This is a genomic window from Acinetobacter sp. LipI_19 (assembly GCF_058242925.1).
The window spans coordinates 230686-461371 of the sequence record NZ_JBZAYK010000001.1; the positions used below are offsets into that span (position 1 = coordinate 230686).

Genomic DNA, 230686 nt, shown 5'->3' on the forward strand with positions numbered 1-230686 from the left:
CAACTACTTTTTACATTATTGAATCGTGCATGCGCAAGGTTTGCTGTCCCCTACGAAAAGTGGGGCACTGCCAGCACAAATGAATTTAAACCTTGTATCTAAGATGTGGCAGTGAAGCCTCTATAAAGGCATGTATTAAGTGTTTTTAATGATATTGTTGATTAAGTTTTTATAATTTCATGTTGCTGAATTTATTAGAAAATTATTTAGGTGGGCCTGTAAATTACATCCAATCAATTAAAAACCTCCATTTAGGAGGTTTCTATCTACAATTTAAAATGTGGGTTTAACCACCACTAAAATCACCACTGCAAATAAAATCAGGGTTGGCATCTCATTGAAAAATCGCCAAAACTTATGCGATTTATAATGTGCATTGCCAATCAGTTTTTTACGGTAATAACCGCAGACAAAGTGGTAAATCACCAAAAGACCAACTAAACCGACTTTTAGATAAAACCATAAAGCTTCATGGTAATGACGTGTTGCATCGCCCCAGTCTACGAGAAAATGTGCGGTGATCAAAGTTGCGATCATCGATGGCCACATAATGCCCCGATATAATTTACGCTCCATGATCTCGAAACGCTGATGACTTAGATTATCATCGCTCATGGCATGGTAGACAAACAAACGCGGGAGATAAAACAGTGCTGCAAACCAACACACGACTGCAATGATATGTAAAGCTTTTACCCAAAGGAAAGCTTCTGAAGGAGCATCCATCAATTTACCCTTTTAAGGGCAGTGTGGGAGATGCCGATCATCCAAACTTATTATAAATTTGAATGATCAACAATTCTTTGTTTAGCCTTCCCATTTTTTAAAAATGAGACAAGCATTGACACCGCCAAAACCGAAACTGTTACTCATCACAGTATTCAATTTTGTATCACGTTTTTCAAGTACGATGTCATAACCTTTTGTGCCTTCATCTAGTTCTGTGACATTGATGTTTGGCGCGATAAAGTCATTTTGCATCATCAATACAGAATAAATGGCTTCTTGAACACCAGCAGCCCCCAGACTGTGACCTGTCATAGACTTGGTTGAGCTTAATGGTGGAACATTACCTTCACCAAATGCACGACCCATCGCAAGAAGTTCAGTCACGTCACCAGCAGGTGTTGAAGTACCATGGGTATTGACGTAGTCAATCTGATCCACGCCATGTTGTTTTGCTTCTTCTAAAGCCATCAAAATACAACGGGTAGCACCTTCACCTGATGGTGCAACCATATCCGCACCATCCGAATTTGCAGCATAAGCAACAACTTCTGCAAGAATATTTGCACCACGTGCTTGAGCATGTTCAAGTGATTCAAGTACAACAAAACCACCACCACCCGCAATCACAAAACCGTCACGGTCAGCTGAGTATGGGCGTGACGCTGTTTCTGGAGCATCATTATATTTAGAACATAGTGCGCCCATCGCATCAAACAATAAGCTTTGTGACCAGTGATCTTCTTCACCGCCACCCGCCAACATTAAATCTTGTTTACCTAATTGAATCAGGTTGTAAGCATAACCAATTGCATCAGCTGAAGTTGCACAAGCACTGGTGATTGAATGAGCAACACCTTGTAATTTGAATGCAACACCGACATTGGCAGTAATGGTGTTAGACATATTACGTGGTACGAAGAACGGGCCAATTTTACGTGCACCTTTTTCTTCTAAAAGTTTAACCATCTCTGTAACAGATGCAGTTGAGTTCCCACCTGAACCCCCTGCAATACCGTAACGAGGATTACCGCCCAGTTGCTCTGGTGTTAGGCCAGCATGTTCTACAGCTGCAAGTGCTGAATTGTAGGCATACATTGCACATACGCCCATGAAGCGTTTAAGTTTACGGTCAATACCATCAAAATCTTGTTCAGCTGCGGCACTGACATGACTTTTAAAATTAAGTTCTTCGTACGTTGAATTATGACGTGTCCCTGAAATACCATTTTCCAAAGAGTGCTTAACAGCTTCCAATGTATTACCGATACATGAGTTAATACCCATACCAGTGATGACAACACGACGGTTCATGCAAAGTCCTTTATTTTAGAATACAGAATGAATGTTTACATTTAAACGCGTTTACTTTTTTAGTTCAATGGCGAAAGATATTGATTCTTGTGCATCATTAAAAACCTTATATTGTATGCTCAAAAGTCAATTAAGTGGCTGAAAATAAATATATTTATTATTTTTATAATAATATGAATTCATGATGGATATTTACATCAATTAGGCAAAACCATCCATAAGCAGGACTAATTAGAGAGGGTTTGAAGCAGTAATTTTTGAAATAAATTTTAAATACTGGAATGAGCATGGTGTTTTATTGCCTATTGTAGAACGATGTCTGTATTTACATGCTGAATCGAATTACCCATATAACCGATATGATGACTATCAACAGTCATCATATCGGTTGCAATACAGCTGACATCCCCTGTAGCAAGTCTAAACAAAAATTCTTAGTCTTTATGAATTACCAAGGCGTTTTCTTTTCCCACTCTGGATCAAAACCTGATGTCGATGCAGCAACTTTTAAATAGTCTGCATAGCTCTCAGCCAATAAAATTGGTGGGATCTGTTTAAGTGGAAGTTCATTGTTATTCCAAGATCGACTGGCTTTTTTGCTAAAGGTGAGTTCATAAAGTACAGCTGGAATATTTTCCTCTGGTACATAACTTCCACTAAATGTAATTTCTACATCTATACCCAACTGTTTATAAGGTTTGGTATAGCGGTCAAATGAGCCACCATCTTCAATGCTGGCACGTTGATAGCCTAATTTGGTTACAACACCACGTAGGGTAAATGTGTCTGTAAGCCAGCCGTTATGATCCTTGATTTCAGTGACATTATCATCTTCAAGCTTTGGCAGGTGATGGGTCATCTGTTCAAATAAGAATTTGACTTTATAGTCTTTAAAATGTGCAATCCAATCTTTCGCTTCCTTTTCACCGACCAAAACCGCATGAGAAATTTGAATTTTACTGTCTGTGCAAAGCTCGATTTCATCATCGTCTAAATTCAGTAATGCACCATCATCACTTGGTCTAAAACTGATTTTTTCACCATTGGTTTTGATCTCAAGCCAAATCAGTTTTTGGATTAAGCGTCTCATGATTGGGTGGGCAAAGATATATTCTTGCCACTCAGCAACATTCCACTGACGTTCGCTACACATTGCCTCGTACAAACGACCTGTTTGCATATCAACGACTTGTTTAAACTCTTTTTTACTGGTACTAAACAGTGCTTTGGCTTCTTTGATCAGGCTTTCATCATCATTTTGGCGGGCAGCAGGTAGCGCTTTAACTTCTTTACCTTCTTCATTTTTAAGAATGAATTTATCTTTATCATCAACAATTGCACTAAAGTTACGTGAACCATATTGTAGCTGTAACACTCCATTTTCATCTAAACCTGCTGTTGGAATAGTGCGATCGGCCAACTCATCACTTGTCCATTGATTACGTTCAGCAATTTCAGCAACCAATGTGTTTGCAAGTGTTTGCACCGAAGCGGTACGGTAACGACGTGAAAGTGAAAGCAACAGTTGGATGATTAATGGATCATTACTGATCGATAATGCACTAATCATGGCTTCAATTTGTGAGCGACGAGGGTAGTGTTGCTTCATATAGTTCTGCAATTGTTTTACTGCGAAACTTCCTTGCGCATTGGCCGTCAGTGAAAGCATACCTTTACTTTTGATCGCGGAACCCAGATAAAGTCCTAAACGTTCGCGTTTAATCTCTTCAATCACTTCTTCTAAGGTGATGGTGCCGTATTTGGCATAATGTTCAGGATATTTTTCACCATAACGTTTGTATGAATCACGATAAGAACTCAGACGGCCAGGTGCTTCTGTGGTTGCATATTGTGTTGCTTCATCCAATGGTGTTTGTAAGGTATCTTGATGAATAAAACTGTGTAATAAATGATTGGCAAGTTGTACCTGATCTTTTTGATCGAGTAAGCCACTATAGCGTTGCAATAGGGCATTGGCTCTAGGCTCTTTCAATTTTTCAGCCAATATCACCCACCATTTGACAATTCTAGGGTCAACCTCTTTGCCATTCTGCCATTTCACTTTTGGCAATGTTTCAAAATCAAACCATGTAAAACTGCTTGAAAGTTTGCCTTTCAAACCGTCTTCTGCTTCTTTCAACAGCACTTCTGGTTTGAGATAAGCATTAATATCTTGCCCAAGCTTTTCCAATGCAGTTAAAAGTGCAGCTCGAACAATTTCTTTTTTCTCTTTTTTAAGTAAAGCATTCAGAGGTTTTACTGCATCCTGATTTTGTAGACGTGCCAACCATTCAATTGCGGTGATTCGAATGTCTTGTTTACCTGACTCTAAGGCCTCTATGGCACGTTGATGAATGTCAGGAAGATGTTGTAAGGTTTCTTGCGCTTCATAACGCAAACGCTTATTTTCACCCAATGCAAATTCGAGTAAACGCGGAATAAACTGTACTGGCAAGGATGGGAAGCATTTAAGTACAAAGATGGCATCTGATGGATTAAAGCTTTGGTATTCATTTTGTTCTAAAGATGGAGAAAGTCCCAATGCTTCAGTTAAATACTCTTGATTTTCCGCAAAAAATGGCCAAATTTTATCTTTCTCATAAATATGATCTTGTAAACTTTGATAATAGGATGATCCCGCTAGAATCCCTTGAGCAACTCGACGTTTTGGATTATTAAATTTTGCCGCATCCAAGGCCTGAACGATATGGCGAAGTTCATAATTGGCATATTCTTCAGGTTTAAGCATTTCAAATAAATTAGGCCAATAGATCCAATTCCGATTGCGTATCGCAATGATTCTCATGGCATGATTAATGGAAAATTCAGGATATTTTTTATATTTATTTTTATGGGTAATAATATTTTCAACTTGGTGTACATTTTTAAAAGATGCATCACCGTTCAGTTGGTCAACAATCGACGTTAAAGTTTGATGATTGATTTTTTTAAGTTGCTTTAAATGATCTTGAGCCCAAGTTCTTTTATAACTTGCTGTTTTATTCTCTTCAATTTCATCGGCAGCATTCTGTTCAGCTTTTGCCAAAATTTCTTGATAATTTTCTAAAATAACCTCGGTAAAACTTGCTGGAATTTTTTGTTCAACAAACGGTTGAAAGATTGGTGCTTCAAAATCTTGTTGTAATTGCGCAGTATCAACAGATCTTAAGCGTTGAATCGCCATTTGTAAGATTTGTTGTACAGATTTTTGTTTTTCCAGTTCAAATGCTTGTTCTAGTACAGTCAGGTTGTCAGCACCTAAACGTGCCAATAGATCTGCAGAGAAACCTCGTTCCTGACTTGAACCTTCCAATAGATTTTGATTTAAATATTTTTGGCTATCTTCTGGATTTAAATTCGTCAATAGACTGGTGGCTTTAGTACGAATAGTTTTAGATTTCCCTACAGAAAGTTTTACAATCAAGTCAGGGATTTGTTTGATCAATATTGTTTGTTTGGCGATATAGTCTAAAAAGTTTTCTTGTCCAATGATACTCAGTGTTGGAATAAGTTTTCTGAGTTGATCTAATCGGGCTGAAATGAAATCTTGGGTGTCCTTGAGTAATAATATTTTATCTAATTTACTAGAATGATAACTGTCGATATTTTGGCGTTCAAATAGATAAGGTAGCAGTTCATCGCCTAAACCCTGTTGATCACTTTCAAGTAAATCAAATAGTTTTTGTTGGGTCCAATTTTGCTTTAACAATTTATTCGGATCTGCTTCGCTAAAATGCTGGCTATCAAAAGCGGTAATAAATGTGTCTACTGTGAGATAAATAAACCAAGTGGGTACTTTTTCATAAATATTGGTAAAATTTTTCTGTTGTGTTGCAGCTTCAAGCACTTTGGCAAAACGAATGATTTGTTCAAACTCTAATTCTTCAAAGATCTCACCATAATAACGACGGCGTAGTTTTAGTGCTGCTTCAGCAAGCTTATTTTCTTTTTTATCCAGTGATTGATTGTTTTGAGGCCAGTACCAGCTATAGGTACCCGGCTTTCCCAGTAAAAGTAGTGCTTTTTCATTAGGGTATTGCTGTAATTTAAGTAATATTTCCGGATTTTCTCCATCCAAAATAAACAAAACCACATTTTGATCAAGTTGCTCTTCAATGACGGCCAAAGGCTGGAAAATATGGTAGAGCTTTTCAACTTTATTTTTTAGATCTTCATTATATTTTTGAATATGGTCATGATCATTGGTTGAGTTTGCTTGTTGTGCTTTAACCGCCTTATCCTCAGGCTTTAAAAACATCGACTCAATTTTTGAAAAAAGTTTATTTAACATCTGTATTCCTTTTGAGCAAATCGCTGTTGCTTTTCTATAGGCGCTAATACTTTAGGCTTTAATACTGTGCTTGGTAGTTCACTAAAATTATAGAAAAATATCATCAATTTAAATAGCAAGCTTAATTTATCACGACGTAACTTGTCCTTCTAAAGCGATTCTATGATTTAGGCGTTGTAGTTGTAATAAAACATGTCGCCATTTTAAAAGCTGACTGGCTAAACTGTGCTGGGTGGAATCTGATTTGAGTGAGTTTTGAATAAAGCTTAAACCCAAATCTGCAAACTTTTCAGCAAAATCATCTAGTTTAACCAAATCATCCGTATCCAATTTTGAACGACCTGTATTCGCATAGAATTCAAACAAGGCTTGTGACTCCAAGATCAAAAGGTCTAATACAGATAAATGTTGCTGCTGTTTCCACTGCTTTTTTTGTTCGAGCAGTTTTTCAATACGACCCGTAATCAGCTCAACCAAGCTACTTTTCTTCTGTACAGGATGGTCATAATCCAGACTGAATATTTTTAAACCTTTTGGCGTTGTTAAAAATACACTACATGGAATGAATTGAATTTGTTGCTGTGTTGTTTCGATACGCACCAACGTTGCGATAATTTTTTCATTATGAATTAGTTGGGTGAGATGTTTAATTCGTGCACGGTATTCAGGTTCTATCGGAATGACCAGTTTGAGTGCTCTATTTTCATCGTCAGTGATACGGTATTCAAAATATTGCTCTAGCTCGTTGAGTTCAGGTGCTGTGATACTTTTATGGCGAAGCAGTACATAACGTGATTTAAGCTGTTCTAGGCTTGAATGCGGAAGAAGCATTTGCTGTAAAGATTGCCATGTTGAAATGCCAATATTCATTTGTTCTAAATCGGATTGGCTAAGTGCATTCAACATGCCTTTTGGTAAAAAACGAGTATCTGTGCTGGCACTAAGTTGTGTCTCTGAACTGGATTTTGCATGGGTTAATTCAAGTTGATGTTGCAGTAAAAAGCTGAGAGAACTCCCCCAGATCCCAGTATTGGCTGCACTGTGCATATCAAAGGTGCGATCTAAATGATTGGCACGTGCCTGAGTCACTTCTTTGAGTTGTTGCTCTTTTACATCCCAGAAGCATACTGTTAGACCATGTGCACCACTCTCTGTATTCCACCATTCACAACCAAGAGGGATCAGATGCGCTATGCTTTCTTGTTGATAGTCACGTTGTACAGCACCTCGAAGTTGTCGCAATGCTTCGGCTTGAACATCTGGATTTAAATGCTCGATTTCTGACAGTGCAGCCAAATAGGCATACAAATGTGCCAATTGATTAAAAATCTGTTGCTCATCAACCTGTATATCTGCTTCTAAAAACTGCTTCATTGAACCATGTAAAGCACGCAATAAGCTCCCTAAACGTGGTAAGTTTTGTGCGCGTGCTTGCATATTTAAAATATGCAGTGACATGACCATTTCTTTGGCCAAATGTGACAAACCTTGCTGAATAAAGTTTTGACAAATGATTTTAAGTTCTTGGATCAATACCCGATCATCAGGTGAAAGTTGTTGTGTAGGATGGTGTTGTTGCGCTGTTATATCAATTGACCATTGCCATTTTTTAGGGACATTTTTGAGAAATAAATAAGCAATACATGCCAAATGCCCAGCAACTTTTTGTTTGTCTGCGATTTCTGACAACATGCCTTCAAACCCTGTTGCGGGGTAGAGAACAACTGGATTGGGACTTAAATCGGTTTGAAAAATGATTTTATATTCTTGAATACCAATTTGACAATGTTCAGATTGAAGCAACCAATTTTGTACAAATTCATAGGCCAAACGAATATTGGCTTTGCCTGCTTGTTTTTGGATTTTACTTAGATCAAATTCTAAAACAGTTTCAAGGGCCGATGTTGTAGCTTGTTTAGATGTCTCAGTATGTTGAGATGCTTCCTGTTGAGCGAGCAGTACTGTATCTTCTCGATTATTGTTAGGGCTATTTTCACTTGGGGTATTTGCTGTCGTCAGGAGTGTTTCATGTTCCTGAACCCATAAAATACTGCTGAGAATGTGTTTACAACAACCTTGTGCTGAACAACTACACAATGCTTTGGTGATGCCTTCAAAGGGCAGTTTAACTTCACATTCTTCGACTTTAAATACCAGTTGATCGTGCTCTTGTTGCAGTAGTTCAACAGCATCTAAGGCTTTACGGGCACGACGTAGAAGACCAGCATTGCTGTGCATGGTTAGGCTGTCTTCATCGTATTGAGTATAAATATGCCAACTCATTGCATCACCTCTGCAAACCATGTCGCCAAATGTTCGGGGGTCATTGCAGCGATTTGCATACCGCGTTCTTGGAGTTTTTGTGCCATATTGATGTCATAAACAGGATTGGCTGCTTGATCCAGCGCCGCAAGCCCAAGTAGTTTGCAGCCTTGTTGGTTGAGTTGACTGGTGGTGTTGAGCATTTGTTGAACGGATGCACCTTCTTCAAAGTCACTGATCAAGACTAAAATACTGCGATTGGGTTGTTTAATCTTTTTTTGACAGTATTGCAAAGCTTGACCAATGTTGGTTCCGCCACCGAGTTGAATGGTCAGTAAGACTTCAACTGGGTCATGTGCCAAATGGCTTAAATCAACAATTTGAGTGTCAAATAGGACTAGACTAATATTGACCGCAGGCAGAGCTGCCAAAATACTGGCACATACTGCTGCATACATGATCGAATCCATCATCGAGCCACTTTGGTCGACACACAGTACAATTTCCCATGGCAAATGCTTCTGTACACGGGCATTAAAATAAGGGGTTTGGATAATCAGTTTTTGTAAATCAGGCTGATAATTTTTGAGATTGGCTTGAATGGTCCGTTTCCAATCAAAGTTTTGTGCCTGTTTAAGATGTGAACGCTTAAAACGATTACGGCGACCTTGTAACGCTTTTAAAAATTGTGTGCGGATTTTTTGTAAGAGCTCTTCCACGACTTTTTGAATTAATTCTCGAATCGCATCTTTCATTTCATTACTTAAACGACCGCGCATACTCAGCAAAGCTTTGGCAACCGCAGGGTTGGGTTCAAGTTGTCTTACATGCTCTGGGTTTTTAAATAATTCAGTTAACTCATAACGTTCTATGGCTTGTTTTTGCATACGTTCAAAGGTCGATTTTGGGAACAGTTTTCGACTTTGGTTGAGCCAGTTAATCGCGTTAAGTTGAGAGGCTTCTAAACCGCCATGGCGGTTTTTCCCTTGTTGGATGCCCCGACGCTTATATTCATTTTGGTAGAGATAATCGAGATTGTGTTCAAGTTTAAGTTGATCGCCTGACAATGCCGCTGTTGATAAATTCTGGTCGGCATATCGACCGAGCATCAAGCGCCAACGGCGTGCTTGATCCATGGCATCAAGAGAAGCAGGGGGATCGGAGTTTTCATCAAGATTTGGTTCAGGAGGTAATTGACTCATTTATTCACTCCTTGTTGTTCTGATTGCTGTTCAAGCTGTTGTTCTTGATTAGAGCGATTGATTGCCCAGCGATCTAAGTGATCATATTCAAATATTTTTTGCAGTAGTTGGTTAAGTTGTATGCCCTGGAATACATCCTGTTCCCCAATATGACTAAGCACTTGATCGAGAATGACATTCTCTCCTAGTCCTGTGGTTTTAGCGATAATTTTAGATACTTTGGTGCTTTGCTTTGGGGTGAGCTGACTAAAGATATAGCGTAAATCAGGTAAAATCCGAATAAAGGTGTCTTCCGTCCAATGACTGACCAATTGGTGAAGTGCATCAATTGCAACATTGGATTGCACAAAGATTTCAGGCGCAATAAAAAACATGCCATGTAGGTATTGCACAGCGTTTTCAGGATCGCTTCCCACTGCAAAAGCCAGTTGTAATTGTTGTTGAAGTTGATTTTGCTCAATTTGATGATCTAAAAATTGCAAAGTATTTAGCGCGCCTTTGAGTGAGCTAAGATGAAATTCATCAATTTTTGCCAGATCAATTTGGCTATACATCAGTTCCAGTAAATCCACAGCTTGTGCATTCACGACTGCATGTTGTAGTGAAGAATTCCGTTGCTTGATATTTAAAATCAGTTCATGCAAGGTTTTTAAGTTGCTAAGATTTTGTTCAATTTTTTCTTCATGGGTATCGTAAATTTGATCAAGTAAAAAACAGGCCTGATAGACGGCAAAACTTAAACTTTGTATCACGATTTTTTCGGGTAAATTTAACAGTTTGTGACCATGCCATAAATAATACAATTGCTGTGCTGCACCAATCACCGATGCAAGGTTTTGATCGCTTTCTAAAAAAGTATCGAGTTGTTGACTGAGCAATTCTAAATGTTGCTTTAATCCTAAGCGGCACGCCAAAGCTAGCAATTTGGCAGTTTCAAAGGCAGATTGCCCGACACCTTTTGCTTCATTTCCTTGCTGTAGTTGAATAATTTTAAGCAGTGCAATTTGTTCGAGTTGGTTGCCCATTTCTGCCAGTTCAATCAAACGTGCTTCAACACTTGGTGTCCATGCATAGCGCCATTCCTCAAACAACAAATCCAGACTGGCACCCTGTACAAAATCTGGACCTGAAATACGTTGGGCAAAATTACAGCCTACAAATTCCAGTAAATGCAAATATTGGCTAATGTTCTGATGTAAAGGTTTTCGATAAATATCGAGTTTTCGATTGCGTATAATGGTGTCATTTAAATTAAAACGATAGGCTTTAATCTGTTGATAGGTATTTTGTAATAATGCAGGACTGTGCTGATTTTGAGCAACCTTACCAAGTTGTTGTCCACTTAAAAACTGAAAAATTAGGGTAAATAAATGCTGTTGTCCATCATCCATTTCCCCTTTGATGAGTGCTGATTGCAAAGCATCGAGTAAATCATAACGGCTTGGTTGATGATGTCCACGAAGGCAAGCCAATTGCCAAGCAAGTTCAGCGGTATTTTTTAGTGCGATATAAGGCGTTACATCCAGTGCATTTTCTTGGTTTAAAAAATGGCACAACTTATTTAAATATTGAAAAAATTGCAGTTGTGTCTGTTCAACTGTTGGATTGTTTGCAGATTTTAAATTTTGCCAATGTTGTTGATAATATGCAGGTGAGGGCATACCTGAAGCATAGCCATTTAAAGCATCTAAACGATCGAAACTATAGCGAATCAGCCAAGCTTGCTCTTGCCAGTTTTGCTTTTGATCTTGGACAATAAAACGTTCTGCTTGCTGTGGGGCTACTAGATTTTCAATTAAGGCAAGACTATGAAAGCCACCCGTGATCACCAAAATTTTATGCTTGGGATCAATACTGTCTTGGATGCAATTCCACATCACATCTTCACGATGTAATGAAGCATCTTGCAAAAGTACCTCACGCTCATAATCCAAACGTGCTAATGAACACCAAGCAAAAACATCATCAAAAAATGTTTGAGCATGTTGCAGTTGTTCAACATTTTGCAGCTCGAATAAATGATCCCAAAGTTCATCATGATTTCGGCAATGCATCGTTTCAGCAAGTTTTTGGATATATTGGCTATGTGCAAAATAACGTTCAGACAGCAGACTTTTTTGTTGCCAGTCCAAATCAGACTGTTGCGTTTTTAAGGCACTTTGTTTTGCCCAATCCAAGTCAATAAATTTAACGTCTGCTCGAATGTGTTTTGCCTGTTGGATAGCGACCCATTCAGGGGAGTATTCACAAAAAGGGAAGTAGGCAGAAAAGATTTCTGGTTGAACTTCTGCATTACTTTCATGTGCTTCGTCAGCACCATTTCTATTTGCAGCGCCTTTTTGGGGGGAGGTTTTATTTGAAGAACGTTGCGCTTGTGCAAATATTGCCACAGGAGGCTGAGTGGCTTGGTTCTGTAAGCTTTCAATTAAGAATTCAAAACTTGTTGGTGCTTCGATTAAAATGTGTGTGGGCTTAAGTTCATCGATATATTGCTTGAGCGCGTATGCACAAGCGGGGCTATGATGGCGGATTGGCGCAAAAAAAACGTTTTGTTTTGCCAGTTGCTGTTTCAGTTGAAATGCCTGTTTTAAGCGTGCAGGCATTTCCCCTCTCTCTATATTTCGATCCAGCAGCTGCATGATTAAAACTCTCGGCTGGCTTCATAGAAACTTTTCCAATCAGCATCCTTACGTGCACGCTCTTTCACCACAGTATCAAGATAGTAACGCAGGCGTTTAGCATCATCTGGATTATCTTTAAACACAACCCCAATCAATTGTTGTGCGAGGTGTTCTGCTTTTAATTTTCCATCACTGAGATAAATGGCTTGTAGACCTGCCGCATGGGCAATATTGACTGCTTCAGCAGTAGACATAACAGCATCAGGCGTTTTAAGTGTTGCGCCTTGCAGACTTTGTCCTGTTCTAAGCTCATTGAAAATGGTCACCAAGAGTTCGATGACTTCTGGGCGAACTTGGATTTCACTGTATAAATCAGCAAGCTGGTTCTTAAGTTGTAATCCCACCAGTTCGATTTCAAATTTTTGGTCACGAATCGGTTTTACCGTTTCAAAGTTAAAGCGACGCTTTAATGCTGCTGACATTTCATGTACGCCACGATCACGCAAGTTTGCTGTTGCGATGATGTTAAATCCTTGTGTTGCTTGCAAACTAAAATCTTGTCCCATTTCAGGGATCATCATTTGCTTTTCAGACAGTAAAGACACCAATACATCCTGAATTTCAGGTGGGCAACGTGTGATTTCTTCAAAGCGGGCAATTTGTCCATTTTTCATAGCATAGAAGAGCGGGGAGGGAATTAATGATTTATCTGTTGGTCCTTCCGATAAAAGTAATGCGTAGTTCCAAGAATATTTAATATGGTCTTCGGTCGTCCCCGCTGTTCCTTGAATCGTGAGCTGAGAATTGGCTGAAATTGCAGCACTAAATAGCTCTGAAAGCATTGATTTTGCTGTACCTGGTTCACCCACCAGCATCAAACCCTGATTGCCCATCAAGGTAACCAAGGCACGGTCAACTAAAGCATCGTCACCATAAAATTTTTTTTGAATATCAAGTTTGGCATCACCCAAAATAAATGAGCGAACAGCGTAAGCAGAAAGTTGCCAACCTGCTGGCTTTCTATGTTGATCTTGTTCTTTTAAGCGTTCTAGTTCTGCTTGATATTTTTGTTCTGAACTGTGTTTAATTTGATTTTGAAAATTTTGCTTCATAATGATTCTGTATATTTTATCCAATGAATCTATCATAACTGGCAAAGACTAAGATGACCACTAGTACGTAAGTCGCCCGCGACAAATTATGACATCTGTTTGTTATAGAAAGTATTTTTAAGTAAATTGAGTACTGTAATTGCAAGTGAACTAGGGTTAGATTGTTTATAATTGTATAGTATGATGATCTGTATTGAAATTTTGTGAAATAGTGATTGTATTGATTCGCAAATCAGTACATTAATGTAAGCGTTGAGAAACTATTTAATACAAGCTTTAGTGTTTGAAAAACCACAGTTACGAGGGTGCACATGGCAAATTCTAATAAAAAACAATCCGGCGGATTTATTTCAAATGCTTTTGGCGTAGCCAAAAAGCTAAGCGAAACAGGTTTAAGTGTGGTCAATCATGTTGCTCCTGGTACGGTGAGTAAATTGAGCCACAGTCCTAAAGTTGAATCCGTTGTGCAAGGTACTGCTCAAGAAAGAAGTGCTTTTGAGCGTAAACAATATGAAAATCCTCAACAGATGCTACGAGAACATCTACCGAATGTAACGGGACAGCTTTTGGGGAAACATTTTAAAAAAATCAATAATGTCGCTTCGTTTATTTCGCCAGATTTAAACGATAAATTGTCTGATTTTATTTTTGATAAGCTCAATGAGTTTGTTTCAGAATTGACGTCTGTAGATGCTGTTCTAAAAGAAGTGGGTGCAAAAAGCTTGGCAGAATTGGCTAAGGATACTGAACGTTCACAACGAATCAGTATTGCATTGGCAAATCAGAATAAAATTATAGCTGCAATTCAAGGTGCGGTTACTGGTGCGTTTGGTGGCGTAGGTGCAATTCTTGATGTACCTAGTTCACTGGCTTTGGCACTTCGAAGTGTTTATCACACTGGAAGAGCGCATGGTTTTGAGTTGAATGCAAAAGATCATGCCGTTGTTGAATACATCTTTAAACAAATTGATCTAGGCACTGTTGCTGAAAAACACGCATTAATGGCGGCAATACGAACTTTTGCAGGGGTGTTGCAAACTCACAATGTGAGTCAATTGCAACAGCTTTTAGGTTCAAGCAATGATATAGAGCTGTTAAAAAAATGGGTGGCAAATGAGGATGGTACATTTAAGTTGCCGTGGATGAATAATCTTCCACATTTTAGCTTGCTGACACGACTTACACCCCTAGCTACGATGGGAATCAGTGCTGTATATAGCTGGAAGTTAGTCGATGATGCAACTGATAAAGCTCAAATCGTATTTTCAGGTGCAAGGCAATATTTGTTACAGCATTCTGATGAAAAAATTGATGTATTAGAGGCTTATGAAAAATTTAGTCAATTGATCTCAGATGCGCATCCCTTGCTTTTAGACGACAGTAAAGCACAAACACTTACAGAGAAAGCAGAGCCTCAGGTTGAAAATGAAGCAATTACTCATGTTGAAGTGAAAGAAAAAACCAGTGAAACTGTTGAAGAGCCCAATGCTGAGGAAAAAGTTGGGCAGGGGATTCAAAAACTGGCTGAAACTCACATTGAAGATAAACATGCGACTCAACTGGAAAATAAAGCGACACCAGTAAAACCTCAACGCACTGGGCAAAAGAAAGCAGTAACAGTGAATGCTTCTACAGGGAAAGCAAAAGAAGTAGCGAAAACATCGGCACCTGCGAAAACTGTAACAAAAAAGCGCACCCCTATAAAAGCTAAAGCGACTGCAGAAAATGTGGTAAAATTAACTGAAAAATCGCAAGAAGTTACTGAAACAAAATCAGAAAATAAGCCTGATTAGGTTGAATCATCTATTCAGCCAAAGCTTGAAATGGTCAATATTTGACACCATGTTGAATGTTGACCATTTTTACTTCTTGGCTTACAATTGCATGCCCTCAAAAAGTGGTAATTTTTTGAGGCTTTTTATTAACGGGAGAATTGCCATATGGCAACAACAAATCAGTTGATCCGTAAGGGTCGCACAACTTTGATTGAAAAATCAAAAGTTCCTGCGTTGAAGGCTTGTCCACAACGTCGTGGTGTTTGTACACGTGTTTATACAACTACACCTAAAAAACCTAACTCAGCAATGCGTAAAGTTTGCCGTGTTCGCTTAACTTCAGGTTTCGAAGTTTCTAGCTATATCGGTGGTGAAGGCCATAACCTACAAGAGCACAGTGTTGTTCTTATCCGTGGTGGTCGTGTTAAAGACTTACCAGGTGTACGTTACCATACCGTTCGTGGTTCTTTGGACTGTGCTGGTGTTAAAGATCGTAACCAGTCTCGTTCAAAATACGGTACTAAACGTCCTAAGAAATAATCTTTTAAAGATTAGCTTCTTAAGAAGATAGAGCCGCAATCCTTTAGCGTCTCGCTTGTCTGATTTCTGCATTAATTTTGTGAAATTCAAGCGACGTGTAGTAAGGCCAGTGAATAGCACACGACACTTTGTGCTGATGCTGGATAAACCTGAAGTGTCATATTTATAGGTAGATTAAAATGCCAAGACGTCGCGTAGTCGCTGCTCGTGAAATCCTTCCGGATCCTAAGTTCAGTAGCCAAACAATCGCTAAATTCATGAACCACGTAATGCAAGATGGTAAAAAGTCTATTGCTGAAAGTATCGTTTACGGTGCTTTAGACCGCGTTCAAGAAAAAAACAAAGTAGACCCAGTTGAATTTTTTGAGACTACTCTTGAAAAAGTTCGTCCTATGGTCGAAGTAAAAGCACGCCGTGTTGGTGGTGCTACTTATCAAGTACCTATGGAAGTACGCCCATCCCGTCGTACTGCCTTAGCTATGCGTTGGTTGGTAGATGCTGCTGCTAAGCGTTCTGAAAAAACTATGGCGTTACGTCTTGCTGGTGAGTTGCTTGATGCAGCTGAAGGTAAAGGCGCAGCGATCAAAAAACGTGAAGATGTGCATCGTATGGCTGAAGCTAACAAAGCCTTCTCTCACTACCGCTTCTAAGCGGCTAAAACAGTCCCTAATCAGGAGAATACTCATGCGTACTGCAGCACGATTTAACATCGCCCTCTACCAAAGTGGGGGATTTGCGGGTATTTAAGTTGCCCATTACGTATTGAGTATCCGTACGCATCAATGCTTCATTGATGCGTCCTGTTTTAAACAACAAAATTTAGGAATGCAAGAAATCATGGCTCGTCAAACCCCAATTTCTCGTTATCGTAACATTGGTATTTCTGCGCACATTGATGCGGGTAAAACTACAACTACTGAACGTATTTTGTTCTACACTGGTGTATCTCACAAAATTGGTGAAGTACATGACGGTGCAGCAACAATGGACTGGATGGAACAAGAGCAAGAACGTGGTATTACAATCACTTCAGCTGCTACGACGTGTTTCTGGTCTGGTATGGGTAAGCAGTTCCCTGAACACCGTATCAACGTAATTGATACACCGGGACACGTAGACTTCACAATTGAAGTTGAACGTTCTATGCGTGTTCTTGACGGTGCGTGCATGGTTTACTGTGCTGTAGGTGGTGTTCAACCTCAGTCAGAAACTGTATGGCGTCAAGCAAATAAATATAAAGTGCCTCGTTTAGCATTCGTGAACAAGATGGACCGTACTGGTGCAAACTTCTTCCGTGTTGTTGAACAAATGCGTACTCGTTTAGGTGCTCATCCTGTACCTGTAGTGATTCCGATTGGTGCTGAAGAAAATTTCCAAGGTGTTGTTGACCTGATCGAAATGAAAGCAATCATTTGGGATGAAGCTTCTCAAGGTATGCAGTTCGAATATGGTGATATTCCTGCTGATCTTCAAGCATCTGCTGAAGAATGGCGCACCAATATGGTTGAAGCTGCTGCAGAAGCATCTGAAGAGTTGATGGACAAGTACCTTGAAGAAGGCGATCTTTCTAAAGAAGACATCGTTGCGGGTATTCGTGCACAAACTTTGGCTGGCGAAATCCAACCAATGCTTTGTGGTACAGCATTCAAAAACAAAGGTGTTCAACGTATGTTGGACGCTGTAATTGAATTCTTACCATCGCCTACTGAAGTTAAGCCTATCGAAGGTATTCTTGACGACAAAGCTGAAACTAAAGCGATTCGTGAAGCATCTGATGAAGCGCCATTCTCTGCATTAGCGTTCAAAATCATGAACGATAAGTTCGTAGGTAACTTGACTTTCGTACGTGTTTATTCTGGTGTTCTTAAACAAGGTGACCCAGTATATAACCCAGTTAAGTCTAAACGTGAACGTATTGGTCGTATCGTACAAATGCACGCAAATGATCGTCAAGACGTTGAAGAAATTCGCGCTGGTGACATCGCTGCATGTGTAGGTCTTAAAGACGTAACAACTGGTGATACGTTGTGTGATGAGAAAAACATCATTACGCTAGAGCGTATGGAATTCCCAGAGCCAGTAATTTCTCTTGCTGTTGAGCCAAAAACTAAGGCTGACCAAGAAAAAATGTCTATCGCTCTTGGTCGTTTGGCTAAAGAAGATCCATCGTTCCGTGTACGCACAGACGAAGAATCTGGTCAAACGATTATTGCGGGTATGGGTGAGCTTCACCTTGACATCCTTGTTGATCGTATGAAGCGTGAATTTAACGTTGAAGCGAACATTGGTAAACCAATGGTTGCTTACCGCGAAACAATCAAAAAGACTGTTGAGCAAGAAGGTAAATTCGTACGTCAAACAGGTGGTAAAGGTAAATTCGGTCATGTATATGTTCGTTTAGAGCCTATGGATGTTGAAGAAGCTGGTAAAGAATACCAATTCGCTGAAGAAGTTGTAGGTGGTGTAGTACCTAAAGAATTCTTCGGTGCGGTTGACAAAGGTATTCAAGAACGTATGAAGAATGGTGTATTGGCTGGTTACCCTGTTGTGGGTATCAAAGCGACATTATTTGATGGTTCTTACCATGATGTCGATTCTGACGAATTATCGTTCAAAATGGCAGGTTCTTACGCATTCCGTGATGGTTTCATGAAAGCAGATCCTATCTTGCTTGAACCAATCATGAAAGTTGAAGTAGAAACTCCAGAAGACTACATGGGCGATATCATGGGTGACTTAAACCGTCGTCGTGGTATGGTTCAGGGTATGGACGACTTACCTGGCGGTACTAAAGCAATTCGTGCTGAAGTTCCACTTGCTGAGATGTTTGGTTACGCGACTCAAATGCGTTCTATGTCTCAAGGTCGTGCGACATATTCTATGGAATTTGCTAAATATGCTGAAACTCCACGTAACGTGGCTGAAGGCATCATTTCTAAATTCCAGTCTGGCGGTAAAAAAGGTGACGACGAGTAATCTTTCGATTACTATAAGCCCAAACTAATTCATAGTTAAAAACCAAGTGCTCATGCAGTGACCCTGCATGAGTAGTTTAAAAAGGAAGCTCTCATGGCTAAGGCTAAGTTTGAACGTAATAAGCCACACGTAAACGTGGGTACAATTGGTCACGTCGACCATGGTAAAACAACTTTAACTGCTGCAATTGCAACAATTTGTGCAAAAACTTACGGCGGTGAAGCTAAAGACTACGCAGCAATCGATTCTGCACCAGAAGAAAAAGCACGTGGTATTACAATTAATACTTCACACGTAGAATACGATTCTCCAATTCGTCACTACGCTCACGTAGACTGCCCAGGTCACGCCGATTATGTTAAAAACATGATCACTGGTGCTGCTCAGATGGATGGTGCGATCCTTGTATGTGCTGCGACTGATGGTCCAATGCCACAAACTCGTGAACACATCCTTCTTTCTCGCCAAGTAGGCGTACCTTATATTCTTGTATTCCTTAACAAGTGTGACCTTGTTGATGATGAAGAATTACTTGAATTGGTAGAAATGGAAGTTCGTGAACTTCTATCTACTTATGACTTCCCAGGTGATGACACGCCTATCATCCGTGGTTCAGCACTTGCTGCACTTAATGGTGATGCTGGTCAATATGGCGAATCAGCTGTACTTTCACTTGTTGAAGCGCTTGACTCTTATATCCCAGAACCAGAACGTGCTATCGATAAAGCATTCTTGATGCCAATCGAAGATGTATTCTCTATTTCTGGTCGTGGTACAGTGGTAACAGGTCGTGTAGAGTCTGGTATCGTTAAAGTCGGCGAAGAAGTTGAAATCGTTGGTATTAAAGATACAGTTAAAACAACTGTAACTGGCGTAGAAATGTTCCGTAAACTTCTTGACGAAGGTCGTGCGGGCGAGAACTGTGGTGTTCTTTTACGTGGTACTAAGCGTGAAGACGTACAACGTGGTCAAGTACTTGCTAAACCAGGTACAATCAAGCCGCACACTAAATTCGATGCAGAAGTATATGTACTTTCTAAAGAAGAAGGTGGTCGCCATACTCCGTTCCTTAACGGTTACCGTCCACAGTTCTACTTCCGTACAACTGATGTAACTGGTGCAATCCAATTACAAGACGGCGTTGAAATGGTTATGCCAGGTGACAACGTTGAAATGTCAGTAGAACTTATCCACCCAATCGCAATGGATCCAGGTCTACGTTTTGCGATCCGTGAAGGTGGTCGTACAGTTGGTGCTGGTGTAGTTGCTAAAGTAACTGCATAATCGCTGATTGTGTAAAAAGAGCGCTCCTTTGGAGCGCTTTTTTTATCGATAAAATAAACCCAGCTATAAATTGTTAGACAATACCTATCAAAAGCTGTCCTTAACTGATATTTGTGTGACCTAATCTGCAATTATTAAACTTTCATAAAAACGTAATATAAAGAAAGAGAAAAACAAACATAAAGAATTTAAGTGAATCTCACTTAATAGGAGGAATCGCAATGAATGCAAAAGTGAATATTTCAAACCGTGCTGGTGCATCTTTCCCTGTACGTCGTATGGATTTTAATTTTGACGACGTACCTGAATATTGGGCAAGTGGTTCGGCGGGTATTACACATTTCATGACTGCATTGTCAGCATTGTTCCCAGATGGCGAAAAACTTTTCATCGACTCAGTACGTGCGGTGCGTTATCACCCTGCGATTAAGGACAATGAAGCATTACAAAAAGAGATTAGTGCTTTCATTGGTCAAGAAGCCATGCATACCAAAGAGCATGAAAACTTTAATGCTTCAGCAAAAAAGTTTGGTCATGATGTTGAGAAATACGAGCGTGAAACAGGTGTGTTAATTCAGGGTGCACGTAAATGGTTTGCACGTGCAGTCAAACCATTTGGTATGACTCAAGAAATGGTGGATTTAACCGCGACGACTGCATTAGAGCATTTTACTGCAACAATTGCTTCGCAACTGTTAGTCAATGGACATATCCAAAAGTTAATGACTGATCCAACCATGTCGTATATGTGGTATTGGCATGCTGTGGAAGAAAATGAACATAAAGCAGTAGCTTATGATGTTTATGAAGCTGTATTTGGTAAAGGTATCAAAGCTTATGGTTTACGTACCACAGCTTTAGTTTTTGCAATGGTACTGATCTTTATGGCGCAATCATCTTTTGTAGTGCGTTTATTAAAAGAGGATGGAAAGCTCAACCTAAAAGAGCTCGGTATTATTTATAAATATGCTTATAGCCCATCTAAAGGCATTATCACAGGAATGACCAAAGAAATGTTGGCATACTTTAAACCAGGTTTCCATCCAAATGACCTAGATACTGTAAGTTTGCTCGAGACATGGAAAGCGAAACTGGGTCTGTAAGGCTTTTAAAGTGAGTATTTAAATTAAGGAGCAACAATTGTTGCTCTTTTTATTAGACTTATTGGTTTAATTTCTTATAATTCATTTTTTATATTGAGTTGATAAACGCAGATGATTCGTTTAATGCAATCTTCAGATCTGCACACTGTTTCTCAAATTGAAGACTTGGTACAAAGTCATCCTTGGAAAAAAAGTCAATTTGAAGAGTCCATAACAAGTTATCTAAGTACGGTGATTGAACAAGACCATCAAGTGGTGGGTTTTTGTATTCTGCAACCTGTTTTAGATGAAGCGAATTTATTACTCATGGCGATTCATCCGAGCCAGCAAGGTAAAGGGCTAGGCTATCAACTGTTAGATGAATCAATTGCATTATTAAAAAATAATCCAGTACAAATCTTTCTTGAAGTGCGTGAGTCAAATAAAGCTGCGATTGCGCTTTATGAAAAAGCCAACTTTCATCAAATTGATTTAAGAAAAAATTATTATCCAAATCAACAGGGTGGCCGTGAACATGCAATTATTATGGTCAAATCCTGTAGTGATGATTTTTCAAAGTTATTTAAATAAGTTCTAATAATTTATAGAATGTTTACAGTGAAAGCCGATTATTTAATAATCGGCTCATTCCATTCTGAAGGCAGGGTGGTCATCAGCATATCGCCCAATTCTTCAATTTCTTTAGCCTCCAAATGACGATTGATCCGTCGCCATTGCCCATCTAATAATAATTCAAATGGTGCATATTGAGATTTGTAATTCATTTTTTCAGCATGTGGAACCCAATACCCGAGGTAAACAAAATCTAAATCCAACGATTTTACATATTCAATTTGTTTGAGAATCGCAAAAACCCCCAGTGAGCGCTTACTTTCATTTGGATCAAAGAAGGTATACACCGCAGAGACCCCATCATCCAATTGATCGCAGGTAGAGACACTAATTAAACGATCATCTTTCCATAGTTCAAGGAAAAAGCTGTTGGTACAGCTATGGATCAGGAATTTTTCAAATTGGTCATAGCTGGGTGGGAACATATCACCATCAGCATGTCTTTCAATAATATAGCGCTCATATAAATGGTAATGCGTTTGTGTCGCCTCTTGGGTCGAAATAATTTTAACGGTTAAATCTTGATTGCGTTTCCATGCTTTTTTTTGAGCACTGCTCATTTTAAATTCAGCAACTGGCACCCGACAAGATAAACATTGACGGCAAAGATGACATTCAGGGCGATAAACAAAGTCACCACTGCGTCTAAAACCTACACGCGATAATTCGGAAAGTGTGACAACATCAATACGATGTACAGGATCGAGAAACACCATACGTGCAGATTTATTTTCTAGATAACTGCAATCATGTGGTGGCGTAATATAGTATTGTAAGTCGTTTAATAGGGACTTAGGATGATAAGAATTCATAAATCATGTCCCTCCTTTTATTTTCATTCCATTAAGCGCGATAAAATCGCTATTGTTTTACTTGAAAATACACGCTCTTGATAATTTTTCCAATCTATTGAGGGTTGTTTTATTACATCTTGTAACGATTTAAGGTATTCATGGCGAGAAAGTGTACAAGCACCGAGGCTGAGTAAGTGATCATTGACCAACTGACAGTCAATCCACGGTAAGTTATTTTCTCGGCCCAATAACATCAGTGTGTAAAAAGCCATTTTAGAAACATCGGTTTGAGTGCTAAACATCGACTCACCAAAACAACCATGCCCAATCGTCACACCATACAATCCACCTACAATTTTATCTTGATCCCAGACTTCAACGCTATAGGCATAGCCAGCCTCAAACAGTTGGCAATAACCGTGAATAATCTCTTCAGAAATCCAGGTTTCATCCGCATAGCTACGTGGGAGTGAACAGGAACGGATGACCTGTTCAAAAGCATGATTGATGGTAATTTTATAATCAAACTTTTTCATATTTCGCAGTAGTGATTTACTTGGATGATAATCCTGAGGGCGAATGATGCAACGAGGTTCTGGACACCACCAACATATTGGCTCACCTTCGGAAAACCATGGAAATAAGCCATGTGTATAGGCTTCATATAATGTAGAAGGTGCTAAGTCTGCGCCTATACAAATCAAGCCTTGTTCATCTGGATCAGCTTCTATTGGATCTGGAAAAATAAATTGTGAAGGGGAGATTTGATTCACGAGAATTCATCAATAAAAAAGATCAGCTTTATCTTAGCTGATCATGTGATTAAATGTCTAAACAGACCCTATGCAAAAAGTTTCAAATGTTTTGCAATTTTGAGTTTATCACTATCTAGAAAGAATTGAGCTTTCTCTTGAATGACTTCAAGGCTGGTTTTTGGATCTGAAACAGTATTGCCTTGTTGATCTAATACTAACCAGCCTAATTGGATTAGCACATCCCAAACATATTGTGCAAATTGTGCGGCAGAGTCTAAACCATCGATAAAATGAGCGCGGTAGAAGAGTTGGGTAAACTGATCGGCTGGAATACCAATCCCGGTTAGTGGACAGGCCAAGACTTGATAATTGGTATGATAGCTAGCTTGCTCAAGGAAATAACGATTTAATTTCTGAGCATGTTCAACCATATCTTGATTTGAAGCTGCCTGACACGGTTGTGCTAAACCTAAGTGGCATAAAATCACCAAGGCATTGAGCAACTTAGAATAGGTAATATCAGGGATGGCTTGTTCAAGTTCTGCAATCGTCTGTGGCTTATAGTCACATTGTTTAAAATAGGCACCGAGTGGTTGATAAATCTCTTGGATTAAATCGAACTCACCTAAGTATCCTGAAATTGTTTTTGGTAATTTTTCTGGAGCTGTTAATAAGACAAAGGCTGTGTTTCTCAAGCGATGTTGAATTTCTAATGCGGTTAAGGTGTTTTTCCCGCGTATATATAAATCTTTTCTAAATTGTGTATTGGCAAAATAATCACGGCATTGCTCTTTAAAAACAGGGTGTTCAATGGTATTTAAAAATTGCTGATGCTGTTCACTAAAATTAATATTATCTAGATGCGAATTTAAATCTGTTGAACCTGCGTAGGTCAGTTTAATTTCTTCTAAAATTCTTACCACTTGTTGAAAAGAGAAACACTGCCAGTCTTGATTCAGGTATTCATGAATCAAATAGTTTGGATTTTGTTTTTTTAAGTCTTGCACTTTGTTGAGTGCATTTGGATTTCTCTGAGCAAATAGGGGATTTTGCGCTAACAGCTCTTCACTAAAGTTAAGTGAATCATTTACTTTTTGTAGCGGGTTGGTACTGGTGCTATTAAATTTAAAATGACTGTGAAATAACTCGCGGATTGGCATATTGGCAGCCCAACCTGTCAGGCAGTTATAGCTAATATAGACAATCCCATTGGGGCTTAAAAATTTTCGGATAAATTGCAAAATAATATGCTGGTTTTCGTGGCTAATCCAACTCCAGATCCCGTGTAAACTAATCGAGTCAAACATCGGTAAGTCTTTGTTGAGTAACTCTTCAAAACTTGCGTCATAAAAGTGATGTGGGACTTGATTTTGTTCAGCCAAGACATTGGCATGGGCAGCATGAGCAGGGTTAAAGTCTGTACCGAAAAATAAACCAAAACTGGATGCAGCATGAATATTTAGACTGACACCTTGACCAAAGCCGAGTTCACAATGTTTGTGGCGTTCATTGGTAGGTGGACAATCAACCCCATTGAGTAACAAGCAAAACTTTTGGTAATTCGGGCTTAAGTCTCTATAGTAACCATAGGTGTAATTTACTTCGGTCTGATAGCCATCTGTCCATGCTGTTGTCATGTTTTTTCCTATAATTTGTATTCATTTAAAGTCATTGGTCTTGTTTATTTATAAATCAAAAATAAACAAACCGCCATGTAGGCGGTTTGTTTTTACACAAAATAAATTAATTATTCTAAGCCATCTAAATAGCGGTCAGCGTCAAGTGCAGCCATACAGCCTGAACCTGCAGATGTGATTGCTTGGCGATAAACATCGTCAGCAACATCACCCGCAGCAAATACACCTGCTACAGATGTCGCTGTGGCATTGCCAGCAGTACCGCTACGTACTTGAATATAGCCATTACGCAATTCAAGTTGATTTTCAAACATTGCTGTATTTGGTTTGTGACCAATCGCTACAAACATACCCGATACGTCAACATCTTGAGTTGAATCATCTTGGGTAGACTTAATACGTACAGAAGTTACACCAGAGTTACTATCACCTAAAACTTCATCAACTTGATGGTTCCAAATGATTGAAATTTTACCTTCTTTAACTTTTTCATTGAGATGGTCTTGAAGAATTTTTTCAGAACGTAATTTGTCACGACGGTGTACCAAGGTCACGTGTAAGGCGATGTTCGAAAGATATAATGCTTCTTCAACAGCAGTGTTACCACCACCCACAACCATGACTTTTTGGTTTTTATAGAAGAAACCATCACAAGTAGCACAAGCACTTACACCTTGACCCATATAAGCCTGTTCAGACTCAAGTCCTAGATATTGCGCTGTTGCACCTGTTGCAATAATTAATGCATCACAAGTGTACTCATCCATATCGCCTTTAAGCACGAAAGGGCGAACCTGAAGATCAACTTCATTGATATGATCATATAAAATTTCAGTACCAAAACGTTCAGCATGCGCTTGCATACGATCCATTAATGCAGGACCTGTTAAACCTTCAGCATCACCAGGCCAGTTCTCAACATCAGTCGTGGTGGTTAATTGACCGCCGAGTTGCATACCAGCAATTAAAGTTGGTTTTAAATTTGCACGCGCTGCATAAACAGCAGCACTATAACCAGCAGGTCCAGAACCTAAAATAATTAACCGAGAGTGGCGAGCGCTCATGAGTCATCCTTTTTTATGAAAAATATAGAAATTGTTTGAATTATACGTGAAACTTTATCAAAGTTGTGTGGCTTCAATGTCGATAATATTGATCATCTAAATCGAATTGAGCTATATAGAATAATCAAATAATACTGTTTAGCATTTTTATCGAAATAAAAGCTTAAATTTCTAACAATGCTTTACAACACAAGTAAATAATAGTGCATCTTTTTTTTAAGAACAGGTGCATAATATAAAAATTTCTTCTCTCAAGAAAGCTGATCAAGCTTCAGAAAAGAGTAATTTGAACAATTGGTTACAGGATAGTATATGACTGCGGTGTCAAATGTTTATGCACAGCGCTTTTTAACAACAATATTCTTGATTTCATTTGGGATATATCTGTTCCTTGCAACAGTGACATATACTCCATTTGATCCAGGCTGGATGCATATTTCGAGTGATACACAACAGGTTTCAAATGCCAGTGGTGTAGCGGGTGCTTGGATTGCTGATTTGTTGTTTGGTTTTTTAGGTTGGGCAAGCTTACTCATTCCTGTATTTATTTTTATAGAAGCAGTCCAAGTGTGGTGGCCAAGAAGTTTTGTGAGTCGCCCGTTTCGTTACGCTGCTCAATTTTTTATTTTGCTTGCGAGCTCAAGCCTATTGTATTTGCTTTGGAATGTACCAGCAGACACATTAGCCAATGCTTCTGGTGGAATCATTGGTTATGAGCTCGGTGAAAGCCTATCCCAACTGATGAGTATTTATGGTGCAGTTGTATTTATTTTGCTCTTGCTCATTGTTCTATTTACCTTAGCATTTGGTATTCAATGGAACAGAACGTGGACAACACTCAAAGCCATACCTGCTTATTTACAAGATTTGTTTTATAAAAATGTTCCTGAAAGTGAATCTGCTTTTGATTTGACATCCCCTCAAAAAAATAAAAATCATGCGCATACGCATAAGGTTGAACCAATAACAGCTCAAGCTGAATTCGTTGAAGCTGATGATCAGGTATCAGTAAAAGAGCATTTGATTGTTAAAAATACTAAACATAATCAAACAGCTGAACGCTTATTTGATGACATGATTGAACAAGAAAATAAAACTCAACATCATGTTCAATTTGATCAAGATGATATTGATGATTTGGAATTTGAGCGGACTTTAGAAAAAGCACATCGTCTAGAACAAGACAGTCAACGTACTGTTTCATCTGGTGAAGTATGGAAAGCCTTGCATCAAGATCAAGACCATAATCGTGATATTGATGCCTTGATCAAAGCTTCAGAAGATCAAACTGAAGAAAAATATGCAGATCATTTACCACGCGAGCATCAACATGTTGTTGATCATAGGCAGATCAATAAAAAATCTTCGCTTGATTGGGATGATGATCAAGTGTTTGATGAGTTGCTGTCAGTTGTGCCAAATGGACAAACAGCCACAGATATCCATACCCCATTTAATACTCCTACGGCGCAGACTCAAGTGGAATCTGGTTATGTAGATACTGCTGTTCATGGTGGAGTAAGCTTTGCGAGTGGGGTGGCTGCAGCAACAAGTTCAGGGGTGGCAATACAAAATTTAGCCAATGAATTAGATGAGCTTGCATCGCTTGCAGATGAAGAGCTTACTGAAAGCCCAACTGCGTACCAACAAAATCAGCAATCTGCAGAAGTTCGCACAACCAGTAATTATGCTCAATCTACACCATTTACTCGTGCCAATATTCAAACTAATCTAAATAGTTCGACCTTGGTCAGTGAAGAAGAAAAGTCTTTAATTGTTGCAGATAAAGATGCATTTAGAGATGCTTGGCAAGAAACTGCAGGAAAACCGCTTGATGAGTCAGAAAATGAATTGGCAGCGCTGGATGATGAGTTTGACTTAGATGCACCATTAACAGATGCATTTGGTCGTCCGATGTCACGTGCAATGCAAGTTGCAAATAAGCGTCGAGACTTACCAACATTGCCAGGTTATGAATTGTTGGATAAAGTCGATCCAAATAAAAAAGTTAACTTTACCGCAGAACAACTGTCACGTTTATCAGAACTGTTAGAAATTAAACTTCAAGAATTTAATGTCAAAGCCAAAGTCATCGAAGCCCAACCTGGGCCAGTGGTTACACGTTTTGAGTTAGATTTGGCGCCCGGTGTAAAAGCCTCGAAAGTAACCAATATTTCCCGAGATTTAGCACGTTCTATGTCGATGGCATCTGTGCGTGTGGTTGAAGTGATTCCTGGGAAGCCTTATATCGGGATTGAAGTACCGAATAGCAGCCGTGAAATGGTACGCCTGATTGAACTGCTAGAAACTCCTGTTTTTAAAGATCCAAATGGATTGCTTTCAATGGCAATGGGTAAGGATATTTCGGGTAATCCTGTAATTACTGACTTAGGTAAAGCCCCGCATATGTTGGTTGCAGGGACGACAGGTTCAGGTAAATCAGTTGCTGTAAACTCAATGATCTTGTCGATGTTGTTGAAATATACACCTGATCAATTGCGTTTGATTCTGATCGATCCAAAACAATTGGAATTAGCGAACTACAACGATATTCCTCATTTATTGACACCTGTTGTAACCGACATGAAAGATGCTGTCAGTGCATTGAATTGGTGTGTCAATGAAATGGAACGTCGTTATAAGCTGATGTCTTTTTTAAAGATCCGTAAATTAGCAGACTATAACCGTAAAGTGGAAGAAGCCATTGCAAATGGTGAGGATCTCATTGATCCAACTTGGAAGCCAAGTGATTCTGCGACACAAGATAGAGCGCCGCGTTTGCAACCATTGCCTTCGATTGTGATTGTAGCTGATGAATTTGCAGATATGATCATGCAAGTGGGTAAAAAGGCAGAGGAAATGATTACCCGTCTGGCACAAAAATCGCGTGCAGCAGGAATTCATTTACTTTTAGCGACGCAACGTCCATCGGTAGATGTCATTACTGGTTTGATCAAAGCCAATATTCCGACTCGTGTGGCGTTACGTGTAAACAGCAAAATTGATTCTCGTACTATTCTGGATGGTGGTGGTGCAGAAGATCTCTTGGGTCATGGAGATATGTTATTCCTAGGTCCGGGTAAAATTGATCCTGAGCGTGTACATGGTGCATTTATTTCCGATGATGAAGTCAACCGTATTTGTGACGCATGGCGTGAACGTGGTGAACCGAATTATGTTGATGAAATTCTTACGCCGTTTGATGAAGAACCGGCCACACGTGGTTTTGAAGATGGTGATGGTGATCCGAACCGTGATGCACTCTATGATCAATGTGTTTCATTTGTCTTAGAAACACGTAAAGTGTCTGTATCCTCACTGCAACGTAAGTTTAGCTTAGGTTATAACCGTGCCGCCCGTATTGTTGATCAAATGCAGGAGCAGGGTATTGTCAGTGAACAAGGACCAAATGGTAAGCGAGATATTTTGGTCTAATTTAAACAGCTTGCAATGAGCTTAGGCTCATTGCAATGATGTAGGTTTGAGAAATAGGTCGATTAAATACAAGAGCCAAAAAATAGAAAATAACATGATAACTACCATTTGAGCTTTACTAAATTGCTTTTGTTCAATGACCATAAATTGATTGGCTTGCTGTTTGGCAAAACTGAGAGTTTTAAAGGCAGGTAGAGAAAATGAAATTCAATACAGTAATCGGGTCATAAGATTCAGGTAGTTTAATCAGTACTGAAAAAACAATAAATCCTATAGACATCAAGTCTTATGAGAAATTTTCTGTATATCCTTGTTGCTTGGTATAGTTGTTTAATTATCAAAAGTTTGTCATGTTAAACTTTATATCCAAAGTTTAAATACCTTTGTGTAGGCGATGCCTCACTTTTCGTAGGGGATGCCAAACCTTGTGCTGCAAACAAAGCAATGCTTTGTTTTTGCTCATGGGCGAGGGGGACGTCCTGTACTCACGACCAACAGAGATATTCGTGTCGCCCCGCAGTAGAATAACCATCTATGATTCAAAAGTAAAAAACGAATGAGTAATCAATAATTTCTAAAAGTTCCTACAAAAACATAATCTTCATTGATGATCAATGAATTGATGGAAATTACTTGTATGAATAATTAGGTGGTTTAACTATTGTGATCAGTATAAAGAATTTTATGGATGTACAGATATCGATGGAAAAACATGAATTTTCACACTAATATTAATCTGTCTCACTGAACGGAATCTGGTCCATGTTGATCGCATTATGTACGTTAATCTTTATTCATTTTTGTGCCCTGATTACACCAGGCCCTGATTTCTTTCTGGTCTCGCAAACCGCAATTAGCCGTTCAAGAAAGCAATCTATTTTTGTGGTTTTGGGGATTACCGCAGGGGTGATGTTTTGGGCTTTTTTAGCTTTGGCTGGGTTGAATATCATTTTTGAAAAAATGGCATGGTTAAAGCAAGTAATGTTGGTTGTTGGTGGGATTTATCTGTGCTGGTTAGGCTACCAAATGCTTAGATCTGCTTTGAGTAAGAAAGAGACTGTGTCACAGCATCATTTTGAGTTACCGCAAAGCAATCTACGTTTCTTTCTTAAAGGTTTCTTAACCAATTTATCAAATCCTAAAGCGGTGATTTATTTCGGTAGTGTATTTTCAGTGTTTTTAGCCAATCCACATTTAGATGGGGTGCATTCATTATTATTTATAATTGTTTCCGTAGAAACGCTGATCTGGTTTAGCTTTGTTGCCTTTGTATTTTCATTACCCAGCTTTAAAGCCGCCTACCAAAATGCCTCAAGATGGATTGATGGTATCTCAGGTGGGATCTTTACGCTCTTTGGTGCATATTTGATTGGCCATCGTTAAAAGCATGCTCCAAAATTTAAAAAAACCTGCTTGAAGCAGGTTTTATTTGGGTCTGTAGACATTTCATAAATGGCTTGCGTTGTAGGTTAAAATTGAGCAGGCAAGGCATGAAACGAAGAGAATAGCGAGACTATTTTCGAGTTTCATAACGTAGGCTGAGATAATTTTAGCCACAACCCTGAGCAAGAACAAAGCAGTGCTTTGTTTGCAGCGCAAGGCGCAGCGGGGACTAGTGTGTTTTTTGCCGTTACGTCGTTACGAACTACTTATTTAGAATGACTAAATTTCGTATTTCGCGCCTAGTATCGCCTAAAAAACACACGTAGTCGCAAACCTAGACGAATTGTCAACAGACCCTATGCTGTTCTTCGGAAATAATTTAAAAATTATTCCACGTCTTTGGTTAATTGATAAAGTTCAGCATTTGGACCTTCAATCTTTTCACCCGTTGCAAAACTACGTGCTTCTAACATATTTTCGCCAACAAAGTATTTGCGGTTATCTGCATTTTTATCTAGACCGATAATCGATCCAGATTCATCAAAACTAAAATGACCTTGAGTTTTAAATTCTTTGCCTTCACCTTTAACCCCTTCATATTCTTCAGTCAGTTCATAAGTGTGATCTGATTTGAGGATGAGTTTGGTTTTGATTCCTGAGCAATCAGCACACGGAAGTAAGCCTTTGTATTCCCCAGCCCAGTCCAAGCTACTTTGAGCATTGTGTTCTGAATCAATCGTTGGGGTTGCTGCTTCATGCGATGCAGCAGCCTGTGTTTGAGCTGTCGCTTTGATATCCTCTGATGCATTATGAGTCGGCTTAGAACAAGCGCTTAATGACAGCGCTAAAATAGACATGATGAAGAGTGTTTTTTTCATAACATAACCCAAATGAATAAATAATTATATGTGAATGATTTTATCCAGAATATAAATTATCTCCCTGATATGAAATGTGAATTATGTAAGAAATTGCTGAGTAATGTAGTTCGATGTTAAAAAGTTAGGCTATTATAGAGTTTCTCTTATTGTGCTATTTTAAGTAGTCGAATCTATGTCTCATTTGGCTGAATATGTTGCTCGTATTTACAATGAAAAAAACCACAATCAAAAAAGCAATGATTAAATTAAAATTGAAAATGTCATTTTGCAATGCGAAAAAAATTATGAGCAAGATATAGAGATCATTCAGACTAGCAAAATTTATACTTTTCAGATGGGACACAATTGAAACAAAGCATAGAACAAGACAATCAGTTGTTTGAAGTGGTGTCTTGTCTAGGAAGCTGGATTGAATATCAGGTCCTTCACCAGTTAAATGTGAATATTCAGCCGTAAAAAATTCATTTTGATAATCATTGTGGTGAATTATATTGGATTAACTATTTTAACCAAACGAAAAATTGATATATGCAAATTCATTGCAGAATTTCATCAAAACTGAATATTTACTGACAAGTTTTTCGATGAATTAATTTTATACAATTATATATTAATTGCTGGTTTTTTATACGAAGTGGATTTTTATCTGATCTATTGGTTGCTACAATCCAGCGCAAATTCTTTATATTTTGGTGTGCTGGGTGTTTGAAAAATTAGCTGAACAAAGTTTAGGCTGGATGGGATGGCAAATTGATAACCATTGGGATTTAAACATCGACCAATGTGTCATGATTGCAGCACCGCATACTAGTAATTGGGATGCACTATATGCACGTTTAGCGCTGAAAGCTTTGGGCGTTCATGTACGTATTACCATTAAAGACAGCTATATGAAATTGCCTTTTGGACCTTTTGTGCGTGCTATGGGCGGAATTGGGATTGATCGCCGTCCTAAGCAGGATGGAGAGGAACGTCCAAGTATGGTTCAACTGATGAGTGAGCTGTTTAAGACCCACCCTAAATTGGTGATGCTGGTGACTCCGGAGGGAACGCGTGCAAAGCAAGAACAGTGGAAAACAGGCTTTTATCATGTCGCCACTAATGCTGGTGTACCTATTGCATTGGCGTATATGGATTATAAAAATAAGAAAACTGGGATTGGTAAAATTGTTTATCCAACTGGAAATTATGAACAGGACATGGCTGAAATCATGGGATTTTATGCTCAGATCAATCCGAAACATCCAGATTTATTTAGTATAGATACTCGATTTACTCACGCCTAAAATTAATATGTTATATATCTTTGAGACTGATTTAACACAATGATAGTCACTGTAGTGTGGAAAAGCGGCGAATAGCCTATATGCTTTTTCACATTATTTTTTTAAATACCAAGATATAAAAGCACTATGATTTTAAAACATAATGCTTTGCAATATTCAACAGTAAGCGGCTTATTTATTTTTAGCGTTGCTTACTGTTGAGTGTTGTACACCGCCGAGAGATTCACAGGCTGTTTTATAAATATCGTATTGCTGTTGAACAACTTCGTCGAGAGGAATTTTAAATAGTTCATCTCCAGATTTATAGCGATCGATGTACTCAGTGGCTTTTTCTTTACTCACTACAAGTGAGCGTTCATGATAAGTATTAATTGAACTATGCGCTAATTCTGCTGTTTCAATATTATTACATTGAAATTGGCTAAGTAGTTTTTCCGCAGTTTTAATTTCACTAGATGTGCCAAGTACACATCCTGTTAAGAGAATACTGGCACTTAACAAAAATGAGTTTTTCATCACAGATATTTAAGAAAAATGAGTGGCGGAATTGTAGGATGAATCGGGTATTAAAAATAGAGCCGCTCGGATATTGTTTGCATTTTAGCAACCAGTTGTTGAATAAATAGCCAGTGAAATTCATTCAATTTTCTCTTTATTTTGCTAAAACAATGATGTTAGCAATAAGAAACAACCTGAGGCGAATAATAAACTCAGCACCAATTGTTTAAATTGTTTTTCTGATATTTTATAAAACATTTGCGCACCAATCAGCGCTGGAATACTCACTGTCAGTATGATGAGTGCAAAATAGGGGAGATGGATCTTATGGATGATTCCTTGCCACAAATAAATAATAATTGTGAATAATTGAATTGCAAAATTAAAATGTCTTAAAATATAACGTTGTTGTTGTTTGGGTAGGTTTTTAAGCATGACCCAAGCTGATGGTGCTGCACCACAAAAACCGCCGAGACCACCTAAAATACCACCAATAAAACCAATGCTTCCATCTGCAACTTTACCCAATGCTTGAATACGAGTAAACACAGGTGCAAAGAACATGGTTGGACACCAAATCACTAAAAATAACCCAAGAATGGTCTTAAAGGTATTTCCATCAATGAGGTGTAAAAGATAGGTACCGAGAGGTACACCGATCAATCCTGCAATAATATAGGGGAGAACAAGGGAAAAAGGGAGTTGATGTTTTTGTTCTTTTCCTAATGCAATGATATGACTCCATAGCGAAGCAAACACCACCAATGGTGCTGCCAACTGTGGTGGTAATACCCAAATCCAAAAAGACATCGCAATTAAAGCAAAGGCAAAACCGGTTAGACCTTGAACAAATCCGGCAATCATGGCACCGAGAATAAAAATAAACCAAGTCATTTTAAACAAAATTGGATAGAGTTAGAGCATAGCATTGAGATGAGTAATCTTGGTTGAATCAGCCAATTTTAAAAGAAATTATGGGTTTCCATCATGACTTATTTTGATAAGCATATCTGTATCGTAAACATGTATACCATTAAAAACGATCAGATCATGAATAAAAATTTATGTAATAAAAAGCCCCTGATGACAGAGGCTGGTAATTAATTAAATAGGAGATGAGTTGTATTAGTCATTGCTTGGTTTTAACGATTGCGTTAAACCATTAATATCTCCGCCTTTAATGCCTAACTCATTCATTAAGCTATCAATCAGTGGGGCTTGAGAACGATAGCGCAGCGCACTATTAACCACTTGATCAGACAAAGCAATTTGATTTTGTTCACCAGATTCACCTGTTGCATTTGAACCTGCCATACCGCCTAAACCATTGACTTGAAGAATCTTGATATCATCAATATTCTCCATTGGTTTAACACTTTCACGAATGATTTCAGGTAAGTATTTCAATAATGCTAAACGGATTTGCATCTCAACTTGTTCTGTTGATAGCACGTTGTTGGCTTCATTGACTGCACGTGTACCTTCAGCGTCGACTTGATATTGCTTTTCTTGTGCCGCAGCAAGCAACATTTTTGCATCTGCTTCACCTTTGGCTTTTAAACGTATTTTTTCAGCATCCGCTTGTGCTGCAATACGGACTGCTTCAGCATCATCTGCAGCTGCCTGTTTAGCGGCCTCTGCTGCTACAGTAATCGCAATCGCATCTGTTTCAGCAACTTGCTTTGCAGCCACCAATTCAACGGCTTTTAAACGCTCTGCACGCTGAGTTTCACGAACAGTTGTCACTTCTTCTTCCGCTTTTACAGCTTGTGCACGTGCTTGGTCAGCCAATGCTTTAGCTTCAGATTCAGCACGTGATTTTTCAGCAATCGCAATTGCACGATCTTGTTCGGCCAATTCAATGGTTTTCTTCTGTTCAACTTGGGCTTTTTGGATCAGCTGTGCTTTTTGAATATTTTCATTTTCAACATCACGTGCAGACGCAATACGCTTTAATTCGACTTCACGTTCAGCGGCAATCTGAGCTTCTTCTGCTTCGCGTTTTTTTGCGGCTTCTTGTGTTGCAATTTCTGCCGATTGCTCAGCTTTACGAATGGCGATTTCACGTTCTTGCTGTAGTTTTGCATATTCCTCTTCACGTAGAATTTGCAAGCGTGCTTGTTCTGTTTCTAAGTTTTTTGCTTTAATGGCTAAGTCATTGTCTTGTTCAATGTCATTGCGTTTTTTACGGCGGTCTTCAATTGTTTCAGTTAGTTTAGTTAAACCTTCTGCATCGAAAGCATTTTGAGGATTAAAATATTCAAAACTGGTTTGGTCTAAACCGGTCAGTGAAACCGTTTCTAATTCTAAGCCATTTTTAAACAGATCTTCAGAAACAACTTGCTGAACTTTTTGAACAAAATCAACCCGTTTTTCATGTAATTCCTCCATTGCCATTTCAGCGGCAACAGCACGCAGTGAGTCTACAAATTTACCTTCCACCAAATCTTTGAGTTCTTGTGGTGACATCGTTTTTTTACCCAAGGTTTGGGCGGCTGTCGCAATAGATTCAGCGGTTGGTTTAACACGTACATAAAATTCAGCCATCACATCCACACGCATACGATCACGAGTAATCAACGCTTGATCTGTGGCACGTTTGACTTCAAGACGAAGGGTGTTCATATTGACGGGAATCACTTCATGTAAAACTGGCAATACAATTGCGCCACCATTTAAAATGACTTTTTCACCGCCAAAACCAGTACGGACAAAAGAAACTTCTTTACTTGAGCGTTTATACAGGCGGGCGATAATAACCCCGATGACAATCAGTGCCATCAATATAATGCCTGCTAAAACAAGGATTTGATATAAATTTGAATTCAACATTTTATTATACCTAGGTTTGTTATTGAAAAATTAAAGTGGAGTTGCTTGAAAGCCTAGTTTTGTTCTTTGTGTCAAAATCACACTTTGACCTTGTTGGAAGATTTCATTTAATTCTGGTTCAACCAAAATATAATGTGTCTGTCCAAATTGATCGATAACTTTGGCTTGTGCAGGATAGTTTTGTTTTGCTTCGCCTAAAATAATCTGAGCTGTACGACCAATCAATTCGTCACTGTGAATTGCAGTGGTTTCATCTTTTGGTAAAATTTTTGCAATGAGTGCTGCACACACTCGCACAATCGGCATAGATAAAAAAAGACTGGCTGGCGCAATAATCCAAATTGAAAAATAATTTCCAGTGAAATTGAAAAAAATACTTTGCGCAATAAAACCAAATAACGCATAAACAGTTAGAAAAATGATCAACCAAACCAAGACGGGGACACGGCCAAGATAGAGCCAATCTAACAGCTGAACCAAAAGATTGTGATCTGTATGAATGTCTACATCTGCATGATGAGTTTCTAAGAGTTGATCTGGAATAAACTGGTCTAAGAAACCTTGTGAGGTTGAACCAATAATAAGGAGTAAACACTCCACAATACCCAATAAAAACATCAGGCAAAGACTCACGCTAAACAGTAAGTTGGATGAGTGTGTAAATAATTCCCACATATTGTTCTACTCTAAATTATTGTCGCGCGTTTTTATAAATAAAATTTTTAATTTGAACTGAATAATTAAATGATCATCAGTTAATTCAATTAATAAATTAAGTTTATCGGTTTTGTCGTATTGTTGCAACAAAATATTTTATGATATTAATTAAAATCAATATCTTATAATTTAATATATTGTTTCATATTATGAGAATTGGTTGAAAAGTAATGCTTGCATTTTAGCCAACTATTCCTTATAACTGATTGAGTTTACAGAGGGAACTGAAGACAAAAAAATACGCAATGATTGGGGTGATCACTGCGTAGAACAACGAATCTGCTTTCACAGTTCGGTTAAGGAGAAATGTTATGAACATTGGGGATTGTTCATAACTTAAGTTTGATAGTAGAGGTTCCCCTCTGTAAATTCATTGGTATTCACGTAAACAAGTGTTAAATCTCGTAAAGATGATTGAAATGTGATCGACATCAACTAAAAATAATACCTTAATAAATGTTTTTAAACATATTATTGACTGGAAATATGCTCTGTTGCGCTTTTTTTTAATCAGTTATTTATGTGATTTTTAAATGTAAAACAGACAGTTTCTATGCGCTATTAGGTTGATTTTTCCATATTTCAAATCTTAAATTGCATATTTCAAAAGAAATGATCAATTCGTCGTGGAGGACTGATTTATCTATTTGGTATCATCTTTAAAGAGGCACCATTTAAAAAATTATATTCGCAAATTGTAATTTAAAGACAATTCTATATTTTTTAATGAATTCTTCTTATTGCCGTAGCCATTAAAATAAACGCAAAACAATAACGTTTTTTGGGAATTTTGATTCAAAAATTATATTTCAGATCCTCATCTCAATTTTAGTGTTCGTTTTGCTTGCAATCATCCTGTATTTTTTCATAATAGCCTTAACTCTCATTATTAGCTTTTTACCATGTCACCATTAGAAATATTTGCGGTTATTATCAGTATTATTGGTGTCACATTGACGATTAAGCGAAATATGTGGTGTTGGGTATTTAATTTCTTTGCCTTTGTTTTATATGCCTATTTATTCTTTGAATTTAAATTATATGGTGAGACAATCTTACAATTGTTCTTTATGGTGGTGAATTTTTATGGCTTTTATCACTGGCTAAAAGGCAAGCAGCAAGATCATGAGATTCGAATAGAGCCGATTGCCGTACAAACCGTAATTCTACAAATGATCATCGCTGCTGTTGGAGGGGGAGTATTTGGGTTATCGTTGCACTATTTTACTGATGCAGCTTTGCCTATTTTAGATTCCCAATTGGCTGCATTTAGTTTACTGGCAACCTATTGGACCAGCCGTAAACATATTGCGACTTGGGTGCTTTGGGTCTTTGTTGATATTGTCTATGTCGGCATGTTTATGTATAAAGAATTATTCCTAACAGCTGCTTTGTATGCAGCGTTTGTCGGACTGGCTGCATTTGGATGGTGGCAATGGGAACAGGTCAAAAAGAAACAAACGAGTAGCATGTATAATGGAATTTAACATCATTTAAGGGGCTGCCATGATTATTGATTTTGTTCAATTACAAAAACAAAATTTTGAACAACTTGTTGAAAAAATCATGGCTCAACCTGAGCATTATCTTGACTTTGATTCAGTCTCTGATTTTTACAAAGCCCAATGGTTAGATCAATTTCCACAGGGTACAATTTGGAATACTTCTGGTTTGGATGATGGCGCAGAAGAATTTTGTATTCAGATCAAATTTAGAGAGCTGATTTTTAATATAGAAATTCAATCAACTTCTATCGTTTTAAAATTTAACAGTAAAAATATTAGAGTTTATAAAAAAATATAAAGCCAAGTATGTTTGTTAAGTGTTTGAAAAAAATATTTTTATTTGATTTTTACTTCAATTGTATTTTAGTAATTTTGGAGAGATGATGATAAAGTGATGTATGTACTGAATTTAAATAAAAGTAGTGATGGCTTGTTGTTTTAAAACAGTATGATGATTAATACTCAGGTCCCAGATCAAGACTAGCCTAATTGGATATTTCAATTTTTGACACGGCTGAAATTAACTTTTAGAAAGTTAAAATATAAAATAAAAATAAATTAGAGTAAATTAACAATAAAAATGATAAAGGCGGAAAATCTTATTTTAAAAAGTGCTTGTATCCAACTCAACGTATATGTCCAAATAGGCTAAAGGTTGACAAATAAAGCTATTAAAAAATAGTTGAATTCGGTCAAAGTGGGTAAGTGAAAATAACTTTACTCATTGAAATTTTAGGAAAACTTAAAATCTAAATTGATAAAATAAACGTAATAAAATGATAGTTCTTTAGGAAATATTTGCAAGGAATATGAAGGTTAATATCCTAACCTTAAGGTTTATTTAGAATAAAAATCTATGTTTTGAAATACACTTACATAAAATAGCTAGAATGTTATATTTAAGTGATAGATACAGATAAATAAAACAACGGATAGAAATTTACAAATTTATGGATTAGTTATTATATGAAACAAAAAAATAGAGTGGCAATACAGTGCTCAACGGAACACTTCATGCATGATGTCATGATTATGAATTGGAGTAATCTTAAGAAGTGTACTCTTGTGCTCCTCTTGGGAGGTGTTGCTGTTTTATCATGGATTGTCTGGTGGTTTTTTAGCAACGCTCAAGTTGAGCTACAAGCTTGGATTAATCAGGATTTTTATCCAACCTACATCAGATTATTGTCTTTTTCAGCATTGGGTTTTTTTACGCTTATTTTTATTATTCGTGCTTTAAATAAAATTTCTATTTTTGAAATAATAATACCGTATATAACCATCGCATATTTTGGTCTTATCTTTGTTTTTGGTGCACATTGCATCGGAGTTTTTAGTCCAGCATCAAGTGCAGGTTATGTCAGCTTAGTCACGGTGGCACTGGTATTATTTGAACGAAAAGTGGTGTATCTCATCATCATTCCAATCACTGGTTTTATGTTGATCAGCCTTGGATTAAGCCTAATGAATAAAATGACTTATGCACCAATTTTTAGTGAACACTTACAATCGATGTCGCTATATAAAAATACATTTTGGGTGTTTTGCATGTTGTATTTTTATATTCCGATTTTTTTTGCAAGTCTCGTTTTATTCGAGGTTCTCTTAATTCAATGGCGCAAAAGAGAGCAAATGATTCAGCGAATTAGCGTTCTAGATCCACTTACAGGTATTTATAACAGAAGGAGGATTGGTGAGAATATTGATTTATTAAAACAGCAGCAAAGCTCTTTTGCGATTGTGTTATTAGATTTAGATTATTTTAAGAGTGTTAATGATCAGTATGGACACGATATTGGGGATGCAGTTTTAAAACAGGTTGCAAAAATTTTGACTGAAAATATTCGTGAACAGGATGTTGTTGGACGATTTGGGGGAGAAGAGTTTATTATTCTCTTGAACAATGGTGCATTAGAAAATGCGCTGAGACTGGCTGAGAGATGCCGTCAAGCAATTGAAAAAGAAGAAATACGATTAGATCATCAACAGACGCTCAAAGTGACAGCTAGTTTTGGTGTCGCAGTATCAACGAATCCTTTTTTAACAACAAAAGAGGAGTTGATTCGTCAGGCTGATCAGGCCCTATATTTGGCAAAAAATAAGGGGCGCAATCAGGTTTGTCATTTCTTTGAAGTAGAACTTCCGCATTCATTTGAATATAAACAACGCCGTTAAACTGTTTCAAATTTTTTACGATAAACTAGACTTGTGATAAGGGTGATTAGACAAAGCACAACAATATAGTACACAGCACCAATATCACGATATAAACTTATCCATTGGACTAATGGCAGGGTCAGGCCACCTGCAATCGCGTATGCAACATTGTATGAAAATGATATTCCTGAAAAGCGAATTGGGGCGGGAAACATCTTGACCAAGCTATAGGAAACCACACCGACTGTGCCAGAAAATAGCCCAAGTAACATGTACAATCCGAAGATCGTTGAATGAGCGGTATGACCTAAGCTGTAATAAAAAATACTTGCGGTGATTGCCACACTGAGCGATCCCAAACAAATAACGCGCCCTGAACCAAAACGGTCAGCGAGCAAACCTGCCAATATACAACCCAGCATTTGCATGAGAATCGCCATGCTTTGCATCTGAAATGCGTCTGCACGTTGAAAGTTAAATGTGGTGGTCAGTAAATTTGGAGTAGATAGGATAATCACTACAACACAACCAGTTAAGAACCAAGTGAACAACATCCCAATTAAAACAGCAGATTTATGTGATGCCAAAACTTGCTTGATGGGTAGATCTTTTGAGAGTTCTTTACGCGCCTCCATCGCTTTAAATACAGGAGTTTCTTTAAGATAACTTCTTAGATATAAGGCAATTAATCCAAAAACTCCGCCGACTATAAACGGGAGACGCCAAGCCCAAGCATGGATTTCTGCTTCACTAAACTTAAGTGAAATAAACAGCGACATCACAGCGCCTAATAAGATCCCCAGTGACAAACCCGCGGTAAGCAAACCATTGGCAAAACCAATTTTCTTTGTCGGTACATGCTCTGAAACAAATGTCCATGCCGCAGGAATTTCTCCACCAATTGCAATGCCTTGAACCACGCGCATTAACAACAATAACAGCGGGGCAGCTAAACCAATGTCTGCATATGTTGGCATTACACCGATGAACAAAGTAGGGAGTGCCATCAGTAAAATGGATAAGCTAAACAGTCTCTTACGTCCTACGAGGTCACCAAAATGCGCCATGATCACGCCACCTAACGGACGGAAGAAATATCCTGCCGCAAAAATTCCATAAGTATTCAGCATTGCCCAAAATGGACTTAAAGAGCTCGGGAAAAATAGTTCAGCAATGATTTTTGCGTAAAATACATAAATAACGAAATCATAAAATTCGAGCGCACCGCCCAAAGAAGACAACGCAAGCGTTCTTTTCGCTTCCTTATTGAGGCCCAATTTTTCGTCCATGATGATGCAATGCCTTAAAATAGAGATTGAATGTAATCATTTTAATTGACTATTTTTTACTTAAAAAATCAATATTTATTTTTATACATCCTACTTATTTTTATATGTGATCGAGGTTATTTAAAAATCATTTTTCTTTAAAAGGATTGTACTAAGCTAAATTTCAATCGGGTTGAATATTGATCATTTACATGCGAATTAACCACGGAATAAGACTCAGAATAATACCGCATACAGACATAATCATTGTATTTTCAATAAAATAAGGAAAAATCATCAAAGTCATGCCACAGATAAAAGGTATATTCATTCTCTGTCTTTTTCCATAAATAAAATAGCCTAAGCCAATTGAGCTAAATATCAAGCCTAAAAATAGGGATGCTGTATTCATTATTTTCAACGATAGACTGGACGTTTGTTATTTACACGATCATGATTAAAAACGGCTTAAAAGACAAGCTGTCATTTGGTTTGGATAAATAGAAACTCATTTGTACATAATCACATACTTTTGCACAATAATTGAATTGGAAATCGCATTTCAAATGCTAAACTCATATTTATTCGATTTACATTTGATCAAGGTACAAGATAATGAGTGCCATGCTACCTGTCGCCCAACGTGGCGAAGACGTTTTAAAATTAATCGCAGTACCTGTGGCTGAAGCTGAGTTTTCAAGTACTTGGTTAAACGAATTATCCAAGGCCTTACAGACCACCATGTTAGAGCGTAATGGTGTTGGGATCGCAGCACCACAAGTGTATGTTTCTAAACGGGTGATTATTGTTGCTTCAAGAGCGAATCCACGTTATCCAGATGCTCCTGAAATGGATGCAATTACAATGATTAATCCTGAAATCTTAGAAAAATCTGAACAGACTATCTTGGGTGAGGAAGGATGTTTAAGTGTGCCCAATGAAAGAGGGCAAGTGGCTCGTGCTGAAGCAGTTACTGTACAATTTTTTACCCTTACTGGCGAAAAGATTATTCAGCAATTTCATGGTTTTCCTGCACGTATTGTGCAACATGAAATCGACCATTTAAATGGGGTTCTGTTTGTTGAAAGACTTTAAACTGAACAAGCTTGGCTAAAATTTCATCTTGAATTTTATCTTTCACTTTAGCCAAGCTTTTCTAAGCAGAATTGTTAATTGGACTTTGCACGCTGCAACGCACCATTCCATAAGCTTAGGTGATATTGTCTTTGGTCTGCGCTCATCTTCGGCTCAAAAGCACGATCTAATTGCCAAGATTCGGAAATTTCACTGAGATTATTAAAAACACCTGCCTTTAATCCTGCTAATGCCGCAGCGCCCCAAGCGGTAGATTCTAAAAGTTTAGGGCGTAGCACAGGTACATTTAAAATATCTGCCTGAAATTGCATTAGCATATCATTTTGACTTGCACCACCATCCACACGTAATTGTTTTAAGGGGTGGGCGATATCTGATTGCATTGCAGTTAAAACGTCTGAAACTTGAAAAGCAATTGATTCTAAGGCAGCTCTGGCAATATGTGATTTATTGGTTCCACGTGACATTCCACAGAGTAAAGCGCGTGCTTCACTATCCCAATGTGGTGCTCCTAGACCTGTAAATGCAGGAACCAGAACGACACCATCTGTAGTGTCGACTTGGCAAGCTAACTTTTCAACTTCAGCACTATTTTTGATAATTCCTAAACCATCTCTTAACCATTGCACAATCGCCCCAGCCATAAATACACTGCCTTCTAAGGCATAATGCGATTGGTCCTGGCATTTCCATGCTAAGGTGGTGAGTAATTTATTTTTGCTATATTGAATATCAGTTCCTGTATTGAACAGCATAAAGCAGCCTGTCCCATAAGTATTTTTGGCTGTTCCAGCTTCAAAGCATGATTGCCCAAAGAGTGCAGACTGTTGATCCCCTAATACACCACAAATTGGAATTTCCGCACCAAGAAGCCCTGTGGCTGTATTGGCAATATAACAATCGGATTGAATGATTTTAGGTAGAACACTCACCGGGATATTAAAAAATTCAATTAATTCAGCATCCCATTGCTGTGTTTTTAAATTCATCAGCATGGTGCGTGAAGCATTACTTGCTTCGATGACATGCTCTGAACCTTGGGTTAAATTCCAAATTAACCAGCTGTCGACTGTCCCGAATGCCACATGATTTTGTTCAGCAAGCGCTCTTAAGCCTTGTATATTTTCCAATAACCAAACCAGTTTTCCAGCACTAAAATAAGGATCTATTCTTAATCCGGTTTTTTTGTGTATTTTTTCAGATAAATTGTTTTGAACTAACTGATTGCACCAGTCTGTAGCGCGTCGGTCTTGCCATACAATGGCAGGAGCAAGTGGTTTTCCTGTTCTCTTATCCCAAACCACCGTAGTTTCACGTTGGTTGGTTAAACCAAGTGCTTTAATGTCTTTGGCCAATAGTCTTGCCGATGCGATTGCTTGCTGTACGACGGTGATTTGTGTTGTCCAAATCTCCATCGCATCTTGTTCAACCCATCCAGAATGCGGGGTTTTAATTTGGGTTTCGCGTTGAGCAGAGGCATATACCTTTCCACGCTCATCGAAGATAATTGCTCTGCTAGAGGTCGTTCCTTGATCAAGTGAGAGTAAATAGCTCATCTTTTTTATATTTGTCCCTTGAAAAATAGTGATAGTAGCGCAATTATAGAACTAGGCGCATCATTTGATATAAATGTAGTGAATTATCTGCTTAATTTGCAACAATTATGTTATGATAGCTGTGTTATCTGGGGATGTTATTGGCTTCGACGCCGATGATGAAGCTCATAGATGCATGCCGAGAGCGCATTTTCTCTCGTAAATCAAATTTGCATATTTTAGTCGCAAACGACGAATCTTACGCTCTAGCTGCCTAAGGGCAGCTTGTCCGCTTCACTGAATACTTGTGGTCAGTGGACCCGACTGTAGCGCACGCACACAAGTCCGTATAAAGTCAAGCCTCGGGGCTTTATACTAAACTTAGAGGATCGCGTTTTGTACCCTGTTCGTCGGGTCACTTAATGTTAAAATAATTGACGATATCTAAGCATGTAGTATTCTCGAGTGTAGTGTTGGCGGACGCGGGTTCAACTCCCGCCATCTCCACCAAATTTGTAAATCATGATCTATCACTTAGTTATACGATGTATCATGAAACTTAATAAAGCCTTGAAATTTAACAGTTTCAGGGCTTTTTTAATGCCTAAATTACTATCACACTCTATCACTAACATCATTTGAGAATAATGCACTATCACGATATGATGTTACACAGGAGTGACACACGTGTAACAGGTGATACATGCTTTCAGATTCACAAGTAAAAAGTCTAAAACCAAAAGAACAACGATATTCTCTTGCTGATGGTGAGGGCTTATCTATTGATGTGTCACCAACAGGTAAGAAAAAATGGATTGTTTCCTATCGAGTAAATGGTAAACAAACAAGAAAAAGTCTCGGTGAATATCCTGATCTCGGATGTAAGGATGCTCGGCAACTGGCAAGACAATTTAAATCAGAAGCTCAAGGCAAAACCTTAGACTCGCCACCTGTCAAAGCTGTCATTGATGAGTGGCTTAAACTCATGACGCCTAGATGGTCGAGCAAAAAGTATGTAGATACAGTGATCTATCGCTTGAATTACATTACGGAAGATTTCTCGAATCAACCAATTGATGAGGTCGAAAGAAAAACGATTGTAAAAAAAGTAAAAGAAATCGTGAATAAGGGAACACTTGAAACTGCTAAACGCTCACTTCGATTACTAAATGAAATCTTTAACTTTGCTATTGCTTCAGACTATACCCAAAAAAATCCATGTACTTTGATTTCTGATGTCATCCCACAGCAAACCGTTCGTAATATGCCGAGTCTTGATGCAGAGCAAATGCCTGAATTTTGGAAGCGTGTAACACAAAGCAATGTTACACCAGAACTGTTACACGCACTTAAGCTCGCATGTTACACAGCCGTTCGTATTTCTGAGTTACTTCAATCCCGTTGGGATAGTGGCGAAATCGATTTAGAAAATAGACAGTGGGTGATTCCAGCATCTCGTATGAAAATGCGTAGAGATCATGTTGTACCTTTGACTGATCAAACTTACTCGCTATTTAAAGAGCTATATGATCATAAGACAGATAATGGATATATTTTTAAGCACACTCGCAATCATGGTGAGCATGTTCGTTCTGAAAGTATTCTAGCAATTATTAAGCGAAATGGTTATGCTGGTCAGATGGTAACACATGGATTTCGCTCATTATTCTCAACCCACACCAATAACTCAAAACTATTCAGGCCTGATGTAATTGAATATCAAATTGCTCACGTTCCTAAAGATCGTATTCGCGGTATTTACAACAGAGCTGAATATTGGGATGAAAGGGTAGAGTTGATGAAGTGGTATTCTGAACAAGTTGATAAATGGATGAAAGGCGCTAATTAAGCGCCTTCCTTTAATATTTCTTTTTTCATTCGTACCACGGTTGATGCAGTATATTTTTTCTGAACACCAAACTCTTGATCGGGTGGATATTTCTCTAAATAGTATTTTTTAAAAGTATTTAGACACACACCTAATTCACTCGCTACTTGCGTCATAGAGTACCATTTCATCAACCTTCCTCCTTTTCTTCTTTCAATCTTTTCACAATCGCTTGCTTGGCTTTTAAAAGAAATTCATCACGCTCATCATCATTAAATTTTCCATCGCCTTGCATTTCTTCTGAATAGAAAATTGTCTCTTCACCACAATCAGGATAATCAACTCTAAATTCGCCATGTCTTAAGCGGAGATAGCCAACTTGTTTACCCTTATAGAAAGCATCGTATTGTTCAGGTGATTCACCACAGGTTTTTACAAGGTCGATTTCTTCAGTTTGAATTGTCATGATCAGGCTCCTTGTGTTCTGTCACGATATTCACACCACAGAAAGGGCAATAATTCAAAGCAACACGATTTTTCTTAAATCGACCTGCGACAATTTCAAGACGTGAGGATTTTCGATCAGAGGTTGTCATGACGTTAGCTTCAATATCACCATAATGATGGGTAGTTACTTCTTTTAAAGATTCACACATATTTAACCAGTTGCCATTGTTCACGCATTTCTTAGTCATGACTTGGCTCCTGTGCTTCGATTGCTTTTAGAACCTGTTTTTCGGCCACGGTGTAGTGATCAAACCACGTTGACGGCTCACCTGTTATGTCATACACAGATGATGTCTCTTCATTCATCATTGCATCGCCAGCGTTTGAGATTACGTCTCGCAAGTCTTTTATCTTAACCAAAACAAACCCTTCAGGCACCGATTGGGGTTTGGCTGCTTGCCATGCTTCCCAAGAGACATTTATCTTTAACGAGTCGCTAAAAGAGTAACCGCTAAGTGTTCTAAATTCAGCTAAATCGCTTTGCTTCAAGCCTGTATGATTTCTACAATACCACGCTTCAAACGCCTCTCTTTCTTTCTGAATATCCATCACGCCACCATCCTATAAATACGTCGAACCTCAATATTTAGGTCATCCATAAAACTGCGACCATCCCTTAACCACACCTTGAGCATTAACTCATAACGCTCTTGGGCTTCTTTATTCATCACACCTTTATTACTGACGAATAATGATTTCTTGTTCTTTTTGCTAAGGTAAAAACCTTTTTCTGTACCTTTAACTGAAAACCCAGCATTGCAATTAAATACAATGAATTTTTCAGTGAGTGGTTCTGGTAAAATTTTGATTTCTATCATCACAACCACCACGCCATTTTTATCAAGTGAAAGTAAAGTTTTAGGAGGGTCATGCTACTAATCTCCCTCGTTTGCGTTCTGTATAAAGCTTTTCGTAATAAGCTTGGCAGAAGGGAATCTTGTTTTTGAACTTCTGAATGATTGATTCATCACGTTCAATGACTACAGTTGTTAAGCGTTCACGAATATCAATTTCAGCAACTAAATTTATTAATTGTTCTTGATCTTCGTAAGGCTTTAATAACTCTTCAGGACATGGGAATAACCAGAAATCAATCTCTGCTCGCTCACACTCGTAAAGCCACATGTAAGCTTGCATCTGAATGTCATAGCCAGCTTTAATTACTTTGTCTTGAGCTTCATCTTGAAAGAATGGGTGAGTACCAATATCCCACGAACATTTTGTGTCTATGATCAATTTATCTTTAAGATCAAGTACATCACATTCACCAGTGATCAAGTCATTATCAACTCGACCAACATGTTTTTGATAAGCACGAAAACGCATCTTTCCTGACAACTCAATTGCCATTTCTTCAAGCCAATTGCCTTTTTCCGTGTATTGGTTGCCTGTGAACGACTTAAAAGTGAATAAATCCTCTTTAACAATTGAACGGATTTCAGTTTTAGCCGTATCAGAAAGGCTTTCACCTTTCTTTTTAGGTTCACCGATTAGCTTGTGAAGGCTTGAGGCACGGAATAGTTTCATTGCTTCACCTCCATCTTTAATAACCAAAAGCCATATCCGTTTGTATGTACCGAAAAACCTTTGTATGTTTTGCCTGTTAGTTCCGACTTGCCAACATCAACAAGCGGTAGCAAGGCATGAGCAATCGCATCGAATGCATCAATGCTCACCTCGTAGTTATCAAAAATTGCCTGTTCCAATTCATCATATGTAGAGTTATCGTCTAAATTACATAAGTGACAAATAAGTTCGTGTGTATCAATCATCCTTGAGCCTCCACAGCAATTTTTTGAGCATCTGTTAAATCAAAACCATCTAAAAGGTATGATTTTTCGATTGCGTTTAAAGCTAACTGCTCTAAAGCATCGTCAAAAGCCTTGTCATCAAGTTTAGGCTTTGCTACTGACTGTTCTGATTTTTCAGGCTGAATTTCAAACCAATCTTTTGCTGCACTCATTCCATCTTTAATGCTTGTGCCGATTTTAATTAAAGAAACAACTTGAGCTGGTGAGATAGCCTCGATACGACATTGAATTCTCTTTTCTACAGCTTCTTTGGTGACACCATGCTTTTCGAAAGACTTTAAAAGTTTCAAAACACCTGCTGGCGAAGTGTCAGCCGATGCACGAATTGTTTGATCACATTGTTCTACTGCTGCATCAATTACATCGCCTGGTATAACTCCAAGAATACAAGCACGCAATCGTCGAGCGCCATTGTTAGCAACCAACTCATAAATATCACGTGGATCTGTAAGCTTATAGCCACCACCTTTTGTGTGTCGCCAATGACGCACTTGAAAGATTTTAGTTTGTCGAGTGTTTGTTTCCATATCCCAAGCAAAAGCTTCAACTGTAGATTCTCCATTTTCAGAAGAAAGCTCACGCACGCCAAACTGAATGTTTCCCCAGTTTTGTGCAATTGCTTCTGCTAATCGAATTGATGGCCCTGTGATTGAAGATCCACCGCGAGCATAAGAATAGACCGCTGATTGAGCTAACGCAGGTCGCTGACATGCATTCATGATGCGGTCATATGCTTGGTTCATATCACGAGGGAATTGTTTAGCGATTACTAGCGCAGATTGAACCTCAGCAACAGCACGCGAGCTTTCAGTTTGAACAGTTGCTACAGCTTGATTTTGTGGTGCTGTAGGCAGAAACGGATTTGTATTTACTGGTGCATTCATCTTCTAATCCTCAAAACTTGATTGATACGTGTGGCACTTCACCTTTGTGAATCGCCTGTAAAATTTGTTTGCCCAATTCTTCTGAAACACTAAGATTCATAAGACCTTGAAGTGCCTCATTACAAATTTTCTTTTTATGAGCTTTGTTTGCTTCACGTGCTTGCTGTTCTTTAAGTTCAGCATCTGCCTTGGCTTGAGCTTCTTGCTCAATACGCAAACGTTCAGCTTCAACTGCTTTTTGGCGATCAATTTCAGCTTGCTTTTCACGCTCAATTGCTTGTTGCTGTAATTGTTGTTCACGCAATTCAGCCTGCTCTTTTTCAAGCTTTAAGCGAGCTTCACGCTGTTCTGCTTCAAGCTTTTCTTGCTCGGCTCTTTTGCGATCTGCAAGTGCTTTTGCTTCAGCTTCAACACGTGCTTTGTCCGCAGCTTCACGTGCAATTTTTTCGTCACGTTCTTTTTGTTGACGTTCGATTTCAGCTTGGCGTAGACGTTCTAATTCAGCTTGCTCAGCTTCATACTTTTCACGAGCAACAAGAGCATTGCGTAGCTTTTCAAGTGTTTCGAATTTTGCGAGTTTAGCTTGCTCTTCGTATTCTTCAAGAGAGGAATCTACAATTGCATTCTCTACACTAGAAATAACTTCTTTAATGTCATTCGATGTTGCTTCATTAGAAATGAGGGCATTGTTTTTGATTTCTGCAATTGCACCTTCATGCTTCGCAACGCGATCTTTTTCCGCATTTTCAAAATCGGTCAATGGCTTGCGGATTTCCTCTTGTAGTAAATCCATGTTGTCACGCCAAAATTTACGATCAGCATCAATCACGCCTGATTGCTTTTTAATTTCAGCAACCATTTCTTTACCGTAGTTATCTACAGTGGTTTTAGTGCGAGCAAGGTTGTAAGCGAATGACTTAAGTGCATCACGCTCTTTTTTAACGCTCATGTCAAAGATTACAGAGCGAGCTTCTGTTGCAATTTTTTCGAAAAGAGATTTAGTTCCATTTTCAGTTTGGAATGCAGAAACAATTACATTTTGTTCTAATACTTGTAATTCCATTATACTGTAACCCCTTTCAATTCATTAACTTTTTCTTCTTCAAAATGCGCTTTAAGCATTTCATTAAGTGCGTAAACTTGGCTATTTGTCAGTGCAAATTGAAGTCCTTGAGCTGCAAAAATATCGTCATAATCTTCAACAACAGGGCGGTGCCAAGTCGCTACTTCAAGCAAGTCATAATCCACATCAACATCATTTTGTGGATCGCTTGTATTGTTCCAAGCAAGTGAACTTGTAGTTTGATTTGCTTCAACAACAGCGGACACATAACAAGCGCTGTAGTTCGGCACAATCAGCGAGAAATAGACTTTTGAGTCTTGGATAACAAACTCATCAGCAACTACAAGATTTTGAAATGTAGGCGCTTCAGGAGCGTAATTAGAAAGCATATTCATTATTGTGGCTCCTTGACTGCGTCATACAACTTGATTGCATGCACTATTGCGTAACAGCACCAGATATAATGAAAGGTGTAATCATTAGTGCTGCGTTCCCAAAAATCATCTAACTGAACGCCATCTTTATTTGGCACCCAATTACGAATTGCATCTACAAATTCAAACTCGTCGTCAGTATCGATTTGATCCAAATATTCTTTTTCTTCAGCTATTTGTTCTTCATCAAAATCTGTACATTCTTTCCAGTTTTCAAATTCTTGATTAAGGGCATCGCGTGCTTTTTCTGGTGAGTATCTTTTGAATTCGCCAGCCTCTATTTTTTCAGACCAATAACACGGATTAATCTCATCAGATTCACCACGGAAAAACTTAAACATGTCTGAAAGACGTTCAAACACATAACAACCCATATCACCACTAATCATTAATAATCCTGGGCGAGTAGTGATGTTGTAGTAATAGCTACTTGTGTTAGGGCGCTTAATTGTTAAATCACGAAATAAGCCTTGATCTAAATTGATTGTGAGTTCGTGATTTTCGATATCTTTGCTGAAACGCTCAAAAGTACAAGCCTCCATACTCACCCCCTTACCAAAGCGATATAGAACATCGCACCGATTAAAAAGATGATGATTGAGCCAAGGAATAAGCTTTGAGCCTTATCCCATAAGCGACGATTCGAAATCTGTTCGATCGTCAGTAGACGTTGTGGTTTTTTGTGTGACATAATATTCTCACTCTTTGAGTAAAAGCCCTTTGATGTCGAGTCGTGAGGGCTTTTTTATTTAAAATTAAAAAGCTTTTTGAAATTCATTGATTAAGCAGATAAAGCATCCGCACTTTTCATCCACTGGATCTTCACCAACTTCCGCAGTTTTTACCGCTTCGCCCATTTGCTGATTTAAGCCAGTACCTTCCAAAACGTATTTCTCCATTGCTTGAGCGTGTTCTACTTGACCGTCTGAAAGCTTAAGGAGTTGTAAGCGTAAATTTTGAATTTCCATTTTTATCTCACTGAGAAGGTTTTGTTTGTGTATGAGGTAAATATAAGAAAACTTAGTTTTATTGTCAAGAATTATTCTAAGAAAACTTATATTTTTTTAGAAACTTATTTTATTTATGCTTTAATAGACAAAAGAAAACCCACGCAGGGTGGGTTGGATGGATAAACGTTGATTTTATTCTATAAAATTAATTCAGCTTGTTTATTAGGGGTTCCAACTGATTCGAGAGAATCACAATAAATCATTACTTCCGAACCTTTCATTTTGTAATAAGCACTATAATTCAATGCGTAGTCATCTTGTCTATAACCTGTATATATTCGTTTGATTTCTGGACAATTATCGTAAGAAACAATCCATTTCGTTTGAACCTTATCTAAAGCATTTCGAATTTCAACATGATCTTCATGCCTATAAAAGTTTCGGTATAATCCTTGGCCTTTAACATAGTAGGGTGGGTCTAAATATATCAATGAATTTTCAGGCAATAGATCATCCACTTTAGATAAAAGTTCCAAGGCATCAAAATTATAGATTTTAATTTTATTGCTATGTTGGCCAATCTTTTGAATGCGCTTAGATAATTCTTCTTTATTGAAACGAGCATCTAGTTTGTAATTTCCATTTTGATTTTTGCCACCAATAACACCACCTTTCAATATTCCTGATCTATTCGTCCTATTTAAGAAAAAAGCAGCAAAGCCGTGTTCTAATTGACTATGATTATGGGGATCGGACAATATGTTTTTTTGTTTATACCATTCTTCCATTGTAACTTCTGTTTTGTATATTAATTCAATGAAATCATCAGTTTGTTCAGTAACAGACTGCCAGAAGTTAAAAACAGCAGGATCGAAATCATTGATATGAATATTTTTGCAATAGCCTGAATACAACAAATCTAGAGCAACACCACAACCTCCCGCATAAGGTTCGAGATAGTCGCCTGATAGGTTGTTTGCTGCCATTAGACTTTTTACAAATGGAGCAAATTTTCCTTTGCCGCCAGGGTAGCGAAGGGGGGTATTGAAAGTAGCCATATCTAATTAAACCATAAAAAATTAAAGTTGGCCACATTAAGAGTCATGGGACATTTCATCAACTTTAGCAACTAATTGAGTAATAAATTTTTCACACTCTGCTATGTGTTCCTGAGCCCATAGTTTAAATATTTGAATTTCATTAAGAACATCTTGATTGGCTTCATACCATTTTTTCATGGCCTTTCTGTTAATTCTCTTGATATCGTCAATGGATGTTATTTGAGATAAAGAGCCGCCATAATGTTTATTAATATCTTGTAAATAGGTCAGATAATAATTTGATGAAAAAAATTCTGGCGTGTTTTCATGCCAAAATTCATAATTATTATCAATGTCTTGAAACTTTTGATACAAATATATATAGGCAATTTTATCTGGTGGCAATTGATCAAAAATTGAGGAAGAACCTTTTAAGGGGAGTTGAATTACATTTTTCTTTTTTAACAAATTAATTTTTGAGTCTGGTGATTTTTCATCAGATTCTGTATCTGCATCTAGAAAAATCAATGATGCTCGAAAATGTGGAGATTGATCAGCCAGCTTGTTCAAGGTGGTGCACCCTATTTTGGCGGAAACTATCTCAAGTTTTTTCCCAAATTTACTATATGTATCGGTTATCTCTAAGGATTGAAGTATTCCTTTCATGAAATCAGAAGCCTCCTCATCCTCGAAGTAACAAAACAACGCTGGTGGGACTTCTACTTCTACTTCTTCTGATCGTGGTTTAAATGGTTCTAATAGCATATCATTTTTAATTTTTGTATATGTTGCGTCTTTCATTTCACTTGGTGAATAAGTGTCTTTTAGGTAAATTACCCTATCATCAGGAGAAGGCTTGTTTTCTAAAACTTCTTTAATTATCGTTAGGGAGTGTGTGGTTACAATAATTTGTAAATTAAACAGAGTGGCATATTTTTTTAATTGTTTCATTAATGCCATTTGTGCTTTAGGGTGTAGCCCAGATTCAATTTCATCAATAACCAAGATACCACCAATATATTGATCATCAATGATATTTTTTAGACTGTGAAATGATACCAAAGCTGTGATTATTGAACTTAAAGAATCTTGGCCAAGAGAAATACTCAAACTTGGATAGTTAAAATCTGGGACAATTGATTGCTTATTGGTTTGTTTAAAGGAATGAATATATCCTTTTTTTTCAGAAGCATGAAGAAAGGGGATTGGTATCACCTCATTAAATATAGTGTAAATTAAATTTAAATCTTCTAAATTTACCACCTCTTTTTTATTTACTTGTCCCCATTCAAACTCGCCGATAGGGCTCATCCTACTCATACCTAAATAGAGAGTTGGAATTTGCACCTTTGCAGCTCCTGTAATTTTATATTTATCAGAGATTTCGGTTGATACTTTGTTTTCAAGCCTAGGGATAATTCTCATACGATAGACATAGCATTTCTCATCGGTAAGAGCTTCTTTCTGCTTGTCAGTCATTTGATCAATAGGTACTTTTACCAAGAATCTTTGAAACTCTTTTTTATGAATCAATTGTTTATGAGTTCCTGTCACTTGACATCTTTTAATTATTTCATGTCCCTCAATATCATAATGTAGACTGGCACTATAGTTTTTTGGCTCTAGCTCTTTTAAGTCCTTATAGTAATCTAGGAAAAATAATTCACTAAAATCAGCTCGATAGGCTTTACCTAATAAGGTTTTATTATCTGTATATTCGGAGCCATTCGCTATGAGCCCAAGAATGGTTGATTTTCCAATACCATTATGACCAGCAATTAGTGTAATTCTTGGCGCAATTTCTAAATTTAATTTTTTTAAACTGCGAAATCCCTGCTCATCAAATACAATTCTTTTAAGTTTCATCTTTTCCCCGAGAAATAAGTTAGATTTCCCGAACCGTTGAAATGCTGTGTCGGGTTCACAGTTTTAATTATTTAAGCACCGTACTTTTCTAAAAGCTCATCAATCCAGCCTTGTGCCTGCTCTAAATTGCTTATGTCTGCAAGTTTTAGATTAGTACTTTCCGCTTCATTAAAACCCTCGATTATGGCTTCAAAGATGTTTGCTTCAGTAATGACCTCGCGTGCGATTTCCGCAGCATCATAGCTTTGTTTAGCTTTTTTAAGAGAGGCTATTTGTTTGTCAATTCCTGCGCCAATTTTATCTAATGCCAATTTAAATTCTTGGCGATTAATTGTTAGCGCAGTTTTAGATTTATTAAGTGTTGCTATCATAATGTTCTCTTTTATATAAGAAATTTAATTTAATGAACTCACGCAAAGGCAGCCTTATTAACTCTTGCGCATCTTATTTCTGCGCTTTGATCTAAATACATATCTAATCGAGTCAACCACCTCTCCAACAAAAACACACTCTTCATCCAGCGGGATGATATTTGGTTTAAATTCAGGGTTTAGAGCCTGTAAATATCTTGAGTTATCAGTTTCGATAACCAGCCGTTTAAAAGTGGCCTCATCATGCTTTCTTACAACGATCACATCCCCTGACTGCATTTCATCATATTGCACTGTTGGATCAACAAGAATGTAATCCCCCTCATGAAATGTAGGGTAGTTACTTAATCCTTGAACTTTTAGATAAAAACATTCGTCACAATCATCAGGTAAAGGAAGCCATTCCTCGACCTGTGACATATCAACCGACTCTACGTTGGTAAACACGCCAGCCTGCACCCAAGAGAGAACTGGGGCCATTTTAGGTGAAACAGGCGCAACATTCCTTTCGCTTTTAAATTCACCACCCTTTCCAGTAAGAATATATTCAGTAGTAACGCCAAACTCATTCGCCATAGCTTCAAGTGATGCAGCCTTAGGTAAATAACTATCTTTTTCCCATTCAGTAACAGCAGGCGAGCTCACTCCGGCAACCTTAGCTAATTGCACTTGAGTTAATTTTTTCGAACGTCTAAGCGCACGTATGCGCTGACCAGCAGATTGTTTTTCCATATAAGTTATCTTACATATTGCTTTTATAAGTTTTCTTTGATTAAATACTAAGAAATCTTATTTTAAGGTGTTAGTGATGACCAAACATGAAGCATTGAAGTTGCTTGGGGTTAATGGTGTTGAGCTGGCTAAGCTTTTAGGTGTTGAACCATCAGCAGTTTATCAATGGCCAGAAAACAAAATCCCATTAGCTCGCGAATACCAAATCCGTGACTTAGCAAATGGAAAAGAACCAATTACACGCCACCAAGTGGCATAGGAAAAACCATGAGCCTTGAAAAAAAATCTACGCATGTGCGCTTATCTCCTGAGAATCACGAACGAGCAAAGGTTTTAGCTGAAATTAAAGGTAAAGACCTTGCTCAATATATGGCCTACCTGCTTGAAAAAGAAATTGCAGGTGAGTGGCATGTACTTAATTTACAAGCAAAATCGTTCGAGCGCTTGGGAGTATCAGCTTTGTTAAGGGATTTAAGTACAGAGGTCGAATTTCGAGAGGGATCCGAAGGGATTCACGGGGATTTAGACATTAAAAAAGCCTGATTTGCGAGATCAGGCTTCGTGTAATTCACCGCGTATTCAATAACCCCCTAAAGAATCATGGAGTATCGAATGAAAACAAATTTAGCACATGAACCAACACAAAAACAAGGAGGCAAAATGACGAACAGATTTTATCTTGCTTGCTTCCGTGACAACGTTGGTTCAAACGTTGCATTTCAGTGCAAGGACTTTAGAGGCTATCACACCAATGTGGATAAGGCTCATGTGTGCACGCTTGAAGAAGCACAGTATCACTTTAATCATGCTCGTGAATATGATCTCCCATTGTCTGCTGACATAGTTGATGAATTGACAGTATGGAAGGTAGACCACCAGTACATCCCCACAAAATCACAGCCTTTCAATAATGTGCACAACACGTATGTTGCATTTGAGAAAGGGCATTTTGATGGAAATGATGTTTTTTGGCTGAATATTGATAAGTGCACAACATCAACAGACTTTGATGAAGCATCAATTTTTGGGCACACAATTGCTAAAAAATTAGATCAAAAATATGTAGTTATTCCATTTGACTTAGCTGACAAATTTAAACGACGTACCTTTGATTTTAGAAAATTAAATAAAAGAAAAATGGTACAAGGTGCAGGTTTAAAAACACCAGAACATTTAAAAAAGTCAAAGCGCAGAAATCCAAATCCCATGACGCGTTTCAATTGCTATGAATGCGGAAAAATAAACTGGCAACACAATCCCTATGATTTTGAGGGGTGTAAGCATTGTCACGCACGAGGTGAATTTCATGCATAAATATCTACATCACATTGGCGACTTCATGCGTGATACCTCACATCTATCACCAGTAGAAGAATGCTTCTACCGTCGTGCATTGGATTGGTATTACTTGAATGAAAAGCCATTCCCAAATGATATGAAGGAAGTTTTCCGTTTATTACGTGCAAAAGGGAAAATTCAAACCCAAGCAGTAGAGACAGTTTTTAAAGATTTTTTCTTTGCGGAAGAAAATTATTTAAAAAATTCTCGCTGCGAAAAAGAAATCACTGCATACAAGGAAAAAAATAATTCCAATCGAGTTAATGGAAAATTAGGAGGCAGACCTAAGAAAAACAGTAACTTAGAAAACCATAGTGGTTTTGATTCGGTTAATGACGGGTTATCAAATAAAACCCACGAAAAAGGCAACCATAAACCTATAACCAATAACCATAAACCAATAACCAGTAACCAATATAAATATACGTTTGACCTTGAGTTCGTGAATGTGAATTTGATGAAAACTGGTTCAAAAACGGTAGACCAGGAATACATCAACGAATTACAGCCTCAGTTTGAATTGTATTACGCAGATCAGCACATGGCTGACAACAAAGCGTTGGTTAAGTTTGTTCAGTGGATTGTTCGCAATCAGCAGAAGGAGCAGACAGCCAAACCTGTTAATCATAATCAAAACTCATGGGCTGAATACAATCAAGTCTTTGCTCAAAAGATCAATCAAACATTTGAGGAGCCAATTGATATAACCCCAAAAAAGTCGGTTCTGATTGAGGGGGTGGGACATGCTTAGTGTGATCACCAAAGAGGACGAATTACTTCAAACTTTGCAATCTTTGTTTGGCGGACAGTTCAAGAAGCGTTACGAAAACCTTGATGCGCAAGCAATGATTATGATCGTACGTGGCGCATTGATGAACCTAAGTGATGACCAATTTAGACAGGGTATGGCTCGATTGTATTCAAGTCGTTTCTGTCCTGATATCGCAGAGTTTAGAGCTTGGTGTGTGTCAGGTTCATGGCAAACAGCTCAAGAGGCTTGGCAGCGTGCTTGTGATTATTCAAATCAGTCAGAAGCGGACTTAATCAAATCAACTTTGAAAATTACCAAATTAGCAAAGCTTGCTTGGGATTCAGTTTATTGGATGGTTGTTCAAGGCGATATGAAATCAGCTTATCAGCAGTTCAAAACGCTTTATGAAGATTATGTTGCTAAGGCTCAAACACTTGGTAAGCAGCAAGAATGGTATGTGCCACCAGTGATGATTGGCTCAAAAGAACCAGTGAAGTCTATTCCTAAAACTTACAAATCAAATCTAACGGATGAGCAGAAATCTATTGCTGATCTCACTTCAAAAATTATGGCAACTGGCAAGTCTTGGAAGGATGCTTTTCAAGAAGCTCAAATGGAAGTTCGAGGTGTCGTGAAGCCAATGATGCAAGGGGGGTTGGTATGAGAACAGGAACTAACAGCGAGTCACTTTACATCAAGGATCGTTCAGCTTGGGATTTGTCAGAATTCCTAAGTAGTGGTGGTCAGATCGAACATGTGCCTTATGGCGTTTCAAGTGAGGTTAAGCAAGAGTTCAATAAATCAAATGCTCAATCGCACATGAAACAAATAATGGGTGCAGCAATTGCAGAGGCTAAGGCTAAGAAAGAATTAGAACCTAAGCGAACTAAAACTGAAGCTGAGATTGAAGCAAAAAGACAGAGTGATAAAGAGCGTAAACGAATCAAAGACGCTCAATCACAGGCTGTAAGAAGAAAGGCTAAAGCGGATTTAAGCGCAGAGCAAATATCAATTTTCAAAGAGTTTCATTCAAAGGCATCACATGGCGATATCGCGTTGCTTGCAAGGTTGACAGGTGTTTCAGCAACAACATTGAAGTCAACCATGTATGGCGAAACTGTTATGAAGAAAGATCGATGGGAAGGAGTTAAAAAGCATTTGCTGAGTTTTGACTATTCAATCAACGAAAGTGCAATCAAAGGAAGATTGAAGAAAGAAATCAATGAATTGGATCAGAAAGCATATCGAAAAGCTTATAGGGCTGAATGGCAAAAGGTACAGAGAGCCAAGCTTAAACAGATAACAGAAAAGTATTGTGGAGTAGTGGCACTATGACAACTATAAACAACTCTGAAAACTTGATTGAGAAAGTAGGCGGGATTGAGAAGGCTAGAGAGATTGTAGAGGGTGCGCCAAAGGGTTTTTCTATTTATTTTTTGGGCTTGGTTGGTGGTTATGTTCGTTGCTGTCCCAAAGATGACAGGCATATTGGTCTTGATGACCTCCGCACCGCCATTGCAGAGCATGACCGAGAGTTCAAAATTGGCGACCATATTCGCTATATGGGAATTGATAGAAAATCACCACATCCAGAGATATTTGAAGTAGTTGGCTTTGATTCAATGCCAGTTGGTGGCAATGGCTACAAGATTAAAAATAGGTTAGGACAAATTGATTTTTGTTATGGCGACAATTACGCACTTGTTGATTGCGACAACACTGACCACGTCACAGACATTCGCAATCATGTTAGTCCAAGCACAATGGTGGTGGATTTATGAGCTTATATCCAGAAACCCACATCATAAACATCAAAGACGATGAGAAGGTCATTAAGTTTGAGAGAGTGTTTCAACGTGCTGAGTGTAAGCATAGTCACATTGAAATTTCAGAAGAAGATAACGAAGTTTTGTGCCTAGATTGCAAAACTAAATTAAATCCAATCTGGTGGATATCTAAATATTTAAAGCATCTCAACCAAGTAACTGAACGAAATAATCGAATGTTGTCTGAGGCTAGGGAAATCACTAAGAAGCTTGAAAATAAAAGCAAATTCATGTGCAAACACTGTCATGAAGTAAACACAATTGATTTCAAAAAATTGCCAAGCAAAGCAGCAATTGAGCGTGGAATGTCGGTTATCAATGAAGAGTTTGAGGGTATTAGAGTGGAGGCAGAACGTCATGGATAAGTTAATCATTGAGTTTAATAAAAAGTTCGATAAACAAAAACAAGAGCTTATTGATGGTTTTAAAGCATTAGGTGAAGAAAAAAGACTACCTAAAGCTTTGGCAACAATTGAGGGTGAACAACCAACATATAAGAATTATTTTAAAGCGGGTTGGCAATCCCGACAGGCTGAATTCGACGCAATGGCCGAAGCTCTCTTAAATCAAACGCAATTGCTTGCTAAGCAAAAGGTGGAGGTTGAAGAGAAAGACAAGCGGATTGAAAACTTTACCTCAAATTGGAGAAAGCAAGCTAAAGAAACTTTTCAAGATGATCAAAGGTGGATAGGTGGCTTGTTCTTATCCTGTATTGATGAATTAGAAAAGACCCTGCGAGGTGAGCATGAATAGCGAATCAATTTCATACATCTGCTTGACCATCTTGCTTTTAGCTTGGTGGTTCAAAGAGCCATTAACCAAATTGATTGGGGGCTAACAATGCAAATTCCTAAACCCCTCATCATCGGCATTGATCCAGACCTAGAAAAATCGGGAGTGGCTGTCTTAGGACAGTCATTCGAGCTGAAAAACTTAACCTTTGCTGAAACTGTTGAGTTATTCCGCATTCACCAGGATCAGATCAAGAAAGTGGTGATCGAGGCAGGTTGGATGAATAGAAAATCAAATCTACATAGTCGTATTGGTCAATCTAAGCGCGTAGGTGAGCGAATTGCTAAGAATGTAGGTGAGAACCATGCGACAGGCAAATTACTCGTAGAAATGGCAAAAGAATGCGGTTTAGCGGTGGTATTGGTTAAGCCGACACGCACAAAGCTGAAGGCAGAAGATTTTAATCGAATTACAGGTTGGCAAGGCAGAACGAATCAAGAACAGCGTGATGCGGGAATGCTGATTTGGGGGATGAAGTGATGATTTTAATTACTACAGGTTGGACAGGATTATGGGTTCGTCGTCGTCATGAGTTTGGACACGAAGCATTACCTAAAATTCTTCAGGTTGATTTGATCTTTTGCACAATCTTTATCTTTGGTAAGCATGGTCGCTTCTTTGATTTTATGCGCCAGTATTTTCGCAATTGGGGTGCTGAGGCATATCCGCAATATCGCCAACAAGTGAAGGCAATTAAGTCAAAGGTTCGAGCACAAGAGCGGAAGTATAGCGATCAGCGAATCAAAAACCTTGAAGCTGATTTGCTTAAAAAGACTCAGCAGTACAACAAGCTTTACAACGATACGATTGAGATTCGAAACCTTGCTTATGCGGTGCGGAATTTAGAGAAAGTTGATTTCAAGAAATTAGAAGATATTTAAGGGGAATAGGGATGAACGCAGTAGCAGAGAAGTTTGAACAATTCGAGTGGTTGACTCATGGCATCACTGCTAAGTCACCGCAATTCGGTAGTGATGTACAGGGTACAGGAGAGAAACCATTGGATTATCAAGATCGCTTGGGTGCTATTGCGTCTATGGAAACCCAGTTGGAGAAGTCGATTACTTCGGTGATTGTTTTTGGTAATGTTTCAGAAATGGATTACCAATACATTCAGTCACATTTAGCATTAATTATGGTAACAAATGCAAAATTGGAAAAACGAAGAGATCCACAGAAAATAGGACTTAATGAGTTAGCTATGTTGATTGCTCGAATGGTTATTGATTTCTCAATGAATCCTGAATTGGAGAACAACTTTACTGCAAAAGGTCGTTTGTATTACGCAGGCATTCGCTCTTGGCAAATGGATGATGAGCTATATCGTAAGACATGGAAGCAGTATGAAAATCTAATGGCATTGGCTTTAGAGTCAGCGATTGATTGTGCTGCAAAAGCAATTGAAAAGTACAGGAAAAATACTTACAAAGATTCAAAAATATAGGGATTCCATTATTTCGGAAACTAGAGTATAGTTTTTATATACTGGTCGTATTACGGTTTATCCGAGACCAAAACAGTTTTTGCTACCCACCTACTCCAATAAGTGGGTATTTTTTTGCTTATCAATAATTGAGCCTGTAAATTATTTTGTGTATAATATGTAAACAATTATTAAATAAGGTAGTAAAGTTATGTACTACTCTCTATACGCAATGTTTTTCTTCCTTGCATTTCTTGTCCTTACATTATTGATGTATTTATTTGGTGGTCTAAATTCAGGTTTAGTATTTTATAGATAGCACAAGTTAACTTAAATTAAAGCTCATCGAAAGGTGGCTTTTTTTGACATTGTTTGTTCATGAAAATAAGCGATAATGAATTTTTATTTTGAGCTTTAACTGAAATGGCAATTCTAACTGTCAAGAAATTAGATGATACTCTTAGTGAATTAGTAGTTAACGGCAAAAAACCTGAAAAGATTTTGTTGGGTTATAAAGCGTATGGCGAGCTAATGAATGATCGTAGCTTTTTTGAGGAAGTAGCAGGGTCGGCAATGGATCCGAACAAGCGAAAATATAAAAATATTAAAATTAAGGTTACCCAAGACGAATACCAGTTTGAAGTGATTTGTTCAAAGGAATAGGTTTAAGTATCAAGGAAAGCTCGCCAAATGGTGGGCTTTCTTGTTGTCTATTAAAAGACAGCCATTATATCCAATGTGATTTCGTCACACATTGAGTTAGCCTCAGAGCCTTAAATTGTGGGTGACACCCCGACCAAAGAGAATGAAAGGCACAAAGCAGATCAATAGCTAACTTTGAGAAGTTTGTCGTGTTGAGTAGCGGTAGATCAGTTGCCGAGCTGATCAATATCGTAATCTAAGGCAAGGATGTGGCAGATCACCACGTCCTTTTTAATTTTATTAGAGGTATCTATGCTCCGAATTAAACAAATCCTCTGCCGACATGTTTGGGAATATTCAGATTTCTTTACGGTGAGAGAGTGTCGGAAGTGTGGGAAAATTAAACTGTTATAGATTTTAAAGAGAAGTGAATAAAAAAGCAGTAGGCTAGCAGTATTACGTCAGTACCACTGTTCAAAGCGTGGTGGCTTAATTTGAGTTGATGAGATATGACGACACGCATTCAACCGCCACATGTGAGAATTAAGTTAGCTATTCACTTCATTTTTAAGATTAAGCCCCTTCCGAGGGGTTTTTTAATGCCTAGAGGAAACTATGACAGACACAGTACAGGCTAGAAAAGACTTAGAGCTTTGCAGTGCTGAGCTGTCTAAGTATCAAAACCTTAGCCGTTCAGGATTAAGACACAGTGAATTAATCGCATTAGACAATGTGATGATTCGATTAAAAGAACGGATTAAGAATTTAAGAGTTGTGTTGGGTGATTGATCTTACTTGGATAAGTTGATAATTTATTGTTTCTAAATTAATTATAGGGATAATAATGAAATCAAAACAATATATCTTAGTAAATATTTGTGGAGATAAATTTGGATTCTCAGATATAAGTAATAGCGGGAATCTAGAACTTTATCTATCTGGTCAAGAATATGATAAGTCGTCTTTTGAATTTGAATCTGCAAGTATTATTCTTATATTTGAAGCCAACTTAGAAGATGACATAAAAGAGATGATCCATAAATCCTTTCGTAAGCAGTTAGTTGGTTAATAACCAAACCTCCTTCGGGAGGTTTTTTATTGGAGATTCCTTTATGGAAGATATAGAACTTCCGAAAGGGAGTGAGCCACTCGAAGATGATCGTCGCGAACGTTTGGCACAAGAATACTTAAAGTGCTTAAACATTGCCAAGGCTGGTGAATTGGCAGGGTATGCGGATAAGAGTACCTCATGGAGAGCTTGGAGTAATCCTGATATGCAGGATCGCATCAACTTTCTTAAAGGTGAACGTGCAAAAGAATTACATATTGAGCAGGTTGATGTTTTATCTCGGCTTTGGGCAGTTGCTACAGCTGACCCGCGTGAACTGGTAAAACACAAATTAGTAAATTGCCGTTTTTGTTGGGGTGAAGACCATCAATACCAGTGGCGTGATGAAGCAGAATTTGAAAATGCTTTACAACAAACGATAGCTGAAGAGAGAGAAATTCAAAAAGAAGATCCAGATTATCGTTGTAACTATCCAACTGATGTTGGTGGTTATGGATTTCGCAGAACTAAACCACCTCATCCCGAATGCCCGTCATGTGATGGCGAAGGTAAAGGTTATTTGCACATTGAAGACACGTCAACTTTAAGTGAGTCAGCTCAATTATTGTATGCAGGTGCAAAGCAGACCAAAGAAGGCATTGAAATCAAAATGAATGATCAAATGGCTGCTTTAAAGCTGGTTGGTCAACATATTGGTATGTTTGCAGGAAAGATAGAACATTCAGGCACTATAGAAATTCAATCTCTTTCCGAATTGATGGATGAATTAAGCAAAGGGGATTAATAAGGAGGGCATATGCTTAAACCTGAGCATAAAGCAAAACTTGTTGATCAGCACTGGCGATTAAATAACCTCTACTACATCACTGATAAGAAGGGTAAACAAGTCAAATTCAAGATGACTCTTGAACAACTTGAATACTTTGAAAACGAGTGGTCAAGAAACATTATCTTAAAAGCAAGGCAGCTTGGGTTTACAACAGAAGTTTGTATTATTCAATTAGATGCTGCTTTATTCATGTCTGATAAATGTGCATTGATTGCACATACCTTACATGATGCTAAGCGCTTATTTCGTGAGAAAGTAAAATATGCGTATGAAAAATTACCTCACCCTTTAAGAGCTGCAAATCCACTTCTTATCGAAACAAAAGAAGAGCTAGTATTTAAGAAAGGTGGTTCAGTTACAGTAAGTACTTCATTTCGTGGCGGTACATTAAAACGGCTGCATATTTCTGAGTTTGGTAAAATTTGCGCCAAATATCCAGATAAAGCGCGTGAAATTGTCACTGGTGCGTTTGAAGCTGTAAGTGTTGATGGAAAAATCACGCTTGAATCAACAGCTGAGGGAAAGGCTGGTTATTTTTATGATTACTGCCAAGAAGCTGAAAAGCTTCAATTACAAGGCAGAACATTAGGAATCTTGGACTGGAAATTCTTTTTCTTCTCTTGGTGGAAAAATGGTGAATATGCATTACCAGTTGCTGGAGAAATTCCGCAGCGTTTAAAAGATTATTTTGCTGAGTTAAAGGCAAAATACAATATAAATACCTCACCAGAACAACAACAGTGGTACTGGCAAAAAGAGAAAACGCTTGGTGATGACATCAAGCGAGAATATCCAAGCATTCCATCTGAGGCATTTCAGCAATCAGTTGAAGGCGCATATTACAAGAAGCAATTTAAATTCTTATATGCAAATGGTCGAGTTGGTGAGTTACCTGATAATTCTCATCAATTGGTTTATACGTTTTGGGATATCGGTGTTGGAGACTCAACCGCAATATGGTTTTGTAGGCTTGTTGGCGAACAATTTCATTTCATTGATTACTACGAGAATAGTGGTGAAGGTCTACGTCACTACATGACTGTTCTAAAGCAGAAAGGCTATAACTATGATTCTCGTGGGCATTATGGCCCACACGATATGGCAAATAAAGAGTTTGGCTCAGATGCAAAATCACGAGTGGAATTAGCAAAAGAAGGATATGAAATTGATGGTCAAGTCTATTCAATAAAGTTCAATGTATTGCCTCGCACCGCTGTAGATGACGGTATCGAACAAGTACGTGAGATTTTACCTAAATGTGCTTTTGATGAGATTAAGTGCGAAGAAGGTATTTCTCATTTGGAAAGCTACAGAAAAGAGTGGGATGACAAAAAGGGATGTTGGAAAGACAAGCCATTGCATGATCATACGTCACATGGTGCTGATGCATTCCGTTATTTTGCTATAGCAATGAATAAGGTAAAACCAGTAACAACTCTAGATATACCAATTTTTGGAAGAAGAAGATGACAGGTGTAACTTCAAAGCATCCTGAATATATTAAAAACATTGAAACTTGGACAAAAGTTGATGATGTTTGTGATGGTCAGGATGCAATTAAGAAAAAGGGTAAAACATATTTACCAGTGCCTGTCACTTTTGGTGATGGGGATGAAGATCGTTATAAAGAGTATTTAGATAGAGCAGTATTTTATGGTGCGACTGGTCGAACTTTAATTAGTCATATCGGTTCGGCATTTAATAAGTTGCCTGATTTTAAAAGACCAGATGAGCTTGAGTATTTGGAGCGAAATGCAGATGGTGCAGGACGTTCTATTTACCAAAGCTCACAACAGATGTTGCGATTGATCTTAAAGCATTATCGTTGTGGTGTTTATGTCGATTTCCCACAAGTGGAACCTAGTCGAAATCGGGCTGAAGATAAGCAAAAGAATGCATTCCCAATGATTCACACATTGAAAGCTCAATCCGTTATTAATTGGGATTTTATTATTGTTGGAAATCAGAAAAAACTTTCCATTGTGGTTATAGAGGAAGCTGTTTCTACTTTAGATATTGATGGATTTGGTCGAACCAATGAAACACAGTATCGAGTTTTGCGTTTAACACCAGGTGAAAGTGATTTTATTTATTCTGTACAAATTTATAAGCGGAATGATAAAGAGGTTTTTGAGGCTGGTCCGCTTTATTACCCCACGGATTATCATGGTAAGCGTTGGAATTATATTCCATTTACATTTTGTGGTGCGATAGATAATACGGATGAAATTAATAATCCACCACTACTAGAGCTTGCAGATTTAAACCTTGCTCATTATCGTAATTCTGCAGATGTTGAAGAATCAGGATTTATTGTTGGGCAGCCTATTGTTTCTATGCCGAATATTACCCCTGATCAATATGAAATCATTAAAAAGGACAAGTTAGCGATTGGTGCTCGTAATGGATTTCCAACAAAAGTTGAAATTTCCCAAGCGAGTGAAAACAACTTGGCCAAGCAATTAATGGCTGATAAGTGGGTACAAATGAAAGAAATGGGTGCTCGCTTAATTGAGGTGGGGTCTGCTAATAAAACTGCTACACAAGCAGATAATGAGGACTCTTTGCAGCACTCAGTTGTTTCACTGGCAGTGTCTAATATCAGCGAAGCATTACAAATGGCGTTACGCTGGTGTGCTAAGTTTGCATTGCCCAACCATGACATTAAACCAGATGAGCTGACTTACGTTATTTCTCAAGATTTTAATAAGCAGAAATATAGTGTAGAGCGCTCAAGATTGATTTTGGAAATGGTTCAGGGTGAATTGTTGCCGCCAGAGGTTCTTTACCAGTATGAGCAATCTGGAACATTCTCAGATGCAAAATGGGAAGAGATAGAAAAGAAGATTGAAGAATATCGCATGAGTAAGCCACTAGCTGGTTATCAGCCATATCAAGGTGTAGAAAATGAACGATCAGGCGGTGCAAACAGCAATACTTGATGCCTTAAATCAACATAACTCTTATCTTCAAAGGCTCTCTTCATCTTCGCTTAATGAAATCTTAAATAAGTTCGATGGCTTATCTATCGAGATGTTAAATAAGTTACGCGATTTGCTGGATGACCTGAGTGAATCTGAAAAAGCAGCTTTAGCTGGTGGTAAATATACAACCCTATCTTTGAAAGAAATTCAGGGGGTGATAATGGGTTGGCAACAATCAATATCCATAACACTTCCTGAAATATTTACAGCTTCAGCAGTTGCTTTAGCTGTTCATGAGGCTGGATTTGTTTACTCCTTAGCTGATAAGAAAAGACCTGAATTGGAAGGTGAGAAGCTTTTCAATAAAATTCGGAAATTACCATATGCTGAAGGTCAATTGATTGATCTTATTTTTCCCAATATTGCAGAGGGTGTTAGAAAAAAGGCAGAATATGTAATACGTGATGGGATTTACCAAGGGCAGACAACTCAACAGATTATTCAAAGAATAAAGGGTACTAAAAAACTTAATTATTCAGATGGTTTGCTTCATCAGACGCGAAATGCAATTGATGCTGAAGTTAAGACCGCTCGCGCCCATGTGAGCAATATTGCCTATTTAGATACTTGGAAGGCACTTGGCTTTGAATATACAAAAGATGTTGCAACACTGGATGGACGTACAAGCCTAGGTTGTGCAGCCAAAGATGGACGCGTACAGCGAATTGGTGATGGACACCAAAAACCACCTTACCACCGCCGATGCAGAACAGTTCAAATTGGCTGTGATAAAGAAGGTGGTCTAGAGGGTGTGAGGCCATTTGTTGCAGATAATAGACCTGTTAAAAACATTCCAAAAGATCAGCGTGACGGTAAAATTGGGCAAGTTGATGCAAATACGACCTATAAAGAGTGGTTTGCAAGGCAAGACGATACATTTCAGCGTAATCTTCTCGGTAAAACAAGGTTTGAATTATATAAATCGGGTGAGTTTCCAATTGATAAATTTGTTGATCCATTAAGTGGTAAGAAATTCACTATTGCTGAATTAAGGCAAATGGATGAACAAACGTTTAAGGAGTTGGGGTTATGAGCGGTGATAAGAATTGCGAGCGAATGTTGGTTGTAAAGCGTCATCCAAAATTCAAACATAAACTCACTCTTTGTGATGAGGAAACAGGGCAGCCACTAAGCGGATTGATTGATATTAAGATTGAGAGTTCAGCAGATGCCCCAGCAAAGCTCATTGCTACTTTTGAAGCATGGGGATCGACTGGAATACGCTTTGAAGATGATTTTCGACAAACGTTTTAAATAAAGATTCAAATCACAGCACCTACCAAGGTGCTTTTTTATTGCCTGTAATTCAGATGAATAGGGCGCAACGAGCGGATGCTCACTCAAATAAAGGGTCGGATGACTTATGAAACTTAAAACAGTAACCATTGAAAACAAAATATATGCGGAAGTGAATGATCAAGGCTTGCCTATCTACATTCATGATGATGGCAAAGAATTAGCACATGATGCTCCACAAACAGTGGCAAAAATTGCTCAACTGAATGGTGAAGCTAAAACCAATCGTGAGCGATATGAAAAAGCTGAGTCATCACTAAAAGCATTTGAAGGTATTGAAGATCCAGCTGCAGCTAAAAAAGCTTTAGAAACTCTTAAAAACTTTGACGATAAAAAACTGGTGGATGCCGGTGAAGTCGAAAAAATCAAATCTGAAGCAATCAAAGCTGTAGAAGAAAAGTACGCGCCAGTTGTTCAGGAGCGTGATGCATTTCAAGCACAACTGCATAACGAACTAATTGGCGGTGGTTTTGCTCGTTCTAAGTTTATTCAAGACCAAGTGTCTGTACCAGCCGACATGATCCAAGCTCAATTTGGCAAAAGCTTCAAAATTGAAGAGGGCAAGGTTGTGGCGTATGGGGCTGATGGTCAAAAAATCTTTTCACGTACTCGCCCGGGTGAAGTCGCTGACTTTGATGAAGCTTTGGAAACTTTGGTTGGTGGATATCAATACAAAGATTCGATCTTAAAGGGCTCTCAGGCTGGCGGTGGTGGCTTTCAGGGTGGTGGTCAAGGCGGTGCGGCAAAATCACTAGCAGATTGCAAAACACGTGAAGAGAAAGTCGAATTTCTAAAAACAGTTAAATAATTAGGAGAAGCCCATGGCTTTTGATTTACAGGTTTTTAATAAACAAACCTATCTTGCTATGACTGAGTATATGGCTCAGGCAGTAGACAAATTTAATGAAGCATCTCAGGGTGCTATTCAATTAATCAGTAAGCCATTTTCGGGCGATTTTGATATTGAAGCCTCTTTTAAAGCAATCGATGGCTTGGTTCGTCGTCGTAATGCTTATGGCTCGGGCACTGTTGCTGCTAAACGCTTGCAACAAATGCTTGATGTCGCAGTTAAGGTGGCAGCAGGTACTCCACCAATTCGTTATGAAAAGCAGCAGTATTTGTGGATCATGCAAAATCCTGAACTTGCAGCATTAACAATTGGTGAGCAATTAGCAAAGGCAAAAATTGCCGATATGTTAAATGCAGGTATTTTAGGTGGCTCTTCTGCAATTGGAAGTGTTGCCGCTCTTGTGGAAGGTGATGGAACCACTGACGCATCCTTTCGTTTATTAAATAAAGGGGCTTCACGCATGGGGGATCGTTCAGGTTCTATCCGTGCTTGGGTAATGCATTCAATGACAATTCATAACTTGTATGACAATGCGTTAACCAATACAGAAAACCTTTTCCGCTACGATGGCGTTAATGTTATTCGTGATCCTTTTGGCCGTTTGTTTGTGGTGACTGATTCTCCAGCCTTGGCTGTTACAGACACAACAACCGTGTATAACACTCTTGGTTTAGTGGATGGTGCAATTGTTGTTAATGATAATAACGATTTCAATGCCGAACTAAACGCAATTACTGGTGGTGAAAACATCGAATACGAATACCAAGCCGAATGGACTTATGGTGTTGGTGTTAAAGGTTTTGCATGGGATATGGCTAATGGTGGTAAATCGCCGACAGATGCAGCAATCGGAACCCCAACAAACTGGGATAAAATCGCGACATCAGTTAAAGATACTGCTGGTGTCTTGGTAAAATCTAAATAATTTGAAGCCCCTTAATTGGGGCTTTATTTTTGGGAAATAAAAAATGAAAGACAAGGTTAAGAAGTTATATTTCACCAATGATTTTAGCGCTAGCAATGTGCAGAAACTTCAGGGTGAAGGCTGGATCATTCGTAATGCTCAACTTGCAAAATCTGATTCATTTGTGGAAAAGGCTGACGAATATGGTGGTGATGTACCTGAGCGCTACAAAGCTAACATTGGAAAAGTTACAGTTGAAATAGATGTTCAAACATCCCCAGAGCTTCAGCAAGCAATTGATGAAGCAAAAGCTGAGTGCGAGAAAGCAGTTGCTGAACGTGATGATGCTTTAGAGCAACTTCAAGCTGCTAAAGGTGAATTTATTGCATTCCAAAATAACATTGAAGCAATGAAAGCACAAATCACCGAATTGGAAGCAAACGCTGATAAAACGGATGAAGAAAAACCAAAAACTACCAAAACAAAATAGGTGAGTTATGAGCTTTATCACTATAGAAGATGCAAATCGTATATTGGGGAGCGACTTTGCGCCTGAAGGTGATAAAGCTCGTTTAATTCTATTGGCCAATACATGGATGAAGAATGAAATAGGTTTTGTTCCTGATCCAATAGATCCTTTATTGCAAGATGCAGCGTGTGAAATCGTAAAAGGCATTAAAGCTGGCATGATTTACGCTGGTACTTCTCGTCAAACAACAAGCGAACGAGTAAAAGCCGATACAGTTGAGGTTGAAGAGTCGTTTGTAGAGGGTAGTCGTGAAATTTCAGAATTTGAGCAGATTGCCAAAGCATTTATAAGCTCTCTAGATCTAAAGCCCAAAGGATTTACATTCAAGGTGTATCGCGGATGAGAGATAAGATTCAATCTAAAGTGGCTAAAGCCTTTAATACTAAGCTTGCAGATGCCGTCACTACTTTTACATGTTCTAAAGAAATCCAATCTGGTGATTTCGACTTTGAAACACAAACTTATCCTACAGTGACTGTTGAGCAATATTCAGGACGTGGTGTATTTGGCTCATATAAGCGTGATTTGGTAAAGCCTATTGATTACCAAATTGAAGATGTAAAAGCTACTGTGCTTCAAAATGAAGTAACTGGTGTGCCTCAGATTGATGATGTTTGGGTGGCAGGGGTTGAGTTTAAGGTTTTAAGTATTAGTAAGGACCCAAGCGAAAGTATTTGGATTTGCCAGTTGAGAAAAGTTTAATTGTGATTGGTGGGTGGAACTTATGAGTTGGAACGGATTAAGACCATCACAATTCACACTCCAAGTTTTACGTGATGGCTCAGAACTACAAAGAAAAATTACTGCTGCAATGCTTCAAGGTGTAATCCTTAGAAGTCCAGTCGATACAGGGGCTTTCAGAGGTAATCATCGTGTTTCAATTGGCAGTGTCGATTACACCAAAGACTTTCAGAAAATAGATAAATCAGGTACCACAACCATTGCTGATGGAATGGCTAAAGTACTGAGCGTTCAATTGGGGATGAGAGTCTTCATTAGTAATAATTTGCCTTATTCAATTGCTCTTGAAAATGGGCATTCTGGGCAGGCACCTTTAGGTATTTATTCAATCACATTCCAGTCAGTTACGAGTAGATATAAATGATGACACTTACCGAGGCTGAAACAGTAATTCATAAGGAGTTACTAAGGATTGCAGTAAAAGAAAATTTAATAATAGAAATGCCAAACAAGCCGCAAATCAATGGAAAGCCTTTCCAAGCGCCTACTAAACAAGCATGGAGCAAGGCGTATATTCAATATGCGCACAGCAATATTGTTGGAATTGGAAATGAACCATGTGTACGTGACTTTGGGGCTATTTCCATTCAATGTTTCGCCCCTAAAGGAACAGGTCTGGTGGTGTTGTCTACGCTTTGTGATAAATGGAGACGGTATTTACAATCATTTAGAGTGGACGGTCTGGAGGTTTATTTAGTCCATGCACCACAAGATATGGATGATGATAATTTTTACGCAAAGATAGTGAGAGCTGAGTTTCGAGTTAATTAGCTTAATCACACAACAAACCTGAATTACTTTTAAACGAACCTGTCCTTAGTGACAGGTTTTTTAATGCCTGAAATATGGCATCCAAGCCAACTAGGGTAGCTCCTGAAAGGAAGATGGTCGTTTCGACTACTCATTGCATCTTCTTGTTGGCTCTTTTCTTTATGAGTAGTCGGAGCATACCAATGAATGCAATTGTAAAAATTAAGTATGAAGATTATGACCAATCCTTTGATAACAATGGATGGTTTAATGCAACAGAAGCAGCAAAACAATTCAAAAAGCGTGCGAATGACTGGATCAACCTTGCTGAAACGAAATCATATATTCAAGCACTTTGTGAATACATGGGAATAAGTGAGCCAAAATCACTAATTAAAACTAAACGGGGTGGAAGTACCGTTACCAGCCAAAATGGTAACGCTCAAGGTACTTGGTTACATCCTAAATTGGCAGTCCCTTTTGCTCGTTGGCTTGATTCTCGTTTTGGGGTTTGGTGTGATCTGCAAATTGACAATCTAATTCGAACCAATCAAGCACCACCTTCTGTACAAGACATGATTCGCCTGATGTTGTTGCCGACTGCAACTACATGGGAAAAACGTTTTCCTGATTCATATTACAAAGCCTTGGCAAAGATCACAGGAACAAAATTCAACAACCATATAGGTGGAAGTCCTGCAATTTTTGGGGACATCACAAATAAATGGATTTATCGAATCATTATGCCTAAAGAGGTTGTTACAGAACTTCGAGCAAATAAACGTGATGGTGAGAAAATGCATCAATGGCTTACAAATGGCGGTGAGCATATGCTTTCAAAACAAATCAATGCAGTGGAAGTCATTGCAAACAGTTCCACTGATTACCAAGACTTTACAGCTCGGTGTTATCAAGCTTTCCCACAAGCGAAAGGTCAATTGAGATTAGTGATGCAGGAGTGCATGGCGTGAATGTGATTACGGGTAATGCCTATTTGATATTCGCATGTAGAAAAGCTTTTGAAAATGATGCTGAAGTGGATTTTTTAATTGACGATGAAAAATATGTGATTCATGCAGCATCCAAAGCTAATCTATTTGATCTGAATGAAAAGCAAACTGAATTAGAGGCAAAATTCCCAAAGAGTAAAGTGATTATTACTCATAGACCATTATTCAATCTTATAGAAACTCTTGATCAGTTAGAGCAACTTGAATCTGCAATAGTTTCAGATGGCGGTCTAATTGATAGCAAACCTACAGGTCGAATAGTTGATGCATTCAACTGGGATCATAAGCACGATATTACAAAGCAATCTGGTCATTGTTGAGCAGACTTAAATCAATCCACCTCCTTAAAGGAGGTTTTTTTATGCCTAAATTAAGGAGAACTTAATGAGTTCTGGAGCTAAACAATTAACCCGAGTTGGTTTTGAAGCATCACCCGGTGTGATTGCAACCACTTGGAATACATTTGCATTTACCACAAATGGTTTAGATGCATCAGCACAAACTACAGAATCACAAACAATCAAAGATTCACGAATTGCAGCCGGCACTCTGGTAACTGGTGTTGAAGTGCAAGGCGATATTGAATCTGAATGGGCTTATGGCATTCAAGATAAAGTCTTAGAGCTAATTGCCTTCAATGCTTGGAATAGCAACGTTTTAACATTTGGTGGCACAACTCGAAAAACGCTTTCGATTATTCGTGGCTTTAGTGATATCGATAACTTCCAAGTTTTCACCGGTTGCCACATTAACCAATGGACTTTATCAATTCCTGATGGTGGCATTGTGACTTCTAAATTCGCAATTATGGGAATGAAGCGCACAGCTTATGAGGTTGCACCGACTGGTACCGTAACACCTGCAGTGGATGCAGTACCATTAACCAGTCTATCCACTGGTGACATCCTTATTGATGGTGAAAAGAAACCAGGAATGTGCATTACTCAGATTGAGCTAACCATTGATAATACAATGCAGATTCAGAAGTGCTTAGACTATGAAAATAACATTGCCGCAATCTTAGAAACCATTATGAAAGGCAGTGGTAACTTTACAATTGCATGGTCCAAAAACACTGCAGAGCTTTATGAAAAACAATTCTTAAATGAGCCGATCGGCCTTGAATATTCATTGAAAGATACTGCTGGTAATAAATACACGCTCAAACTACCTAAAGTTCAAGTATCTGCGCCTTTGCCAAGTGGTGGTGCTGGTGATGTATTGACGACTCAGTTTTCATTCACAGTCGCGGATGTTGCACCGACTCTTACACGTATTCCTGTAGTTGTGGGGCCTTAATCATGTTAATTGAAATTGAAGAACAGAAGTCCATTGAATACGTTCAAGAATGGTTTGATTTTAAAGATGGCGTGAAACTACTCATTGCGAGTATTGATAAGCCATCATTTCAGCGCTCACTTGAACTTAATGGGATTCAAGCTGAGCAAGAGCTTGCAGGCATTAAGGCCGTTACAGATGAAGGAGCAGTTAAGGCCAAATTAGGTTTTAACCGAGCTGTTTCACATCTATTGTTAGGATGGGTTGGGCTAGTCGGTAAAGATAAAAAGCCAATCGAATACAGCGCGCAAAATGCGGAGCTGATTTGTACAAGCTCAAAGCAATCACTTGAAATTATTGTCTTCATCATGGAAAAGGCTAAAGTGATCCATGACTCAAAGACTGAAGAGATTGCTGATGAAGTGGGAAAGTCCTCAAGCACTACGAACAAAGTAACATCAAATGGTGCGAAGAAAAAACCGCAGAAGTCTACCAAAAGCTCGGCATAAAGCCACCTGAGCGATTAGAACCAAGCTTCACAGCAGATCACATGATTAAAGCCTTTAATTTAATTTCAAAGGCTCGACGGTTTATTGCTTTTCCGCAGGGTGGTGGGTTTTATGACTCACTCACTCTTGCCGATATCAAAAGCTATTTTGATGTGTACGGTTGTGACTTGGATCGAGGACTACTTGTAGAGTGTATTTTCGCGCTAGATGCAAAGTATTTGAGTGAAATGAATAAAAAATAATTGATTCTTAGAGATTTAAAATAAGTTTGTAAATTATTGAATATTCTATAAAAAATGTATTTTCAATTACATGATGTTACATCTAACCTTTAGAAGTAACATGTATAAGAGAGAACTATATTCATATGGTTTTCTTGATTCCAAAACAAAACCCCGAAAGTTGGCGCTTTCGGGGTTTTTGCATTCCAGTCCACCACAAAGAAGAGAGGAAAAGTATTTCGTATGAATGATTTTATCACAAATTTAAATGGGTTGTTGAAAATGACAGCAGATATCTCTATTTGGCGACTAGCATTTTTGTTACTAGCTGTGATTGTTTGTATTCTTGCATGGCAATCACCTCAATTCCTCAAAGCATATCTTGAGTATAAAAAGCAGAGAGCTAACCAAGATGATGAATAAGTTATCAGAAAGTAAACCTTTAAGAGTTTGTACCTATTTAATAATGGCTGCAATTATTACTGGAATACTCGCATGGCAAGCAGCCCCAATACTACAAGCAGTAGCAAAAATAATAGAAGTAACTAAATAAACCGACCTACAAATGGTCGGTTTTTTATTGTCCGCGATGCGCCCTTAGGCGCTTTTTTTACGCCTAAAGGAAAAGCCATGGCTGAACAACGCAGCACACTCATTATTGAAATTAGCTCAGAACAAGCAGCACGTAATGCACGTGCATTAGATCGAGAGCTACAAAGTATTGAACGCACTGGTAATTACGCAACTACTTCAATAAACTCTATGTCAGTGGCAGCACGTCAATTGGCAGGGTATTTGGCAGGAGTTGTGACTGTTGGTACTGCGATCGCTAAGATGGATACTTATACTGGTTTAAATAACAAACTTAAATTAGTTACTAAAAGTCAATCTGAACTAAATACTGCAATGAACGATACCTTCAAAATCGCTCAAAATAATGCACAAGCTTGGGATTCAGTTGCACAGATCTATCAACGTTTTTCTGACAATGCAAAGCGTTTAAATATTACTCAAGCCAAAACTGCAGAATTAACTGATACCGTTGCTAAAGCAATCGCAATTAGTGGTGGTTCAGCTGCTTCGGCAGAAGCTGCATTAGTTCAATTTTCACAAGCTTTGGCTTCCAATGTTCTACGCGGTGAAGAGCTTAACTCTGTTATGGAGCAAGCGCCCGGACTCGCAAAGGCAATTGCTCAAGGTATGGGAATCACAGTAGGTCAATTACGTTCAGTTGCTGCAGAAGGAAAGATTACAGGTGATGTACTTGTTGACGCTTTAACAAAAGCACGTGGCTCAGTAAATGAACTATTTGGCAAAACAGATTTCACTATTGCTCAATCATTCACCCAACTATCCAATGAAGTCACTAAGTTTGTGGGTGAGGCTGGTAAAGGGAGTGGTGCGGCAAATGCAATTTCAGGATCTCTAACTTTACTCGCAGAAAACCTTAACAATGTAACCAACATTGCTATGATCGGTGGTGCTTATTGGGTTGGCACTTATATTCCTGCACTTTATAAAAGTGTAGTTGCAGGATATGGAAAAGCTACCCAATTAGTTGAACAAACAGCTATTCAATGGGCAGCGATTGAAGCTGAAAAAGTAGCCGCAGCACAAGAATTGGCAGGCGCGGAGGCTAAATTAGTTAATCTTCAAGCTACACGCGCGCAACTTATCGAAGAGTTGAAACTAGAATTAGCTCGTAAGAAAAAACAAATTTCAGATCAGGGTGCAATTAATTCTGAATTGAGAATGGGGTTATTGCGTCAACAGCAAGCAGCCATCAACGTAGAATTAACAGCTACTGAAAATGCTTTAGCGGCAGCTAGAACAAGATCAGCTGTAGCAAATAATGCAACAATGGGAGCTGGTCGTGGTTTGCTCGGATTACTTGGTGGAGCTGGGGGATTAGTAGGTATTGTTGCGGCCGTTGGCGCATCAATGCTTTTAATGAGAGACAATACAGACTCAGCTACAAACTCTCTTGATATTCAAAAGCAATCGGTTAGAGAGATTGCAGCTGAATATAGTAAATTATCAGCAGCTAAACTTATCTCAGAAATGGATGAAATTGATAAAAGAATCAAAAAATCACAATCTGATGTTTCAAAAGCTAGAGATAGCTTATTGGGAATGGTAACAGGTAATTCTGAGTCAATAAGTAATGAAGAAATTAAACGTCAAAACCTAATGCTTGATCAACTTAAAAAGATCAAAGAAGACGGTTTAAGTACAGCTGCTGCACTTCAGAATCTGAGTAAATCAAAATTATTTACGGATGGGGAGATTAAAAGTGCGCAGCGTTATTTTGCTCAATTAGATGAGGGTATAAGTTCAGCACGTGAATTCGGTTATCAGAAAGAATTAGCCAACAGCTATATGGCTAAAGCTTCAGGTCTTTATGAGGAAAATGCAGACAAAATTTCAAAGCTCACAAACGAGTCTGAGCGTTTAAATGAGTCATATTCAAACTCTAAAGAGTCAATTGTTAAATCCGCTGAATCCTTTCTTCAAATCAGTGAAAATTCTGGTGCCTCAGCAAAACAATTAATTATTGCTAAAAATGCTCTAGATAGTTATAACAAAGGAACAATTTCAGCAACGCAATTATCGCGGATATTTTTGGAAAATCTTCCAATTCCTCAAAAAACAATTGATTCATTTATTGCTCAATCAAAGCAAGCTGATGGCTACAAGAATTCAGTAGCTGGTGTGAACGTTGAGCTTAAGAAGCAAATTGATTTTAGAAATACTTATTTAAGTCAGCATCAAGGTGTTTTAGCTGCTGAAAAAGAGGTAACAGAAGAGAAACGGAAGCAATTGGCCAATGAACAGAGACTAAGTGAACTCCGAAAATCTGCCAACAAATCAATGCTTGACGATAATTATTGGATTAATACTTATAATCGAGAATTGAAAAATATTGGTGGTGATAAACAGAAAGCTTCAACTTTTGCTGATTTTGCACTTAATTGGCGAAAAGAGAACAAAATCGAAAGAGATGTTCAGTTAACCACCGAGCAAGCTAAAATTTTAAATGATCTATGGGTCTTAGATCAGAAGCGTAAAACACTATCGGATGAAGCAAGTAAATCCGAAAAAGAACGTACTGAGGAGCTTGAGAAGCAGCTTAAAGTCTTACAGATTAACGAAAAAGTTAAGGCTAATGCTGCTAAATACAACTTCGGTGGATTAGAAAGTAAGTATGGATTGCCAAGTGGAATGCTTTCAGCAATCAATATGATTGAATCTCGTGGCAATGCAAACGCCTATAACAAATCATCTGGTGCTGCTGGTGGTTTCCAGATGTTATCTGGTACAGCAACGCAATATGGTGTTAAAGACCGTTATAACTTAGCGCAGTCAGCAGAAGGCGCAGCAAAGTATCTTCAATATCTTTTGAAACTATTCAATGGGAATATTGAGAAGGCAGTTCGTGCCTATCATGCAGGTGAGGGAAATGTCCAAAAGGGTAAAAACCTTGGAAAATATAATAATCAATACATCAAAGATTATTATGGTTATATGGGGGGCATTAGTGGCTTTACAGGTGAATCAAAGGACTATGAATCTCTCTTAAATGATCAGGTAAAACTTCTTGAAAAGTCGCAAGAAGAAGCCGAAAAAATCCGTAAAGATTTTATGTCAAAAGGTCTCCAAGAGGAGCAAGAATATAGAGATCAACTCAAGAAGATTCGTGAAAATTCGGCTTTATCTGGTGATGAAAAGAAAACCTATGAAGCTCAGTTAACTACTCGATTTGAGGCGCAAAAGAGACTTAATAATCTTCAACAAGATTATGAGCTAAATGGCTACAAATATACCGAGGATCAAAAGCTAATTTATCAGCGTGATTCAGCTAAGGAGCAATTAGATGCTGAGGGTAAATATAGTGATGAGGTTAAGGCTCTCCATAAAAAGTCAATTGATGATCTTTATGATTATGAAATAAAGAAAACCAAGCTAGTCAGAGAAAGCGCACTTTTTGAGCATAAAAGAGTATTAATGCTTGAGGCTGATGCAATTAAACAAAAGTACCAACTCGAAAGAAGGGAAATTGAGTTAAATGCTAAAGCCAAAGGTTATGATGCTGAGTATTTAAAGGCTTATAACGCTAGCTACATTCGGGGTGGTGTTGGGATTGATGATAATCATACATCAAGAACCAAAAATCAATTCTTGCCAAATACGCCTTATACAGACAAGGATTCGGACCTTGAGAAGCTCAAAGCTTATAGTGGGCTACTCCTTCAAAGCCAAGGAATAATGCAGACAGCAGTTAATATGGCTAAGAATGGTAGAGGTGAGGACTCCAAAACATTTAAAATGCTAGGAGGTGGGCTTGAGGCTATAACCGGAATACAACAGCTTACTAGCGCTAGGTCTGGGCAAAAAACCGAATTAAGCAAACTTAACGAGGAGAGAGACAACACATTAAAGCAACTACAAGAAAGACTTGATGCTGTAAAGAATGCTGAGGATACATCCCATCAAGAAAGGCTTGATGCTGAGAAAGTATTCCAATCAGCAAAAGAGCAACTTCAAAAGGAGTATTCTGTAAAGTCGGTTGAAGCAGTTAAAGCCGATAACCAGAATCAGCTTGCTTTTTATGGTCAAATGCTTTCACAGACATCGGTTGTTTGGTCTGATATGACTCAGTTGATTAAGGATGCTAAGGGTGAAAATTCCAAGACATTTAGGGCAATGTTTTTAGCGCAACAATCAATGGCAATTGCTCAGCAGATTATCAATACAGAGTTAGCAGCCGGGGCAACTACTGCTCAAACTGGTATTTTTGGAATGCCCGCAGCTGCGGTGATCCGTGGAGTTGGTTATGCTTCGGTTGGATTGATTGCCGCTCAAACCATCGCAGGATTCTCAAATGGTGGTTACACAGGGGCTGGTGGTAAGTATGATCCAGCAGGTATTGTTCACAAGGGTGAAGTGGTATTCTCTCAAGAAGATATCGCTAGATGGGGCGGGGTTGGTAATGTTGAAAAGCTACGCAAAAATGGCGGTTATTCAGATGGTGGGGTTGTTGGTAATTCCTATAATCAGGGGAGACAATATGATGCAATTAGTCAAGCCAGAGCAAATGTAGCATTGCAGCCAAATATCACCATCAATAATTATTCCAATGAAACAGTTGAAACATCAACTGCACCAAACGGTGATTTATTGGTGCAAATTGGAAAAATGATGGATAAAAAAATTGATGATGGGGTGGATAAAGGGATACAAAGGAATTTAAAGCAAGGCTACCCATTGGCTAGAGCAATCAAGAATAAAGGTTAAGCTACTTAGGTAGCTTTTTATTCTTTCAAGTGCTATTTTTCTGTAAAACGAACTATGGGATTTATATGAAAAAATTACTACCGATTGGCGCTTTGTGCTTTGGCTTTACTCTGAGTGGCTGTGCTATGAATAACGATTTATTAAGTGGTCAATTCAGCTCAATAACCCCTAAGCCCACGGACTTATCAGGATACTGGTCAGGTAGTGGGGGACCTTGGCTGGTGACTATTAAATTTAATGATGATGGTACGGGTCTTATGTGTCAAAGCTACAATGGTAAGGACATACTAGACAAGATAAAGGTTGTAGATAATGTTGTTTATAATCAAAACAATCTTAAATTAAAGATTATATCCAAATCAGGCGAGAAGTTAGCACTGAAAGCCGATTATTATATGGGTGCAACCTTTGCTTTTACTCCTGATCCATTGTTAAAAAATGCATCGCCATATTGTGAAAGGTCCTTGAAATAAAAGAAAGCTTAAAAGCCACTCCTGTGGCTTTTTTCTTTTTTTATGGCATCTAATGGCGAGTTTATGTTGAAAGCTGCTGCTGTATCTAAACTTGGTTTGGCTGCTTTAAATTACATGAATCAGACTGGAGAGATTCCAGATCATAGCAAATATATGTCTATGAAGTCCCCATCTACTAAGTCAGATTTAAGTATCCAAAAATTTAAAGATGGAGGGTTGGTTGGGGTCACTCGAATAAGTAATGAGGATGCTGATAGAAGGCAGTTTGATTCTATTCGACAAGGGAATTCAGTATCATCTCAACCCAAAGTCACCATTATTAATCAAACATCTCAACCAGTCGAAGCACAATCTGAATGGGATGGTAATGAGTTAAAAGTGATTTTGACTGAAATGCAAAAGCAAAATGAAGCACAAACTAAATCTTTAATATCTCAATCTTGGCGAGATGCCGAGCGTCAAGGTGGACCATTGGATAGGATTAAAAGAAGTAAGTAGGGTGAAAAAGAGCTACTTAGGTAGCTCTATTCAAAATGTAACCAATTTGTTAGATTAAGTGGACTTTATAACAAATTGAGTAATTTATGAAATATTTAGTTTTAGTAACCCTGGTTGGCTTTGGTGCAGTTTTGGGTGGGTGTGATAAAAATAACAATACTAAGCCAAATAATGAAGTTGTCACTCAAGCGGAGACAACCCCTACGCGACAAACGGGAAAATGGCGTGTGGTTGTTAATAAGGACGAAATGCGAAACACAGAGTCAAAGTGGCTAGCGTTAAGTTCAGATAATAATGCTGATCTTGGTTTCCCTTACGACGGTGAAAATCGCTTAAATATCGATATTCTTGACTCAAAAACAGATGAACCTCGCATCTTCCTTACTATTGATAAAGGTCAGTATGACTGCGAAAGCTATGGATGTTTCACTGCAGTTAAATTTGGGAATTCACCAATTCAATATCTCACATTTAATAAATATGAAACTTCAGGTGGCACAGATACTATTTTAATTTTTACAGAAAACTCTAATGCTTTTTTAGAGAATGTGCGTAAGTTTAACTCAATTATTATTGAATTGCCGTTCTATAGAGAAGGTAAGCGTCAATTTAAGTTTGATACATCAAAGTTTAATGAGGCAGAGAAAGAGATTTAATTATGTCTAAATTATACAAAACTATTCTCACTGTATTTGCAATAATTCTGATCATCTTTACGATTAATTATTTTTCACTCCAGAGACATATGAATGCTGTGTTATCTAATGATTCTCGGAATAAGGGTGTGAAAGTTTTGGTTCATTACAAGTGGCTTATCAATCCAACTGAGATTAAATATGATCTAAGGGATATATCTGGTGAAAATAGTGCTCTAGATGTAAATCGAGTGATGTTGCAATTTTCAGAAAAAATAAAAAATAAAGAGTTTAAAAAAGTTTATCTTAGCTATAAGGGTAAAGATAAATTTTTCCTAAAAGGTGATTATTTTCAAAATATTGGTAAAGAATATGAATATCAAAACCCTATTTATACGCTTAGAACAATGCCTGAAAATGTTTATTTACTAAATGGCGAACATGCATATGGAACATGGGAAGGCGGCTGGCTTGGTGTTATGAATAAACAGATGGAAGATTTGAATACATTTGCAAAAGATTGGTACTTGGATGATGCTATTAAAGATATGAGTAATTAGTATGAAAATGATATTTTTCACGTTAACTATTTCTGTTCTATTTTTAACAGCATGTACAAAAAAAGAAGAGCACAAAGATATAGTTAGCAATTCAGATTTTTGCAAGGTCATTGATGATCTTTCTAAATCAATTATGGTGAATAGACAAACAGGCATGGCTATGGTTGATAGTATGTCGATAGCTAATAATATTGAAGATGAACAAATGAAAGGTTTGGTTCAAGCAATTGTAAACGATGCATATGCTGAACCACGCTATAGTGTTGAAGAGAATCAAGAGAAAGCGGTTACCGATTTTAGAAATAAAATGTACCATGCTTGTATTAATAGAACAAATGCTAATTAAAGTCTAAGTAAAAGCACCCTAAGGTGCTTTTTTTAATACATCTGTATTGTTAATAATCATATCTAGCTTTTCTTCGATTGATTGGATTTTAGTCAAATAGTCTTTGTCAGCTTGAGTAATTGTAGGCAGTTCCTCATTAGCTAAAGACTGCTCCAGCCGAGCAACAATGTCAGCATTCATTGAACGGTTATGTTTTTTAGCTGATTGAGCTATTTTTTCACGAAGCTCTTCAGACCAACGTAGTTTGTATTGAGGGTCTCTTTGATTCTCGCTCATGCCTATCCACTCAAAAATAAAATAATGGTAATGCACCCAAGAGGTGTTGACAATGCTCTCCAAGAGGTTCATTATTTAAATGAACCCAAGAGGTTTAATCTTGATAAAGGAGTTACCATGAGCGTGAGCCAAACCAATTTGCAATACAAGCTTAGATTTTTAGATGATGTGGATCATCAAAAGCTAAAAGAAATTGCGAAAAAAAAGCACTTGCCAATGAATTGGTTAATCAATCAGGCAATTAAAAACTTTTTAAAAGAGAGTGCGAAAGCATGAAATCAATAGGCACAAAAAAACCTTGCCTTCCGCCAAGAATAAACAAGGTTCAGTTGCCATCACAGAAGGATGTAAACACATGTCTAATTTAACACAAAATTTAGTAAATCCAAACGCTCAACCTTTGGTTATTGGTGATTTCTCAATCCGCCAAGATGAGGAGGGTCGCTACTCACTTGCTGACTTACACAAGGCTAGTGGCAATCTAGCTAAGCACAAGCCATCTAACTTTTTACGAGTTGAGCAAACTCAAGAGTTAATCAAGGAAATTGAGCAAGTCTCAGATGTGAGACTTGGTGAAACAGACCACTCCTCAGATATGAGAAGTGCTGTAAAAGTGATCCATGGTGGTAATAATCGCGGTACGTATGCAGTCAAGGAAATGGTTTATGCCTATGCAATGTGGATTTCTGCAAAATTCCATTTGATGGTGATTCGCGCTTATGACGCAATGGTTATGCAAACCAAAGTCAATTCACGCCAAGTAATTACGCCTGAGCAAAAAGACACACTGCACAAAATCGTTGACCACAAGGTAAATGGCAATCAAGGTTTACGCGCGCAGGTTTGGACGCGACACAACCGACACTTCAAAATTAATTCTTACCATGAGTTGCTGGCTATTCATTTTGAGGATGCAGTTAAATATCTGCTAGATATGGAAGTTAAGCAGAGAGTTGAGAAAGAAGAGGTTAAAGCCCTACCTTATCCACAAGAAGTTATTCATGTGGCTCAACAAATCAGTCAAGAATTTAACAGCTCTAGATATGACTCATGGCATGTAAGTGCTCGTGATGGAGTTTTGACCGCAATGCCTTTACCACATGGTTTTTACCCAACTATGGATATTGGGGAATTTACGAAACGATTTGATAGTGTGCTTGATATTTTATATGGTACTGATACGTTAAGTGTTGGTCGTCATTTTTTAAGAGAGCGACGTGTGAAGTAACAAAGTCTATTAGGCATATATTTTATTAAGTCTATTTGTGCGGATTTATTCCCATGAAAATAGGTTGATTAATAGTTAATAAAACAAAGGCTTGACCATGAATAGAAATATTGAAGATCGAAATTCAAAAGAAAATATTGAAAAAATATATCTTGAGCTAAAGACTGAACAGTTTATAGCTGATCTTGAGAAAGAGTTTGAGGAAGATCTAATCAAAGAAGATTTGATTGTTGAATATCTTGATATTTTTGGGCAAGCAGCTGTCTATCTTAATTTTGAAGATAATTTTGCCATTAAGGATAATACTGGGAAATGGAAAAAATCCACAGCTAATGAATGTATTGATCTAGCAGGTGGAAACCTCGATGGTATGCAAATTCTAGTTAGTTAGATATTCTCAAGTAAATAGACAACCTCCCTCGGGAGGTTTCTTTTTAACCCAATAATTAGTATCTTGTTAAAAATAATATACATATAAAAAGGATTTGCTTTATGTACACAGGCTATTGGATTAATAGTGATTATATATATGGCGCTGAGCTTTCAGGGCGATTTTGGATTGCAAATGGTTATATTTATGGGCCTAAAAACAGTGGTAGATATTGGATAGCAGATGGGTATATCTATGGACCAAAAGATGGTGGGAAATTTTGGATTGTTGATGGTTACATATATGGACCTAGAAAAAGTGTTCCATGGATCGAATAAGCAAAAAAAGCTTAATAAATTACAATAACAGAATTTTAATTTCCTTAACCATAAGCCCACTCAACCGAGTGGGTTTTTTATTGGACGCAATTTATGAGCAATGAAAAATTCATATGGGAAAATAGTGTTGAGGGAAATTCAGCGACTCAAGACTTCAACATACTTTCATCCAAATTTGGTGATGGGTATGAGCAACATGTCTCTATCGGAATTAATAATCGAAAAGGGCAATGGGCTTATAGTCGAACTGCTTACTCATCTGAGATCAAACAAATTAAAGATTTCTTAGATAAACATAAAGGGGCTGACTCATTTCTTTGGAAGGCTCCTTTAGATGGGGAGGTTCGAGTTAAATCTGATGTGAATTACAAATTAACCAATATTGGTGGAGATGTTTGGCAAATCTCCACAACCTTCACCCAAGTTTTTTACCCTTAAATCCAATCAACTTCACGCCCCACTAGCTGGGGCTTTTTAGTGAGAAAAATATGACAATCCAAACTGGAAATTTAGGCACAGCACCAAGTGGTGCAGGTGGTGATACCTTTCGATCATTTGCCACTAAAATGAATGAAAACTTCACAAATCCAGAACATGCTGCAAGTAAACTAGTGGGTACATCTGGTGCGAAAGTACCCTTAATGAGCAATACCAATACTTGGGTTCCTCAGATAATCAGTGGTGATTACCCTGCTTTAAGATATGAAGTGAAAAGTATCCAGCAAGGTGTTGTTGGCCGTTGGAATACTCTAGAGTGTTCAGATGGTGGAGGTACTTCATCTATCTATTTTGCAAGAAGGAGTAGCCCCGATGAAAATGCAAATCAAGTCATTGTCTATTTTCCAACTGCATCAGGCACAATCGCTTTAACTACTTCTGATGAAAATATTAAAGATAAAGAAAACTTAGTTGATGAGACTGAATGCCTTGAGCGGCTAAGCAAATTGGAGCTGTGGAACTATAAATATAAATTTGAAGCCTCACAATCGGATGTGATTGCAGCAGAACCTAAACGCGGATTCATGGCTCAGCAAGCCTATTCAGTAGACCCGCGATATGCCATTCGCCCCGTTACAGAGCATGAGTTATGGGGAATTGATGATCGTGCAATTATTGCTGACTTAGTTGGTGCTATTCGCGCACTAAAAGCCGAAATTGATCAATTGAAAGGTGTAGATAATGACTCTGAATAGTGATTTTCAAAAGCTCTATGTTGATGGGTTAATTACATTATTTGAATTAGACGCCAGCGCTTTAGGAGCTGGCATTTTGCGATTTCATGGGCATATCGCTTTTCAAGATTGGGAAAAGATATATTCATCTATTGGTTCAGAAGGTCTGATTGGGTCTGATACTGGTTTGATCGGTAAAGTTTTTGATGTTGGTACAGATAAAGTTTGGCAGCGCAATATCATTTGGCAAGGCAAGACTTTTTCAGCTATGGCAATTCAAGCTGATGGCATGGAAATGAATTCCACAGGTCGTGCTTCTAGCCCAACATTATCAATGGCCAATAATATTGATGGATTACAAAATGCGGTATCGGCTTATTGTTTACAGTTCAATGATTTTGCAGGTGCAAAACTTACCGTAATTTCCACATTGGCTAAATATCTTGATGCTGAAAATTTCAGCCAAGGTAATCCAACTGCATCGAATGAAGCTGAAAATCAACTTTGGTTTATTGAACAAAAAACCTCTGAAAACATGGAGCAAGTGACTTTTGAATTGTCGAATCCAATCGACTTTGAAGGTCAGCGTATTCCGATACGGCAAATCAGTAGCCAATGCCATTGGTGCATGATGGGTGATTATCGTGGTGAGGAATGTGGTTATACAGGCGCAGCCATGTTTACTGAAAAAAACGAACCAACGGACAATCCAGCACTGGATAAATGTGGTGGGCGTTTAAGTTCCTGCAAGATCCGAAAAAATGAAGGCAGTTTTGGCGGTCAACCTGCCGCCAACATGATTGGGTGATTTATGAAGCTATCAGCAAAACTTAAAAAAGAGATCCATTTGCATGCCGCTGAAATGTACCCAATCGAATGTTGCGGTGTGATTGTGCATAAGGAATATATTCGTTGCCAGAATATCTCTAATTTTCAGGACCAGTTTGAAATTGATCCTGTAGATCTTGCACACGCTGAAGATATAGGTGAAATCCAAGCCTATGTGCATTCACATCCGAATGCTTCAGCAAGGGCTTCTGAGCTGGATTTAATTCAAATTGAATTGCATAAAAAACCTTGGGTCATATGTGCTTATCCTGATATTGAATTTCAGGTCTATGAGCCTTGTGGCTATCAAGCGCCTTTGATCGGACGTAATTATCAGCATGGTTGGCAAGATTGTTATTCACTGGTTCGTGATTTCTATCAGCGTGAATATGGCATCGCATTGCCTGATTTTGAGCGCCTAGATCGTTGGTGGGAATCTGCTGAAAATGCTTCTTTGTATTTGGATAACTTCAGTAAAGCAGGTTTTAGCGAAGTTACAGACTTGCAATATGGTGATGTATTGCTGTGTCGAGTAGGTCGCACTGAACATGTGAATCATGCAGTGATTTGGCTTGGCGATCATGCTTCATTGAAATCAGAGCAAACAGAGCCTTGTGTGGGATCTTCGCTGATTTTGCATCACCCATACAATCGAAAGTCTGTACGTGAAGTGTTTGGCCAACAATGGCAAGAACGGGTTGCCATCACTGTGAGGCATCGAAATGTTAAAAACAATTAAATTATACGGTGTACTTGGTCAAAAATTTGGTCATCAATTTAAACTTGACGTTGCGAGCCCACGTGAAGCGATTCGTGCTTTATCCGCTCAGATTGATGGATTTGAAAATTACATGTTGAGTGCGCATGAACGTGGTTTGGCTTTTGCTATTTTTACTGATTCAAAATCCAAACAACGTGGCAAGAAAAAAGCAGCATGTTTTGATGCATCAACAGGACGAATTATTTCTGGCCACAATATTGGTGTGTCTGAAATAGATATGCTCACAGATACAACAGAAATCAAGATTGTGCCACGTGTGATGGGTGCAGGTGGTGATAACGGAGTTTTGCAGCTGGTTCTTGGTGTTGTATTGATTGTTGCTGGCTTCTGGACTGGTGGGGCAACATCAAATATGGGAGTTGCTTTGATTGGTGCAGGTGCGGGCATGGTGATGGGTGGTATCGCACAAATGCTTGTACCTAAAGTTGATCCGAATGCCAATCAAAATCAGGATGGAAACCGTGCAAACTATGGTTTTGGCGGTGCAGTAACTACCATTGCCCAGGGTAATCCAGTGCCTGTACTTCGCGGTAAACGAGAGATCGGTGGATTCATTGTGTCAGCAGGACAATATCCTGAAGACATGATGTAAATAAAGTTGAGTCTTGGCGCATTAAGCGCCTTTTTTTATGCTTGAGGAATTTATGAATACACCAATTAAGGGCGCAAAAGCTGGGGCACAACAGCCACGTCAGCCAGTGATTGATCTTGACTCAGCACAATCTAAAACTTTTATAAAAATTCTTTATGGTTTGTCTGAGGGTCCAATTAAAGGTTTGGCCAACGGGTACAAATCAATTTTTTTAGATGACACACCTTTACAAGACGCAAATGGAAATTGGAATTTTGAAAATGTCAGTGTAGATACTCGTGAGGGTACAAATGATCAAACCTATATTGAGGGATTTCCAGACATTTCATCTGAAACAGCGATTGGGGTTGAGTTAAAGTCTGAAACGCCATGGGTCAAAGCATTTAATAATACAGAACTTGATGCGGTTCGTTTGCGCTTACGTTGGGGGCCATTACGTCAACAAAATGAGAGTAATGGTGATTTGAATGGATATACCATCCGTTATGCAGTTGATGTACAGACTGATGGTGGTACGTGGTCTGAAGTCTTAAATACTCAAATTTCCGATAAAACCTCAGCAAACTATGAACGTTCACATCGTATAGATTTACCGAAAGCCGACTCAGGCTGGCAAGTGCGTATTCGACGTTTAACACCAAACACAAGTTCAGAATTTATCAGCGATAAAATGTATGTGCAGGCAGTCACTGAAGTGATTGATGCAAAGCTACGTTATCCTAATACCGCTTTGCTTGGGCTTCGTTATGATGCTCAAACATTTTCAAATGTCGCAAAAATGGCAGTTGAATGCGAAGGGGTGGAGATTCGTGTACCAAGCAACTATAACCCTGAAACGCGGATCTACACTGGACTGTGGGATGGCAGCTTTAAACGAGCATATAGCAATAATCCAGCATGGCATTTTTATGATGCTTGTATTGCTAAGCGCTATGCTTTGGGTAATCGCATCAATTCATCCATGATTGATAAATGGTCAATTTATCGTTTAGGACAATACTGTGATCAACTTGTACCAGATGGTAAAGGGGGGCAAGAACCGCGGTTTACTTTAAATGTTTATGAGCAATCTCAGGATGATGCCTGGTCTGTATTGTCCAAAATGGCGGGGGCTTTCAGAGCTTATATTTACTGGGATGGTCAAGCGATTGTCTGTGATGCCGATATTCCACAAGACACGCTATACACTTTCACCAGTGCCAACGTCATTGATGGGCGGTTTGAATATTCAGGCACACGTGCACGTGATCGACATACAATTGCGAAAGTGGCTTATGACAATCCAGAAAATCGTTATAAAACTGAATATGAAATTGTGCGTGATGAGGCAGCCATTGCAAAGTATGGCATTCGCACCTTAGATATTTCTGCCTATGGTTGTACTTCCGTGGGTCAGGCACAACGTGCTGGAAATTGGGCATTAAAAACCGAACAATTTGAAACTCGAACTGTGACTTTTAAAGTCGGCCTAGATGGTTTTATTCCGCGGCCAGGCAAAGTGATTGAAATTGCCGATCCAATCTTTGCAGGTCGTGCCAATGGTGGGCGTATTTCTTCAGTAAGTGCGGATTTAAAAAGCATTACTGTGGATCGTGATGATGTTGTATGTCGCGCTGGTGATCGCTTAGTGGTAAATGGTGAAGATGGCAAGGCGCAGGCGCGAATTGTTCAGTCAAAAAATGGCAGAGTAATTACCGTTGTGGCTGCATTCGATTCTGTAGCAGCGCAGAACGTGTGGATTGTTGATGCTCAAGACTTGGCAACAATGAAGTTTAGAGTGGTATCAATCAGCCGTGATGATACACATCAATTTACAATAACTGGTTTGCAATACAATCCAGCAAAGTTTGATGCGATTGACCAAGGCACATTTATTGATGATCGTCCAATTACAATCATTAATCCAAATATTCAGTCACCTGTAGAATCTGTATCAGTTTCTACAGATGACATGGTGCAACAAGGATTAACGATTGCCACGATGTTAATCTCTTGGCCACAGGCAGCAAGTGCAGTTAAGTATTTGGTCGAATGGCGCAAAGATGATGGCTCTTGGATGAAGATGCCGATAACGGGTAACAACTCAGTTGAAGTTCAAGGGATTTATTCAGGAAATTATCAAGCAAAAGTCACAGCGATTAATGCATTTGAAGTGGCTTCTTTGCCTACTTATTCAATTTTGACTGAATTGAAAGGTAAACAAGGTACACCGCCTGCCTTGGCTTTTATTAATGCAACGGGAATTTTATTTGGTATCAAACTTGAATGGGGCTTTCCTGTGGTTGGTGCACTGGATACGGCTTATACAGAGATTCAAGTTTCACCCGATGGTGTAAGTAATATTGCTCAATTGGGATTATTTGCTTATCCGACTAGTACGCATACATTGCAAGGGTTACAACCAAACCTAAAACAATATTATCGTGCCCGTTTGATTGATCGAATTGGAAATATTGGTCCTTGGTCAAGTTGGGTCAGTGGTGTGACTTCAGCAGATGCTTCAGATGTACTTGAACTATTGAATGAGCAAATCACTGAAAGCCAATTGCATAAAGACTTACAGACTAAGATTGACCATATTGAAACCATTGATGTTGAAATAGGACCGATCAAGCAAGATATTCAGAACACGAAAGATCAGATTTCAGAGGAAATTCGTGATCGTCAACAGGCAATTCAACAGGCTGAAGATGGTTTGACGCAGAAAATCAATGATAGTGAAAAAGGTGTATTAGAAGTCATTGATACTGTGAAAAAATCATCAGATGATGGATTTGTTGCGGTTCAGTCCGATATTAAAGTGGTTGTAGATGATCTAAAACTAACGGCTGAAAAAACAGATGGGGTCTATGCACAATTAAATCCACCGCTGATCGGTTCTGAATCTGATTTAATTGGGGCAAATACAGGATTTGCGGGCACATGGTCAGTGCAATCAGCAATGATTGAAGGTGATTTAGCACTCAGTAAACGTATCGATACCACTGTTGCACAAGTGAATGGCGTTCAAGCCTTTGCGCAGCAAGAAGTGATTGCACGTGTCGAGGGCCAAAAAGCCACTGTTGAAAAAATTGATACATACATTGCAGATAATGATACCGCTGTAGCATCAGTACGTGATTCTGCAAAAGTTGCAGTTGATACCTCTAAAGCCAATGGTGAGTTGATTCAAGCCTTAGAATTAGAGTTAGATGACAAAGCATCAACAGGGCAATTGACGCAAGTCAAATCTGATATTGAAGCTGATTACAACGGCAAGATTACAGCACAAACGGCAAAGATCGACGGTGTTTATGCTCAAATCAATCCGCCATTAATCGGCTCTGAATCTGATCTGATTGGTAATTCTGGCAGTTATGCAGGTGTTTGGTCAGAACAATCAGCACGAATAGAGGGAGATTTAGCTCAATCGATTCGTACTGACCAAGTTCTTGCAACGATTAGCGGAAATGATGCTTTATATCAGCAACAGATTAAAGCGACAGCAGATGCGGTATCAGCCAATGTTAAATTGACTGAAACGCTTCAGACAAAAGTTGGAGACAATGCGGCTTCGATTCAAGAAGTTACTGAATCAACCAATGGTTTGTATGCGCAAAAATTTACTAAAATTGATGTGAATGGCAAAGTTATTGGGTGGGGAGGCGCCAATGATGGTGTAGAGGGGCAGTATATCTTTGATGTTGACTCATTGGCTATTGGACGCGGTGATAGTGTCGGGTACTACCCATTTATATTTCGAACCACATCCTTTACCGATCCAGTCACAGGTACGGTATTTCCTGTTGCCGCATACTTGAAATCAGTGTTTATGGATTACCAATCTGTTAAGACTTCACATATAGAAGATTTGGCTGTCAAAACAGCAAAGATTGAAGATTTAGCCGTGACAGCAGGAAAAATCAAAGATTTAGCAGTTGGTACTTTAAAGATACAAGATGAAGCAGTCACTGTTCCAACATCAATCAAGTCAACAAGTGAAATTGTCGTTTCGGGAGCTTATAGTCCGCAATATAGCGATTATGATTCTCAACTTGCAGAGTGGGAGGCTAAATTCGGGAATTTATTAACTGCTACAATCAATCGATCAGGAGGAAAATGCCGAATTGATGCTTCTTGTATTGCTTTTAGGAGTGAATACTTGACTGCTTATGCAGTTGATGGTCGCTCTCTTTCATATTTTGAAAGGTTAAACCTTAGGGCAGTTGTTTCAATCTACAGAAATGGAACTTTAGTCGCCCGGCAGGAAACACCTCCGACTGATGTAATGAGTTCTGGTGGATTTTATTTCACTGGAACTTTTGCGGTGAATGCGGGTATAGAAGACATTTTTAGTGGGCCAGCTACGTACGTTCTCAAATTAGGTTTTGCAAATCGCAATACTCGCGCGATACGTATTACTTTAAACAGCACTACAGGTATTTTTAGCATTCAAAGTCCACAAATGATTCTGACGGAAATGAAGAAATGACAGCTATTATTTCAAAAAGAGGTGAGCTGCTACAGTTGATTTATGCAAATAAAGAAACCATTGCACTAAATAAACCGCTTGGTTGTTTGGCTGTTTCAGATCCTCCATCCTCAAATATGTATTACCGTGGGTGGTGGGCACATATACCCAAACAACCATCAACTCATCACGTATTCGATTATGATTTGAAACAGTGGATTGATCCTCGGTCATTAGATCAAGCTAAAGACCAGAAATGGTCGGAGATCAAAATTCAAAGAGAAACCGCCGAATATGGCGGTTTTTCTTTTTTAAACTTTACTTTTGATTCAGATGTTTCTTCACAGGCCCGAATAATTGTGGCAAGTGATTTAGGTGTCTCAGTAGACTGGACATTGAAAGACAATTCAATTGTTTCGCTAGATGCAGAGCAATTGAGAGGTTTGAGAATTGCGCTAGCTCAGCATGTTTCAAACTGTCATTCAAGAAGCCGAATAGCTCGGCAACTTATTTATGACTCAGAAAGTATTGAGCAAATAGAATCAATTCAGTTTTAGCACCTTCGGGTGCTTTTTTATTGCCAAAATAGGGGGTTACATGTCTGATACACAGGCAACAATTGACGCGTCAGTAGCTATCGCTGCAAGCAAAACCGCAGCATATGGTGGTAGTACTGCTGGTGCTATTACTGCATGGCTTGGGAGTATTGATTTAGCATTTTGGATCAGTATTTTGATTGCAATAGCTGGCTTAATTATGAACTGGTATTTCGCTCGAAAGAAAGATAAGCGTGATGAATTAGAGCACAAGGCCTATATCGCATCACTTCAAATCAAGGGGAAGATTGATGTCAAACAAGACTAAAATCATAGTAACAACATTAAGCGCATCAGCGCTTTTTTTTACGTCTTTAATTGGCTATGAGGGGTACAAATCAAAGCCATATTTAGATAGCGCTAAAGTGGCAACAATCGGTATCGGGTCCACATCATACGAAAATGGTACTAAAGTCAAAATGACTGATAAGCCAATTTCTAAAGAACGTGCTGTTCAAATTGCAAAGGCTCATATCGCCAAAGATGAAGTTGCTTTCCGTAAGTCGTTGCATGGCGTGAAACTTACTCAGACTGAATATGATGTTTACCTAGACTTTGTTTACAACTATGGTCAAGCAAACTGGAATGGCTCATCAATGCTCAGAAATCTAAAAGCAGGGCAATACAAACAGGCATGTTCATCTTTACTGAAATACAAATATGTTGCCAAGCGTGATTGTAGTATCCGATCTAATGGTTGCTATGGTGTTTGGACTCGTCAGCAGGATCGTTATAGCAAGTGTATGGGGGCACAATGATGCAAGCATTCTTAGCTAAATTTTATGAAACCGTCATTATCGCAATGGCGGTTTTTTTATTGTTGGCCATAACAGTTATAGGCATTCAATCATGGCGAGTAAATCATTTTAAAAGTGAATACACGTTATTGAATGCAAAATACAAAACAGAAGTTGCTGAAGCCAAAGCACTGGCGGAACAAGCAAAAGCCTCAGCGGTACTTAAAGAGAAACAATGGTCTGAACAACAGTTAAAAGCGGAGCAAAATTACAATGCCAAAATTAAGCAAATTAAGTCTGATGCTGATCTTGCTCAGTCCAGCGCTGACAGCTTGTCAAAGCAGCTCAAGATTGCAAACAGTCGCTTGCCCAGCTCTACCAAAGAAACCATCATTGAGTACACAAATACCAACAGTGACATACTCGAAAACTGCATTACTGAATATCGAACAGTGGCAGAAAAAGCTGATGGACACGCAGCTGATGCGGAAAGATTGAGGGATGCATGGCCCTCTGAGTGAGGGCTTTATTCTTAGGAATAATTTTGGAATAAAAAACTATTAAAAAGTCAAAACTATAATAATTTAACTAGACACACTCACTTAAACTTTCTCGGAATTTCTGTATAAAATCTTTAACTGTAATGACAATTTAGCTAAAACAACAATAAAAATTGCGTATCATGTATTTAAAATCGAGTTTTGTGGAAAGTATAGAAAATTAGGAATTAATGTTAATATAAAAACTAGATTCTGAGTTCAATTCGGAAATCGGAAACCTAACTCAGAATAAGTTATAAACTGTCACAAAAAATCATTAACTATCAAAGTAGTGTGTTACACAGAAGTTACACAATGCATATCCTAGACAATAAATATTTAATATATATAATGAGTTAAGGTTTTAATTAAACTCCCGCCATCTCCACCAAATTCTTGTTATAAAAAAGCCACTTATTAAGTGCGCGTATTTAGTTTTGCCATCTCTTTCCTGTTTTTATCACCATGAATCCATTTTGCATATCGTTTGATTCGCATTTGTAAGCTGTTGTGCAAGGTATTGCAAATGGTTTGCAGTCAGTAGCAGAGTTTGTTATTTTTAATTTTATGCATGACATTTTAACATGAAAAGTTGATCAAAATAATTTTGTTAGTAGCTTGAAATAAAGCGTTGGTACTACCTTAGTTATTATTTTGTCACTAATTGAACTAATATTTTATTGAATAATAAGCAATCAAAAATCTGCGTAAATACTGCAAAACTCAATTGGAAATCAGCTTTAGTAATTACTTTGCCTGGTATCTAAATTGCTATATTAATTTTATTTTCAATTGATTAGACTTAAGTAATCCTTAATTTAATATCAAGGTTTACTTTATAAATAGATATGAATATTTTGAATTAGGGAGGCTATTGGTTGTATGAAATATTTATTTTTCTTAGCAATAATAGCATCACTACTCATAATTCTATATAAACCTAGTATTCCTTCAGAAAATAAAAAGAGTAAAGAATTTCCTAGACTAGGGACAGTACTAACGGAATGTCAGGGCATAGACCCACCCAAAGAGCTGGATAAGAAAAAGTATTACGATTACTGTAGTTGCGTTAAGAACTCGGTTGATACACGAAATAAGGAAGAAAAAGAGAAAAGTTGTATTGAAGATTTAAGAAGCGCGAATTAATCGGGCTTATTTAATTGTTCAGCGTAAAGTTTGACAGCTTCAGTGATAATTTTTGCTTGAGACTCTCCAGTAGATTATGAAAGTACTTTGATTTGCTCAACCGTACTTTCATGAAGCTTATAACTTTTGCTCAGAATACCACGACGCTCATTACTTCTTTGATTAATTTCTGATCTTGATTTGGTCATAAGTATGTCCTAATACGGCTTTGTTGCACAAAGGTGTTGGTAAGGTCTGATTCAGTAATATAATTTCCGAATGAATAAGTCTGCACCTAAAACCTATCGTACAACGAATTGGTCTTATTACAACCAAGCTTTGGTGAATCGAGCGAATCTCTCGATCTGGTTTGATCCTACTACCCAATGGTATGCGCCATTAAAAGGCACACAAGGACGAAATCAAACCTACTCCGATACAGCAATTCAATGCTGTTTGATGATCAAATCTCTATTTCGTTTAACTTTACGAATGACCTCGGGATTTATTTAAAGCCTCATTCAAATTTGTGGTTTAGATTGGGCAGCACCAGATTACTCAACTCTTTGCAGAAGACAAAAGCATATTGATATTGCGATTTGCTATCAAAAAAGCAGTAATGGATTACATCTACTTGTGGATTCTGCTGGTTTAAAGTTTTTAGATGAAGGTTGATGGAAAAGAAAGAAACACCAACCCGAGTATCGTCGCCAATGACGTCAATTACACATAGAGATAGATGCCAAAACCCTGCAAATACATGCAGTTTAGCTCACAACAAACAATCTCAATGATTCACAGGTACTCGGTGATTTACTTCATCAAATTCTACAAGAAGAACAAATAGACTCAATCTATGCCGATGGTGCTTATGACAATGAGATTTGCTGTCAATTGATTGCATCTAGAAAAGCTCATGTCGTTATTCCACCAAGAAAGAATGCGAAGCTGTGGAAAGATATAAAAACTCATTCACTAGAAAGAAATGAACGATTAAGCATTTGGGCAGGACGATATGGAAAAATTGGATAGGCTATCATCGAAGAAGTTTAGTGGAAACTAAGATGCACTGTATCAAACTATTAGGAGATAAACTGACTGCTGGGAACTTCCAAAGCCAAGTGAATGAGATTCACGCACGCGTAGCAGTGCTCAATAAATTTACTAAATTAGGTCGTCCATATACTAGAGTTGTGACTTAAATTTATGTCACTTAGGAAAACTCTAACTTTCAAGACTTTGTGCAACAAGCCGATTAAAACTCAAAAACCCACTCACCCGAGTGGGTTTTCATTGCGACACACATTTAATTCAATAAAAGACATGATAAACCAAACCACCCTAAGGTGGTTTTTAGCTAAGAATTATTTTAAGATTTAGATCAAATAAATATTTCACCTATTAAATTACAAACACGGATGAAACAATTATGACTAAATACAATAGATCGCAGAGCATTCAATATTTTATATCATTAATTTGTGTGGCTCTATTTTCAATTATTATTTCTGGTGCTGCACATGCTGAGGGGAATTGTCCTCCGGGGTATTATCCTGTCGGTGGTCAAGGTGTACAAGGCTGTGCGCCTATTCCCGGTGGTGGTAATGGGGGGTATTCAGGTTCAAGCTCACGTACACCAAGTACAGAAGGCTACGTAGCTTCGAGTACAAATGGCGTTATTGGTTTTGCTACTGCGAAGATTTTCCGTGGAAAGTTGGAAGAAAAAGCATTGCAAGATTGTGAAAAAAAAGGTGGGACTGATTGTAGAATTTGGTTCACTTATGATGACAATCATTGTGCGACTGTAGGGCAAGCGGTTGGGACAAATAAATTATATAAAGCTAGAACAACAGCAGGAGAAGTAAGTGATGTTGTTCCTATGTTGGTTCCTGGTAGTAGAAAAGCTTTGGGGCGGAAAAAAGTTTTAGAGGCATGTAGTTATGATGGCTTTCCTGAGAGTCAATGCAAAATTATTTATGAAGATTGCCGTAGACTCAATCTTCCATAAGATTTTTTTTTGTGATTAAAATATGAAATGCAAAGCTTGGGAATAAGGATTCGGAATCGAGCTAATATGATTTTTTAGGATAACAAAAACTACTTTCGGGTAGTTTTTGTTTAATGGATGATTCTAGCTTGGTACTGAAAATACCTGCTATTTCGTATAGGAATCATTTTGTTAATGGAGGAAGTTTCGAGCTAGGGTGATCAAATTTTGTATTGTTTCTTTCTTATGCTTTAATATCAATGTAATGGGCAGAGGAGTAGTGCTACAAACATTAGAGCGGACTTTACCTGATTCTGTCTATGACCCATATAATTATGAATTAAATAAAGATACGGATTTTAAAAAATTGAATCCTGAGCAACAGGCTAATATTGTAGCTGATTATTTTGGATTAATTGAAGGATATAATCAGATTAATTTCAGTTTAGCTTGGCGAAATCATAAAGCTGATAATTCACAATATATAAGACAGGTAATGCAACCGATTATAAGTAATCCTTCAGGATATACATTGGTTTCTAATTCTACTCCGATTCCACTAGTTTCTTTAATTTTTTTAATTTACTGAATTATCATCTCATGAAAAATATTAATATATTAAGTGTTTTTTTTATATCAATAATATTAATTGGTTGTAAAGAGAAACGTGTAGCTGATTTCCAATATGAAATATTAGAAGATAAGAGCATTTGTTCATTAAAACCCCAAGAAATTTATGATTCTAATGAATTTTCAATGTTTGACACATCATTTAAAAATGAAAGTGGAAGTTTCAATGATGAATTATCAAACAAAATATATGCACAAAGTTTAGAAAATTTGTCTAATAAAGATAGTAAGTATATTTTTTGCTTTTCAAAAGATATGCTTATGTCAAATTATTTAGAGACTCAGATCCGTATTGAGTTAAAAAAAGGAAAATCCTTTAGACAATATGAATTTATAAATTACTTCTGTCTAAGTAAAAAAAATTCAATTATGAATTTCAATAGTCGGGATAAGAGTATACAAGAATGCCAATAATTCGGATTTCCGTAAAATTACCACAATACAGGTGACTTGAAATCTTACTTTCAACATCTATATCTTAGCCAAAGCAGTTTTATAATTCACTATGCTGAAATAGTTTTACCGAATAAGTCGTAAGTTTTCAGAAATGGGCTTTGATTTGTTTATCTGCCGTTCTGCATCGTATTTTTTGCTGTTCTATAGGTAAACCAATGAGTTCATCATAAGCATTCATTACCTGTTCATCTTTAGGCTCAATCTGTTCACGGGAAACTTTACATTTCTTTTGATTTTTTAAAAACAAAGCACTTAAGCTTTTTCCGTAAGTTGAATTTTCATCTTTATCACAAAGACTACTAAGAGCAACTAAACGAGCAAATTTTAATTGTTGAGCTTGGATTTGACATAATGATTTGGATTTTGGCAACTCAGCCCAAGTTTCACCACTAATTAAGAGGAAGAGAAGTAGGAATTTTTTCATTTTTTGATCCTTTATTTTGTTTATTCAATGATAGATTTTTTATTGGAAAGAAAATTTCTAACTTTATCTTGTTTTTGAATTAACACATAAGGCGAGTCAATACCAAGATATAAAAGAGTCAAAATATAGTTTTAAAAAGTTTGAAGGCGAAAGTGGCTAAGGTTTAAGTGGATGTATTGCAATTGCTTTAAAAATAGCTGCCTTATTCAAATTGCATTATGCTGATGTCATCAACACATTTAATATCTTATGCCGATTTTTATAAGATTTATCAACATATCTATATATATACGTGTCGAATTTTTCATTAAATATCGACATGAGGCTTTACGGATTTTACCCTTTGACTTCGATATTGAAGTGGGATGTAAAAAGAGGGAAAGATTTATATGTATTAGCTCAAATTTGAGCTGGCAGTTCCCTTTTTAGGGAATATCTGTTTTATTTTGGGGGGAAGTATTCTGATCATAAGTGATGCTATGCTTGGTCTACGCTTTTTTCGCCCGAATTTTATCTGGTGATTGAATGCCGATTTTAGCAATATTGTGATTTATCTTAGAACAATAGCAAAAATCTCCGGTGACTCGGTCTCATTTTTCCTTTTAATCTTTCAATCCTTATGTAAATGGGGTGTTGTGATTTGTTTCGTATTATTTTTGAATTTGTAGGTTCTGTTATACTCAGCTCGCAAATCTTTCCTTAAAAGGGGAAGTAATGAAAGTGTATCACCAATTTGTTTACTAATTTTTTGGTCTGTGGCGATTAGCATAGTATGCATTTGACAGGTGTTGGTAGGAAGTTTCGACTCTAACGCGCTGTTCTGGTATATCGTCCTCTATCATTATTGTGCTGTATATGTTTGGCTCAGCCAATACACTTAAAGAGGACCAATTTAGTCCTATAGCAATGCAAGTGATAAAGACATTAACTCAGTCATCACATAACTGAAAAAATCTGAAACATTTTAATTGGGTAAATAACTTTTGTTTTTCATTTTCTATTCAAATATTTATTTTCATTGATTTAGCGATGGAAAGACGTAGATGAATATCTTCTTTTTCTTCTCTAACTTCCTGAGGATTGTATGGCGACAGATAATCCAAGAGCGGTTGATGATGCTACATTAGCGAATAAAGATCATTTGAATCGTGTGGTCTTTTATGTTTCAGCTCTACTTATTTTAACATTTGCACTTGTTACGATTTTATTTAATGACTTTGCCAATCATTTATTGAATGTGGTATTGGCTTGGGTCAGTGATAAATTCAGTTGGTATTATTTATTAGCTGCAACATTGTATTTAATCTTTGTGATTTTTATTGCCTTTTCACGTTATGGCGATATCAAACTTGGTCCTAAACACTCGAAACCTGAGTTTAGTTTACTGAGTTGGTCAGCGATGTTGTTCGCTGCGGGGATTGGGACAGACTTAATGTTCTTCTCGGTTGCGGAGCCGTTATCACACTATATGAATCCACCCATAGGTGAAGGACAGACTTATGAAGCTGCACGTCAGGGCATGGTCTGGACATTATTCCACTATGGTTTAACAGGGTGGGGGATGTATGCTTTGGTGGGGATGGCATTGGGATATTTTAGTTACCGCTATAATTTGCCATTAACCATTCGTTCTGCACTATATCCAATCTTTGGTAAAAAAATTGATGGTCCTATTGGGCATACTGTGGATATTGCTGCCGTGATCGGCACAATCTTTGGTATTGCTACTACCTGCGGTATTGCAGTAGTTCAGATCAATTATGGTCTACATGTGCTGTTTGATATCCCAGAAAATCTCTGGGTTCAGGTTGCCCTGATTTTAGTCGCTGTGATTGTGACCATTATTTCGGTGACTGCTGGGGTAAATAAAGGCATCAAGGTCCTGTCAGAAATTAATATCTATGCTGCAATTGGCTTGATGCTGTTCGTATTGTTCCTCGGAAATACTGAATTTCTGCTGAATGCGCTGGTACAAAACTTTGGTGATTATATTAGTCGCTTCCCAAGTTTAGCTTTGGAAAGTTTTGCCTTTGATCGACCAAAAGACTGGATGAATAGCTGGACCTTGTTCTTCTGGGCATGGTGGGTAGCATGGTCTCCATTTGTAGGCTTATTTCTGGCGAGGATTTCTCGTGGCCGTACGATCCGTGAATTCGTCTGCGGTACTTTGATCATTCCGCTATTGTTCACCATCACATGGTTGTCTATTTTCGGTAATAGTGCCTTACATAGCGTGATCTTTGATGGTAATACCACATTGGCACAAACCGTATTGACCAATCCCGCACATGGCTTCTATGATTTACTTGCTCAGTATCCAGGCTTTGCCTTTATTGCGGGTATTGCCACAATTACCGGTTTACTATTCTATGTCACTTCGGCAGATTCAGGAGCTTTGGTTCTTGGGAACTTCACGACCAAATTCTCAAATGTTGATAATGATGCACCTCGTTGGTTGCGTATCTTCTGGGCTACTGCAATCGGCTTACTGACTATAGCCATGCTGATGGCTAATGGAATTACCGCCTTGCAAAGTGCAACGGTCATCATGGGATTACCCTTCAGTTTTGTCATGTTGTTAGTGATGGCAGGTTTGTATAAATCCTTGCGCTTAGAGGATTATCGTAAAGCGAGTCGTAGCCCAAATGCAGCGCCTGTTGTAGGTAATGTTGATATTCTAAATTGGAAGCAACGTTTGTCTCGCGTCATGTATCATCCTGGCAGCAGCGAAACACTAAGTATGCTCGATAGTGTGTGTAAACCTGCAGTTCAGACGGTTGCGGATGAGTTGGTTAAACGTGGGATGAATATCGAAGTAATGCAGGGAGAGGTTGAAGATAGTGATACGCTGTATCATCTTGATTTAACCATCTACATCGAAGAAGAGTTTAATTTCGTTTATCAGATCTGGCCTGTGCGTTATATTGCGCCGACTTTTAGTGAACGGGGTAAACGCGGTATGCAATATTATTATCGTTTAGAAACCTTCTTGTACGAAGGTTCACAGGACAATGACTTGGTTGGATACACCAAAGAGCAGGTAATAAATGACATTCTGGATAAGTACGAACGTCATATGACCTTTTTGCATATCAACCGAATTAGTCCCGGAAATCGTCCTTTGTATCCTGACTCACAAGACTAGTGTCTTAACATAAAAATACCCCATGAGTTGTGCTCAACTTATGGGGTCAGTTCAATATGAGTCTAATTTAAAATCTATTTTCTATATATTTTTACTGACGATTGTCTAAAATTCATAGTAACCACGCAACAAATTGAACAAGTCAAATTGTTGAGTAAAAGGTAGTTGTAATAGATGTCTAAGTAGTTTTTTTATTTGTTGAGATTGGGTAAGATTACTGAAAATTTAGTACTTTATAAAATGTAGATTAGGAAGATGATGAAAAAAATTTTAGTGATCGCCTTAGGGATATTGCCAGTATTTGTACAAGCACAAAGCTTCAAATACAAAAACACCGAGTCTGGTTTTAAAAATTATCAGGGACTAGCCACTTTAACTGGAAAATTTTCACGTAATTTAGACCCTGAATATTTGGATTATATGGGCGATGATATTTGCTTTGAACCCAACAAAACATCAGCTACACTCATTCCACGTCCAAAAGGTGATACCCGAGATGTATGGTTTTGCTTTAGCAACTTTGATGTCGCAAAAAAGACGTTTAAATTACCAAACAATATTAAAAAAGGGTATTGCCAATATGAAGGACAGGCAACGATTCAAATTAAAGACTATCATTTATTTATAGAGGAAACAGAAGGTTTTGATTCAACTCAATTAGTTTCAGCAACCAATATTACTCCAGCACAAGCAATAAAATGTAAAGTGCAAAATTAAGACTGTTTGAATACTGTTATGAGATTTGATAGCTACAGGTAAAAGAGTTTAACTTGGCTATTCATTCATAAAAAAAAAGATCGTATTAATGCGATCTTTTTCTTTTAAAAAAAATCATTAAGCTATCAATACTTATTTATTCTTATTGCTGACTTTTTTATATTCCTGATAGGCTTCTTCAGCAAATTTTCGTAATGAAGCTCTGATTACTGCATATTGGAATTCATTTAAATTGGCTAGCGAGACATCGGCAGAAGGATATTAAACACCAAAAACTGAACCCAGAAGGAGTACTACACCTGTTTCATCAGCAACTCGGAAGAGTAATTCTGTTGGAATCTTATTTTTCCTCAGCCAATCAGCAAATGCATCACCATTTAGTTTTTGTGAGGTATTTTCTAAATTGACCAAGGTAGAGTAATCAACTGCATTCGGAGCTTGTGGAGTTTGAACGCCAAGGAGTCTATAAAGGGCCGCATCACGTTCTCGAACTAGCGATTTCACTGCTTTTTATAGCTTTGGAGCTTCTATCATATTAAATAAGGCAAAGAGAACCATTTGAACTTGTTGAGGTGTGGATAATTCAGCCGTGTAATTTAATGCAACATTTTCGTCTATCGGCAAGAAGGCAGTCGATAAACTTCATAATAGATGGATCTGTGGTGAGGGATGAGTAATATAGTTCTAGTTCATTTTTGTGCTTAGTAGATAGTACCGCACATTCTTATCTAAAATATTATGATTATTCGAGGCAATGACTCCAAGTCTCTATCCATTTGCACTAAAATATTTAGTGAAAGAATAAATCAAGATGGTATTGTCAGGGCAAACTGCAAACAAAGATTTAAAGTTATCTGCAAATGTTCAATAAGCATCATCTATTAAAATAATTAGATCAGGATATGTTTTGATAATATTAGCCATCAGACATTCATCACTCATTTTGACCTAAGCTAGATTAGTTGGATTTATCAAGAAAAATACTCTAAAGAAATGAGCTTCTAACTTGCGTAATGAAAATTTATTGGATCTATGAGGGAAATCTAGTATTCAAAAGAATTAAATTATTTTATTAAAATTCATAGTTTTTAAAACCTTGAATTAAAAATTTTTATAATTAAAAATGATTGAATAAATAAAAATATATTTATCTCTATCTAGAGGAGGATTTTTTTGTTATAAATTTTATTTATTAAATATTTAGCAAATAAAAGCTCTTGAAATGTGAGGTAAAATTTAAAAAAATTATCTACGTTATAAAATTTGAGTGTTGAAAAAATGAATAAAGAGCAACTCATCAAAGCTTTGGAAAAAGCAGAAAAAGAAATAAGCAGCCTTTGTTCTGAGAATGAGCAATTACTTGCGATCGTTATTGACTCCACACAACATGTTATAAGTGCTCAGAATAGGGCAGAGAATTATCAGAACATGTTTGATGAGTTGGTTTACCTTATTAAAAGAAAATATGATGCTGATTTTAAAATTGAAGATATTCCCAGATTGTTGGATTAGTAAATTATTTTAAGAGATAATTAAATTAATTTATATTTTTTTGTTTAATCGAGTAAAATATGAGTTTTTTAAAATAATAGATATAAGTTTAATATTAAAAAATGTAAATAAATCATGTAATTTAATGCACTAAATAAAAACAGGAATTTTTAGGATTTGGATTTATCTAATTTTTATTGGATATTTAGCTAATAAATATTTAACAAACTAAACCGCTCTTTATTTATGAACAAATTTATTGAAATTTAACCTCTCAATACGCTCATAAGTAAATTTTTTATGTACTTTAATCAGAAATGGTTTCTAAAACATGTATTTAAATTTAAATAAAATTGAAATAATTTTGTTTAGTCTATATTATTAAAGTTAAGAAAAACGCTTTGTTAAGTTTATATACCCATCTTTCCCCAAAGCATGGGTATTTTTTTCTAATATATAATATTTTATAAGTATTTATTTGGCACTCATAAATTCTTCTTGATGTCATCTGGATATAGATTGTATTTGATTAGATGAGATAAAGTTATGATCATAATTCCGGCCTATGAGGCAAAGAAAATCTCAGATTCATCTCAGGATGATTCTCTATATCAACTTAAAAGTAGCTTGATCAATAATATTATAGCCAATGCTGGTCGTGGAGAAAAATTTGCTAATGAATATATTGCAAGTGGTATTAGTTTATCTGAAATTGATGCTTTGACAAAAGAATTTAAAAGTGCAGGTTATAGCGTTAAGATCACACATGTCGTTAATCAAAAAATTTTTTCAATTTCATGGTGAGAATTAAACTATTTATTTTAATACTCTAGGCAACGAGTAAAATAAAATCTGATAATATAGATTAGGCCAGATAAAGATTATTGAAGCTTAGATAAAAATATAGAATGTTGTAGGCCTCTGAGTATAGTTTAAAAAGGCGATTAGAAGGGAGTTTTCTACTAATTCATGAGATAAATTTAATAAGTTTTATATATGTTTAATTTTTCTTGATTCAAGCTCGAATTTTAGGCTTTTATAAACTAAATCTTTGCGTAAACATTACTTTAACATTGGTGAAAATACTTTCAAATAAAAAGCTTTCTTCAGGTGTTTTTTATGTTCTGATTTTTATACATATCTGAATAAGAAGGTTATTAAGATTTGACAATAAGAGCGAATACCTATAGCGTGTAAATGATTTGTATTATCATTTAAGTGGAAGTCTGATGAATAAAAGTTTAAAAACCTTAGTCGTTGCGGTAATCGCAGGGCTGAGTTTTTCTGCGAACGCTGAATTCAAGCAAGCACCATTACCTTATAGTGTTAATGCACTAGAGCCGGCAATTGATCAAACAACCATGGAGATCCATTTCGGCAAGCACCATAAAGCTTATGTTGATAATTTAAATGCACAAATTAAGAACTATCCTGCTTTAGATAAATTAAATATTGAAGCCATCCAAGCTCAAATTTCAAAGTATAACGCAGCAGTTCGCAACAATGGTGGTGGACATTTCAACCATGCTTTTTTCTGGGAAAGCTTAACCCCCGTATCCAAATCAGGAAAACCTTCAGTAGCATTGTTAAAACAAATTAATAATGACTTTGGCTCATTTGAAAATTTCCAGAAAAAATTTAATGAAGCTGCCACAGGACGTTTTGGCTCAGGCTGGGCTTGGTTGATTGTGACACCAGAAGGTAAGCTGGATGTAAGCTCTACCCCAAATCAAGATAATCCACTAATGGATATTGCTGAAGTCAAAGGCAAGCCTTTACTTGGTTTGGATGTTTGGGAACATGCGTATTATTTAAAATATCAAAATCGCAGAGCTGACTATACCAAAGCATTTTGGTCAGTTGTGAATTGGCAGAAAGTTAGTGACCGTTATGCGCAGGCGATTAAATAGTATCTGATTTTTAAAAAGCACCTTCGGGTGTTTTTTCAATTATGAATGCTTGAGGCTTGATGATGTGAGTTTATAGGCACTATCAAGCTTAGATGAATCCGCCTAAGAACACCCTCAGTGCACTATGATAAAGCGAATGATGAGTATATTGGTCAAAAGAGTAAGACTATAAATATGCGCAAACTACTAAAAATTGGTGTGGTAGCCGTTTTAACAATAGCGCTACTCATAACTATAGGATGTACGGGTACTATACTAAAAGCATTTTAAAATATTGTTCCTAAAACTCAAGCACCTAAAGAACCATTGCGTAAATTGAATCTTAATCCACAACATACTTATAAAATTCACCCCACTTTAAAAAATCCACATGGAGATTTTCAAAAAGTGCTTTAGACAGCTCAATTGAATGTGTAAAACTTAGCATGTGTGAAGATTCATCCTTTATCGGGAGCAGTTACCACTATAAACAGTAATGAATATTTTTGAATTAACTCAAGTTTCAGAAAATAAATATGATAATAATACGGTGAATGATTTTGGTAGAATAGGTCGAATTGAACCATTGTTCCCTAATCTGCTGCCTTTTTACATAAAAGCCAGCTATTTCTAAAATAAAAAAGGTATTTAGTAATTTCGGTATTCATAAAAAAGTTTTTGGAATAATTTTAAACCATACTTCTCAATTCATAAGCTGTATTTCTTAGTAATGGTAAGACCTGCTGAATCAGTTGTTCTTCAGTGACCCGATATGTTTGTGCAATACAGTTTAATGCAGCGACTGCTTTGCCTTGTGCATTTAATACGGGGACTGCAATGGCAATAACCCCTAATTCATGTTGTTCTTTTGATAAACAATAATCTTGTTTTTGAATTTCTGCCAATACTTGGTAAAACTGAGCTTCATCTTGAATGGTATAAGCGGTGAGGCGTTTCAAACTATAGTTATTTACCCAGTGTTTTTGTTCTTCTAAATTTAATGCTGCCAATAAAACCTTGCCTGTTGAAGTTGCATGTGCAGGCAAACGATTGCCCAAATGCATCCCATAAGGGCTTAAGCGCAAATTATCGTGTTGAGGTAAGTAGCTTCGGGCAATCGGAACGACTTCATGTTCATCTAAAACTACCAGTGAAAAAGTTAGACTGGTTTGTGCGCTTAACAGATTGAGAATAGGTTGCACAACTTTAGGCAAATGTGCAGAACTTAAATAGGAGCTCGATAAGCGTAATACTTTGTGAGTTAACCAAAAATAGTGGTCATCAGTTTCTAAATAACCTAAATATTTTAAAGTTCGTAAATATCTTCGTGCCGCTGTACGGCTCAATCCAGTGCGTTCTGCAATTTGGGTCGAATTGAGTTTTTGGCGATCAACCCCAAAGGCTTCAAGTAAACTTAGTCCTTTGGCCAGTCCAGCGATGTAATCATCTTGCTTAATGGTTTCACCTGAAACTTCGTTCTCAATTAAATCGTATCTCATCGTTCATCCCTTCCCGATTATGATTTTATGGCCGATATACGGTCATTATTGCCACTATACGGTGATTATCCAGTTTTCACCATATCAAAAATAGATCAAAAAAATTAATTTAATGGTCAGGATATGGAGAAAATGTTATGGAAAATTTAACCACACAAGTTGCGATTATTGGTTCAGGCCCAGCCGGTCTATTGCTTGGACAGCTGTTGTTTAAAGCGGGTATCTCGCATGTGCTCATTGAGCAACGTAGTGCTGAATATGTAGCTGCACGTATTCGAGCAGGGATACTTGAACAAGTATCGGTTGATTTATTGAAGCAAGCGGGTGTGGATGAAAATCTCAAGAAGTTTGGCTTAGCGCATGATGGTATTGAAATTTTAACCAATGGCTTGAAACATCGTGTGGATTTATCTGAGTTAACTCAGGGTAAACAAGTTACGGTTTATGGACAAACGGAAGTCACAAAAGATTTAATGCATGCACGTGAAGCGGCAGGTTTATGCACTTACTATGAAGCTGAGCATGTGCAAATTCATGATTTTGAGCAAAACCCGTATGTTAGCTTTCAGCAAAATGGTCAATCCTACCAGCTTAGATGTGATTTTATTGCAGGCTGTGATGGCTATCATGGGATCTGTCGTGCAAGTGTGCCACAAGATAAAATCAAAACTTTTGAAAAGATTTATCCATTCGGTTGGTTGGGGGTACTTGCAGATGTTCCACCTGTTTCAGATGAGTTGATCTATGTGCAGTCAGAGCGTGGTTTTGCTTTATGTAGTATGCGTTCAAAAACCCGTAGCCGATATTATTTGCAAGTTCCTGTGACAGATCATGTTGATGAATGGTCTGACGAACGATTTTGGGATGAATTAAAAAATCGCCTTGATGAAGAAAGTCGTAAAAATTTAGTTACAGGCACTTCAATTGAAAAAAGTATCGCACCTTTACGCAGTTTTGTGACTGAGCCGATGCGATTTGGCAAACTATTTCTAGCTGGTGATGCGGCGCATATCGTTCCGCCAACAGGAGCAAAAGGTTTAAATTTAGCTGCATCTGATATCGCTTATTTGTCAAATGCCTTTATTGAATTTTATCTCAATGGTTCAGAACAAGGCATCGAGGAATATTCTGAAAAATGCTTAAAACGTGTGTGGAAAGCAGAACGTTTTTCATGGTGGATGACGCATTTATTGCATCGTTTTGAAACGGAAAGTGAGTTTGATCATAAAATTAAGCAGGCTGAATTGAGTTATATTTTAGACTCACATGCGGGTTTAACTACATTGGCTGAAAACTATGTGGGTTTACCTTATGAAATTAAAACGCTTAATGAGATAAAGGGGCACTATTCAGACTTGGTTAGTTATTAATTTTGAAAAATAGAAAGTTACCTATTTTGAGCAAGGTTTTAAATCTTGATTAAAGATGGTGGCTTTCTTTTTTCAGGGGCTATGTCAGATCAAGCCGAAACTAATACAATTAAGGGCATAGTCCATATTTTCGCTTCCCATTGCTTGGGATGCCTAGCTGCAAGAACTCTAAATGATCTCCGTCAAAAGCGACTGTCCAGACAACGCCATCTATATAGTAATTGTCAACTTCTGGCATTTTGCGTTTTGGTGTGCCAAGCTTCTTTTCAATAACTTCTCTGCTGTCATTTGCTTTGAGCTCATAGGGGAGTAAGCCTGAATAAAGCCCGTTTTTCTTTTCATCTCCAAATAGTCGTATTTCAAGCTGGCTAAATATAAAGGTTCCCTCACTTTTGGGTGTGATTCCGCTTGCTCCGGCATCAATATCAAAAGACATCGAAAGCCCTTGTCCGTGGATTGGAATAATGGTGTCTAATGCGCGACCGATTTTTGGTCGGTTGTTTACATCATGCTGAGTCAAGAAGTCGTTAAATTCAGCATAGACACTGCTATGACCTAGGAATTTTATCAGTTCTAATAAACACATTTTTGACCTTTATAAATCCAGCGATTTTAAGCTTTCCACAATACTAATCATGACATCGGCACAATCTTGACGAGCAAGCCTTGCTTTAGCGTATTCTTCTGAATGATAACAAGCTTGTGCTGTTTCTAAATCAGCAAATTCAATAATGACATGACGTTCATAAGATTTTCCTTCCATGCAAATAGAATTTCCACCTCTCGCAAGAAATTTTGCATTATATTTTTCAAACGCTAAGGGGGCTAAAGCCATGTATTGTTTATATTGTTCTAAATTATGAATGGTAACGTGCGCAATCCAGTATGCAGACATGGCTTTAATCCTTTAATTTCTTAAACCTTTATGTATTTAAAATATTCTTTGCAATCGAAGCAGCTTCAGCAATATGGGCAGCAACAGCTTGTTTGGCTTTTTCAGCATCTTGGTCTAAATAAATTGCTTCGCATATATTTTTGATTCGTTGAAAACCTGAAACTTCGCGTTTAGTTGAATTCATTGTCATTGCGCGAAGTCGACTAATACGACCATTTAAGCGTTGTACCACTTCCAAGGCGATATGATGTTTTGCTGTGGTAAAAATCGTTTCATAGAGTTTTGATGAGACTGAAATAATCAAATTAATGTCGTCTATAGCAAAAGCGTGTTCAAGCTCTATCACTAAAGCTTTTAAAGTTTCGGTGGTTTGCGGGGTGAGATTTCGAGTGCAATCTGCAACTGCACTCTGTTCAAGTAATAGTCGAATTTCATAAATTTGTGATGCAATTTCCCAGTTCAGCAAAGAAACAATTGGCCCTTTATTTGGCAAAATCTCAACCAAGCCTTCAGCTTCTAAATAACGAATGACCTCCCGTACAACAGAGCGACTCACACCCAGTTCTTCACATAAGCTTCTTTCAACCAGTCTTTTTCCAGAAGGAAAATAGCCAGTAATGATGGCATTGCGAACTTTGTCTAAACATAGCTCACGCAAGGTCACGGGTGGATTTTCAATTTTAAGATTCATAGAGGTTTAATCATTCCTGATTTTGCGAATACACAATTTTGTTACAAGTTCCTTGCTTAAAAAATAGCATAGCAAACTATTGCATTTTTTGCATTATATATTATGGTATACCATAATACGGACTGCAAAATTAATTAACCAGCAAGGAAAAACAATGAATCTGATACGTAAAACGGTGCTTCATGTCGAAACCACATATATCGATGGTGCTAAGGATGCACCTATACCCTTAAAAATGGTTGCAGCAGCAGCTGTGATTCAAAACCCGTGGGCAGGGCAAGGTTATGTTGAAAATCTTTCCCCAGAAATTCGTCGTATTGCACCAGTACTGAGTGAGCATTTAACCAAGCTTATTTTGGATGAAGTCGGTTCTGGTGAAGCAGTACAAGCATTTGGTAAGAGTGCAGTGGTGGGTTTGAACGGTGAGATTGAACATGCATCAGCCCTAATTCATACCCTACATTTTGGAAATACTTACCGTAGTGCGGTCGGGGCAAAATCATATCTTGCATTTAACAACACCCGTGGCCCTGCAAATGCACCGATTTTAATTCCAATGATGGATAAAAATGATGAAGGGCGCCGTTCTCATTATTTAACCTTACAGTTTGCTATTCCAGATGCGCCAGCTGCTGATGAGTTAGTCATTGTGATTGGTGCTGCAACAGGTGGTCGTCCACATCATCGTATTGGGGATCGTTATCAAGATTTGGAAGAGTTAGGTCATGATCTCAAAAACCCTGCAGCTGTCAAATAATCGCCTTGCTCACTATTTTGAGCAGGGTCAAGGAGAACCTTTAGTTCTGATTCATGGTGTTGGAATGCAAGCCGAGGCATGGTATCCGCAAATTGAGTTCTTCTCAAAAGCTTATCGCGTGATCTCAGTGGATATGCCCGGGCATGGGAAAAGTACAAAGTTAGCCCATGATGCATCGTTACAAGCCTTTGTGGATTGGATGATTGAGTTTCTGACAAAACTGGATATTGGTGCTGTCAATTTGGCTGGGCATTCAATGGGTTCACTGATTACAACAGGTGTAAGTGCAACTTGTCCAAATCTGGTGAAACGTATGGCGGTATTGAATGGTGTTTATAAACGTTCAGAAAAAGCCAAGAATGCAGTGCTTTACCGCGCTGAAGCGATAAAAGCAGGTCAGCTTGATATAGAAACACCACTACAACGTTGGTTTGGTGACAGTGAGGCAGAGCGCCAAGCTGCATTAAAAGTGAAATCGTGGTTACAGCAAGTAGATCTGTCAGGCTATGCAACTGCTTATTCCGCCTTTGCTCGAGGTGATTCAATTTATGCCAATGACTGGTCAAAAATCACCTGTCCAGCTTTGATTCTCACGGGGACTGGTGATCCTAACTCTACAGCAGAAATGGCAATACAGATGGCCAGCCAAGCTCAAAATGCCAAGGCTATTGTGATTGAAAATGAAAGACATATGGTGAATTTAACTGCACCAGATAAAGTGAATAATGCAATGCAAGCATGGTTGGAAACCAGCGTCTAAATTGCTTGATAAAGGAATATAGCAATGAGTGAAATGGATACAATAAATAAAATACGGGAACTACGTGATGCTTTTGGGTCATTTATGACAGGCGTGACCATAGTGACCACCTGTAAGGACGATGGAACACCATTAGGTTTTACAGCGAACTCTTTTGCTTCGGTGTCTTTGGACCCAGCTTTGCTTTTGGTTAGCATTGCTAAGACATCGAGCAATTATGATTATTTTGCACAGGCAACACATTTTGCCATCAATATTTTGGCAGAAGAACAAAAGGATATTTCCAATACTTTTGCTCGACCAAGTGATGATCGTTTTGCAAATTTGGATTGGCGCAAAAGCGATTGCCAAAATCCGATTATTGACCAAGTGAGTGCATGGTTTGACTGTACCACTTACCAAGTTGTTGATGCAGGAGATCATGCTGTATTGATCGGTAAGGTAGAAGGTTTTACTTCAACAGGTTTTGCCGGACTGGGGTATTACCGTGGTGCTTATTTTACCCCCGCTAAATCTTCAACGGATGTGATCTCTGGCATGAAGGTTATGATGATGGCATTAATCGGTCATGAAAACCAAATCTTGCTTGAGCAAACCTCGCAGCAAAAATGGACATTGCCACATTTGCTTGTAGATAAAGACGGTGCAGAAAAAACGCTGGAGAAAATCTTTGCGGTTTACCAGCCTGAAGCTTCGCCAAGCTTTATTTATTCTGTCTACGACGATATCACCACACAACAACAATATATTGCTTTTTTATGTAATACCCCCATTCCTGAAGCCCACAAAGGTCAATTTGTGGATTTAAATGACCTTGAGCAACTCACTTTTGTCGATAGTGCTTTGGAAAGTATGTTAATGCGCTATCGCAAAGAAAATCATCTTAAAACTTATGGTGTTTATTACGGGAATCAAACCACTGGAACGGTTCGTCAAATTGTTAAAGAGGAAGTTTAACTATGCGTTTTTCATTATTTGTACACATGGAACGTGTTTCTGATCAAGAAACACATAAGCAACTTTATGATGAAATGATAGAGCTTTGCCAAATTGCTGATCGGGGCGGAATGCATGCGATTTGGATGGGTGAACATCATGCAATGAATTTTACCATTGCACCCAATCCATTTATTAATTTGGTTGATCTTGCCAACAAGACTCAAAATGTTCGCTTAGGCACAGGTACCGTAGTTGCGCCGTTTTGGCATCCGATAAAGTTGGCTGGTGAAGCTGCCATGGCAGACATCATTTGCAATGGTCGTTTAGATATTGGCATAGCGCGAGGCGCATATTCATTTGAATATGAGCGTATGGTACCGGGGATGGATGCATGGAGTGCAGGTCAGCGGTTACGCGAAATGATTCCTGCAATTAAAAACCTATGGAAAGGCGATTATGAGCATAAGGGGGAGTTTTGGCAGTTCCCGAAAACCACTGCTTCACCACAACCTTTACAACAGCCACATCCATCGATTTGGGTTGCTGCTCGTGATCCCAATAGCCATGAGTTTGCAGTACAAAATGGCTGTAATGTACAGGTTACACCTTTGCACTTAGGTGATGAGGAAGTCGAAAAGTTGATGGGGCATTTCAATACGGCTTGTGAAAAGTTTGCTGATGTAGCTCGTCCTGAAATTATGTTACTACGGCATACCTACGTTGCTGACAGTGAGCAAGATGCACAGCTTGCAGCAGATGAAATGAATACATTCTATAATTATTTTGGGGCGTGGTTTAAAAATGAGCGGGAAATTACCCAAGGGCTTATTGCACCACTGAGTCAAGAAGAAATCGCACAACATCCATTTTATACAGCTGAAGCCATGCGTAAAAATAACGTCATTGGTCAGGCACAGGAAGTCATTGATCGTCTGAAAGTCTATGAGGAGATGGGGTATAACGAATATTCCTTCTGGATCGATACAGGAATGAGCTTTGAACGTAAAAAAGCCTCATTAGAACGTATGATTAATGAAGTGATGCCAGCATTTGCATAGGAGAGAAGAGTATGGCTTCTCCATTTCAGTTATATATTAATGGTCAATTTGAGAATGGTGCTGCGCAATTTGACAGTATCAATCCAGCAACTGGGCAGGTTTGGGCAAAAATGCCAGAAGCTCGAACAGCTGAGGTTAATCGTGCGGTTTCTGCGGCATCTCAGGCTTTACAAAACGCGGCATGGTCAGGTTTAACCGCTTCGCAACGTGGAAAATTGCTTTATAAACTTGCGGATTTGATAGAAAAAGCTGCACCGCAACTGGCACAGTATGAAACGTATGACACTGGTAAAATCATTCGTGAAACCTCAAGCCAAATTGCTTATGTGGCTGAATATTATCGTTATTACGCAGGTATTGCAGACAAGCTAGAAGGTCGCTATTTACCGATTGATAAGCAAGACATGCAAGCTTGGACTATTCGTGAACCTGTGGGTGTAGTCGCTGCGATTGTGCCATGGAACAGTCAATTATTTTTATCCGCTGTCAAAGTCGGTCCTGCTTTAGCAGCAGGCTGTACGGTTGTGTTAAAAGCCTCAGAGCAAGGGCCTGCACCATTACTGGCATTTGCTCGCTTGGTTCATGACGCTGGTTTTCCAGCAGGTGTCGTGAATGTGATTACGGGTTTTGCAACTGAATGTGGAGCGGTTTTAACGCGTCATCCTGAGGTTGCGCATGTGGCATTTACTGGTGGTCCTGAAACAGCACAACATATCGTACGTAATTCCGCCGAAAACCTTGCCAAAGTATCGCTTGAACTGGGTGGAAAATCGCCATTTATTGTTTTTGCAGATGCTGATTTACAAAGTGCTGTAAATGCCCAAGTCGCTGCGATTTTTGCCGCAACGGGGCAAAGTTGTGTTGCAGGTTCACGCTTACTGATCGAAGAAAGTATTAAAGATGAGTTTCTTCAACGTTTGGTTGAGCGGGTTCAACGGATCAAAATTGGTTTGCCGGATGATATGGCAACGGAATTTGGTCCACTGTGTACTTTAGCTCAACGCCAGAAGATTAAGCAAGTGGTGGCAAGTTCAATTCAGCAGGGTGCACAACTACTCACAGGTGGACAAGCCATTGATCGTGCAGGTTATTACTATCCACCTACGATTCTAGATTGTAGTGATGCTCCGCAGGCCGATTGTGTCATGACTGAATTGTTTGGCCCTGTATTGTCGGTGGTTAGTTTTTGCACTGAAGCGGAAGCAATTCAAACAGCCAATTATACTGCGTATGGACTTGCCGCTGGGATATTTACCCATAACTTAAGTCGTGCTCATCGGATGACCAAAGCGATGCGGTCAGGCATTGTTTGGTTGAATACTTATCGGGCAGTTTCACCACTCGCACCCTTTGGTGGTCATGGTTTATCTGGTCATGGTCGTGAAGGTGGTTTTGAGGCGGTATTCGATTACACCACGACAAAAACCGTTTGGTTACGTACTTCAGATGAACCTATTGATGATCCTTTTGTGATGCGATAAATCTTAAAAGGTCTGATTTAGAAATTTTAACTTCAAGGATGAAAATATATGCACAACACTGAAATCCCATAAATTTTACTGCGGTTTAAAAATACCTTTTGTTGAGCTTTTAAAAGCCTCAACTGGAGCATTTTTATCTTTTTTTAATGATTGATTAAAACTGCTGAAAATCAATGTACAGAATAAGAGCAATAAAGGTCAGGTCATCTCGCTATGGTTCTGACAAGGCAGGTTGTGAAACCTAGGTTTATGCTCACAAATAAATTGATATTGAGGAAAATGAATTCCTCAAAGAGAGATTAAGGATATGAATCAAAATGAAAAAAATGCTTTTGTGATAGAAAGCCATTCAATTGACTATGTCGATCCATCAGAACGCCATGGAAAAGTTCGGGATCTTTTTACCCTGTGGTTTTGTACCAATATCGCACCCTTAGCGGTGATTACCGGTGCAATGTCAATGTTAACGTTTAATCTGAATTTGGTCAGCGCTTTAATTGCAATTTGTGCTGGGCATTTCTTTGGGGCCGTAATTTTGGCATTGACTTCAGCTCAAGGACCACAAGTGGGTATTCCGCAAATGATCCAGAGCCGCGCACAGTTTGGGCGTTATGGTGCATTGTTGGTTGTATTATTTACCACCCTGATTTATTTGGGGTTCTTTATTTCAAATATTATTTTATCTGGCAAAACTTTACATACCGTTGTACCTGCAATACCTGTACCGATAGCCACGGTGATTGGGGCAATTGCTGCAACCACGATTGGTATAGTGGGTTATCACCTTATTCATAAGTTCAATAAGATTGGCACGTGGTTTATGGGAGGCGCATTATTAATTGGTCTGATGATTATGCTTCCACACATCAATGCAGATGTCTTGGCAAAAGGTGCTTTTAATATGAAAGGCTGGTTTGCCATGTTTGGTTTATGCGCTGTTTGGTAAATTAGTTTTTCACCCTACACCTCAGATTATTCAAGATATCTACCTAAAAGTATTGGGATTTTTAAGCCTTTTATTTTTACCTATTGGGGCGCATCTCTAGGAACGATTTTTGCCATGGTATTTGGCACAGTGGCAGTCAGTATCGGTTCTACTACAGATGCAATGGAAGCGGTCAAATCGGGGACAGGATTGTTTGGCTATGCACTGATGATTTTATTCCTCTGTAATATTATTGGTCACAATGCCATGAATTTATATGGTGCGGTCTTATCTTGTATTACATCGATTCAAACCTTTGCCGGTCAATGGATACCAAGTAAAAATATTCGTGTGGCTTTATCTATTGTGGTACTTGTTCTCGCTACATTTACTGCGCTTTGGGCATCTAGTAACTTTATTAGTTTCTTCCTCAATGTGGTTTTTGCCTTGCTATTTATCTTGGTGCCGTGGGTATCGATTAACTTGTTGGATTTCTATGTGGTGAATAAGAAATCCTATGATATTCACTCTATTTTTGCTCAAGATGGTGGCATTTACGGCAAGTTTAATGCAAAAGCTTTAACCGCCTATTTTATTGGGATTGCAATTCAAATCCCATTCCTGACCAATGCATTTTTTACAGGACCTTTCGCCAATGTTATTCCAAATGTTGATGTGTCATGGGTGATAGGTTTAGTGGTTAGTTTTGTTGTGTATTACCTATTTAATCTTGGAAAGATTAAAGGGGGATTAGAAAGGAATCTGCAAAATGAAAAAAAATAATTTACAACTGATCGTTGCTTCAATTCTCGTTGCTTTTATTTCGCCATGTTATGCAGGAATCAGTTTTGGTGATCGTAATAGTGAAACTGGTCAGCTCACGGTATCGGGTTATGTGCGAGGTAATTACCAACTTAAGCAGTATGGTGAAAATGCCGATGATCAAAAAATTCGTTTTGATGCAGCACAACTCAAACTAGATTATGCGCGTGGTGATCTGTTTGGGCATGCTGAGTATAGATGTTATCAATATGAACGGCTGTGTGACTTTTCGACCATGATTGATGCTTATGTGGGATACCGTCTCAATAAAACCGATCAGCTTGTAGTTGGGATGCAACCGATTCCATTTGGTCCAGGACGTTTCTGGGGCAATAGTCTATTTGGTAGTATCAATACCACTGCTGGGTTGGAAGATGTGCATAATGTTGGTGTGAATTATCATGCTGAATTGCCGACAGCAACCAAGTTTGATTTAGGTTATTTTGCTATAGATGGTGGTCATTATTCAGGAACATATACACCTAATTCAGGGCGTTATACTGCGAATTATGTGCGTTCAGATGATGAGTCACAAACCAATTTACAGGAAAAAAATATGTGGGTTGGGCGTATTACGCAGGATATACCTTTGGCTGTTGAGGGGCTGAATACACAGATCGGTGCATCATACTGGATCTCAGAAATTGACAATAAAAAGACCAATCAAACAGGTCGTCGTAAAGCGTGGTCAGTATTTAGCAAACTCAATTATGGTGCTTTAGGACTAACATTAACAGGAGGTGAAAATGACATCAGCAATAAAGATCTGATTCACCCTGATACCTCGTTGATGGGATCGTATGACAGTGAATATGCTGTTGCCAATAAAGCAACTTATTATACCGCTGACCTTGGGTATACCTTTAAAGATGTTCAACAGATTGGCAATATTACCCCTTATTTTATGCACAGCCGTTACAACAAAGATCTGTCAGGATCACAAGATTCTACGCGTAATATTTTAGGTGTCTCGATTGATCATAAACAGCTTTCTTTGCTTGCTGAATATATCGTGAGTAAAAATGATCCATTTATTGGTGGTAATTTTTCATCATTGGCGCAGGGTGATGATAACAAATGGAATAAGTTGTTGAATTTGACTTTATTCTATTATTTCTAAAACAAAGCAAATCACATTCGGGCAACCGAAAATTTTTTCACGATTCTTTTGGTATGCCATCATACAAGATGATGATAAATAGATCATTGATCAACTGATTTGATGATCTATTTCTCCTTACCAGAGTCTAACAAGGATAATTTGTATGCAACTTAATGCAATGCCACTTTTCCATCAACAGGCTTTCGTTGCTGGTCAATGGTGTGATGCCGATAGTCATCAAAGCGCTGATATTTATAACCCAGCAACACAAGAAATAATTGGAAGCGTGCCAAATATGGGCAAGGCAGAAGCTGAACGGGCGATTAAAGCTGCTGTTACAGGTTGGGCAGCGTGGAAAAACAAGACCGCAAAAGATCGTTCAATCATTTTAAAAAAATGGTTTGACCTGATGATTGAAAAGGCGGATGAGCTGGCATTTATTTTAACCAGTGAACAAGGCAAACCTTTAGCGGAGGCGAGAGGAGAAATTTTATATGCCGCCAGTTTTGTCGAGTGGTTTGCTGAAGAAGCGAAGCGTGTGTATGGCGATGTTATTCCAAGTCCTTATACCGATGCACGTATTGTTGTACAGAAACAAGCAATTGGTGTTGTCGCAGCAATTACGCCTTGGAATTTCCCAGCTGCAATGATTACCCGTAAAGTTGCACCAGCATTGGCAGCGGGTTGTCCGTGTATCGTGAAGCCCGCACCTGAAACGCCATTTACAGCTTTAGCTTTGGTGGATTTGGCCGTTCAGGCGGGAGTGCCTGCTGATATTTTCAGTGTGATTACTGGTGATGCAGTAAGTATTGGAGGTGCAATTTTTGAAAGTCATGAGGTGCGTAAGTTTACTTTTACCGGTTCTACCCCTGTGGGAAAGCTGCTTTATCAACGTTCAGCACAGACCTTAAAGAAAGTATCTCTTGAATTAGGGGGAAATGCGCCGTTTATTGTTTTTGATGATGCCGATTTAGATGCAGCGGTTGAAGGTGCACTGATTGCAAAGTATCGCAATGCAGGTCAAACCTGTGTTTGTGTCAATCGTTTTCTGGTACAAGCTGGGATTTATCACAAATTTATTGCTGGATTAAGTGAAAAGGTGAACGCTTTAAAAATTGGTAATGGTTTAGATCAAGGGATTGAAATTGGTCCCTTAATTAATAGCAATGCTGTTAAAAAAGTCGAAGCGCATGTTGCAGATGCATTAGCCAAATCGGCGCGTTTGGTTACAGGCGGTAAACGACATCATGCAGGCGAATTGTTTTATCAACCCACTATTATTGCTGATGCCAATGCAGACATGGATGTTGCCACACAAGAAACATTTGGTCCTCTTGCCGCCGTATTTAAATTTGAAACCGAACAACAAGCCCTAGATATGGCAAATGCCACGGAATTTGGTTTAGCTGCATATTGCTATACCAAAGATTTAGGACGGGCTTGGCGCATGAGTGAACAGCTTGAATATGGCATGGTTGGAATCAATAAGGGGCTCATCTCAAATGAAGTTGCTCCTTTTGGCGGAATGAAGCAGTCAGGTTTAGGCCGTGAGGGATCTAAATATGGAATTGAAGATTATCTTGAAATTAAATACACCTTATTCGGAGGATTAAATACATGAGCAATGACAAATTTGAAAAAGGCCTCGCAATTCGTAAACAAGTGTTGGGCGAGGCCTATGTAAATCACTCCATCAATAATGCCGATGATTTTAATTTACCTTTACAAGAGCTGGTTACGGAATATTGCTGGGGTGCTGTTTGGGGACGTGACGAACTGAGTAAGCCTGAACGCAGTTTAATTAATCTTGCGATGATTTCTGCACTTAATCGCCCACATGAGTTGAAACTACATGTTAAAGGTGCATTGAGAAATGGTTTATCTAAAACTCAAATTCGTGAAGTGCTTTTACAAGTTGCCATTTACTGTGGTGTACCTGCTGCAGTCGATAGTTTTCGTATTGCAAAAGAGGCAATTTTAGAATATGAACAAGAACGTAATGAATAAAACGTTATCGGTTATGCAAATGTCCTCTTCTCAGTGAATGTTATTTGTATAAAAAATCTATGTTTCGTCAGAGTGGATCAACGATATCTTTCTGACGATTTTTAAGTATGTGAATATAAAACCATTATAAAAGCAGAAAGTACTCGATTTATAAATGAGTACAGCATTGATTTGATTATGGTTTGTTAGCAAGTGATTTTAGTCCTGACTCATGGTTTGATTTTTGAGCCATAGACAAAAGGCCTCAATTTTTGGCCAGTGGCGATCTTTCAGTGAAGTGATATAGTAATGTTGCTCGCAGAGTAAAAACTGATCGGGGAATGGTGCGATTAGTTCGCCATTTTTAATGGCTTTTTCAACCAATCGTTTTCTCCCCATTGTCACTCCAAGGTTATTTTTGGCAGCAATAGAAGCGAGATCTGATCGGTTGAAGTAAAGCGCTGAAGGGGTATTAATATTGATATTAATAGGCAGTCAAATCAGCAGCGAAGGGTCGTTACTCATAAATGCCCAAAATATTAGTGGTAAAGCGGTTGACCTGAACAGCAAACAAGGCAGTATTCAACTTTCTGCCCAAAACAATATTTTACTTGAGAATGGGTTAGACCTGAGTTCTATGTCTAGCCAATTTCATTCAAAAGGTTCATTTGGTAGTAAGAAATCATCAACTTATGATGAGAATACAACCACTTCAATCGCCAATCAGCTAAATGCTGGGAAAAATATTATTTTAAATAGCCAACAAGGCAATATCACTGCGACACATTTACAAGTAGGTGCTGGTGATAGTATCCAGATTCAAGCTTTACAAGGTAATGTCAACCTACTCTCAACAATCAATGAAAAGAGCGTAAGCGAAACATCTTCAAAATCTAACTTTGCGACCTATAACAATCGTCAAAAGGGTTATATTGATCAAGAAGTTTCCCAAACCCAGTTGGTTGCTGGAAAAAATATTGATATCAATGCAGCTAAAAATATAGAGTTACAAGCCAACGATATCACGGCTGGGCAAAGTATTTTTGTAGGCAATACTTTGATGCAACGTCAAGTCGATGGGACATTGAAATCTGCTGACGGTTCATTGATGCCTGAAAATGTAAAACTGACTACGCTGGAAACACAAGATCAGCAGTGGGATGAACAACAAAAAGGTTATCGTGGCGTTGTTAAAGAGTTAATGAAAGTCACCGAAGTTGGTCTGGCTGGCGTTCAATCTTTATTCCCTGGCGTTAAAGTAGATACCAAACTGACAGTGGGTGAGTCCAACAGCAAACGTGAAGAGCAAATTAAGCAAACGGGTACAAATTTAACAGCGAACAATGTTTATGTTGGATCATCAGGTCAAACTACACTGACCAGTGCTGATATTACTGCAAAGAATACGATCCTTTCAGGTCAAAAGGTGACATTGAATGCTGCCGAAGAACAAAACATTTCAGTCACTTCACATAGTAAGGAAACCATTGAAGGATTAGGCGTTAAGCTCAACAAAGATAGCGTGCGTTTAGGTGGTTTTGTTTCAGAAGATACCACGCAAAGTACTAAAACTACTGAAATAACCCATAAAGTAGGTTCAATCCAGACTGAAAACCTTAAAATACAAGGTGCTGAAGGGGTAGACATACTCGGTCAAAATATCAAAGCGACAGGTGATACTGTTATTGATCATGGTCGAGGTGATTTAAATATTGGTGGTTATGAAAATAAAACCACGGTTGAAGATAAGACGCATAAGGAAACGATTAGTACTGAAGTTGGGGTACGAAATGCATACTTGGACGCCGCGCTTGCAGTAGGCGCTGTCAAAGATGCAGCTGAGGCCGTTAAACAAGCCAAAGATCAATATAGTCAGGCACAGCGTGACTATGCATCAGGAAAAATCACCAAAGAAGCTTTGAACGATACCAAAGCCAATGTTGCATTGGCAACCGCCAATCTTGCCAATGCACAGATTGCGGTAGGTTCGGCAGCAGCAACCGCAGCAGCAAGTTCAGCAACTTATGGTTTTACCATAGGTGCAAATGGTGAGCGTATCGAAACCACCACCACCACAAACACCACCCAAGGTAAATGGCAAGGCAGTCAGTTAGAGTTAAATAACCTCACGCTTAAGTCTGAAAATCAAGACGTGAATGTTCAAGGTAGTCGTCTCACAGCAACAGGTTTAACCACTTTTGATGGTACCAAAGATTTAAATGTAAGTGCTGGGAAAGAACAGAGTCAACAAGATACCAGCAGTAAAACCAACAACCAAAGTGTGAGTTACACTTATGGCGGTGGTGGTAGCGTATCGGTGGGCAAGCAAACATCGAAATCACATGATGAAAGTCTGACAAATGTAAATAGTACGGTTGATCTCAACACAGTATCTGGATCTTTAAATAAGTTAAATATCCAAGGTGGAGTAGTCAGTATTGCAGATCGTGGCGATATAAAAGTCAATCAAATCCATGTTGAAAGTTTACAAGATACAGCAACAGGCAACAGTAGCAGTAAAGGTGGTTCAGTTGGTGTAGGCATTGGTTCAGGTGGTGGCAATGTCACGGCAACTTATAATCAAGCCAAAGGTCAAAACGATAAAGCTTGGGTGAATGAAACTAGCAAATTGCTTATCGGCAATGCTCAAAATGATGCAGACCTCGATGCGATGGGTGTGCAAAAGGTGAGTAATATTGGTGGTGTGATTGCCAATGCAAATAAGAATGCTGATGGAACTTTAATAGATCATGGCAAACTGAATTATACAGGGGCACTTGAGCTTAAAGATATTCAAGATCATAGTTCTGAAAGTAATCGAGGCTTCAATGTATCGACCAGTGTGGGTAAATCTATCAAAGGAGAGAGTAAGGAGAGTTCTCTTCATCCAAGTGGTAGTACAACGGTTGGTTTACAAAGCACAGGGAGTGAAAAAGAGCAGATAACCAAAGCGACAATGGGTCAAGGCACAGTGAAAAATAGCACTGAGCTGACCAACCGTGATATCAACAATACTCAAGAAATCACCCGAGACCAAGTGACAGGTTTATTAAATGGTTCAATAACTGTAGACAATCGTTTACTGACAGAGAATGGTCGTGCTCAGATTATTCAAGAGCAGAAGGATTTACCGCAGAACAGTAAAATTATTGCAGGTTCAACAGCGACAGGCGGGTTAATTTTAGGCTCTGGTATTGTTGGGTTGTTGGATGAAAAAGGTTCAGTACAAGATGCAACAACATTAACTAAAAATAATGCGAACGTAGCGTATGATGCTGAAATGGCTGCTAACTTACAGCTCATCCAAGATGGAATATCCAATAATATTATGGATAACCAAAAACTGATCAATGAATATAATGATCAGTTGACCAAAGGAACATCTATAAAAAATACAGATGTTAGTTTGGTCGAAAGTTTATTCAATGAAAATTATTTAAAAGCGGATGCAACGACCAATATCACCAATAAAACAGATATTTATCTTGATAAGGACGCTCAGAAAAATACTGTAAATCTGGTGACACATGAAGATGCGCATCAGGTTGGTTTTGGAGAGAAATCATCAGAAGCTTTAGGTTGGATGGGAGAAGCTGCATTTAATGTCAATAGTTGGGTAAATTCATCAAATATTGATACTGCTAAAACCCAAATTCAGAATATTCCAAAAGTTGAAGTTGCAGGTATTAATGATGCTCAAACACAACTGAATTTATTAAAAGCTAATACTGAAAAATACGAGTCGCAGATAGCAAATAATGATGAATTTGATGAGCATTTGACGAATAAAAGATTTGTAGATTTACAGAAGTATTTGGAAATTTGCAAATCATCGCCAAACGCAAATGGGTGTAGTCAAGCAGATAAAAATAAACTTGTTGCTAAGATAAAGCAAATAAGTGCTGATAATTTATCAGTATATAAATCCTGCAAAGCATCTGGTCAATCTGCCTGTATGGAGAAAAATGTACAACAAATTTGGGCAGCTGAACAATTTGATGATAATAAGTTAAAACAATTATTAGGATCAACGAATGTTGGACTCGCCTCTAATTATGATGTTAAAGCAGCAGATCCTCAATTGTTTAAGCAATTAGAGTTTTTGCAGTATGCTCAAAAAAATTGCCAAGGTATGAGCTATGGTGACTGTGGTACAAAATATACAGTTAGTCATCGCAGTGCTGCGGAAAATATATTAATTCCTGCAAAATCTAAAGTATTGGATTATATCGTTGGAGAAAAACCAAAATCTGGAGCAAGTTACTATCTTGCAGGTATAGGCTATGTCGCTACAGAAATTCTATTTCCAGAAAGTGGGACAGATGTAGCACTAATGGCAATTGGAGGCGCTGCAGGTAAAGGTGGTAAATTAGCAGGTACTGAACTAAAGGCAGAAAGTGGTCTTGCAAATGCTGTAGAAGGTTCATATGTTAAATTAACAAATCAAGCACCTGAAGGCCTTGCAATTTGTTTAAATGGAGTTTGTTTCACAGCAGGAACATTGATTGAAACAGATCAAGGTTTTAAAGCAGTAGAAAACTTTGTTGGTGGTGAACGAGTTTGGTCAAGAAATGATAGAACATTAGAGTATGGTTACCGTCCTGTTATTGCGACAAAAGAAACGACTGATCAAGTAATTTTCGAAGTTGTTATTCAGAATCAACAAGGTCAACAGGAAAAGCTTGAAACCACTGCTGAACATCCGTTTTGGGTTAAGAACTATGGCTGGTTGAAAGCATCTTTGCTTCAGTCAGGTATGAAGTTGGTTGATCGCAATGATGAAGAGTTAACGATAGTTAGCCAAGTACTTGTTCCGAATAAGCTTGAAACTGTTTATAATATTGAAGTTGATGGATTCCATACATATCATGTAGGTGAGCTGGGAACATGGGTTCATAATGCGAATTGTTGCGAAATCAAAGCACCTAATAGTCCAATTAAACCTCCTACACAAACACCATCTACGATTACAAAGATAGATGGCAAATATTTTGATTTGAAAGCTGGGCAAAAAGGTGCATGGAATAAACTTGCAAATAAACCTGAAGCGAATTCAATCTATAAGTTTGATAATGGTTATACTTATAAAACCGATGCAAATGGTCGTGTAAGTAATGTTGAAGCAAATTTGAAGTTAGAAACGAACGATCGAAATAAATATCAGCAGACAAATTCAGGTAAAAATAATGGGAGGCTTCCAGATGATCATGGTGGTCACTTAATTGCTTCTATGTTTAAAGGACCTGGTGAAGGAATAAATATCGTTCCGATGGACAAAAAGTTTAATGGTGGTGGTGGAGACTGGGGTAAGCTTGAAAAAACTTGGCAAGATGCATTAAAGGCCAATAAAGAGGTGAAAGTTTCGATTCAGCCAGTCTTCTCAGGAACTAGTAAACGACCCGATAGTTTCATTGTGATTCAAAAAATAGGTTCAGCTAAGGCTACTCAAGTAACATTAAAAAATACTGCTAGTGGAAAATAATTTATGAATGAGCAAGAAATACATCAAAAAATTGGTGAGCTTTTATGGTCAATAATGGCAAAAGAAGCAAAAACTATTTTTTGTGAAGGATATATTTATCCTGACACGAATTCATGTAGTTTTGAATGGTTAACTAAGAATGGTAAAAAAGATTCATTTAACTTTGATAAAGTTCCAGTTGAAATTGGTAATAAAATCATATTGTTAATGGAAGACCTAAGATCAATGGAAATGTTTACAGAAAAATGGACTCATTTTAAAATTTCTTTGACGGAAGAGGGAAAAATTGATTTTGCATTTGCATATATTCCAAAAGTTGACTATTGGCCTGGATTGTTTATGAAAGGCGTAAGTGAGTTAAACGAAGATGAGTTGGATACATATAACATTCCATTAGAAGACTGGGAAGAGTGTGTGAAGTTAAAAGAACAGAATAAGTAGGAAAATGTTTTTTATAAAAGCCTTGAGTTTTGTCTCAAGGCTTTTTTATTTACGCTGTCCCGTTCTGAAATTGTGGATAATCAAAAACTGATCAATGAATATAATGATCAGTTGACCAAAGGAACATCTATAAAAAATACAGATGTTAGTTTGGTAGAAGGTTTATTCAATGAAAATTATTTAAAAGCGGATGCAACGACCAATATCACCAATAAAACAGATATTTATCTTGATAAGGACGCTCAGAAAAATACTGTAAATCTGGTGACACATGAAGATGCGCATCAGGTTGGTTTTGGAGAGAAATCATCAGAAGCTTTAGGTTGGATGGGAGAAGCTGCATTTAATGTCAATAGTTGGGTAAACTCATCAAATATTGATACTGCTAAAACCCAGATTCAGAATATTCCAAAAGTTGAAGTTAAGGGTGTTAATGATGCTCAGGCACAACTGGATTTATTAAAAGCTAATACTGAAAAATACGAGTCACAGATAGCAAATAATGATGAATTTGATGAGCATTTGACGAATAAAAGATTTGCAGAAGTATTTGGAAATTTGCAAATCATCGCCAAACGCAAATGGGTGTAGTCAAGTAGATAAAAATAAACTTGTTGCTAAGATAAAGCAAATAAGTGCTGATAATTTGTCAGTATATAAATCCTGCAAAGCATCTGGTGAATCTGCTTGTATGGAGAAAAATGTACAACAAATTTGGGCAGCTGAACAATTTGATGATAATAAGTTAAAACAATTATTAGGATCAACGAATGTTGGACTCGCCTCTAATTATGATGTTAAAGCAGCAGATCCTCAATTGTTTAAGCAATTAGAGTTTTTGCAGTATGCTCAAAAAATTGCCAAGGTATGAGCTATGGTGACTGTGGTACAAAATATACAGTTAGTCATCGCAGTGCTGCGGAAAATATATTAATTCCTGCAAAATCTAAAGTATTGGATTATATCGTTGGAGAAAAACCAAAATCTGGAGCAAGTTACTATCTTGCAGGTATAGGCTATGTCGCTACAGAAATTCTATTTCCAGAAAGTGGGACAGATGTAGCACTAATGGCAATTGGAGGCGCTGCAGGTAAAGGTGGTAAATTAGCAGGTACTGAACTAAAGGCAGAAAGTGGTCTTGCAAATGCTGTAGAAGGTTCATATGTTAAATTAACAAATCAAGCACCTGAAGGCCTTGCAATTTGTTTAAATGGAGTTTGTTTCACAGCAGGAACATTGATTGAAACAGATCAAGGTTTTAAAGCAGTAGAAAACTTTGTTGGTGGTGAACGAGTTTGGTCAAGAAATGATAGAACATTAGAGTATGGTTACCGTCCTGTTATTGCGACAAAAGAAACGACTGATCAAGTAATTTTCGAAGTTGTTATTCAGAATCAACAAGGTCAACAGGAAAAGCTTGAAACCACTGCTGAACATCCGTTTTGGGTTAAGAATTTTGGTTGGTTAAAGTCTTCATTACTTCAATCGGGGATGACTTTACTAGATCGGAATAATGAAGAGTTAACAGTTGTTAACCAGGTACTGATCCCAAATAAAGTTGAAACTGTTTACAATATTGAAGTTGATGGATTCCATACCTATCATGTAGGTGAACTAGGTACATGGGTTCATAATGCGAATTGTTGTGATATTAAGTCAACTAATGCCTTTGTACCAGTAAAACCAAAGTTAAATTATGCTGTTGATATAGAAAATAAAGGTCATGGACTCCAAAACATTGATATTTCTACAAAACAACGTTTTGATGAAAAAGGTATTCCAGCAGATACCAGAACAACTAAGTCATTTTTGTATTCATCATTTGATTCAAAATCGGGGGAATTCTATATTCAAAAAATGGAAGCGTATCAGAAAGGTAATAATACTGGGAAGGAAATGCTTTCTCAAGCAATTGAAAAAATAGGATATTCTAAAATTAACTCTGCAAAAGCTGAATTAGCAGATACAAATAAATTAGCTTTTGAAAATGCTTATACGAAATCTGGAAATACAATTGAAGCAGTTAATAATACACCTCTAGGCAAAGCTATGAACGATCTTGGATTTAAAGTGGATTCAATTGATAGAAATTTAGGTGGTATGCCAAAAGTTAAATTTATTAGGAAATAATTTATGTTAAAAGAATTTGTAAATAAAATGATTGAATTAAAGCGATATGATGATCTTTTGGAACTAATGAGTGGAGATTCAAATTACTGCCTTGATAATCCAGTAAATCTACCCATTACAAAATCAGATATTGAGCTTCATTTGATGTCAATCCATCATGTTCGTTTTTTAAAAAAGTTTGGTCATACTGATCAAGTAGTATTTGATGAAGATGGGAAAGTATATCAATGGTATATCGATTATTTTGATAAATGGCTTGATAGTGGAGTTAAAGGACTTGAGGTAGTTGAAGTAGAAAATTATTTGAAAGACCATCCATTTCCGAGAGCTTGAAGGGCTTTGTTGCACAAACCTGTTCTTAAAGGCTTCTTTAGCAATATAATTTTCGAATGAAGAAGCCTATCCCGAAAATCTATCGTACTATCAATTGGTCCTCGTACAACCAAGCTCTAATTAATCGTGGTGATCTCACCATTTGGTTTGATCCAAATACCCAGTGGTATGCTAAGGAAAATGGCAAACAAGGGCGTACTCCAACCTATTCAGATGCAGCGATACAATGTTGCTTAATGATTAAATCTCTGTTCAGACTCACGTTACGCATGGTCAAGGGTTTTATTCGAAGTTTAATTAAATTATCAGGATTAAACTGGACAGTGCCCGATTATTCTACGCTGTGCCGTCGCCAAAAACATGTTGATATCGCAATTCACTATCAGAAAAGTAATGATGGACTTCATCTATTAGTCGACTCCACTGGGCTAAAGTTTTTGGGTGAAGGTGAGTGGAAACGTAAGAAACATCAGCCTGGATATCATCGACAATGGCGTAAATTACATATTGGTATCGATGCTGAAACCCTGCAAATACGTGCAGTTCAGCTCACTAAAAACAACGTCAGTGATTCTCAGGTACTCGGTGATTTACTTAATCAGATTCCACCAGATGAACCAATCGATTCCGTTTATACTGATGGAGCTTATGATACGAAACAATGTCGAGAAGTGATTTCCGATCGGCAAGCTCATGCAGTAATCCTACCCAGAAAAAATGCTAAACCTTGGAAAGATAAAAAAGTTCATTCGCAATAGCGAAATGAATTACTTCAAACAGTTAAACTTTTAGGTAGGACACTATGGAAAAAATGGTCAGGCTATCATCAGCGGAGTTTGGTCGAAACCAAGATGCATTGCATCAAATTATTAGGCGATCGACTACATTCAAGAAACTTTCAAAGCCAAGTCAATGAGATTCATGCACGTGTGGCCGTACTTAATAGATTTACAGAGTTAGGTCGTCCTCATACCCGAGTTGTAACTTAAATTTGAGTGAGTTGGGGGATGCTTCAAATTATAAATCTTTGTGCAACAAAGCCCTTTGCATATTAGATTGGACAGCGCCAGACTACAAAACGCTTTTTAGAAGACAAAAACATATTGATATTGCGATTAGCTATCAAGAAAGTAGCGATGGACTGCATCTACTCGTAAATTCTACTGGCTTGAAATTTCTAGGTGAAGATTGACCAATGTTTCATGTAGATAAACCCAATAACATTGACCTGACTCAACTTTGATACAAGCCGTCGATATCCGTAATGTATCAGGTTCATGGCTTTGTTGATGTTCTTGATATTGAATCCAGCAGTGGTTGTCTGCTTCAAATAACGCGCGAGTATTTAAAATTTTAATTTTTAATGCAGGTTTATTCCCTATATTTTGACTAAACAAGGCATTTATTTCGGGTAAACCAATGACATTGCCTTGCGGCGTAATCATTTTAAAATTTGGGTCAAAACTGGCTAAGAGTTGATTTAGGCTTTCTTTTGCATTTTGACCTGTAAATACGTTTTCAATCAAAATATGTAAATCGATGACATGTTGTAATGCATTGTCCATAGGATTAGACATGGGTTTTCTCCTTAAAAATGGAAATTAATGATAAAAGGCACAGCACAGCTGCAATCAAAAAAGTATGCTGATAACGTATTAAGTCATTTGCAGCAGGCAACAGACTAAAGATTGAAATAAGGGCAACTGTACCTAAACTAAAAGCGACTTGTCGATTAATGTTCCACAGCACACTGCCTTGTAATAAGTCTTGGCCGTTAAAATCGATGAGGGCACTGATTTGGGCAGTATTGGCACTTAGACCACCCCCCATTCCCATCAGTAGATAAGCAACAATCAAGATGCTTAAATCATTGGCATTTGAAACCCAGAACAGCAGTGAAATTCCTAAACTATGTAGTGTAATACCGATTATAAAAAGCTGCTTTTTACCGAGATGACGATAGAGAAGCCCACCACTGGTCATCGATACCAATGCACCCACTGCATAGAGCAGCATAAATAAGCCAGTCTGTTTTGCATTAAACCCAAGGTTACGTTGTAAATTAAAGATACTCAGTAAATTCACACCAGTGAAAATACCGGGTACTGCGTAATAAACGATAAATGCATTGCGTAAATTATAATTTTTTAGCAATTGCAAGTTAAGAATCGGATGAGCAGATCCTTTCGCGTATTTGAGGTAAATCAGAAGCATTGTGACGGAAAGTAGAAAGCTACTGATCGCGAGTACAACACTATGGTAATCGTTAAATAATGAGAAAGAGAGTAACAAACACAACAGGCTGACATTGACCATAAATAGTCCTAAAAAGTCAGGTTTCCCAGACGTTTTAGCTTTATTTTCTTTGATCCATCGCCACGCTAAAAAAGCAGTGATCATGGTAAAGGGAATATTGGCAAAAAACACCCAACGCCAAGATAAAGCATCAATAATTATGCCGCCAATCGTTGGTGAAAAGGCTGGTGCAATTAATGCAATTGCCATGATCATTGTGGAGATACGTTGCCGTTCATGGTTTGGAAACAGTGCAAATACCAATGCTTGACCGACAGGGATTAATAATCCGCCAGCCACACCCTGAACAAATCTCCATAAAATTAAACTATGGATTGATTCACTCATGCCAATCAACCAAACGCTGACGGAAAAGAGCAGCATTGAATAACACAGCAATTTCCGATCACCCAATACGCTTGCTAACCATAAGCTCATGGGCATGATTAAAACCAAACCTAAAATATAAGCATTGCTTACCCATGCAACCATCGATGGGCTGACTGAGAAAGCTGTTGCTATATCAGGTAAGGCAATTGCAGACATGAAAATATTGATGCAATCAATAAAGAACCCAAGTAAAAACACTGTTGCTATTTTATAGCGATATGACATAGCGACCTCCAAGATGCAGGAGGGTACGATTCAGTCCTTTTATTGTCGATGCATGCGAAGTAAAATCATTGTTTAATAATTTCAAACAATCAGTGTGATTATGCAAAAAAACCTAAAACAGATTATAAGTTTTCTGCAAGTGGTTGATTCAGGATCATTTACCAAGGCAGCAGAGATTTTGGGTTTAAGTCGATCGATGGTGAGTATTGATATCAAGCATTTAGAACAGCATTTAAATGTAAGTTTGCTAATACGTAATACGCGTAATATCGCACTGACTGAAATAGGCAAAAGCTTTTATGAGGATTTCAAACACATTCAATTGCAAATCGAAGAAGCTTTTGAGCGCAGTCAAAACTTAGCCACAAGTATCACAGGGATATTACGTTTTTCATCGACCAATGAATTTGGGCGGAAATTCATCTTGCCTTTGCTGGGGGAGTTTTGCCACCAATATCCTCAATTACAACTACAATATTCTTTTAATTCCTCTTTAGATGATTTGGTCACTGAAAAATTAGATTTGGTCATTCGGTTAGGAAACTTAAAAGACTCATCCATGCGGACACGAAAAATTGCTGAATATCCGATTTATTTAGTTGCCAGCCCTGAATTTTTAAAACGTTATCCGATCAATAGTATTGCTGATTTAGCACATGTTCCTTGGATTGGTCATCGTTTATTGAATTGGCAGGATGCGCAATATGTTTTACAAAATGATCAAGGTGAAAAACATACATTGCCTTTTGTTAGAAGTCAGTATGAATCTAATTCGGCAGAAGCGATACATCAGATGACACTTGCTTCATTGGGTGTTGCGATATCTCCAGCTTGGTTGGTCGATGAAGATATTCAGCAAAATCGTTTAACTCGGGTGTTAGCTGATTTTGATTTACCTGTACAAAACGTCCAATTGCTTTATCCGAATACGGGAACCTTGCCTGCAAAAACTCGTGTCTTTATCGATTTTTTGGTGCAACGACTGTGTATTTAATCATGTCAAAATATATGTTGATATTGAGAATAGATAAAATGCATGGTCAATTGTTCGACTAGATTTAGCCAGATCAATTGTTTATATAAAACCAACAGGATATCATCAAAAAATATCACAACTCATCTGTATACATCTCAGTAAAATATAGCAAGATGAGCTTCGGTCTAAAAAGAATCTATAAAATGGTGTTGATGTTCTATGCGTGAGCCGTCCTCCTATCCGCCAGTTTCTGTGCCCATGAATCAGCAAGCATTGATTCAAAAAGGTGATATTGCACCGCAAACGCTGGTTGCCTGTGAGGAATGTGACACGCTCTATCATCGAATTCAGCTGACCCAAGGTGAACGTGCTTATTGTCTCTGTTGTGGTGCTGAGCTTTATCGGCAAAGCAAGCCATTTAGTGTTTTATTGGCAATGGTCACAACAGCGCTGATCGTATTTGTGATTGCCAATAGTTTTCCGATTGTTAAGGTGGAATTGCAGGGTAATGATTCCCAGACAACCCTACTGGGTGCTGCATGGGCGATGTTTCATGCCGGGCAAGGGCCCGTAGGTGTGCTGATTCTTATCACGACTTTCGTGGTGCCTCTATTGGATTTGTTACTGCTGTTCTATGTCCTTTCATCAGTTCATTTCTTTAAAGTTCGGCCTCGTTATTTAGTTGCAGCATTTCGTACCTTGTTTTTATTTAGAACATGGGGAATGGTTGAGGTATTTTTGATTGGGGTATTGGTCACCTTGGTTAAACTGGTCGGAATGGTTGTGGTGATTCCAGGCGTTGCATTATGGGGATTCTCCATACTGAGTGTATTACTGGTTTATATTGCCTCAGTAAAAGTCAAAGATCTTTGGGATGAGATCGACAGGAGACTTACATGAAAACTGAACCGTCTCAGGCTAATTTTTCAAAATACTCAGCGAATATAGACAGTAACAATTCGCTGCAATATCCAAGAGCCAAAGATTTGTCTTTGGTGCTTTGTCATTGCTGTGGAACGCTCAATAAAGAGGTTCCAGAGGCTGAAGCAAAACACGCCTCACATTGCTTGAAATGTCATAGTGTGCTGCATCAACGTAAACCAAAGAGCTTAGACAGAACCCTTGCTTTGGTGATTGCTGCTAGTATTTTGTATATTCCAGCCAATGTACTTCCGATGACCGTCACAGATTCTTTGTTAGGTAGTCAGCAAGATACGATCATGAGTGGTGTGATCTATTTTTGGCAGAATGGGGATTATTTGGTTTCTGCTGTTATTTTTATGGCCAGTATCTTTATTCCCATGTTAAAACTTTTGATTCTGTGTTTTCTGTTGATTGCAGTAAAAATGCAGTCTTCTAAACGTTTGCATTTTTCACCTGAGCATTGCTCAATGCTTTATCGGATTGTCGAGTTTATCGGTCGATGGTCGATGATTGATGTTTTTGTGGTGGCTTTATTGACCGCCCTGATTCAGATTCAATCACTGGCAACTATTCTCGCTGGGCCGGGCGCGGTTGCTTTTGGTGCAGTCGTGGTTTTAACCATGTTTGCTTCACTGAGTTTTGACCCGCGTATTATTTGGGATAATTATTCTGCTGCCCAGAATACGCGTAACAAGAACGGGCTTTCCCTGCAAGGCTCAGATGTGATTCACGTGGATCATCCTCCCTTGAATCATGATTTATCTAATTCCAGTCAATAAAACAATGATGGGTGTGTATGTCTGAAAATAAAACCAATAACGAAAGCTCAGATCATCAGGATCCTCATGCTGTAGATGAAACGCAGCAGATTTTACCTGAACCTGAGAAAAATAAAGGACGCTGGCGACCATCGTTGATCTGGCTGATTCCGTTTATTGCATTGCTGATCGGTCTGTCGTTGGCAGTCAAAGCGGTATTAGATACTGGTCCGACCATTAATGTTGCTTTTAGAACCGCTGAAGGGTTGGTTGCAGGTAAGACAACCGTTCGCTTTAAACAAGTGGATATCGGTCTTGTTCGCCAAATTGATCTTGCTGATGATCATTCACATGTTATTGCCAAAATTGAACTACGTAAGGATGCCAGTAATTTTGCTGCAAAAGATTCACGATTCTGGGTGGTTCGTCCTCGCATTGGTGCCAGTGGTGTTTCAGGAATTGATACCTTATTGTCGGGTGCTTATATTGAGGTTGATGGCGGTAAGGCTGAACAAAAACAGGATGAATTCACTGGCTTAGAAGTTCCTCCAGTCATTTCATCAGATGTACCGGGGAAAATCTTTTTCCTCAAAGCCAATAATTTAGGTTCACTGGATATTGGCTCTCCTATTTATTATCGTCAGATCAATGTGGGTCAAATTACTGCTTATCAATTGGCCAAAGATGGTAAGAGTGTTGAGCTACAGACCTTTATTCAAGCACCTTATGATAAGTTCGTGACAACCGATGCGCGTTTCTGGCAGGCCAGTGGTGTCGATGTCAGCTTAAGTGCATCAGGATTTAAGCTAGATACCCAGTCTTTAGTGAGTATTATCGCAGGGGGGATTGCATTCGGTTATCCTGAGAATTCACATGCTGCTGTTGCTTCGGATCAAAGCCGTTTTAATTTATGGGATTCTCGTACTGAAGCATTGAAAGAGCCTGATGGAAATCCTCATCGCATTATTATGTATTTTGATCAGTCTCTACGTGGTTTGTCAGCAGGTGCACCGATTGACTTTATGGGAATTGAAATTGGCAATATACAGTCAATTAATGCTGAATTTGATGCAAATTACACTCAGATTCGTATGCGGGCTGAGGGGGTGATTTATCCATCTCGTTTAGCCAACGGTAAAGAGCTAGACCCTGATGGTGAAATTTTTAAACGCTTCATCGAAAGAGGCTGGCGTGCTCAAATGCGTACAGGAAATTTACTCACAGGGCAGAACTATATTGCCTTTGATCTATTCCCTAAAGCAAAACCAGCAAACTTAATCATCCGATCAAATGGTGTGATTGAGGTTCCAACCACACCAACCGAGTTAAAGGGATTACAAGCACAAGTATCGCAAATTGCAGATAAATTGAATAAATTCCCATTGGTAGAAATTGGGCAGGATGTACGTAAAACCCTCAATAATATGAACTCAGCGATTAGCTCAACAGATAAATTAGTGAAGCAGTTAGATGGTAAAGTTGCACCAGGACTACAAGCGACTTTGGATGATGTACGTAAAACCATGCGCTCTACTGAAACTATTTTGTCGAGTGACGCGCCAATGCAACAGGATGTTCGCCGTGCTTTACAGCAAATGACACGTGCTGCCGCATCTTTACAGTTAATGGCAGACTATATTGAACAACACCCTGAATCACTCATTCGTGGGAAAACGCCTGAGGTTAAAAATGGTAAATAAAAAAAATAGTCCACATTTTATGTCCTATTTACCGCAGTCTAGTCGAGCAGGTTGTGGACTGCTACTGGCCATTGTAGGTTTAATTGGCTGTTCCAGTTCGCCTACTCCAAATTACTATACCTTGACCCCAACAGTTAAACCCTTGGTGAGTTCAAATGTACGGGTAATTGAAGTACTGCCAGTGGGATTGCCAGACCGTTTAAACAGGGCACCCTTAGTCTTACAGGACAGCAGTGGTAAATCTAATGTATTGGATAATGAACGCTGGACGTCCACTTTGGCCGCTGAGTTACGTGATGGGTTGTCTGCAGGCTTACAACAGAAATTAGGTGCTGTAGATCGTTATAGTAGTGGTATGACTGGTGGTAAAGTGTCATACCGTGTTGCAACCGACTTTTCTCGGTTTGATATTATCGAACACTCCAACACACGTTCGTTAATGGGAGCGATGAATCGGGATATTGAGGTGGCGGTTGCTTGGATTATTAAACGTGATGATCCAGCCCGCCCCTTAAATCAGCCAACAGCAACACAGAATGCTGTGTTGCCCAACCGACAACTCAGTTGTCGAATGGCATTTACCGACGCAGTTGGTGCAGATGGCAACAAAATTGTTGATATAGTCAGTGTTTCACGGCAGTCATTGAGTAAGGTGGTTGAAGCGATTGCCGCTTCTGTAGTTGCAACAGAAGCCAATAAAGCTGTGGTGATGGAAGGGGTGACCTGTTCCTAAGCAAGCACTAAAAAAAGCACCCCAGTTTTAAATAAAATCTGAGGTGCTGTTAAATTTGATTCAGTGTTAACAATCTAAAAAATTGAATATTTACAATTGCTTAAATATTAAACCATCGCTGGATCACTGACAGAATCTGCTCCTGTTTCAACGCGTCCTGCAAAGCGTCGATAAAACTTAGTATCCTGAGTACAAGTTACTGCAAAATCATACCATTGCCATGTATCTTTCAGTTCCCAATGTCGTGTTGATGTTTGACCTGCTTTTACAGTGATTTTTAACGCTGCGTCACTACGATAGACGACTGGATTAATGACCAGTTCAACATCTTTTGTGCCCGTATTGGTCAGGTCTAAATAAACATTACCATTGGCAATATCATAACACACACGAATTTCAGGATTGATTTGCAGGGTTTGATTACGATTTAAATCACCTTTGAAATGGCGATGAAAACCATTCGGTCCCATTACCCAAAGATCATACAAACCTTGATTATCCTTTTTCACATTCCAAACATCATCCAGTGTTTTACCCGCTTCTACAATGTAACGACGTGGGACACGGCTGAGATTTAACTTGTCATAGACATGAAAAACTGCGCCTTGAGTCCCTGTATTTGAGAACATGAGTTTAACTGTTCCATCATTTTGACAACGTGCACTGGTGTGTAATTCATAAGGCAATGCTTTAGACGGGCGAATACCACTGGCTTGAATTGGAAGTTGTAAATTGGTTGGAATCGGAACATTGGGCAGCTTTTGTTGAGCTGAACGAAGTTGATCTGCTTGCTCACGGGTTTGTTTACCTGTTAATTCTGGCAGAACATCTTCATTTGGGGTTTTAAAATTAAATGCTGAGGTTAAATCACCACAAATGGCACGACGATAAGGGCTGATATTCGTTTCTTTTACCCCAAAGCGTTGTTCTAAAAACATTAATACGGACGTATGATCAAACACTTGAGAGTTAACCACACCACCACGACTCCACGGTGAAATTACAAAGAGTGGTACTCGTGGGCCCGGTCCATAAACACCATTGTCTTTTTTAGGCTGGCTGTTGCTTCCTAGTGGCGCATCATGTAGATAATATTCATACTGCATATCAGCTTGGCTAAGTGTGGATTTACCTGCATACGTATTGTCTGCTTGTAAGGTCGGTGCTGATGGAGACGGAACATGGTCAAAATAACCATCATTTTCATCAAAATTGATCAAGAAAACGGTTTTACTCCAAACCTCTGGCACTGCTGTTAAAGCATCTAAGATTTCTTGAATAAACCAAGAACCTTGTACTGGGCTTGATGGACCTGGATGTTCACAATAGATGGATGGTGCATTGATCCAAGACACTTGGGGAAGTTTGCCTGTTTTGATATCATTTTTAAAAGCATCTAAAAACTCTTCGGGTTTATTGCCGGGCAGAGTGTTTGCGATACCTTTATACAGTGGATTTTTAGCATTATCGGTTGTGGCATCATAAGCTTTATAAGGTAACGGTTGCGCTGCTTTATTGTATGGGCTATTCGGCGCACCACCACTTGAAACTGGGTAACCTGAGGCAATATTGGCTTTTTTAAAGGTACGGAATGCACCGAGCATGTTATCACCCCATTCATCCGGCATATTTTGATAGCAAATCCAGTTAACACCTGCCTCTTCTAAACGTTCAGCATAGGTTTTCCAAGTGTAGCCGACATCAACGTTTTTGGGATCACCATCAATCCAATCCCATTCATTATTCACAAACGCAGTACTGGTCGGTACTGCACCATTGGTGCCCGTTAAATGAAATGAACGATTGGCATCTGTACCCGTGTGCATTGAACAGTGATACGCATCGCAAATGGTAAAAGCATTGGCTAAAGCAAACTGATAAGGGATTTCCTGCTCTTTAAAATAACCCATTGCATAATCAGTTTTATGGGTGGGCCAGTTTGACATACGGCCGTTGTCCCATGCTTTTTGGCTATCCACCCAAGTATGATTTGTACCGGGTGCACGTTGTGCATTATTACTCGATCCATCTAAATGAAAAGGTGTTAATAAAGCACCATTACTTCGTTGTTGTTGCCATACAGTACGATCATTTTGCAAAGGAATGGTTAAGCGGTCGGCAAAACCACGAACGCCTTTTAGTGTACCAAAATAATGGTCAAATGAACGGTTTTCCTGCATCAGGATAACCACATGTTCGACATCCTGAATGGTTCCTGTTTTATTATTTGCAGGAATAGCCAATGCTTTTTGAATGCTGGCTGGAAATGTAGATAAGGCAGCAGCACCAAAACTTGTTTTAAGTGTATTTGCTAAAAATTGACGACGATTAATCACAATATTTCCCTTTGGTATTTTTATGTTTATGGTGCGCAACGCATTAATGGTTTTTTAGATCCATCAGGCTGTGTGGTGGTCTTATCATCATTTGAATCATTACAAGCTGTGAGTGCTAGTAAAATGGGGAAAATATAAATGTACGATAGCCATTGTTTTGATTTTCTTAACATGTGTTTCATCCATTATAAAGATGCCCACACATTAGACAGCGCTTGTGACAGCAAGGTGTCACCTTTATGACAAATCATTGACATGGCAATAGCGTTAGAAATCGAGACAGAAATCCAGATAGAAATAGAAAATAAAATTGGAAAAGCTTAATCGGTTTTGATGGAGAGGTTAGAGGGGAATGTTTAATTTTAATTTGAACTGTTGTTGAAATCTAGATATCAATTCAGTATTTTTATTTTAAGTGGTTAATTTTATTGTTTATATTTTATGGGGTGCGTAATCATGCATCTGGTCAAAAAGTGATGGATGAAAACAGTTTTTAAGTTTTTTTACTTAGATCGATTGTCTTTATAGGAACAGGTCTGTCATTTAAGGACAACCTGAAGCTTTAACGTATTCACATCATTGACAAGATCAACATGGATCATTATTTTAACTCATCAAGTTCTTTTTTAGAACTTGTTATTTTAAGATAAATTCTTGAGGTGAACCATGTCTATATCAGCGGTGAAAGAAAAATCAAAGCAAAAAACACCTGCATCATTTCCAGTACGTCGTATGGATTATGAATTTCAGGATATGCCCAAGTATTGGTGTAATGACGAACCAACCTTTACCCATTACTTCACAGGTTTATCGACGCTTTTTCCTGAAGGTGAGTCGTACTTTGTCCGTTCAGTGCGCGCTTTGCGTGAAAAAATTAAAAACAATCCACAATTAGATCGTGATATTGGTGCCTTTATTGGACAAGAAGCCATGCACTCTAAAGAACATCATGCTTTTCATGTTAGTGCACAACAATATGGTTTAGATCCTGAATCTTTAGAAAAAGTCACAGGAATCATATTAAAAGCGATTGAGCGCACTTTCCCTAAGAAATGGAATCTCTTGGTGACTGTGGGTCTAGAACATTACACCGCAGTTTTGGTGGTAGAAATGATGAAAAATGTCAATGAGTTAATGACCGATACTACCATTCGTAATTTATGGTTATGGCACAGTGTAGAAGAAACTGAACATAAGGCCGTGGCTTATGACATGTATGAATATTTATATGGCAAGGGCTTAGATGCCTACATTCCTCGCGTAGCGATTTTTACATTTAGTCTTGTGCTGATCACGCTATTTTCTAATGTATATCAAGTGGTGTTGATGTCGAGAGATAAACAATTATTAAACTTTAAGTCTTGGACTAAGTTTGCTGGGTTTACAGTGCAAGCCTATCGTAAGCTGGTACCGCAATTTTTCTCTTATTATCAGTTTGATTTTCATCCGAATGATACCGATGAATCTGAAATTGTTGCACAAACTAAAGTAAAAATTGGTTTATCCCCTGAACAATCAACATTTATTCAATAAATATTTATCAAAATAGGAAATAGTGATGAACCCACTCAATATGACGGGTCTGGAAATTATGCAAGCATTCCAAAAAGGACTGGTGCCAGCGCCTGGTATTGCAAAAACTATGGGAATGGAGGAAGTAGGAGACGTTGAATACGGTCGCATTGTATTTATCGCAATTGCGGATGAACGTCATAGCAATCCATTGGGTGGGGTACATGGTGGTTTTGCCGCAACTGTACTTGATTCGGCTACAGGTTGTGCCACCCATACAGTATTAGCTGCGGGTGAAGGTTATGGAACCACAGATCTGGCGATAAAAATGTGCCGGCCGATGCCGTTTAATAAAAAGCTGATTGCAGAAGGAAAAGTGATTAACGTGGGGAAAAATTTAGTTATATCTGAAGGTTATCTTCGAGATGAAGATGGAAAATTGTATGCACATGCCACAGCAACCAATATGATCATCCGTCGTTGAAAGACTCTGTTTCTGCATCATGGATTTGAACCAGAATTTTTGGATCATGGCTTTTAATTCAGGTTTTTTGATTTATCGCCTTTGAATCAGGTCTGTGATGTATTAAGCGTTGATCCTGTGATGTCGCTCTTCAAATGTCAATCGACCCAAAGTTAAGCTGAGAATATAAAATGAATCCAGTTGTATTACATCAATGGGAAATTTCACCGTTTTGCCAAAAAGTTGCCAGAATGTTGCAATTTAAAGGGATTGCTTATCGGACTGTGGATTATAACGGTGTACTGGGTGCAAAGGTGCCAATGCTCAGTAAAGCAGGCAAGGTTCCGGTACTAGATATTGATGGTCAACGTATTCAGGACAGTACACGTATTGCGCGTTATCTAGATGAGGCTTACCCAGCTTTACCACGGTTATATCCTATTGATCCCTTACAAAAGGCTTATGTTGAACTTTGGGAAGATTGGTCAGACGAGTTGTTATATTTCTATGAAATGCACTTTCGTGTGAATGATGCTGATGCCTTAGATTATGCGGTTGAAATGAGTGCAAAAGGTCGCCCCAAACATGAAATATATTTGTTGAAACCTTTGCTCAAAGCAACATTAAACCTGCAACTTAAAATGCAGGGTACAGGTCGCATGACCAAGCAGGATATTGAGGCAGAATTTCTTCGTCATTTAGAACGTATCGAATTGGTATTGGCTCAAACAGGATGGTTGGTTGGCGAGGCTAAAACACTGGCTGATATTGCGGTTGGTTCGCAGCTTTTAGAGATTGTCCGCACCAGTAAGATTTGGGGCACTAAAATTAAAGCTTATCCTTCTATTGCTCAATGGATTGACTTGCTATGAACAAGCAGAATGCAACATCTCAAAATATAGCAACACTACCATGTGTGGTTGTTATGGGCGTAGGGGCTGAACAAGGAATTGGGGCAGCAGTTTGTCACCGTTTTGCTCAAGAAAAATTAAAAGTACATGTTGTGGGGCGTACTTTAGTGAAAGTGCAAGCCGTAGTTGATTCAATCAATGCGCAGGGTGGGCATGCCGTAGCACATGCTTTGGATGCTGAAAATGAACAACAAGTACAGGCTTTTTTTGCAAAGAGGAATGCGCAAAAGGAGCATCTCGTCGCTGTTATTCATAATGTAGGAGGCAATATTCCCTCAATTTTTTTAAAGACTTCTCTTCAGTTTTTTACTCAAATGTGGCGTTCTACTTTTTTATCGGCTTTTTTAGTGTCACAACAGTCCTTAAAAATCTTTGAACAACAGCAATATGGCACGTTGATTTTTACTGGAGCAAGTGCATCTCTTCGTGGTAAACCTTTTTTTGCGGCATTTACTATGGGCAAATCCGCATTACGCACCTATGCACTGCATCTCGCCCAGATATATAAGCCTCAAAATATCCATGTTGCACATATTATTGTTGATGGCATGGTCAATGGTGATCGGGTCAATAAGGCTGTATTAGGTTTAGGACGCTTACTGAGACTAACACGAGGCACAGGTGGATTAAATATCGAAGCGATTGCTGAGAATTATTGGATGCTTTATCAACAAAATCGTGATTTATGGACCCATGAACTGGATTTACGTCCTTATCAGGAGAAATTCTAATATGTACAATTTAATTCCTCCATTGCTGAGAAAAAAATCCAAACTACAGGGCTGTATTGTTGTTATTGGCAATGAAACCTACTCGCTCAGCCAGCTTTTTGTGGATCAAGCACATAACAGGGCAATGCCTGTATATCAAGTTCAGCATGATCCTATGCAAACCAATCTAAAGATTGAGCAACAAGATTCAGGTCTAAAGCGGGTTCGTTTGAATCTGATCAATCCGACTGCTTTAAAAAACTTAGTGGGCTATATTCAACGCACAGGGCATTCAGTTGAACTGTGTATTTTCCAAGCTGATTTTTCAAAATCATTGTCGAATTCCGATGCTTCAGCCCAACAGATCGAACAACTTTGGCAAAACACTGGTTTGGCTGCGGTAAATATTTCCCAAGCGATCATTCGACAGATGCTGATTAAGTCACAAGGAACTTTGATCTTTCTAGGAACACAGCCCAACCTGATCGCTGAAAATAATGGCTTAACTCAGAGTATGTTTGCCAGTATTCGGGCATTGGCACAATCTTTGGCAAGAGAGTTTCATCCTAAAGGTATCCATATCACTTATTGTATGTTGGAAAGTTGGGATAGTCAGAATATTGCCTTGATGGATTCAGTTAAAAATATGTGTTGGCATCTTTATCACCAACCTGATTCAACTTGGAGTCAGGAATTGAGTGTTGGTGTATAAATGCTATGGGGATTAATGCGAGAGAGCGCTAGTTAATCATATCCATCCCAAGCAGCGTGATTCAAACTTCAAAGCAATCGATTATCCTGAAACAATCGTACAATCCATTCGATAAAAACTTTTTGTCGTGGTGAAACCAGTGTTTTTGATGGATAAAGTAAAGAAATAGGCAGGGATGGAACAGGATATTCAGTTAAAATTTGACAAAGTGTGCCTTGTTCTAGCTCAGATAAATAACCATAACGTGGTGCTTGGATGATCCCAAAATGCTGTTTGGCTGCTGCTGCATAGGTATTTGCACCATTGACTTGAATCTTCAACGGCAACTCAAAAACCTGTGTTTTCTTGCCTGTCAGAAACTCAAGCGGCAGTGGCTTTTGTCGAGCAGATGAATAAAATCCGACCATAAAATGTGCTTGCAGATCTTCTAAGCGTTGTGGTGTGCCATATTTTTCTAAGTATTTTGGACTGGCTAAAGTCACTTGTTGAATATCGCCCAGATGCCTGACAATTAACTCACTGTTATTGAGCTGACCTATACGAATCACACAATCAATGCCTTCTTTAATCAGATCTACATAACGGTCGCTTTCGGTGAGTTGCAACTGTATCTGTGGAAACTCTGTTAAAAAATCATCTAATTTTGGCAGAATAAAATACGCAGCAAAAATACCATGAACTGCGATTTTTAAAGGCCCTTGAGGTTTTGCATCAAGAAAATCATGATCAGACTCATTGATATAACCTAAGATATATTTGCAACGCTCATAATAAATATGGCCTTCATCTGTTGCTTTTACCTGACGAGTGGTACGCAACAATAAGCGCGTATTGAGTTGGAATTCTAATTGTTTAATTGCATCAGTCAGCGTTGAGCGTGGCAGGTTTAAGATCTGTGCAGCTTTGGTAAAACTTTGTTGTTCTACCACATTGACGAAAGCAGACATTGCATTGAGTTTATCCATACGCCATTCCAATTGTTCGATTTATTCGGATAAAGATGTCAGATTTAACTAGATTATCTGGTTTTATCTGAACAGTATCATAGACGCGATTAGAGGTATATTTTATTCCATGAGGTCATCACCATGCATACAACAGATCAAACACAGCAAGAAAAAGTGATTTTAATTACAGGCGCTTCTCGCGGAATTGGTGCATTTACTGCCAGCTTATTGGCACAGCAAGGCCATAAAATCATTATTAATTATGCCAGTAATGATAAAGAGGCGGAGCATGTTTTGAGTAGTATTCAAGCGTTAGGCGGAACAGCGAGTTTATTTAAAGCCAACATCAGCCATTCTAATGAAGTGATTGCATTATTTGATTATGCAATTCAAACCTATGGTCGATTGGACGTGCTGATTAACAATGCAGGGATTTTGAAATTAAGTAAGATTGAACAATTAGACGATGAAAGTATTGATCAAGTTTTAGCAATTAATATTAAAGGCCCTTTATATACCATGCGTGAAGCTGCTAAGCGACTGCAAAAGGGCGGTAAAATTATTAATTTATCTAGCAGTGTGGTGGGGATGAAGCTCGAAACTTATGGTGTTTATACTGCATCAAAAGCTGCCATAGAATCCTTAACGGCTATTTTAGCCAAAGAGTTAAGAGGAAAAAATATTACGGTAAATGCAATTGCACCTGGGCCTACGGCAACTGAACTTTTCCTTGAAGGCAAAAGTGATGCATTGATTGCTCAGTTAAGTAAAGCTGCACCTTTAGAGCGTTTAGGCACTGTAGAAGATATTGCCGCAGTGCTGGATTTCGCCGTAAATGAGGCGAGTAATTGGGTCAATGCCCAAGTCCTTCGAGTCAATGGTGGGATCGTTTAATTCCATAGGGAAAATCCGGACCCAAGTCTTTAATTGGGGGCGATAGAGGATAATCACTTTATTTATCTGCTATCGCCCCAGATTCTGATGAGATCAAGGTCTGTGAGAATCAAGGCTATACAAATTATTTTTTATAGGCTTTCGCTTGGGTTAAATATTTTTCCATTTCTTCATCTGGAACCATTCCTCCTCCAGTCCCCCAGACAATATGATTGGCATTTTCCAATTGCTGTTGGCTAAAGTGATGTAGCGCGGCATAGTCTTGATGTTGATTGGTCAAAATTGGTCCAAGCATACCCGCCAACGCAGAAGGTTCTAATTTAAGCTGTTCTGCATCATTGAGCATGCCCAAGAGTACATACATAGTTTCATCCGTTAATGTATAAAAACCGTCTAATAACCTTTGCATGGCTCGACCCACAAAGCCAGATGCTCGCCCAACAGCGAGACCATCAGCAGCAGTGATATTGTCTATACCCAGATCTTGAACTGAAATTTTATCATGTAAACCTGTTGCAACACCGAGTAACATACATGGTGAATGGGTCGGCTCGGCAAAAATACAATGTACATGATCACCAAAGGCCATTTTTAAGCCAAATGCAACGCCACCGGGGCCTCCGCCAACACCACAAGGTAAATAAACAAATAAAGGATGTTGTTGATCAACCAAAATATTTTTTTGTTCTAATTGCTGTTTTAAACGTTGCCCAGCAACTGCATAACCTAAGAATAAGGTTTGTGAGTTTTCATCATCGATAAAAAAACAGTTTGGATTTTCTAATGCTGCTTTTCGGCCCTGTTCCACGGCAACACCATAATCTTCAGCATATTCAACTACTGTGACATTGTGCGCACGTAACTTATCTTTTTTCCATTGACGTGCATCTGCTGACATATGCACAGTCACATCAAAGCCTAATTTCGCACTCATGATGCCAATAGAAAGGCCTAGATTTCCAGTAGAACCGACCGCAATACTGTATTGACTAAAAAACTGTTTAAACTCTGGACTATTCAGTTTTGCATAATCATCTTCAATGTTTAGGCGTTGTGCTTGAATCGCAAGCTTTTCAGCATGACAAAGCACCTCATAGATGCCACCACGGGCTTTGATTGAACCCGATATTGGAAGATGACTGTCTTTTTTAAGCCATAATTGACCATGGATCGCTTGCCCAAAATGCTGTTCCAACTGTTGCTGCATTTGAGGAATAGCTGCCAGTTCGGATTCTATAATACCTTGGGATACTACTGTTTCTGGAAAAGCTTTCATCAAATAGGGTGCAAAGCGTGTCAAACGTGCACTGGCATCATCAATATCTTTTTGCTTCAACCCGACATAGGGCAGCCCTTCTACCAGTGAGGTAAAATTGGGATTAAACCATGCCACTTCTTTGAGTGCGATAAGGTCTTTAACAATCGGGTATTGGGCAATCAGCTGATGAATCTGTTGAGCGTTCATAAAATACTCCTAAAGGCTTAAATAAAATGAGAAAGCAGGAAGGTGCAGCCCAATGCGGTGAGCGAGGCAAGAAAAGTTGCAGAGGTATAGTATTTAAAGGTTTCGTTTAATGTAGCACCACAGTATTGTTTGACTAACCAAAATAAAGAGTCTGTCACAATGGTAAAACCGATGGCACCTGAACCAATCGCAATCGCCATGATCTCGGGACTAATATTAGGGTAGAGCGTTAACATCGGTGCAACGATAGCGGTTGCACCCATCATTGCAACAGTTGCAGAGCCTACAGCTGCATGTAAAATCAGCGCAACCAACCACGCAAGTAAAATTGGATGCATATGCAAGTGGGAAAGCGTGACTGCCATTGAGTCAGCTAAACCACTGGCTTTTAAAATACTGTTAAATGCACCGCCAGCCCCAATGATGAATAGGATGTTGGCAATTGAAGAAAAAGAGTCTTCGGTGGCTTTTAATAAACTTCCCATCTGCATATTACGGCGTAGACCGAGGGTGTAGTAAGCAACAAATACCGCAATAAACATCGCGGTGATCGGATTGCCGATAAAGCCTAAAATGTGTGAAAGCTGAGTGGATGTATGATTATTTAATTCAGCCACTGTTTTGATTAACATTAACCCGATTGGAAGAAATACCGTAAATAAGGTGATTTTTAAAGAAGGTAAGTTGTGTTCTTCTTTTAAGGTAAGCTTTGAAAATTCGACAGGTACGGCTTTAAACGGTAAACGTTGACCAACTAATTTTAAAAACAATGGGCCACCAACCAGTGCAGCGGCTAAACCCACCATTAAGCCAAAAATAATCACGGTACCGACATCAGCCCCTAGTTTATTGGTGACATAAAGTGCGGCAGGGTGAGGCGGTACCACACAATGTACAGCCATTAATGCGGTGCATAATGGAATCGCCAATTTAAACAAAGAGGTTTTGGTATGCTGCGCTATAGAAAAAGCCAAAGGAATTAATAAAACTACACCAACTTCTACAAATAAAGTGATACCACAAAATAGCCCAATCAGCACCATGACCACATCACTGGATATCCAGTGACATCGTTGCAAAGACAGGGCGATACGTTCAGCAGCACCAGAGATTTCCATCATTTTGCCGAGAATAGTACCCAGTGCAATGACTGTGGCAAGGAAACCCAAGGTGCTTCCGATCCCATTTTCAATTGCATTGACCATATCCAGTAATGGCATTTTCATTGCTACACCGACAAAGAAACTTGCCAGAAGTAAAGCTAAAAAGGGATGCAGTTTAAATTTTAAAATAGTGAAAATAATTAACCCGATACTGGTTAATAATATACCGACATCCACGAAATTGGTTTCCATACCATATATCTCTGTGACAAAAGTTGTTCTTGGTCTATTGAAGTTAAACCAGAGAAATCCGTCAAACGATGATATTTGATCTACGGGTTAAAATAATTCACTTGAAAAATAAATCCTAAATAAATTTTGATTTTTAAATGATTTATACGTTATTTATATGGGCATAGGACAGCAAGAAGCATGTGATCAATCATTTTGTTTCAGCAAAAAGGAAAAACGCATGACCACCGCACATAAAAATCTAACTGGTTTTCAGCTCTCAAAACTGTATACATTTGAAGTTGCGGCAAGACATGAGTCTTTTGCACTCGCCGCTGAAGAACTGTCTTTAACCCCAAGTGCGGTAAGTCACCAAATTAATTTGTTAGAAAAAGAACTTAATATCAAACTGTTTTTACGTTTGCATCGTAAAGTAAAGTTAACCACTGAGGGACAGCGGATTTTAGCTGCTTTACAATTTTCATTAGACTCGTTAAATGTTGAAATTAAGGCACTGCAAAATCAGCAACTTGTCGGCTCACTCACGATTTATGCGAGACCATCGATTGCTCAGTGTTGGTTAGTGCCCCAATTGCCTGATTTCATCCAACGCTATCCATTGATCCAACTTTCAGTTTTAACGGGCAATGAGGATGTAAATTTTCAACGTAGCGGAATTGATATTGCGCTTTATTTTGACAATCAACCGTCTTTTCAGTTGAATTATCAGTATTTAATGGACGAATATATTATTCCCGTATGTAGTCCGGCATATGCTGAAAAATTTAACCTCTACGATCATCTAGACAACTTAAAAAACTGCACATTGCTGCATGACTGCCAAGCATGGAGTAACGGCACAGGCGCAGATGAATGGAACAGTTGGACGCAGCACTTTAATGTAAATATGGATCATTCTTCAGAGATGAGTTTTGACCGATCTGATCTGGCTTTAATAGCTGCTAAAAATCACTTGGGTATTACCATGGGGCGTAAAAAGCTCGTAGAAAAAGACTTAGAAAGTGGTGAGTTGGTAATGCCATTTAAAAATATGTATTTAAAATGCGATCAGCATTACTATATTACGTCATTGAAAAATAATGAATTACCTAAAGTTAAAGCATTTAGTGACTGGATAAAAGCACGAGCAAACTCAGAGATTGGGTATCAATGAAAAAGCCTTGAATAAAAATAACAAAATCAATTTTACGCTAAAACGTAAAAATTAATTTTTTGCCGTTAGAACTTTTAAAAGACTTGATTATTATGGTTAATATTTGAGTGTTTATATTTTAATAACGCTAATCTAAATAAAAAATTGAACAAAGCTAAATATAACGAGAAATTAAAGAGATATAAAAAGGAAAGATGCTATAAGTTTTTATATTATAAAAATAGAATAATTGGGGTGGAAAAGCTAAACGGAAAATGACATTGTAAAACTATAAACAACAACAAAATATACGAATTCTAAGGCAATAAGATCATCCAAAAATACAGATTCTCACTTAAAATCATGTACAAATTTTGATAAAAGAGTTAATTTTTAATTATAAATATTTATTATTTTTCAATATCTTAATTATTTTTTTTGATGCTTTAAAATACATCTGGTAGTACTGTTATTGTAAATGATATTGTTATTTATTATTATTCTCATTTGATAGATTGTATGTGTATATTTGTAATCCATGTTTTGACTCCCGATTTGAACATATTGGATGAGTCTAAATATACACATTTAATGATGATTAATATCAATTAATAAGGTTTCTCCCTCATGAATTTAAACCCTGTTGCGCTATATAATATAGCCAAGTCTGATACTGTGGTTTTAAAACCACATTATTTGTCATTATGTTTGCTTGCGTTAATGACAGCAAGCATCACTACGGTAGGCTATGCAGAAGAGAATAATTCCGAAAAGCGTAAATTGGAAAAGAATGAGAATGCTTTGACGACGATTACGGTCTATGCCGAATATAAAAATGATGCGCCTGTTTCTCGAACTTCGATCAACCGAGAAAACATGGATAAGACGGGCGTAACCGATATGGCCGGTATAGTGAAATATTTGCCTTTGGTCAATGCACCGTTTTCCGTTGGAGGGAGTGGAACATTTTTTGATGGTACTGGCACCAGTAGTTATAACATCCGTGGTATAGATGCAAATCGAATTGGCTTAGATGTAGATGGGATAGATTTAGCAGAGGCAACAGTAAGTACTTATATACCACCTAAAAGCATGAGCAAGCGCGGTGCTGGTCGGGATTATATTGAACCAGAGATGTTTACCAGTGTCGATATTGTTTCAGGAACAACTGATGTATCAACAGATGGTATTGGTGGTCGGGTTTCTTTTAAAAATAAATCACCAGAAGATTATTTGGTTGATGGTAAAACCGCCGCTGGAACATTAAAAGCAGGTTATAGCTCTGCGGACAGCGCATGGTTAAGTTCTGTGACAGGCGCTGTCGGCAATGATAATCTCAAAGCACTTGTGGCTTATGCACATCGTGAGGGGAGTGAAACCAAACCAAATTCAAAAACGGCAGCTTTTCCAGCAGATTGGACCTCGGATGCAGTGCTTACCCGATTATTGTGGAATCTATCTGACCAACACCAACTCAATTTTACTGCGGATTATTATAAGAAAAAGTCTGACACAGATAATATTGCAGCCGATTTATTCTCTAACTTTAAGAGCGATGCAAAACAACACCAAGATATAGATCGAACACAATTGAGTATTGATCATATTTATCGACCGAATGACTTTGTGCTCTTTGATACATTAAACAGTAAAATATGGTATCAGGAATCGAACAATGATACTGATACTTCATTTATGAATAGTGCGACAGTTGCACGTGATTTTTCAACGCCTCACTGTAGGCTGGGATGGTTGGAAAGCCTCAACAGGACTTTTCAAAAGTGCTGTAGCTTGGGCAACCAAATTTATGTTTGGGAATACTTCTGAACGTCTCACCGCAACATTGGCAAATGCGCCCGGTGGCTTAGAGTTATTACCTTTTTCAAATTATTCCAATGTTGAGGATTTTCCCAAAAATTCTCAAGCATGGTTGGTCATTAAAGCTAAAACGCCTACAGGTGAAATGACTGCCACATTACCCAAAACTGCTGATCCTTATACTGAAATCTACCAAAGAAAAGACTGTTGGTGGGCGATGATCAATCCTGATTTTATTGACCCAGCTGGATTGGTTGCAAAAACGGTAGATAAAGAAGGATATGATAGTATTTTTGATGTCTATATAAAGAATATAGAAACAGTTAAAGAATTACATGATCATATAAAAGATACTTATCATGCCAATACTTATGCAAGCTATGGTGCTGACGAAGGGTTTAAAGCATTTGGTCAAGTGGTCTGGCGTTGTAAAGAAGAGCTAAATATTAGCAGTGAAAATGAACTAATTGAATTAATGAGCTTATATGGCAAGAAAAATTTAATTGAACTCCCAGATATAAAAGATCGAAGTGATATAAAAGAAGACGATGTAACACGTGTTCAGGAAGATGATGCTGAATTAAGCATAAAAAGTTCGAAAATCCATAATTTATTAGACAATGCCTATAAAAAAGATGGCATAAGGGAAGTCTTGCTAGATGAAAAGTCAAAAATTTCTAAAACCAATAAAGCCACGTTTTATTTAGATATTAAGCCAACCTCAAAGGGAGATGGAACGGTTTGTTATCAGTCTGGACAGGATGTGCGTGCTGATGGTCGTAGTCCAATTGAAACATTTATTATCAATGGTTATGAACATGCGAGTAGTTATGATAATGCGGATGTTCAATTAAATACCATCTACTGTATCGCAAATATTGTTGACATTATGAAGCAAGCTTCAGCAGCAGAAGTGTGTAAAAGTGAAATAAACAGACCATAAGCTAACTTTAGTAAACCAAACCATAGCTGTTGTTTAAGAGATTGATCAAACAGCACAGTCAACGATGATGGCACTGTTTGATCCAATAGATTTTGTCATCAGAACATGCAGTTAAATGACGGTTTTAAACTTATTTGCTGTTTAAACGATGCCCCGATTTAAAACCATTTTCACTTGCTAAAAATACAATACATAACCCCAATAATGATAAGGCGATGATACAAACAAAAAATGAGTCTATTCCTACATTTTGCAGTAGGATGCCGCCAAAAATACCGCCCCCTGCAACAGCAAGATTGAACACTGTCACCAGCATTGATTGGGCAATATCTACATTTTCACCTGCAACATCTGCTAGCGCAGTTTGTAGTAGAGTTGGTGCACCACCAAAAGTCATTCCCCAAAGTACGATACCTAGCATCACAAGCCAGATGTGATGACCGCTCAAGCCCATGAAAAAAGCAGCGATTGCAAAGCCTGTTAAACTGATCAGGATTAATTTGCGTAATGATCTATCTATCCAAATCCCTGTAATCCAAATGCCGAATATTGAAGAAAGACCAAAAATAAGCAGGATAAGATCAATATGCTCACTCAGCTGAACAGCTGATAAATAAGGAGAAATAAAGGTATAAAGTATGTTATGTGCCAAAATCCAAACAAAAATAACTGTCAAAATTGCGCCTATACCAGGGTGAACCAAGACTTTGAGGATAGACTGTTGCTTACTCGGGGGTTGTCCAGCCAAATGAGGAAGGCTTACTTTAATCCAGATGATTAGGATTAAGGCAAGCCCTGAAATCATCCAGAAAACCCCACGCCAGCCAAACAGATTGCCCAACCAAATGGCTAAAGGCACACCCATACATAATGCGATGGGTTGACCAACCCCAACGATTGCCATCGCTCTGCCTTGTAGATGGGCAGGAACCAGATTTCGAGCATAACCAGCCAAGATACCCCAGATAATTCCAGCAGACATTCCGGCAATAAATCGTGAAATCAGGATGACGATATAGCTAGAAGATAGCGCTGTTAGACTATTGAAGATAAACAAGCCGGCGATTGCCAATAATAATAAAGGTTTTCTTGACCAACTTCGTGTTGCAGCAACCACAGGGATCGCCGCAATGACCGATCCTAAGGCATAAACTGAAATCATTTGCCCTGCTAAAGCTTGAGAAACTTCTAAGTCATGACTGATTAATGCCAATAAGCCAGCTGGTATGATTTCCGTCATAATGGTAATAAAACCTGCAACCGTAAAGGCCAATAATTTCCAAATTGGTAAGCTTGACGCAGATCGATTCAGCTCTGGTCTGTTGTTGAGCTGATTCATGCGTTATACCTCTGTGTATGATTGACAGAAAGATCATCTCGCTTAAGGAATATAGGCATCACAAAATATTGAAGATAAATATCCATACTAAACACCATGTTGTCATTATAATGGAACGATCGTTCCATTTTAGGGTAAATAAAATCCTCAGCATTGCAAATTGGACAGTCTGCTAAGGGGTAACTCGAAATTAATACAAGATATTCAGTGCGACTTCAGCAACATTCTCTAGATATTGCTGACGATTTTCTGGGCTACAGCCTTTGCTTAAAACGCGAATGCCTTGAATGGTATTCACGAAAAAAAGAGCTAAAGCTTGTGGCGAACTATGTAGGATGATTTCACCAGATTGCTTTCCTCTGATTATGAGCTGTTCTAGTGCAAGTTGTAATCGTTCAAAATTATACGTGACAGATTCAGCTGTCTTTTGATCATGTCCTGCTAACTCCAAACAGGCATTGGCCATTAGGCAGCCCCGTTGTTGCGGATCGTTTAATTCATCTTCAATGATACGAGATAGTAATTGTTGGATGATACTTTTGACTGATCCATCACTGGATAATAAGTCGATATTTGATTTACTAATCAGGCGTTGATAGCGAGATAAGGCTTGTTGGTATAGCTGCTCTTTATTGTTAAAGGAACTATATAAACTGCTGCGTGAAAGTCCAGTTTCCTCAACCAAATCTTGAATGGATGTCGCTGCAAACCCTTTACGCCAGAAAACTTGCATAACGGCATTTTCAACTTCTTCTGGATCAAACGCTTTAGTGCGCATAATGTTAATTCATACTGGAACAATCGTTCCTGATACTTTATACAAACAATCAATGGCTGTCTAATGATAATTCAACAGTATGGGGAGATTTGAGTTTGCTTTATTGAATTAAGCCAAGATATAAGTCAACCTGTCAAAAAAGCTCAGACACAAGAATATAATTTTTTTAATTAATATTTTTAATTAAATCAATTGCATGAGAAAATAAATTATTTAATTATAAAAAGCTTGCAATGCCACACATTACATTCAAACTTTAAATAGCTTTGCGTAGGCGATGCCTCACTTTCGTAAGAGGTGCCAAACCTTGCGCTTCAAACAAAGCAGTGCTTTGTTTTTGCTCATGTTGGGCGAGGGGTAGGATCACCATCTATAATTCAAAAGTAAAAAAAATGAATTGATAACCAACAGTTTCTAAAAGCACATACGAAAACATAAGTTCATTTCTGATCAATGACTTGATAGAAATCACTTGTATGAATAATTAGGGGGGTGACTATAGACATTAAAAAACCACGCTCATAGAGGGCATGGTTTTTGGTTAATCTATAACAGGTTACTAAATATCTAAACTTTAGCTTAAAACTTTTTAGTGAGTGAAAAAGTGAGGGTAGAATCAATTGGATTGGAAACTTTGGCATTGTGATTGCCATTGCTGTATTTTTGATAATATCCGTCTTTGTCCCATGCTTTGCTATAACTTAAACTGGAAGATAAGCCATAAGGTAGCACTTTATTAATGGCAAAACTGGCATCTTGAAAGCTTGCGGCAGAAAAGTTTTTTATACGTTGATTGCCATAATGCATATTCACCGACCAGCCTTGAGCGATGGGCTGTAACCAATTTACATCTAAATAGCCTGAACCTCGAGAGTGCTTATTGGAACCAATTGCTAAAGTGTCAGAATTATTGCCAAAATAATCTTGGGTATAGGTGATTGCATATTTAACACTCAGCGGACCATAGCTGATTTCTGGAATAATTTCACCATAATCAAAACGGGTATGACCTGTTTCAGCAGTGGTTTTTGCCCCAGGATAGTAGTAATAAGCGACTTTAGTAGCCAGATTTAACTGACCGAAACTACGGCTATAACCAGTATAGACATCCCATTCAACATTGGCATCACGGATGAAGTCATCACTCACAGTAGAAGCCCAAGTTCCTGCATAAAAACCATTGGGATGTGCATAATCAAATCCGCCTTGTATAGCAGGGTTGCCCCAGGTCTGTTGAAAACCACGTGAGATATATTGGCTGGCCACTGTCAAATTTGCACTATAAGGAGATGGTGTTTCTACACCTGATTCATTGGCATGTATGGTTTGAAAAAATAGACTCAAAGGGATGGTCAATAATAATTTTTTTCTCATTTTATTCGTCCTTGCAAGATGCGACACACTCAGTCAAAACTCAGGTGTCGCTAAAATATGAATACTTTTACACGATCGGACGTAAAGGTGCTTTGCGCACGGGTGCAGTGCCAGCTTTGTAATAACCCGCTTCAGAACGTGGCAATTTTTGACCACGAATTTGATCTGCGATTTTTTCAGCGATCATGATCGTTGTGGCATTTAAATTTCCAGTAATGATCAGTGGCATTATCGAAGCATCAACAACCCGCAAGCCTTGTAGACCGTGTACACGACCTTGACCGTCAACCACTGCCATTTCGTCTTCACCCATCTTGCAACTACATGAAGGATGGTATGCCGTTTCAGCATGGTTGCGCACGAAGTCATCCAGTTCCGCATCAGTTTGCACCTGTTTTCCAGGACTGATTTCCTCGCCACGATATGCATCCAGTGCAGGCTGTTGCATGATTTCACGTGTGATGCGAATGGCATCACGGAATTCACGCCAGTCTTGCTCAGTCGACATATAGTTGAACAGGATGCTTGGATGCTCAAAAGGATCTTTTGATTTCAGCTTAATTCTACCACGTGAAGGTGAGCGCATAGAACCGACATGGGCTTGGAAGCCATGTTCTTTGACGGGATTACTGCCGTTATAGTTAATCGCAACAGGTAAGAAGTGATATTGAATATTTGGCCAGTCAAATTCATCTGAGCTGCGGATAAAACCACCTGCTTCAAACTGATTACTTGCGCCAATACCAGTCCCATTAAATAACCATTCAGCGCCAATCGCAGGCTGGTTAAACCATTTTAAAGCGGGGTAGAGTGAAACAGGTTGCTTACATTTGTATTGTAAGTACATTTCCAAATGGTCTTGTAAGTTTTCACCGACACCCGGTAAATCATGTACCACGTCGATGTCCATCGATTTAAGGAAATTACTTTCGCCAACACCCGAACGTTGTAAAATTTGTGGGGATGCAATCGCGCCTGCACAAAGCAAGACTTCACGGTTTGCGCGTGCTTGTGTGAGATTGGCTTGATCTGCACCAATAATATATTCCACACCAATGGCGTGTTTTTGATTAAATAAAATTTTATTGGTGGTGGCATGGGTCACGATAGTTAAATTAGGGCGACCCTTTGCCATGTCTAAATAACCACGCGCAGTACTAGAGCGACGGCCTTTTGGTGTCACAGTACGATCCATTGGACCGAAACCTTCTTGTTGATAACCATTCAAGTCATCTGTACGTGGATAGCCTGCTTGTACACCTGCTTCAACCATGGCATGGAACAAGACATTATTGCCATTTTTAGGGGTTGCCACAGATACAGGGCCATCGCCACCGTGGTAGTCATTGCCACCAATATCGCGGGTTTCAGCTTTTTTATAATACGGTAAGCAGTCTGCATAGCTCCAGTCTTCTAGCCCTTTGAGCGTCGACCAGTGATCTAAGTCCATCGCATTACCGCGGATATAACACATCCCGTTAATCAATGATGAACCACCTAAACCTTTACCACGGCCGCATTCCATACGGCGATTATTCATATGTGGTTCAGGATCAGTGAGATATGCCCAGTTGTAACGGCGTCCTTGTAGTGGATAAGCCAACGCTGCTGGCATTTGAGTACGGAAATCTAAACGGTAGTCTGGGCCACCTGCTTCCAAGAGTAAAACTGTAATGTCTTTGTCTTCAGTTAAACGTGTTGCGAGCACATTTCCGGCAGATCCTGCGCCGATGATAATGTAGTCATATGCTAGAGTATTCATAATTATCCTTTTTGTATTTTTAAAAGTGCCAATGCAATCAGGTGATGACATGGCACATAGGATTGATATACGGAGAAAGCCTGAGTGCATTAAAAAATGCTTTGATACTCACCTAACTCAACTTGAACTGACTTGATACGGGTGTAATGTCCAAGTGTGGTTAAACCATTTTCACGGCCGACACCTGATTGTTTATAGCCACCCACTGGCATTTCAGCAGGGGATTCGCCCCAAGTGTTGATCCAGCAAATACCTGCTTCGATTTGATGAATAATACGATGTGCTTTGGTGATGTCTTGTGTGACAACACCTGCCGCTAAACCAAAAGTGGTGTCATTGGCACGACGAATGACTTCTTCTTCAGTTTCATAACTGAGAATGCTCATGACAGGGCCAAAGATTTCTTCTTCAACGATGCGCATATCATCTTGGCAGTCACTGAAAACTGTCGGCAACACATAAGCACCTTGCGCCAATTCAGCTTCTGTCGCACGACCACCGCCAATCAACAGTTTGGCACCTTGTTGTTTACCTGACTCAATGAACGACAAGACTTTTTCCATATGTGGGAAGCTGGTGAGTGGACCAAAGTTGGTTTGCTCAGCCATTGGATCACCAATACGGATCCGTTTTACCCGTTCTACAATAGCGGCTTCAAAATCTGCCAACAGGGCTTTTGGAACAAAAACACGTGTACCATTGGTACATACTTGACCTGAACTAAAGAAGTTAGCCATCACCGCAATGTCTGCTGCTCGATTGAGGTCAGCATCATCACAAATAATTAAAGGGGATTTACCGCCGAGTTCCATGGTCACTTCTTTGAGTGTAGAGCCTGCGGCACTTGCCATAACTTTCTTGCCTGTTTCAACACCACCAGTGAAAGAAATTTTTTCAATAACAGGATGTTCAGTTAACCATTGTCCAATCTCACGGCCTGCACCTTGTACCACGTTAAATACGCCATCTGGTAGTCCCGCTTCAGTATAGATTTCAGCAAGTTTGAATACGCTCAGCGGTGTGGTTTCACTTGGTTTAAAGATCATGGCGTTCCCAGCAGCTAGAGCAGGGGCAGATTTCCATAATGCGATTTGAATTGGATAGTTCCAAGCACCGATTCCCGCGACAACACCAAGTGGTTCACGACGGGTATAGAAAAAGCTTGATTCACGAAGCGGAACTTGCTCTCCCTGAATTGCAGTCGCGAGACCTGCGTAATATTCGAGGACATCAGCACCTGTGACAATATCAACGGTCGATGTTTCGCTAAAGGCTTTACCTGTATCGAGGGTTTCTAAGCGAGCGAGTTCATCATTACGCTCACGTAAGATGTCGACAGCGCGACGTAAAATACGAGAACGTTCCATCGCTGTCATTGCGGCCCAAATTTTTTGACCTTGTTGTGCGCTTTGAACAGCCGCTTCGATGTCTTGTTGTGATGCTTGTTGAAGGGTTGCAATCACTTCACCATTGGCAGGGTTAATACTGGTAAAGGTCTTACCACTGGTCGCTGCTACATAGCGACCATGGATGTACAATTGATGAACTTGTGAATCACTCATTCTGTCTCTCCTGCAAAGGCTTTTCCGCAAATTGTAATTGCGTTTTTACATAATCGTAAGCAATGGAACGTGCCAGTTGGCTGTCAAATTCATCATGACTGCTTAGACTGCCACGTAACCATAATCCGTCAATCAATGCCGCTAAACCACGAGCGGCAATGCTTGCCTGTTCTTTGTCCAATAACTTGAGAAAGTGAAACTTCAAGTTTGAGTACAGGCGTTGATCATTAATTTGTTGCAAGCGCCCAAGTTCGGGTAGATGCATGCTTGCAGACCAAAAGTCTAACCAGATGCGCATGGCTTGTTTATTGACCTGACTAATATCAAAGTTAGAATCAATAATCGCTTTAAGTTGGCTTTCTGGATGCTCGTCTGCTTCAGTTTTATTTTGGTCGGTTTTGCGACGTAAAACATTCAACATTTCTTGCATGCAGGTATTTATTAATCCCTGTTTATCACCAAAATAGTGACTCACAATACCTGTGGATAGCTCGGCTTTCTTTGCGATTTGTGCAATGGTCATATTGGATAAACCCACTTCATAAATCACATCAAATGCGGCGTTAATAATTTCTTCACGTCGCACATGCTCTGGTTTGACTCTACGTTTTGTCATGTATATCCACTTAAAGTGCTGAAAAGGCACTTTTTATTTAACATTACTCAATGTAGAACATCTTAGCATTTTTTTATAATACTTTTTATTGATTGAACGTTCAATCAATAAAAAGTATAATCTACAAAAATCAATAATTTTTTGATGAGTAATAAGAAATGTAAGTGTATACATCAACATTCTGATCCATCAGAATGTTCAGTAAAAAGAGTACATATCCTATTATTTTTTAAGAAAATACACCAATTGCAAGGAGCAATAGCATGGTGTCAAATAGCCATAAAGGATATTCATCCGAACGGATTCGGTTAAATTTATTTGTGTTTGGAAGTTCTGCAATCAGTATCGGTATTTTTGGTCTATTGTTTGTTTTATTTCCAAAAAAAAGTCAGTTTTGGCTAACCTATGTACAAGAGCAGGCCAATCAACTCTTTGGTTGGTATTACATGCTGGTGATTGTGGCATGTCTAGGTTTTGTTGGATGGTTGGCTTTTTCTCGTGCTGGACAACTTCCACTTGGAAAAGATGGCGATAAACCTGAGTTTGGTTACTTGGCTTGGGTATCTATGCTGTTTTCCGCAGGTATCGGTATTGCCTTACTGTATTATGGTGTTGCTGAACCTGTCGATCATTTTTTAAGACCACCTGAAGGCGAGGGTGGCACAATCCAAGCTGCTAGAGATGCCATGATGTATAGCTTCTTACATTGGGGTATACATGGCTGGGTGCTCTATGCCTTGTTAGGTGTCACTTTGGGCTATTTTGCTTTTCGCTTAGATTTACCCCTAGCTTTACGTTCTGCACTTTATCCAATTTTTGGCGATCGGATCTATGGTTTGATCGGTGACTTCGTAGATGGTTTTGGGATTTTAGCCACGGTGATATCTTTGGTCACCAATCTAGGTATAGGTGCTTTGGTATTGGTTTCGGGCATCAGTTATTTAGTCCCAGCCATTCCAGACAACAATGTTACTCTGATCGCAGTGGTATTGGTGATGATGTCTGTTGCGACCATCACCACAGTGGTGGGGATTGAAAAAGGACTGGCTTGGCTTTCACGGATTAACTTACGTTTACTCTATGGCTTATTGTTATTTGTATTCTTAACAGGCCCAACCAATCATTTGCTCAATGGTTTGGTACAGAACGTGGGTGACTATCTCAACCATTTTGTCGCGAAAAGTTTTGATGTGTATTTATACAATTCACAAGCGAAAGGCTGGCTCGGTTCTTGGACGGTGTTTTATTGGGCTTGGTGGATTGCTTGGGCACCTTTCGTTGGGATGTTTATTGCGCGTATTTCAAAAGGGCGCACCATTCGTGAAGTAGTCTTGGGTGTGTGTCTAATCCCTTTAGGCTTTACTTTGGCTTGGATTTCCATTTTCGGTAATACTGCAATTGAATTAATTTTGAATCAAAAACAAAAAGTTTTGGGCGATATGGTTCTCACCGATCCAGCTTTATCTTTGTTTAAGTTACTCGAATATTTACCTTTTAATCCTTATGTGGCTGGGATTGTTGTGGTGATATGTTTTGTGCTGTTTTTGACTCCAGTGGGTTCGGGTACGCTGATGATTGCAAATCTGTCTACAAAAGGCGGAAGTAATGAAAGTGATTCACCGATTTGGTTGCGAATTTTCTGGTCGGTGGTGATTACGATTGTCAGTATTGGTTTATTGTTAGCAGGTAGTTTCCATTCGATGCAAAGTGCTGTGGTATTATGTGGATTACCATTCTCGGTGATTATTTTGCTGTATATGTTTGGTTTAACCAAAGCAATTAATCAGGACTTAGCTGATCAAGCCCCCAAAAAAGTCATCAACAAACCCATTGAATCCTCAGATCGGAACAAATAAAAATCAGAAATACTATAGTTTTATGATTCTTCTTTGTGCTTGGTTTAGCTTTGCCTTTTCCTCCACTAGACAGTGAAAAGGCATAGCTAAAGATAGGGCTTGAGTTTTAAAAAATTCAATGCTCAAAATAAATAATAAAATCCGCAGATTAACCGGGTGATTTAAGACCAAATTAGGTTGATGTTAGCGTAGGATGAAATGAGATCAGTGATTTTGGAACAATAGTAAAAGCTGACTGAATAGTTGAAACTTCCCCATGCAGTATGATGTTTGTCTATTACCTAGAGGAAGTCAGTTAAACCTGATTAAAACTTATATTTAAGTCCTAAATTATAATTACGACCTTCGCCCCATGTATACGTGCTATACCAGCTAAAAATCGTATAATATTTTTCATCTAGAAGATTGTTTACATTAAAAGAAACGGATAATTGATCATTTACTTCATAGTTTGCCATTGCATCAAATAACCAATAATCAGACACCACATGTTTAACAGGATCTTTATACAGTGGATTGGTGACATCGCCCCAAGTCTTATCTTGCCAACGTGCACCACCACCAACAGTTAAACCATCCACCCATTGATTGAGCTTATAGCTGGTATAAAGGCTAAATTCATTTTCAGGAGTCAAAGTGCTCTGTTTTATCCCATCTTGTTTAGAGATTTTATGATTAAAGCCAGCATGTAAATTCCAACCAGGACGAATTTCACCAGTAACTTCGAGTTCAGCCCCTTTGGTTTTGACACCTTGGAGCGCTTCAGATGCGACACCACCAGATGGTGTAAGGACGTTTGGAATCTCTTTCGCAAAATTGTCTTGTTTGAGTTGGTAATATGCCAAACTTGCATTTAAGCGACCATCAAAAAATTCACCTTTGATTCCAGCTTCGTAGTTTTCTCCCTCAAGCGGATCAAGTGTTTTACCGTTTGGATTTTGTGCAGATTGAGGTTTAAATATGGTGCTGTAGCTTGCATAAACTGAGTATTGGTCATTTAAATCATAAACCGCACCGACATAAGGTATAAAGATACCTGACTCTTTAGTCTCTTCTGACTTATAGTTTGCAATACGTCCACCCAAAATGACTTTTAAATCATCATGTAAATTCAAACGTGAGGTGAGATAAAATCCATTCTGCTTGGTGGTTTCATTGTTTGACCAATGATTACCTTTTTGCCAATCAGGCTCCGCAACGTTCCCATTCCATTGATAATATTGATCTACACTGGTTTTATAACCAGTTGGTGCACTATAACCATTATTTTTCCAAGTGCTCTCAGAAATGCTTGCGCCTACAACCAGCTCGTGTTCACGGCCAAAAAGTTGAAATGGACCTGTTGCATAGATGTCTGCAGCATCACTTTTGGTTTCGCCCTTATAGTTTCCAGCCCACATTGAAACACCAGTTCCCGTCGATGGATTTGGATGACCACCTGCCGCTGCGCCTAATTGTGCATCATAGCCATTGATTTGATGATTTAACTGGATTTTTGCGACCCAATCATTATCAAACTTATGCTCTAAAGTTGAGAAAATAGTTCGAGTATATTGTTCCCAATTACTCCAATTTGCACCATTGTTAAAGCCACGCGACATTTTATTAAATTGACCCGCTGAATTATAAATTGGGATACCGCCCCACGTTGAGCCCTTAGGTTTATTGTCTTGATAATCTGCGCCTATAGTCAGTAGGGTATTCTCAGTTAAATCTGCTTCTAATATGCCGTAGAACACAGGAGTCTTGCGTTCATAGCGATCTAATTGAGATTCTTTGTCTTGATACGCAGCAACGCCACGTCCACGAATACTGCCCGTTTGGTTAAGTGGACCGCTTAAATCAATTTGGCCGCGGTAGTTATTCCATGTGCCTAGACCCAGAGAAACATTCCCTTGAAAATCTTTGGTTGGTTTTTTACGAATCAAATTAATCGTTGCACCAGGATCACCCACCCCAGTTAAAAGCCCCGTTGCTCCTTTTAAAACTTCGATACGATCATAAATCGCCATATCACTTAGAGTATTTCCTGCTGAGTAGGCCGAATCACGATTCATCGGGATCCCATCGTACTGGAAGTTTTGTATTGCAAAACCACGGGAGTAATATTCTGTCCGTTCACTGTCATAGGTCACCACACTAACACCCGGGGTATGCCGCATAACATCATCGATAGAGTTGAGATTAAAATCATCCATTTCTTGGCGAGTAATCACACTAATCGTTTGTGGGGTTTCTTTGGGTTTTAAAACCAAACGCGTTGCTGTGGCAATTGAACCTGGAGTATAGACACCACTGTTTTCTGTAATTTCACCCAATTGGTTTGCTGTAAACTTGAGCGTTGGCAATGCAAGAGGTTCTGCATTATTTTGAGTTATCTCTTCAGTAGCATGCAAAAGGGTAGAAGCAACTACAGAAGTGAGACCTAACATGATCATTTGAATCATTTTTGACAGGTATTTTTTGTCTGCCATTTGTATTCTTGTTGATGACATCGAAAGCGGCCTTATAAGATGTGAGGAGTATGCTTATAATGTCGTTTGAGATTTAAAAAAGGATCAAATAAATTTATCCCTGTCATTTTGAGATTGCATGGGCCTATCTGTGAACGAGGGAAGATTGATTTTAAGCTTTGCACTTGGCTAGAGAAAAATAAGCTTGGCAATCATGTTTTCAGCAATTACATCACCATGTTTTCGCCGTTGTTATAATTAGCCATCATGTAAAAATGTTGTAGTGGATTCGCTTTGGATCTTTAAGCAGACCATGATGTAAAGATATGCAACACAGGCTGTGCAATGAATAATATAAAGACTTGGATCGTAAGATCCAAGTCGAGTGCTGTTAATTGTGTTGGGTCATCATTGAGTTAGGCCATAATAATGCCAGAGTATCAACCTCAAAGATTGATTTACATTCCAAATACTCCCTCTAAATAATCGTCTTAAGAAAACTGAGATGGGGGGCAAATAGGTCAATGATTTCATTTAAACAGGCATATCTAGATCATCAAATGTTTCTAGCGTTTTACCTTGTTCTAGGTGTTTTTGATAATATGCGACTCTGCTTAGATCTAATGTTGAGCTGGACATGCCGACATTCCAATAGCCGGCCACACGAATATCATCTTTACTCAAATGACCGTGTTGGGTAAACAGCTTCCGTATCGCTCTTGCTTCATTACGTTCACTGGCTGCCCAAATGCTAATATCTTCACGATCTTTAAAATGTTCGGCAACTTTAAGTAGTAAGCCCAATTTACCCGCTTGCTGTGATTTTCCCCGATGAAGTAAATGAATATTTACGCCATGATATTTTGGTAAATCATCAATAATATTGGCGTCACAACTTTCAATATAAATCTCTCCCTGAATTCCCATTTGCCATTGCTGTAAAATTGAATAGACGGCTGGAATGGCGGTTTCATCTGCAAACATCACCACGCGTTTAGCTGGGGTAAAATTGGGGAGAAAGTGCGGTCTTGGACCCGTAAGTTGAATTTTAGTGCCAATTTTTGCTGAATCTAGCCAAAGCATTGCTGGACTTGGGTCAGCATGTAGAACAAAGTCAATTTCAATTTGACGAGTACTTGGATCAAAGCAACGCACGGTATATACACGTGATATAGGTAAGCTGTCTGCTTGTTGATGCACTTCTAAACGAATAGCAAGGTTAGGTGTTGTCCATAAGTCTGGCTGTGTTGTATTGATTTCGCCCCGAATACGTACAATTGATGGAAAAGGATGAGAAATCGCCGTTATCGTCATCTCAATGACTTCCAGATTCCGCATATGATCATCTTGTTTCAGTATCGCTTTTTGATCTGATACTGTTTTTTTGTCTGAAACCTTTTTTTGGTCTGGTACTATTTTTTGATCTAATGTCGTTTGTTGTTGGCTATTCATCATTAAGTCTACCTATCTTTATTGAGCAATAAACCACAATTGCCTTTCTTTCAGTGCTGAGCGGATCGAGAAAATCTGCATGGTGTTAAATGTAAAATATAATCATTATCATTTAAAGGGCATTTATGTTTAAATTACTTGTATTTTAATTTTAGCAATCGATTTATTGCGGAGAGAGGTAAGATTGTGAGACGTTGTAGTATTGATCAGGCTCATGGTTTATTTTAATTGCGTGAAAAATATATTAATTTTAATCTTATAATTTTCTATATAGTCAAATCACCTAATTATTTCATACAAGTGATTTGCATCAAGTCATTGAGCATAAATGAAGCTTATGTTTTTGTATGAACTATTAAAAATTGTTGGTTATCAATTCATTTTTGTACTTTTGAATCATAGCTGGTGATCCTACCCCTCGCTCAACATGAGCAAAAACAAAGCACTGCTTTGTTTGAAGCGCAAGGTTTGGCACCTCCTACGAAAGTGAGGCATCGCCTACGCAAAGGGATTTAAACTTTGAATGTAAGATGTGGCAGTGTAAGCTTTTATATAATTAAACAATACTATTTCATCATATTATTGATTTAATTAAAAATATTAATTAAGAGAAATTATATTATTGTGTCTGATTTTTTTTGACAGGTTGACTATATTTACCGTGCATTTTCTGTCGTTGGCTTTAAAAATTAGTCTTAGATTGATTCACTTATTATTTTTATACAGAGCAACTTTATAGCCTTAAACATCAGGGCAAAACAGAGCTGTGCTATCAGTTGTGCAATAAAATATCTAAGTTCATTGAGCCTAAAGTAATTTTAAAAAATACGCACGATGCTGACTTTGTTCAGGCAATAATTCCAGTACCCGTTGTATTGCATCATTACGTTCAGGAAGACGACTAATAATTTTTAAAAGCGGGTCAATATCCTGAATTTGATAAATCAGATGACTTAAACGCGCATCGAAACAATCACGCCATGTGGTCAAGAAAGGGCTTTCTGATTTCGCCAAAAAACTTCCTTTGTAGAGTGAAAATGTACTGGCGAGAAAACCTGTATTGAGGGATTGTTCAGCTCTGGTAAAGTCGGTTTGAATCTCACAAACTAGCTTATACGGGCGCGATAAAATACAGTTGGGGAGCAAGGTGCGTAATTGTGACATTTCTGCTTTTAAGGTTTTTTCACTAATGTCCCGATCACCGTATAAGGCATAGTGCAGTTCATCTAGGTTAATACCCTCAGGGTGTAACACAAGAATGCATAAAATTTCAATTTGTCGATGGGTCAATGTTAAAAGCTGTTGGTTAAATTGAACTTTGGGTGTACCAAATACTTTGAGATAAAGCATGTTTTTTTGTTCAAATTGAATCGCACGTTGAACCAACTCTGCACAGCGTTCTACAGCCAATACACCCAGTGAAGTATGCTTCTTGTACTTGGTCGATAAATTAATCACACCGTGAAATTGTCCAGATACAGGGTCAACGATCGGCGCGGCATAACAAACCCAATCCTGTACACTGTTCATCTGATTTTCATGTGAATAAACACAGCTAGAGAGATGATTATTTAAGGCCAAACCAATCGCATTTGTACCGACAGCCTGTGTTGACCAATGTCCACCTTCGACAAAATGCACTTGCTCAGCAGAGGAGAGCATAGCACGGCTACTCCATGTCCAAAGTAAGGTGCCATGATGATCTGTGATTCCAATTGCCATTTCAGAATCATCTGCAATTTTTAGTAAATCCGCATAATTATGTTGAAGAGAACGACGAAACAGAGAGGGTTCTGGTTCGGGAGGTAAAGCGAGAAGTGGCGCAGCAGTGACGGATTCGATATTGACAAAATGTGTGGTCTGTAAACGAAGCGCTTGCGGCTGTAGTTGATTCAATAGCTTCATATCATATTCCTTTATGATGAATGGTTATGCCATTAATACTTTGTATTCTTTATCGCTGTATCTGGTGATTTTATTTGATGACACCAAATTTTAATCTATATTCAAACAAATAGTGTTCTGAAAATAATCATCTTTATTAGGTTCTCACTTTAGAAGTTAATGTTTTGCTTTAAAATGAGTTTTCTGCTCACAAATGTTAAATAAAGTTACCAATAAAAAGACAGCGTATTCTTTTTGGTACTCATTGTTTAATGTTTAGGTGTACATATTCACTTTGAACACTGAATCATCCTAAATTTCTGTGGCAATGTTTTCACGTGTAAACGGCTTAGGTACAGGCTCGCCCTTGTATTGACGATCAGCAAAATAGCTAGAACGAACCATTGGCGCACTCCATATATTTTTAAACCCTAATAACTCACCATGCGCTTGATAATGTTCAAACTCTTTCAATGAAACAAAACGATGTATTGGGGCATGAGATTTAGATGGCTGTAAGTATTGACCAATGGTGACATAGTCCACTTGATAGTCACTGAGGTCATTCAGCAACACAATAACTTCTGCTTCGACTTCACCTAATCCCACCATCAAGCCACATTTCGTTGCGATGTCTGGGCGTAAATGCTTAAACCGTTTTAACAGTTCCAGTGAATGTTGATAATCTGAACCTGGACGCATTGCACGGTACAAACGAGGGACCGTTTCAATATTATGATTAAATACATCTGGCGGGGTTTCGCTCAGAATGTTGAGCGCAACTTCTAATCTGCCTCGAAAATCAGGGACTAAAATCTCAATCAGCGTATCTGGACTACTTTTACGGATTTCTCGAATACATGCAGCAAAGTGTTCTGCTCCACCGTCAATAAGATCATCACGGTCTACTGAGGTAATCACCACATAGTTTAAATTTAGATTTTTAACAGTTTCTGCTAAATGTTTCGGTTCATCAGCATCTAAAATATTTGGACGTCCATGCGCCACATCACAAAATGGGCATCGACGGGTACAAATATCTCCCATAATCATAAAGGTCGCTGTTCCACCACCAAAGCATTGTGGCAAATTGGGGCACGCGGCTTCTTCACATACGGTATGTAGTTTTTGTTGACGTAATAAATTTTTAATACGTTGCACTTCTTCAGGCTGGCTGATCTTGGCACGAATCCATTCAGGCTTTTGAGGGATCTGTTCTGTACTGATAATTTTTACTGGAATACGTGCCAATTTATCTGCACCACGTAGTTTTTGTCCTGTGGTGACTGAAACTTTTAAATCCATTTTAAATAGTCCATTAAATAATATAACTTAATATAAGATGACATTTTTATTTTCGATGTCAATTATATTTAAAATTTTTTTAAATATAATAAAAGAGTGAAAAATATTAATATTATAAAATAAAGGTTGGTTAAAGGTTTGATTTTTTAAGTTTTTGAAAATTATAAAAATTTACAAATATTTTTTGCTTTGTAAGGTGCTGTTTTTAATATTTTTATTGTGTTTTATAAAGAGATATTTTTTTAGTCTAATATTAATTTTTAATGAAATGATTTTATATAAATATACGGGTTTTAAATACCAATATTTATTTTTAAATATATGGTTTTTACTTTTAACTGTGAGCATGAAGGAATAAGTATATGCAATTAACGGAAGAGCAATTGCTAGCAGCATACAGACGGATGCGAGATATTCGTGAGTTTGAGGATCGACTTCACGATGAAAATAATACAGGTGATATTCCCGGATTTATCCATCTTTACAGTGGTGAAGAAGCGGTAGCCGTTGGAATTTGTGAAAATTTGACTGACAAAGATTTTATTACCTCAACCCATCGTGGTCACGGTCACTGCATTGCCAAAGGATGTGATATTCACGGCATGATGTTGGAAATTTTTGGTAAAGATGATGGTTTGTGCCGTGGCAAAGGCGGTTCAATGCATATTGCTGATCTAGACAAAGGTATGTTGGGAGCCAACGGAATTGTTGGTGGTGGGCCACCTTTGGCAATTGGTGCAGCGTTAACCGCAAAAACCTTAAAGACGGGTGGAGTTGGTTTGTCATTTACTGGGGATGGTGGTTCTAACCAAGGTCTGACCTTTGAAGCCATGAATATGGCTGTGGTTTTAAAACTTCCCGTGATTTTTGTTTTTGAAAATAATGGTTTTGGTGAAGGTACTGCGCATGATTATGCAGTCGGAAGCAAAGACATTGCAGGTCGTGCTGCGGCTTTTGGGATGCCTGCTGAAAAAGTAGATGGGACAGATTTCTTTGCTGTGTATGAGGTCGCCCAAAAAGCCATTGAACGTGCACGGCGTGGCGAAGGCCCAAGTGTGATTGAAACCATTACCAATCGTTTTTATGGACACTTTGAAGGTGACCCAGGACTGATTCGTTCCAAAGAAGAACTCGATTATGTCAAAGAGCATAAAGATCCGTTGAAAATTTTCCGTGAAAAAGTCAAAGGCAAGATTGCTGAAGCCACGCTGGATGCAATTGATGTTGAATCAAAAGCCAATGTCGATGCTGCTGTCGCAAATGCACGTGCTGCCAATTATCCAGAACTTTCTCAACTTCTTACTGACGTTTATGTCTCTTACTAAAGGAATAGTAAAACAATGCCAAATAAAAGTTATCGAAACGCGATTAAAGAAGCGATTGAATCAGAAATGCGCCGTGACCCAAGTGTGATTGTTGTCGGTGAAGATGTGCGTGGCGGGCATGGCGGTAAAAATACAGATGACAATAAACTCGAAGGCTTTGGGGGCGTACTTGGTGTCACCAAAGGGCTATGGACAGAGTTTGGCTCTGAGCGTGTGATTGATACCCCGATCACTGAATCTGCAATTATTGGAATGGCGGCAGGGGCTGCTGCAACAGGTTTACGACCTGTGGCTGACCTGATGTTTATGGACTTCTATGGCGTATGTCATGACATGTTGTATAACCAAGCGGCCAAATTTCGTTATATGTTTGGTGGAAAAGCCAAAGCGCCTTTGGTGGTTCGAGGCATGATCGGCGCAGGCTTTTCTGCTGCCGCACAACATTCACAATCCCCGTATAACGTGTTTGCTGCTGTACCCGGTTTAAAAGTCGTGGTGCCGTCCAGTGCATATGATGTAAAAGGCTTATTGATCCAAGCCATCCGTGATGATGACCCAGTGGTTTTTTGTGAACATAAATTGCTTTATGACATCAAAGGTGAAGTGCCAGATGAACCATATACCATTCCTTTTGGTGTAGCAAATTACACCCGTGAAGGAACCGATGTCACGATTATTGCCTTAAGTTTAATGGTGCATCGTGCTAATGAAGTCGCGGATAAGCTTGCTAAGGAGGGAATTTCTGTCGAAGTTGTCGATCCACGAACGATTTCTCCATTGGATGAAGAAGGCATTTTAGAATCTGTCGCGTCAACAGGGCGTGTGGTGATTGTTGATGAGTCTGCTGCCCGTTGTGGTTTTGGGCATGATGTGGCCGCACTGATTGCACAAAAAGGCTTTCATTATCTCAAAGCACCCATTGAACTGGTGACACCACCGCATTCACCTGTGCCATTTTCACCCGTATTAGAAAAACAATGGCTACCAAGTGTAGAACGTATCGAACAGGCTGTACGTAAAACGTTGGAGGCTTAGGATGAGCGAAATTAAAACTTTAGAAATCCCAAAATGGGGTTTGTCGATGGAAGAGGGCACCATTGCCCAATGGTTGATTCAAGCAGGCGAGCAGTTTAGTAAAGGACAAGAAATTTGTGAAATTGAGACCACAAAAATCGTCAATGTCCTTGAAGCACCGTTTGATAGTACCTTGCGTAAAATCATTGCCAATAATGGCGATACTTTAGTGGTGGGCGGGATCATTGCAATTTGTGCAGATGCGCAAGTTTCCGATGCTGAAATTGATGCCTTTGCTCAATCTTTGGCTGGCGCACCTATTCTCAATGAAAGCAAAGCTGTTGAAGTGGTTACTGAAAAGCTGACGGCAACGCAGCCTGAAACCAAGCCACAAACTGCGCCTAAACAGAATCGTATTGAGCAGGTATCAAAAGCTGTTGCCCAAAATGGTTATGTAATTCCTGCTGCATTACAAGGTTATCAACATGTTGAGGATGTTTTTGCAACACCGCATGCCTTGAAATTGGCTGAAAAGCATCAAGTGAATTTGGCGCTGGTTTCAGGCTCAGGGCGTGGAGGTCGTATCAGTGTGCAAGACATTCAAAACGCAGTTCAAGCTGCGGGTGGATCATGGCCCGATATTCGGCAGCAACCGAGTGGTAAAGTGGCGAAATCTAAAGCTGATGATAGCCAAGTGTTGGCAACACCAGTTGCACGTCGTTTAGCCAAACAATGGGGCATTAATTTACATGACTGTCGTGCCTCAGGATCAAGAGGGCGTATTTGTAAGGAAGATGTTGAAGCAGTTCATCAGCGTGAAAACCCTGCACTTGCCCAAAATAGCGCTGATGTAATGCGAACTGAAACTGCCAAGGTGACCACCATTGCGATGAATGGTATGCGTAAAGCCATTGCTTCACGCTTACAGGCAGCAAAACGTAATGCACCACACTTCCGTTTAACCGTAAATTTAAATGTGGATGCTATTCAGGGACTACGTCAACAGATTAATGCCACTGTGCCGCAAGTGAAATTGTCAATCAATGACATGTTGATTAAAGCGGCAGCAGCTGCATTGATCAAAGTGCCACAGGTCAATGTTCAGTTTGATGAAGAGAATCAGCAGATTTTGCAGTTTGATCAGGCGGATATCTCTGTTGCTGTAGCGATTGAGAATGGCCTCATCACTCCAATCATTAAAGCTGCCAATACCAAGTCTTTGGCACAAATTTCCAATGATATGCGTGATCTTGCAACACGTGCCAAAACTGGCAAATTGGCGCCTGATGAATTTCAGGGCGGTAGTTTCAGTATTTCGAATTTAGGTATGCTCGGCGTTCAACAGTTTGACGCGATTATTAACCCACCCCAAGGTGCGATTTTAGCTTTAGGTGCAGCAGAAAAACGGGCAATTGTTGAAAATGAGAGCATCGTGATTCGACAGATGGTCACCGCGACCTTGTCTTGTGATCATCGGGTGATTGATGGGGCGTTAGGTGCACAGTTCTTGGCAGCATTTAAGCAGTTTGTTGAAAATCCTGCATTGATTTTGGTGTAGGAGTATGAGCATGTCAGACACACAATTTGATCTCATTGTGATTGGCGCTGGTCCAGGTGGCTATGTGGCTGCGATACGTGCAGCCCAACTGGGTTTAAAAACCGCCATTGTAGAAGAAAAGCATTTGGGTGGAATTTGCCTGAATTGGGGCTGTATTCCAACCAAAGCTTTATTGAGTGGAGCGGCACTTGCACAGCAATTTAAACATTCACAACAGTTTGGTTTTTCTTTAGGTTCTATTGATTTTGATATCCAACAACTGGTTCGTCATAGCCGTCAGGTTTCTGAACAGTTGGTACAAGGGATTGGGCAATTACTGAAAAAGAATCAAGTTACTGTATTTAATGCAAGCGCTCAATTTATCGAGAAAGAAAGCTTAGAACTGACTGATGCAAAGGGTCAAAAACAGCAGATTTCTGCACCGCATATTATTGTGGCTACGGGCGCCAGAGCCGCCAATTTAGCGCATGTCCCTGTCGATGGACAGCATGTCTGGAGTTATAAAGAAGCTTTAGTCCCAGAACACTTGCCGAAATCACTTTTGGTAATTGGTTCAGGGGCCATTGGCAGTGAGTTTGCCAGTTTATATCAGGACTTAAGTTGCCAAGTGACTTTGGTTGATATTGCCAAACAGATCCTACCTAGTGAAGACATTGAAGTTGCCAAATATGTGCAAAAGCAATTTGAACAGCATGGTATGACGGTTTTGACTGAAGCTGCTGTACAAAACATCGAAATAGATAAGGACCAAGTACATTGCCATGTTGAAACCGCAACAGGTGTACAAATCATTACTGTTGAAAAAGTCCTTTCCGCAATTGGTGTACAACCTAATACTCAAAATTTGGGTTTAGAAAAATTGGGTATTGAGTTTGAGCATAGTTTTATCAAAGTTGATCCGTGGTGTAAGACCAATGTAGTTGGAGTTTATGCCATTGGTGATGTCGCTGGTGCGCCGTGCTTGGCGCATAAAGCCAGTCATGAAGCAATTTTATGTGTAGAAAAAATTGCAGGGCTGACGCATGTACATGCTTTAGATCGTAGCCAAATTCCAGGGTGTATTTTTACCCATCCGCAGGTGGCAAGTATTGGTCTAAGCGAGCAAAAAGCCAAAGCAGCTGGTTTTACAATCAATGTGGGTAGATTCCCTTTACAAGCCAATGGTAAAGCTTTGGCTTTAAGCGAGACCACAGGATTTGTAAAAACTATTTTTAATCAAGAAACAGGGGAATTATTGGGGGCACACATGGTGGGTCATGAGGTCACTGAACATATTCAGGGCTTTGCCATCGCTAAATATTTAGAAGCCACTGATGAAAGCCTAGCACAGGTTATTTTCCCACATCCTACGTTATCTGAGGCGATGCATGAGTCGGTTTTATCGGCAATGCAACGTGCAATCCATATTTAAGGAGTCGCAACATGCCTAGAGGTCTAAACAATAAAGTCGCATTAATTACTGGTGCCGCACAGGGCATAGGACGCGGTATTGCTTTACGCTTGGCACAAGAGGGCGTACATATTGCCTTGGTTGATCTTCACCAAGAAAAGTTAACTGCTGTTCAGCAAGAGATTCAAGCATTTGGGGTTAAAGCCACCACATTTATTGCAGATGTTGCTGATCCTGTACAAATCAGCAGTGCGATTGACCATGCAGAATCAACATTAAATGGCTTTGATATCATTATTAATAATGCAGGGATTGCCCAAGTCCAAGCCTTGGCAGAGGTCAGTCCAGATGAATTTAATCGGATTATGAATATCAATGTGGGTGGTGTGCTGTGGGGGATTCAGGCCGCTGCCGATAAATTTAAACAGCGCCGAAATTCTGGCAAAATTATCAATGCATGTTCGATTGCTGGGCATGAAGGTTTTGCTTTGCTTGGTGTCTATTCAGCTACTAAATTTGCCGTTCGTGCTTTGACTCAAACAGCAGCAAAAGAATATGCCAGTGCTGGTATCACTGTGAATAGTTACTGTCCCGGTGTAGTTGGTACAGATATGTGGGTGGAAATAGATCAACGTTTCGCTGATATCACTGGTGCACCCGTTGGTGAAACATATCAGAAATATGTGGATGGAATTGCTTTAGGACGTGCCGAAACCCCAGATGATGTTGCCGCATTGGTTGCTTTTCTAGCCAGTGAGGACGCTGATTATATTACTGGACAGTCAATTTTGACCGATGGCGGAATGGTTTATCGTTAATATTGGAATGAGGAATGCATCTATGAAAGCAGCTCGTTTTTATGATAAAGGGGATATCCGAATAGAGGATATTCCAGAACCACAGGTACAACCAGGAACAGTTGGCATTCAAGTCGCATGGTGTGGTATTTGTGGCACAGATTTACATGAATTTATCGATGGTCCAATTTTTATTCCTCCGTGTGGTCATCCGCACCCGATTTCGGGTGAAGCTGCACCTGTAACCATGGGGCATGAGTTTTCAGGTGTGGTGTACGCTGTAGGGGATGGCGTTGATGATATTCAGGTGGGGCAACATGTTGTGGTTGAGCCTTATATCATTGCGGATGATGTTCCGACTGGACCGCATGACAATTATCACTTGTCAAAAAATATGAATTTTATTGGTCTAGGTGGTCGCGGTGGTGGGCTATCTGAAAAAATTGCGGTACAACGCCGTTGGGTACATCCCATTTCTGCCCAAATTCCGTTGGATCAAGCCGCATTGATTGAGCCTTTATCTGTCGGGCATCATGCCTTTGTAAGAAGTGGAGCACAGTCAGGTGATATTGCCTTGGTGGGTGGAGCGGGCCCGATTGGATTGTTATTGTCTGCAATTTTAAAGGCCAAAGGCTTAACCGTCATCATTACCGAGCTCAGTGCAAAACGTAAAGAAAAAGCCTTAGAAGCGGGTGTTGCCGACTATGTGCTAGATCCGTCTCAAGTGGATGTTGTGGCTGAAGTCATGAAAATCACCCAAGACCGTGGGGTAGACGTGGCTTTTGAATGCAGTAGTGTCAATAAGGTCATGGATACACTGGTGGCAGCTATGAAACCAACTGGTGTGGTAGTGATAGTTTCGATCTGGAGTCATCCTGCAACGATTAATGTGCATAGTGTGGTGATGAAAGAGCTGGATATTCGCGGTACGATAGCCTATGTTAATGACCATCAAGAAACCATTCGCTTGGTTGAGCAAGGTAAAATCAATTTAGAACCTTTTATTACCCAAAGAATTGCTTTAGATGATTTGGTTTCGCAAGGCTTTGAAACCTTGATTCATAACAACGAATCTGCGGTCAAGATTATTGTGCATCCCTAGAAATCATACTACTCAATAAGGCATGTTATTGGTTAATGAATCGTGTGTGGGAGGGCTTCACAATTACTGATCAATAATCAATAACAAGTTTTAGCTGAAGTGAAATTGAATGGAGCTTCTTTGGAGCACCTATTGCGAATCTTGGTGTAATCGGTGGTGTTGCCTATATTGATCCTGAATTAACCCAAACTGCAGGTGGTAAAAATCAAGGCAATATTGCGACTGGGGTTGCCAAGCAACAGGCGAAATTAGGTATGGAGTGGGATATTTCGATTTTGCAGGGTTTAATCTAGACTGGAAATGCCACAGCAGTTTCAAAGCAATATATCAATCAGGAACATACACTACATGCTTCTGAACGAACACTGTTTGATGTTGAGGCGAGATATAAGACCAATGTTTCAAGTTTTCCACTAAACTTAGCTGCGAGTATCAATAACGTGACCAATAAGGCGTATTGGGGCATGCCACAATTGTCCAGTTTAGCCTTGGGTGCACCTCGAACTTTTATGCTGTCGGCTTCTATCGATTTTTAATTTAAGCGATACAGCACTATATTTTTATATGGTGCTGTATGTTGATTCAATGAGGGGCTTTAAATCTGTTCAATCAAAAAATAATGCGGATGGGATTTTTGTCTCAGGGCAGGCTTGCTTAAAGCGCTGTTGATAAAACAACATTAAATCTAAAACAAGTGATGAAATCTAAACATTTATTAAAATTAGATTTTGTATAAGATATTGAAAATTATAAAAATAAATATTGGCATAAAAGCTGCTCAATACAAGTGATATGAAATTGGAAGTATCTTAAGGAATACCTATGTCACTTGTCATCGATAAAAAAGAAAATTCTAAAGAGTTTGTAAAAAGTACTTTATCTGAAATTTGGGTCACACGATGTCCTGTACCCACTGCAACAGGAATCTCATTAAAACGCGGCACCTTAGTCGAAAAATTTGAGCGACATGGTATTGATGTTGCGGTATTGCAAGATGCGCGTAAAGGCTTGTCTGTGCATCATTTTGATCATCAGCTCCCGGCTTTATTCCGTGAAGGAGGTAATGTACCTGCTTTGGCTGCGCGTTCAGAAGGTGCCCCAAGTCGTCTGATTGGATTAACTTGGATTGATGAATGGCAAGTGATTATTGTTCGACCAGATTCAGCAATTCGTCAGCCTGAAGATTTAAAAAATACCAAAGTGGCTTTACCTGAATATGCCGATAAACGTGCAGGCAGTATTTTTAGAGCCATGTCATTACAAGGTATTCGAGGGGCTTTACAACTTGCAAATTTAAGTTTCCGTGATGTTGATTTTATTGAAGTTCCTGAGCGAGCTGAATCGAAACAAGATCGTGATGCCAGTGCCTATTGGTCAGGCCTTGATGCCTTGATTACAGGTGAGGTGGATGCCGTGTATGTCAAAGGGGCATCGGCTGTTGAGGCAGCCACCAAACGTGGCTTAAAAGTCGGTATCGATTTAGATCAATTTACAGATGTGACTTCGCGTGTGAACAACGGGACACCTCGACCTATCACGGTACATGAAGATTTATTGGAACATCACTTTGATGTCGTCGTTGACTTTTTGGAAGAGCTTTTTGATACCGCAGATTGGGCAGAAGATCATTTAGATGAAGTGCTGGTTATTCTACAAGATGAAACCATTGCGGGTGCTGAAAGTGTGGCTACAGCGTATCGTAATAATTTTCATAAATCTTTACATCCTTCATTAAGTGCAGAACGCCTTGAGCTTTTAAAACAACAAAAAGATTTCCTTTGGTTACATGGCTTCCTTGAAAAAGACGTCGATCTTGATACATGGGTCGATCATCGCCCATTACTCGAAGTTTTAAAGCGTCGCCAAAATAAACAACGTTAAAACAGGATATTTATCATGACTACACTGATTCAATCGCCACTTTCCCCTGAACTTAATGATTTTATTGAACGCAACCGTCAAAAAGCTGAATTTGCATTTGAGGTGTTCCGTGAGACGGGCACCATCACTGCCAATGGCACAGTCAATTTTGTTGAACGCGCCCCTGAAAATACCTTGGTGACCTTTAACTATGCAGGTCCTTGGTCACGAGATAAAAAAAGCAAAGTATTGGTAGAGAAACTTGATGGTGAAGTTTTATTGGGACGAAAAGGTGCGGGTGGCCGTTATAACAAACTATTTTGTGAACATGCAGATGTCACCACAATCTCTCATGTACATGCACCGAATTTAGGTGCTTGGGCCCAAACACACCGAACCCTACCGATTCGATATGTGCCTGTTCAGCGTTTTCATTTATTTAATGAACTGCCGATTTATATCGATCGCCGTCAGGCAGAAGTCGATTTCATTTTAGATCAACTCAAGATTGATATTGAGCATCGGGCTATTTTGGAAGCCAATGGCGGTGCCACAGTTTGGGGGCGTCAAGGTCTACAGGAAACTGCTGAATTTATTTTATTGCTTGAAGAAGGTGCTCAAATTCAACTGTTAGCAGAACTGGTTGGAGGAAGTCGTGAATATGGGCAAGGGGTGTTACAGCAACAGTGGAAAATGAGCGGATTGACTGAAAAAGCAAAATCACTGGGATTACTTCCACTCCATTAGAAACATGATTTAAAACAAATATAGAGAATATTATGGCTGTAAAACTTTTATGGTATCTCACCTCTCCTGATGGTCCCTATCCTTGGTTGGAGTCGGGACGCTGGGATACCGATTATGAACATTTGCAACAAATTGCAATTACCGCAGATCGTCTGGGGTTTTACGGTTCGCTCATGGGTACAAGTGAGTATGAAACACTGGCGGTTGCTGCGAGTTTAATTCCTTTTACTGAACGCCTGAAGTTTTTGGTTGCACAGCATCCAGGTGAAGTTCAACCCGCAGTTTTAGCCAAATATGCACAAACTTTTGATGCATTCTCTCAGGGACGTTTGTTGTTTAATGTGGTCAATGGTAATGATCAGGGACTTGCCGCTTTGGGTATTCATTATTCACATGATGAACGCTATGACTTTAGTAAAGAATACTGGAGCACATTTCAACAGAATTATTTAGGCGATAAATCTGGCTTTCAGGGTAAGTTTATTCAAGTGGCCCCACGTCAAGAGGGTGCTTCACCGATGTCAAAATGGCATGGGGCAACCCAAAAACAAGGCGTACCGCTGTGGGGAGCTGGCACATCAGCCAAAGGGGTACAACATTCAGTGGAATTGCTGGATGTGTATTTAAGCTTTGCCAACACACCGCCGCTGCTGGGAGAAAAATTCAGTAAAGTTGCAAAAGAAGCCGCTAAAGTTGGACGAACTTTGCAGTATGGAACTCGCTTACAAATTATCGTTCGTGAAACCGAAGAAGAAGCGTGGCAATACGCGCAGTCTCTACTCGATAAAATTGATGTGAATTATGCGATTGAAGCTGTAAAACGTCAGCTTCCACCCAATGAAACTTTCGAAAGCTATCAGAGTAGTAACCCGATTGTTCAAAAAAATTTAGAACGCTTACGTCAGGGGATATTACCTCAAGCTAAAGACTTTGAAATTTATCCAAATATTTGGACAGGGCCATCACTGTTTGGTTTTGATATCTTAAATCCCGCTGCGGGGACCGCATTGGTCGGGAGCGCTGAAAATATTGCTCAACGTATCCAAGAATATGAAAGCTACGGTACATCTGCATTTATTTTGTCAGGTTTTCCTTTAATTACGGAAGTTTATCGTGTTGCAGACTTGTTGTTTCCTTTACTTGAGCTCGATCATGGTTTTGAGTTACCGAAGTTAAAAAAATGCTCGTCTGTAGATTCTCTGTTGAATCAAGAAACTGTGGTTTAAAAGGAGAATCCTATGAGTAAAATTACGCGCAGAGTATTAATTAAAAATACGGGTTTAGGTCTAGGTACGATTGCAGCAGCAAGCCTGATTGGGTGTTCTCGTTCCGATTCCTCAGCATCAAATGAAGCTGCTGCACATACAAGCCAGCATACCACACCGCAAAAAGGTGGAGTGATCAAAATTGGGGTGATTAATGGTAATCAAGCTGGAAATTTAGATGCCCATAAGCCGATTGGGATGTCGAGTGCCTTTAGAGGTTGGCCGTTATATGCCAAATTATGGGAATGGGGGCGAGATATTCAACCTAAATTGGCGCTTGCTGAATTTGCAGAACCCAATGAGGATGGCACTAAATGGACGATTCGGCTAAAGAAAGGGCTTGAGTTTCATCATGGTAAAACCATTACAGCCGATGATGTCATTTTCTCTTTACGTCGTTTGACCGATCCTAAACTGGCGTCTCCCTTTGCGGCTTATCTGTATTCACTACAGCGCGATGCGATTAAAAAGCGGGATGATTACACCGTTGAAATTCCATTTGCTCAAGGCAAAGGCTTAGTAGCCCTACCTGAAGCATGGATGAGTTGGGGCGGTATTGTTCCAACAGATTATGACCCAATCAAGAATGTCGTCGGAGCAGGCCCGTTTAAGCTAGAAAGTTTTACCCCAGGTCAACGTTCCCGTTTCGTACGTTTTGAAAATTATTGGAAAGACAATCAGCCTTATGCAGATGCCATTGAAATTATAGATTTTAAAGAGCAAACCGGGCGTCTTGCTGCTTTGCAATCAGGGCAAATTGATATTGCATCAGGTATTAGTGCCGAGCATTTATCTTTGATTCAAGCCAATAAACGACTGAGTGTTGTTTCATCTGAAACAGATGCTTGGCAATCCTTCGATATGAATACCACTAAAGCACCGTTTAATGATCCTCGTGTCAGACAAGCATTTCGTTTGATTGCCAATCGGGATGATTTAGTGAAACGGGCATTGGCGGGTCAAGGACGAATTGCCAACGATCTGTATTCATTTAGTGATCCTGTTTATAACCATGAAATTCCACAGCGTAAGCAAGATTTAGCCAAAGCTAAAACACTATTAAAAGCTGCTGGTTTTGATCAAAACTTAAAAGTTGATTTATATACAGGACCAGATAGCAATGCCGCCTTGGTGTTTGCGCAACATGCAGCGCAAGCTGGCGTGATTGTAAACGTTAAACAAGTTGAAGCTGCAACATTTGCAGATGCAGTCAAACAAGATTGGGCATTGAGTACAGGTTCAAATGTTTCTCGTCCATTTTTATTGACGGTATTGCAGATTGATGGACCCGGTGCAGCCAATAACAAAACCCGTTTTAATCAAGCCCGTTTTACGGAGCTGGTGCATCACGCATTGCAACAGCCTGATCTGGAAAAACGCAAAGTTCTAGTGCATGAGGCACAGCAAATTCAACATGAACAAGGTGGCTTACTGATTTGGGGTTTTAACAATGTTTTAGATGCACATTCTCATCAGATTGGTGGTGTAACACCTGATCGAACCGGTTTTGCAGCATGGCGAACTGATGAGTTTTGGCGTAAAGGGGAGTAATGATGACGACTCAAGCCAGCAAAATTGAAAGCTCGATTCAACATCCAGCTATCGCCAAGTCGTTTGAATTTCCTGCATGGTTACCTTGGTTTTTGACCCGTATCGTGTCAGGAATTTTAGTGATTTTTGTGATTAGTTTAATTGTATTTATCGCGACTCAAGCGCTTCCATCTGACCCTGCGCGGGTCATTTTAGGGCCAGAAGCACCAGAAGCTACGGTTCAAATACTGCGTGAACAATTGGGGCTGACTCAACCGATATTGGTGCAATACTGGAATTGGCTGACTCAATTATTACAAGGTAATTTTGGACGCTCAATTGATTCTAATGTACCTGTGTTACAGATTATTCAAAACTATTTTGGTAATACGCTTGCTTTGAGTAGCTTGGTAGTGGCAATCACTGTGCCGATTTCAGTTTTACTTGGGGTTTGGTTATCGCTACGTCGTGATAGCAAACTAGACCGAATCATTGTATCTAGCTCGATTATTTTTAAAGCAGTGCCCGGATTTGTCATTGCCATTTGGCTGATGATGTTGTTTTCAACTTCGATCATGCATGTATTACCTGCTGCATCATTGTTGATTCCTGGGCAGTCTCCGTTTAGCCAGCTAGAGTTTTTAATTTTACCCATTTTAACTTTAGCTTTATCGCTTATTCCTTATCTCATGCGTCTTGTGCGAGGCTCAATGATCGATGCCTTAGAGTCCGATTATGTCACTTCAGCACGATTACGTGGTATTCCAGAGCGTCGCATTATCTGGAAGCATGTTTTACCTAATGCTTTAGTGCCCGTGGTACAAGGCACGGCATTGACCATACGGGTTTTACTCAGTGGGGCTTTAATTATTGAGGTTGTATTTAGTTATCCGGGAATTGGCAATGCATTGAATGCAGCAATTGAAATGCGGGATATTCCTACGATTCAAGCGATTGTGTTATTGCTGACCATCTGTGTGGTGGTGGTCAATTTAATTGCAGACTTAATTACGACTTTACTCACACCGAAAATACGCACTGCAAAAAAACATAAAGCCCGCTCACCTGGTTTACGTCAGGCATTACGTTTATGGAAATCTGGCCGACCGATTACGGTAAAGCCTGTGGATCGCCGTAATGCCTTGAAGAATATCAATTCGGGAGAGGGAAAATGAGCACACTTCATTGGTATCAACGTAAGTTTTTTAAAGCCTTGATTTCTGAGCGACAAGTTCGTTTTGGTTTTGTAGTGACAAGCTTAGTTTTGATATTTGCGCTTATTGGCCCAGTGCTGGTTCCTTTTGAACCAACTGCCTTAGTGGGCATGACCTATGGTGCGCCTGAAGCACAGGCTTTTCTTGGCTATGACTATATTGGGCATGATGTTTGGTCTCGTGTATTAGCGGGTGGTGCTTCAATTATTTGGATGACCCTCGCTGCCAGTCTGGTGGCTTTAATTATTGGTTCCAGTTTAGGCATATTGGCTGCTTTTGCACGAGATAAAGTTGACCAGTTTGTGACTTGGCTGACGGATGTTTTTATGGCATTTCCTGATCTGATTTTAGTGCTATTAATCGTTTCGATGCTAGGGCGTGAGCCATGGCTGATTGTGCTCACTGTTTCGATTGCTTTTATTCCTGGGGTAGTACGTCTTGCACGAAGTGTTGCGCTAAATTTGGTTGAGCAAGAGTATGTAGAGGCCGCCAAAATTTTAGGTTACTCGAAAAGCTATATTTTATTCCGTGAAATCCTACCCAATATGCTGACACCCTTATTAATTCATCTTGGGGTGATGTTGACGTGGGCTGTTGGCATGTTATCTGGTCTGGCTTTTCTTGGTTATGGTATCGCACCTCCTGCAGCCGATTGGGGCCTGATGATTAATGAAAATCGTGCTGGGTTATTGGTTCAACCGTGGGCAGTATTTGCACCGGTGATTTTAATTGCTTTGTTTGCGCTGGGAACCAATGTGTTGGCTGAAGGTGTAGGGCGTGCCGCAGCACGGATTGAGGAAAAATCACCATGACAGAGATTTTAAAGAATACGGTACTACAGGTAAAAGACTTAACGGTGGCATTGGTCAACACAGGCAATCATGTGGTTTCGAATATTTCTTTTCATTTAAATGAGGGCGAAGTCCTTGGGTTGGTGGGAGAAAGTGGTTCAGGTAAAACCACATTGTCGAGTGCGTTATTGGGCTATGCACGACATGGTGCCAAAATTATTCAAGGCACAATTGCGCTGGATGGACAAGATATCCTCAGTCTTGACGATCACGCCTTGCGTCAAATTCGAGGTTATAAAATCAGTCACGTTGCCCAAGATCCGGGAACGGCACTAAATCCAGCATTAACCATTGGACAGCATCTACTTGAGTTATTAGAAGTCCATCAATTACGCTTATCCAGTAGTGAAAGAAATCATAAAGTTGCTAAAATTTTAGATGAAGTGGGATTGCCTCAGGATGATGTGTTTTTAAAGCGCTATCCTCATCAACTTTCTGGCGGGCAACAACAACGGATTTTATTAGCATTGGCATTTTTGTTACAGCCTCGCTTAATTGTCTTGGATGAACCGACAACAGCATTGGATGTTACGACCCAAACTTTAGTGCTGAATATTATTCGTAAATTATGTCGCGAATATAATGTCGCAGCAATTTATGTATCACATGATTTGACTGTGGTGAAAGATATTGCAGATCGCGTAATCGTCCTGTATTCAGGCCAGATTGCAGAAGATGCCGCATTAAGCCAGTTATTTGAAACGCCAAAACATCCTTATACCCAAGGTTTACTCAATGCCATCCCCGATGTGTCGATTCGTAAATATTTATCCCCCATCGAAGGACATGCACCCTCACCGAATGATCGTCCAACAGGATGTGCTTTTGCCGCAAGATGTACTTTCGCTAGCGAATTATGTCATCAACAGCAACCGAAATTAACCCTGTTATCTCAAGCATTTGATCCACATTTTGTTGCTTGTCATCATTGGGATGAAGTGAGCGTGATCAATTTTCAAGAGCTTGATCCGCATATGATTGAATTAAAAACAGATCAACAGGCACTGCTTAAAGTAGAACATATCAATGCTTGGTATGGCCAGCAACAAGCACTTTTCGATGTTTCTTTTCAAATACAGCGTGGAGAATGTTTGGCCTTAGTCGGGGAGTCTGGTTCAGGTAAAACCACACTGTCTAGAGTGATTGCAGGACTGAATGAAAATGCAGAAGGTCAGGTGATTTTAGCAGATGAAGTATTGTCCTTGCAGGGACAAAAACGTCAGTTAACACAACGACATAAACTGCAATATATCTTTCAAAATCCATATAAAGCCTTGAATCCAGCACATACCATAGGACAGACACTCACTAAAGTGGTTCAGCACTTTTTTGCTACATCTCAGCAAGAAACTCAACAAAAGGTCGTTCAGGTACTTCAACAAGTATCGCTTCCTCCACAGGTTCAAGAACTCTACCCAAGAGATTTATCTGGCGGAGAACGGCAACGTGTAGCGATTGCACGAGCGCTGTTATGTCAGCCTGATGTCTTGATTTGCGATGAAATTACTTCTGCTTTAGATGTCTCAGTACAAGCATCTATTTTAAAACTGTTGCAACAATTGCAAAAGCAAGGCGTAACTTTACTTTTTGTTACCCATAACCTTGGGGTAGTTAGAGCAATTGCTGATCGAGTTGCCGTTTTAAAAAATGGCCATCTGGTGGAATACGGTGAAACCGATCAAGTACTGAGTCATCCGCAACATGCGTATACCAAAACTTTGCTTACACATGCCCCCAGCTTATTTAAGACTACAGCACAGCGTATCTGTGCATAAAAAAAGAGATTTTCCGGAGTTAAAATGAACGATATTCAGCAACACAATTTTTTAGAATTAGGCAGTATAAGACATATTCAAAGTGAACAAGAAGCATTGGATATTGCCAAGGCAGTAGCATAACAACTGACAGAATTTGCCCAAGATCCTCAATATAACAAAAGTGTTCCTTATGAACAGGCCCGCCTAATTTCAGAAGCAGGTCTGACAGCGATTATTGTTCCTCAACAATTTGGTGGTTTAGGTGCGAGTATTAGCACATTGGTCAATGTGGTAAAGATCATTTCATCTGCAGATGGTGGTGTGGGACAACTTCTACAAATTCATTTCACCATGTTTCGAGGAATTTTAACGGGTTATGAGGATGATATTCGCGATCAATTATTGCGTGATGTATTGAGTGGTAAACGTTTAGGCAATGCACTCGCAGAAGTGGGCGGAAAAGATAAATTTCAGCATAAGACTCGTGTAGAAAGAAATTCACAAGGGCAGTTAATCTTAAATGGCAGTAAATTTTATTCCACAGGCTCTTTATTGGCTGAGTGGATCTCTTTATTTGCAGGCAGTGATGATGGACCTGTTTCGATCTTGATTCATCGTGATACGCATGGGGTAGAACTGCTTGATGATTGGGATGCAATGGGGCAAAACAATAGTGTCAGTGGTACAGTCAATTTTAAAGATGTTGTTGTCGATGAACGCTATGTTGCCAAGCGCAATACTGGTGGTTTAGGGACAGTGCTACGCACAGGTTTAACTTGGCCTCAGATTTTGCATGCAGCTATGGATACAGGTATTGCCAAAGGTGCACTTGAAGGGGGGATTGATTATTTGCAACAGAATGCTCGTCCTTGGGTGGAAAGTGGTGTCGACTCCCCGACACAGGAACCGCATATCATTAAGCAAATTGGCGAGTTTGCAGTTTTGGTCCGTTCAGCAGAAGCACTTTTAGATCGCTCAGCAGCGATTTTTGAGCAGCATTTAACCAATCTGGAAGATGAAGCTTTACAAACTGAATTGATTTTATCTGTGGCTGCCACACGGAGTCAGTCCGACCATGCATCTTTGAAAATTTCCAGTGAAATTTTTGGCTTACTTGGAGCAAGCTCTACTTTGTCAAAATGGAATTTAGATCGTTTCTGGCGTAATGCACGTACGCATACCACACATGATCCGATTCGTTGGCGTTTATATCATGTTGGAAATTATTATTTAAATAATATTCCACCTGGTGAATATAACTCTGTACTTTTAAAGAAACAGGCTGAAAATGTGACCAAATTTAAGTCATAATTTGAGTTCGATAAAAATATGCTATTCGTAAACCTCATCCACAACTGTTTGAGGCAGTACTTAATCGCATATTTTTTGCGATTGATTAAACGAGCTGATGGTGGGCAGTGAGTTTTACGGTGAGAAGCAGCACTCTGCAAGATGCTTTTCTTGCAAAGTTTGGAGTCTCATTTTCCCGGAACAAAAGTAGCGTGAGCCGTTGACTGATTCTGAGGCTAGGTAAGAGCTGGTTAAGAACTTCAGTAAGACGCCATTAAGATAATTGTTATTCATGAGCATAGCAGTGCTTTATGCGTTGAGAATAGTCAGAAGCTTTTGTATAGGGGGATGTCTTAAATTTGAAAGCTGAAAAATAAAAGGTTGTCATTACGACAACCTTTTATTTTTTCGTATTGTTAAGCCACTTGTGCATGAATAGCAATGTCTTGTGCTAGCCATTCACGAACATTAATTTGAGCTGGAATAAACTTCCAGCGATAGAGAAAGTCACTGAGGTCTTGTAAGGCAATAATCGATGTTTCATCAAAATTGGTATTCAGTTTGAGATGTGCATCTGCGCCATAAGCTGCATGAACCCATTGTTCACTGCTATTACATTCTTTAGCCAGATAGCGGTGAGTTTCATCTGCATGCACATGCGCCCATTGTTCAGCTTGTAAAACCGCATCGACAATGGATTGAGCTTGTTGTGGATATTGCGATAGAAAATCTTCATCCACAGTTAGTGTTCGAGGGGTACCATTATTTGAACGTAGGATAGGGTCGGGATGTGAACCAATATCAATAATGGTATGCAGGGCAAAATCATGGGCAATTTGTGCTGCATGTGCACCTTTTAAAAAGATGGCATCGACATCCCCTTTGATTAAAGCCACAATCTCTGCACTTGCGCTCAGTTTATTACGATTGCTAAAGAAACTCGAATCATTTTCTTCGGTATGATTTTGCTGTTGCGCCACTAATATATCAGCACGCAGACAATCCACCAGTTCCAGATCACTGACCTTAAGATTTACTGTTTTTAATGCATTTTCTAAACCGCGAATGGCTTGAGCACGAGAGAAATCGATGATGGCATCTTGATTGAGTGGGAGTCCAAAGCGTTTACCTTTTAAATCCTCAACCGTCTTAATTTGGGAATCATATCGAGTCAGCAGTAATTGGACTTCATCTGCCCAAGATAAACCGATGACTTTGGTTTTTTGTCCAGAAGCATATGCCCAAATTGCAGGAATACTGCCACCATGCCGAACTGAATTGGCAAGGGTATGGTTAAAATGTGAGTTACGAACCTCTTTTGAGTTCGATTCACGAATTGATTTAATTTCAATTTGTTGCTCAATAAATTTTTCTTTTAGCCAGCCTTTTTGAATCGAGATTCCAAGCCCTGTAGGAACTGGACAGCGTGTATACCAAAGTGTATTCAATGGTTGCATTTGAAGTGTTGTCATTGTGACATCCTGTTGTGATTTGAATGCTTTAAAGCAATATTGATGCCATTGTTTAACTTGTTGATATTTAAAATATATTTTTAATATCTATTTTTATGATGTTGATATATCAAATATTGTTGCAATAACAACAGATAACAAGTGTGGATGTTTTAAATCAAACATCTCATCAAACATGTTTTTTAAAAAAATAATATAAAACAGTGGATTAAAATATTTATGCCTTTGAAAAATTTGGCATAGATCTCGCAGTGAGCTATAGATCTTTAGTTGTTGTTTTATTTTTATGTTTAAAAATTATCCACTGCTGCGAAGTTTGGCCTTATATCGTTTTATGCCATTTCGCTTTGTATTGACGGCAACATTATTTGTCCTTGCCAATTTTGGCTTAGCACTACAGCAATATTCAATCGGACATGCGATTGATACGCTAAAACACAGCCAACCTGAACGTTTATTTCAGCATGCTTTTACAGATCCGTTAAATCCGTGGTTTTGGTTTATTCTACTGACGAGTATCGCTTTACTTCGTGCAATTATTCAATATTTAGCAGGTTTAAGTGCCTTGACGATTGGACAGCAATTGTTAAGTATTTTAAGAGAAAGAATCTTTAGCCAAGTCCAGCATTTAGATGTTTCATGGCACTGGAAACACGGATTAGGTGAAGTTTTATCAAGAACTACCCGAGATTCAGATAAATTAAAAGAAGCTTTAATTAATTTTTGGCGACAAGTGTTTGAATCCAGTCTAGTGGTCGTCGCAACAGTTGGATTGTTGTGTTGGTATCATCCTTGGTTGGGGATCGTCCCGCTTATTTTTATTTTTCTAGGCCTAGCAGTGCTGTTTAAACTGACCAATCAGTTGGTGGTGCTGGATCATCAAGTTGCCTATGCCTATGAAAAAGTCAGTGATACTTTGGCTGAAAGCGTCAATGGCATTCGAGTAGTCAAAGCCTTTCAACTTGAGGAAAAGCTCTTACAACGTTTTGATGCTGCAGTTGATAGCTTTATTCGTCATTCTATTCAAACCATTCGCACCAGCGCACAACGCTTACCGATTCCTCAAATGATTATTGCCTGTTCCTACTTATGGGTGATTGGGTTTGGTGGCTACTTAATTGGACAAAATCAATTACAGATTGGGCAATTTGTGGCTGCTGTACTTATGGCAAATTTATTGGTGTTTCGTATTGAAAGTATTGGACAGGTCTTACATATTTTTGCAGATGCACGTTCATCGGCAACTCGAATATGGCAAATGCTAGATGAGAAATCGGCAATTGTAGATGCTGCACATGCTTTGCCACTACAAGGGGATGCTGATGGGGATGAAGGTTTAAATATTCGACTGGAAAATGTCAGTTTTCAGGATCGAAACACAGAAAAGTATATTTTAAAACAGTGTAATGTTGAATTCCGAGCAGGTGAAATCGTCACCATTGTGGGGAAAACTGGAGCGGGTAAAACCACACTGATGAACTTGCTCAATCGTTTTATCGATCCAACCGCAGGGCAGGTCTGGATTGGTTCAGATCAACGCGGTTGGCTCAATCTTAAAGATCTGAGTTTAGTTAACTTACGTCATATGGTTCAGATTATTCCGCAAGATAATTTCTTTTTCTCAGGAACCTTGGCGGATAACTTAAAAATAGCCAAACAGGATGCGACTGAACAGGAGATGCGAGACGCGTTGCATTTGGCTTCAGCATCTGAACTGTTACAGCGACTCGATGCTGGTCTGGAGACACGAATAGGGGACAAGGGAGTCACCTTATCTGGAGGGCAAAAACAACGGATTGCACTGGCACGGTCAATTTTAAAAAACTCGCCAATCTTGGCGCTTGATGATTCAACCAGTGCTTTAGATTCCACTACAGAAAAACAGGTGTTACAGCGTTTATCAGGCTTGGCTGACAATAAAAATCAGCTCAAAAGAACCATCCTGATCAATTCAAATAAACAGACCACGATTTCTTTATCAGATCGCATTATCGTATTAGATCAGGGACAAATTCTTGCTCAAGGGAGCCACACAGAATTGCTCCAGCATTGCGAATTTTATCGGGAGTTGATGGGATTTCAGAAAGCGCAACAGGAGATTCAAGCATGAATACCACGGTTAAAAATTTCCAACCGCTGACGAAAATCTCTGATCTGCAGATCGAAGAAAACTTAGCAAAAACCGCGCTACATCGCGGAATGTTAAAAAAACTCATTCCTTTGCTTTATCCGATTCGTTATTTAATTCTAGCCATGATCTCAGTAGAGATCTTACAAGTGCTGAGCATCTTTGTACGTCCATGGGCAGTCAAGTACATTTTAGATTCTGGATTTCAGCAAGTGGGTGGGAAACTGGTGTTGTATCAGCCAGTACTTTTTATAGCAATTGCTATTCTGGCATTCAGCTGGGTGTGTCGTTTTGGATTAGCGGGTATATCAAAATACTTGTCTGGAAAAGCGGCTTTAAGTGTCATTAATGATCTAAGACGTTCATTATTTCAACATATTCAAGCTTTAAATATTGGTTATTTTGATCGAACTAAAGCCGGCCGAATTATTTCACGAGCGGATCGTGATGTCGATACTTTAGAACCAGTATTGATACAAGGACCACCTGAACTACTTTCTGCGATTTTACGTTGCGGATTAGCATCTGTGCTTTTGTGGCATATTTATCCCCCATTTTTCTGGTGTTTATTTGCAACTTTGCCGATTTTATTGACAATGACTGCAATATTTAAAAAGTCATCACAACGGCATTGGGGACGGGTTGCCGAAGAACGCAGTCGATTTACTGCACATTTGGTTGAAACGGTAAATGGCGCCAAAATTATTCAGCAATTGAATTATAGTGAAACCAATCAACAGCGCTATCAGCAGCTCTTAAAAGATTTTAATGATTCTATTATTTATGGAAGTAAGCGGACCAGCTGGTTTGCCCCATTTACTGGATTGCTTTCGACAGTGGCAACCGCAGTTTTTATTGTGATTGGAAGTTATGCTTATAGTGAAGGTGTCATCAGTATTGGACAGTTTGCCGAAAGTATTTTTTATGTGTTTTTATTCTTGGCACCTTTACAGGAATTGACCGATTTATTTGAGCGTTATGCCAATGGTGCAGCGTGTGCACAACGGATATTTCTACTTTTAGATACCCAATCTAGCATTCAAGATGCACCACATGCGTTGAAATTAGGGCAACTTAACGGGCATATTCGTTTTCAGTCTGTACATTTTGCTTATACCACCAAAGCTGTTTTACAAAATTTTGATTTAGAGATCGACGCTGGAACGGTGGTTGCGATCGTGGGGCCTACAGGTCATGGTAAAAGCACGATCGTTCAGTTACTGACACGGTTTTATGAGCCTCAGCAGGGTGGGATTTTCTTAGACCGTTATCCGATACAGGATATTCATCTGGACAGTTTAAGACAAAATGTCAGTATTGTTTTACAGGACAATGTCTTGTTTAGCGGCACAATTTTAGACAATTTACGTTTAATTCAACCCGAAGCTACAGATCAACAACTGATTCAGGCGATTGAAGAACTTGGTGCAGATGATATTCTAGGACAGCTTCCTCATGGTTATTTTACTGAAGTTGGAACACTCGGAAAAAATTTAAGTCATGGGCAACGCCAACTTGTTTGTCTCGCACGTGCATATTTGGCTGATCCTAAAATTTTAATTTTAGATGAAGCGACCTCTGCGATTGATATTTATACGGAACAGAAAATCCAATATGCCCTTCGACGCTTATGTAAAAATAGAACCTGTATTGTGATCGCACATCGCTTAAGTACCATTCAAGAAGCAGACAAAATTGTGGTGATTGAGAATGGGGCTGTAGTGGAACAAGGTTCTCATGAACAACTGATTCAACAGCAACAATCTTACTATCAGTTGTATCAATCTTATTTACACAATCAACTTGTATAAGCTTATGCGCCACGAGTAAATCTGTGGTTTTATAAACATTTTTTCGAATCATTGTTTAAATATAAACAATGATTTTTTTATTTTTAATGACAAGTTTTTGATATTCAATAATAAAAATTTTGGCATTGGCTTTGCTATATCGGTGCAGATCGTTAAGGAAGCTTATATGCGTACATATTTTTCTCAATTCATTCTTCATTCTTCTGTTTTTGCGTTCAGTACACTTACCGCCTCAATCACTTTGGCAAATGAACAAAGGCCTGTATCAGAAAAAGAGGATGTCGTGACATTGCAATCAGTTGTTGTAACGGGTTCTCGGCGAGCTATCAATAGTGCTTTAGAGGCTCCTGCTCCAGTAGACATTGTGACAGCCAAAGAACTACAAGAAACAGGAGCAGGTGATCTTGCAGCTGCATTAACACGCTTATCGCCGTCAGTCAGTTTACCAACATCACCTGCGGGTGGTTTCGGTGCATCGGTGCCGCCGAGTATTGCATTGCGAGGTTTATCTGCAGATCAAACCTTAATTTTGATCAATGGTAAACGTCGCCATACAGCGGCTTACTTCACTCGACAAGCGTATGCTGGGGGGAGAGGTGCTGCGGTAACAGATTTAAGCCTAATCCCGATTAGTGCCATTGAACGTATAGAGATTTTACGAGATGGTGCCGCAGCTCAATATGGTTCTGACGCGATCGCGGGCGTGGTTAACATTATATTGAAATCACGTGATCATGGTGGTGGCGTGAGTTATCAAACTGGAGGCTATACACAAGGGGATGGTGAACAGCATAAAATCAATCTTTGGAAAGGCTTTGAATTACCCAATGATGGTGCTTTAACTGTTGCCGTAGATTTAGGAAAGCGTGAAGCTGCAAGTAATACTGCACCAGATACGCGAACATTTTATGATGGTTCAACCCAAGCCCAATATACCGAGCAGAACACACCCTTTAGAACTTGGAAATTTGGTTCTCCTGAACAAAAAGACCAAATCAATATCACTGCGAATTTAGATTTACCTTTAACTGATGAAATTGCCTTGTATGGTTTTAGTAGTTATGGGCATCGTAAGACCATCGGGGAAAATTTTTATGAGCCTCCAACCACAAAAACAGTACTGAATCAATCCAGTTATTTTAAGCAACGTTATCCTGATGGACGCTCACCTTTGAGTTTAGTCAGTGTGGATGATTTTGCGACCACGTTTGGGGTTAAACAAGGCAACCAGACTTCAGGAAAATATGACCTGTATGCCACTTATGGACAAAACAAAGTCAGCACTGAACAAGGCAATGGCATTAACCCAAGTTATGGTGCAGATTCACCCTCTGATTATGATTTAGGGGAAAACATTTTTGCCCAACTCAATACAGGACTGGACTATAGTCGTGATTTTGCAATTGATGGTTTAGCCAGTCCATTGACTGTTTCGACGGGAGCGCTATACCGTTGGGAACAATATAAACAAAATGCAGGCGACCCCATTGCTTATACCCGTGGACCCTATTTTAATCCAAGTACGGCTTTAGGTACGGGTATCCCAGGTATATACGCGGGTATTACAGATCAAGACCAACGCAAAATTAGTCGAGATGTGTACGGCGTTTATTTGGATCTCGAAACCGATATTGTAAAAGATTTAAATGTTGGTGCTGCTATTCGAACAGAAAAATATTCAGACTTTGGTTCGACAACCAACGGCAAACTCTTTGCCAAATATGATATATCTCCGCAGTTGACCCTTCGTGGATCTGTCAATACAGGTTATCGCGCACCGTCATTAGCCCAGCAAGGATACTCCGCTTATAGTGTACAAACGGTGCAAACTCCGACAGGTTGGCAAGATGTACAGCAAAGGACTTTAGTTGCGGGAAGTGACGCTGCTTTACTGATCGGTGGAACTTCACTTAAGCCTGAGAAATCGACCAATTATTCTTTAGGTTTGGTACTCAAACCATTTATCAATACTTCTGCAACTTTAGATCTTTATCAAATCGATATTCGAAATCGTATTTTACTTTCTGACAATATTACGGGCAGCGTGATCAATAATGCTTTTGCAAATACACCGTATGCAAATATAGCCAATGTGGCGTTTTTTAATAATTTATTAGATACACAAACGCGTGGTTTGGAGTTCGCGTTAAAACATGATCTTGATCTTGAACAATATGGCAAGTTAAAGCTGAATTTAGGCTTGGCTTATCATAAAAATAAAATCACTGACAGCCGAGACTCAATTACTGCAAAAGGTGAGCGAATTCCAGTCTCCAGTATTGCAGGTCGAAATACTCAAAGCCTAATTGAATCTACAGCGCCAAAAACCAAATTAGCATTGGGGGCACTTTGGTCAAATCAAGTGTGGAGTATCAATGCCGCAGTCCGTCGTTATGATAAATGGACCACCTTAAATAATACCAATACTTCATTGGATCAGACCTTTGATCCGCAATGGATTGCTGATTTGGACTTTGGCTACAAAGCAGATGCGTGGGTAAAGGGGCTAAAATTCAATCTGGGCGCAAATAATTTATTTAACAGTTACCCAGACAAAGCCAAAGACTCATCTGTAGGGAACATCGTCAAATACAGTTTTAATGCGCCAGAAGGTGCCTTTGGAACGTATTTATATGGCCGTGTAAGTTACGACTTTTAAATTAAAAAATAAATTTTTTAAAACAGTTTTTAAATAGGTTTCAAGATCATGAAAATGCAAAATACGTTTATATCTAATGTGGTTAAATCCGTTTTTGTCGCAAGCATACTAACGTCTGCTGGAATGGCAAATGCCCAGCAAGCCCCACAGCCTGAAGATCGTTATGGGGATGGACGTGTTTCAGCATTTTATACATGGAAAGCTGCGATTCCAGAACAAGCTGGAAAACTCTTAAAGACAGAGGACATCAGCAACCCTTATATCCGTTTGGACAATGATAGTACGGCCATTCGTATTTTATATAGTTCAACAAGTGGAAGGGATAGTAAGACCCCCATTGTGGTTTCTGGGACAGTACATCTTCCTAAAGGTACGCCACCGAAAGAAGGTTGGCCTGTTGTGTTATGGGCACATGGTACGGTTGGTCTAGCAGATGCCTGCGCACCTTCTTGGAATGGACGATCTTATCGAGATGTACAATATTTAAACCGATGGTTAAAAGAAGGATTCGCTGTAGTAGCAACTGACTATGAAGGACTTGGTGTGGCTGGCCCGCACTTGCTGATCAATAATCCAATGCTTGCTTATAGTATTTTAGACAGCGGTCGAGCTGCGCTTAAAACGAAATTACCTCTAGCAAATCGTTTTGTTATTGTGGGGCAATCTCAAGGTGGGGCAGGGGCTGTTTCAGCTTCAGCTTATTCAGCAACCTATGCACCAGAGTTAAATATTAAAGGATCTATTGGCACAGGGGTGATTTATCAGGACCCAGAGGCAACAGCTGAAAAGAATCAGTTAAAGTTAAATCCTTATGAAGTCAGTCCATCCTTAGCATATGGTATTTATAGTTTTCTAGTGACGCAAAGCTTATTTCCTGAAATCAAAACTGAAGATATTTTTACCGCTGAAGCAGTGCCTTTGGTGGAACAAGCAAGAAATGCCTGTTTGACCAGTTTTATGGGAGATATTCAAACAGCAGGACTTTCACCTGCGCAAGCCTATAAGGTGAATCCACCATCGATCTATAAAAAATTACAGGAAAAACAATCCAATGATTATGGCTATTACCCGACCTTAAAAATCAATCATCCATTATTTATTGGCACTGGGGCAAATGATCGTACACCAGATGCACGTAATCAAATGAAGTTGGTGGCGGATGCATGTAAGGCAGGTACAGTCGTTGAAGGGCATTTGTATCATGGATTGGGACATAGTGAGACAGTGAATGCTTCCCTACAAGATTCTATTCCATTTGCCAAAAAGGTGATTGCAGGGGAGAAGATTCAGTCCATTTGCAAACCAGATTTACAATAGAAAATCAGAAGAAAATAACCATCCCTCATAATGATGCTCATGGTTATGACAAGACCTTAAATTAGCAAGCAATAAAAACCGCTCATTCAATCCGATTAAATGAGCGGTTTTTATTTAGCTTGAGGACTTAGGCAATCTGTTTGTTTCGCTTGGCCGCCTCATCTCGTACCGCAGGAATAATATAACGACCATAGTCCACAGTATCGTAAATTGGATCATAACCACGATTTAAAAAGGTGGTGACGCCCAGATCTACATAATCAAGTAATGCGGCAATAATCGTATCAGGCGTTCCGACAAGGGCGGTGGTATCACCATAGGCCCCAACTGCGCTTGCAGTTGGCATCCATAAGGCTCGGTCATGGCGATCACCTTGTTGTGCTGCTGCCAGTAACCGTTGTGAACCTACGCCTTTAATTTTATGTCCCGAAAGTGAACCATTATTTTGGAAAGTTGGATTTTGCTGAATATCAGCTAAAATTTGTTGTGCACGTTGCCATGCGAGTTGTTCTGTTGGCCCAATAATAAGACGTACTGATAAACTGACCTGCGGCTGTGGTTTATTGGCTGCTTCTGCTGCATTTTTAAGTTTATTTATCTGCTCTTTCACGCCCGCTAAAGGCTCACCCCAAAGCGAATAAAGATCTGCATGACGCACTGCGATATCGTAGGCAATATCTGAAGAACCGCCGAATGAAATCGGAATAGAAGTTCCATTGACCGGTTTTAAAGGGCAGAAAGCATTTTCCAATTTAAAGTATTTGCCTTCATAGTGAATCGGTTGCTCACTTTTCCAAAGCTTTTGGATGATATCTAGATATTCACCTGTGCGTTTATAACGTTGAATTTTATCAACAATATCATCACCTTCTTGGGGTTCAGCGGTAATTCCCGTAATGGCATGTAAACGAATGCGTCCTCCGCCAGTGGTATGGTCCAGTGTGGCAAAGGAACGTGCAGCCAGATTAGGCGTCATCAGCGCAGGGCGATGTGCAATCATAAATCCCAGTCGTTCAGTCTGTTGTGCCAGATAAGCTGCGATTTGAGTACTATCAGGGCTACTTGGTCCATTGGCGATTAAAACTTTATCAAAGCCTGCATATTCATGTGCACGAGCATGATAGCGTAAATATTCGAGATCAATTTTATGACCAACTCGGGTCCCTTTGGTTTCAGACCATTGATTTGGAAAAACCATACCCACAAACTCTATGCTCATCATTTAACCTATACTGTAAATTTTAAATAAAAGAGCAAAATAGATGCCAAATAGAGAGGAGAGATAAAATATATAATTTTTTCAAAAATATTTTTGTAAGCTGTTTATATATGATCAATTGATAGACATATTGTTTAAAAAGCAACATTGCATAAAAATAGAAATATATTGATTATAAATGGATAATAAAAAACGTCTATAAAATCATTCAATATATAAATTTAGGATTAAATATCTGTAATTATTATTTATCAGCTTTGTAATAGAATTGTACTATTCTATTTTAATATCCTCCTCAGCTATTTAAAGGGTTAATTATGAAATCCTATTTGGATAATGATTATAAAGTAATTACCTTGCCTGATAATGGTGTGCCAATTAAGCCAATAAGAGCAAAAGCGATTATATTTTCTGATCAAAACTCTCGTAAGCTATTAAGCCAAGTTGAAACCATTGCACCAAGTTCTGCCAGTGTGATCATCCAAGGTGAATCAGGTACAGGTAAAGAATTAATCGCACGTGAAATTCATTTGAAAAGTGATCGCCAAAATAAGCCGTTTCTTGCTGTCAATTGTGGTGCTTTAGTTGAAACACTTGCAGAATCTGAATTGTTTGGTTATGAAGCAGGCGCATTTACGGGTGCGCATAAGACACGTCCTGGTATTTTTGAAACAGCCGACGGCGGAACTTTGTTCTTGGATGAAGTGGGTGAGTTGCCGTTGTCTTTGCAAGTAAAATTGTTACGTGTATTGCAAGAAAAGGAAGTTGTTCGGGTCGGTGGACGTAAACCGATCCCGATTAATGTACGCATCTTGTCTGGTACACATGTTGATTTGCGTAAAGCTGTTGCAGAAAATAAATTCCGTTTAGATTTATACTATCGCCTAAATGTGGTTGTGCTAAATATTTTACCATTGCGAGAGCGTAAGGGTGACATTTTGCCTTTGGTGGATTTTTTCTTAAACTCCTATTCACAAAAGATGATTACGCCAAAACCCAACATCAGTGATCGCGCCAGAAATGCACTACTCAACTATAGTTGGCCGGGAAATATCCGTGAGCTTGAAAATAATATCCATTATGCACTGCTCATCAGTGGTGGCAAAACCATTGATATTGAACATCTAAGGTTTTCAGAGGAGGGTGGCTCAAGCGTTTTACCAGATAATGATTTGATTCAAGAGTTTGAGGATGTACTCAAGCGTTTATTTCAAGAATATGAGGGTGAAGCATGGCACATCATTGAAGATAAAATCGTCAATACCGCTTTTTCAAGTTGCTGGAATAATCAGGTTAAGACTGCAAAAATGTTAGGACTGTCGCGCAATGTTTTACGTAATTTGTTATCAAGATATAATTTATTACCAAATAAAAATGAAATTGTTTAATTGGGCTGTGCAATAGAAACATCCATTTTAACCATGGATGTTTTATTTTGGGCTGGTCATTTTTGTGATCCATAAACCCAGTTCAAACAAAAGCCACATTGGTACTGCCAGTGCAAGCATGCTAAAAATATCAGGGGGTGTAATAAACATTGCGATAAAGAAAAACAAAACAATGATGTGTTTACGGTAATGTTCCAATTGTTGAATAGAAAGAATACCAATAAAAATAAGAATGTAGGTCAGTACAGGGATTTGAAAGGCGATACCAAAAGCCAGAAAAAGCTTGAGACAGAAATCAAGATAGCTGTTGATATCAGTCATCGGTAAAACATTATCTGGTGAAGCTAAGACAAAGAAGTTTAAAGCCAAAGGCAGAATCAAATAATAGGCAAATAAGATGCCAAGATAAAATAAACAGATGCTGGAGAGCACAAGCGCCATGCCAAATTTTCTTTCACTTTGATATAGAGCAGGTGCAATAAAGCGCCAGAATTGATAAAGAATAAAGGGAATCGCCAATAAAATTGCAAAATAAATATTGAGTTTAAAGGGCGCTAAAAATGTACTCATCACATCTGTAGCTATCATGGTTGAATTTTTAGGCAATCGGGATATTAAGGGTTGAGCCAAAAAATGATAATTGTGTTGTGCAAGGGGCAATAAGAGTAAAAAAATAGTTAAGACTGTAGCAATGCTATAGATCAAACGCTTTCTAAGCTCTATTAAATGTTCGCTATATTTCATTTCAGTGAGTGTTTCACTGAGTATTTGTTCGGTCATGCAGCTTGATCCTCACGCAAGATATTGGATGATGTTGTGTAAATTAAAAAGGGTACTTTTAATTCACGCGCAGAGATTTGATAAACATAATCATGTGTGGGATAAGGGGGCGCTTGATGTGCTATAGCAACAGCGCTATGTACACTTTGGATTTCGTGTTGCATTTGTGCAAGCTGCTGTTTGAGCAGCTCTTCGTTTTGTTTTATTTTGAGCAGCTCTTCTTGCATGATCCTTTTTAGTTCAAGCAATTCCAGTTCATTTTCTAACTCTAGCTGGATTTTGTTAAGGTTATTTTTAAGGGCTCTGTATTTAAGTAATCCCACCCTGAATGTTTGAGGGAGCTTTTCAGGTCCCAATATAATCAGTGCAATAACAGCAAAAGCCAAGAGTTCACCAAAACTGATATTGAACATAATGATTTAGTACTCACCGGTTAGTGTTTTTTTCTTTATTTAAATCGAGATGATGGATTTCTTTAGGCTGATTTGTTTCAGACAGTTTTTGATCATCAGAATGAACCGAGTCTTTAAAATCTTTAATTGCACCACCTAAATCCTTACCTAAGTTTTTAAGTTTTGATGTACCAAATAATAAAATAACGATCACGGCAAATAATAATATATGCCAAATTGATAAACCCATTTCATATTTCCTTAATAATTTAAAACTTGTTGATATAAATATCATGCTTGAATATATTTTCTAAATAATATTTATATCGATGAATATTCGATTTCATTATGCGCTATGGTCCAGCATATTGAGTGCTTGATTACGATAGTTAAATAATAATTCGCTGTCTTTATGTCTTGGATGGGGCAAAGGAACTTGAATGATTTCTTTAATTTTTCCTGGTCGAGCAGACATTACGATCACGCGATCACCCAGATAAACCGCTTCTTCTATATCATGTGTAACTAGAATCATGGTGATCTTTTGATCTTGCCAAATACGTTGTAATTCAGTTTGCAGATGGCTACGTGTAATTGCATCTAAAGCACCAAAGGGTTCATCTAAAAGTAAAATATCAGGCTGATTAACCAAGCCTCGTGCAATCGCTACCCGCTGGGCCATACCACCCGATAGCTCATGTGGATAAGCATTTTCAAAACCTTTTAAACCCACCATTGTAAGATGTTCTGCCACACGGGCATTTTTTTCGGCACGGCTTAAGTCGGTTTCTTCGAGCGCTAAATGAATATTTTCGGAAACACTGAGCCAAGGCAATAGACGGTGCTCCTGAAAAATTAAACCTCGTTTTAAATCTGTCCCTTGTATTGGTGTTTGATTCAGTAAAATCTCACCTTGATAGTCTTTATCTAATCCTGCAATTAAGCGCAACAAGGTCGATTTACCACAGCCACTGCTTCCGACAATAGAAATAAATTCTCCTTGTTGAATATCGAGATGAATACCATCTAATACGGTGAAAGTTTGTTGGTCTCGATAAAATGATTTATTGAGTTTTTTAATCGAGAGTAAGGAAAAGCTCATATCAATATCCTGAGAAGATGGGAGATTCAGTTAAACACGCCATTGCAGTAGTCGTTTAGAAATCAAGTGAATGCAAAGCGTCATGCCAATACCGCTGAGGGTGACCGTGATTGCACACACCAACAAAATATCCATTTCGGCATTGATTTCAGCTTTCATCATTAAATTGCCTAAGCCTGCACCAGCATTGAATAACAGCTCACTGGCAGTTGTGGTAATCCATGTAAAAGGCACCGCTAAATTCAACCCCGTTAAAATATATGGGAGAGCTTGAGGGAAACGGATTTTTTTAAATTCCTGCCAAAAAGATAATTTGTAAATACGAGCGACTTCACTGTATTTCTGATCATAATGACTTAGCCCTTGAAAGCTGTTAATCACCATCGGGAAAAAAGAAGCAAGCGCAATAATAAAGATTTTTGCCTGCTCACCATTGCCAAACCACAGTGCAATCAATGGGGTTAAACCAAGTAAGGGTACTTGGCGAATGCTATTAAATAATGGTGAAACCAAGGCATTTAAAATTTTTGAATAGGCAAGTAAGGCACCGAGTAGTAGCCCTGTTGTCGAGCCAAGTAAAAACCCCAGTCCAGCTTTTTTAAGACTTCCCCATGTGTTTAACCATAATTCACCTGTTTCAAGCAGCTGAATAAAAGCAAAATACACCTTCTGTAAAGGCACAAATGCATAGGCATGACTGGCGCCTAAACTTGAATTGTATTGCCATAAAGCCAGTAAAAGGAGCGGGAGCAGCAGACCTTTGATCAAGATCAGTGGTTGCGCAAAAGCACTTTTTAAGTTCAGTGGATGCTGTGACATTATTTCCCCCTTGAACTCAATGCAGGTGATACAAGATATTGTTCGAGCTGACGTAAAGTTTTATCTAAAGCAAAACCAATGATTCCTGTAATAAAAACTCCGACCATGACAACGTCTAAACGTAACATTTGTCGTCCGAGCTCCATCATTTGACCAATGCCAGTGCCTGCAGCAAGTAATTCAACGGCCACCAAAATCAACCAAGCACGACCTAGAGCAATCCGCAGTCCACCGATTAATGGTGGGAGGATGCAAGGGATGATGATGTATCTCAACCATGCTGGAGTTTTTAGTTTGTAGATCTGGCCCAATTCAATATATTTTTTAGGAATATTTCTAACAGCATCCGCTGTTGTGAGTGCGATTGGAAAAAAACAGGCTTTAATAATCAGTAAAATTTTAAATAGTTCACCAATGCCAAAAACCAAAATAAAAATAGGAATAAGCACAAAGATTGGAATTTGATAAAGGATATTGAACAAAATATAAGTGTAATTTCGGAAAGAGCTGAGAGATGCATAGGCAATGCCAAACAAAATCGCACAGGTGGCCGCAATTGAAAAACCCATCAGCAGTCGAGAAAGGCTATCTTTTAAATGCAGTTGTAGTTCACCACTTTGCAACAAGGCAAGAAATGTCTGCCATACCGTTATAGGTGGTACTAAAATTTGGGTTGGAAAAATCTGTAAATAGCTAATCAATTGCCAAACCAGTAACGCCAAGATGGGTGAAAGGAATGAGAGCAAGCGATAGACCTGCTCAGAAGACAATCGCCTCCATAATGGTGCTTTGATCGCCACGATTTTTTTTTCGATAAGCGGATTTACGAGGATTTTCATAACCTAGTTTCCTTGCTTATGTTGAATATCAAGTGGTTGTAAATTTTGAATGGCTTGACTGGTAAACTGAGCATTGAGCAACTCTTCAGCTTTGATTGGCGTTTGAATCAATTGGTTTTTTACAGCATGGTCGATGACTTTTGCATAATGCTGTTTAAGAAAATCCACTTGGTACTCAGGTGACCAATCTTGTTGCCAGTTACTGCTGGTATTTTGACTTTCGCGTTGAATCACACTTAGAGGCTGACCAAATTTGGTTTGGCTTTGTTGGAATTCATCTTGATGCTGTGAAATCCACTGCATTGCCCGTACTGTCGCATCAGCAAGCAGTTGGGTTGTGTCTGGATGTTGATCCAGATAAGTCTTGCGTCCCCATAGTTCAGCACGCATTTTCCAGTCAGCGGGTAGACTTTGCGATGACCAAATAATTTTGCCAAGATGGCGATCTTGTAAAGTGAGCGCATCACTTAAGGTAAAAAATGCATCGACGCTTTTAGCGGATAAAGCAGCAGCTCCCGCCTGTGGATTGAGATTGATGATTTGAAAATCTTTAAGCTTTAAACCTTTGCTCTGTATCAATTGAGCAAAATTAATTTCCCAAGGACGACCACGATGTAAGGCAATCTTTTTACCTTTGAGGTCCTCAATGGTTTTGATGGGTGAATCCGCTGGAACCACCAAATAAACATTATTACCGACTCCGCCAGGGACGACAATTTGTGTTCTAACACCAGTGGCATTGAGTACTACCGCAGGAAGATTGCCATAAAAAGCAAAATCAATTTTATTGTTGATAAAGCTTTCATTGACTAAGGTGGCCACAGCCGCAGTGGTTACAGGTTCCCACTTTAATTCAATATTTTTCTGCTTTAATGCTTTTAGAAAAATGGGGTCCTGTGCAATAAGTTGTGGTACACCAATAAAGTCCAGACCGCCAGAAGTTCCATTGGCCACAACCGCAATACGAAGCTGTTGTGGACTGGTTTTACTTTGGTTTGGATCTTCGGTTTTTTGTACGCCACAAGCAACCAATCCTAAAAGACTAAAACTTAAAAAAAGACCAGAAAAAATACGCATATCATCATAAAAATCTAGAAATATAAGGGGGATAGAGCAAGAACCAAGCCAAAATAATTATTTTATATAAATCAGTTTGTTATGTTTTTATGATTGGTGCTATTTGAATGGATTAAACAGGTTATGTTGTGAAACCGACAGTATTGGATGGATAAGTGTTGAAATTTCAACACCATGTTTAGCTGGGTTTTTATAATATTTAGATAAAACAACAATATAGATGAATTCAATATTGCATAAAAAACGGCATGGTTTCTGCTCATGAGTTGTATCACTCACGATAGCGTGTAAAACCTTTAAATTATTGAGAAGTATTATGTCTGTTGAATTTTTATGGAGAATCCCTGTACATGGGGATGGTCGTCGAGCACATCAGTTACATACACGAGGTGAATGGAACCAGTTGGGCCCAGCAGTACAATCCCCTCAACGTGTGGCACCTCAACATCAAGATGAATTGTTTGCCTACTATGATTATGTACAACAGGTAGCAAAAGCCGCAGATATCGTGGGTTTTCACGGCGCATTGATTCCTGCTTTTCCACATACTGAAGAACCGTGGGTGCTGGCATCGGCATTGGCAAGAGAAACCAAAAGACTCCGACTATTGATTGCGATTCAACCTTGGTTTATTCATCCTGCATACGCAAGCCAAATGGCAGCAAGTTTGCAACGTCTCAGTCAGGGACGGGTCGAATGGAACGTGATTTCAGGTGGCGGTGGGGCACAGCAACGTGCCTATGGTGATTTTATTGAACATGATCAGCGCTATGCGCGAACCAATGAATTTTTAGAGTTTGTAAAAGGGTATTCGCATCAGGCACCTTTTGACTATGATGGAAAGTTTTTCCATGTTGAACAAGGTGGTTTGAAATACCCAATGAATCAATATGACGTTCCTCGTTTGTGGTTAGCGGGAGCAAGTCCAGCGGCACTGCAAGTTGCAGGTCAGCATGCCGATATCCATTTAACTTGGGGTGAACCCGTTGAAGAGCAAAAAAAAGTGATTGAACAGGCGCGAACCTTTCTTGCACAAAATACCCCAGACCATAAGCTAAAGTTTGGTATGCGTATTGATATTTTGGCACGCCCCACACAGGAACAAGCATTTCAAGAGCTTAAACAGATGTATGAAACCATTGCTGTTGATGGCAATGCATTTGAACGTAAAGATACTGAGTCGGTTGGTGCAAAACGTCAGCAGGCTTTAGCACAAGGCAATCGTTTTGAAGACTTATTTGTCAGTCCAAATGTTTGGGCTGGTACGTCAAATGTAAGGGGTGGGCCAAACTGTATTTTAGTGGGGAGCTATGAACAAGTGGCACAGCGCTTACAAGAATATATCGACATTGGTGTTGGGCATTTTATTCTCGCCAGTAACCCACATTTGGAAGAAGCATATCGGGTTGCTGAAGAAGTCTTACCCTTGGTTGGATATAAATTAAAATAATAAGTTTAGATCCCTTTGAGATATCAGAGGGATCTTGTTGTTTCAACAGCATAGAACTGTCTTAAAACCAACAGCTTTGCTGACAAATCGAAGAGTGTTTTTAATTAAATTTATAAAAATTAGTAGCTTATATTGTTGGCATGACTTGTGCAATTTTCAATACAGTATTTTATTTTTTAGTTTAAATTGCCATGAGTGAACGAATATTTAATCCCCATCAGCGGGCGTTGCTATTTGGGCAATATGCATCTGCTTCAACTGCAACTGGCATATCAGACCCATTTACACGACATCATTTGGATGTGAGTCAATCACCTCCAGCAAAATTGAATAAATTGTGGATCGCGATCATTACGGTTGCAGCAGCACATTTGGGTATTTGGTATATCGCAAAACAATTACCGACACCAGCTTTGGACATTGCAAAGCCAGAACCCGTGGTGATTGAAATTGTCAAACCAGTGGAACCACCTAAAGTCATTGAACCTAAAATTCCACCAGTGACGCAAAAACCCAAAATTCCGCCTGTGGTCGAAAAACCAAAACCGATTGCGAAACCTATTGAACAGCCGAAACCTGTTCAAAAAACTGTGGAGCAAGCCAAACCGATTGTAAAACCCATTGCGCAAGACACAGTTCAAAAAACTGAGGAACCTGTTGTAAGCAAAAAACTGAGCGCTGAACCTGCTCCAAAAACAGCAGAACCAGTGAAGCCTGCTGATGACAATTTACCTGTGACAGAAGCCAAGGGGTATGCAGGTTATCTAAGCAACCCTGCAGCAGAGTACCCTGAACAGGCCTTAGAGCGTGGTTGGGAAGGCTCGGTGATTTTAAGGGTCAAAGTATTGCCAAACGGTAGCCCAGATAGTGTAACGGTTAAACAAAGTAGCGGCAAAAAACTTTTAGACAGTGCGGCTGTAAGAACAGTAAAGCAATGGAAATTTTCACCGGCCTTAAAAGGTAAAACACCTGTCGAAGGTTGGGTTGATGTTCCAATTCATTATCAATTACCGAAATAAACTATTTTAAATTAAGAGGATATCTACATGACAGACATAAATTCATTGATCCATGACGGCACAATCTGGTTATTGGTTGCTTTCTCCATCGTCACATGGGTGTTGATCGTGGTTAAAGTGGTACAGACACAGAAAGCCAGCAAGCAAAGTAAGGTCTTTGTCGAAGCCTTTTGGAAAGCCAAAAATTTGCCTGAGGCAGTGACTCAATCACAACAAGGTGAAGGCCCTACAGCCCGTGTTGCAAATGCCGGTTTTCAAACCTTGATTGAGGCAGATGAAAAGACTCATCAAGATTTGCAAAACAGTTGGAGTCGGCAGGATTTATTAGAGCGTCATTTACGCAAGCAAATTTTAACTGAACGTCGTCAATTGGAAAAAGGTTCTGCATTATTGGCTTCGATTGGCAATAATGCACCGTTCATTGGACTATTTGGAACAGTGTTTGGGATTATTCATGCTTTACAGGCCATTGCACATTCAGGTAATGCAAGTATGGATGTGGTTGCAGGGCCAATTAGTGAGGCCTTGATTGCTACAGGTATTGGTATTGCTGTGGCGGTACCCGCTGTGTTGGCTTATAACTATTTCATACGTAAAGTTAAAACCATCGGTGCAGACCTCGATGATTTTGCCACTGATTTTGTCAGTTTAAATCAAAAAGCCGGTTTTCAGTTACCTGTCACTAAGCCAAAAAACACCACTGGAAATACTGTAGTCAATCATGATGCATCCAGTAAAGAAGTCAAAGAAAAAGGAGTGTTTGCATAATGGCCGTTTCAACCTCCCAAGAAGATGATGTGGTGAGTGAAATTAACATTACGCCATTGGTTGATGTGATGCTGGTTTTACTCATCGTGTTTATCGTTACAGCACCCCTGTTAACCAATACCGTGAAAGTAAATTTACCCAAGGCTGCACCGACGCAGTCAACGGATCAGAATAAAGCGGTTGTCATTAGTGTTAATCCGCAAGGAGAAATCTTCCTTGACAAGGATAAAGTAACTTTGGCAAGTTTTGAAAAAGAGATTCAGTCACGTAAAAACAGTAACCCTAAATTGGCTTTGAATTTAAATGCCGATGAGACCATTCCTTATGGAACAGTTGCAAAATTACTTGCCAGTATTGAGCGAGTAGGGGTAGAAAAATTATCTGTGATTACCGTACCCAAGTAGTCTTTGGATGCTGAATGAAATAGCTGCTACGGCAGCTTTTTTAGTGCCTAAAAATATGAGTAGTTAAAATTAAAACAGCGTTCAAATTTTATTGCTTTGTATAAGCATGATTTATATAAGCCTGATTTTTATAAACTGAATATGTACAAAATGAATGTGTTATTCACGATTTTGATCAGCAACATTAAGGTCGTTGTGTTGGGTAGCAATAGTCGGGATGCATCATCAGAGCCCCATACTGGATTGACTTTTCGTCCTTGAAAAGTCACAAGATCGCTGACTACAGCAGATGCTTGCTGGTGTTAAGGCTCTGCAAATTTTATTTTAGGCTTGATCGGTCCATAATTTCTCAAAACGCCACGTTGGGAAAATAGTGTGTTCTGCCGCTAATCCTCCGATCTGTTTCGATGCAGCATCTATGCTATGGCTAAAACCCCAAATCAGCATTCCACCGCGTTCATGTTGAATTTTTTGTGCCTGAGCCAAATACACTTTACGCTTGGCTAAATCGGGTTCAGCCAGTGCTTTATAAAACAGCTCACTATATTCTGGGTCTTTAAAGTTGACACGATTGGTTGTTGAAATTGGCGCATCATTCACTACAGCAGTGGATAAATAGGGTGTACCCACGTTGGTTGCATTACTGGAGAATTGCCATTTACTTCGATCAGGTCCATTAAAGGTAGCTAAATCAACTTGTTTGACCCGAATACTGACATTGGCTTTCTTTGCTTGTTCTGCAAATATTAGGGCAGGTTGGGCGTTGCCAACGGGGGTAATCAGTTCAACGCTTAAGCCATCTTTAAAGCCCGCTTGAGCCAATAAATTCTTGGCTTCCGTAATGTCTTGTTGACGTTGTGGCAAATTTAGAAATGCTGGATCCTGTGGAGAATATAGATCATTGGCGATGCGTCCCTGACCGTTTAAACCCCGTTGTATCAGCTCTTGACGGTCGGCGATTAAACGAAATGCTTGGCGGACTTTGGGATCATTAAATGGTGCCTGTTGAGTATTAAAGTCAAAACTATTGTGGGTATTGGTTTGAGAACGAACCGTTTGAATATGTTTTGCTTGCTCTAAAATTTTAATGTATTCAGGTGAAATCGCATTTGCAAGATCAATTTGTCCTGCCAATAATGCATTTAGTCGAGAAACTTGATCTTTAAAGTCAATGACTTCAAAACGATCTGCATAAGGCCGATCTGCTTTAAAATAGTTTTCAAACCGAGTAAAGACTGAACGTTGACCGGGGATAAATTCTTTGACTTTATAAGGACCTGCGCCCACAGGGTTATGAATGGGATCAAAATCAGTGGGGACAATACCACCAAAATTGACCCAAGTTTCAGGCAGCGCAACAAAGCCAGCAATTGAACTAATAAAAGGGATGCGTACCGTATATTGATCTAATTTTTGGATACGATCACGATCAATCCATTGCACAAGATTCCGAAAAGGTGAGGCAAGCTTTGGATCTGTTAAACGTTGCAATGAAAAAATGACATCATCTGCGCTGACGGTTTTACCATGATGAAATTCTAAACCTTTACGCAGTCGTATGGTCCATTCGCTGGCATTATGATTAGGTTCTGCAAATTCAGCCAAAGCAAGACGAGGAAGCATGTTTTCGTCCCACTCCCAGAGCTTATTATAAATCGCAAATCCACGGGTAATCCCACTTCCTGAAGCTGAAAGGTGAGGGTCAAGGCTACCTGATTGTTGTCCACCAATCAGCCCTAATCGAATTGTTCCACCATGCTTAGGGGTACTGGAAAGTGAACTTTGGGAGTCAGCGCTAGGTTGTGGAGATTGTCCACAAGCAGATAAACCACTGATTAAAGAAAAGCCACCGAGCGCAGTAAGACTCTGGGTTAAAAATTTTCGACGTGAGAGTAACAAGGTTTCATGTGTCATTAAAAATACTCAGTTAGAACGTATCCAGAGGAGATTGCACAATGAATGCCAATTCTTTTTTATATTTTTCTAATATTTATCAATTAATTATAAGCATTGTGTTTTTTGTCACTGTTGCTTTTTCAGCATTTCTGTTGAAAAAATAAACATGCATAAAAGTTGTATATCAATGAAGGCTATTTAAAATTAATAAAAATCAATGTCTTATATTTGAGTTTTGCCTATTTAAAGATTGGCATAGGCTTTGCGTAACGCAGTGTAAATTTATTTTACTGAGTGTGATATGAAACAGAACTTTCAATTACAGCCACTGGTGATTGCGCTAGGGCTATTTGGGGCAATTTTTCCATGCGCTATTTTTGCTGAAGAAACCTTAGAGCAAGCCAAGGATTCTGATGGTGATGTAATTACCTTAGCTGATGTTGTGGTGACAGGGGCAAATAAAAAAGCTACCATTCTTCCCAAGCGTAAAGTCACTTCGATTTATGGAACGGATAGTTCTGTGCTAGATACCCCACGTGTCGTTTCACAAGTATCAGAACAACAGTTTCGTGAAGATGTTATTCGTAGTGCAGATGATTTGGTTAAGTATGCTCCAAGTATCACCAGAGGAGGTGGGCAAAATGCCAATTTCGCGCCACAAATACGAGGTCAAAACTCCGAAGTTTTTCAAGATAGCCAACGAATATACAGTACCCGACATCCGACCAATTTAAATGCCTATGAAGCTGCTGATATTGTTGCGGGACCAACGGGAGTAATTTTTGCACCGACCTCAGGTTCAGGGGGATATATTAATTATCTCACCAAAAAACCGAATTTTAATAAAGCACAAACTACGATTTCGGGATCAGTGGGTTCAATTTATGCAGGGCAAGGTGCTGAGCCTAATTTCTCAGTCAGTATTGATCATACTGCACCTATTTCTAAAGAATTGGCATTTCGTGTCAGTGCAACAGCACAACGAACAGATGACTATTATGACAATGTAAAAAATAATTTTAATGCATTTTATGGTGCTTTGGCTTGGCGTCCAGATGACAGTCTGCGGGTTGACTGGAATATCAGTTATGACGATTATTCAGATTTTAATGTGACGCATGGTTGGAACAGAGCGACACAACAATCCGTTGATCAAGGGCTTTACTATAAAGGCAGAGCGACCCCGATTATTCAAAACGGTTCAAACTTTTGGTCTCCAGTCTTTGAGTCTGGTGCAGCTCACTCTAAAGTGATTGGTTGGCAAACTCGGCAGAAGAATGACAAAAATCAATATATTGCTGTAGGTCCAGTACAGACTTCTCCTTTGCCAAGTTCCACTGCTGATCAAGCGGGTACAATTCGAGGCTGGGTCTATGATCCATCAATCGCAGGCAATGGCTTGGTCAAATTAGATGATGATGTTTCTGGTCGGAGCGAAGATAAAAACAGTGCAAAGCGCTTTAGCACACAATTTAAACTGGTCAAAGATATCAATGAAAATTGGTCTGTGGCCAATAGTACGCTATATCAAAAGAGTCGTGATTTGGGTGATTCTGTTGGGAGTTTCTTTACCGATTTGGACCATGAATTATTGGATAACCGCTTAGAGTTTTTAGGCGATCATGACTTTGAGCTATTGGGTGTCAAAATCAACAATAAAAGCAGTACAGGTGGCGCTTATCGGCATGAGAAATTTACCTCTCTCGCAGCAAACAATAGTTTTAATATCAATCCTTATGATTTAACCAATGATCCATCACAGAAAAACCCTGGAGATTTATTGGGGTTGGTCAATCATGGCGGTTCGACTGGAAGCTGGATTGGGCAGGCTGGTGTTCCACAGTATTCGCAGTATTTTGGCTATTTAAATCTACCTCGAATGTACCCTGTGGGTCATGGCTTATATGCTGAAAAAGGCGGTTTTCCTCCCAATGGAGGTGGTGCAGTTTATACAGGAACAGGCTTTTGGGACACTTACAGCGTATTTACACAGCAAAATTTTACCTTTAATGATGTTTTTGGGATTAATCTGGGAATTAACCACAGTTCTATAAAAGCCAAATTAGAGAATCCACTGGTTTTAGTCCCTACAGATGTCCGCTCAGATTCCAATAAATACAGTTTGCTCAGCTATCAAGCCAGTACCTTTATTAAACCTACTGAAAAAAGTACTCTATATTTTACTTATGATAAAAGTACAGCATTGAATACAGGTGTATTTGGTCCATTTTTAATTTGGGGCGCTGGAAATCAGCTAAATCCTTTGGCTTTTGACAGCCAAAGTGAATTAAAAGAAGTGGGAGTTAAATACGAGCCGATCACTGATCAACTTCTGTTAACGCTCAGTGGTTTTGAACAGAAGCGCGATTTATCACCTGATACCAATGGTAATATGGCGCGTTTTGAAATCAAAGGCCTTGAATCGTCATTACGTTGGCAGCTACAAAAAAATATCGCGATCGGGGCAAACTTAACCTATCTCAATGCTGAATATTCTTCCATTATTCCGGCTGGTTTTTCACCTTTTGGTTTCCATGCAGACAATGCGACGGTATGGGGCGATAGCAATGCTTTAAACCAACGCAAAGCAGGACGTTATGATGCAGCAGGCATTCCTAAATATTCTGCAAGTGCTTATGTGGACTATCAGCACCAGTCAGGTTTTGGACTAAACTTATCGGGCTGGTGGACAAGTAACTGGTATACCAATCTAAGTCAGACCGTAAAGGTACCCAATAATTATAATTTAGATTTGGGACTTTATTATCGTCAACCGCAGTGGACAGTAGGCTTAAATATTCTTAATTTGACCAATGAACGTAATTTCGTAAATGGTTTAGCTGGTGCAAATAGCGAGTTTTTACAGCCAATGCGTCCATTGACGGTACAAGGACAATTTAGCTATAAATTCTAAATTAAATAGATTTTTATTTTCTTTTGATTTAACCAATAGCCATACTTTTGTATGGCTTTTTTATAAATTTATTCTTAGTAGATATCATTAAAAATAAAAAACAGCAAAATGTTGAAATAACAACAATACGACAATTAAAAATGTCTATCTATCAGCAAAAATAAATATTTTTTTTATGATTTTTTATATAACATATTGAAAATATTTAAATAAATAGAATGGCACAAAAGTTGCCAATAACAAGAATAGATTTATTTAAATGGAGTCAGCATGTTTAAGGTTACAAAAATTAGGCAGAGTATTTTAACTGCTATGTGGGGCGTAACGGCGAGTGTTTCAACACTGGCTATTGCAAATGAAGAGATCGAGCCTACACCAGCACAACAAGCACAGGTTGAAAAAGCCAAAGATGTCAAAAAATTAAGTGATGTGATCGTCACTGCACAATATCGGGCGCAAAATATTCAAAAAGTTCCAACTGCAATTACTGCTGTTTCGGGCAAGGACTTGGCAGCGAAAGGTTCTACTTTTATTGGGGATGTTTTAACCTATACACCAAATGCTGCAGCTGAAAACCCAGATGGGGATAGTCGTCCACGTTGGTATATTCGTGGTCTAGGTACGGGAGATGTGGCTGCATCGACAGTATTTCCTGTTGGCGTTTATGCAGATGGGGTTTATTTAAATGCGCCAGTTGCAGGTGCAGGTGACTTGTTTGATTTAGAGCGTATAGAAGTTTTACGTGGTCCACAAGGCACGCTCTATGGGAAAAACACCACAGCGGGTGCAGTCAATTATATTTCTAAAAAGCCTAATTTTTTAGATAAACCCAATGGATATGCAACCATTGGTTTAGGGGACCACAACCTACGAACATTTGAAGGTGCAGCAAACGGCAAAATTTCGGAAAATGTTGCGGTGCGTGGGGCTTTTTACTCTGAAGATCGTGACGGATATGCAAAGAATATTGCCAATGGTGAAGATTATGGCAACGTGGATAAAAAATCTTTTCGCTTCCAAGTGCTAGGCAAAATCAATGATGAATGGGATGCCTTGGTCAATCTACACAGCCAAACTTATAATGGTTTAGGCAGTAATGGTTCCTTAAGTGTTGGTAAATATTGGGGTATTTATGAAAGACCTAAAGGGCGAGACACCAATTTAGATTTAGACGAAAACAATAAGATTCAGCATGATGGTGCTTCATTAACTTTAACTGGGGATTTGGGGGGCGGATATAGCTTTACTTCGATTACTGCCTTTGATAAGACCACACAAAAGTCGATTTCAGATGGTGATTACACTCCTTATGATGTTGCACGAAGCTATAGTGATAATGAATGGCGTCAATATAGCCAAGAGTTCCGCATCGCTTCTGATGCTGAAAAACGCTTAAGCTGGATTGCAGGATTTCATTATTTCAATGAGGATTTAGATTCCACTGGAGTCAGTGCACGTATCAATAAAACATTGCCAAATGGCGCTGCTTCTCAAACTGCATCTACGCCAGCATTTAGAGATATAACCTATAATCAAGCCACTCAAAGTTTTGCATTTTTTGGTAACAGTACCTATAAATTTACAGATAAATTTAAAGTGACAGGTGGTTTACGTTGGACCAGTGAAGAAAAAGATATTGATCTCAATCTGACTCAGATCACAACGGGAGACTATACAAAAGGCAGTTGGTGGAAAAAAGATGGCTATAGCAATGCAGTTTATAACCCAACTCCAAATGCAAATGGGTCAACAAGTCGCAATAAAACTTGGAATGAGTTGACCTATGACATCACCCCAGAATATGAAATTAATCCTAATTTAAATACTTATTTTAGATTCGCACGCGGTTTCCGCTCAGGTGGATTTAACACTGGTTTATCCAGCAGTTTAACCCAACTTGCCGACGTGAATCCTGAATACTTAAATAGTTATGAACTTGGTTTAAAGTCTACGTTATTGGACGGAGATTTAATCGCAAATGCCAATATTTTTTATTATGACTATAAAGATATTCAAACCAATTTACTGGTTGCAACAGAGGGACAAGGTGGCGGTGTGACCTCTGTTCTCGCCAATGGACCAAAAGCTGAAGTTAAAGGTGCTGAATTAGAATTAGATTATTCAGTGACTGAAAATCTACGTTTACGTTTTGCTGGTGCTTATCTTGACAGCGAATATACCGATTTCGTCGATAAAAACCCGGTAACCAATGTGGTTAATGCAGATAATACAGGCAACAGTCTAGTCCGTTCGCCAAAATACACCGTCGGTCTGGGTGGAGAATATACTTTTAATCTCAATGACGGTGCTCGTGTTGTTGTAGGTACAGATGCCAGCTACCGTGATCGTGAATTTTTCCTCGTAAACCGTCAAGACTATTCGGTAGATCCAATCTTAAGCCAAAAAGCATATACCTTATGGAATGCCAATGTTGGCTACCATAGTGCTAATAATAAATACCAAATCAATGCCTATGTTAAAAACCTATTGAATGAAGAATATCAAGTACATGGTCGTCCCAATGGACCCGCTGGACAATATGTTCTAACTTATGGAAACCCACGCCAAGTTGGTGTTTCTCTTACTGCTAAATTCTAAGTTATACGGAGAACCTCATGGGAATTGAATTTTTTACCCGTCTACCACTACACGGTGAAGCAGAGTACTTAGCAGGCGATCCAAGGAATCGTGGTGATTGGTCACGTGTGGCGGGTGTAGAGAATACTGGTGCGACATCAAACTACCAAGTTGGTGATGACTTTACCTATATCGACTATCTTAGCCAAGTGGCTCGCGCGGCTGAAATCAACGGTTTTGCAGGTGCGCTGATGGTGAATGCACCTACAGGTGAAGAACCATGGACAGTGTGTTCCTTATTGGCAAGAGAAACCAAACGCTTAAACTTTGTGACTGCATTCCAGCCTTATCATTTTAGTCCTTATAATGCAGTACAAAGTGCAGCAACGTATCAGCGCGCGACTGGGAATCGTTTGGTCTGGAATATTATCAATGGCGGCTCTGAGGTCATTCAGCGCCAAGTTGGAGATGTTACCCCACACGATGACCGTTATATCCGTGCGACTGAATTTTTAGATGTGGTGAAAGGGTATTGGTATAACGAATCATTCCATTACCAGGGCAAATATTATTCTGCAGAAGGTGGCGGTTTAAAATATCCTTTGAATAAAGCTGAACTACCGATCATTTGTACGGCAGGATCGTCTGAAGCTGCCCGTGAGTTTGGTGCAAAGCATGCTGATTATTATTTAATGCGTGCTGAAAAACCCAGTGAAATTGCCGAATTGATTGCAGATGTGCGTAAACGTGCCGCAAGATATGGGCGAGATAATATTAAATTTGGCTTATCCATTGATACGATTGCACGCCGTAGCGAACAAGAAGCTTTGGCAGAGGCACAACGCTATTTGGATGAAGCTGCTGAAAAACAACGCTTACATGCGTCTGCTGCACATGCAGGTTTGAGATCGGCGCGTGTATTGAGTTTTGAAAAAGAATACAGTGAAAAAGCAGGCAGTAAAAACGTTGATGATTTCTTTATCCATCCCAATGTTTGGTCAGGCTTTGGCTATATTGGCATTCCACCCGGTGTTGCTTTAGTGGGAAGTTATTCGCAGATTATCGAGCGGATTCAAGAATATAATAGTATTGGGATTGATCTGTTTTTCTTGGCGGGCTATCCACATTTAGAAGAAGCTTATCGCCTTGGCGAACATGTTTTACCTTATTTCAAAAAACAGCGTCAGGCATTACAGCGTATTTCTGAAGAGGCAAAATATCGTATCGCCTAACTTCCATTGCAAGATGTTAAAGCCAAGATTTTTAAGCCAGTCTTGGCTTTTTTATATTCATTTTTATACCGATAAAAAATACTGCGGGTTGTCGTTGAAACTTTGAACAGAAAATCTGTAATGGTTTAAATTATGTAACGACATAAAGCCTCAACAATCTTGAATAAAAAATAAAGCTGTTTTCTTTCAATGATAAATACTGATATTTGCGTGTTTTTATTTTTTATAGATTTACATTTCTGCTATCAGAAAATCACCAAAAGCATTGACCTTAAAGTTAACTTTAATCCTAGTATAGAATGACGGTCCATATGAATCGTATCAAACATTGTAATTTATTGACATTAATGAGAACAGCAATAAGTTATTCAAAGTGTAAATCATACACAGGAGAAATTAACATGGCATATGTTACGACAAAAGATGGTGTTGATATTTTTTATAAAGATTGGGGACCGAAAGATGCCCCAGTATTATTTTTTCATCATGGATGGCCATTAAGCTCAGACGACTGGGATTCTCAGTTATTGTTTTTTTTAAATGAAGGTTTTCGTGTAGTTGCACATGATCGTCGCGGACATGGACGTTCAAGTCAAGTATGGGATGGTCATGATATGGACCACTATGCCGATGATGTTGCAGAAGTGGTCAGACACTTGGGTATTAAAAATGCAGTGCATATTGGACATTCTACTGGTGGTGGTGAGGTTGCTCACTACATCGCACGTCATGGTGAGGAAAATGTATCAAAGGCCGTATTGGTCAGTGCTGTACCTCCAATTATGGTGAAAACGGAAAAAAATCCGCAAGGCTTAGCCAAAGAAGTCTTTGATGACTTACAGAATCAGCTCTTTAAAAATCGTGCTCAGTTTTATCATGATCTACCAGCGGGGCCATTCTATGGCTTTAACCGACCAGATGCTCAACCTTCGGAACCCATCGTATTGAATTGGTGGCGTCAGGGCATGATGGGTGGAGCAAAAGCGCATTATGATGGAATTGTTGCATTTTCACAGACTGACTTTACCGAAGATTTGAAAAAAATCTCAGTGCCTGTTTTAGTCATGCATGGAGATGATGATCAAATTGTACCTTATGAAAACTCAGGGGTACTTTCTGCCAAACTGGTTCAAAATGGCCGGTTAAAAACCTATAAAGGATATTCACATGGTATGTTAACCATTAATGCAGATGTGATTAATCCAGATTTGTTGGCGTTTATTCGCGAGTGAACAGTTGTCGTTTGATTTAAAAACAGAATATTAATAGGGGCCTTGCGGCCTCTATTTTTTTGCTATTAAAGCATTGAACCATTTTATTCTGATGTAAGTCTTTAAATAAAATTAGTTCTTAAAATAATAAAAATTAAATGCAAAAAAAGGATTGACATTAAAGTGAGCTTTAATCTTAAAGTAAGTCCATACTCTATGAGGCTATAAAAATGAACGTCTTTGAAAAATTAGTTTTACCTAATGGTACTCAGATTCCAAATCGTATTGCAAAAGCTGCGATGGAAGAGAATATGGCAGATCTCAATCATGCACCATCAGAAGAGCTTATGCATTTGTATCAGGCATGGGCAGATGGTGGGGTCGGTTTAATCATTACCGGTAATGTGATGGTGGATCGTCGTGCGATGACAGGACCGGGTGGGGTGGTCTTGGAAGATGAACAGCATTTAGCGCACTTCAAACGTTGGGCTCAAATCGCACGTTCTCAAGGCGCGCAAGCATGGTTGCAGATCAACCATCCAGGTCGCCAAATGCAGTCAAATTTAGGTCAGTCAACGTGGGCACCTTCTGCTGTGGCTTTAGATTTAGGTAAAATGTCAGATCGTTTTAATACTCCAATTGAAATGACTCAGGCCATGATTGACGAAGTGATTCAACGTTTTGCCCATACCGCATATTTGGGTGAAAAAGCGGGATTTACCGGTGTAGAAATTCATGCAGCTCATGGCTATCTACTCAGTCAGTTCCTTTCGCCTTTAAGCAACCAACGTCAAGATCAATGGGGCGGTTCATTGGAAAATCGTGCGCGTATTTTGATTGAGATCGTCAAAGCAGTACGTGCGGTGGTGTCATCAACATTTACAGTTGCTGTTAAACTGAATTCTGCAGATTTCCAACGTGGTGGTTTTAGTGCTGAAGATGCTCAGCAAGTAGTTAAAATGTTAAATGATCTGTCGGTTGATTTGGTTGAATTGTCAGGGGGGAGTTATGAAGCACCTGCTATGCAAGGCCAAGCCAGAGATGGACGGACTTTGGCACGTGAAGCTTATTTCTTAGAATTTGCTCAAGAGATTGGCAAGGTTGTCCATATGCCGATTATGGTGACTGGTGGTATTCGCCGTAAACCCGTTGCAGAACAAGTCCTTGACAGTGGGATCGATATGGTAGGAATTGCAACAGGCTTGGCAATCGAACCTAACTTACCCAACAAATGGAGACAAGGTCAGAATATCGCACCTGAATTGAAACCGATTCGCTGGGAAAATAAAACATTAGCTTCACTTGCCAATATGGCAACAGTTAAATTCCAGTTACGGAAACTCAGCCATGGGAAAACACCGAATCCTAAAGTTTCACCTTTATGGGCCTTGATATTACAACAAACAGAAACGACATGCCGCACACGTCAGTATAAAAAACGTATGCATCAGTATTCACCTTCAGCTTAAGTACAGTGCTTTGTTTAGATATTGGATTTGATCTGACAGATTGTACTACAGCTGTGGCTCGAAGAGGATTTACCAGATGTTTAGGTATGATCACTCATTAAAAGTAATGATGAGAATACTGATCAAACAGTTTTGCAGACTTCAATATTTGAAAATCATAGATCACATATCAATGACCTATGCACAATCCTGAGCTTAAAGTGAGATTTAAGCTCAATCGCTTTTATGATTTTCCGATAACATGGAAATTTTTAACATTTATCATTGGCATAATAGAGATTCAGTAAACGGTTGGCGTTTTCTTCACAGGCGATTTCGTCAGGCTTACTATTGATTGCAGTGATCATGCTGCCTAGGTTTTGCTTACTGATCAACAACTTTTGTTCTAGATATTCAATGTCTTTGATTTTACTTTCGAGTAATCCAATTAGAATATCCTGATTCCATTTGCCTACATTTGAAGGCAGGTAAGCTTTGATTTTAGTCAATGAAAATTCAACTTGTTGAGTTTGCTAAATTAGAAATAATTGTTTTAGGTCATTGTCGCTATATTTATATTAAGCATTAGATTTACGTTTTGCTTTAGGAAATATTTTGATTTGTTCATAATAACGAACCGTTGGGGTACTCAAATCACTCTGTTTGGATAACTCGCTAAGATTCATTTTACTGATTTCCACTTGACATTAAAGTTAACTTTAGGCTTATAGTAAGCTAAAAGAAAGATCAGAAATAACTTAAAAGCTGAGGCTAATCATGTCGAAACGTATATTACACATTGTGACGAACATCGCTGAATATAATCAGATAAAGCGACCTACAGGATTATGGTTAGGTGAATTAACCCATGCTTATGATGAGTTCGAAAAGTACAATTATATTCAAGATATTGTTAGTCCTTTAGGTGGAAACTCTCCTATTGAGCCAAAATCGTTAGAACGTTTTGTTACCGATGAATCGGTATTAAAACGGAAAAATGATCCAGGATTTATGCGGCTTCTTGAGAATACCAAAAAGCCTTCAGAGATCAATTGGCAAGATTATGATGTGATTTACTATACTGGTGGTCATGGGGTGATGTGGGACTTCTTAGACAATCCTGAGCTACAAGAAATCACTAAAAATATTTATGAAAAAGGCGCTATTGTTTCCAGTGTATGCCATGGCTATTGTGGGCTGCTCAATGTACGACTTTCAAATGGTCAATATCTGATTGATGGTAAGAAGTTGACGGGTTTTGCATGGCTTGAGGAAGTCGTTGCAGGAGTTGCAAAAATTGTTCCTTATAATGCAGAAAATTTGGCCAAAGAACATGGTGCAAATTATGATAAGAAAGTTATTCCCTTCGCACCTTATGTGGTAAGAGATAAAAACTTAATCACAGGACAAAATCCATTTTCTGCACGTCGTACGGCTTTAGCCATCATCGATGCTTTAGAAAATCAAGCAACTTAAACACTTAATAAGTCTAGACAATTGGGCATCCTTAACTTAGATAAAAACCACGTCAGTAATTTTTATTTGCTAATTTAACGGTCAATTTCTAGTTGCTGTCCCTGACAATTCAAAAACAGTTGTTGTTGATGCCAAGCAAGTTGTCCAGAAACAATTGTAGTGCTGACTTCATAAGCAAGTGTTTTATGTATAAATGGTGTCCAATTGCATTTCATATAGTTTTTTTGATCTTTCACTGCAATGTGCTGTTGATTTTCTTTAAGAATCACTAAATCAGCCCAGTAACCTTCTCGAATATAACCACGGTCTTTGATCCTAAATAAGTCTGCCACTTGATGAGCAGTTTTTTGAACCAGTGTTTCAATACTCAGGTTACCTGCTGCAACTAGCTCCATCAGTGCAGGCAACGCATGTTGTACTAAAGGTAGGCCAGAAGGGGCATAAAAATATGATTGATGTTTTTCATCCCAAGTATGTGGTGCGTGGTCAGTACCAATAATATCCAACCGATTACTGTTGGCAAGGGCATTAATCAAAGCATCTTTATCTTGCTGGGTTTTAATGGCGGGATTACATTTAATTAAGTGACCCAAAGTAGCATAATCGGCATCATCAAAACTGAGATGATGGATACACACTTCTGCTGTGATATGTTTTCGATTTAAAGGCAGATTTTTAAAAAAACACAGTTCTTTCGCGGTGGTGATATGTAAAACATGCAACTGTGTGGCATATTTCTCGGCCAAAGATACCGCTAATTTTGAGCTTTCAAAGCAAACATGTTTATTTCTAATCTGAGCATGAATTTCAGCTGGAATATTTTCCCCATATTTTTGAAAATAGAAATTTTCTTCGGCTTTAATGGCAGGGGTAAACTCGCAATGGGTCAATAAAACTGTTGGAACATTTGCAAATAAACGTTCCAAAACTTTAGGGTCATCGACGAGCATATCACCCGTAGAAGCACCCATAAAAACTTTAACACCACTGATTGATTTAGGATCAAGTTGTTCAATAATATCTAAATTATGGGCACTGACTCCAAAATGGAAAGCATAATTGGCCCGACTATGTTGTTTTGCAATCTGCTTTTTCTGGGTCAAAGTGTCTAGAGTTAAGGTGGCTGGATTGGTGTTTGGCATATCCATGTAGCTAGTAATTCCACCAATCGTTGCTGCCATTGATTCCGAAGCAATATTGCCTTTATACGCTGCGCCGGGATCTCTAAAATGAACTTGGTCATCAATCATGCCGGGAATTAGCCACGAACCTTCAGCCTCTATATTTTTCGCAGGATAAGCCCCTGTAATATTAGGATGAATCTTTTCAATCCGTCCATGTCGAATCAGTACATCGGAATAATACTGCTTGCCTTCATTGACAATATTGGCATTACGAATAATAAGATTGGGCGAATTTTTAAAACTCATTGTGCAATGCCTTATAGCCTTGAACCAGTTTGATATTGGTGCTGACAACGCTTTCTGAAAACTCACTGATTGAAATATCAATGGGTGGAAATTGCTTTAAATCAGTTTTAGGGTTGATATAACTCATTGCAGGTACATAAAAATGATCGGGTAAATCACGACCATCAACCACGGCATTGTGACGAATCGCGCTGTGATGACCCACTTTGCAGTTAAATAACACACTGTTAAAGCCAACAAAAACATGATGTCCAATTTCACAGGGACCATGAATAATAGAGCGATGTGCGATTGAAGAATTTTCACCAATGCTCACTGCTGCCCCGGCTTTGGAGTGAATCACGACACCATCTTGAATATTGGAATTTGCACCAATAATGATGGGTTCCATATCACCTGCGTCATTGGTTTCATCTGCTCTGATCACTGCATAAGGACCAATAAAGACATTGGCATGGATAATGACTTTTCCACAAATAATTGCGGTTTGGTCAACATAGGCTGATTGATTTATAACAGGGAGATCACCAGATGGGTTTTTTCTAAGCATGACTAGACCATTTTAAATAAGTTAAACAATGAGGGAGGGAAGATAAGGCATTACCATTGCCAGGCACCCTGAGCAACTGCATCATGGGCATGTAAACTTTCCGCATGAATCACCTTAAAGTTAAAGCCTAGAATACTGGGATGATGGATAAATGTGGTATACAAGCGTCTTAAGGCATCTTCACAAAACATCAGGTTTTGACCATTTGCAATAGCAAAGGCTTGTTCATCAATACGTTTTACCGCCGTTTGTACGGGTGTCATCAAGGCTTGTTCAGCCTGATTAATAAATAAAATCAGTGGAATATACTGAATGTTTTGATCTAATTTGAAATTTAACTGAGCAAAACTTCTTTGGCTGTGAGGCGTTGCTGCAATTGCATCTGTGCTATTTAGCCAACTGAGGATTTCTTGCGGGTCTAACTGAATTTCATGATTTTCCAATGCGGTTGCAAATCTTTGTTGGATGATATTTCTGGCAAGTGCTGCGGAACAAGGACAAGTAGATGAATAGGGAATTTCGATTTTTAATTCAGCATAAAAATCATCTTTTAAAAGCTGACAGGACAACACAAAAGGATAGCTTTTCCAGCCAGACAATTGGCTGACTAAGGCAGGGCGCTCGATATAAAGCTCACTATGAATTTCGATTTTGGCATGTGCTGATAAATCTTTATGGCTGGCTAAGAAATCCAATAAAGCATCTTTAATATCAAGTAGAGCTAGATTTTTGATCGTGCTCAATTTCAAAAGTCGCGTATACAAGCGCGACATATGAATACCTTTGGCAAACACATCATCCAAACTGACATAAGCATTCACTTGGCTTTGACAAAGACTATTTTCTAGATAAAGCGGAAGCGCGATTTTTTCCATACCGACCCAATCGAGCGGGTAGTGATAGCTTCTTGTGAGTGAGTATTCAGCAGAAACATCTGGAAGAACAAGATTCATAGGGGGAATAGCTTAAGTTGAAATAGATATTGTTATGTTATAACATAACAATATTAATCAACACTACTCATCTGAGTTAAATTTACGCTATGAGATCATTGCAAATTGAGATGAACAAAAAATATTTGATCGGATTCATACTCTGCCTTTCTGCATGTAGTCAAAATAACTCAAATACAATGCATGCTATGCGTACAGTTCAGCAAACGTCACCACAAGTGCCATTAAAAGCAGACTTTCCTCAGCAGCAAGGTATTTTAAAACAAGAGAAAAATCTGCCGCCTGCTTATTTAAAATGGCTCAGTGAGCCGACAAATGCTGAAAGCGTTCAGGCTTATCAGCGCTTTTTAAAGCAACAAGGTATTTCTGCTTATGTTCCTATTTTTGAATTTTTACAAACAGCCAGAGATTGGCAACAATGTGATGCATCTGAATTTGAAGTTCCGCCACAAGAGCTGTGGGGCAATATTGTGCCAACATTAAAAATTTTAAATCTTCTTGTGGATGAAAAAATTTTAACCCAGTTTAGCGTGACTTCTGTCTATCGAAATTTCAAGCTTAATCAGTGTGCAAAAGGCGCTGCTTCCTCCAAACATATTTTTAATGCCGCATTAGATTTTCGTATCGGTGATGAAAATCCGGACTTAAACCAACAGCTGATGATTCAAGAGCGCAAAGCAAAATTATGTCAATTTTGGCTGGATTCTGGTGAGGAACTTCACATGGGCTTAGGCGTCTATGCATCAGGACAGATTCATATTGATAGTGCAGGTTTTCGTACTTGGGGTGCAGACCATCGCTATAGCTCATCACCATGTATCAATAACGCTTTAATTGGCAACAATAAAAAAGTGAGTGAATCGCCATGAAGTCAAATTTCATCCGTGACATCAGACAACTTTTAATACGAGAAATTCAAGCGACACATGTTTATCCGCTATTAAATAATCTTAATCCTGATGTTTTTCAATCCTCAGCTTAGATTTATAGGATCTGGAAAAACGCTGTAATCATCACCGAATGATTAAAACCGAATCATCAAATTGCAGTGTTGAAAATGTATGTGCAAGCACAGCTAAAATTTAACTCTAAAGCGATCTGTTTGGAGTTATTCAGTCAGTATTTTCATGTCGATCTCGATATGAAAACACAAAAATATAAAGTGAGAATGCCAATGAATACTCTTTTAGCCACTCCGCAAAAACTTCCCGTCACCGTGCTTTCTGGATTCTTAGGGGCTGGAAAGACCACCTTACTCAATCATATCTTAAACAATCGTGAAGACCGAAAAATTGCAGTGATTGTGAATGATATGTCGGAGGTCAATATTGATGCCGCTTTAGTTCGAGAGGGCGGTGCTGAGCTTTCAAGAACGGATGAAAAGTTAGTTGAAATGAGTAATGGTTGTATTTGTTGTACTTTAAGAGAAGACCTACTGGTTGAAGTACGTCGTTTAGCACAGGATCAGCGCTTTGATCAATTGGTGATTGAATCTACAGGGATCTCTGAACCACTCCCTGTTGCAGAGACGTTTACCTTTGAAGATGAAAATGGGATTTCTCTCAATGAGTTTGCCCGCTTAGATACAATGGTGACTGTGGTCGATGCTTATAACTTTTTAAAAGATTATAGTTCGCTGGATAGCTTACAAGCGCGCGGTGAATCATTAGGTGAACAAGATGAGCGAAATGTTGTTGATCTACTGATTGATCAAATTGAGTTTTGTGACGTGATTGTATTGAATAAAACAGATTTGATTGATCAAGACGAGCTGGAAAAATTATTTGGAATTTTGCAGTCTTTAAACCCAAGAGCAAAAATTGAAGTTTCTGCGTTTGGCAAGGTGAATCTTGATCGGGTGTTAAATACCCAGCTATTTGATTTTAACGAAGCGGCACAAGCTCCGGGTTGGTTAAAGGAATTAAGAGGTGAGCATACGCCTGAAACAGAGCAATATGGAATCAATAATTTTGTTTATCGAGCGCGCAGACCTTTTCACCCACAACGGTTTTTTGATTTTATCAACTCCGAATGGAAAGGCGTAATCCGTTCCAAAGGCTTTTTTTGGTTAGCCTCAAATCCCGAGTTTGCTGGATCTTGGTCTCAAGCAGGGGCGATGGCACGCCATGGTGTTGCTGGATATTGGTGGGCAGCAGTGCCAGACGAACATTGGCCTACGGATCAACAAAGTCGAGATGCAATTCAACAAAGCTGGGATGCTCAAACAGGTGATGCACGACAAGAAATCGTGTTGATTGGGATGCAGATGGATCAATCTGAACTTATTCGTCAATTTGATAATTGTTTATTAAACGATGATGAAATGGCGTTAGGCGCAGAAAAATGGCAAGAGTTTGAAAATCCTTTTAGTGGGTGGACTGATTCTATTATTAGCCATTAATTTATTATGATCCGTTCAATTCAGCCAAAGCATCGCTGAGAATACTTGCAAGCATGAGCGCTTTTAATCATATGCTCATGCTTGGCTTTATATTTTATTAAAATTTCGCTCTTAAGGTGAAAGTCACATTCCGTGGTTCTCCCCAATAAACACCATTATAGAAACCTACATTTAAATAGTATTTTTCATCAAATAAGTTGTTGATATTCACACTTGCAGTCAGCTCATCACTTAACTTATAACTGGCAAAAGCATTGGCCAATACATAGGCCTTTTGTGTGACTACACCACCGTTATAGGCATTTACAGGAGCTCCCCCCCATTTTTGTGAGATTTCACTTTGCCAATTCAATCCACCACCTAATGTTAGCTTTTCTGAACCTGTCCAAAGATTTTCTGGAAGAGTAATACTACTAAATAACTTTACTTGGTTTTGAGGAATATTGCTTAGAGCATTGGCGTTTGCAGAACTTACACTATTGACATAGGTATAGCCGAAACTAAGATTCCAATTTTCCTGTATCTTTCCTATGGCTTCTAACTCAAACCCATTAACTTTCAGTCCTTTGCCCGATGATATATATGCAGTATCCATCTCATCTACTTTTGGAATAGTGCCATTTTTTACACCTTCACGATATTCAACATCTTCTACCGCAAGGTCTTTGACACTTGACCAAAATAAAGCAGCACTGGTCAATAACTTACCATCCAATAGATCTGCTTTAATCCCTAGTTCAGTGGTGCTTCCCATTTCAGGGTCTAGATAATCGCCGAAACGATCTCGTCTAGTGGATGGATTAAATACATTGGTGTAGCTGGTGTAGGCCGTATAAGTATCATTAATATCGTACAAAATCCCTGCATAAGGCACCAATTGATCAAAGTTACGTGGCTTTGTAGGAGAAACTGGGGCATTAGGATCCCACTTGTTAACTTTATAGTCATATGAGCTATAACGTGCGCCCAAAATTAACTTAAGCGGGTCAGCTAGATTTAAACGTAAAGTCGAATATACCCCGTAAAGCTCTGTGGTATTGGTACTTCCAGCTCCGGTTTTCTCATAGGTTGGTTTTGCAATATTACCTGTCCAATTACGATAATCAGGTATAGCTGCTGGATACTCGACATTGCTTTTTACACTCAATGAGGTACTTTCACTTTTAAAACCACTATAGCCAATAATTAAATCATGTTGGCGATTTAACAACTGAAATGGTCCTGTGGCATACAAATCGATATTGAGCTTTTTACTTTCAGCATAAGGGCTAACACTGGTCCATAAACTTAAGCCTTTCCCTGTCTTTGGGTCTGGAAAGCCACTACCACCATAAGCCACCATCCAACTATTATCTGAGGTACTGTGGGCAATCGCTGCTTTAACCAGCCAGTCATTGGCAAAATTATGTTCAAGATCGGCAAAAACGGTTTTATCAGTATTGGCAATTGAACTCCAGTCCGCAGATAAACTAAAGTTTCGCGGAAAATTTGCTTTGCTTCCATCAGCATTGAAATATGGTACTGTTCCCCACGTTGAGCCTTTAGGATCGTTGTCTTGATATTGAAATCCTACTGAGGCTGTTGTTGTTGGGGTTAAATCTGCACTGATGATTCCCATTGCGGCTGTTGACTTGAGCTTATAACGATCCATATAGGATTCTTTATCGGTATACGCTGCCATGAATCGACTTCGGACACTGCCATCTTGAGTCAGTGGAATGGATACATCTGCTTCAACACGGGTATTGTCCCATGAGCCATAAGTTGAGCTGACATTGCCCTTAAACTCTTTTTCAGGACGCTTACGCACCATATTGATGGTTGCAGAAGGGCTGCCTGTTGAACCAGTTAAGCCAGAAGCACCTTTGATCACTTCAACTCGGTCAAAGAAAAAACTATCAAAGCGGGGAGCATTGTCTCCTACAGGCATACCATCAATTTGCCTATTGGTAATTTGAAAACCACGGGAATAGTAGTTAGAACGTTCACTGTCATTTTTAGTGGCGGTAACACCTGGTGTTGCGGCAAGAACATCATCCAGAATGGTCAGCCCGCGTTGTTCAATTTGTTCACGGGTGACCACGCTTACAGATTGTGGTGTTTCTTTTAAAGATAATTTTAATTTTGATGAGCTTTTTGAGGACTTTGCTTTAAAACTTCCGCTTCCCTCAGTTTTTTCATCCTGAGCATCTGCTTTAACTGTAATGGTTGGGAGTACAGAAGTATTCGCTTCATCACTTTTTTGCTCTTGTGCAAAAGCACTATGGGAAATAGCGCTGCAAATAAGAATTGATTTTATTGCAATGTTTAATGCCGTTTGTTTACGTAGATTGTCCATAAGAATAGAAATTAGTAAATAAGAATCATTATTATTATCAATTAACATACAAAAAGATACAAATAAAACATAATTTTTAAACTTTTTTATGGATGATATAAATGCAAAATTTAGATGGGGTTTTGAATTGAAGTGTATGATTTTGATTTATAAATTATCAAATATTGGTTGTGTTTGAGTGTAATTTTACACTAATAAATTGTAAAATATGAAACCTATATTTTATTTATCACAGTGATTAATTATGGACTGAGCCTTATCCTGATTCCGAATTGAAAGCTTATATCTTTTTCCATTGTCGATTTTCTTCTGAGAAATTAACTAGAAACGAAACACCTGACTCATCACCAACAAGATATGAGGATGGATTCACCATCAGTACCTTTAATAAAGTCCCTGTTTTAATGGTAATTGGTTCTAAATTATCTTTATTTAAGGTAACGGGTTGGAGTAATTCAATGATTTCCACTTTTATACTAACCTATTGTTTGAACATAAAATTCTATAAATAATTATTGCACAGCGCAAAGCGCTTTGCTGAGATACAGCGTTAAAAAACGCAACATTGATAGGTCTTTATGTAGCCTAAACATTTTTAAAGTTTCACTGTTGTATAAGGCTAAGTTTTCTCTCAGCGGAAATCTTAGCTTAGACAGTTTTAAATTTTATAAAGTAATCGTTGCACCAAGCGCTTTAACAAATTGGGCTAACCAAGCAGGATGTGCTGGCCATGCTGGCGCTGTTACCAGGTGTCCATCTGTGACTGCTTCAGTGACTGCAATATCTGCATATTGCCCGCCTACAAGTTTAACTTCTGAGGCACATGCAGGATAAGCGGAACATAAGCGTCCTTTTAATACATCGGCTGCGGCAAGCAGTTGTGCGCCATGGCAAACAGCGGCAATTGGTTTTTTAATCGCATCAAATTCACGAACAATTTCAATTACTCGGTCATTCATACGTAAATATTCAGGTGCACGGCCACCCGGAATCACTAATCCTACGTAGTTGTCGCTGTTGACTTGGTTAAAGTCATAGTTAATTGCAAAGTTGTGACCACGTTTTTCGCTATAGGTTTGCTCACCTTCAAAATCATGAATCGCTGTTGCAATTGTATCGCCAGCTTTTTTATCAGGGCAGACTGCATGAACACTATAGCCTAATCCAGTGAGGAACTGAAAAGGAACCATGGCTTCATAATCTTCTACATAATCACCCACTAACATTAGAATTTGTTTAGACATTTTTACACCTTTTGTTTAAATTTTATGATTTATTTCATGTAAAATAGCATGCTCTAGTTGCAGTTTTAAGTTGAATTTATACGGCTTTAGTCTTAATTTAACAGACTTAACTGTAATAAAAATTGTATTCAGTGATGAATGAGAAAAATATGAAAAAGTATCTATTGGGTTTAGTGATCGCGACTGCTGCTATGAGCAACCATGCTGCAGTAGAAGAAACAGTGTATAGAGGAATGGGCGAGGCATCTGCACAGTTTCCGAGCTTTAAAAAGATGCAAAAGCAGGGGATAATCAATAAAAAACCGGATATTTCAAGAAATGACTATAATGATGTATATAAATTAAAAAAACCGCTTCAATTTATGGGGCAAACAGTTGCACTCCTATCAGACGAATATATGACACAGTATGCTGGTTGTTGTGTCAGTGAGGGCTGGGGAGCTGTTTTAGCTAAAAAGAGTGATATGAAACTCTTGACTCAATTTGCCAAAACTAATCAGTGTTCGTTAAGCAAAGTAGAGTCAGATGCCAGTAATTATTATGGTTTTAAACTGAAAGCATTACCAACGGCAGAATATTATGAGCTTTCTTGTCGTGAACGTGATTTAGAAAACCAGCAGTAAAATAGATAAATTAAGCTATATAGAGCAGTCGCGATTTAAATCTCATATTATATTATAAATTTTCTCCCTCTTTGCTTTGTGTGATGCACTGCTTAGAGGGAGGAAGATGTCTTGTCTGAATTTTTATGAATGAACCTGTATAGGCGGTCTTAATCAATATCTATAGAATTAAAGCACCTGTACCAGCACCAATCACCATTAACCAAACTGGGTGAACGTTCTTAAACAGACTTAGGCAAATGGTGATGGCGACGATTGCAATCAGTAAAATATTTTGAGCAGAGGCTTGGGCAATAATCCAAGCACTGACTAAAACCAAACCGACTGTAATC

The 230686-nt window shown here is 38.8% G+C and carries 214 protein-coding genes, 1 other RNA gene and 11 pseudogenes (1 of these 226 cut by a window edge); 147 read left to right on the plus strand and 79 right to left on the minus strand.

The genetic code is table 11. From position 1 onward, the window contains the following. Positions 1-273: 273 nt before the first annotated feature. The 8 genes from hemJ to AC4CVF_RS01170 form a co-directional block, all read right to left on the minus strand. A complete protein-coding gene (gene hemJ, locus AC4CVF_RS01135; RefSeq protein ID WP_004723664.1) occupies positions 274-726 on the minus strand; it encodes a protoporphyrinogen oxidase HemJ in 453 nt (150 codons plus the stop codon). An 81-nt stretch (positions 727-807) separates the two neighbouring features. Further along, positions 808-2040 (minus strand): beta-ketoacyl synthase N-terminal-like domain-containing protein, encoded by a 1233-nt coding sequence (locus tag AC4CVF_RS01140; protein WP_336952059.1) that lies wholly within the window; start codon positions 2038-2040, stop codon positions 808-810. Between the two features lie 302 nt (positions 2041-2342). Next, on the minus strand, positions 2343-2468 hold the full coding sequence (locus AC4CVF_RS01145; protein ID WP_336952058.1) for a hypothetical protein: 126 nt from the start codon (positions 2466-2468) through the stop codon (positions 2343-2345). A gap of 20 nt (positions 2469-2488) precedes the next feature. Beyond that, positions 2489-6331, minus strand: coding sequence for a DUF4132 domain-containing protein (locus AC4CVF_RS01150; protein WP_419328216.1), 3843 nt, complete (start codon positions 6329-6331; stop codon positions 2489-2491). 129 nt (positions 6332-6460) lie between these two features. Beyond that, positions 6461-8614, minus strand: a complete 2154-nt coding sequence (locus AC4CVF_RS01155; RefSeq protein WP_419328217.1) for a hypothetical protein — start codon at positions 8612-8614, stop codon at positions 6461-6463. Then, complete coding sequence (locus AC4CVF_RS01160) at positions 8611-9795, minus strand: VWA domain-containing protein (protein ID WP_336952055.1); 1185 nt, start codon at positions 9793-9795, stop codon at positions 8611-8613. The genes AC4CVF_RS01155 and AC4CVF_RS01160 overlap by 4 nt, the downstream gene beginning before the upstream one ends. Next, positions 9792-12434: a DUF5682 family protein gene (locus tag AC4CVF_RS01165; protein WP_490788767.1), complete on the minus strand. Its 2643-nt coding sequence runs from the start codon at positions 12432-12434 to the stop codon at positions 9792-9794. The genes AC4CVF_RS01160 and AC4CVF_RS01165 overlap by 4 nt, the downstream gene beginning before the upstream one ends. A 2-nt stretch (positions 12435-12436) precedes the next feature. Further along, on the minus strand, positions 12437-13528 hold the full coding sequence (locus tag AC4CVF_RS01170) for an ATP-binding protein (protein WP_336952053.1): 1092 nt from the start codon (positions 13526-13528) through the stop codon (positions 12437-12439). A 311-nt stretch (positions 13529-13839) separates the two neighbouring features. Between AC4CVF_RS01170 and AC4CVF_RS01175 the strand changes: the two genes are divergently transcribed. The 7 genes from AC4CVF_RS01175 to rimI all read left to right on the plus strand — a co-directional run bounded on the left by AC4CVF_RS01175 (position 13840) and on the right by rimI (position 21776). Continuing rightward, on the plus strand, positions 13840-15321 hold the full coding sequence (locus AC4CVF_RS01175) for an EcsC family protein (RefSeq protein WP_490788768.1): 1482 nt from the start codon (positions 13840-13842) through the stop codon (positions 15319-15321). A 147-nt stretch (positions 15322-15468) separates the two neighbouring features. After that, positions 15469-15843, plus strand: a complete 375-nt coding sequence (rpsL, locus tag AC4CVF_RS01180) for a 30S ribosomal protein S12 (protein ID WP_004648013.1) — start codon at positions 15469-15471, stop codon at positions 15841-15843. A 179-nt stretch (positions 15844-16022) separates the two neighbouring features. Continuing rightward, positions 16023-16493, plus strand: a complete 471-nt coding sequence (rpsG, locus tag AC4CVF_RS01185; protein WP_004655203.1) for a 30S ribosomal protein S7 — start codon at positions 16023-16025, stop codon at positions 16491-16493. 187 nt (positions 16494-16680) lie between these two features. After that, positions 16681-18819 (plus strand): elongation factor G, encoded by a 2139-nt coding sequence (gene fusA, locus AC4CVF_RS01190; protein WP_336952051.1) that lies wholly within the window; start codon positions 16681-16683, stop codon positions 18817-18819. 93 nt (positions 18820-18912) lie between these two features. Further along, positions 18913-20103, plus strand: a complete 1191-nt coding sequence (gene tuf / locus AC4CVF_RS01195; protein WP_004723653.1) for an elongation factor Tu — start codon at positions 18913-18915, stop codon at positions 20101-20103. Positions 20104-20324: 221 nt separating this feature from the next. Further along, entirely contained in the window at positions 20325-21206 is an 882-nt protein-coding gene (locus AC4CVF_RS01200) for a metal-dependent hydrolase (RefSeq protein ID WP_096735010.1), read from the plus strand. 111 nt (positions 21207-21317) lie between these two features. After that, positions 21318-21776 (plus strand): ribosomal protein S18-alanine N-acetyltransferase, encoded by a 459-nt coding sequence (gene rimI / locus AC4CVF_RS01205; RefSeq protein WP_336952050.1) that lies wholly within the window; start codon positions 21318-21320, stop codon positions 21774-21776. A 38-nt stretch (positions 21777-21814) separates the two neighbouring features. On the opposite strand, the gene AC4CVF_RS01210 is transcribed toward rimI, so the two are convergent. The 4 genes from AC4CVF_RS01210 to trxB form a co-directional block, all read right to left on the minus strand. Further along, the gene (locus AC4CVF_RS01210) at positions 21815-22630 is read right to left on the minus strand and encodes an arginyltransferase (RefSeq protein WP_336952049.1); all 816 of its coding nucleotides are present in this window, start codon (positions 22628-22630) and stop codon (positions 21815-21817) included. Between the two features lie 23 nt (positions 22631-22653). Beyond that, complete coding sequence (aat, locus tag AC4CVF_RS01215) at positions 22654-23385, minus strand: leucyl/phenylalanyl-tRNA--protein transferase (protein ID WP_336952048.1); 732 nt, start codon at positions 23383-23385, stop codon at positions 22654-22656. Positions 23386-23453: 68 nt separating this feature from the next. Then, the gene (locus AC4CVF_RS01220; RefSeq protein WP_336952047.1) at positions 23454-25004 is read right to left on the minus strand and encodes a methyltransferase regulatory domain-containing protein; all 1551 of its coding nucleotides are present in this window, start codon (positions 25002-25004) and stop codon (positions 23454-23456) included. Positions 25005-25114: 110 nt separating this feature from the next. Then, positions 25115-26068, minus strand: coding sequence for a thioredoxin-disulfide reductase (gene trxB / locus AC4CVF_RS01225; protein ID WP_490788769.1), 954 nt, complete (start codon positions 26066-26068; stop codon positions 25115-25117). 312 nt (positions 26069-26380) lie between these two features. Between trxB and AC4CVF_RS01230 the strand changes: the two genes are divergently transcribed. Together AC4CVF_RS01230 and rhtC are read left to right on the plus strand one after the other, a co-directional pair. After that, positions 26381-29503, plus strand: a complete 3123-nt coding sequence (locus AC4CVF_RS01230; RefSeq protein ID WP_336952046.1) for a DNA translocase FtsK — start codon at positions 26381-26383, stop codon at positions 29501-29503. 762 nt (positions 29504-30265) lie between these two features. Next, on the plus strand, positions 30266-30886 hold the full coding sequence (gene rhtC, locus AC4CVF_RS01235; protein WP_151957848.1) for a threonine export protein RhtC: 621 nt from the start codon (positions 30266-30268) through the stop codon (positions 30884-30886). A gap of 386 nt (positions 30887-31272) precedes the next feature. Here the strand turns inward: rhtC and AC4CVF_RS01240 are convergent, their stop codons facing one another. Next, positions 31273-31764 (minus strand): copper resistance protein NlpE, encoded by a 492-nt coding sequence (locus AC4CVF_RS01240; protein ID WP_419361375.1) that lies wholly within the window; start codon positions 31762-31764, stop codon positions 31273-31275. 704 nt (positions 31765-32468) lie between these two features. Here AC4CVF_RS01240 and AC4CVF_RS01245 point away from each other — a divergent pair. Further along, a complete protein-coding gene (locus tag AC4CVF_RS01245) occupies positions 32469-33053 on the plus strand; it encodes a 1-acyl-sn-glycerol-3-phosphate acyltransferase (RefSeq protein WP_419328221.1) in 585 nt (194 codons plus the stop codon). A gap of 171 nt (positions 33054-33224) precedes the next feature. Here AC4CVF_RS01245 and AC4CVF_RS01250 read toward each other — a convergent pair whose 3' ends face one another. From AC4CVF_RS01250 to AC4CVF_RS01265, 4 genes are all read right to left on the minus strand, one after another. Further along, positions 33225-33569, minus strand: a complete 345-nt coding sequence (locus AC4CVF_RS01250) for a hypothetical protein (RefSeq protein WP_419361372.1) — start codon at positions 33567-33569, stop codon at positions 33225-33227. Between the two features lie 144 nt (positions 33570-33713). Further along, positions 33714-34445, minus strand: coding sequence for a sulfite exporter TauE/SafE family protein (locus AC4CVF_RS01255; RefSeq protein WP_419820046.1), 732 nt, complete (start codon positions 34443-34445; stop codon positions 33714-33716). Positions 34446-34676: 231 nt separating this feature from the next. Beyond that, on the minus strand, positions 34677-36383 hold the full coding sequence (locus tag AC4CVF_RS01260; protein ID WP_336952040.1) for a flotillin family protein: 1707 nt from the start codon (positions 36381-36383) through the stop codon (positions 34677-34679). Between the two features lie 30 nt (positions 36384-36413). Continuing rightward, positions 36414-37058: a YqiJ family protein gene (locus AC4CVF_RS01265; protein WP_419328225.1), complete on the minus strand. Its 645-nt coding sequence runs from the start codon at positions 37056-37058 to the stop codon at positions 36414-36416. Between the two features lie 944 nt (positions 37059-38002). Between AC4CVF_RS01265 and pnuC the strand changes: the two genes are divergently transcribed. From pnuC to AC4CVF_RS01280, 3 genes are all read left to right on the plus strand, one after another. Then, positions 38003-38587, plus strand: coding sequence for a nicotinamide riboside transporter PnuC (pnuC, locus tag AC4CVF_RS01270; protein ID WP_490788770.1), 585 nt, complete (start codon positions 38003-38005; stop codon positions 38585-38587). A 19-nt stretch (positions 38588-38606) separates the two neighbouring features. After that, positions 38607-38903, plus strand: a complete 297-nt coding sequence (locus tag AC4CVF_RS01275; protein ID WP_336952037.1) for a hypothetical protein — start codon at positions 38607-38609, stop codon at positions 38901-38903. A 734-nt stretch (positions 38904-39637) separates the two neighbouring features. Then, the gene (locus AC4CVF_RS01280) at positions 39638-40780 is read left to right on the plus strand and encodes a GGDEF domain-containing protein (RefSeq protein ID WP_336952036.1); all 1143 of its coding nucleotides are present in this window, start codon (positions 39638-39640) and stop codon (positions 40778-40780) included. Here the strand turns inward: AC4CVF_RS01280 and AC4CVF_RS01285 are convergent. Further along, a complete protein-coding gene (locus AC4CVF_RS01285) occupies positions 40777-42051 on the minus strand; it encodes an MFS transporter (RefSeq protein WP_419361362.1) in 1275 nt (424 codons plus the stop codon). The two genes, AC4CVF_RS01280 and AC4CVF_RS01285, sit on opposite strands and share 4 nt — an antisense overlap. 187 nt (positions 42052-42238) lie before the next feature. Further along, positions 42239-42442 carry an amino acid transport protein gene (locus AC4CVF_RS01290; protein ID WP_419328228.1) on the minus strand — a complete coding sequence of 68 codons (204 nt, stop codon included), beginning with the start codon at positions 42440-42442 and terminating at the stop codon, positions 42239-42241. A 203-nt stretch (positions 42443-42645) separates the two neighbouring features. Here AC4CVF_RS01290 and def point away from each other — a divergent pair, with 203 nt between their 5' ends. Further along, positions 42646-43125 (plus strand): peptide deformylase, encoded by a 480-nt coding sequence (gene def, locus AC4CVF_RS01295; protein ID WP_419361360.1) that lies wholly within the window; start codon positions 42646-42648, stop codon positions 43123-43125. A gap of 74 nt (positions 43126-43199) precedes the next feature. Here def and glpK read toward each other — a convergent pair whose 3' ends face one another. Next, positions 43200-44681, minus strand: a complete 1482-nt coding sequence (gene glpK, locus AC4CVF_RS01300) for a glycerol kinase GlpK (RefSeq protein ID WP_419328229.1) — start codon at positions 44679-44681, stop codon at positions 43200-43202. Positions 44682-44811: 130 nt separating this feature from the next. On the opposite strand from glpK, the gene ssrA reads away from it, so the two are divergent. Both ssrA and AC4CVF_RS01310 read left to right on the plus strand, forming a co-directional pair. Continuing rightward, positions 44812-45170, plus strand: a transfer-messenger RNA (tmRNA) gene (gene ssrA / locus AC4CVF_RS01305). A 193-nt stretch (positions 45171-45363) separates the two neighbouring features. Further along, positions 45364-46509: a tyrosine-type recombinase/integrase gene (locus tag AC4CVF_RS01310; protein ID WP_315080276.1), complete on the plus strand. Its 1146-nt coding sequence runs from the start codon at positions 45364-45366 to the stop codon at positions 46507-46509. On the opposite strand, the gene AC4CVF_RS01315 is transcribed toward AC4CVF_RS01310, so the two are convergent. The 17 genes from AC4CVF_RS01315 to AC4CVF_RS01395 form a co-directional block, all read right to left on the minus strand. Next, the gene (locus AC4CVF_RS01315; protein WP_004723623.1) at positions 46506-46679 is read right to left on the minus strand and encodes a hypothetical protein; all 174 of its coding nucleotides are present in this window, start codon (positions 46677-46679) and stop codon (positions 46506-46508) included. The genes AC4CVF_RS01310 and AC4CVF_RS01315 overlap by 4 nt on opposite strands. Beyond that, the gene (locus AC4CVF_RS01320; RefSeq protein WP_490788771.1) at positions 46679-46954 is read right to left on the minus strand and encodes a hypothetical protein; all 276 of its coding nucleotides are present in this window, start codon (positions 46952-46954) and stop codon (positions 46679-46681) included. The genes AC4CVF_RS01315 and AC4CVF_RS01320 overlap by 1 nt, the downstream gene beginning before the upstream one ends. Next, positions 46938-47183: a hypothetical protein gene (locus AC4CVF_RS01325; protein WP_419304978.1), complete on the minus strand. Its 246-nt coding sequence runs from the start codon at positions 47181-47183 to the stop codon at positions 46938-46940. Before AC4CVF_RS01325 ends, AC4CVF_RS01320 begins: the two co-directional genes overlap by 17 nt. Beyond that, on the minus strand, positions 47176-47544 hold the full coding sequence (locus AC4CVF_RS01330; RefSeq protein WP_490788772.1) for a hypothetical protein: 369 nt from the start codon (positions 47542-47544) through the stop codon (positions 47176-47178). The genes AC4CVF_RS01325 and AC4CVF_RS01330 overlap by 8 nt, the downstream gene beginning before the upstream one ends. After that, positions 47544-47813: a hypothetical protein gene (locus tag AC4CVF_RS01335; RefSeq protein ID WP_490788773.1), complete on the minus strand. Its 270-nt coding sequence runs from the start codon at positions 47811-47813 to the stop codon at positions 47544-47546. The genes AC4CVF_RS01330 and AC4CVF_RS01335 overlap by 1 nt, the downstream gene beginning before the upstream one ends. 49 nt (positions 47814-47862) lie before the next feature. After that, complete coding sequence (locus tag AC4CVF_RS01340; RefSeq protein ID WP_490788774.1) at positions 47863-48522, minus strand: hypothetical protein; 660 nt, start codon at positions 48520-48522, stop codon at positions 47863-47865. Beyond that, on the minus strand, positions 48519-48767 hold the full coding sequence (locus tag AC4CVF_RS01345) for a hypothetical protein (protein WP_490788775.1): 249 nt from the start codon (positions 48765-48767) through the stop codon (positions 48519-48521). The genes AC4CVF_RS01340 and AC4CVF_RS01345 overlap by 4 nt, the downstream gene beginning before the upstream one ends. After that, complete coding sequence (locus AC4CVF_RS01350) at positions 48764-49690, minus strand: hypothetical protein (protein ID WP_419305412.1); 927 nt, start codon at positions 49688-49690, stop codon at positions 48764-48766. The genes AC4CVF_RS01345 and AC4CVF_RS01350 overlap by 4 nt, the downstream gene beginning before the upstream one ends. A gap of 10 nt (positions 49691-49700) precedes the next feature. After that, positions 49701-50753: a hypothetical protein gene (locus AC4CVF_RS01355; RefSeq protein ID WP_490788776.1), complete on the minus strand. Its 1053-nt coding sequence runs from the start codon at positions 50751-50753 to the stop codon at positions 49701-49703. Beyond that, positions 50753-51148, minus strand: a complete 396-nt coding sequence (locus tag AC4CVF_RS01360) for a hypothetical protein (RefSeq protein ID WP_490788777.1) — start codon at positions 51146-51148, stop codon at positions 50753-50755. Before AC4CVF_RS01360 ends, AC4CVF_RS01355 begins: the two co-directional genes overlap by 1 nt. Further along, positions 51148-51729: a hypothetical protein gene (locus AC4CVF_RS01365; protein WP_419361337.1), complete on the minus strand. Its 582-nt coding sequence runs from the start codon at positions 51727-51729 to the stop codon at positions 51148-51150. Before AC4CVF_RS01365 ends, AC4CVF_RS01360 begins: the two co-directional genes overlap by 1 nt. Before the next feature lie 2 nt (positions 51730-51731). After that, positions 51732-51878: a hypothetical protein gene (locus tag AC4CVF_RS01370; RefSeq protein WP_171287898.1), complete on the minus strand. Its 147-nt coding sequence runs from the start codon at positions 51876-51878 to the stop codon at positions 51732-51734. 64 nt (positions 51879-51942) lie between these two features. Further along, a complete protein-coding gene (locus tag AC4CVF_RS01375) occupies positions 51943-52155 on the minus strand; it encodes a hypothetical protein (RefSeq protein ID WP_490788778.1) in 213 nt (70 codons plus the stop codon). A 179-nt stretch (positions 52156-52334) separates the two neighbouring features. Next, positions 52335-53195 (minus strand): DNA adenine methylase, encoded by an 861-nt coding sequence (locus AC4CVF_RS01380; protein ID WP_419330441.1) that lies wholly within the window; start codon positions 53193-53195, stop codon positions 52335-52337. Between the two features lie 36 nt (positions 53196-53231). After that, a complete protein-coding gene (locus tag AC4CVF_RS01385; RefSeq protein WP_419330440.1) occupies positions 53232-55043 on the minus strand; it encodes an AAA family ATPase in 1812 nt (603 codons plus the stop codon). A gap of 71 nt (positions 55044-55114) precedes the next feature. Further along, positions 55115-55414 carry a hypothetical protein gene (locus AC4CVF_RS01390; protein WP_419330439.1) on the minus strand — a complete coding sequence of 100 codons (300 nt, stop codon included), beginning with the start codon at positions 55412-55414 and terminating at the stop codon, positions 55115-55117. A 57-nt stretch (positions 55415-55471) separates the two neighbouring features. Next, on the minus strand, positions 55472-56146 hold the full coding sequence (locus AC4CVF_RS01395) for a LexA family protein (protein WP_239046288.1): 675 nt from the start codon (positions 56144-56146) through the stop codon (positions 55472-55474). Positions 56147-56222: 76 nt separating this feature from the next. On the opposite strand from AC4CVF_RS01395, the gene AC4CVF_RS01400 reads away from it, so the two are divergent. The 40 genes from AC4CVF_RS01400 to AC4CVF_RS01595 all read left to right on the plus strand — a co-directional run bounded on the left by AC4CVF_RS01400 (position 56223) and on the right by AC4CVF_RS01595 (position 83695). Beyond that, positions 56223-56405, plus strand: coding sequence for a Cro/CI family transcriptional regulator (locus AC4CVF_RS01400; RefSeq protein ID WP_004817487.1), 183 nt, complete (start codon positions 56223-56225; stop codon positions 56403-56405). An 8-nt stretch (positions 56406-56413) separates the two neighbouring features. After that, positions 56414-56689 (plus strand): hypothetical protein, encoded by a 276-nt coding sequence (locus AC4CVF_RS01405; RefSeq protein ID WP_004817486.1) that lies wholly within the window; start codon positions 56414-56416, stop codon positions 56687-56689. Positions 56690-56758: 69 nt separating this feature from the next. Further along, entirely contained in the window at positions 56759-57460 is a 702-nt protein-coding gene (locus AC4CVF_RS01410) for a hypothetical protein (RefSeq protein ID WP_419340067.1), read from the plus strand. Next, a complete protein-coding gene (locus AC4CVF_RS01415) occupies positions 57453-58235 on the plus strand; it encodes a YdaU family protein (RefSeq protein WP_490788779.1) in 783 nt (260 codons plus the stop codon). Before AC4CVF_RS01410 ends, AC4CVF_RS01415 begins: the two co-directional genes overlap by 8 nt. Further along, positions 58228-58899, plus strand: coding sequence for a hypothetical protein (locus AC4CVF_RS01420; RefSeq protein ID WP_490788780.1), 672 nt, complete (start codon positions 58228-58230; stop codon positions 58897-58899). Before AC4CVF_RS01415 ends, AC4CVF_RS01420 begins: the two co-directional genes overlap by 8 nt. Continuing rightward, the gene (locus tag AC4CVF_RS01425) at positions 58896-59570 is read left to right on the plus strand and encodes a hypothetical protein (RefSeq protein ID WP_490788781.1); all 675 of its coding nucleotides are present in this window, start codon (positions 58896-58898) and stop codon (positions 59568-59570) included. Before AC4CVF_RS01420 ends, AC4CVF_RS01425 begins: the two co-directional genes overlap by 4 nt. After that, the gene (locus AC4CVF_RS01430) at positions 59567-60016 is read left to right on the plus strand and encodes a hypothetical protein (protein ID WP_490788782.1); all 450 of its coding nucleotides are present in this window, start codon (positions 59567-59569) and stop codon (positions 60014-60016) included. The genes AC4CVF_RS01425 and AC4CVF_RS01430 overlap by 4 nt, the downstream gene beginning before the upstream one ends. Continuing rightward, a complete protein-coding gene (locus tag AC4CVF_RS01435; protein WP_335987253.1) occupies positions 60013-60426 on the plus strand; it encodes a hypothetical protein in 414 nt (137 codons plus the stop codon). Before AC4CVF_RS01430 ends, AC4CVF_RS01435 begins: the two co-directional genes overlap by 4 nt. After that, entirely contained in the window at positions 60419-60814 is a 396-nt protein-coding gene (locus tag AC4CVF_RS01440; RefSeq protein WP_314339333.1) for a hypothetical protein, read from the plus strand. The genes AC4CVF_RS01435 and AC4CVF_RS01440 overlap by 8 nt, the downstream gene beginning before the upstream one ends. An 87-nt stretch (positions 60815-60901) precedes the next feature. After that, positions 60902-61333, plus strand: coding sequence for a hypothetical protein (locus tag AC4CVF_RS01445; protein ID WP_490788783.1), 432 nt, complete (start codon positions 60902-60904; stop codon positions 61331-61333). Beyond that, positions 61330-61734, plus strand: coding sequence for a hypothetical protein (locus AC4CVF_RS01450; RefSeq protein ID WP_490788784.1), 405 nt, complete (start codon positions 61330-61332; stop codon positions 61732-61734). The genes AC4CVF_RS01445 and AC4CVF_RS01450 overlap by 4 nt, the downstream gene beginning before the upstream one ends. Positions 61735-61745: 11 nt before the next feature. Further along, positions 61746-62297 (plus strand): hypothetical protein, encoded by a 552-nt coding sequence (locus AC4CVF_RS01455; protein ID WP_490788785.1) that lies wholly within the window; start codon positions 61746-61748, stop codon positions 62295-62297. Between the two features lie 402 nt (positions 62298-62699). Then, positions 62700-62939, plus strand: coding sequence for a hypothetical protein (locus tag AC4CVF_RS01460; protein ID WP_476367717.1), 240 nt, complete (start codon positions 62700-62702; stop codon positions 62937-62939). A 594-nt stretch (positions 62940-63533) separates the two neighbouring features. Continuing rightward, positions 63534-63707 carry a hypothetical protein gene (locus tag AC4CVF_RS01465; RefSeq protein WP_490788786.1) on the plus strand — a complete coding sequence of 58 codons (174 nt, stop codon included), beginning with the start codon at positions 63534-63536 and terminating at the stop codon, positions 63705-63707. Positions 63708-63762: 55 nt separating this feature from the next. Next, the gene (locus tag AC4CVF_RS01470; protein WP_004725001.1) at positions 63763-63987 is read left to right on the plus strand and encodes a hypothetical protein; all 225 of its coding nucleotides are present in this window, start codon (positions 63763-63765) and stop codon (positions 63985-63987) included. Between the two features lie 43 nt (positions 63988-64030). Next, on the plus strand, positions 64031-64771 hold the full coding sequence (locus tag AC4CVF_RS01475; protein ID WP_239046277.1) for a terminase small subunit: 741 nt from the start codon (positions 64031-64033) through the stop codon (positions 64769-64771). Between the two features lie 12 nt (positions 64772-64783). Then, a complete protein-coding gene (locus AC4CVF_RS01480) occupies positions 64784-66286 on the plus strand; it encodes a terminase (RefSeq protein ID WP_490788787.1) in 1503 nt (500 codons plus the stop codon). After that, positions 66283-67758: a DUF4055 domain-containing protein gene (locus AC4CVF_RS01485; protein WP_419361557.1), complete on the plus strand. Its 1476-nt coding sequence runs from the start codon at positions 66283-66285 to the stop codon at positions 67756-67758. The genes AC4CVF_RS01480 and AC4CVF_RS01485 overlap by 4 nt, the downstream gene beginning before the upstream one ends. Next, on the plus strand, positions 67724-68833 hold the full coding sequence (locus AC4CVF_RS01490) for a phage head morphogenesis protein (protein ID WP_419354497.1): 1110 nt from the start codon (positions 67724-67726) through the stop codon (positions 68831-68833). Before AC4CVF_RS01485 ends, AC4CVF_RS01490 begins: the two co-directional genes overlap by 35 nt. Next, positions 68830-69054 (plus strand): hypothetical protein, encoded by a 225-nt coding sequence (locus AC4CVF_RS01495; RefSeq protein ID WP_419318551.1) that lies wholly within the window; start codon positions 68830-68832, stop codon positions 69052-69054. Before AC4CVF_RS01490 ends, AC4CVF_RS01495 begins: the two co-directional genes overlap by 4 nt. A gap of 109 nt (positions 69055-69163) precedes the next feature. After that, positions 69164-69904, plus strand: a complete 741-nt coding sequence (locus AC4CVF_RS01500; protein ID WP_419354498.1) for a DUF6651 domain-containing protein — start codon at positions 69164-69166, stop codon at positions 69902-69904. Between the two features lie 13 nt (positions 69905-69917). Continuing rightward, a complete protein-coding gene (locus AC4CVF_RS01505; protein ID WP_419306126.1) occupies positions 69918-70871 on the plus strand; it encodes a major capsid protein in 954 nt (317 codons plus the stop codon). Positions 70872-70914: 43 nt separating this feature from the next. Next, a complete protein-coding gene (locus AC4CVF_RS01510; RefSeq protein ID WP_419354500.1) occupies positions 70915-71340 on the plus strand; it encodes a hypothetical protein in 426 nt (141 codons plus the stop codon). Positions 71341-71347: 7 nt separating this feature from the next. Continuing rightward, positions 71348-71722, plus strand: a complete 375-nt coding sequence (locus tag AC4CVF_RS01515) for a hypothetical protein (protein WP_419354501.1) — start codon at positions 71348-71350, stop codon at positions 71720-71722. Further along, complete coding sequence (locus AC4CVF_RS01520) at positions 71719-72081, plus strand: glutamate 5-kinase (RefSeq protein ID WP_419361546.1); 363 nt, start codon at positions 71719-71721, stop codon at positions 72079-72081. Before AC4CVF_RS01515 ends, AC4CVF_RS01520 begins: the two co-directional genes overlap by 4 nt. Positions 72082-72103: 22 nt before the next feature. Further along, positions 72104-72484 carry a hypothetical protein gene (locus AC4CVF_RS01525; RefSeq protein ID WP_419354503.1) on the plus strand — a complete coding sequence of 127 codons (381 nt, stop codon included), beginning with the start codon at positions 72104-72106 and terminating at the stop codon, positions 72482-72484. After that, positions 72481-72891, plus strand: coding sequence for a hypothetical protein (locus AC4CVF_RS01530; RefSeq protein WP_419354504.1), 411 nt, complete (start codon positions 72481-72483; stop codon positions 72889-72891). Before AC4CVF_RS01525 ends, AC4CVF_RS01530 begins: the two co-directional genes overlap by 4 nt. 182 nt (positions 72892-73073) lie before the next feature. Then, entirely contained in the window at positions 73074-73841 is a 768-nt protein-coding gene (locus tag AC4CVF_RS01535) for a KilA-N domain-containing protein (protein ID WP_239046266.1), read from the plus strand. Further along, positions 73838-74200: a hypothetical protein gene (locus AC4CVF_RS01540; protein WP_004724979.1), complete on the plus strand. Its 363-nt coding sequence runs from the start codon at positions 73838-73840 to the stop codon at positions 74198-74200. The genes AC4CVF_RS01535 and AC4CVF_RS01540 overlap by 4 nt, the downstream gene beginning before the upstream one ends. Positions 74201-74264: 64 nt before the next feature. Continuing rightward, positions 74265-75179: a phage tail tube protein gene (locus AC4CVF_RS01545; protein ID WP_490788788.1), complete on the plus strand. Its 915-nt coding sequence runs from the start codon at positions 74265-74267 to the stop codon at positions 75177-75179. A 2-nt stretch (positions 75180-75181) separates the two neighbouring features. Then, positions 75182-75667 (plus strand): phage-derived protein YdaY family protein, encoded by a 486-nt coding sequence (locus AC4CVF_RS01550; RefSeq protein WP_419354510.1) that lies wholly within the window; start codon positions 75182-75184, stop codon positions 75665-75667. A gap of 41 nt (positions 75668-75708) precedes the next feature. After that, the gene (locus tag AC4CVF_RS01555; RefSeq protein ID WP_239046263.1) at positions 75709-75909 is read left to right on the plus strand and encodes a hypothetical protein; all 201 of its coding nucleotides are present in this window, start codon (positions 75709-75711) and stop codon (positions 75907-75909) included. A 222-nt stretch (positions 75910-76131) separates the two neighbouring features. Then, the gene (locus tag AC4CVF_RS01560) at positions 76132-76311 is read left to right on the plus strand and encodes a hypothetical protein (RefSeq protein WP_239046262.1); all 180 of its coding nucleotides are present in this window, start codon (positions 76132-76134) and stop codon (positions 76309-76311) included. Then, a complete protein-coding gene (locus AC4CVF_RS01565; protein ID WP_490788789.1) occupies positions 76301-76441 on the plus strand; it encodes a hypothetical protein in 141 nt (46 codons plus the stop codon). Before AC4CVF_RS01560 ends, AC4CVF_RS01565 begins: the two co-directional genes overlap by 11 nt. A 77-nt stretch (positions 76442-76518) precedes the next feature. Next, complete coding sequence (locus AC4CVF_RS01570) at positions 76519-81183, plus strand: tape measure protein (protein WP_490788790.1); 4665 nt, start codon at positions 76519-76521, stop codon at positions 81181-81183. 65 nt (positions 81184-81248) lie between these two features. Then, the gene (locus AC4CVF_RS01575; RefSeq protein WP_490788791.1) at positions 81249-81656 is read left to right on the plus strand and encodes a J517_1871 family lipoprotein; all 408 of its coding nucleotides are present in this window, start codon (positions 81249-81251) and stop codon (positions 81654-81656) included. A 63-nt stretch (positions 81657-81719) separates the two neighbouring features. Further along, positions 81720-82154 (plus strand): hypothetical protein, encoded by a 435-nt coding sequence (locus tag AC4CVF_RS01580; RefSeq protein WP_490788792.1) that lies wholly within the window; start codon positions 81720-81722, stop codon positions 82152-82154. Positions 82155-82240: 86 nt separating this feature from the next. Further along, positions 82241-82810, plus strand: a complete 570-nt coding sequence (locus tag AC4CVF_RS01585) for a hypothetical protein (RefSeq protein WP_490788793.1) — start codon at positions 82241-82243, stop codon at positions 82808-82810. A 2-nt stretch (positions 82811-82812) separates the two neighbouring features. Then, positions 82813-83349 carry a hypothetical protein gene (locus tag AC4CVF_RS01590; RefSeq protein ID WP_490788794.1) on the plus strand — a complete coding sequence of 179 codons (537 nt, stop codon included), beginning with the start codon at positions 82813-82815 and terminating at the stop codon, positions 83347-83349. 1 nt (position 83350) lies between these two features. Next, entirely contained in the window at positions 83351-83695 is a 345-nt protein-coding gene (locus AC4CVF_RS01595; protein WP_419306139.1) for a hypothetical protein, read from the plus strand. 18 nt (positions 83696-83713) lie between these two features. On the opposite strand, the gene AC4CVF_RS01600 is transcribed toward AC4CVF_RS01595, so the two are convergent. Further along, on the minus strand, positions 83714-83971 hold the full coding sequence (locus tag AC4CVF_RS01600; RefSeq protein WP_490788795.1) for an Arc family DNA-binding protein: 258 nt from the start codon (positions 83969-83971) through the stop codon (positions 83714-83716). On the opposite strand from AC4CVF_RS01600, the gene AC4CVF_RS01605 reads away from it, so the two are divergent. From AC4CVF_RS01605 to AC4CVF_RS01695, 19 genes and pseudogenes are all read left to right on the plus strand, one after another. Next, positions 83957-84247 carry a hypothetical protein gene (locus AC4CVF_RS01605; protein WP_490788796.1) on the plus strand — a complete coding sequence of 97 codons (291 nt, stop codon included), beginning with the start codon at positions 83957-83959 and terminating at the stop codon, positions 84245-84247. The two genes, AC4CVF_RS01600 and AC4CVF_RS01605, sit on opposite strands and share 15 nt — an antisense overlap. A gap of 79 nt (positions 84248-84326) precedes the next feature. Then, entirely contained in the window at positions 84327-85199 is an 873-nt protein-coding gene (locus AC4CVF_RS01610) for a KilA-N domain-containing protein (protein ID WP_490788797.1), read from the plus strand. Between the two features lie 97 nt (positions 85200-85296). Continuing rightward, positions 85297-85590, plus strand: coding sequence for a hypothetical protein (locus AC4CVF_RS01615; protein ID WP_287839106.1), 294 nt, complete (start codon positions 85297-85299; stop codon positions 85588-85590). A gap of 101 nt (positions 85591-85691) precedes the next feature. Beyond that, positions 85692-85907 (plus strand): hypothetical protein, encoded by a 216-nt coding sequence (locus tag AC4CVF_RS01620; protein ID WP_419339330.1) that lies wholly within the window; start codon positions 85692-85694, stop codon positions 85905-85907. 93 nt (positions 85908-86000) lie between these two features. Further along, complete coding sequence (locus tag AC4CVF_RS01625; protein ID WP_419315654.1) at positions 86001-86345, plus strand: phage tail protein; 345 nt, start codon at positions 86001-86003, stop codon at positions 86343-86345. 50 nt (positions 86346-86395) lie between these two features. After that, positions 86396-86542 (plus strand): annotated as a pseudogene (locus AC4CVF_RS01630) (phage tail fiber protein); the annotation flags it as partial. Positions 86543-86548: 6 nt separating this feature from the next. Further along, on the plus strand, positions 86549-87100 hold the full coding sequence (locus AC4CVF_RS01635) for a tail fiber domain-containing protein (protein WP_490789903.1): 552 nt from the start codon (positions 86549-86551) through the stop codon (positions 87098-87100). Next, positions 87087-87887, plus strand: a complete 801-nt coding sequence (locus AC4CVF_RS01640) for a phage minor tail protein L (protein ID WP_490788798.1) — start codon at positions 87087-87089, stop codon at positions 87885-87887. Before AC4CVF_RS01635 ends, AC4CVF_RS01640 begins: the two co-directional genes overlap by 14 nt. A 3-nt stretch (positions 87888-87890) precedes the next feature. Next, a complete protein-coding gene (locus AC4CVF_RS01645) occupies positions 87891-88646 on the plus strand; it encodes a C40 family peptidase (protein WP_490788799.1) in 756 nt (251 codons plus the stop codon). After that, entirely contained in the window at positions 88630-89280 is a 651-nt protein-coding gene (locus tag AC4CVF_RS01650; protein ID WP_490788800.1) for a tail assembly protein, read from the plus strand. The genes AC4CVF_RS01645 and AC4CVF_RS01650 overlap by 17 nt, the downstream gene beginning before the upstream one ends. Positions 89281-89332: 52 nt before the next feature. Further along, a complete protein-coding gene (locus tag AC4CVF_RS01655) occupies positions 89333-93751 on the plus strand; it encodes a TipJ family phage tail tip protein (RefSeq protein WP_490788801.1) in 4419 nt (1472 codons plus the stop codon). After that, positions 93748-94287 (plus strand): DUF4376 domain-containing protein, encoded by a 540-nt coding sequence (locus AC4CVF_RS01660; protein ID WP_490788802.1) that lies wholly within the window; start codon positions 93748-93750, stop codon positions 94285-94287. Before AC4CVF_RS01655 ends, AC4CVF_RS01660 begins: the two co-directional genes overlap by 4 nt. A gap of 40 nt (positions 94288-94327) precedes the next feature. Beyond that, a complete protein-coding gene (locus AC4CVF_RS01665; RefSeq protein ID WP_239046246.1) occupies positions 94328-94594 on the plus strand; it encodes a holin in 267 nt (88 codons plus the stop codon). Further along, entirely contained in the window at positions 94578-95084 is a 507-nt protein-coding gene (locus AC4CVF_RS01670) for a lysozyme (RefSeq protein WP_239046245.1), read from the plus strand. Before AC4CVF_RS01665 ends, AC4CVF_RS01670 begins: the two co-directional genes overlap by 17 nt. Continuing rightward, positions 95081-95584 (plus strand): hypothetical protein, encoded by a 504-nt coding sequence (locus tag AC4CVF_RS01675; protein ID WP_490788803.1) that lies wholly within the window; start codon positions 95081-95083, stop codon positions 95582-95584. The genes AC4CVF_RS01670 and AC4CVF_RS01675 overlap by 4 nt, the downstream gene beginning before the upstream one ends. Positions 95585-97006: 1422 nt before the next feature. Continuing rightward, positions 97007-97929 (plus strand): annotated as a pseudogene (locus tag AC4CVF_RS01680) (IS5 family transposase). Positions 97930-98156: 227 nt separating this feature from the next. Next, on the plus strand, positions 98157-98735 hold the full coding sequence (locus AC4CVF_RS01685) for a DUF4189 domain-containing protein (RefSeq protein WP_490788804.1): 579 nt from the start codon (positions 98157-98159) through the stop codon (positions 98733-98735). A 244-nt stretch (positions 98736-98979) separates the two neighbouring features. Continuing rightward, positions 98980-99303 carry a hypothetical protein gene (locus AC4CVF_RS01690; RefSeq protein WP_419361662.1) on the plus strand — a complete coding sequence of 108 codons (324 nt, stop codon included), beginning with the start codon at positions 98980-98982 and terminating at the stop codon, positions 99301-99303. Positions 99304-99314: 11 nt separating this feature from the next. Next, positions 99315-99758 carry a hypothetical protein gene (locus tag AC4CVF_RS01695; RefSeq protein ID WP_336952007.1) on the plus strand — a complete coding sequence of 148 codons (444 nt, stop codon included), beginning with the start codon at positions 99315-99317 and terminating at the stop codon, positions 99756-99758. Positions 99759-99885: 127 nt separating this feature from the next. Here AC4CVF_RS01695 and AC4CVF_RS01700 read toward each other — a convergent pair whose 3' ends face one another. Next, a complete protein-coding gene (locus tag AC4CVF_RS01700) occupies positions 99886-100224 on the minus strand; it encodes a hypothetical protein (RefSeq protein WP_490788805.1) in 339 nt (112 codons plus the stop codon). 1084 nt (positions 100225-101308) lie between these two features. On the opposite strand from AC4CVF_RS01700, the gene AC4CVF_RS01705 reads away from it, so the two are divergent. Further along, on the plus strand, positions 101309-103369 hold the full coding sequence (locus AC4CVF_RS01705; protein WP_336952005.1) for a choline transporter: 2061 nt from the start codon (positions 101309-101311) through the stop codon (positions 103367-103369). A 258-nt stretch (positions 103370-103627) separates the two neighbouring features. Further along, positions 103628-104086 carry a hypothetical protein gene (locus AC4CVF_RS01710; protein WP_419820092.1) on the plus strand — a complete coding sequence of 153 codons (459 nt, stop codon included), beginning with the start codon at positions 103628-103630 and terminating at the stop codon, positions 104084-104086. A 132-nt stretch (positions 104087-104218) separates the two neighbouring features. Here the strand turns inward: AC4CVF_RS01710 and AC4CVF_RS01715 are convergent. Continuing rightward, positions 104219-105100: pseudogene (locus AC4CVF_RS01715) on the minus strand (bifunctional aspartate transaminase/aspartate 4-decarboxylase); the annotation flags it as partial. A gap of 264 nt (positions 105101-105364) precedes the next feature. Here AC4CVF_RS01715 and AC4CVF_RS01720 point away from each other — a divergent pair. The 3 genes from AC4CVF_RS01720 to AC4CVF_RS01730 all read left to right on the plus strand — a co-directional run bounded on the left by AC4CVF_RS01720 (position 105365) and on the right by AC4CVF_RS01730 (position 107487). Then, entirely contained in the window at positions 105365-105598 is a 234-nt protein-coding gene (locus AC4CVF_RS01720; RefSeq protein ID WP_336952003.1) for a hypothetical protein, read from the plus strand. A 525-nt stretch (positions 105599-106123) separates the two neighbouring features. After that, positions 106124-106381: a hypothetical protein gene (locus AC4CVF_RS01725; protein WP_490788806.1), complete on the plus strand. Its 258-nt coding sequence runs from the start codon at positions 106124-106126 to the stop codon at positions 106379-106381. 425 nt (positions 106382-106806) lie between these two features. Further along, a complete protein-coding gene (locus AC4CVF_RS01730; protein ID WP_336952001.1) occupies positions 106807-107487 on the plus strand; it encodes a superoxide dismutase in 681 nt (226 codons plus the stop codon). A 668-nt stretch (positions 107488-108155) separates the two neighbouring features. On the opposite strand, the gene AC4CVF_RS01735 is transcribed toward AC4CVF_RS01730, so the two are convergent. Beyond that, complete coding sequence (locus tag AC4CVF_RS01735; protein ID WP_336952000.1) at positions 108156-108965, minus strand: IclR family transcriptional regulator domain-containing protein; 810 nt, start codon at positions 108963-108965, stop codon at positions 108156-108158. Between the two features lie 137 nt (positions 108966-109102). On the opposite strand from AC4CVF_RS01735, the gene pobA reads away from it, so the two are divergent. Beyond that, entirely contained in the window at positions 109103-110335 is a 1233-nt protein-coding gene (pobA, locus tag AC4CVF_RS01740) for a 4-hydroxybenzoate 3-monooxygenase (RefSeq protein ID WP_419820095.1), read from the plus strand. A 109-nt stretch (positions 110336-110444) separates the two neighbouring features. Here pobA and AC4CVF_RS01745 read toward each other — a convergent pair whose 3' ends face one another. The 3 genes from AC4CVF_RS01745 to AC4CVF_RS01755 are packed head-to-tail and all read right to left on the minus strand — an operon-like array spanning position 110445 to position 111921. Next, positions 110445-110921, minus strand: a complete 477-nt coding sequence (locus tag AC4CVF_RS01745) for a hypothetical protein (protein ID WP_419329143.1) — start codon at positions 110919-110921, stop codon at positions 110445-110447. A 9-nt stretch (positions 110922-110930) separates the two neighbouring features. Continuing rightward, positions 110931-111230, minus strand: coding sequence for a DUF1330 domain-containing protein (locus AC4CVF_RS01750; RefSeq protein ID WP_333668123.1), 300 nt, complete (start codon positions 111228-111230; stop codon positions 110931-110933). 28 nt (positions 111231-111258) lie between these two features. After that, positions 111259-111921: a GntR family transcriptional regulator gene (locus AC4CVF_RS01755; RefSeq protein ID WP_004817253.1), complete on the minus strand. Its 663-nt coding sequence runs from the start codon at positions 111919-111921 to the stop codon at positions 111259-111261. Between the two features lie 154 nt (positions 111922-112075). Here AC4CVF_RS01755 and AC4CVF_RS01760 point away from each other — a divergent pair, with 154 nt between their 5' ends. From AC4CVF_RS01760 to AC4CVF_RS01800, 9 genes and pseudogenes are all read left to right on the plus strand, one after another. Next, positions 112076-112678: an amino acid synthesis family protein gene (locus AC4CVF_RS01760; protein WP_419329142.1), complete on the plus strand. Its 603-nt coding sequence runs from the start codon at positions 112076-112078 to the stop codon at positions 112676-112678. Next, positions 112647-113438 (plus strand): alpha/beta fold hydrolase, encoded by a 792-nt coding sequence (locus AC4CVF_RS01765; protein WP_419329140.1) that lies wholly within the window; start codon positions 112647-112649, stop codon positions 113436-113438. Before AC4CVF_RS01760 ends, AC4CVF_RS01765 begins: the two co-directional genes overlap by 32 nt. Before the next feature lie 24 nt (positions 113439-113462). Beyond that, positions 113463-114395 carry a flavin-dependent trigonelline monooxygenase reductase component gene (gene tgnA, locus AC4CVF_RS01770; protein WP_419329138.1) on the plus strand — a complete coding sequence of 311 codons (933 nt, stop codon included), beginning with the start codon at positions 113463-113465 and terminating at the stop codon, positions 114393-114395. A 2-nt stretch (positions 114396-114397) separates the two neighbouring features. Then, the gene (gene tgnB / locus AC4CVF_RS01775) at positions 114398-115435 is read left to right on the plus strand and encodes a flavin-dependent trigonelline monooxygenase oxygenase component (protein WP_490788807.1); all 1038 of its coding nucleotides are present in this window, start codon (positions 114398-114400) and stop codon (positions 115433-115435) included. A gap of 11 nt (positions 115436-115446) precedes the next feature. Beyond that, positions 115447-116916, plus strand: coding sequence for a (Z)-2-((N-methylformamido)methylene)-5-hydroxybutyrolactone dehydrogenase (gene tgnC / locus AC4CVF_RS01780; protein ID WP_490788808.1), 1470 nt, complete (start codon positions 115447-115449; stop codon positions 116914-116916). A 307-nt stretch (positions 116917-117223) separates the two neighbouring features. Beyond that, positions 117224-118624 (plus strand): annotated as a pseudogene (locus AC4CVF_RS01785) (purine-cytosine permease family protein). Continuing rightward, on the plus strand, positions 118611-119783 hold the full coding sequence (locus tag AC4CVF_RS01790) for a hypothetical protein (RefSeq protein ID WP_483770689.1): 1173 nt from the start codon (positions 118611-118613) through the stop codon (positions 119781-119783). Before AC4CVF_RS01785 ends, AC4CVF_RS01790 begins: the two are co-directional and overlap by 14 nt. 145 nt (positions 119784-119928) lie before the next feature. Continuing rightward, complete coding sequence (locus AC4CVF_RS01795) at positions 119929-121386, plus strand: NAD-dependent succinate-semialdehyde dehydrogenase (protein WP_483770690.1); 1458 nt, start codon at positions 119929-119931, stop codon at positions 121384-121386. Next, entirely contained in the window at positions 121383-121772 is a 390-nt protein-coding gene (locus AC4CVF_RS01800) for a carboxymuconolactone decarboxylase family protein (protein ID WP_096734946.1), read from the plus strand. Before AC4CVF_RS01795 ends, AC4CVF_RS01800 begins: the two co-directional genes overlap by 4 nt. A 198-nt stretch (positions 121773-121970) precedes the next feature. On the opposite strand, the gene AC4CVF_RS01805 is transcribed toward AC4CVF_RS01800, so the two are convergent. Further along, positions 121971-122150, minus strand: a complete 180-nt coding sequence (locus tag AC4CVF_RS01805) for a hypothetical protein (protein ID WP_490788809.1) — start codon at positions 122148-122150, stop codon at positions 121971-121973. Positions 122151-122238: 88 nt separating this feature from the next. Between AC4CVF_RS01805 and AC4CVF_RS01810 the strand changes: the two are divergent. From AC4CVF_RS01810 to AC4CVF_RS01850, 9 genes and pseudogenes are all read left to right on the plus strand, one after another. After that, positions 122239-124917: pseudogene (locus AC4CVF_RS01810) on the plus strand (hemagglutinin repeat-containing protein); the annotation flags it as partial. A 1347-nt stretch (positions 124918-126264) separates the two neighbouring features. Beyond that, positions 126265-127233, plus strand: a pseudogene (locus tag AC4CVF_RS01815) (DNA/RNA non-specific endonuclease); the annotation flags it as partial. 3 nt (positions 127234-127236) lie between these two features. Continuing rightward, on the plus strand, positions 127237-127674 hold the full coding sequence (locus AC4CVF_RS01820) for a hypothetical protein (protein ID WP_419329016.1): 438 nt from the start codon (positions 127237-127239) through the stop codon (positions 127672-127674). A 72-nt stretch (positions 127675-127746) separates the two neighbouring features. Next, on the plus strand, positions 127747-128265 hold the full coding sequence (locus AC4CVF_RS01825) for a hypothetical protein (RefSeq protein WP_490788810.1): 519 nt from the start codon (positions 127747-127749) through the stop codon (positions 128263-128265). Next, positions 128225-128545: a hypothetical protein gene (locus tag AC4CVF_RS01830; RefSeq protein ID WP_490788811.1), complete on the plus strand. Its 321-nt coding sequence runs from the start codon at positions 128225-128227 to the stop codon at positions 128543-128545. The genes AC4CVF_RS01825 and AC4CVF_RS01830 overlap by 41 nt, the downstream gene beginning before the upstream one ends. Further along, positions 128542-129804 (plus strand): polymorphic toxin-type HINT domain-containing protein, encoded by a 1263-nt coding sequence (locus AC4CVF_RS01835; RefSeq protein WP_490788812.1) that lies wholly within the window; start codon positions 128542-128544, stop codon positions 129802-129804. Before AC4CVF_RS01830 ends, AC4CVF_RS01835 begins: the two co-directional genes overlap by 4 nt. A gap of 3 nt (positions 129805-129807) precedes the next feature. After that, on the plus strand, positions 129808-130137 hold the full coding sequence (locus AC4CVF_RS01840) for a hypothetical protein (RefSeq protein WP_419329014.1): 330 nt from the start codon (positions 129808-129810) through the stop codon (positions 130135-130137). A gap of 56 nt (positions 130138-130193) precedes the next feature. Continuing rightward, positions 130194-131126, plus strand: a pseudogene (locus AC4CVF_RS01845) (IS5 family transposase). Positions 131127-131179: 53 nt separating this feature from the next. Then, positions 131180-131323 (plus strand): annotated as a pseudogene (locus tag AC4CVF_RS01850) (transposase); the annotation flags it as partial. Here the strand turns inward: AC4CVF_RS01850 and AC4CVF_RS01855 are convergent. Continuing rightward, complete coding sequence (locus AC4CVF_RS01855) at positions 131298-131714, minus strand: hypothetical protein (RefSeq protein ID WP_336951998.1); 417 nt, start codon at positions 131712-131714, stop codon at positions 131298-131300. The pseudogene AC4CVF_RS01850 and the gene AC4CVF_RS01855 overlap by 26 nt on opposite strands. Continuing rightward, positions 131707-133047 carry an MFS transporter gene (locus tag AC4CVF_RS01860; RefSeq protein ID WP_490788813.1) on the minus strand — a complete coding sequence of 447 codons (1341 nt, stop codon included), beginning with the start codon at positions 133045-133047 and terminating at the stop codon, positions 131707-131709. The genes AC4CVF_RS01855 and AC4CVF_RS01860 overlap by 8 nt, the downstream gene beginning before the upstream one ends. Positions 133048-133147: 100 nt before the next feature. Between AC4CVF_RS01860 and AC4CVF_RS01865 the strand changes: the two genes are divergently transcribed. From AC4CVF_RS01865 to AC4CVF_RS01885, 5 genes are all read left to right on the plus strand, one after another. Next, complete coding sequence (locus AC4CVF_RS01865; RefSeq protein ID WP_336951996.1) at positions 133148-134041, plus strand: LysR family transcriptional regulator; 894 nt, start codon at positions 133148-133150, stop codon at positions 134039-134041. Positions 134042-134281: 240 nt separating this feature from the next. Beyond that, a complete protein-coding gene (locus AC4CVF_RS01870; protein ID WP_336952138.1) occupies positions 134282-134923 on the plus strand; it encodes a paraquat-inducible protein A in 642 nt (213 codons plus the stop codon). Beyond that, on the plus strand, positions 134920-135726 hold the full coding sequence (locus tag AC4CVF_RS01875) for a paraquat-inducible protein A (protein WP_336951995.1): 807 nt from the start codon (positions 134920-134922) through the stop codon (positions 135724-135726). The genes AC4CVF_RS01870 and AC4CVF_RS01875 overlap by 4 nt, the downstream gene beginning before the upstream one ends. Before the next feature lie 11 nt (positions 135727-135737). After that, complete coding sequence (locus tag AC4CVF_RS01880; RefSeq protein WP_336951994.1) at positions 135738-137405, plus strand: PqiB family protein; 1668 nt, start codon at positions 135738-135740, stop codon at positions 137403-137405. Then, entirely contained in the window at positions 137395-138138 is a 744-nt protein-coding gene (locus AC4CVF_RS01885) for a PqiC family protein (protein ID WP_490788814.1), read from the plus strand. The genes AC4CVF_RS01880 and AC4CVF_RS01885 overlap by 11 nt, the downstream gene beginning before the upstream one ends. A 107-nt stretch (positions 138139-138245) precedes the next feature. On the opposite strand, the gene AC4CVF_RS01890 is transcribed toward AC4CVF_RS01885, so the two are convergent. Beyond that, positions 138246-140474, minus strand: a complete 2229-nt coding sequence (locus tag AC4CVF_RS01890; RefSeq protein WP_419329008.1) for a phosphocholine-specific phospholipase C — start codon at positions 140472-140474, stop codon at positions 138246-138248. A 666-nt stretch (positions 140475-141140) separates the two neighbouring features. On the opposite strand from AC4CVF_RS01890, the gene AC4CVF_RS01895 reads away from it, so the two are divergent. The 5 genes from AC4CVF_RS01895 to AC4CVF_RS01915 all read left to right on the plus strand — a co-directional run bounded on the left by AC4CVF_RS01895 (position 141141) and on the right by AC4CVF_RS01915 (position 144782). Then, a complete protein-coding gene (locus AC4CVF_RS01895) occupies positions 141141-142007 on the plus strand; it encodes a metal-dependent hydrolase (protein WP_336951991.1) in 867 nt (288 codons plus the stop codon). A 25-nt stretch (positions 142008-142032) separates the two neighbouring features. Then, positions 142033-142470: a PaaI family thioesterase gene (locus AC4CVF_RS01900; RefSeq protein ID WP_419359810.1), complete on the plus strand. Its 438-nt coding sequence runs from the start codon at positions 142033-142035 to the stop codon at positions 142468-142470. A 170-nt stretch (positions 142471-142640) separates the two neighbouring features. Beyond that, positions 142641-143321, plus strand: coding sequence for a glutathione S-transferase family protein (locus tag AC4CVF_RS01905; protein WP_490788815.1), 681 nt, complete (start codon positions 142641-142643; stop codon positions 143319-143321). Further along, positions 143318-144091 carry an SDR family NAD(P)-dependent oxidoreductase gene (locus AC4CVF_RS01910; RefSeq protein ID WP_490788816.1) on the plus strand — a complete coding sequence of 258 codons (774 nt, stop codon included), beginning with the start codon at positions 143318-143320 and terminating at the stop codon, positions 144089-144091. The genes AC4CVF_RS01905 and AC4CVF_RS01910 overlap by 4 nt, the downstream gene beginning before the upstream one ends. Position 144092: 1 nt before the next feature. Next, positions 144093-144782 (plus strand): Rossmann-fold NAD(P)-binding domain-containing protein, encoded by a 690-nt coding sequence (locus tag AC4CVF_RS01915; RefSeq protein WP_490788817.1) that lies wholly within the window; start codon positions 144093-144095, stop codon positions 144780-144782. A gap of 68 nt (positions 144783-144850) precedes the next feature. On the opposite strand, the gene AC4CVF_RS01920 is transcribed toward AC4CVF_RS01915, so the two are convergent. After that, entirely contained in the window at positions 144851-145747 is an 897-nt protein-coding gene (locus AC4CVF_RS01920; protein WP_419328997.1) for a LysR family transcriptional regulator, read from the minus strand. Positions 145748-145870: 123 nt separating this feature from the next. Between AC4CVF_RS01920 and AC4CVF_RS01925 the strand changes: the two genes are divergently transcribed. Continuing rightward, a complete protein-coding gene (locus AC4CVF_RS01925) occupies positions 145871-146623 on the plus strand; it encodes an SDR family oxidoreductase (RefSeq protein WP_336951982.1) in 753 nt (250 codons plus the stop codon). A gap of 124 nt (positions 146624-146747) precedes the next feature. On the opposite strand, the gene dsdA is transcribed toward AC4CVF_RS01925, so the two are convergent. Both dsdA and dsdX read right to left on the minus strand, forming a co-directional pair. Continuing rightward, positions 146748-148088, minus strand: coding sequence for a D-serine ammonia-lyase (gene dsdA, locus AC4CVF_RS01930; protein WP_419359808.1), 1341 nt, complete (start codon positions 148086-148088; stop codon positions 146748-146750). A 17-nt stretch (positions 148089-148105) separates the two neighbouring features. Beyond that, positions 148106-149443, minus strand: coding sequence for a D-serine transporter DsdX (gene dsdX / locus AC4CVF_RS01935; protein ID WP_419359806.1), 1338 nt, complete (start codon positions 149441-149443; stop codon positions 148106-148108). Between the two features lie 220 nt (positions 149444-149663). Here dsdX and dsdC point away from each other — a divergent pair, with 220 nt between their 5' ends. From dsdC to AC4CVF_RS01950, 3 genes are all read left to right on the plus strand, one after another. Then, positions 149664-150596, plus strand: coding sequence for a DNA-binding transcriptional regulator DsdC (gene dsdC, locus AC4CVF_RS01940; RefSeq protein WP_419359804.1), 933 nt, complete (start codon positions 149664-149666; stop codon positions 150594-150596). A gap of 606 nt (positions 150597-151202) precedes the next feature. Beyond that, positions 151203-152402 carry a TonB-dependent receptor plug domain-containing protein gene (locus AC4CVF_RS01945; RefSeq protein ID WP_490788818.1) on the plus strand — a complete coding sequence of 400 codons (1200 nt, stop codon included), beginning with the start codon at positions 151203-151205 and terminating at the stop codon, positions 152400-152402. Further along, positions 152383-153336 (plus strand): hypothetical protein, encoded by a 954-nt coding sequence (locus AC4CVF_RS01950; protein WP_490788819.1) that lies wholly within the window; start codon positions 152383-152385, stop codon positions 153334-153336. Before AC4CVF_RS01945 ends, AC4CVF_RS01950 begins: the two co-directional genes overlap by 20 nt. A gap of 130 nt (positions 153337-153466) precedes the next feature. Here AC4CVF_RS01950 and AC4CVF_RS01955 read toward each other — a convergent pair whose 3' ends face one another. From AC4CVF_RS01955 to betI, 6 genes are all read right to left on the minus strand, one after another. Further along, positions 153467-154675: an MFS transporter gene (locus AC4CVF_RS01955; protein WP_419327104.1), complete on the minus strand. Its 1209-nt coding sequence runs from the start codon at positions 154673-154675 to the stop codon at positions 153467-153469. A gap of 190 nt (positions 154676-154865) precedes the next feature. Beyond that, entirely contained in the window at positions 154866-155453 is a 588-nt protein-coding gene (locus AC4CVF_RS01960) for a TetR/AcrR family transcriptional regulator (RefSeq protein WP_336951919.1), read from the minus strand. 579 nt (positions 155454-156032) lie between these two features. Continuing rightward, positions 156033-156827: a TorF family putative porin gene (locus tag AC4CVF_RS01965; protein WP_419327105.1), complete on the minus strand. Its 795-nt coding sequence runs from the start codon at positions 156825-156827 to the stop codon at positions 156033-156035. Positions 156828-156894: 67 nt separating this feature from the next. Further along, positions 156895-158589 carry a choline dehydrogenase gene (betA, locus tag AC4CVF_RS01970; protein ID WP_336951917.1) on the minus strand — a complete coding sequence of 565 codons (1695 nt, stop codon included), beginning with the start codon at positions 158587-158589 and terminating at the stop codon, positions 156895-156897. 89 nt (positions 158590-158678) lie between these two features. Next, positions 158679-160151, minus strand: a complete 1473-nt coding sequence (gene betB / locus AC4CVF_RS01975; protein ID WP_336951916.1) for a betaine-aldehyde dehydrogenase — start codon at positions 160149-160151, stop codon at positions 158679-158681. Then, entirely contained in the window at positions 160144-160767 is a 624-nt protein-coding gene (gene betI, locus AC4CVF_RS01980) for a transcriptional regulator BetI (RefSeq protein ID WP_336951915.1), read from the minus strand. The genes betB and betI overlap by 8 nt, the downstream gene beginning before the upstream one ends. Positions 160768-161030: 263 nt before the next feature. Here betI and AC4CVF_RS01985 point away from each other — a divergent pair, with 263 nt between their 5' ends. Further along, entirely contained in the window at positions 161031-162623 is a 1593-nt protein-coding gene (locus AC4CVF_RS01985; RefSeq protein ID WP_336951914.1) for a BCCT family transporter, read from the plus strand. Between the two features lie 305 nt (positions 162624-162928). Here the strand turns inward: AC4CVF_RS01985 and AC4CVF_RS01990 are convergent, their stop codons facing one another. From AC4CVF_RS01990 to lipA, 4 genes are all read right to left on the minus strand, one after another. After that, a complete protein-coding gene (locus tag AC4CVF_RS01990) occupies positions 162929-165097 on the minus strand; it encodes a TonB-dependent siderophore receptor (protein ID WP_336951912.1) in 2169 nt (722 codons plus the stop codon). Positions 165098-165610: 513 nt separating this feature from the next. Beyond that, on the minus strand, positions 165611-166528 hold the full coding sequence (locus AC4CVF_RS01995) for a siderophore-interacting protein (protein WP_490789904.1): 918 nt from the start codon (positions 166526-166528) through the stop codon (positions 165611-165613). A gap of 807 nt (positions 166529-167335) precedes the next feature. Beyond that, positions 167336-168433 carry a transcriptional regulator gene (locus tag AC4CVF_RS02000; RefSeq protein ID WP_336951911.1) on the minus strand — a complete coding sequence of 366 codons (1098 nt, stop codon included), beginning with the start codon at positions 168431-168433 and terminating at the stop codon, positions 167336-167338. A 291-nt stretch (positions 168434-168724) separates the two neighbouring features. Next, positions 168725-169717, minus strand: a complete 993-nt coding sequence (gene lipA / locus AC4CVF_RS02005; RefSeq protein ID WP_336951910.1) for a lipoyl synthase — start codon at positions 169715-169717, stop codon at positions 168725-168727. A gap of 362 nt (positions 169718-170079) precedes the next feature. On the opposite strand from lipA, the gene AC4CVF_RS02010 reads away from it, so the two are divergent. The 15 genes and pseudogenes from AC4CVF_RS02010 (at position 170080) to AC4CVF_RS02080 (ending at position 187438) form a co-directional block, all read left to right on the plus strand. Beyond that, the gene (locus AC4CVF_RS02010) at positions 170080-171042 is read left to right on the plus strand and encodes a thiamine pyrophosphate-dependent dehydrogenase E1 component subunit alpha (RefSeq protein WP_336951909.1); all 963 of its coding nucleotides are present in this window, start codon (positions 170080-170082) and stop codon (positions 171040-171042) included. Between the two features lie 15 nt (positions 171043-171057). Next, positions 171058-172077 carry an alpha-ketoacid dehydrogenase subunit beta gene (locus AC4CVF_RS02015; RefSeq protein ID WP_004717558.1) on the plus strand — a complete coding sequence of 340 codons (1020 nt, stop codon included), beginning with the start codon at positions 171058-171060 and terminating at the stop codon, positions 172075-172077. 1 nt (position 172078) lies between these two features. Beyond that, a complete protein-coding gene (locus AC4CVF_RS02020) occupies positions 172079-173614 on the plus strand; it encodes a dihydrolipoamide acetyltransferase family protein (RefSeq protein WP_336951908.1) in 1536 nt (511 codons plus the stop codon). A gap of 10 nt (positions 173615-173624) precedes the next feature. Further along, on the plus strand, positions 173625-175025 hold the full coding sequence (gene lpdA, locus AC4CVF_RS02025; protein ID WP_490788820.1) for a dihydrolipoyl dehydrogenase: 1401 nt from the start codon (positions 173625-173627) through the stop codon (positions 175023-175025). Between the two features lie 11 nt (positions 175026-175036). Next, positions 175037-175822 carry an acetoin reductase gene (locus tag AC4CVF_RS02030; RefSeq protein WP_336951906.1) on the plus strand — a complete coding sequence of 262 codons (786 nt, stop codon included), beginning with the start codon at positions 175037-175039 and terminating at the stop codon, positions 175820-175822. 22 nt (positions 175823-175844) lie between these two features. After that, positions 175845-176903 (plus strand): 2,3-butanediol dehydrogenase, encoded by a 1059-nt coding sequence (locus AC4CVF_RS02035; RefSeq protein ID WP_336951905.1) that lies wholly within the window; start codon positions 175845-175847, stop codon positions 176901-176903. Between the two features lie 104 nt (positions 176904-177007). After that, positions 177008-177439, plus strand: a pseudogene (locus AC4CVF_RS02040) (TonB-dependent siderophore receptor); the annotation flags it as partial. A 286-nt stretch (positions 177440-177725) separates the two neighbouring features. Further along, positions 177726-178784, plus strand: coding sequence for an ABC transporter substrate-binding protein (locus AC4CVF_RS02045; RefSeq protein ID WP_336951904.1), 1059 nt, complete (start codon positions 177726-177728; stop codon positions 178782-178784). Between the two features lie 15 nt (positions 178785-178799). Then, positions 178800-179510: a class II aldolase/adducin family protein gene (locus AC4CVF_RS02050; RefSeq protein WP_336951903.1), complete on the plus strand. Its 711-nt coding sequence runs from the start codon at positions 178800-178802 to the stop codon at positions 179508-179510. 32 nt (positions 179511-179542) lie between these two features. Further along, the gene (locus tag AC4CVF_RS02055) at positions 179543-180736 is read left to right on the plus strand and encodes an LLM class flavin-dependent oxidoreductase (protein ID WP_490788821.1); all 1194 of its coding nucleotides are present in this window, start codon (positions 179543-179545) and stop codon (positions 180734-180736) included. A gap of 12 nt (positions 180737-180748) precedes the next feature. After that, the gene (locus AC4CVF_RS02060) at positions 180749-182326 is read left to right on the plus strand and encodes an ABC transporter substrate-binding protein (RefSeq protein ID WP_336951901.1); all 1578 of its coding nucleotides are present in this window, start codon (positions 180749-180751) and stop codon (positions 182324-182326) included. Positions 182327-182328: 2 nt separating this feature from the next. Next, on the plus strand, positions 182329-183480 hold the full coding sequence (locus tag AC4CVF_RS02065; RefSeq protein ID WP_224965543.1) for an ABC transporter permease: 1152 nt from the start codon (positions 182329-182331) through the stop codon (positions 183478-183480). Further along, entirely contained in the window at positions 183477-184331 is an 855-nt protein-coding gene (locus tag AC4CVF_RS02070; RefSeq protein WP_336951900.1) for an ABC transporter permease, read from the plus strand. The genes AC4CVF_RS02065 and AC4CVF_RS02070 overlap by 4 nt, the downstream gene beginning before the upstream one ends. After that, positions 184328-186145 carry a dipeptide ABC transporter ATP-binding protein gene (locus AC4CVF_RS02075; protein ID WP_336951898.1) on the plus strand — a complete coding sequence of 606 codons (1818 nt, stop codon included), beginning with the start codon at positions 184328-184330 and terminating at the stop codon, positions 186143-186145. The genes AC4CVF_RS02070 and AC4CVF_RS02075 overlap by 4 nt, the downstream gene beginning before the upstream one ends. Positions 186146-186169: 24 nt before the next feature. After that, positions 186170-187438 (plus strand): annotated as a pseudogene (locus tag AC4CVF_RS02080) (acyl-CoA dehydrogenase family protein). Between the two features lie 395 nt (positions 187439-187833). Here the strand turns inward: AC4CVF_RS02080 and AC4CVF_RS02085 are convergent. Then, complete coding sequence (locus tag AC4CVF_RS02085; RefSeq protein WP_336951896.1) at positions 187834-188889, minus strand: ABC transporter substrate-binding protein; 1056 nt, start codon at positions 188887-188889, stop codon at positions 187834-187836. 286 nt (positions 188890-189175) lie between these two features. On the opposite strand from AC4CVF_RS02085, the gene AC4CVF_RS02090 reads away from it, so the two are divergent. From AC4CVF_RS02090 to AC4CVF_RS02105, 4 genes are all read left to right on the plus strand, one after another. Then, positions 189176-190999, plus strand: a complete 1824-nt coding sequence (locus AC4CVF_RS02090) for an ABC transporter ATP-binding protein (protein WP_490788822.1) — start codon at positions 189176-189178, stop codon at positions 190997-190999. Beyond that, positions 190996-192828 (plus strand): ABC transporter ATP-binding protein, encoded by a 1833-nt coding sequence (locus tag AC4CVF_RS02095; RefSeq protein WP_105713535.1) that lies wholly within the window; start codon positions 190996-190998, stop codon positions 192826-192828. The genes AC4CVF_RS02090 and AC4CVF_RS02095 overlap by 4 nt, the downstream gene beginning before the upstream one ends. Positions 192829-192994: 166 nt before the next feature. After that, positions 192995-195487 (plus strand): TonB-dependent receptor plug domain-containing protein, encoded by a 2493-nt coding sequence (locus AC4CVF_RS02100; protein ID WP_419820135.1) that lies wholly within the window; start codon positions 192995-192997, stop codon positions 195485-195487. Between the two features lie 54 nt (positions 195488-195541). Further along, positions 195542-196804, plus strand: a complete 1263-nt coding sequence (locus tag AC4CVF_RS02105; RefSeq protein ID WP_419327115.1) for a lipase family protein — start codon at positions 195542-195544, stop codon at positions 196802-196804. A gap of 127 nt (positions 196805-196931) precedes the next feature. Here the strand turns inward: AC4CVF_RS02105 and AC4CVF_RS02110 are convergent, their stop codons facing one another. Beyond that, entirely contained in the window at positions 196932-198023 is a 1092-nt protein-coding gene (locus AC4CVF_RS02110) for an LLM class flavin-dependent oxidoreductase (protein ID WP_419820136.1), read from the minus strand. A 317-nt stretch (positions 198024-198340) separates the two neighbouring features. Here AC4CVF_RS02110 and AC4CVF_RS02115 point away from each other — a divergent pair, with 317 nt between their 5' ends. Beyond that, a complete protein-coding gene (locus tag AC4CVF_RS02115; protein WP_419327117.1) occupies positions 198341-199411 on the plus strand; it encodes a sigma-54 interaction domain-containing protein in 1071 nt (356 codons plus the stop codon). Positions 199412-199453: 42 nt separating this feature from the next. On the opposite strand, the gene tatC is transcribed toward AC4CVF_RS02115, so the two are convergent. The 7 genes from tatC to AC4CVF_RS02150 all read right to left on the minus strand — a co-directional run bounded on the left by tatC (position 199454) and on the right by AC4CVF_RS02150 (position 204420). Continuing rightward, the gene (tatC, locus tag AC4CVF_RS02120) at positions 199454-200191 is read right to left on the minus strand and encodes a twin-arginine translocase subunit TatC (protein WP_419327118.1); all 738 of its coding nucleotides are present in this window, start codon (positions 200189-200191) and stop codon (positions 199454-199456) included. Next, on the minus strand, positions 200188-200604 hold the full coding sequence (locus tag AC4CVF_RS02125) for a twin-arginine translocase TatA/TatE family subunit (protein WP_004717498.1): 417 nt from the start codon (positions 200602-200604) through the stop codon (positions 200188-200190). The genes tatC and AC4CVF_RS02125 overlap by 4 nt, the downstream gene beginning before the upstream one ends. Positions 200605-200617: 13 nt before the next feature. Then, positions 200618-200833: a Sec-independent protein translocase subunit TatA gene (locus tag AC4CVF_RS02130; protein ID WP_004823388.1), complete on the minus strand. Its 216-nt coding sequence runs from the start codon at positions 200831-200833 to the stop codon at positions 200618-200620. A 96-nt stretch (positions 200834-200929) separates the two neighbouring features. Beyond that, positions 200930-201685 carry an ABC transporter ATP-binding protein gene (locus AC4CVF_RS02135; RefSeq protein WP_327857534.1) on the minus strand — a complete coding sequence of 252 codons (756 nt, stop codon included), beginning with the start codon at positions 201683-201685 and terminating at the stop codon, positions 200930-200932. 30 nt (positions 201686-201715) lie between these two features. After that, positions 201716-202504: an ABC transporter permease gene (locus AC4CVF_RS02140; RefSeq protein ID WP_004717492.1), complete on the minus strand. Its 789-nt coding sequence runs from the start codon at positions 202502-202504 to the stop codon at positions 201716-201718. Then, complete coding sequence (locus tag AC4CVF_RS02145) at positions 202504-203343, minus strand: ABC transporter permease (RefSeq protein WP_315074354.1); 840 nt, start codon at positions 203341-203343, stop codon at positions 202504-202506. The genes AC4CVF_RS02140 and AC4CVF_RS02145 overlap by 1 nt, the downstream gene beginning before the upstream one ends. Positions 203344-203346: 3 nt before the next feature. Then, a complete protein-coding gene (locus AC4CVF_RS02150) occupies positions 203347-204420 on the minus strand; it encodes an ABC transporter substrate-binding protein (protein ID WP_419820139.1) in 1074 nt (357 codons plus the stop codon). 316 nt (positions 204421-204736) lie between these two features. On the opposite strand from AC4CVF_RS02150, the gene AC4CVF_RS02155 reads away from it, so the two are divergent. From AC4CVF_RS02155 to AC4CVF_RS02170, 4 genes are all read left to right on the plus strand, one after another. Beyond that, positions 204737-205870, plus strand: a complete 1134-nt coding sequence (locus AC4CVF_RS02155) for an LLM class flavin-dependent oxidoreductase (protein ID WP_490788823.1) — start codon at positions 204737-204739, stop codon at positions 205868-205870. A 191-nt stretch (positions 205871-206061) separates the two neighbouring features. Beyond that, positions 206062-206889, plus strand: a complete 828-nt coding sequence (locus AC4CVF_RS02160) for an energy transducer TonB (RefSeq protein ID WP_490774363.1) — start codon at positions 206062-206064, stop codon at positions 206887-206889. A gap of 27 nt (positions 206890-206916) precedes the next feature. Further along, positions 206917-207657 carry a MotA/TolQ/ExbB proton channel family protein gene (locus AC4CVF_RS02165; protein WP_490788824.1) on the plus strand — a complete coding sequence of 247 codons (741 nt, stop codon included), beginning with the start codon at positions 206917-206919 and terminating at the stop codon, positions 207655-207657. After that, complete coding sequence (locus tag AC4CVF_RS02170) at positions 207657-208061, plus strand: ExbD/TolR family protein (RefSeq protein WP_004717481.1); 405 nt, start codon at positions 207657-207659, stop codon at positions 208059-208061. Before AC4CVF_RS02165 ends, AC4CVF_RS02170 begins: the two co-directional genes overlap by 1 nt. 324 nt (positions 208062-208385) lie before the next feature. Here AC4CVF_RS02170 and AC4CVF_RS02175 read toward each other — a convergent pair whose 3' ends face one another. Next, positions 208386-209975 carry an ABC transporter substrate-binding protein gene (locus AC4CVF_RS02175; protein WP_490788825.1) on the minus strand — a complete coding sequence of 530 codons (1590 nt, stop codon included), beginning with the start codon at positions 209973-209975 and terminating at the stop codon, positions 208386-208388. A gap of 283 nt (positions 209976-210258) precedes the next feature. Here AC4CVF_RS02175 and AC4CVF_RS02180 point away from each other — a divergent pair, with 283 nt between their 5' ends. From AC4CVF_RS02180 to AC4CVF_RS02200, 5 genes are all read left to right on the plus strand, one after another. Beyond that, the gene (locus tag AC4CVF_RS02180; RefSeq protein ID WP_336951884.1) at positions 210259-212871 is read left to right on the plus strand and encodes a TonB-dependent receptor; all 2613 of its coding nucleotides are present in this window, start codon (positions 210259-210261) and stop codon (positions 212869-212871) included. A gap of 270 nt (positions 212872-213141) precedes the next feature. Continuing rightward, entirely contained in the window at positions 213142-215469 is a 2328-nt protein-coding gene (locus AC4CVF_RS02185) for a TonB-dependent receptor (protein WP_490788826.1), read from the plus strand. Between the two features lie 17 nt (positions 215470-215486). After that, positions 215487-216680, plus strand: a complete 1194-nt coding sequence (locus tag AC4CVF_RS02190) for an LLM class flavin-dependent oxidoreductase (RefSeq protein ID WP_151956364.1) — start codon at positions 215487-215489, stop codon at positions 216678-216680. A gap of 401 nt (positions 216681-217081) precedes the next feature. Then, a complete protein-coding gene (locus AC4CVF_RS02195; RefSeq protein WP_336951882.1) occupies positions 217082-217912 on the plus strand; it encodes an alpha/beta fold hydrolase in 831 nt (276 codons plus the stop codon). Between the two features lie 209 nt (positions 217913-218121). Further along, positions 218122-219360, plus strand: coding sequence for an NADH:flavin oxidoreductase/NADH oxidase family protein (locus AC4CVF_RS02200; RefSeq protein ID WP_490788827.1), 1239 nt, complete (start codon positions 218122-218124; stop codon positions 219358-219360). Between the two features lie 251 nt (positions 219361-219611). Here AC4CVF_RS02200 and AC4CVF_RS02205 read toward each other — a convergent pair. Then, positions 219612-220025, minus strand: a pseudogene (locus AC4CVF_RS02205) (MerR family transcriptional regulator). A gap of 91 nt (positions 220026-220116) precedes the next feature. On the opposite strand from AC4CVF_RS02205, the gene AC4CVF_RS02210 reads away from it, so the two are divergent. After that, complete coding sequence (locus AC4CVF_RS02210) at positions 220117-220815, plus strand: type 1 glutamine amidotransferase domain-containing protein (RefSeq protein ID WP_490788828.1); 699 nt, start codon at positions 220117-220119, stop codon at positions 220813-220815. A 74-nt stretch (positions 220816-220889) separates the two neighbouring features. Here AC4CVF_RS02210 and AC4CVF_RS02215 read toward each other — a convergent pair whose 3' ends face one another. Genes AC4CVF_RS02215 through folE2 form a run of 3 tightly spaced genes read right to left on the minus strand, consistent with a single transcriptional unit; the run spans position 220890 to position 223748 of the window. Next, complete coding sequence (locus AC4CVF_RS02215; RefSeq protein WP_490788829.1) at positions 220890-222245, minus strand: dihydroorotase; 1356 nt, start codon at positions 222243-222245, stop codon at positions 220890-220892. Further along, complete coding sequence (locus tag AC4CVF_RS02220) at positions 222235-222795, minus strand: gamma carbonic anhydrase family protein (protein WP_336951878.1); 561 nt, start codon at positions 222793-222795, stop codon at positions 222235-222237. The genes AC4CVF_RS02215 and AC4CVF_RS02220 overlap by 11 nt, the downstream gene beginning before the upstream one ends. A 50-nt stretch (positions 222796-222845) precedes the next feature. Further along, entirely contained in the window at positions 222846-223748 is a 903-nt protein-coding gene (gene folE2 / locus AC4CVF_RS02225; RefSeq protein WP_490788830.1) for a GTP cyclohydrolase FolE2, read from the minus strand. Positions 223749-223858: 110 nt separating this feature from the next. Between folE2 and AC4CVF_RS02230 the strand changes: the two genes are divergently transcribed. Further along, positions 223859-224617, plus strand: coding sequence for a peptidase M15 (locus tag AC4CVF_RS02230; RefSeq protein ID WP_419327127.1), 759 nt, complete (start codon positions 223859-223861; stop codon positions 224615-224617). Between the two features lie 305 nt (positions 224618-224922). Next, entirely contained in the window at positions 224923-226149 is a 1227-nt protein-coding gene (gene zigA, locus AC4CVF_RS02235; protein WP_336952135.1) for a zinc metallochaperone GTPase ZigA, read from the plus strand. A gap of 97 nt (positions 226150-226246) precedes the next feature. Here the strand turns inward: zigA and AC4CVF_RS02240 are convergent, their stop codons facing one another. From AC4CVF_RS02240 to AC4CVF_RS02250, 3 genes are all read right to left on the minus strand, one after another. After that, on the minus strand, positions 226247-228487 hold the full coding sequence (locus tag AC4CVF_RS02240) for a TonB-dependent siderophore receptor (RefSeq protein WP_490789905.1): 2241 nt from the start codon (positions 228485-228487) through the stop codon (positions 226247-226249). Positions 228488-228767: 280 nt separating this feature from the next. Beyond that, positions 228768-228956: a hypothetical protein gene (locus AC4CVF_RS02245; protein ID WP_262086650.1), complete on the minus strand. Its 189-nt coding sequence runs from the start codon at positions 228954-228956 to the stop codon at positions 228768-228770. A gap of 196 nt (positions 228957-229152) precedes the next feature. Next, entirely contained in the window at positions 229153-229731 is a 579-nt protein-coding gene (locus AC4CVF_RS02250; protein ID WP_490788831.1) for a DJ-1/PfpI family protein, read from the minus strand. Between the two features lie 149 nt (positions 229732-229880). On the opposite strand from AC4CVF_RS02250, the gene AC4CVF_RS02255 reads away from it, so the two are divergent. Beyond that, positions 229881-230354: a hypothetical protein gene (locus tag AC4CVF_RS02255; protein WP_336951874.1), complete on the plus strand. Its 474-nt coding sequence runs from the start codon at positions 229881-229883 to the stop codon at positions 230352-230354. Between the two features lie 160 nt (positions 230355-230514). Here AC4CVF_RS02255 and AC4CVF_RS02260 read toward each other — a convergent pair whose 3' ends face one another. Beyond that, positions 230515-230686, minus strand: the 3' portion of a protein-coding gene (locus tag AC4CVF_RS02260; RefSeq protein ID WP_004823357.1) for a chromate transporter. 347 nt of this gene lie beyond the right edge of the window; only the last 172 of its 519 coding nucleotides appear in the window; the start codon falls outside the window, past its right edge; it ends in the stop codon at positions 230515-230517.

Excerpts from the sequence above, each read along its gene's own strand:
- hemJ (WP_004723664.1), bottom strand. The coding sequence starts at position 726 with ATGGATGCTCCTTCAGAAGCTTTCCTTTGGGTAAAAGCTTTACATATC.
- AC4CVF_RS01140 (WP_336952059.1), bottom strand. The coding sequence starts at position 2,040 with ATGAACCGTCGTGTTGTCATCACTGGTATGGGTATTAACTCATGTATC.
- AC4CVF_RS01150 (WP_419328216.1), bottom strand. The coding sequence starts at position 6,331 with ATGTTAAATAAACTTTTTTCAAAAATTGAGTCGATGTTTTTAAAGCCT.
- AC4CVF_RS01155 (WP_419328217.1), bottom strand. The coding sequence starts at position 8,614 with ATGAGTTGGCATATTTATACTCAATACGATGAAGACAGCCTAACCATG.
- AC4CVF_RS01160 (WP_336952055.1), bottom strand. The coding sequence starts at position 9,795 with ATGAGTCAATTACCTCCTGAACCAAATCTTGATGAAAACTCCGATCCC.
- AC4CVF_RS01165 (WP_490788767.1), bottom strand. The coding sequence starts at position 12,434 with ATGCAGCTGCTGGATCGAAATATAGAGAGAGGGGAAATGCCTGCACGC.
- AC4CVF_RS01170 (WP_336952053.1), bottom strand. The coding sequence starts at position 13,528 with ATGAAGCAAAATTTTCAAAATCAAATTAAACACAGTTCAGAACAAAAA.
- AC4CVF_RS01175 (WP_490788768.1), top strand. The coding sequence starts at position 13,840 with ATGGCAAATTCTAATAAAAAACAATCCGGCGGATTTATTTCAAATGCT.
- rpsL (WP_004648013.1), top strand. The coding sequence starts at position 15,469 with ATGGCAACAACAAATCAGTTGATCCGTAAGGGTCGCACAACTTTGATT.
- rpsG (WP_004655203.1), top strand. The coding sequence starts at position 16,023 with ATGCCAAGACGTCGCGTAGTCGCTGCTCGTGAAATCCTTCCGGATCCT.
- fusA (WP_336952051.1), top strand. The coding sequence starts at position 16,681 with ATGGCTCGTCAAACCCCAATTTCTCGTTATCGTAACATTGGTATTTCT.
- tuf (WP_004723653.1), top strand. The coding sequence starts at position 18,913 with ATGGCTAAGGCTAAGTTTGAACGTAATAAGCCACACGTAAACGTGGGT.
- AC4CVF_RS01200 (WP_096735010.1), top strand. The coding sequence starts at position 20,325 with ATGAATGCAAAAGTGAATATTTCAAACCGTGCTGGTGCATCTTTCCCT.
- rimI (WP_336952050.1), top strand. The coding sequence starts at position 21,318 with ATGATTCGTTTAATGCAATCTTCAGATCTGCACACTGTTTCTCAAATT.
- AC4CVF_RS01210 (WP_336952049.1), bottom strand. The coding sequence starts at position 22,630 with ATGAATTCTTATCATCCTAAGTCCCTATTAAACGACTTACAATACTAT.
- AC4CVF_RS01220 (WP_336952047.1), bottom strand. The coding sequence starts at position 25,004 with ATGACAACAGCATGGACAGATGGCTATCAGACCGAAGTAAATTACACC.
- trxB (WP_490788769.1), bottom strand. The coding sequence starts at position 26,068 with ATGAGCGCTCGCCACTCTCGGTTAATTATTTTAGGTTCTGGACCTGCT.
- AC4CVF_RS01230 (WP_336952046.1), top strand. The coding sequence starts at position 26,381 with ATGACTGCGGTGTCAAATGTTTATGCACAGCGCTTTTTAACAACAATA.
- rhtC (WP_151957848.1), top strand. The coding sequence starts at position 30,266 with ATGTTGATCGCATTATGTACGTTAATCTTTATTCATTTTTGTGCCCTG.
- AC4CVF_RS01240 (WP_419361375.1), bottom strand. The coding sequence starts at position 31,764 with ATGAAAAAAACACTCTTCATCATGTCTATTTTAGCGCTGTCATTAAGC.
- AC4CVF_RS01250 (WP_419361372.1), bottom strand. The coding sequence starts at position 33,569 with ATGAAAAACTCATTTTTGTTAAGTGCCAGTATTCTCTTAACAGGATGT.
- AC4CVF_RS01255 (WP_419820046.1), bottom strand. The coding sequence starts at position 34,445 with ATGACTTGGTTTATTTTTATTCTCGGTGCCATGATTGCCGGATTTGTT.
- AC4CVF_RS01260 (WP_336952040.1), bottom strand. The coding sequence starts at position 36,383 with ATGTTGAATTCAAATTTATATCAAATCCTTGTTTTAGCAGGCATTATA.
- AC4CVF_RS01265 (WP_419328225.1), bottom strand. The coding sequence starts at position 37,058 with ATGTGGGAATTATTTACACACTCATCCAACTTACTGTTTAGCGTGAGT.
- pnuC (WP_490788770.1), top strand. The coding sequence starts at position 38,003 with ATGTCACCATTAGAAATATTTGCGGTTATTATCAGTATTATTGGTGTC.
- AC4CVF_RS01275 (WP_336952037.1), top strand. The coding sequence starts at position 38,607 with ATGATTATTGATTTTGTTCAATTACAAAAACAAAATTTTGAACAACTT.
- AC4CVF_RS01280 (WP_336952036.1), top strand. The coding sequence starts at position 39,638 with ATGAATTGGAGTAATCTTAAGAAGTGTACTCTTGTGCTCCTCTTGGGA.
- AC4CVF_RS01285 (WP_419361362.1), bottom strand. The coding sequence starts at position 42,051 with ATGGACGAAAAATTGGGCCTCAATAAGGAAGCGAAAAGAACGCTTGCG.
- AC4CVF_RS01290 (WP_419328228.1), bottom strand. The coding sequence starts at position 42,442 with ATGAATACAGCATCCCTATTTTTAGGCTTGATATTTAGCTCAATTGGC.
- def (WP_419361360.1), top strand. The coding sequence starts at position 42,646 with ATGAGTGCCATGCTACCTGTCGCCCAACGTGGCGAAGACGTTTTAAAA.
- glpK (WP_419328229.1), bottom strand. The coding sequence starts at position 44,681 with ATGAGCTATTTACTCTCACTTGATCAAGGAACGACCTCTAGCAGAGCA.
- AC4CVF_RS01310 (WP_315080276.1), top strand. The coding sequence starts at position 45,364 with ATGCTTTCAGATTCACAAGTAAAAAGTCTAAAACCAAAAGAACAACGA.
- AC4CVF_RS01315 (WP_004723623.1), bottom strand. The coding sequence starts at position 46,679 with ATGAAATGGTACTCTATGACGCAAGTAGCGAGTGAATTAGGTGTGTGT.
- AC4CVF_RS01320 (WP_490788771.1), bottom strand. The coding sequence starts at position 46,954 with ATGACAATTCAAACTGAAGAAATCGACCTTGTAAAAACCTGTGGTGAA.
- AC4CVF_RS01325 (WP_419304978.1), bottom strand. The coding sequence starts at position 47,183 with ATGACTAAGAAATGCGTGAACAATGGCAACTGGTTAAATATGTGTGAA.
- AC4CVF_RS01330 (WP_490788772.1), bottom strand. The coding sequence starts at position 47,544 with ATGGATATTCAGAAAGAAAGAGAGGCGTTTGAAGCGTGGTATTGTAGA.
- AC4CVF_RS01335 (WP_490788773.1), bottom strand. The coding sequence starts at position 47,813 with ATGATAGAAATCAAAATTTTACCAGAACCACTCACTGAAAAATTCATT.
- AC4CVF_RS01340 (WP_490788774.1), bottom strand. The coding sequence starts at position 48,522 with ATGAAACTATTCCGTGCCTCAAGCCTTCACAAGCTAATCGGTGAACCT.
- AC4CVF_RS01345 (WP_490788775.1), bottom strand. The coding sequence starts at position 48,767 with ATGATTGATACACACGAACTTATTTGTCACTTATGTAATTTAGACGAT.
- AC4CVF_RS01350 (WP_419305412.1), bottom strand. The coding sequence starts at position 49,690 with ATGAATGCACCAGTAAATACAAATCCGTTTCTGCCTACAGCACCACAA.
- AC4CVF_RS01355 (WP_490788776.1), bottom strand. The coding sequence starts at position 50,753 with ATGGAATTACAAGTATTAGAACAAAATGTAATTGTTTCTGCATTCCAA.
- AC4CVF_RS01360 (WP_490788777.1), bottom strand. The coding sequence starts at position 51,148 with ATGAATATGCTTTCTAATTACGCTCCTGAAGCGCCTACATTTCAAAAT.
- AC4CVF_RS01365 (WP_419361337.1), bottom strand. The coding sequence starts at position 51,729 with ATGGAGGCTTGTACTTTTGAGCGTTTCAGCAAAGATATCGAAAATCAC.
- AC4CVF_RS01370 (WP_171287898.1), bottom strand. The coding sequence starts at position 51,878 with ATGTCACACAAAAAACCACAACGTCTACTGACGATCGAACAGATTTCG.
- AC4CVF_RS01375 (WP_490788778.1), bottom strand. The coding sequence starts at position 52,155 with ATGGAAATTCAAAATTTACGCTTACAACTCCTTAAGCTTTCAGACGGT.
- AC4CVF_RS01380 (WP_419330441.1), bottom strand. The coding sequence starts at position 53,195 with ATGGCTACTTTCAATACCCCCCTTCGCTACCCTGGCGGCAAAGGAAAA.
- AC4CVF_RS01385 (WP_419330440.1), bottom strand. The coding sequence starts at position 55,043 with ATGAAACTTAAAAGAATTGTATTTGATGAGCAGGGATTTCGCAGTTTA.
- AC4CVF_RS01390 (WP_419330439.1), bottom strand. The coding sequence starts at position 55,414 with ATGATAGCAACACTTAATAAATCTAAAACTGCGCTAACAATTAATCGC.
- AC4CVF_RS01395 (WP_239046288.1), bottom strand. The coding sequence starts at position 56,146 with ATGGAAAAACAATCTGCTGGTCAGCGCATACGTGCGCTTAGACGTTCG.
- AC4CVF_RS01400 (WP_004817487.1), top strand. The coding sequence starts at position 56,223 with ATGACCAAACATGAAGCATTGAAGTTGCTTGGGGTTAATGGTGTTGAG.
- AC4CVF_RS01405 (WP_004817486.1), top strand. The coding sequence starts at position 56,414 with ATGAGCCTTGAAAAAAAATCTACGCATGTGCGCTTATCTCCTGAGAAT.
- AC4CVF_RS01410 (WP_419340067.1), top strand. The coding sequence starts at position 56,759 with ATGAAAACAAATTTAGCACATGAACCAACACAAAAACAAGGAGGCAAA.
- AC4CVF_RS01415 (WP_490788779.1), top strand. The coding sequence starts at position 57,453 with ATGCATAAATATCTACATCACATTGGCGACTTCATGCGTGATACCTCA.
- AC4CVF_RS01420 (WP_490788780.1), top strand. The coding sequence starts at position 58,228 with ATGCTTAGTGTGATCACCAAAGAGGACGAATTACTTCAAACTTTGCAA.
- AC4CVF_RS01425 (WP_490788781.1), top strand. The coding sequence starts at position 58,896 with ATGAGAACAGGAACTAACAGCGAGTCACTTTACATCAAGGATCGTTCA.
- AC4CVF_RS01430 (WP_490788782.1), top strand. The coding sequence starts at position 59,567 with ATGACAACTATAAACAACTCTGAAAACTTGATTGAGAAAGTAGGCGGG.
- AC4CVF_RS01435 (WP_335987253.1), top strand. The coding sequence starts at position 60,013 with ATGAGCTTATATCCAGAAACCCACATCATAAACATCAAAGACGATGAG.
- AC4CVF_RS01440 (WP_314339333.1), top strand. The coding sequence starts at position 60,419 with ATGGATAAGTTAATCATTGAGTTTAATAAAAAGTTCGATAAACAAAAA.
- AC4CVF_RS01445 (WP_490788783.1), top strand. The coding sequence starts at position 60,902 with ATGCAAATTCCTAAACCCCTCATCATCGGCATTGATCCAGACCTAGAA.
- AC4CVF_RS01455 (WP_490788785.1), top strand. The coding sequence starts at position 61,746 with ATGAACGCAGTAGCAGAGAAGTTTGAACAATTCGAGTGGTTGACTCAT.
- AC4CVF_RS01460 (WP_476367717.1), top strand. The coding sequence starts at position 62,700 with ATGGCAATTCTAACTGTCAAGAAATTAGATGATACTCTTAGTGAATTA.
- AC4CVF_RS01465 (WP_490788786.1), top strand. The coding sequence starts at position 63,534 with ATGACAGACACAGTACAGGCTAGAAAAGACTTAGAGCTTTGCAGTGCT.
- AC4CVF_RS01470 (WP_004725001.1), top strand. The coding sequence starts at position 63,763 with ATGAAATCAAAACAATATATCTTAGTAAATATTTGTGGAGATAAATTT.
- AC4CVF_RS01475 (WP_239046277.1), top strand. The coding sequence starts at position 64,031 with ATGGAAGATATAGAACTTCCGAAAGGGAGTGAGCCACTCGAAGATGAT.
- AC4CVF_RS01480 (WP_490788787.1), top strand. The coding sequence starts at position 64,784 with ATGCTTAAACCTGAGCATAAAGCAAAACTTGTTGATCAGCACTGGCGA.
- AC4CVF_RS01485 (WP_419361557.1), top strand. The coding sequence starts at position 66,283 with ATGACAGGTGTAACTTCAAAGCATCCTGAATATATTAAAAACATTGAA.
- AC4CVF_RS01490 (WP_419354497.1), top strand. The coding sequence starts at position 67,724 with ATGAACGATCAGGCGGTGCAAACAGCAATACTTGATGCCTTAAATCAA.
- AC4CVF_RS01495 (WP_419318551.1), top strand. The coding sequence starts at position 68,830 with ATGAGCGGTGATAAGAATTGCGAGCGAATGTTGGTTGTAAAGCGTCAT.
- AC4CVF_RS01500 (WP_419354498.1), top strand. The coding sequence starts at position 69,164 with ATGAAACTTAAAACAGTAACCATTGAAAACAAAATATATGCGGAAGTG.
- AC4CVF_RS01505 (WP_419306126.1), top strand. The coding sequence starts at position 69,918 with ATGGCTTTTGATTTACAGGTTTTTAATAAACAAACCTATCTTGCTATG.
- AC4CVF_RS01510 (WP_419354500.1), top strand. The coding sequence starts at position 70,915 with ATGAAAGACAAGGTTAAGAAGTTATATTTCACCAATGATTTTAGCGCT.
- AC4CVF_RS01515 (WP_419354501.1), top strand. The coding sequence starts at position 71,348 with ATGAGCTTTATCACTATAGAAGATGCAAATCGTATATTGGGGAGCGAC.
- AC4CVF_RS01520 (WP_419361546.1), top strand. The coding sequence starts at position 71,719 with ATGAGAGATAAGATTCAATCTAAAGTGGCTAAAGCCTTTAATACTAAG.
- AC4CVF_RS01525 (WP_419354503.1), top strand. The coding sequence starts at position 72,104 with ATGAGTTGGAACGGATTAAGACCATCACAATTCACACTCCAAGTTTTA.
- AC4CVF_RS01530 (WP_419354504.1), top strand. The coding sequence starts at position 72,481 with ATGATGACACTTACCGAGGCTGAAACAGTAATTCATAAGGAGTTACTA.
- AC4CVF_RS01535 (WP_239046266.1), top strand. The coding sequence starts at position 73,074 with ATGAATGCAATTGTAAAAATTAAGTATGAAGATTATGACCAATCCTTT.
- AC4CVF_RS01545 (WP_490788788.1), top strand. The coding sequence starts at position 74,265 with ATGAGTTCTGGAGCTAAACAATTAACCCGAGTTGGTTTTGAAGCATCA.
- AC4CVF_RS01550 (WP_419354510.1), top strand. The coding sequence starts at position 75,182 with ATGTTAATTGAAATTGAAGAACAGAAGTCCATTGAATACGTTCAAGAA.
- AC4CVF_RS01555 (WP_239046263.1), top strand. The coding sequence starts at position 75,709 with ATGATTAAAGCCTTTAATTTAATTTCAAAGGCTCGACGGTTTATTGCT.
- AC4CVF_RS01560 (WP_239046262.1), top strand. The coding sequence starts at position 76,132 with ATGAATGATTTTATCACAAATTTAAATGGGTTGTTGAAAATGACAGCA.
- AC4CVF_RS01565 (WP_490788789.1), top strand. The coding sequence starts at position 76,301 with ATGATGAATAAGTTATCAGAAAGTAAACCTTTAAGAGTTTGTACCTAT.
- AC4CVF_RS01570 (WP_490788790.1), top strand. The coding sequence starts at position 76,519 with ATGGCTGAACAACGCAGCACACTCATTATTGAAATTAGCTCAGAACAA.
- AC4CVF_RS01575 (WP_490788791.1), top strand. The coding sequence starts at position 81,249 with ATGAAAAAATTACTACCGATTGGCGCTTTGTGCTTTGGCTTTACTCTG.
- AC4CVF_RS01580 (WP_490788792.1), top strand. The coding sequence starts at position 81,720 with ATGTTGAAAGCTGCTGCTGTATCTAAACTTGGTTTGGCTGCTTTAAAT.
- AC4CVF_RS01585 (WP_490788793.1), top strand. The coding sequence starts at position 82,241 with ATGAAATATTTAGTTTTAGTAACCCTGGTTGGCTTTGGTGCAGTTTTG.
- AC4CVF_RS01590 (WP_490788794.1), top strand. The coding sequence starts at position 82,813 with ATGTCTAAATTATACAAAACTATTCTCACTGTATTTGCAATAATTCTG.
- AC4CVF_RS01595 (WP_419306139.1), top strand. The coding sequence starts at position 83,351 with ATGAAAATGATATTTTTCACGTTAACTATTTCTGTTCTATTTTTAACA.
- AC4CVF_RS01600 (WP_490788795.1), bottom strand. The coding sequence starts at position 83,971 with ATGAGCGAGAATCAAAGAGACCCTCAATACAAACTACGTTGGTCTGAA.
- AC4CVF_RS01610 (WP_490788797.1), top strand. The coding sequence starts at position 84,327 with ATGTCTAATTTAACACAAAATTTAGTAAATCCAAACGCTCAACCTTTG.
- AC4CVF_RS01615 (WP_287839106.1), top strand. The coding sequence starts at position 85,297 with ATGAATAGAAATATTGAAGATCGAAATTCAAAAGAAAATATTGAAAAA.
- AC4CVF_RS01620 (WP_419339330.1), top strand. The coding sequence starts at position 85,692 with ATGTACACAGGCTATTGGATTAATAGTGATTATATATATGGCGCTGAG.
- AC4CVF_RS01625 (WP_419315654.1), top strand. The coding sequence starts at position 86,001 with ATGAGCAATGAAAAATTCATATGGGAAAATAGTGTTGAGGGAAATTCA.
- AC4CVF_RS01635 (WP_490789903.1), top strand. The coding sequence starts at position 86,549 with ATGAGCAATACCAATACTTGGGTTCCTCAGATAATCAGTGGTGATTAC.
- AC4CVF_RS01640 (WP_490788798.1), top strand. The coding sequence starts at position 87,087 with ATGACTCTGAATAGTGATTTTCAAAAGCTCTATGTTGATGGGTTAATT.
- AC4CVF_RS01645 (WP_490788799.1), top strand. The coding sequence starts at position 87,891 with ATGAAGCTATCAGCAAAACTTAAAAAAGAGATCCATTTGCATGCCGCT.
- AC4CVF_RS01650 (WP_490788800.1), top strand. The coding sequence starts at position 88,630 with ATGTTAAAAACAATTAAATTATACGGTGTACTTGGTCAAAAATTTGGT.
- AC4CVF_RS01655 (WP_490788801.1), top strand. The coding sequence starts at position 89,333 with ATGAATACACCAATTAAGGGCGCAAAAGCTGGGGCACAACAGCCACGT.
- AC4CVF_RS01660 (WP_490788802.1), top strand. The coding sequence starts at position 93,748 with ATGACAGCTATTATTTCAAAAAGAGGTGAGCTGCTACAGTTGATTTAT.
- AC4CVF_RS01665 (WP_239046246.1), top strand. The coding sequence starts at position 94,328 with ATGTCTGATACACAGGCAACAATTGACGCGTCAGTAGCTATCGCTGCA.
- AC4CVF_RS01670 (WP_239046245.1), top strand. The coding sequence starts at position 94,578 with ATGTCAAACAAGACTAAAATCATAGTAACAACATTAAGCGCATCAGCG.
- AC4CVF_RS01675 (WP_490788803.1), top strand. The coding sequence starts at position 95,081 with ATGATGCAAGCATTCTTAGCTAAATTTTATGAAACCGTCATTATCGCA.
- AC4CVF_RS01685 (WP_490788804.1), top strand. The coding sequence starts at position 98,157 with ATGACTAAATACAATAGATCGCAGAGCATTCAATATTTTATATCATTA.
- AC4CVF_RS01690 (WP_419361662.1), top strand. The coding sequence starts at position 98,980 with ATGGGCAGAGGAGTAGTGCTACAAACATTAGAGCGGACTTTACCTGAT.
- AC4CVF_RS01695 (WP_336952007.1), top strand. The coding sequence starts at position 99,315 with ATGAAAAATATTAATATATTAAGTGTTTTTTTTATATCAATAATATTA.
- AC4CVF_RS01700 (WP_490788805.1), bottom strand. The coding sequence starts at position 100,224 with ATGAAAAAATTCCTACTTCTCTTCCTCTTAATTAGTGGTGAAACTTGG.
- AC4CVF_RS01705 (WP_336952005.1), top strand. The coding sequence starts at position 101,309 with ATGGCGACAGATAATCCAAGAGCGGTTGATGATGCTACATTAGCGAAT.
- AC4CVF_RS01710 (WP_419820092.1), top strand. The coding sequence starts at position 103,628 with ATGAAAAAAATTTTAGTGATCGCCTTAGGGATATTGCCAGTATTTGTA.
- AC4CVF_RS01720 (WP_336952003.1), top strand. The coding sequence starts at position 105,365 with ATGAATAAAGAGCAACTCATCAAAGCTTTGGAAAAAGCAGAAAAAGAA.
- AC4CVF_RS01725 (WP_490788806.1), top strand. The coding sequence starts at position 106,124 with ATGATCATAATTCCGGCCTATGAGGCAAAGAAAATCTCAGATTCATCT.
- AC4CVF_RS01730 (WP_336952001.1), top strand. The coding sequence starts at position 106,807 with ATGAATAAAAGTTTAAAAACCTTAGTCGTTGCGGTAATCGCAGGGCTG.
- AC4CVF_RS01735 (WP_336952000.1), bottom strand. The coding sequence starts at position 108,965 with ATGAGATACGATTTAATTGAGAACGAAGTTTCAGGTGAAACCATTAAG.
- pobA (WP_419820095.1), top strand. The coding sequence starts at position 109,103 with ATGGAAAATTTAACCACACAAGTTGCGATTATTGGTTCAGGCCCAGCC.
- AC4CVF_RS01745 (WP_419329143.1), bottom strand. The coding sequence starts at position 110,921 with ATGTGTTTATTAGAACTGATAAAATTCCTAGGTCATAGCAGTGTCTAT.
- AC4CVF_RS01750 (WP_333668123.1), bottom strand. The coding sequence starts at position 111,230 with ATGTCTGCATACTGGATTGCGCACGTTACCATTCATAATTTAGAACAA.
- AC4CVF_RS01755 (WP_004817253.1), bottom strand. The coding sequence starts at position 111,921 with ATGAATCTTAAAATTGAAAATCCACCCGTGACCTTGCGTGAGCTATGT.
- AC4CVF_RS01760 (WP_419329142.1), top strand. The coding sequence starts at position 112,076 with ATGAATCTGATACGTAAAACGGTGCTTCATGTCGAAACCACATATATC.
- AC4CVF_RS01765 (WP_419329140.1), top strand. The coding sequence starts at position 112,647 with ATGATCTCAAAAACCCTGCAGCTGTCAAATAATCGCCTTGCTCACTAT.
- tgnA (WP_419329138.1), top strand. The coding sequence starts at position 113,463 with ATGAGTGAAATGGATACAATAAATAAAATACGGGAACTACGTGATGCT.
- tgnB (WP_490788807.1), top strand. The coding sequence starts at position 114,398 with ATGCGTTTTTCATTATTTGTACACATGGAACGTGTTTCTGATCAAGAA.
- tgnC (WP_490788808.1), top strand. The coding sequence starts at position 115,447 with ATGGCTTCTCCATTTCAGTTATATATTAATGGTCAATTTGAGAATGGT.
- AC4CVF_RS01790 (WP_483770689.1), top strand. The coding sequence starts at position 118,611 with ATGAAAAAAAATAATTTACAACTGATCGTTGCTTCAATTCTCGTTGCT.
- AC4CVF_RS01795 (WP_483770690.1), top strand. The coding sequence starts at position 119,929 with ATGCAACTTAATGCAATGCCACTTTTCCATCAACAGGCTTTCGTTGCT.
- AC4CVF_RS01800 (WP_096734946.1), top strand. The coding sequence starts at position 121,383 with ATGAGCAATGACAAATTTGAAAAAGGCCTCGCAATTCGTAAACAAGTG.
- AC4CVF_RS01805 (WP_490788809.1), bottom strand. The coding sequence starts at position 122,150 with ATGGGGAGAAAACGATTGGTTGAAAAAGCCATTAAAAATGGCGAACTA.
- AC4CVF_RS01820 (WP_419329016.1), top strand. The coding sequence starts at position 127,237 with ATGAATGAGCAAGAAATACATCAAAAAATTGGTGAGCTTTTATGGTCA.
- AC4CVF_RS01835 (WP_490788812.1), top strand. The coding sequence starts at position 128,542 with ATGAGCTATGGTGACTGTGGTACAAAATATACAGTTAGTCATCGCAGT.
- AC4CVF_RS01840 (WP_419329014.1), top strand. The coding sequence starts at position 129,808 with ATGTTAAAAGAATTTGTAAATAAAATGATTGAATTAAAGCGATATGAT.
- AC4CVF_RS01855 (WP_336951998.1), bottom strand. The coding sequence starts at position 131,714 with ATGTCTAATCCTATGGACAATGCATTACAACATGTCATCGATTTACAT.
- AC4CVF_RS01860 (WP_490788813.1), bottom strand. The coding sequence starts at position 133,047 with ATGTCATATCGCTATAAAATAGCAACAGTGTTTTTACTTGGGTTCTTT.
- AC4CVF_RS01865 (WP_336951996.1), top strand. The coding sequence starts at position 133,148 with ATGCAAAAAAACCTAAAACAGATTATAAGTTTTCTGCAAGTGGTTGAT.
- AC4CVF_RS01870 (WP_336952138.1), top strand. The coding sequence starts at position 134,282 with ATGAATCAGCAAGCATTGATTCAAAAAGGTGATATTGCACCGCAAACG.
- AC4CVF_RS01875 (WP_336951995.1), top strand. The coding sequence starts at position 134,920 with ATGAAAACTGAACCGTCTCAGGCTAATTTTTCAAAATACTCAGCGAAT.
- AC4CVF_RS01885 (WP_490788814.1), top strand. The coding sequence starts at position 137,395 with ATGGTAAATAAAAAAAATAGTCCACATTTTATGTCCTATTTACCGCAG.
- AC4CVF_RS01895 (WP_336951991.1), top strand. The coding sequence starts at position 141,141 with ATGTCTATATCAGCGGTGAAAGAAAAATCAAAGCAAAAAACACCTGCA.
- AC4CVF_RS01900 (WP_419359810.1), top strand. The coding sequence starts at position 142,033 with ATGAACCCACTCAATATGACGGGTCTGGAAATTATGCAAGCATTCCAA.
- AC4CVF_RS01905 (WP_490788815.1), top strand. The coding sequence starts at position 142,641 with ATGAATCCAGTTGTATTACATCAATGGGAAATTTCACCGTTTTGCCAA.
- AC4CVF_RS01910 (WP_490788816.1), top strand. The coding sequence starts at position 143,318 with ATGAACAAGCAGAATGCAACATCTCAAAATATAGCAACACTACCATGT.
- AC4CVF_RS01915 (WP_490788817.1), top strand. The coding sequence starts at position 144,093 with ATGTACAATTTAATTCCTCCATTGCTGAGAAAAAAATCCAAACTACAG.
- AC4CVF_RS01920 (WP_419328997.1), bottom strand. The coding sequence starts at position 145,747 with ATGGATAAACTCAATGCAATGTCTGCTTTCGTCAATGTGGTAGAACAA.
- AC4CVF_RS01925 (WP_336951982.1), top strand. The coding sequence starts at position 145,871 with ATGCATACAACAGATCAAACACAGCAAGAAAAAGTGATTTTAATTACA.
- dsdA (WP_419359808.1), bottom strand. The coding sequence starts at position 148,088 with ATGAACGCTCAACAGATTCATCAGCTGATTGCCCAATACCCGATTGTT.
- dsdX (WP_419359806.1), bottom strand. The coding sequence starts at position 149,443 with ATGGAAACCAATTTCGTGGATGTCGGTATATTATTAACCAGTATCGGG.
- dsdC (WP_419359804.1), top strand. The coding sequence starts at position 149,664 with ATGACCACCGCACATAAAAATCTAACTGGTTTTCAGCTCTCAAAACTG.
- AC4CVF_RS01945 (WP_490788818.1), top strand. The coding sequence starts at position 151,203 with ATGAATTTAAACCCTGTTGCGCTATATAATATAGCCAAGTCTGATACT.
- AC4CVF_RS01950 (WP_490788819.1), top strand. The coding sequence starts at position 152,383 with ATGTTTGGGAATACTTCTGAACGTCTCACCGCAACATTGGCAAATGCG.
- AC4CVF_RS01955 (WP_419327104.1), bottom strand. The coding sequence starts at position 154,675 with ATGAATCAGCTCAACAACAGACCAGAGCTGAATCGATCTGCGTCAAGC.
- AC4CVF_RS01960 (WP_336951919.1), bottom strand. The coding sequence starts at position 155,453 with ATGCGCACTAAAGCGTTTGATCCAGAAGAAGTTGAAAATGCCGTTATG.
- AC4CVF_RS01965 (WP_419327105.1), bottom strand. The coding sequence starts at position 156,827 with ATGAGAAAAAAATTATTATTGACCATCCCTTTGAGTCTATTTTTTCAA.
- betA (WP_336951917.1), bottom strand. The coding sequence starts at position 158,589 with ATGAATACTCTAGCATATGACTACATTATCATCGGCGCAGGATCTGCC.
- betB (WP_336951916.1), bottom strand. The coding sequence starts at position 160,151 with ATGAGTGATTCACAAGTTCATCAATTGTACATCCATGGTCGCTATGTA.
- betI (WP_336951915.1), bottom strand. The coding sequence starts at position 160,767 with ATGACAAAACGTAGAGTCAAACCAGAGCATGTGCGACGTGAAGAAATT.
- AC4CVF_RS01985 (WP_336951914.1), top strand. The coding sequence starts at position 161,031 with ATGGTGTCAAATAGCCATAAAGGATATTCATCCGAACGGATTCGGTTA.
- AC4CVF_RS01990 (WP_336951912.1), bottom strand. The coding sequence starts at position 165,097 with ATGGCAGACAAAAAATACCTGTCAAAAATGATTCAAATGATCATGTTA.
- AC4CVF_RS01995 (WP_490789904.1), bottom strand. The coding sequence starts at position 166,528 with ATGAATAGCCAACAACAAACGACATTAGATCAAAAAATAGTACCAGAC.
- AC4CVF_RS02000 (WP_336951911.1), bottom strand. The coding sequence starts at position 168,433 with ATGAAGCTATTGAATCAACTACAGCCGCAAGCGCTTCGTTTACAGACC.
- lipA (WP_336951910.1), bottom strand. The coding sequence starts at position 169,717 with ATGGATTTAAAAGTTTCAGTCACCACAGGACAAAAACTACGTGGTGCA.
- AC4CVF_RS02010 (WP_336951909.1), top strand. The coding sequence starts at position 170,080 with ATGCAATTAACGGAAGAGCAATTGCTAGCAGCATACAGACGGATGCGA.
- AC4CVF_RS02015 (WP_004717558.1), top strand. The coding sequence starts at position 171,058 with ATGCCAAATAAAAGTTATCGAAACGCGATTAAAGAAGCGATTGAATCA.
- AC4CVF_RS02020 (WP_336951908.1), top strand. The coding sequence starts at position 172,079 with ATGAGCGAAATTAAAACTTTAGAAATCCCAAAATGGGGTTTGTCGATG.
- lpdA (WP_490788820.1), top strand. The coding sequence starts at position 173,625 with ATGTCAGACACACAATTTGATCTCATTGTGATTGGCGCTGGTCCAGGT.
- AC4CVF_RS02030 (WP_336951906.1), top strand. The coding sequence starts at position 175,037 with ATGCCTAGAGGTCTAAACAATAAAGTCGCATTAATTACTGGTGCCGCA.
- AC4CVF_RS02035 (WP_336951905.1), top strand. The coding sequence starts at position 175,845 with ATGAAAGCAGCTCGTTTTTATGATAAAGGGGATATCCGAATAGAGGAT.
- AC4CVF_RS02045 (WP_336951904.1), top strand. The coding sequence starts at position 177,726 with ATGTCACTTGTCATCGATAAAAAAGAAAATTCTAAAGAGTTTGTAAAA.
- AC4CVF_RS02050 (WP_336951903.1), top strand. The coding sequence starts at position 178,800 with ATGACTACACTGATTCAATCGCCACTTTCCCCTGAACTTAATGATTTT.
- AC4CVF_RS02055 (WP_490788821.1), top strand. The coding sequence starts at position 179,543 with ATGGCTGTAAAACTTTTATGGTATCTCACCTCTCCTGATGGTCCCTAT.
- AC4CVF_RS02060 (WP_336951901.1), top strand. The coding sequence starts at position 180,749 with ATGAGTAAAATTACGCGCAGAGTATTAATTAAAAATACGGGTTTAGGT.
- AC4CVF_RS02065 (WP_224965543.1), top strand. The coding sequence starts at position 182,329 with ATGACGACTCAAGCCAGCAAAATTGAAAGCTCGATTCAACATCCAGCT.
- AC4CVF_RS02070 (WP_336951900.1), top strand. The coding sequence starts at position 183,477 with ATGAGCACACTTCATTGGTATCAACGTAAGTTTTTTAAAGCCTTGATT.
- AC4CVF_RS02075 (WP_336951898.1), top strand. The coding sequence starts at position 184,328 with ATGACAGAGATTTTAAAGAATACGGTACTACAGGTAAAAGACTTAACG.
- AC4CVF_RS02085 (WP_336951896.1), bottom strand. The coding sequence starts at position 188,889 with ATGACAACACTTCAAATGCAACCATTGAATACACTTTGGTATACACGC.
- AC4CVF_RS02090 (WP_490788822.1), top strand. The coding sequence starts at position 189,176 with ATGTTTAAAAATTATCCACTGCTGCGAAGTTTGGCCTTATATCGTTTT.
- AC4CVF_RS02095 (WP_105713535.1), top strand. The coding sequence starts at position 190,996 with ATGAATACCACGGTTAAAAATTTCCAACCGCTGACGAAAATCTCTGAT.
- AC4CVF_RS02100 (WP_419820135.1), top strand. The coding sequence starts at position 192,995 with ATGCGTACATATTTTTCTCAATTCATTCTTCATTCTTCTGTTTTTGCG.
- AC4CVF_RS02105 (WP_419327115.1), top strand. The coding sequence starts at position 195,542 with ATGCAAAATACGTTTATATCTAATGTGGTTAAATCCGTTTTTGTCGCA.
- AC4CVF_RS02110 (WP_419820136.1), bottom strand. The coding sequence starts at position 198,023 with ATGAGCATAGAGTTTGTGGGTATGGTTTTTCCAAATCAATGGTCTGAA.
- AC4CVF_RS02115 (WP_419327117.1), top strand. The coding sequence starts at position 198,341 with ATGAAATCCTATTTGGATAATGATTATAAAGTAATTACCTTGCCTGAT.
- tatC (WP_419327118.1), bottom strand. The coding sequence starts at position 200,191 with ATGACCGAACAAATACTCAGTGAAACACTCACTGAAATGAAATATAGC.
- AC4CVF_RS02125 (WP_004717498.1), bottom strand. The coding sequence starts at position 200,604 with ATGTTCAATATCAGTTTTGGTGAACTCTTGGCTTTTGCTGTTATTGCA.
- AC4CVF_RS02130 (WP_004823388.1), bottom strand. The coding sequence starts at position 200,833 with ATGGGTTTATCAATTTGGCATATATTATTATTTGCCGTGATCGTTATT.
- AC4CVF_RS02135 (WP_327857534.1), bottom strand. The coding sequence starts at position 201,685 with ATGAGCTTTTCCTTACTCTCGATTAAAAAACTCAATAAATCATTTTAT.
- AC4CVF_RS02140 (WP_004717492.1), bottom strand. The coding sequence starts at position 202,504 with ATGTCACAGCATCCACTGAACTTAAAAAGTGCTTTTGCGCAACCACTG.
- AC4CVF_RS02145 (WP_315074354.1), bottom strand. The coding sequence starts at position 203,343 with ATGAAAATCCTCGTAAATCCGCTTATCGAAAAAAAAATCGTGGCGATC.
- AC4CVF_RS02150 (WP_419820139.1), bottom strand. The coding sequence starts at position 204,420 with ATGCGTATTTTTTCTGGTCTTTTTTTAAGTTTTAGTCTTTTAGGATTG.
- AC4CVF_RS02155 (WP_490788823.1), top strand. The coding sequence starts at position 204,737 with ATGTCTGTTGAATTTTTATGGAGAATCCCTGTACATGGGGATGGTCGT.
- AC4CVF_RS02160 (WP_490774363.1), top strand. The coding sequence starts at position 206,062 with ATGAGTGAACGAATATTTAATCCCCATCAGCGGGCGTTGCTATTTGGG.
- AC4CVF_RS02165 (WP_490788824.1), top strand. The coding sequence starts at position 206,917 with ATGACAGACATAAATTCATTGATCCATGACGGCACAATCTGGTTATTG.
- AC4CVF_RS02170 (WP_004717481.1), top strand. The coding sequence starts at position 207,657 with ATGGCCGTTTCAACCTCCCAAGAAGATGATGTGGTGAGTGAAATTAAC.
- AC4CVF_RS02175 (WP_490788825.1), bottom strand. The coding sequence starts at position 209,975 with ATGACACATGAAACCTTGTTACTCTCACGTCGAAAATTTTTAACCCAG.
- AC4CVF_RS02180 (WP_336951884.1), top strand. The coding sequence starts at position 210,259 with ATGAAACAGAACTTTCAATTACAGCCACTGGTGATTGCGCTAGGGCTA.
- AC4CVF_RS02185 (WP_490788826.1), top strand. The coding sequence starts at position 213,142 with ATGTTTAAGGTTACAAAAATTAGGCAGAGTATTTTAACTGCTATGTGG.
- AC4CVF_RS02190 (WP_151956364.1), top strand. The coding sequence starts at position 215,487 with ATGGGAATTGAATTTTTTACCCGTCTACCACTACACGGTGAAGCAGAG.
- AC4CVF_RS02195 (WP_336951882.1), top strand. The coding sequence starts at position 217,082 with ATGGCATATGTTACGACAAAAGATGGTGTTGATATTTTTTATAAAGAT.
- AC4CVF_RS02200 (WP_490788827.1), top strand. The coding sequence starts at position 218,122 with ATGAACGTCTTTGAAAAATTAGTTTTACCTAATGGTACTCAGATTCCA.
- AC4CVF_RS02210 (WP_490788828.1), top strand. The coding sequence starts at position 220,117 with ATGTCGAAACGTATATTACACATTGTGACGAACATCGCTGAATATAAT.
- AC4CVF_RS02215 (WP_490788829.1), bottom strand. The coding sequence starts at position 222,245 with ATGAGTTTTAAAAATTCGCCCAATCTTATTATTCGTAATGCCAATATT.
- AC4CVF_RS02220 (WP_336951878.1), bottom strand. The coding sequence starts at position 222,795 with ATGCTTAGAAAAAACCCATCTGGTGATCTCCCTGTTATAAATCAATCA.
- folE2 (WP_490788830.1), bottom strand. The coding sequence starts at position 223,748 with ATGAATCTTGTTCTTCCAGATGTTTCTGCTGAATACTCACTCACAAGA.
- AC4CVF_RS02230 (WP_419327127.1), top strand. The coding sequence starts at position 223,859 with ATGAACAAAAAATATTTGATCGGATTCATACTCTGCCTTTCTGCATGT.
- zigA (WP_336952135.1), top strand. The coding sequence starts at position 224,923 with ATGAATACTCTTTTAGCCACTCCGCAAAAACTTCCCGTCACCGTGCTT.
- AC4CVF_RS02240 (WP_490789905.1), bottom strand. The coding sequence starts at position 228,487 with ATGGACAATCTACGTAAACAAACGGCATTAAACATTGCAATAAAATCA.
- AC4CVF_RS02250 (WP_490788831.1), bottom strand. The coding sequence starts at position 229,731 with ATGTCTAAACAAATTCTAATGTTAGTGGGTGATTATGTAGAAGATTAT.
- AC4CVF_RS02255 (WP_336951874.1), top strand. The coding sequence starts at position 229,881 with ATGAAAAAGTATCTATTGGGTTTAGTGATCGCGACTGCTGCTATGAGC.